The sequence below is a fragment of the Methylobacterium persicinum genome (assembly GCF_022179525.1).
Taxonomy (GTDB): domain Bacteria; phylum Pseudomonadota; class Alphaproteobacteria; order Rhizobiales; family Beijerinckiaceae; genus Methylobacterium; species Methylobacterium persicinum.
In genome coordinates this window covers 1-203226 of record NZ_BPQX01000026.1, presented here as the reverse complement: position 1 = coordinate 203226, position 203226 = coordinate 1, and the positions used below count along the sequence as shown (strand labels likewise).

176 protein-coding genes, 3 tRNA genes, 1 other RNA gene and 2 pseudogenes are annotated in these 203226 nt (G+C 70.2%); 97 read left to right on the top strand and 85 right to left on the bottom strand.

Annotated features, from left to right (window positions below):
• Nucleotides 1-172, top strand: a 172-nt coding sequence (locus MFF22_RS11805; RefSeq protein WP_238249169.1) for an ureidoglycolate lyase, incomplete at its 5' end; no start/stop codon positions are given.
• A 34-nt stretch (nucleotides 173-206) separates the two neighbouring features.
• Entirely contained in the window at nucleotides 207-1562 is a 1356-nt protein-coding gene (locus tag MFF22_RS11800) for an 8-oxoguanine deaminase (protein WP_238249155.1), read from the top strand.
• 9 nt (nucleotides 1563-1571) lie between these two features.
• On the opposite strand, the gene bhcD is transcribed toward MFF22_RS11800, so the two are convergent.
• The 4 genes from bhcD to MFF22_RS11780 form a co-directional block, all read right to left on the bottom strand.
• Nucleotides 1572-2537 carry an iminosuccinate reductase BhcD gene (bhcD, locus tag MFF22_RS11795; RefSeq protein ID WP_238249154.1) on the bottom strand — a complete coding sequence of 322 codons (966 nt, stop codon included), beginning with the start codon at nucleotides 2535-2537 and terminating at the stop codon, nucleotides 1572-1574.
• A 66-nt stretch (nucleotides 2538-2603) separates the two neighbouring features.
• Complete coding sequence (gene bhcC, locus MFF22_RS11790) at nucleotides 2604-3767, bottom strand: 3-hydroxy-D-aspartate aldolase BhcC (protein ID WP_238249153.1); 1164 nt, start codon at nucleotides 3765-3767, stop codon at nucleotides 2604-2606.
• 270 nt (nucleotides 3768-4037) lie between these two features.
• A complete protein-coding gene (locus tag MFF22_RS11785; protein ID WP_238249152.1) occupies nucleotides 4038-5702 on the bottom strand; it encodes a methyl-accepting chemotaxis protein in 1665 nt (554 codons plus the stop codon).
• Nucleotides 5703-5896: 194 nt separating this feature from the next.
• Nucleotides 5897-6742: a bifunctional allantoicase/(S)-ureidoglycine aminohydrolase gene (locus MFF22_RS11780; RefSeq protein WP_238249151.1), complete on the bottom strand. Its 846-nt coding sequence runs from the start codon at nucleotides 6740-6742 to the stop codon at nucleotides 5897-5899.
• Between the two features lie 482 nt (nucleotides 6743-7224).
• Here MFF22_RS11780 and MFF22_RS11775 point away from each other — a divergent pair, with 482 nt between their 5' ends.
• Nucleotides 7225-9402: a malate synthase G gene (locus MFF22_RS11775; RefSeq protein ID WP_238249168.1), complete on the top strand. Its 2178-nt coding sequence runs from the start codon at nucleotides 7225-7227 to the stop codon at nucleotides 9400-9402.
• Nucleotides 9403-9627: 225 nt separating this feature from the next.
• The gene (locus MFF22_RS11770) at nucleotides 9628-10878 is read left to right on the top strand and encodes a hydantoinase/carbamoylase family amidase (RefSeq protein ID WP_238249150.1); all 1251 of its coding nucleotides are present in this window, start codon (nucleotides 9628-9630) and stop codon (nucleotides 10876-10878) included.
• Nucleotides 10879-11746: 868 nt separating this feature from the next.
• Here the strand turns inward: MFF22_RS11770 and ssrA are convergent.
• Nucleotides 11747-11918: a transfer-messenger RNA gene (gene ssrA / locus MFF22_RS24895) on the bottom strand.
• 459 nt (nucleotides 11919-12377) lie between these two features.
• Between ssrA and MFF22_RS11760 the strand changes: the two genes are divergently transcribed.
• Entirely contained in the window at nucleotides 12378-12686 is a 309-nt protein-coding gene (locus MFF22_RS11760) for a hypothetical protein (RefSeq protein WP_238249149.1), read from the top strand.
• A 153-nt stretch (nucleotides 12687-12839) separates the two neighbouring features.
• Here the strand turns inward: MFF22_RS11760 and MFF22_RS11755 are convergent.
• Nucleotides 12840-12914 (bottom strand) — tRNA-Val (locus MFF22_RS11755).
• A 254-nt stretch (nucleotides 12915-13168) separates the two neighbouring features.
• Here MFF22_RS11755 and MFF22_RS11750 point away from each other — a divergent pair.
• From MFF22_RS11750 to scpA, 10 genes are all read left to right on the top strand, one after another.
• Nucleotides 13169-14215 carry a hypothetical protein gene (locus tag MFF22_RS11750; protein WP_238249148.1) on the top strand — a complete coding sequence of 349 codons (1047 nt, stop codon included), beginning with the start codon at nucleotides 13169-13171 and terminating at the stop codon, nucleotides 14213-14215.
• A gap of 1 nt (nucleotide 14216) precedes the next feature.
• A complete protein-coding gene (locus tag MFF22_RS11745) occupies nucleotides 14217-16337 on the top strand; it encodes a glycosyltransferase family 2 protein (protein ID WP_238249147.1) in 2121 nt (706 codons plus the stop codon).
• 80 nt (nucleotides 16338-16417) lie between these two features.
• A complete protein-coding gene (locus tag MFF22_RS11740; RefSeq protein ID WP_238249146.1) occupies nucleotides 16418-18547 on the top strand; it encodes a glycosyltransferase family 2 protein in 2130 nt (709 codons plus the stop codon).
• Between the two features lie 200 nt (nucleotides 18548-18747).
• The gene (locus MFF22_RS11735) at nucleotides 18748-20085 is read left to right on the top strand and encodes an MFS transporter (protein ID WP_238249145.1); all 1338 of its coding nucleotides are present in this window, start codon (nucleotides 18748-18750) and stop codon (nucleotides 20083-20085) included.
• A gap of 106 nt (nucleotides 20086-20191) precedes the next feature.
• Nucleotides 20192-21421, top strand: coding sequence for a ubiquinol oxidase subunit II (gene cyoA, locus MFF22_RS11730; RefSeq protein ID WP_370877563.1), 1230 nt, complete (start codon nucleotides 20192-20194; stop codon nucleotides 21419-21421).
• A gap of 106 nt (nucleotides 21422-21527) precedes the next feature.
• Entirely contained in the window at nucleotides 21528-23528 is a 2001-nt protein-coding gene (gene cyoB / locus MFF22_RS11725; RefSeq protein WP_238249144.1) for a cytochrome o ubiquinol oxidase subunit I, read from the top strand.
• Nucleotides 23529-23535: 7 nt separating this feature from the next.
• Nucleotides 23536-24165, top strand: a complete 630-nt coding sequence (gene cyoC / locus MFF22_RS11720) for a cytochrome o ubiquinol oxidase subunit III (RefSeq protein ID WP_370877567.1) — start codon at nucleotides 23536-23538, stop codon at nucleotides 24163-24165.
• Complete coding sequence (gene cyoD / locus MFF22_RS11715; RefSeq protein WP_238249142.1) at nucleotides 24162-24551, top strand: cytochrome o ubiquinol oxidase subunit IV; 390 nt, start codon at nucleotides 24162-24164, stop codon at nucleotides 24549-24551. Before cyoC ends, cyoD begins: the two co-directional genes overlap by 4 nt.
• Nucleotides 24552-24708: 157 nt before the next feature.
• Nucleotides 24709-25497, top strand: coding sequence for an SURF1 family protein (locus MFF22_RS11710; protein WP_370877564.1), 789 nt, complete (start codon nucleotides 24709-24711; stop codon nucleotides 25495-25497).
• A 55-nt stretch (nucleotides 25498-25552) separates the two neighbouring features.
• Nucleotides 25553-27718, top strand: a complete 2166-nt coding sequence (gene scpA, locus MFF22_RS11705) for a methylmalonyl-CoA mutase (RefSeq protein ID WP_238249141.1) — start codon at nucleotides 25553-25555, stop codon at nucleotides 27716-27718.
• A 184-nt stretch (nucleotides 27719-27902) separates the two neighbouring features.
• Here scpA and MFF22_RS11700 read toward each other — a convergent pair whose 3' ends face one another.
• On the bottom strand, nucleotides 27903-29048 hold the full coding sequence (locus tag MFF22_RS11700; RefSeq protein WP_238249140.1) for an alpha/beta hydrolase: 1146 nt from the start codon (nucleotides 29046-29048) through the stop codon (nucleotides 27903-27905).
• Between the two features lie 306 nt (nucleotides 29049-29354).
• Between MFF22_RS11700 and MFF22_RS11695 the strand changes: the two genes are divergently transcribed.
• From MFF22_RS11695 to rpsD, 4 genes are all read left to right on the top strand, one after another.
• Nucleotides 29355-31034: a methyl-accepting chemotaxis protein gene (locus MFF22_RS11695; protein WP_238249139.1), complete on the top strand. Its 1680-nt coding sequence runs from the start codon at nucleotides 29355-29357 to the stop codon at nucleotides 31032-31034.
• 358 nt (nucleotides 31035-31392) lie between these two features.
• Nucleotides 31393-32607, top strand: a complete 1215-nt coding sequence (locus MFF22_RS11690) for a DUF2252 family protein (protein ID WP_238249138.1) — start codon at nucleotides 31393-31395, stop codon at nucleotides 32605-32607.
• A 91-nt stretch (nucleotides 32608-32698) separates the two neighbouring features.
• Entirely contained in the window at nucleotides 32699-33391 is a 693-nt protein-coding gene (locus MFF22_RS11685; protein WP_238249137.1) for an MgtC/SapB family protein, read from the top strand.
• Between the two features lie 181 nt (nucleotides 33392-33572).
• A complete protein-coding gene (gene rpsD / locus MFF22_RS11680; protein WP_238249136.1) occupies nucleotides 33573-34190 on the top strand; it encodes a 30S ribosomal protein S4 in 618 nt (205 codons plus the stop codon).
• A gap of 66 nt (nucleotides 34191-34256) precedes the next feature.
• On the opposite strand, the gene MFF22_RS11675 is transcribed toward rpsD, so the two are convergent.
• Nucleotides 34257-34571: a hypothetical protein gene (locus tag MFF22_RS11675; RefSeq protein ID WP_238249135.1), complete on the bottom strand. Its 315-nt coding sequence runs from the start codon at nucleotides 34569-34571 to the stop codon at nucleotides 34257-34259.
• Nucleotides 34572-34715: 144 nt separating this feature from the next.
• Here MFF22_RS11675 and MFF22_RS11670 point away from each other — a divergent pair, with 144 nt between their 5' ends.
• The 6 genes and pseudogenes from MFF22_RS11670 (at nucleotide 34716) to MFF22_RS11645 (ending at nucleotide 38399) form a co-directional block, all read left to right on the top strand.
• Nucleotides 34716-35063 (top strand): DUF2293 domain-containing protein, encoded by a 348-nt coding sequence (locus tag MFF22_RS11670; RefSeq protein ID WP_238249134.1) that lies wholly within the window; start codon nucleotides 34716-34718, stop codon nucleotides 35061-35063.
• A 76-nt stretch (nucleotides 35064-35139) separates the two neighbouring features.
• A complete protein-coding gene (locus MFF22_RS11665; RefSeq protein WP_238249133.1) occupies nucleotides 35140-35349 on the top strand; it encodes a TOBE domain-containing protein in 210 nt (69 codons plus the stop codon).
• Nucleotides 35350-35467: 118 nt separating this feature from the next.
• Entirely contained in the window at nucleotides 35468-36523 is a 1056-nt protein-coding gene (gene tsaD / locus MFF22_RS11660; protein WP_238249132.1) for a tRNA (adenosine(37)-N6)-threonylcarbamoyltransferase complex transferase subunit TsaD, read from the top strand.
• A pseudogene (locus MFF22_RS11655) lies at nucleotides 36520-36828 on the top strand (GNAT family N-acetyltransferase); the annotation flags it as partial. The gene tsaD and the pseudogene MFF22_RS11655, both read left to right, overlap by 4 nt.
• A 23-nt stretch (nucleotides 36829-36851) precedes the next feature.
• On the top strand, nucleotides 36852-37844 hold the full coding sequence (locus MFF22_RS11650; RefSeq protein WP_238249131.1) for an NAD(P)H-dependent glycerol-3-phosphate dehydrogenase: 993 nt from the start codon (nucleotides 36852-36854) through the stop codon (nucleotides 37842-37844).
• Nucleotides 37845-37976: 132 nt separating this feature from the next.
• On the top strand, nucleotides 37977-38399 hold the full coding sequence (locus tag MFF22_RS11645; protein WP_238249130.1) for an EVE domain-containing protein: 423 nt from the start codon (nucleotides 37977-37979) through the stop codon (nucleotides 38397-38399).
• Nucleotides 38400-38455: 56 nt separating this feature from the next.
• Here MFF22_RS11645 and MFF22_RS11640 read toward each other — a convergent pair whose 3' ends face one another.
• The 3 genes from MFF22_RS11640 to MFF22_RS11630 form a co-directional block, all read right to left on the bottom strand.
• A complete protein-coding gene (locus MFF22_RS11640) occupies nucleotides 38456-38821 on the bottom strand; it encodes a DUF6481 family protein (RefSeq protein ID WP_238249129.1) in 366 nt (121 codons plus the stop codon).
• A 105-nt stretch (nucleotides 38822-38926) separates the two neighbouring features.
• Entirely contained in the window at nucleotides 38927-39136 is a 210-nt protein-coding gene (locus MFF22_RS11635; protein WP_238249128.1) for a cold-shock protein, read from the bottom strand.
• A 513-nt stretch (nucleotides 39137-39649) separates the two neighbouring features.
• Nucleotides 39650-41194, bottom strand: a complete 1545-nt coding sequence (locus MFF22_RS11630) for a sensor histidine kinase (protein WP_238249127.1) — start codon at nucleotides 41192-41194, stop codon at nucleotides 39650-39652.
• A 218-nt stretch (nucleotides 41195-41412) separates the two neighbouring features.
• On the opposite strand from MFF22_RS11630, the gene MFF22_RS11625 reads away from it, so the two are divergent.
• The 6 genes from MFF22_RS11625 (at nucleotide 41413) to MFF22_RS11600 (ending at nucleotide 47026) form a co-directional block, all read left to right on the top strand.
• Entirely contained in the window at nucleotides 41413-41868 is a 456-nt protein-coding gene (locus tag MFF22_RS11625; protein ID WP_238249126.1) for a (2Fe-2S)-binding protein, read from the top strand.
• 100 nt (nucleotides 41869-41968) lie between these two features.
• Nucleotides 41969-44170, top strand: a complete 2202-nt coding sequence (locus tag MFF22_RS11620) for a xanthine dehydrogenase family protein molybdopterin-binding subunit (RefSeq protein ID WP_238249125.1) — start codon at nucleotides 41969-41971, stop codon at nucleotides 44168-44170.
• Between the two features lie 167 nt (nucleotides 44171-44337).
• The gene (locus MFF22_RS11615) at nucleotides 44338-44955 is read left to right on the top strand and encodes a uracil-DNA glycosylase family protein (RefSeq protein ID WP_238249124.1); all 618 of its coding nucleotides are present in this window, start codon (nucleotides 44338-44340) and stop codon (nucleotides 44953-44955) included.
• 91 nt (nucleotides 44956-45046) lie between these two features.
• Entirely contained in the window at nucleotides 45047-45832 is a 786-nt protein-coding gene (locus tag MFF22_RS11610) for a glutathione S-transferase family protein (RefSeq protein ID WP_238249123.1), read from the top strand.
• A gap of 102 nt (nucleotides 45833-45934) precedes the next feature.
• Nucleotides 45935-46627, top strand: a complete 693-nt coding sequence (pyrF, locus tag MFF22_RS11605; protein WP_238249122.1) for an orotidine-5'-phosphate decarboxylase — start codon at nucleotides 45935-45937, stop codon at nucleotides 46625-46627.
• Nucleotides 46628-46681: 54 nt separating this feature from the next.
• Nucleotides 46682-47026, top strand: coding sequence for a DUF1330 domain-containing protein (locus MFF22_RS11600; protein ID WP_238249121.1), 345 nt, complete (start codon nucleotides 46682-46684; stop codon nucleotides 47024-47026).
• A gap of 173 nt (nucleotides 47027-47199) precedes the next feature.
• On the opposite strand, the gene MFF22_RS11595 is transcribed toward MFF22_RS11600, so the two are convergent.
• The 3 genes from MFF22_RS11595 to MFF22_RS11585 all read right to left on the bottom strand — a co-directional run bounded on the left by MFF22_RS11595 (nucleotide 47200) and on the right by MFF22_RS11585 (nucleotide 49345).
• On the bottom strand, nucleotides 47200-47823 hold the full coding sequence (locus MFF22_RS11595) for a TetR/AcrR family transcriptional regulator (protein ID WP_238249120.1): 624 nt from the start codon (nucleotides 47821-47823) through the stop codon (nucleotides 47200-47202).
• Nucleotides 47824-47918: 95 nt separating this feature from the next.
• Nucleotides 47919-48116 carry a hypothetical protein gene (locus tag MFF22_RS11590; protein WP_238249119.1) on the bottom strand — a complete coding sequence of 66 codons (198 nt, stop codon included), beginning with the start codon at nucleotides 48114-48116 and terminating at the stop codon, nucleotides 47919-47921.
• Between the two features lie 119 nt (nucleotides 48117-48235).
• Nucleotides 48236-49345, bottom strand: coding sequence for a Gfo/Idh/MocA family protein (locus tag MFF22_RS11585; RefSeq protein WP_238249118.1), 1110 nt, complete (start codon nucleotides 49343-49345; stop codon nucleotides 48236-48238).
• 174 nt (nucleotides 49346-49519) lie between these two features.
• On the opposite strand from MFF22_RS11585, the gene MFF22_RS11580 reads away from it, so the two are divergent.
• Nucleotides 49520-49738, top strand: a complete 219-nt coding sequence (locus MFF22_RS11580; protein ID WP_238249117.1) for a hypothetical protein — start codon at nucleotides 49520-49522, stop codon at nucleotides 49736-49738.
• 124 nt (nucleotides 49739-49862) lie between these two features.
• On the opposite strand, the gene MFF22_RS11575 is transcribed toward MFF22_RS11580, so the two are convergent.
• The 3 genes from MFF22_RS11575 to MFF22_RS11565 form a co-directional block, all read right to left on the bottom strand.
• Nucleotides 49863-51674 (bottom strand): NADPH-dependent assimilatory sulfite reductase hemoprotein subunit, encoded by a 1812-nt coding sequence (locus MFF22_RS11575; protein ID WP_238249116.1) that lies wholly within the window; start codon nucleotides 51672-51674, stop codon nucleotides 49863-49865.
• A 200-nt stretch (nucleotides 51675-51874) separates the two neighbouring features.
• Complete coding sequence (locus MFF22_RS11570; RefSeq protein ID WP_238249115.1) at nucleotides 51875-53638, bottom strand: diflavin oxidoreductase; 1764 nt, start codon at nucleotides 53636-53638, stop codon at nucleotides 51875-51877.
• Nucleotides 53639-53748: 110 nt separating this feature from the next.
• Nucleotides 53749-54318: an Lrp/AsnC family transcriptional regulator gene (locus MFF22_RS11565; protein WP_238249114.1), complete on the bottom strand. Its 570-nt coding sequence runs from the start codon at nucleotides 54316-54318 to the stop codon at nucleotides 53749-53751.
• A 268-nt stretch (nucleotides 54319-54586) separates the two neighbouring features.
• Between MFF22_RS11565 and MFF22_RS11560 the strand changes: the two genes are divergently transcribed.
• The 4 genes from MFF22_RS11560 (at nucleotide 54587) to MFF22_RS11545 (ending at nucleotide 58197) form a co-directional block, all read left to right on the top strand.
• Complete coding sequence (locus MFF22_RS11560) at nucleotides 54587-55399, top strand: phosphoadenylyl-sulfate reductase (RefSeq protein WP_238249113.1); 813 nt, start codon at nucleotides 54587-54589, stop codon at nucleotides 55397-55399.
• Nucleotides 55396-56355 (top strand): sulfate adenylyltransferase subunit CysD, encoded by a 960-nt coding sequence (cysD, locus tag MFF22_RS11555; RefSeq protein WP_283206170.1) that lies wholly within the window; start codon nucleotides 55396-55398, stop codon nucleotides 56353-56355. Before MFF22_RS11560 ends, cysD begins: the two co-directional genes overlap by 4 nt.
• Nucleotides 56355-57767, top strand: a complete 1413-nt coding sequence (gene cysN, locus MFF22_RS11550; RefSeq protein ID WP_238249112.1) for a sulfate adenylyltransferase subunit CysN — start codon at nucleotides 56355-56357, stop codon at nucleotides 57765-57767. The genes cysD and cysN overlap by 1 nt, the downstream gene beginning before the upstream one ends.
• A 148-nt stretch (nucleotides 57768-57915) precedes the next feature.
• On the top strand, nucleotides 57916-58197 hold the full coding sequence (locus MFF22_RS11545; RefSeq protein WP_238249111.1) for a GCG_CRPN prefix-to-repeats domain-containing protein: 282 nt from the start codon (nucleotides 57916-57918) through the stop codon (nucleotides 58195-58197).
• Nucleotides 58198-58252: 55 nt separating this feature from the next.
• Here the strand turns inward: MFF22_RS11545 and MFF22_RS11540 are convergent, their stop codons facing one another.
• Nucleotides 58253-59263, bottom strand: a complete 1011-nt coding sequence (locus MFF22_RS11540) for an LLM class flavin-dependent oxidoreductase (protein WP_238249110.1) — start codon at nucleotides 59261-59263, stop codon at nucleotides 58253-58255.
• 287 nt (nucleotides 59264-59550) lie between these two features.
• Between MFF22_RS11540 and MFF22_RS11535 the strand changes: the two genes are divergently transcribed.
• From MFF22_RS11535 to MFF22_RS11525, 3 genes are all read left to right on the top strand, one after another.
• Nucleotides 59551-60753: a pyridoxal phosphate-dependent aminotransferase gene (locus tag MFF22_RS11535; protein WP_238249109.1), complete on the top strand. Its 1203-nt coding sequence runs from the start codon at nucleotides 59551-59553 to the stop codon at nucleotides 60751-60753.
• Nucleotides 60754-61202: 449 nt separating this feature from the next.
• Nucleotides 61203-61535: a hypothetical protein gene (locus MFF22_RS11530; protein WP_238249108.1), complete on the top strand. Its 333-nt coding sequence runs from the start codon at nucleotides 61203-61205 to the stop codon at nucleotides 61533-61535.
• A gap of 123 nt (nucleotides 61536-61658) precedes the next feature.
• Complete coding sequence (locus MFF22_RS11525) at nucleotides 61659-62594, top strand: DMT family transporter (protein WP_238249107.1); 936 nt, start codon at nucleotides 61659-61661, stop codon at nucleotides 62592-62594.
• Between the two features lie 67 nt (nucleotides 62595-62661).
• On the opposite strand, the gene MFF22_RS11520 is transcribed toward MFF22_RS11525, so the two are convergent.
• Complete coding sequence (locus MFF22_RS11520) at nucleotides 62662-62886, bottom strand: hypothetical protein (RefSeq protein WP_238249164.1); 225 nt, start codon at nucleotides 62884-62886, stop codon at nucleotides 62662-62664.
• A gap of 403 nt (nucleotides 62887-63289) precedes the next feature.
• Here MFF22_RS11520 and ileS point away from each other — a divergent pair, with 403 nt between their 5' ends.
• From ileS to MFF22_RS11495, 5 genes are all read left to right on the top strand, one after another.
• The gene (ileS, locus tag MFF22_RS11515; RefSeq protein ID WP_238249106.1) at nucleotides 63290-66274 is read left to right on the top strand and encodes an isoleucine--tRNA ligase; all 2985 of its coding nucleotides are present in this window, start codon (nucleotides 63290-63292) and stop codon (nucleotides 66272-66274) included.
• Nucleotides 66275-66520: 246 nt separating this feature from the next.
• On the top strand, nucleotides 66521-67048 hold the full coding sequence (gene lspA / locus MFF22_RS11510) for a signal peptidase II (RefSeq protein WP_238249105.1): 528 nt from the start codon (nucleotides 66521-66523) through the stop codon (nucleotides 67046-67048).
• A gap of 160 nt (nucleotides 67049-67208) precedes the next feature.
• Nucleotides 67209-67868 carry a hypothetical protein gene (locus tag MFF22_RS11505; protein WP_238249104.1) on the top strand — a complete coding sequence of 220 codons (660 nt, stop codon included), beginning with the start codon at nucleotides 67209-67211 and terminating at the stop codon, nucleotides 67866-67868.
• Between the two features lie 219 nt (nucleotides 67869-68087).
• Nucleotides 68088-69497, top strand: coding sequence for a M16 family metallopeptidase (locus tag MFF22_RS11500; protein ID WP_238249103.1), 1410 nt, complete (start codon nucleotides 68088-68090; stop codon nucleotides 69495-69497).
• Between the two features lie 50 nt (nucleotides 69498-69547).
• Nucleotides 69548-70831 (top strand): M16 family metallopeptidase, encoded by a 1284-nt coding sequence (locus MFF22_RS11495; protein ID WP_238249102.1) that lies wholly within the window; start codon nucleotides 69548-69550, stop codon nucleotides 70829-70831.
• Between the two features lie 185 nt (nucleotides 70832-71016).
• Here the strand turns inward: MFF22_RS11495 and MFF22_RS11490 are convergent, their stop codons facing one another.
• The 4 genes from MFF22_RS11490 to MFF22_RS11475 form a co-directional block, all read right to left on the bottom strand.
• On the bottom strand, nucleotides 71017-71883 hold the full coding sequence (locus MFF22_RS11490) for a DUF1206 domain-containing protein (protein ID WP_238249101.1): 867 nt from the start codon (nucleotides 71881-71883) through the stop codon (nucleotides 71017-71019).
• Nucleotides 71884-71948: 65 nt separating this feature from the next.
• Nucleotides 71949-72290, bottom strand: coding sequence for a hypothetical protein (locus MFF22_RS11485; RefSeq protein ID WP_238249100.1), 342 nt, complete (start codon nucleotides 72288-72290; stop codon nucleotides 71949-71951).
• A gap of 93 nt (nucleotides 72291-72383) precedes the next feature.
• Nucleotides 72384-73580 carry a M23 family metallopeptidase gene (locus MFF22_RS11480; RefSeq protein ID WP_238249099.1) on the bottom strand — a complete coding sequence of 399 codons (1197 nt, stop codon included), beginning with the start codon at nucleotides 73578-73580 and terminating at the stop codon, nucleotides 72384-72386.
• Between the two features lie 65 nt (nucleotides 73581-73645).
• Entirely contained in the window at nucleotides 73646-74113 is a 468-nt protein-coding gene (locus MFF22_RS11475) for a peroxiredoxin (RefSeq protein WP_238249098.1), read from the bottom strand.
• Nucleotides 74114-74368: 255 nt separating this feature from the next.
• Here MFF22_RS11475 and MFF22_RS11470 point away from each other — a divergent pair, with 255 nt between their 5' ends.
• Nucleotides 74369-77746 (top strand): YhdP family protein, encoded by a 3378-nt coding sequence (locus tag MFF22_RS11470; RefSeq protein ID WP_238249163.1) that lies wholly within the window; start codon nucleotides 74369-74371, stop codon nucleotides 77744-77746.
• 109 nt (nucleotides 77747-77855) lie between these two features.
• Here MFF22_RS11470 and MFF22_RS11465 read toward each other — a convergent pair whose 3' ends face one another.
• From MFF22_RS11465 to MFF22_RS11455, 3 genes are all read right to left on the bottom strand, one after another.
• Nucleotides 77856-78629 carry a ferredoxin--NADP reductase gene (locus MFF22_RS11465; RefSeq protein ID WP_238249097.1) on the bottom strand — a complete coding sequence of 258 codons (774 nt, stop codon included), beginning with the start codon at nucleotides 78627-78629 and terminating at the stop codon, nucleotides 77856-77858.
• A gap of 140 nt (nucleotides 78630-78769) precedes the next feature.
• Nucleotides 78770-79717, bottom strand: a complete 948-nt coding sequence (locus MFF22_RS11460; protein ID WP_238249096.1) for a ring-cleaving dioxygenase — start codon at nucleotides 79715-79717, stop codon at nucleotides 78770-78772.
• Nucleotides 79718-79880: 163 nt separating this feature from the next.
• Complete coding sequence (locus MFF22_RS11455; RefSeq protein ID WP_238249095.1) at nucleotides 79881-80321, bottom strand: RNA polymerase subunit sigma-70; 441 nt, start codon at nucleotides 80319-80321, stop codon at nucleotides 79881-79883.
• Nucleotides 80322-80556: 235 nt separating this feature from the next.
• On the opposite strand from MFF22_RS11455, the gene MFF22_RS11450 reads away from it, so the two are divergent.
• Both MFF22_RS11450 and MFF22_RS11445 read left to right on the top strand, forming a co-directional pair.
• Nucleotides 80557-81582: an MraY family glycosyltransferase gene (locus MFF22_RS11450; RefSeq protein WP_238249094.1), complete on the top strand. Its 1026-nt coding sequence runs from the start codon at nucleotides 80557-80559 to the stop codon at nucleotides 81580-81582.
• Nucleotides 81579-82493 carry an NAD-dependent epimerase/dehydratase family protein gene (locus MFF22_RS11445; protein WP_238249093.1) on the top strand — a complete coding sequence of 305 codons (915 nt, stop codon included), beginning with the start codon at nucleotides 81579-81581 and terminating at the stop codon, nucleotides 82491-82493. Before MFF22_RS11450 ends, MFF22_RS11445 begins: the two co-directional genes overlap by 4 nt.
• A 51-nt stretch (nucleotides 82494-82544) precedes the next feature.
• Here MFF22_RS11445 and MFF22_RS11440 read toward each other — a convergent pair whose 3' ends face one another.
• The 3 genes from MFF22_RS11440 to MFF22_RS11430 all read right to left on the bottom strand — a co-directional run bounded on the left by MFF22_RS11440 (nucleotide 82545) and on the right by MFF22_RS11430 (nucleotide 86364).
• Nucleotides 82545-84542: an SDR family NAD(P)-dependent oxidoreductase gene (locus tag MFF22_RS11440; protein ID WP_238249092.1), complete on the bottom strand. Its 1998-nt coding sequence runs from the start codon at nucleotides 84540-84542 to the stop codon at nucleotides 82545-82547.
• A gap of 185 nt (nucleotides 84543-84727) precedes the next feature.
• The gene (olsB, locus tag MFF22_RS11435) at nucleotides 84728-85720 is read right to left on the bottom strand and encodes a l-ornithine N(alpha)-acyltransferase (RefSeq protein WP_238249091.1); all 993 of its coding nucleotides are present in this window, start codon (nucleotides 85718-85720) and stop codon (nucleotides 84728-84730) included.
• Nucleotides 85721-85878: 158 nt separating this feature from the next.
• Complete coding sequence (locus MFF22_RS11430; RefSeq protein ID WP_238249090.1) at nucleotides 85879-86364, bottom strand: Hsp20 family protein; 486 nt, start codon at nucleotides 86362-86364, stop codon at nucleotides 85879-85881.
• A gap of 284 nt (nucleotides 86365-86648) precedes the next feature.
• Between MFF22_RS11430 and MFF22_RS11425 the strand changes: the two genes are divergently transcribed.
• Entirely contained in the window at nucleotides 86649-87638 is a 990-nt protein-coding gene (locus tag MFF22_RS11425) for an alpha/beta fold hydrolase (RefSeq protein ID WP_238249162.1), read from the top strand.
• A gap of 61 nt (nucleotides 87639-87699) precedes the next feature.
• On the opposite strand, the gene MFF22_RS11420 is transcribed toward MFF22_RS11425, so the two are convergent.
• The 4 genes from MFF22_RS11420 to MFF22_RS11405 form a co-directional block, all read right to left on the bottom strand.
• Nucleotides 87700-88224 (bottom strand): SixA phosphatase family protein, encoded by a 525-nt coding sequence (locus MFF22_RS11420; RefSeq protein ID WP_238249089.1) that lies wholly within the window; start codon nucleotides 88222-88224, stop codon nucleotides 87700-87702.
• Nucleotides 88224-89075, bottom strand: a complete 852-nt coding sequence (locus tag MFF22_RS11415; protein ID WP_238249088.1) for an AAA family ATPase — start codon at nucleotides 89073-89075, stop codon at nucleotides 88224-88226. Before MFF22_RS11415 ends, MFF22_RS11420 begins: the two co-directional genes overlap by 1 nt.
• Nucleotides 89076-89390: 315 nt before the next feature.
• Nucleotides 89391-90032 carry a hypothetical protein gene (locus MFF22_RS11410; RefSeq protein ID WP_238249087.1) on the bottom strand — a complete coding sequence of 214 codons (642 nt, stop codon included), beginning with the start codon at nucleotides 90030-90032 and terminating at the stop codon, nucleotides 89391-89393.
• A complete protein-coding gene (locus MFF22_RS11405) occupies nucleotides 90029-91312 on the bottom strand; it encodes an ATPase (RefSeq protein WP_238249086.1) in 1284 nt (427 codons plus the stop codon). Before MFF22_RS11405 ends, MFF22_RS11410 begins: the two co-directional genes overlap by 4 nt.
• A 337-nt stretch (nucleotides 91313-91649) precedes the next feature.
• On the opposite strand from MFF22_RS11405, the gene MFF22_RS11400 reads away from it, so the two are divergent.
• The gene (locus tag MFF22_RS11400) at nucleotides 91650-93503 is read left to right on the top strand and encodes a cation:proton antiporter domain-containing protein (RefSeq protein ID WP_238249085.1); all 1854 of its coding nucleotides are present in this window, start codon (nucleotides 91650-91652) and stop codon (nucleotides 93501-93503) included.
• 126 nt (nucleotides 93504-93629) lie between these two features.
• On the opposite strand, the gene MFF22_RS11395 is transcribed toward MFF22_RS11400, so the two are convergent.
• Nucleotides 93630-94040 (bottom strand): hypothetical protein, encoded by a 411-nt coding sequence (locus MFF22_RS11395; RefSeq protein ID WP_238249084.1) that lies wholly within the window; start codon nucleotides 94038-94040, stop codon nucleotides 93630-93632.
• Nucleotides 94041-94430: 390 nt separating this feature from the next.
• On the opposite strand from MFF22_RS11395, the gene MFF22_RS11390 reads away from it, so the two are divergent.
• Nucleotides 94431-95606 carry a vWA domain-containing protein gene (locus MFF22_RS11390; RefSeq protein WP_238249083.1) on the top strand — a complete coding sequence of 392 codons (1176 nt, stop codon included), beginning with the start codon at nucleotides 94431-94433 and terminating at the stop codon, nucleotides 95604-95606.
• Nucleotides 95607-95720: 114 nt separating this feature from the next.
• Here the strand turns inward: MFF22_RS11390 and MFF22_RS11385 are convergent, their stop codons facing one another.
• Complete coding sequence (locus MFF22_RS11385) at nucleotides 95721-96041, bottom strand: 2Fe-2S iron-sulfur cluster-binding protein (protein WP_238249082.1); 321 nt, start codon at nucleotides 96039-96041, stop codon at nucleotides 95721-95723.
• Between the two features lie 134 nt (nucleotides 96042-96175).
• Nucleotides 96176-96499 (bottom strand): Hpt domain-containing protein, encoded by a 324-nt coding sequence (locus tag MFF22_RS11380; RefSeq protein WP_238249081.1) that lies wholly within the window; start codon nucleotides 96497-96499, stop codon nucleotides 96176-96178.
• A 245-nt stretch (nucleotides 96500-96744) separates the two neighbouring features.
• Here MFF22_RS11380 and MFF22_RS11375 point away from each other — a divergent pair, with 245 nt between their 5' ends.
• Nucleotides 96745-103749 (top strand): apolipoprotein A-IV repeat region-like domain-containing protein, encoded by a 7005-nt coding sequence (locus MFF22_RS11375; RefSeq protein WP_238249080.1) that lies wholly within the window; start codon nucleotides 96745-96747, stop codon nucleotides 103747-103749.
• Nucleotides 103750-103830: 81 nt separating this feature from the next.
• On the opposite strand, the gene MFF22_RS11370 is transcribed toward MFF22_RS11375, so the two are convergent.
• The 5 genes from MFF22_RS11370 to MFF22_RS11350 form a co-directional block, all read right to left on the bottom strand.
• On the bottom strand, nucleotides 103831-104271 hold the full coding sequence (locus MFF22_RS11370; RefSeq protein WP_238249079.1) for a DUF1489 family protein: 441 nt from the start codon (nucleotides 104269-104271) through the stop codon (nucleotides 103831-103833).
• A 52-nt stretch (nucleotides 104272-104323) separates the two neighbouring features.
• A complete protein-coding gene (locus tag MFF22_RS11365; protein WP_306424674.1) occupies nucleotides 104324-105409 on the bottom strand; it encodes a hypothetical protein in 1086 nt (361 codons plus the stop codon).
• 98 nt (nucleotides 105410-105507) lie between these two features.
• Complete coding sequence (locus tag MFF22_RS11360) at nucleotides 105508-105648, bottom strand: hypothetical protein (RefSeq protein WP_238249077.1); 141 nt, start codon at nucleotides 105646-105648, stop codon at nucleotides 105508-105510.
• A 108-nt stretch (nucleotides 105649-105756) separates the two neighbouring features.
• The gene (locus MFF22_RS11355; RefSeq protein WP_238249076.1) at nucleotides 105757-108138 is read right to left on the bottom strand and encodes a TonB-dependent receptor; all 2382 of its coding nucleotides are present in this window, start codon (nucleotides 108136-108138) and stop codon (nucleotides 105757-105759) included.
• Nucleotides 108139-108177: 39 nt separating this feature from the next.
• Entirely contained in the window at nucleotides 108178-108492 is a 315-nt protein-coding gene (locus MFF22_RS11350; protein ID WP_238249075.1) for a hypothetical protein, read from the bottom strand.
• Between the two features lie 287 nt (nucleotides 108493-108779).
• Here MFF22_RS11350 and MFF22_RS11345 point away from each other — a divergent pair, with 287 nt between their 5' ends.
• The 5 genes from MFF22_RS11345 to MFF22_RS11325 all read left to right on the top strand — a co-directional run bounded on the left by MFF22_RS11345 (nucleotide 108780) and on the right by MFF22_RS11325 (nucleotide 113988).
• Nucleotides 108780-109925: an MFS transporter gene (locus MFF22_RS11345; protein WP_238249074.1), complete on the top strand. Its 1146-nt coding sequence runs from the start codon at nucleotides 108780-108782 to the stop codon at nucleotides 109923-109925.
• A gap of 244 nt (nucleotides 109926-110169) precedes the next feature.
• The gene (locus MFF22_RS11340) at nucleotides 110170-111246 is read left to right on the top strand and encodes an ABC transporter permease (protein ID WP_238249161.1); all 1077 of its coding nucleotides are present in this window, start codon (nucleotides 110170-110172) and stop codon (nucleotides 111244-111246) included.
• Nucleotides 111247-111376: 130 nt separating this feature from the next.
• Nucleotides 111377-112198 (top strand): ABC transporter ATP-binding protein, encoded by an 822-nt coding sequence (locus MFF22_RS11335; protein WP_238249073.1) that lies wholly within the window; start codon nucleotides 111377-111379, stop codon nucleotides 112196-112198.
• A 4-nt stretch (nucleotides 112199-112202) separates the two neighbouring features.
• Complete coding sequence (locus MFF22_RS11330) at nucleotides 112203-113285, top strand: MlaD family protein (RefSeq protein ID WP_238249072.1); 1083 nt, start codon at nucleotides 112203-112205, stop codon at nucleotides 113283-113285.
• Nucleotides 113286-113406: 121 nt separating this feature from the next.
• Complete coding sequence (locus MFF22_RS11325) at nucleotides 113407-113988, top strand: ABC-type transport auxiliary lipoprotein family protein (RefSeq protein ID WP_238249071.1); 582 nt, start codon at nucleotides 113407-113409, stop codon at nucleotides 113986-113988.
• A gap of 145 nt (nucleotides 113989-114133) precedes the next feature.
• On the opposite strand, the gene MFF22_RS11320 is transcribed toward MFF22_RS11325, so the two are convergent.
• From MFF22_RS11320 to thiE, 3 genes are all read right to left on the bottom strand, one after another.
• Nucleotides 114134-114754 (bottom strand): helix-turn-helix domain-containing protein, encoded by a 621-nt coding sequence (locus MFF22_RS11320; protein WP_238249070.1) that lies wholly within the window; start codon nucleotides 114752-114754, stop codon nucleotides 114134-114136.
• 165 nt (nucleotides 114755-114919) lie between these two features.
• Entirely contained in the window at nucleotides 114920-115726 is an 807-nt protein-coding gene (thiD, locus tag MFF22_RS11315; protein WP_238249069.1) for a bifunctional hydroxymethylpyrimidine kinase/phosphomethylpyrimidine kinase, read from the bottom strand.
• The gene (thiE, locus tag MFF22_RS11310; protein ID WP_238249068.1) at nucleotides 115723-116439 is read right to left on the bottom strand and encodes a thiamine phosphate synthase; all 717 of its coding nucleotides are present in this window, start codon (nucleotides 116437-116439) and stop codon (nucleotides 115723-115725) included. Before thiE ends, thiD begins: the two co-directional genes overlap by 4 nt.
• A gap of 127 nt (nucleotides 116440-116566) precedes the next feature.
• Here thiE and MFF22_RS24840 point away from each other — a divergent pair.
• The 16 genes and pseudogenes from MFF22_RS24840 (at nucleotide 116567) to MFF22_RS11225 (ending at nucleotide 134953) form a co-directional block, all read left to right on the top strand.
• Nucleotides 116567-118168, top strand: a pseudogene (locus MFF22_RS24840) (ABC transporter substrate-binding protein).
• A gap of 68 nt (nucleotides 118169-118236) precedes the next feature.
• Entirely contained in the window at nucleotides 118237-120171 is a 1935-nt protein-coding gene (selB, locus tag MFF22_RS11295) for a selenocysteine-specific translation elongation factor (protein WP_238249065.1), read from the top strand.
• Between the two features lie 70 nt (nucleotides 120172-120241).
• Nucleotides 120242-120538, top strand: coding sequence for an FAD assembly factor SdhE (locus tag MFF22_RS11290; protein WP_238249064.1), 297 nt, complete (start codon nucleotides 120242-120244; stop codon nucleotides 120536-120538).
• A 14-nt stretch (nucleotides 120539-120552) separates the two neighbouring features.
• Entirely contained in the window at nucleotides 120553-120792 is a 240-nt protein-coding gene (locus tag MFF22_RS11285) for a hypothetical protein (RefSeq protein WP_238249063.1), read from the top strand.
• A 175-nt stretch (nucleotides 120793-120967) separates the two neighbouring features.
• Nucleotides 120968-124564: a transcription-repair coupling factor gene (mfd, locus tag MFF22_RS11280; protein WP_238249062.1), complete on the top strand. Its 3597-nt coding sequence runs from the start codon at nucleotides 120968-120970 to the stop codon at nucleotides 124562-124564.
• 207 nt (nucleotides 124565-124771) lie between these two features.
• Nucleotides 124772-125092, top strand: a complete 321-nt coding sequence (locus MFF22_RS11275) for a GIY-YIG nuclease family protein (RefSeq protein WP_238249061.1) — start codon at nucleotides 124772-124774, stop codon at nucleotides 125090-125092.
• A 255-nt stretch (nucleotides 125093-125347) separates the two neighbouring features.
• On the top strand, nucleotides 125348-126202 hold the full coding sequence (locus tag MFF22_RS11270; protein ID WP_238249060.1) for a manganese catalase family protein: 855 nt from the start codon (nucleotides 125348-125350) through the stop codon (nucleotides 126200-126202).
• Nucleotides 126203-126397: 195 nt separating this feature from the next.
• On the top strand, nucleotides 126398-126652 hold the full coding sequence (locus MFF22_RS11265) for a metal-sensitive transcriptional regulator (RefSeq protein WP_238249160.1): 255 nt from the start codon (nucleotides 126398-126400) through the stop codon (nucleotides 126650-126652).
• 104 nt (nucleotides 126653-126756) lie between these two features.
• Nucleotides 126757-128061 carry an AmpG family muropeptide MFS transporter gene (locus tag MFF22_RS11260; RefSeq protein ID WP_238249059.1) on the top strand — a complete coding sequence of 435 codons (1305 nt, stop codon included), beginning with the start codon at nucleotides 126757-126759 and terminating at the stop codon, nucleotides 128059-128061.
• Between the two features lie 189 nt (nucleotides 128062-128250).
• A complete protein-coding gene (locus MFF22_RS11255) occupies nucleotides 128251-129378 on the top strand; it encodes a DUF2778 domain-containing protein (RefSeq protein WP_238249058.1) in 1128 nt (375 codons plus the stop codon).
• Nucleotides 129379-129720: 342 nt separating this feature from the next.
• Nucleotides 129721-130218, top strand: a complete 498-nt coding sequence (locus MFF22_RS11250; RefSeq protein ID WP_238249057.1) for a cupin domain-containing protein — start codon at nucleotides 129721-129723, stop codon at nucleotides 130216-130218.
• A 223-nt stretch (nucleotides 130219-130441) separates the two neighbouring features.
• On the top strand, nucleotides 130442-130780 hold the full coding sequence (gene yajC, locus MFF22_RS11245) for a preprotein translocase subunit YajC (RefSeq protein ID WP_238249056.1): 339 nt from the start codon (nucleotides 130442-130444) through the stop codon (nucleotides 130778-130780).
• Nucleotides 130781-130873: 93 nt separating this feature from the next.
• Nucleotides 130874-132478, top strand: coding sequence for a protein translocase subunit SecD (gene secD / locus MFF22_RS11240; protein ID WP_238249055.1), 1605 nt, complete (start codon nucleotides 130874-130876; stop codon nucleotides 132476-132478).
• A 235-nt stretch (nucleotides 132479-132713) separates the two neighbouring features.
• Complete coding sequence (gene secF / locus MFF22_RS11235; RefSeq protein WP_238249054.1) at nucleotides 132714-133655, top strand: protein translocase subunit SecF; 942 nt, start codon at nucleotides 132714-132716, stop codon at nucleotides 133653-133655.
• A gap of 12 nt (nucleotides 133656-133667) precedes the next feature.
• Nucleotides 133668-134066 (top strand): Mth938-like domain-containing protein, encoded by a 399-nt coding sequence (locus MFF22_RS11230; protein ID WP_238249053.1) that lies wholly within the window; start codon nucleotides 133668-133670, stop codon nucleotides 134064-134066.
• Nucleotides 134066-134953 carry a phytoene/squalene synthase family protein gene (locus MFF22_RS11225; RefSeq protein ID WP_238249052.1) on the top strand — a complete coding sequence of 296 codons (888 nt, stop codon included), beginning with the start codon at nucleotides 134066-134068 and terminating at the stop codon, nucleotides 134951-134953. Before MFF22_RS11230 ends, MFF22_RS11225 begins: the two co-directional genes overlap by 1 nt.
• A gap of 115 nt (nucleotides 134954-135068) precedes the next feature.
• Here the strand turns inward: MFF22_RS11225 and MFF22_RS11220 are convergent, their stop codons facing one another.
• The 3 genes from MFF22_RS11220 to serS are packed head-to-tail and all read right to left on the bottom strand — an operon-like array spanning nucleotide 135069 to nucleotide 137799.
• Nucleotides 135069-135722, bottom strand: coding sequence for a protein-L-isoaspartate O-methyltransferase family protein (locus MFF22_RS11220; protein ID WP_238249051.1), 654 nt, complete (start codon nucleotides 135720-135722; stop codon nucleotides 135069-135071).
• A complete protein-coding gene (surE, locus tag MFF22_RS11215) occupies nucleotides 135719-136483 on the bottom strand; it encodes a 5'/3'-nucleotidase SurE (RefSeq protein ID WP_238249050.1) in 765 nt (254 codons plus the stop codon). The genes MFF22_RS11220 and surE overlap by 4 nt, the downstream gene beginning before the upstream one ends.
• Nucleotides 136483-137799 carry a serine--tRNA ligase gene (serS, locus tag MFF22_RS11210; protein ID WP_238249049.1) on the bottom strand — a complete coding sequence of 439 codons (1317 nt, stop codon included), beginning with the start codon at nucleotides 137797-137799 and terminating at the stop codon, nucleotides 136483-136485. The genes surE and serS overlap by 1 nt, the downstream gene beginning before the upstream one ends.
• A 141-nt stretch (nucleotides 137800-137940) precedes the next feature.
• Between serS and MFF22_RS11205 the strand changes: the two genes are divergently transcribed.
• A complete protein-coding gene (locus MFF22_RS11205; protein WP_238249048.1) occupies nucleotides 137941-138816 on the top strand; it encodes an ATP-binding protein in 876 nt (291 codons plus the stop codon).
• A 112-nt stretch (nucleotides 138817-138928) separates the two neighbouring features.
• Here the strand turns inward: MFF22_RS11205 and MFF22_RS11200 are convergent, their stop codons facing one another.
• The 3 genes from MFF22_RS11200 to MFF22_RS11190 form a co-directional block, all read right to left on the bottom strand.
• Nucleotides 138929-141082, bottom strand: coding sequence for a TonB-dependent receptor (locus MFF22_RS11200; protein WP_238249047.1), 2154 nt, complete (start codon nucleotides 141080-141082; stop codon nucleotides 138929-138931).
• Between the two features lie 465 nt (nucleotides 141083-141547).
• Nucleotides 141548-142015, bottom strand: a complete 468-nt coding sequence (gene dut / locus MFF22_RS11195) for a dUTP diphosphatase (protein ID WP_238249046.1) — start codon at nucleotides 142013-142015, stop codon at nucleotides 141548-141550.
• 3 nt (nucleotides 142016-142018) lie between these two features.
• Nucleotides 142019-142900, bottom strand: a complete 882-nt coding sequence (locus tag MFF22_RS11190) for an HpcH/HpaI aldolase/citrate lyase family protein (protein WP_238249045.1) — start codon at nucleotides 142898-142900, stop codon at nucleotides 142019-142021.
• Between the two features lie 94 nt (nucleotides 142901-142994).
• Here MFF22_RS11190 and MFF22_RS11185 point away from each other — a divergent pair, with 94 nt between their 5' ends.
• The 3 genes from MFF22_RS11185 to MFF22_RS11175 all read left to right on the top strand — a co-directional run bounded on the left by MFF22_RS11185 (nucleotide 142995) and on the right by MFF22_RS11175 (nucleotide 145073).
• Nucleotides 142995-143735: a DUF429 domain-containing protein gene (locus MFF22_RS11185; RefSeq protein ID WP_238249044.1), complete on the top strand. Its 741-nt coding sequence runs from the start codon at nucleotides 142995-142997 to the stop codon at nucleotides 143733-143735.
• A gap of 125 nt (nucleotides 143736-143860) precedes the next feature.
• Nucleotides 143861-144364 carry an NUDIX hydrolase gene (locus tag MFF22_RS11180; protein ID WP_238249043.1) on the top strand — a complete coding sequence of 168 codons (504 nt, stop codon included), beginning with the start codon at nucleotides 143861-143863 and terminating at the stop codon, nucleotides 144362-144364.
• A 43-nt stretch (nucleotides 144365-144407) separates the two neighbouring features.
• Entirely contained in the window at nucleotides 144408-145073 is a 666-nt protein-coding gene (locus MFF22_RS11175) for a carbonic anhydrase (protein WP_238249042.1), read from the top strand.
• A gap of 111 nt (nucleotides 145074-145184) precedes the next feature.
• On the opposite strand, the gene MFF22_RS11170 is transcribed toward MFF22_RS11175, so the two are convergent.
• Nucleotides 145185-145883: a DUF4142 domain-containing protein gene (locus tag MFF22_RS11170; RefSeq protein WP_238249041.1), complete on the bottom strand. Its 699-nt coding sequence runs from the start codon at nucleotides 145881-145883 to the stop codon at nucleotides 145185-145187.
• 501 nt (nucleotides 145884-146384) lie between these two features.
• Between MFF22_RS11170 and MFF22_RS11165 the strand changes: the two genes are divergently transcribed.
• The 5 genes from MFF22_RS11165 (at nucleotide 146385) to nudC (ending at nucleotide 150524) form a co-directional block, all read left to right on the top strand.
• Nucleotides 146385-147512 carry an acyltransferase family protein gene (locus MFF22_RS11165; RefSeq protein WP_238249040.1) on the top strand — a complete coding sequence of 376 codons (1128 nt, stop codon included), beginning with the start codon at nucleotides 146385-146387 and terminating at the stop codon, nucleotides 147510-147512.
• A 47-nt stretch (nucleotides 147513-147559) separates the two neighbouring features.
• Nucleotides 147560-148423, top strand: coding sequence for a universal stress protein (locus tag MFF22_RS11160; RefSeq protein ID WP_238249039.1), 864 nt, complete (start codon nucleotides 147560-147562; stop codon nucleotides 148421-148423).
• A gap of 120 nt (nucleotides 148424-148543) precedes the next feature.
• A complete protein-coding gene (locus tag MFF22_RS11155; RefSeq protein ID WP_238249038.1) occupies nucleotides 148544-149155 on the top strand; it encodes a hypothetical protein in 612 nt (203 codons plus the stop codon).
• Nucleotides 149156-149195: 40 nt separating this feature from the next.
• Complete coding sequence (locus tag MFF22_RS11150; protein WP_238249037.1) at nucleotides 149196-149615, top strand: HIT domain-containing protein; 420 nt, start codon at nucleotides 149196-149198, stop codon at nucleotides 149613-149615.
• Nucleotides 149616-149621: 6 nt separating this feature from the next.
• A complete protein-coding gene (nudC, locus tag MFF22_RS11145; RefSeq protein WP_238249036.1) occupies nucleotides 149622-150524 on the top strand; it encodes an NAD(+) diphosphatase in 903 nt (300 codons plus the stop codon).
• Nucleotides 150525-150741: 217 nt separating this feature from the next.
• Here nudC and MFF22_RS11140 read toward each other — a convergent pair whose 3' ends face one another.
• The 18 genes from MFF22_RS11140 to MFF22_RS11055 form a co-directional block, all read right to left on the bottom strand.
• Nucleotides 150742-151077: a DUF1467 family protein gene (locus MFF22_RS11140; protein WP_238249035.1), complete on the bottom strand. Its 336-nt coding sequence runs from the start codon at nucleotides 151075-151077 to the stop codon at nucleotides 150742-150744.
• Nucleotides 151078-151155: 78 nt separating this feature from the next.
• Nucleotides 151156-151560, bottom strand: a complete 405-nt coding sequence (mce, locus tag MFF22_RS11135) for a methylmalonyl-CoA epimerase (RefSeq protein WP_238249034.1) — start codon at nucleotides 151558-151560, stop codon at nucleotides 151156-151158.
• A gap of 208 nt (nucleotides 151561-151768) precedes the next feature.
• A complete protein-coding gene (locus tag MFF22_RS11130; protein WP_238249033.1) occupies nucleotides 151769-153442 on the bottom strand; it encodes a ribonuclease J in 1674 nt (557 codons plus the stop codon).
• Between the two features lie 16 nt (nucleotides 153443-153458).
• Nucleotides 153459-154277, bottom strand: a complete 819-nt coding sequence (locus tag MFF22_RS11125) for a biotin--[acetyl-CoA-carboxylase] ligase (RefSeq protein ID WP_238249032.1) — start codon at nucleotides 154275-154277, stop codon at nucleotides 153459-153461.
• Nucleotides 154278-154280: 3 nt separating this feature from the next.
• A complete protein-coding gene (gene nuoN, locus MFF22_RS11120; protein WP_238249031.1) occupies nucleotides 154281-155726 on the bottom strand; it encodes an NADH-quinone oxidoreductase subunit NuoN in 1446 nt (481 codons plus the stop codon).
• A gap of 10 nt (nucleotides 155727-155736) precedes the next feature.
• Nucleotides 155737-157257 (bottom strand): NADH-quinone oxidoreductase subunit M, encoded by a 1521-nt coding sequence (locus MFF22_RS11115; protein ID WP_238249030.1) that lies wholly within the window; start codon nucleotides 157255-157257, stop codon nucleotides 155737-155739.
• Nucleotides 157258-157301: 44 nt separating this feature from the next.
• Nucleotides 157302-159404 (bottom strand): NADH-quinone oxidoreductase subunit L, encoded by a 2103-nt coding sequence (gene nuoL / locus MFF22_RS11110; RefSeq protein WP_238249029.1) that lies wholly within the window; start codon nucleotides 159402-159404, stop codon nucleotides 157302-157304.
• Nucleotides 159405-159464: 60 nt separating this feature from the next.
• Complete coding sequence (nuoK, locus tag MFF22_RS11105) at nucleotides 159465-159770, bottom strand: NADH-quinone oxidoreductase subunit NuoK (RefSeq protein WP_010686008.1); 306 nt, start codon at nucleotides 159768-159770, stop codon at nucleotides 159465-159467.
• A 22-nt stretch (nucleotides 159771-159792) separates the two neighbouring features.
• Nucleotides 159793-160413 (bottom strand): NADH-quinone oxidoreductase subunit J, encoded by a 621-nt coding sequence (locus MFF22_RS11100; RefSeq protein ID WP_238249028.1) that lies wholly within the window; start codon nucleotides 160411-160413, stop codon nucleotides 159793-159795.
• 142 nt (nucleotides 160414-160555) lie between these two features.
• Nucleotides 160556-161044, bottom strand: coding sequence for an NADH-quinone oxidoreductase subunit NuoI (gene nuoI, locus MFF22_RS11095; protein WP_238249027.1), 489 nt, complete (start codon nucleotides 161042-161044; stop codon nucleotides 160556-160558).
• Nucleotides 161045-161084: 40 nt separating this feature from the next.
• Nucleotides 161085-162107 carry an NADH-quinone oxidoreductase subunit NuoH gene (gene nuoH / locus MFF22_RS11090; protein ID WP_238249026.1) on the bottom strand — a complete coding sequence of 341 codons (1023 nt, stop codon included), beginning with the start codon at nucleotides 162105-162107 and terminating at the stop codon, nucleotides 161085-161087.
• Between the two features lie 9 nt (nucleotides 162108-162116).
• Nucleotides 162117-164198 (bottom strand): NADH-quinone oxidoreductase subunit NuoG, encoded by a 2082-nt coding sequence (gene nuoG, locus MFF22_RS11085; RefSeq protein ID WP_238249025.1) that lies wholly within the window; start codon nucleotides 164196-164198, stop codon nucleotides 162117-162119.
• Nucleotides 164199-164388: 190 nt separating this feature from the next.
• Nucleotides 164389-165690, bottom strand: a complete 1302-nt coding sequence (gene nuoF / locus MFF22_RS11080; protein WP_238249024.1) for an NADH-quinone oxidoreductase subunit NuoF — start codon at nucleotides 165688-165690, stop codon at nucleotides 164389-164391.
• Between the two features lie 9 nt (nucleotides 165691-165699).
• Nucleotides 165700-166809: an NADH-quinone oxidoreductase subunit NuoE gene (nuoE, locus tag MFF22_RS11075; protein ID WP_238249023.1), complete on the bottom strand. Its 1110-nt coding sequence runs from the start codon at nucleotides 166807-166809 to the stop codon at nucleotides 165700-165702.
• 13 nt (nucleotides 166810-166822) lie between these two features.
• On the bottom strand, nucleotides 166823-168013 hold the full coding sequence (locus MFF22_RS11070) for an NADH-quinone oxidoreductase subunit D (protein ID WP_238249022.1): 1191 nt from the start codon (nucleotides 168011-168013) through the stop codon (nucleotides 166823-166825).
• A gap of 15 nt (nucleotides 168014-168028) precedes the next feature.
• Complete coding sequence (locus MFF22_RS11065; RefSeq protein WP_238249021.1) at nucleotides 168029-168676, bottom strand: NADH-quinone oxidoreductase subunit C; 648 nt, start codon at nucleotides 168674-168676, stop codon at nucleotides 168029-168031.
• 1 nt (nucleotide 168677) lies between these two features.
• A complete protein-coding gene (locus tag MFF22_RS11060) occupies nucleotides 168678-169268 on the bottom strand; it encodes a NuoB/complex I 20 kDa subunit family protein (protein ID WP_238249020.1) in 591 nt (196 codons plus the stop codon).
• A gap of 42 nt (nucleotides 169269-169310) precedes the next feature.
• Nucleotides 169311-169676 (bottom strand): NADH-quinone oxidoreductase subunit A, encoded by a 366-nt coding sequence (locus tag MFF22_RS11055; protein WP_238249019.1) that lies wholly within the window; start codon nucleotides 169674-169676, stop codon nucleotides 169311-169313.
• Between the two features lie 393 nt (nucleotides 169677-170069).
• Here MFF22_RS11055 and MFF22_RS11050 point away from each other — a divergent pair.
• Both MFF22_RS11050 and MFF22_RS11045 read left to right on the top strand, forming a co-directional pair.
• Nucleotides 170070-170146 (top strand) — tRNA-Asp (locus MFF22_RS11050).
• A 202-nt stretch (nucleotides 170147-170348) separates the two neighbouring features.
• Nucleotides 170349-171089 carry a sigma-70 family RNA polymerase sigma factor gene (locus MFF22_RS11045; protein WP_238249018.1) on the top strand — a complete coding sequence of 247 codons (741 nt, stop codon included), beginning with the start codon at nucleotides 170349-170351 and terminating at the stop codon, nucleotides 171087-171089.
• 195 nt (nucleotides 171090-171284) lie between these two features.
• On the opposite strand, the gene MFF22_RS11040 is transcribed toward MFF22_RS11045, so the two are convergent.
• The gene (locus MFF22_RS11040) at nucleotides 171285-172598 is read right to left on the bottom strand and encodes a sensor histidine kinase (RefSeq protein WP_238249017.1); all 1314 of its coding nucleotides are present in this window, start codon (nucleotides 172596-172598) and stop codon (nucleotides 171285-171287) included.
• Entirely contained in the window at nucleotides 172598-173263 is a 666-nt protein-coding gene (locus tag MFF22_RS11035; RefSeq protein ID WP_238249159.1) for a response regulator, read from the bottom strand. The genes MFF22_RS11040 and MFF22_RS11035 overlap by 1 nt, the downstream gene beginning before the upstream one ends.
• Nucleotides 173264-173456: 193 nt before the next feature.
• On the opposite strand from MFF22_RS11035, the gene MFF22_RS11030 reads away from it, so the two are divergent.
• From MFF22_RS11030 to MFF22_RS10995, 8 genes are all read left to right on the top strand, one after another.
• Nucleotides 173457-174131, top strand: coding sequence for a DNA-binding protein (locus MFF22_RS11030; RefSeq protein ID WP_238249016.1), 675 nt, complete (start codon nucleotides 173457-173459; stop codon nucleotides 174129-174131).
• 72 nt (nucleotides 174132-174203) lie between these two features.
• Nucleotides 174204-174512 (top strand): hypothetical protein, encoded by a 309-nt coding sequence (locus MFF22_RS11025; protein ID WP_238249015.1) that lies wholly within the window; start codon nucleotides 174204-174206, stop codon nucleotides 174510-174512.
• Between the two features lie 123 nt (nucleotides 174513-174635).
• Nucleotides 174636-175514 (top strand): aldose 1-epimerase family protein, encoded by an 879-nt coding sequence (locus tag MFF22_RS11020; protein ID WP_238249014.1) that lies wholly within the window; start codon nucleotides 174636-174638, stop codon nucleotides 175512-175514.
• Nucleotides 175515-175519: 5 nt separating this feature from the next.
• A complete protein-coding gene (locus MFF22_RS11015) occupies nucleotides 175520-176212 on the top strand; it encodes a uroporphyrinogen-III synthase (RefSeq protein WP_238249013.1) in 693 nt (230 codons plus the stop codon).
• Nucleotides 176213-176328: 116 nt separating this feature from the next.
• The gene (locus tag MFF22_RS11010) at nucleotides 176329-178458 is read left to right on the top strand and encodes a translation initiation factor 2 (protein WP_238249012.1); all 2130 of its coding nucleotides are present in this window, start codon (nucleotides 176329-176331) and stop codon (nucleotides 178456-178458) included.
• Nucleotides 178459-178569: 111 nt separating this feature from the next.
• Nucleotides 178570-180123: a heme biosynthesis protein HemY gene (locus tag MFF22_RS11005; RefSeq protein WP_238249011.1), complete on the top strand. Its 1554-nt coding sequence runs from the start codon at nucleotides 178570-178572 to the stop codon at nucleotides 180121-180123.
• 171 nt (nucleotides 180124-180294) lie between these two features.
• Nucleotides 180295-180732, top strand: a complete 438-nt coding sequence (locus MFF22_RS11000; protein WP_238249010.1) for an NUDIX hydrolase — start codon at nucleotides 180295-180297, stop codon at nucleotides 180730-180732.
• Between the two features lie 102 nt (nucleotides 180733-180834).
• Nucleotides 180835-180909: transfer RNA gene (locus MFF22_RS10995), tRNA-Thr, on the top strand.
• Nucleotides 180910-181303: 394 nt separating this feature from the next.
• On the opposite strand, the gene MFF22_RS10990 is transcribed toward MFF22_RS10995, so the two are convergent.
• The 9 genes from MFF22_RS10990 to MFF22_RS10950 form a co-directional block, all read right to left on the bottom strand.
• Nucleotides 181304-182314, bottom strand: coding sequence for a transporter family protein (locus MFF22_RS10990; protein WP_238249009.1), 1011 nt, complete (start codon nucleotides 182312-182314; stop codon nucleotides 181304-181306).
• A 622-nt stretch (nucleotides 182315-182936) separates the two neighbouring features.
• Nucleotides 182937-184205, bottom strand: a complete 1269-nt coding sequence (locus MFF22_RS10985; RefSeq protein ID WP_238249008.1) for an MSMEG_0569 family flavin-dependent oxidoreductase — start codon at nucleotides 184203-184205, stop codon at nucleotides 182937-182939.
• Nucleotides 184206-184232: 27 nt separating this feature from the next.
• Nucleotides 184233-184514, bottom strand: a complete 282-nt coding sequence (locus MFF22_RS10980; RefSeq protein ID WP_238249007.1) for an MSMEG_0570 family nitrogen starvation response protein — start codon at nucleotides 184512-184514, stop codon at nucleotides 184233-184235.
• Nucleotides 184507-185697, bottom strand: a complete 1191-nt coding sequence (locus MFF22_RS10975; protein ID WP_238249006.1) for an MSMEG_0565 family glycosyltransferase — start codon at nucleotides 185695-185697, stop codon at nucleotides 184507-184509. Before MFF22_RS10975 ends, MFF22_RS10980 begins: the two co-directional genes overlap by 8 nt.
• A complete protein-coding gene (locus MFF22_RS10970; protein ID WP_238249005.1) occupies nucleotides 185694-186704 on the bottom strand; it encodes a sll0787 family AIR synthase-like protein in 1011 nt (336 codons plus the stop codon). The genes MFF22_RS10975 and MFF22_RS10970 overlap by 4 nt, the downstream gene beginning before the upstream one ends.
• Complete coding sequence (locus tag MFF22_RS10965; RefSeq protein WP_238249004.1) at nucleotides 186704-187249, bottom strand: MSMEG_0567/Sll0786 family nitrogen starvation N-acetyltransferase; 546 nt, start codon at nucleotides 187247-187249, stop codon at nucleotides 186704-186706. The genes MFF22_RS10970 and MFF22_RS10965 overlap by 1 nt, the downstream gene beginning before the upstream one ends.
• Nucleotides 187246-188349 (bottom strand): MSMEG_0568 family radical SAM protein, encoded by a 1104-nt coding sequence (locus MFF22_RS10960; RefSeq protein ID WP_238249158.1) that lies wholly within the window; start codon nucleotides 188347-188349, stop codon nucleotides 187246-187248. The genes MFF22_RS10965 and MFF22_RS10960 overlap by 4 nt, the downstream gene beginning before the upstream one ends.
• Nucleotides 188303-189379, bottom strand: a complete 1077-nt coding sequence (locus MFF22_RS10955) for a Nit6803 family nitrilase (protein WP_238249003.1) — start codon at nucleotides 189377-189379, stop codon at nucleotides 188303-188305. Before MFF22_RS10955 ends, MFF22_RS10960 begins: the two co-directional genes overlap by 47 nt.
• Before the next feature lie 60 nt (nucleotides 189380-189439).
• Nucleotides 189440-189922, bottom strand: coding sequence for an MSMEG_0572/Sll0783 family nitrogen starvation response protein (locus MFF22_RS10950; protein ID WP_007558304.1), 483 nt, complete (start codon nucleotides 189920-189922; stop codon nucleotides 189440-189442).
• Between the two features lie 359 nt (nucleotides 189923-190281).
• On the opposite strand from MFF22_RS10950, the gene MFF22_RS10945 reads away from it, so the two are divergent.
• The 5 genes from MFF22_RS10945 (at nucleotide 190282) to MFF22_RS10925 (ending at nucleotide 196484) form a co-directional block, all read left to right on the top strand.
• On the top strand, nucleotides 190282-191718 hold the full coding sequence (locus tag MFF22_RS10945; RefSeq protein WP_238249157.1) for an aminotransferase-like domain-containing protein: 1437 nt from the start codon (nucleotides 190282-190284) through the stop codon (nucleotides 191716-191718).
• A 400-nt stretch (nucleotides 191719-192118) separates the two neighbouring features.
• Nucleotides 192119-192910 (top strand): DJ-1/PfpI family protein, encoded by a 792-nt coding sequence (locus MFF22_RS10940; protein ID WP_238249002.1) that lies wholly within the window; start codon nucleotides 192119-192121, stop codon nucleotides 192908-192910.
• 432 nt (nucleotides 192911-193342) lie between these two features.
• Nucleotides 193343-194395 (top strand): type III polyketide synthase, encoded by a 1053-nt coding sequence (locus MFF22_RS10935; protein ID WP_238249001.1) that lies wholly within the window; start codon nucleotides 193343-193345, stop codon nucleotides 194393-194395.
• Complete coding sequence (locus tag MFF22_RS10930) at nucleotides 194392-194895, top strand: isoprenylcysteine carboxyl methyltransferase family protein (protein ID WP_238249000.1); 504 nt, start codon at nucleotides 194392-194394, stop codon at nucleotides 194893-194895. Before MFF22_RS10935 ends, MFF22_RS10930 begins: the two co-directional genes overlap by 4 nt.
• 77 nt (nucleotides 194896-194972) lie before the next feature.
• On the top strand, nucleotides 194973-196484 hold the full coding sequence (locus tag MFF22_RS10925) for a DHA2 family efflux MFS transporter permease subunit (protein WP_370877569.1): 1512 nt from the start codon (nucleotides 194973-194975) through the stop codon (nucleotides 196482-196484).
• On the opposite strand, the gene ubiG is transcribed toward MFF22_RS10925, so the two are convergent.
• The 4 genes from ubiG to MFF22_RS10905 all read right to left on the bottom strand — a co-directional run bounded on the left by ubiG (nucleotide 196463) and on the right by MFF22_RS10905 (nucleotide 199539).
• Complete coding sequence (gene ubiG, locus MFF22_RS10920; RefSeq protein WP_238248999.1) at nucleotides 196463-197167, bottom strand: bifunctional 2-polyprenyl-6-hydroxyphenol methylase/3-demethylubiquinol 3-O-methyltransferase UbiG; 705 nt, start codon at nucleotides 197165-197167, stop codon at nucleotides 196463-196465. The two genes, MFF22_RS10925 and ubiG, sit on opposite strands and share 22 nt — an antisense overlap.
• Nucleotides 197164-197934, bottom strand: coding sequence for a methyltransferase family protein (locus MFF22_RS10915; RefSeq protein ID WP_238248998.1), 771 nt, complete (start codon nucleotides 197932-197934; stop codon nucleotides 197164-197166). Before MFF22_RS10915 ends, ubiG begins: the two co-directional genes overlap by 4 nt.
• Before the next feature lie 576 nt (nucleotides 197935-198510).
• A complete protein-coding gene (locus tag MFF22_RS10910) occupies nucleotides 198511-198933 on the bottom strand; it encodes a hypothetical protein (RefSeq protein WP_238248997.1) in 423 nt (140 codons plus the stop codon).
• A gap of 273 nt (nucleotides 198934-199206) precedes the next feature.
• Nucleotides 199207-199539 (bottom strand): hypothetical protein, encoded by a 333-nt coding sequence (locus tag MFF22_RS10905; RefSeq protein ID WP_238248996.1) that lies wholly within the window; start codon nucleotides 199537-199539, stop codon nucleotides 199207-199209.
• 546 nt (nucleotides 199540-200085) lie between these two features.
• Here MFF22_RS10905 and MFF22_RS10900 point away from each other — a divergent pair.
• Nucleotides 200086-201675, top strand: a complete 1590-nt coding sequence (locus MFF22_RS10900) for a family 16 glycosylhydrolase (protein WP_238248995.1) — start codon at nucleotides 200086-200088, stop codon at nucleotides 201673-201675.
• 490 nt (nucleotides 201676-202165) lie between these two features.
• Here the strand turns inward: MFF22_RS10900 and MFF22_RS10895 are convergent, their stop codons facing one another.
• A complete protein-coding gene (locus MFF22_RS10895; RefSeq protein ID WP_238248994.1) occupies nucleotides 202166-202861 on the bottom strand; it encodes a CatB-related O-acetyltransferase in 696 nt (231 codons plus the stop codon).
• Nucleotides 202862-203226: the final 365 nt, after the last annotated feature.

Here is a 203226-nt window from a genome sequence, read left to right as displayed (position 1 = left end):
GGCCTTCCTCACCGCCCCGTGGCAGGGCGTGTGCTATGCCCCGGGAACCTGGCATGGGGTGCTCACCCCGTTCGGCCAAGCCCAGGATTTCGTCGTCGTGGACCGGGGCGGTGCCGGGGCGAACCTGGAGGAGTTCGTCTACGACGAGCCCTGGACGGTGGCCCTGCCGTGACCGGTCCCCACCCGAAGGCCCGGAGAGAGACGCGATGACCTCCCTGCTCCTGACGAACGCCGACATCCTCGTGACGATGGATGCCACCCGCCGGGAGATCCCCGGCGGCGGCGTCTACGTGGAGGACAACCGCATCGTCGCCGTCGGCCCGTCGTCAAACCTGCCGATGCAGGCCGATACGGTGCTGGACATGCGCGGCCACGCGGTGCTGCCCGGCCTCGTGAACACCCACCACCACATGTTCCAGTCCCTGACCCGGGCGGTGCCCGCGGCGCAGGATGCCGACCTGTTCGGCTGGCTGAAGGCCCTCTACCCGCTCTGGGCCCGCCTGACGCCGGAGATGATCCGCGTCTCCACCCAGACCGCCATGGCCGAGCTGATCCTCTCCGGCTGCACCACGTCGAGCGACCACCTCTACATCTATCCGAACGGCTGCCGGCTGGAGGATTCCCTCGAGGGCGCCGCCGAGATCGGGATGCGCTTCCACGCCGCAAGGGGCGCCATGAGCGTCGGCGAGAGCGCGGGCGGCCTGCCCCCGGATTCGGTGGTGGAGGACGAAGGGGCGATCCTGAAGGACATGCAGGCCCTGATCGAGCGCTGGCACGACCCGTCCCGGTTCGCCATGCGCCGGATCGTGGTGGCGCCCTGCTCGCCCTTCACCGTGAGCCGGGGCCTGATGCGGGATGCGGCGGACCTCGCCCGGCGCTATGGGGTCAGCCTGCACACCCATCTCGCCGAGAACGACGACGACGTCCGCTACAGCCTGGAAAAGTTCGGCATGAGCCCGGCGGACTATGCCGCCGACCTCGGCTGGACCGGTCCGGACGTCTGGCACGCCCACTGCGTGAAGCTCGACGCGGCGGGGATCGCCCTGTTCGGCCGCACGGGTACGGGGGTCGCCCACTGCCCCTGCTCGAACATGCGCCTCGCCTCCGGGATCGCGCCGATCCGGCAGATGCGCTGCGAGGGCGTGCCGGTGGGCCTGGGGGTCGACGGGTCGGCCTCCAACGACGGCGCCCACCTCCTCGGCGAGGCCCGGCAGGCCATGCTGCTCGCCCGGGTCGGCCACGGGCCGGCGGCGATGACCGCCCGGGAGGCCCTGGAGATTGCGACGCTGGGCGGCGCGAAGGTGCTGAACCGGGACGACATCGGCGCGCTGGCCCCGGGCATGGCGGCGGACATGGTCGCCTTCGACCTGCGCGGCATCGGGATGGCGGGCGCCCTGCACGATCCCGTGGCGGCCCTGGCCTTCTGCGCGCCGCAGCGGGTGGCTTGGAGCGTCATCGACGGGCGGATCGTCGTGGAGGAGGGCCGTCTCACGACGCTCGACACCACGGCGCTGGCCGCCCGCCACAACACCCTGGCCGCCCGGCTGGTGCGGGGGGAGTAGAGGGGACCCCTAAAAATCCACCTCCACGGCCAGGCCCTTCGCCACGGCGAGGTCCACCGCCGCCGAGGCCACGGCGAGGTCCTGCAACCCCACCCCCGTGCCGTCGAACAGGGTGATCTCCGCCGCCGAGGTCCGGCCGGGATGGTCGCCGGCGATCACCGCGCCGATCTCCACGATGTCCGCTTCCTGCAGCAGGCCGCCCGCCACCGCGTGCTGCGCCTCGCCGATGCTCACGGACTGGGCGACCTCGTCGGTGAAGACCGTGGCGGCGGCCAGGAGCGCGGCCTCGACCTCCTGCTTGCCCTTCGTGTCCGTGCCCATGCAGGCCAGATGCGTCCCGGGCCGCACCTGGGACGCCTTCAGGATCGGGTCGAAGGAGGAGGTGATCGTGACGATCACGTCCGCCTCGGCCCCGAGCCGGTCGAGATCCACCGCCTCGAACGGCACGCCGTGCTCCCGCGCCACGGATTCCAGGCGGCCGAACATGCCGGGATGGAGGTTCCACGCGAGGACCCGTTCGAACGTCCGCTGCCCGAGGGCCGCCCGGAGCTGGAAGGCCGACTGGTGGCCGGCGCCGATCATGCCGATCACCCGGGCATCCTCCCGGGCGAGGTGGCGGATGGAGATCGCGCTCGCCGCCGCCGTGCGCAGGGCGGTGAGGAGGTTGCCCCCCACCACGGCCCGGCACCGGCCCGTGTCGGCATCGAACAGGAACACCGTCGACTGGTGGTTGGTCAGGCCCTTGCCCGCGTTGCCGGGCCAGAAGCCGCCGGCCTTGAGGCCCAGCGCCAGGCTCTCCCGGTCGAAGCCCGACTTGAAGCCGTAGAGCGCGTCGGCATGGCCGATCGCCTCGCGGACCACCGGGAAGTTGCGGGCCGTCCGCTTCGCCATGGAGGCGAAGACCTTCTCGACCGCCGCGATGCAGTCGTCCTGCGTGACGAGGCCGTCGATGGCGCTCTCGGGTACGATGATCATCCTGCCTGCGCCCCCGGTTCCGAGACGGGGGCGCCCGAAAAGGGCGCCCCGGTTGCCGTCACAGGCTCAGTACGCCTTGCCCCGGGCCGAGACCGGCCAGAGCGCCTCCACCTTGCCGTTGCGGACGCCGACATACCAGTCGTGGACATTGCAGGTCGGGTCGCAGTGGCCGGGGACGAGGCGCAGCTTGTCGTTGATCTTCAGCTTGCCCTGGGGATCGTCGATCACCCCATGCTCGTCGGTGCACTTGATATAGGTGACGTCGTCGCGCCCGTAGACGACGGGCAGGCCGGAATCCACCGACTGCGCCTTCAGCCCGGCATCGCAGATCGCCTTGTCGGGCTTGGCGTGGCTCATGACGCTGGTGAGGAGGAACAGGGCGTTCCTCCATTCGCCCGCGTCGAGGCGCTTCCCGTCCCGGTCGCGGACCCGGCCGTAATCGGCGTCCATGAAGGCGTAGCTGCCGCATTGCAGCTCGTTGTAGAGGCCCGAGGCACTCTCGAAATAGTAGCTGCCGGTGCCGCCGCCGCTCACCAGCTCCGGCTCCAGCCCCTCGCCCTTGAGCGCCTCGACGGCGTCCCGGACCTGGGCGAAGGAGCTGTCGAGCTTGGCGCGGCGCTCCTCGTACCCGTCGATGTGCTGCATCGCGCCCTGGTAGGCCTGGAGGCCGGCGAAGCGCAGGTTCGGGGCCGCGTCCACGGCCTTGGCGATGGCGACGACCTCCGGCGTGGTCTTCACCCCGCAGCGCCCGGCGCCGCAATCGATCTCCACGAAGCAGTCGAGCTGCGTGCCGTGCCGCTGCGCCGCCGCCGACAGCTCGGCGACGTTGGTGACGTCGTCGAGGCAGACGATGATCCGGGCGCCGTAGCGCGGCAGGCGGGCCAGCCGGTCGATCTTGGCCGGGTCGCGCACCTCGTTCGAGATGAGGATGTCCTTGATGCCGCCCCGGGCGAAGACCTCCGCCTCCGAGACCTTCTGGCAGCAGACGCCGCAGGCGCCGCCCAGCTCCTGCTGAAGCTTCAGGACATCGACGGACTTGTGCATCTTGCCGTGGGCGCGGTGGCGCATGCCGTTCGCCCTGGCGAACTCGCCCATCTTGCGGATGTTGGCTTCGAGGGCGTCGAGGTCGAGGATCAGACAGGGCGTCTGGATCTCGTCCTCGCGCATGCCGGGCAGAGCGGGGACGTCGTAGCCGACTTCGAGCTCGGGAATCCGGGCCTCGGTATGCATCGCGTTCGTTCCTTCCACTGCCGTGGCGCCACCGGGAGCGCCGGTCCTCCGGCGAGGCCCGCGCCCGCGCCGCCGGGTCACTCCCCGCCTCGCGGGTGGAGAGGATAACCGGGAGCCGCTGTCGGACAAAATGCATTATGCGCCTTCCGGCCATCGGAGGCGACATCCGGGCCGGGGCGTTGCCCCCGCCGGCGGTGGGACGGGCCCTCGCGGGCCGCGCCCCACCGCCTCCGCCTGGGGGCGGTCTTCCGGTGCGACGGCCGGAGCGCCTCAGGCGGCGCGGACGGTGGCGAGGAAGCCCGATACCTCGGCGCCGAGTTGCTCGGACTGGCGCGACAGGTCCGAGGCCGCGGCCAGGACCTGCGACGAGGCGGTCCCGGTCTCGCCGGCGGCCCGCGTGACGCCGCCGATGCTCTCCGTGACGGATTGCGTGCCCTGCGCCGCCTGCGTGACGTTGCGGACGATCTCCTGGGTCGCCGCCCCCTGCTCCTCCATCGCCGCGGCCACGCTGACGGAGATTCCCCGCAGTTCGGCGATGGTCGCGCTGATGGCCTGGATGGCCGCGACGGCCTCCCGGGTCTCGCCCTGGATGGCGTCGATCTGGGCGGAGATCGTGCCCGTCGCCCGCGCCGTCTGGGAGGCCAGCTCCTTGACCTCCCCGGCCACCACGGCGAAGCCCCGGCCGGCCTCGCCGGCCCGGGCGGCCTCGATGGTCGCGTTGAGGGCCAGCAGGTTGGTCTGCGCGGCGATCCCGGAGATCAGGCCGACCACCGCCCCGATCTTGTCGGCCCCCTCGGCGAGGCCGCGGATGATCGTGGTCGATTGGGCGGCGTCGGTGGCGGCCCGGTCGGCCATGGCGCTGGAGCGGGCGACCTGCATGGCGATCTCGCCGATCGAGGCGGCCATCTCCTCGCTCGCCGCGGCGACGGTCTGAACGTTGCTGGAGGTCTGTTCGGCGGCCGAGGCGACGCTCACGGACTGGCCCGCCGTCTGCTCGGCGATGCCGGCCATCGCCCGGGCGGTGCCCTCCATCTCCGTCGCGGCCGAGGACAGGCCGTGGGTCAACTGCGTGACCTGCGCCTGGAACGCCCGGGTGGCGTCGTCGAGCACCGTGGCCCGGCGCATCTTGGCGGTGTTCTCGGTGGCGGCCGTGGCATCCGCCTCCCGCTTGGCGATCAGGGCCTCCTTGAAGACCTGGACGGCCTTGGCCATGGCCCCGATCTCATCGCCCCGGGATGCCCCGGTGACCGGCGCGGCGAGATCCCCCGCGGCGAGGCGGCTCATCGTCCCCGTCATGGTCGCGAGGGGGCGGACGATCTGCGCCAGGACCGTGAAGATGCCGTAGGCGATCGACGCCGCCGCCAGAGCGAGGAGGCCCAAGAGCGCGAGGCGGGACCAACTCGAGACGGCCTCGGACCGCTGGAACTCGGCCTCGGCCTCGCGGACCTGCAGGGCGCTCAGCTTGCCGAGGGCCGCGTTGGTCGCCTGCATGCGGGCCAGCAGGTCCTGATGGGTGGTCTCGAATTCGCCCTTGCCCCCGGCGAGGCGGCCGAGGATCTCGCCCGCGCTGGCGTTGGTCTGCTCCATCCGGGCCGCGAACTCGGCGGCCAGGACTTTCTCCTCCGGCGTCAGATAGGTCGCCTGATAGTCCGACCACTGCGTCGCGACCGCCCCGAGATCAGCCTCGATCCGCGCCTTCGCCTGGGCCGCATCGATCTTGTTGCCCCTCAGCTTTCGCGAGACATCGATCAGGTCTTCATAGGCTTCGCGGATGAGGCCGAACTGTCGAAGGCAGATGACGCGGTCGTTGAACACGCTCTTGAAGCTCTCGTGGTTCCAATGCAACGCGAAGTTGCCCATGGCTGCGGAACCCAACAGAAGAAGGCCCATCACGGAAAGAAGCGCGATGAGCCTGAATTTGATCGTAATTTGCATTTTTTATTCTTTCTGATATGAAATACTTAGCCGCTTCCGGGCGGAAGGTCGACTTCCGACAAGCCGCGGAAACTAAAAATTTTGGTAGCAACGACGATTTAAATAACAGTTTATATTGCTTTGCTGCGACAATATACACAAGGACGGCCTGAATCACGGGGCCGTGAGCCGCCCTGCAGCAATCGTCGCGGCGATCACCGGGGCCGGGCCGATCCCCGCAGGGTGAGGGCGGGGTACCGGTTCACGTCCTTGTAGAGGAGGTAGCGGAAGGAGCCCGGGCCGCCCGCGTAGCAGGCCTGCGGGCAGAAGGCCCTAAGCCACATGAAGTCCCCCGCCTCGACTTCGACCCAGTCCCGGTTGAGGCGGTAGACGGCCTTCCCTTCGAGCACGAACAGACCGTGCTCCATCACATGGGTTTCCTCGAAGGGGATCGTCGCCCCGGGCCGGAGGGTGACGATGTTGACGTGCATGTCGTGGCGCAGGTCCTCGGGGGAGACGAAGCGCGTCGTGGCCCAGGCGCCGTCGGTCCCGGGCATGGCCGTCGGCGCGATGCTCGCTTCGTGCGTGACGAAGGCGTCCGGCACGGGGAGGCCCGGGGCGGGCTCGTAGGCTTTCCGGACCCAGTGGAAGCGGGCCGGCTCCCCGGCGCGGTTGTGCAGGCTCCAGGCGGCGCCGGGGGGAAGGTAGGCGTAGCTGCCGGGACGCAGGGCATGGCTGCGGCCCTCCAGGGTCAGGTCCGGCGTGCCGCCGACGACGAAGAGGACCCCTTCCGCCGCCGGATCGGGTTCCGGGTCGTCGCTTCCACCGCCGGGGGCGACCTCCATGAGCGACTGGGCGAAGGTCTCGGCGAAGCCCGACAGGGGGCGGGCCAGGATCCAGGCCCGGGTCCCCGCCCAGCCCGGCAGGAGGCTCGTGACGATGTCGCTCATCACGGCCCGGGGGATCACGGCGTAGGCCTCGGTGAACACTGCGCGGCCGGTCATGAGGCTCGTCTGCCCGGGAAGTCCCCCGCAGGCGGGATGGTAGGGCGATGCAGTCATGGATGTCCTCTGCCGGTCCGGATGAGAGAGGGGCCGCCGTGGTCCGGACCCGGTCGGAGGGCGCGGCCCTTCGCCCGTGCCCGGCAAGCCCCGTGCCCGGGACGATCCGTCCCAGGCCACCGGATACCGGATTTTCCGATGTCCCGCCCTTTGCGCCAAGTCCCGCCCTTTGCGCCAAGTCCGGCCCTTTGCGCCAAGTCCCGCCCTCCGCGCCAAGCCTGAGGACCGGCCCGTTCGCGGCGGACTGCCGCGGCAAGACGAGCGATCTCTTGATCGGACTTTTCGTAGATATTCCGAAGGACAGCGGAAAAGATTGTCGCCGGCATCGCCCGGAGGAAGGCTCATCGACAGAATCGTCGCCCCACGCCGACGAACGTCACGGTCTGTAATTCTGTGCGTTGACGTGTCACTGGCCAAGCCGTACCCGGCGGCCGGCCTCCTGCATGGGTGATCGTGCGGTGGAACGGGAAGCGGAGACGATGATGGACAGGGTGCGGGCGGGCGACCTCGACGTGGCGGAGACGCTCCACCGGTTCGTGAACGAGGAGGCGCTCCCCGGGACGGGAATCTCTCCCGACGTCTTCTGGGGCGGCCTGAGCGCCATCGTCCGCGACCTGACCCCCCGCAACCGCGCCCTGCTCGCGAAGCGCGACGCCATCCAGCAGAAGCTCGACGCGTGGCACCGGGAGCGCGCCGGCCGGCCGATCGACCCCGTCGCCTACGAGTCGTTCCTGCGGGAGATCGGCTACCTGCTGCCCGATCCGGGCGCGGTGACGGTCTCCACCCAGAACGTGGACGACGAGATCGCCCTCATCGCCGGGCCCCAACTCGTGGTGCCGGTCTCGAACGCCCGCTACGCCCTCAATGCCGCCAACGCCCGCTGGGGCTCGCTCTACGACGCCCTCTACGGCACGGATGCCGTGTCCGAGGAGGGCGGGGCGATCCGCGGCGGCGGCTACAACCGCACCCGGGGCGCCCGGGTGGTGACCCGTGCCCGCTCCACCCTCGACCGCTTCGTGCCCCTGGCGGGCGGGCGCCACGCCGACGTCGTCACCTACGCGGTGGAGGACGGCGCCCTGGTCGGCAACATGAACACCGGCGAGACCCTGCCCCTGGCCCGCCCGGAAGCCTTCGCGGGCTATCGCGGCCGGGCCAGCAGCCCGTCGGCCCTGCTCCTGCGCCATCACGGGTTGCATATCGAGATCGTCCTGGACCGGACGCACCGGATCGGCCGGTTCGACGCGTCGGGCGTGGCCGACATCCTGCTCGAATCCGCGGTCTCGACGATCATGGACCTGGAGGATTCGGTCGCGACCGTGGATGCGGAGGACAAGGTCGGCGTCTACCGCAACTGGCTCGGGCTGATGAGCGGCCGGCTCACGGCCTCCTTCGACAAGGACGGCCGCACGCAGGAGCGGCGCCTGAACCCCGACCGGCACTACATCGCGCCCCGGGGCGGTGAGGTGACGGTGCCCGGCCGCTCGCTGATGCTGGTGCGCAACGTCGGCCACCACATGGATACCGACGCGATCCTCGATGCCGAGGGCCGGGAGATCCCGGAGGGGATGCTCGACGCCGCCGTGACGGCGATGATCGCGATCCACGACCTGAAGGGCGATACGGGCTTCCGCAACAGCCGGAAGGGCTCGGTCTACATCGTCAAGCCGAAGATGCACGGGCCGGAGGAGGTCGCCTTCGCGGTGGAGCTGTTCGGCCGGGTCGAGGCGATGCTCGGGCTCGAACCCAACACCCTCAAGATGGGCATCATGGACGAGGAGCGCCGCACGACGGTGAACCTCGCCGCCTGCATCAAGGAGGCCGCCGAGCGGGTGGTGTTCATCAACACCGGCTTCCTCGACCGCACGGGCGACGAGATCCATACCTCGATGGAAGCGGGCCCGGTCATCCGCAAGAACGAGATGAAGGCCACCGCCTGGATCAAGGGCTACGAGGAGAACAACGTCGATGTGGGCCTCGCCTGCGGCCTCCTCGGCCGGGCCCAGATCGGCAAGGGCATGTGGGCGGCCCCCGACGCCATGTCCGAGATGCTGATGCAGAAGGGCGCCCATCCCCGAGCCGGGGCGAGCACGGCCTGGGTGCCCTCGCCCACCGCCGCGACCCTGCACGCCCTGCACTATCACGAGGTCGACGTCGCCGCCCGCCAGGCGGAACTGGCCCGTCGGCCCCGCTCGGCCCTGGACGAGATCCTGCAGATCCCCCTCGCCCGGTCGAACTTCGCCCCCGACGACGTGCAGCAGGAGATCGACAACAACGCCCAGAGCATCCTCGGCTACGTGGTGCGCTGGATCGACCAGGGGATCGGCTGCTCCAAGGTGCCTGACATGCACGAGGTCGGGCTGATGGAGGACCGCGCCACCCTGCGAATCTCGGCCCAGCACATCGCCAACTGGCTGCACCACGAGGTGGTGAGCGAGGCGCAGGTGCTGGAGACCCTGAAGCGGATGGCCAAGGTGGTCGACCGGCAGAATGCCGGAGATCCGCTCTACCGGGCGATGGCCCCCGGCTTCGACGGTCCCGCCTTCCAGGCAGCCTGCGACCTCGTCTTCAAGGGCCGGGTGCAGCCGAATGGCTACACGGAGTGGGTCCTGACCGCCCGCCGCCGGGAGGCGAAGGGCGCCGCCCGGACGTCCGCCGCCTGACACGGACGCGTCTCCCGCGGCCCGGGACCGCAGGAGACGCCCCGCTTTCCGCCCGACCGGGGCAGGTCGGAGACGTTCGGCCGACCGCATGGCCTGCGTCATCATGACCGTGCCGGCGGCCAAAGATCGCTCGCATGGGCGGGGTAGGTGCGGAGCTCGCATCGCCTCCGACTGCAGGCCCGTCATGCGGATTGTTCAAGCCATCATCGTGCCCGGTGTCCGGTCGTGAGCGGGGCCGACACCGTCGTCGATCGCCTCGACCGCCTCGCGCGGATCAGCGCCTACCCGTGGAAGCTGACCCGGCGCGTCTTCACCCCCCAGCACGCGGAAGCCGACGCCCTCGTCCTCGGCTGGATGGAGGAGGCCGGCCTGTCGGTCCGGCGCGATCCCGCCGGCAACCTGATCGGCCGGCTCGACGGACCGATCCCGGGCGGCCCGGCCATCGTGATCGGCGGGTCCGTCACCACGGGCGAGGATGCCGGCCCCTACGGCGGCACCCTCGGCGTGGTGATGGGCATCGCCGCCGTCGCGCGCGTGTTGAGGGAGGGACCTCGCCTTCGCCACGCAGTGGAGGTCGTCGCCTTCGCCGAGGATGCCGCGAACCGGTTCGGCCCCCGGCTCCTCGGCAGCAAGGCCGTGGTCGGCCGGTTCGATCCCGCCCTGCTCGACTTGGCCGACGACTACGACGTCACCCTCCGCCAGGCCCTGGACGCCTACGGTCTCGACGCCGACAAGGTCGAGACCGCGAGGCGTCTCCCGGATGAGATCCTCGCCTATCTCGAGGTCGCGGCCGAGGCCGGTCCCGTCCTGGAGCAATCGGCATCCCCGGTCGGAATCGTCCCCACGATGTCGGAAGCGTCGATGCTGCGGATCACCCTGACGGGAGCGGTCGGCAGCGCGACGACGATCCCGATGGCGGACAGGCGCGACGCCCTGGCCGGGACCGCCGAATGCATCCTCGCGGCCGAGCGCATCGGTGCCTCCCGCGAGGGGATCATGGTGACCGTCGTGCGCATCGCCGTCGACCCCGTGCCGGCCTTCGTAGTCACGGGGTCCGTGACGTTCGGCGTTCTCATCGGTTCCTCCGACGACGCCGCGCGCCGCGCCGTCGTACCGGACCTGACCGCGGCCTTCGAAGGGATCGCGGCGCGCCGCCGACTTGAGATCACCGTCGAAGAGGGCATCGACCCCGACGCGACCCGGTGCGATCCGGGGATCGTCGCCCTCTTCGAGCGCGCCGTCGCGGCCACGGGGCTTCCTGTGGCGCGGCTGGCCCAGGGCCTCTCGACCAACGCCTTCAACATGGCCGTCCTGGGGCCGATCGGATTGATGCTCGTGCGGTGCCGGGGTGCCGTCGGCTGGGGGCCGGCGGGGGTCGTGGACCCTGCCGATCTCGCGGCCGGATTGGACGTGCTGACCTCCGTCGTCGGCACACTGGCCGGCGGAACGGACGTTCCGTCTCCCGGCGGTCCGTGACGGCTTCGGTGAACGATGCCTGTTCCTGATACCGGAGCGTCAGCGTTCAGGGATCGCGTGCTGGCGATCTGCCTTCCCACGATGGAAATTCGGTCGGCTCTATTCGCTGATCTATCGGGCTGAAAGCGCGAACGTAGAGTCTGCAAGCGTCGCGGTGGGAAGGCTATACAACCCTGTCCACCCCGCAAGACATTTCAAGAAGCGCGAGGAAAGCGCATCGTTGAAGACGCCTGTTACCGCTGCGCCGGCATCAGGTTCGACCCGCCCTGGAACTGCTCGGCCCCGGACGTCGCACTCTCTCCGGACGCTTGTCCCCCGCCTGCGAGGGGGGTGATCGGCTGTGTCGGTCGCGTGCTGTTCGAGCAGAAACCCTGACAGATCGGCGCGACCAAGTCGGTGGGCGCGCAGACCGGCCTCATCTGTCCACCAACGCAGGCGCATTGGCATGAAGCCGATGCCGGGACGGGCGAGAGCGCCAAAGAAACGGCGAGCACCAACGAGCGCATTGCGACCTTCCCCGGCCCGGACGGGCATCGGTGGCTGATATCACATCGGACGATAAGGTCGGAACTGCGCGGGGCTGACGTCTTCCTGCCATGGCCACGCCAACGGGCTTCCCAGCATCAGCCGGGGGCTTGGTCCGCAGAGTTCAGGGCTGAAAGGTGGGCCCCAGGGCCGAAGCCCCGGGTTCTGTTTCTACGGCTGCCCAGCCGCAAGATGCTTACGCCGCGAGGCGGGCATCCATGACAACGTTATCGTTGGCATTTAGAGTTTTGGTCAGGTGCCCGGAACAGGGGTTGCCTGCGCCAGACCGGTCGAGTCCTTACCGAAAGCCGCATCTTATCCTGCCGAAACAGGGTAGAACTCGCGATCCCTTTACCGTCCAGTCGATCCTGTTTCGCCCCCAGCAGAAGCACCCTGGCAGCGTGCAACCCGCAACGCCGGGCGCTCGCTCTGTCCCCGTGCGGTATCCGGGGCAGGATGCTTCTGGTGGAGGCGCCGGGTACCGCCCCCGGGTCCTGAAACGTTATTATGAATCGGTCATCAACCTCGCAGACACCTTACATGTCGGGCGCCAATCGGTCCAGCGTCCCGGGGCGGGATCATAGGCCTTCTCCGCAACTCGCCCGGCCGCCGCCTCAGCGGGCTTTCTCGTGAAGGCCGTGGCCGGAAATGGACAACACGACGATCAGCGAGATGGCGTGGCCCATCAATTCGCCGTCCTGAAGGAGGAGGTCGCGGATCCGACAGCGGTCCCCAGCATCGCTTGGTCGCTGCATCGGGCGGCGTCCAGGTTGCTCCCGGGCGGGTGAAGCGCCGCACGCTCCCTTGTGCGGAGCCGGGACGGCTACGATCTTTGTGTCTCAGGTGGACTTCAGCTTCATGTCGCAGCTGCGATGGTCAGCTTCAGGCCTCTGTCGTCCGACGGAAAGGAATTGGGAGAGGCCAACGTGAGGATCAGGATAGAGCTGGCGTCTCTCATTCTCGTCGCTGGATGGATGACACCGACCACGGCTTTGGCCTGGGGTGCTCCGGGCTGCACCAACCTTCCCGAATACGAGCGAGCCCTCGGCGCCCTCCAGGGGATGACGAGCGCCTGCGACATGAGTGTCGAGCAGGCAAGCCGGATCGTCGCCGCCCGGGGCAATGTGCCCGGAGGTCTGTTCGGGAGCCTCCTGAGCGGCCCACCCAAGCCATTGCCCGAGGCAGTCCCTGTGTCGAGCTACCCCCTGAGGCAAGCGGTCCGGTTCCAACGCAAACCGGTGCATCAGCACGTCGCCCATCGCCATAGGGCCATCGTGCGCTGAGAGGGATCGCTTGTCCCTGGGCCGCGTCCTGGGCGGAGCTTCGGGCGAGGTATCCGGTTCTCGCATCGAACCTGGCCGAACAGCAGCCCGACTTGAAGCAGGTTCGGTGAACCGGGGGGCATAACTTCCGCGACCGCTAAGTCGTTGAAGTTATGGTGGGCGCGACAGGGATCGAACCTGTGACCCCTACCATGTCAAGGTAGTGCTCTCCCGCTGAGCTACGCGCCCGGGCCGGCTGCCGTTCGGTGCCGGTGGGCGGGGGCTATAGCCGCTGCCGCCGGGGGGCGCAAGCCGGATCTTCCCGTTCCCCGTTGCGAGCCAGTGGCAATGCCCCCTCGTATTGTGGAGGCCGGTCCTCTCCTGTAAGCCGCACCCCGGCGAAGCTGACCACCCGCCGGGTTTCTCCGGCGGCGCGCGGGGCCGTCCGCACAGTCCGGTGCCGGCGGGCGAGGATCCGGTTCCGGCGGGCTGAGACTCGGAGCATGCGTTTCCACATCGACTTCGATCACGGCGACCTGATCCGCGGCTGGATCGTGCCGGACAACCCCCTGGCCATCAGCCGCGTCGTCGTCTCGACTGGCGGCCGGCGCATCGCGGACGTGCCCGCCTCCATCGTCGACGAGAACTTCCGGCATTTCGGGTGGCACTCCACGGGCCAGTGCACCTTCAGCCTCACCGATGCGGAGGTGCCGGGCCTGTCCGGGCTGCCCGACCTCGAACTCTTCGACGCCGACACGAACGTCCGGATCTTCCGCCGCTCGCCGGACGACGGCCTGCTGCAGCAGCGCTTCCTGTTGGTCAACACGGGGATCGAGCCCGAAACCACCCTGCAGATGGCGCTCCATCCCTATTTCCGGCACAGCTATTTCGGCCTCCACCGGCTGACCGACGAGGTCCTGACGAGCATCCTGGGAAGCGAGGTGATGCCCTCGCTGTTCCTCTCGGGGGCGCTCATCGTTCCCCGCTACGAAAACTTTATGATGCCGGACATGATGCTCACCAGCATCCTGGTCCAGGATCCCTATGTCGAGATGGCGACCCGGATGCTCTGGCTGCGCGACCGGGCGGACGAGGCCGCCGACCCGGCGCGGCGGTGGCGGCTGGGTCCCCTCGCCGAGGCCGCGACCTTCGCCACGGACTACGACCTGACCGATCTGAAGAGCCTGAAGCGCTACTTCCGCATGCTGCCCGAAGCGGCTTACCGGCTGCTCTACAACCCGCTGATCCGCCAACTCGCCACCCGGATGCCCGAGGACCGGCTGTTCCCCGGGCACTCGATCGCCGCGATCGAGGTGATCTCCCGGGTCGGTATCGTCGGCCATCGCGAGCGGTTCGAGGCCTTCGCCTCGACCCTGTTCGACCGTCTGGGTCTCGACATCCCCCTTCCCGCGGCCCCGGCCCTGCCCGCCGACGCCCTGGCGCTGGCGGACCGGCTCCGGGCGGTCAAGGCGGTGCAGGAGATGCTGGTCTACGACATCGCCCTCACCGATGCCGTGAAGGACACGGTCGACAAGATCTGGAAGGCGTGAGATGGCGCCCGCGGCCTTCCCTCCCTCCGTTCAGGAGGGGCCCGACGGCCTGCGCCTTCCCGTCTCGGCCCTGCGCGGGCAATGGGTGGAGCTGCGCCTTTCCGACGATCCCACCGCCGAGGCCACGGGCTTCGCCCTCGCCTTCATCGGCCCCGACGGACGCCCCGGCACGCTCCTGCCGGAGGAGCCCCTCGGGGGCGGCGCCTATGCCTGGACGGGCCGGGTGCCCCCCGACGCGGTGGACCTGCGGGTGGCGACGCGCCTCGGCAGGCGGCCGGTGGGCCTGCGCGGCCTGCGCATCCGTCGCCTCGTCCGGCCGCTCCTCGTCCTGCGCGCCCTGCGCCGCTCGCCGGGCCTCGCGCTCACGGCGGTCAAATGGCGTCTGCGCGGCAAGAAGGTGCGGGCCCGGGGCTTCCTGGAGCGCGCCCTGAACGGCCGCCGGGAGACCGGCTACCGGAACTGGATCCGCGCCCACCGCCGCCGCGGGCCCGAACGGGCGGCCATCGCCGCCGAGATCGCCCACTGGCCCGACCCGCCCCTCGTCTCCGTGCTGATGCCGGTGCACGATCCGTCCCCGAAGGTCTTGCGCGCCGCCCTCGCCTCCCTGCGGGCGCAGATCTATCCCCACTGGGAACTCTGCGCCGTCGACGATGCCTCCACCGACCCCGCGGTGGGCCGCCTCCTCGCCCGCGCCGCCGCCTCCGAGCCGCGGTTCCGCGTGCTGCGCCGGGGGGAGAACGGGCACATCGCCCGCGCCACCAACGACGCCCTGGCCATGGCCGGGGGCGCGTGGTGCGCCTTGCTCGACCACGACGACGTGCTGGCGCCGGACGCCCTCTACGAGGTCGCCCGGGCGGCGCGGGAGGATCCCGACCTTGTCCTCGTCTACAGCGACGAGGACAAGATCGACGGGCTGGGCCACCGGTTCGAACCGCATTTCAAGGCGGATTTCGACCGGGAGCTCCTCTACGGCCAGAACTACATCAACCACCTCACGGCGATCCGCACCGATGCCCTGCGGGCGGCGGGGGGCCTGCGCCCGGGCTTCGAGGGCAGCCAGGATCACGACCTGCTCCTGCGGCTGACGGCGGGTCTCGATCCCGCGCGCATCCGGCACGTGCCGCGGGTGCTCTATCACTGGCGTGCGGCCGGGGGCTCCGGCACCTTCTCCGACCGGGCCCTCGAACGGACGGAGGCGGCCCGCCTGCGCGCCCTGCAGGAGGCCGCCGCCGCCGTGGGCGCCCGGGCCGAGCGCGGCCCGGAGGGCTTCGGCCGCCTCGTCTATCCCCTCCCCGCCCCGCCGCCGACGGTGTCGGTGATCATCCCGACCCGCGACCGGGCGGATCTGCTGGAGGTGACCCTGGATGGGCTCCTCCGCCGCACCGACTACCCCGCCATCGAGGTGGTGATCGTCGACAACGACAGCCGCGAGCCGGCAACGGCGGAACTCTTCGCCCGCCTCCGGGCGGATCCCCGGGTGCGGGTGGTGCCCGTCCCCGGCCCGTTCAACTTCTCGGACCTGTCGAACCGGGGTGCGGCGGCGGCGACGGGACCGGTGCTGCTCTTCCTCAACAACGACATCGAGGTCATCGAGCCGGACTGGCTCACCGAGATGGTGCGCCATGCCGTGCGGCCCGGGATCGGGGCGGTGGGCGCCAAGCTGCTCTACCCCGACCGGACGATCCAGCATGGCGGGATCGTGCTCGGCATCGACGGCGTCGCCGGCCACAGCCACCTCGGCATGCCCGATGCCGACCCCGGCTACTTCGCCCGGATGGTCATCGCCCACGAGGTCTCGGCGGTGACGGGGGCCTGCCTCGCCCTGCGCGCGGAGACCTTCGCCGCGGTCGGCGGGTTCGACGCGGAGGCCCTGAAAGTCGCCTTCAACGACGTGGACCTCTGCCTGAAGATCCGCGCCGCGGGCCACCGGATCATCTGGACGCCCTTCGCCAAGCTCATCCACCACGAATCGAAGAGCCGCGGGCCCGAGGATACCCCCGAGAAGAAGGCGCGCTTCGAGGCCGAGACCCGGGTGATGCTCGGGCGCTGGGGCGCGCAACTGCGGGCCGATCCCTATTACAACATCAACTTGTCCCGGAATTCGGCTCACTACCGTGTATGAGGCGGCGGCTCTCCCACGACGGCGCCGGCCGGGTTGCCGCGCCCGATGATCCGTCCGGCCGGGACGCGGAGGAAGCAGCCATGCTCACGAGGCGGGTGAAGACGTGGCTCCGGGCGTTGTTCGGGGCCCCGCGCCGGGGCAAGGGCGGTGTCGTCGGCCATGTCGACACCGCCTTCGAGACCTTCATCAGGGGCTGGGCCCTCGACACCGCCGACCCCGACCGGGCGGTCGCCCTGGAGGTCCACCACGGCGGCGCGGTGATCGCCCGGGGCGTCACGGACATCCCCCGGGACGACGTCGCCAAGGCGGGGCACGGGAAACTGCTGACCGGCTTCCGGCTGGACCTCTCCCCCGCGGTCCCGTTCCGGGACGGGGATACGATCGAGATCCGCGATGCCGCCACCGGCCGGCCGATCCTCGGGAGCCCGGTCCGGATCGACGTCAACCCGAGCGTCGCCCGGTTCCGCGACCGGCTGAAGACCCTGTCCCCCACGACGGCGGAGCGGTTCAAGCGCCGCCATCGCCGCCGGAACGCCCCCGGCGTCAGCATCGTGATGCCGGTCTACAATACGCCCGCGCCCTGGCTGGAACAGGCGATCGCCAGCGTGATCGGGCAATGGCACGAGGCGTGGGAGCTGATCTGCGTCGATGACGGCTCCACCGACCCCGGGACAGCCGGGGTCCTCGACCGTTTCGCGGCCCTGGACGAGCGCGTCAGGGTCCTCCGGCCGGGGGCCAACCGCGGCATCTCCGCGGCGACCAACCTCGGCATCGCGGAGGCGCGGTACGACCTCCTCGCCTTCATGGACCACGACGACATCCTCGAACCCTCCGCCCTCCATACCATGGCCGGGGTCTTCGCGGACGGCCGCGTCGACATCGCCTACAGCGACGAGGTCGTGACGGACGAGAACCCGGACCATTTCCTGGAATTCAGCGCCCGCCCCGCCTTCTCGCGGGACTACTACCTGTGCCACCCCTACTTCGTGCACCTGATCGTCTGCCGGACGGCGCTGGCCCGCGAGGTGGGCGGCCTGGACGAGGGCCTGTCCGTGTCGCAGGACGTGGATTTCGTGCTGCGGGCGCTGGAGCGGGCGAGGGCCGTCGCCCACGTGCCCCTGTTCCTCTACCGGTGGCGGACGCACCGGACGAGCACCGGCCACAGCAGGCGGGACGACGTCACCGCGAACACGATCCGGGCGCTGACGCGGTCCCTGTCCCGCCTCCAGCCGGGCTGCGCGGTGGCGCCGGGCCACAGCTACAACACCTACCGGGTGACGTGGCCGGACGTGCCGGGCAAGACCCTGATCGTCGTGCCCACCAAGAACGCCCTGTCCTTCCTCAAGACGACGGTCGAGTCCATCGAGCGGCACACGGACCGGCGCGACTACGAGCTCGTCATCGTCGATCACGAGTCCGACGATCCGGCGACGCGGCGCTACCTCGCGGGCCTCGGGGACCGGGCCCGCATCCTCCCCTATGGCGGGGCGTTCAACTTCGCCCGCATGAACAACGAGGCGGTCCGCAGGGCCGGGGCGGATTGCCCCTTTGTGCTGTTCCTCAACAACGACGTCGAGATCCTCTCCGACGGATGGCTCGGCCGCCTCAGGTCCCTGGCCGGGCGGCCGGATGTCGGCGCCGTCGGGCCGATGCTGGTCTATGCCAACGACCTCGTCCAGCACGCCGGCGTGATCCTTGGCTTCAACGGGATGGCGGAGCACGCCTTCAAGCTGGTGCCGGCCTACCATGACGGGGCGCGCAACCCCGGCTTCAACGGCGCCCTGACCGCGACCCGGGACGTCTCGGCCGTGACCGCGGCCTGCCTGATGATGCGCCGGGCCGTCTTCGACGAGGTGGACGGGTTCGACGAGGCCCTGAAGATCGGCTTCAACGACACCGACCTCTGCCTGCGGGTCCGGGACCACGGCTACCGCGTGCTCTACGACGGCGACGTGGTGATCCGGCACTACGAGTCGGCCACCCGCAACGCCGCCGAGGCGCTTTTGAAACATCCCGAGGACACCGCGGCGTTCAAGGCCCGGTGGAAAGCGGCCATCGACGGCGGCGATCCGTTCTACAATCCGCTGTTTTCCCCCGAGGGGACGGACCACGTGTTGCGGCGCAACCGGGCCGTGCCCCGGCAGCTGGCGCCGCGCGTGATGGACACCGGGTCCGGCCGCGCCGAATCTCCCGCATTCCGGAGCCCCTGACGAGATCCGGAAAAAGCTTGGCGGGATCTGACGGAATCGTGTCCGTCCGAGCACATTGTCGCGCTCCGCAGCACCCCAAGGGCGGGGCGTAGCAGAGCGGGGCGGCTATGCTTTCAATGATGGTTGCAGTGCGGCCGGACATGGCTCAAGAGGCAGTCCCGGTCGGAATCGCAACGGGCGACGAGGGCGGCAGCCGGCGAATGAGCGTGAATACATCCATCTCGAACAGCTCCGGTCTCGAACGTGACGCCCAGCGGGCGATGGGTGACCACAAGGTGGCGCCCAGCGAGATCGCCATGGGCGTCGTCATCGGGCGTGCCTCCGAGTATTTCGACTTCTTCGTCTTCGGCATCGCTTGCGTGCTGGTGTTCCCGAAGGTGTTCTTCCCCTTCGTCGACGCGCAGACGGGCACCCTCTACGCCTTCGGCATCTTCGCCCTCGCCTTCGTGGCCCGGCCCTTCGGCACGGCCCTCTTCATGGCGATCGACCGGCGGCACGGGCGGGGCGTCAAGCTGACGACGGCCCTGTTCCTCCTCGGCGGCTCCACCGCGGCGATCAGCTTCCTGCCGCGCTACGAGTCGATCGGCATCTCCTCCGTCTACCTGCTGGCGGCGCTGCGGGTGATGCAGGGTCTGGCGCTCGGCGGCGCGTGGGACGGTCTCGCCTCCCTGCTGGCCCTGAACGCCCCGAAGGACCGGCGCGGCTGGTACGCCATGATCCCGCAGCTCGGCGCGCCGATTGGCTTTATGGTGGCGAGCGCCCTTTTCTCCTTTTTCATCGTCAACCTGTCGCCGGACGACTTCATTGACTGGGGCTGGCGCTTCCCGTTCTACTGCGCCTTCACGATCAACGTCGTGGCGCTCTTCGCCCGCCTGCGCCTCGTGGCGACGGACGAGTTCGTGCGGATGATGGATTCCGACCGGCTGAGCCCGGTGCCGCTGCTGGACCTGTTCCGGCACCACACCCGGGAGGTGCTGCTCGGCGCCTTCGTGCCGCTCGCCGCCTTCGCCCTGTTCCACCTCGTCACGATCTTCCCGATCGCGTGGCTCGCCCTGAACAACACCGACCGGTCGCCGGGCGAGTTCCTGATGGTGCAGTTCTCGGGCGCGATCATCTGCGCGGGCGCGGTGGCGGCCTCGGGCCTCATCGCCGACCAGATCGGCCGGCGCTCGGCCCTGATCATGAGCTCGAGCCTGATCGCCCTCTTCGCCCTCGGCTCGATCCTGGCACCGCTCCTGTTCGGCGAGAGCGCCATCGGCCAGACCGTCTACGTGACCACCGGCTTCATGCTCCTCGGCCTCGCCTACGGGCAGTCCTCCGGGGCGGTCACCGCCCGGCTCGGCAAGCGCTACCGCTACACCGGCGCGGCGATGACCTCGGACTTCGCGTGGCTTTTCGGTGCGGGTTTCGCGCCGCTCGTCGCCCTCTACCTGTCGGTGCAGTTCGGCCTCGCCATCGTCGGGGTCTACCTGCTGTCGGGCGCGGTCTGCTCCCTGGCCGCCTTGTTCATCGACCGGTCCGAGATGCGACAGATGTGAGGGCCGGCCGCGCGGGGAGCGCGGCCGATCTTTGACGATCAGTGACGGGCCGGGCCTGCCGGCCTGCGACGCCGCGCCTGCGGCACGGGATGACGAGACGAGAGCAGTGAGTTCTTCGACCCTTCGACCGGACCGGATTTCGGCCGCTGGCCGGCCCCGCGGCGCGCTGCGCCGCCTCGCGCCGGTCCTTGCCCTGCCGCCGCTCATGAGCCTCCTCGGCGGCTGCAACCTCGTCGTGATGCATCCCGCCGGCTTCGTCGCGGAGCAGCAGCGCAACCTCGTGCTCGCCTCGACGGGCCTGATGCTGCTGATCATCGTGCCGGTGATCGTCTGCACGCTGTTCTTCGCGTGGCACTTCCGCGCCACCAACGAGAAGGCGATCTACGACCCGGAATGGCACCACTCGACCCAGCTCGAGGTGCTGATCTGGACCGCGCCGCTGCTCATCATCATCGCGCTGGGCGCCCTGACCTGGATCGGCACCCATACCCTGGACCCGTTCCGGCCGCTGACGCGCCTCGACGCCAAGCGCCCGCTGCCGGCCGGCGTCGAGCCGCTTCAGGTCGAGGCGATCGCCATGGATTGGAAGTGGCTGTTCCTCTACCCGCAATACGGGATCGCCACGGTGAACGACCTTGCCGTGCCGGTGGATCGGCCGGTGACCTTCAAGATCACCGCCACGGACGTCATGAACACGTTCTACGTGCCGACCCTGGCGGGCATGATCTACGCCATGCCGGGGATGGAGACGAAGCTCCACGCGGTGGTCAACCGCTCGACCGACTCGGAGGGCCGCTCCGCCCACTACAGCGGGGCGGGCTTCTCCAACATGTTCTTCAAGTTCCGCGGCGTCGCGGACAAGGATTTCGACGCCTGGGTGGCCAAGGCCAAGGCGGAGGGTTCGGACCTGAACCAGGACGCTTACCTGAAGCTCAGCGAGCCCACCGAGTCCGAGCCGGCGCGGTACTTCAAGTCCTATGCCCAGGGGCTCTACGACAAGATCATCGGCCTCTGCACCCGGCCGGGCCAGATGTGCGTGTCGGAGATGATGGCGATCGACGCCCGCGGCGGTCAGGGCGGCGCCGAGGGCGAGGAGAACTACAAGCGGCTGCAATACGACAACCACTTCGCCCGGGAAGGCCACGAGGCCCCCGGCGCGACGGGCCCGGCCTCGGGCACCGGCCCCCACGGGCAGACGCAGCCGGAAGGGATGAAACCGCGGCCGGACATGGGTAATCCTGATTCCCGTGGCGCGCGGCCCGAACAAGCTCAACCGCAGCCTGGAAGCGAGACGCCCAATGGCGGGCAGGTCGCTCCCAAGCAAATCAACGAGTGACGGCACCTCACCAGTGACGAAGTGAACCAGTGAGGCTGACCGGCGCGAGGATTACATCTCGGTAAGCGCGACGGTCGCCTTCGAACCTTCTCAACGGTCCGATCCAATGTTCGACAACGTCAATCTTCAGCAGCTGATCTTCGGTCGTTTCACGATCGACGAGATTCCCTATCACGAGCCGATCCTGGTCGGGACCTTCGTCGGCGTGGCGGTGGTCGGCCTCGCCGTGCTCGCCACGATCACCTATTTCCGGTTCTGGGGCCCCCTGTGGCGGGACTGGGTGACGTCGATCGACCACAAAAAGATCGGCATCATGTACTGCATCTTCGCGCTGATCATGCTGCTGCGCGGCTTCGCCGACGCGCTCATGATGCGCACGCAGCAGGCCATCGCCTTCGGCGACCAGCAGGGCTTCCTGCCGCCTCACCACTACGACCAGATCTTCACCGCCCACGGGATGATCATGATCTTCTTCGTGGCGATGCCGTTCGTCACGGGGCTCATGAACTTCGCCGTGCCGCTGCAGATCGGCGCCCGCGACGTGGCCTTCCCGTTCCTGAACAACTTCAGCTTCTGGATGACCGTGTCCGGCGGCATGCTGGTGATGGTCTCGCTGTTCGTGGGTGAGTTCTCCCGGGCGACCTGGCTCGCCTACCCGCCCCTGTCCGGGGCGGCCATGAGCCCCGGCGTCGGCGTGGACTACTACATCTGGGCGCTGCAGATCGCCGGTATCGGCACGACGCTCTCGGGCATCAACCTGATCGCGACCATCGTGAAGATGCGCGCTCCGGGCCTGAGCATGATGAAGCTGCCGATCTTCGTGTGGTCGTCGCTCTGCACGAACATCCTGATCGTCGCCGCCTTCCCGATCCTCACCGCCGTGCTCGTGCTCCTGTCCCTCGACCGCTACCTCGGGATGCACTTCTTCACGAACGACCTCGGCGGCAACTCGATGTTGTACTTCAACCTCATCTGGATTTGGGGTCACCCGGAAGTCTACATCCTGATCCTGCCGGCCTTCGGCGTGTTCTCGGAGGTCACCTCGACCTTCTGCGGCAAGCGGCTGTTCGGCTATACCTCGATGGTCTACGCGCTGGTGGTCATCACCATCCTCGCCTACCTCGTGTGGCTGCACCACTTCTTCACCATGGGCTCGGGCGCCGACGTGAACTCGTTCTTCGGGATCACGACGATGATCATCTCGATCCCGACCGGGGCGAAGATCTTCAACTGGATGTTCACGATGTACCGTGGCCGCATCCGTTTCGAGGTGCCGATGATGTGGGTGGTGGCGTTCATCGTCACCTTCGTCATCGGTGGCATGACGGGCGTGCTGCTGGCCGTGCCCCCGGCGGACTTCGTGCTGCACAACTCGCTGTTCCTGATCGCCCACTTCCACAACGTGATCATCGGCGGCGTGCTGTTCGGCATGTTCGCGGGCGTCACCTTCTGGTTCCCGAAGGCGTTCGGCTTCAAGCTGGACGAGTTCTGGGGGAAGATGGCCCTCTACCTCTGGGTGTCGGGCTTCTACCTCGCCTTCATGCCGCTCTACGTGCTCGGCCTGATGGGCGTGACCCGCCGGATGCAGCATTTCGACGACCCGTCCCTGCAGCCGTGGTTCATCGCGGCGGCCTTGGGCGCCCTGCTCATCGCGGGCGGCATCGGCAGCCAGATCATCATGTTCGTGGTGTCGATCCGCCGCCGCGAGGAGCTGCGCGACCTGACCGGCGACCCGTGGGGTGGCCGGACGCTCGAATGGTCGACCTCGTCGCCGCCGCCGGACTACAACTTCGCCTTCACGCCGGTGGTGCATGATTCCGACGCGTGGTGGGACATGAAGGCCCGCGGCTTCAGCCGGCCGATGACCGGCTACAAGCCGATCCACATGCCCAAGAACACGGCGACCGGGGCGATCCTGGCGGCGCTCAGCTTCATCCTGGGCTTCGCGATGGTCTGGTACATCTGGTGGCTCGCGGCCCTGTCGTTCGTCGCCATCATCGGCACGGCCATCTTCCACACCTTCAACTACGACCGCGAGTACTACATCCCCGCCGAGACGGTCTCGCGGGAAGAGGCGAAGCGGACGCGCGAACTGGAGCTGGCGTGATCCGATGATGCACACTGACACCGCACCGCCCGGGACGGCTGCGCCGGTCTACTTCGTCACCGACGAGGAGGGCCACCACAGCGAAGGCTCGACGATGCTCGGGTTCTGGCTGTACCTGATGAGCGACTGCCTCATCTTCGCGACCCTGTTCGCGACGTATGGGGTGCTCGGGCGCAACTACGCGGCGGGGCCTTCCCAGAAGGACCTGTTCGACCTCTCCGGCATCGCGGTGAACACCGCGATGCTGCTGTTCTCGTCCATCACCTACGGCTTCGCCATGCTGGAGATGGACAAGGACAACCGGCGTGGGACGCAGATGTGGCTGGCCATCACCGGCCTGTTCGGCATCGCGTTCGTCGCGCTGGAGATCCGGGAGTTCGTCCACCTGTTCCACGAGGGTGCCCCCCCGTGGCGCAGCGCCTTCCTCTCCTCGTTCTACACCCTCGTCGGCACCCACGGGCTGCACGTCTCGTTCGGCATCCTGTGGCTCGGGACCCTGATGGTCCAGGTGCGCCAGCACGGGCTCATCGCCGCCAACCGGCGCCGGCTGATGTGCCTGTCCATGTTCTGGCACTTCCTCGACCTGGTCTGGATCGGGGTGTTCACCGTCGTCTACCTGATAGGAGTGCTCGAATGAGCGCGGACACAGCCCACGCTCACGGGTCTCACGACCACGTCCATACCGAGGGCGGCCATGGCAGCGTGAAGGCCTACGTCACGGGCTTCGTGCTGTCGGTGATCCTGACGGTGATCCCCTTCTGGCTGGTCATGGGCAACACCCTCGACAACAGCCTCGTGACGACCCTGGTCATCCTCGTGCTTGGCGGCGTGCAGATGGTGGTGCACATCGTCTACTTCCTGCACATGAGCACGAAGTCCGAGGGCGGCTGGACCTTCATGGCGCTGATCTTCACGATCACGCTGGTCGCCATCATGCTCTCGGGTTCGGTGTGGGTGATGTACCACATGAACCGGAACATGATGCCGATGTCCGGCCACGACATGACGAACCAGATGCGGTGACGGGTCCGTCCGTCACCCCGGGTCATCCGGTGCCGAACGCATCTCTCCCCCTCGACCTCATCCCGAGGTGCCCGCGCCTGCGGGCCTCGAAGGAGGCCTCCAGGGATCGCGGAGCCTTCCGGAGCTTTCCTTCGGGGCGGCTTCGCAGCCCCTCAGGATGAGGAAGAAGGTGGGAACAGGGGTGGCGGATACTCGCACCGATCCTCGCTCCGCCGCCTCCTCGCGTACGCCGCTCCGCCGGATCGTCTTCGGCCTCGGGGCGGCGTTCGTGTTCCTGGTCCTGCTCGGCCTGGGGACGTGGCAGGTGCAGCGCCGGGCCTGGAAGCTCGACCTGATCGCCCGCACGGACGCCAGGGTCCACGCCGCCCCGGTGGAGGCCCCAGGCCCCGCCGCGTGGCCCGGCATCGGCCCGGACGATGCCTACCGCCATGTCCGGCTGTCAGGGCAGTTCCTGAACGGCCGGGAGACCCTGGTCCAGGCGCTGACCGAGTACGGCGCCGGCTTCTGGGTGCTGACGCCCCTGCGCCGGTCCGACGGCACCCTGGTCCTCGTGAACCGCGGCTTCGTGCCGGGAAGCCGGAGGGATCCGGCGAGCCGGGAGGCGGGGCAGGTCGCCGGCCCGGTTTCGGTCACGGGACTTCTGCGCCTGACCGAGCCCGGCGGCGCCTTCTTGCGGGCGAACGACCCGGCCCAAGGCCGGTGGTATTCCCGGGACGTCGCGGCCATCGCCGCCGCGCGGGGCCTGTCGGACATCGCGCCGTACTTCGTGGATGCCGACGCAACCCCCAATCCCGGCGGCCTTCCCATCGGCGGGCTGACGGTGATCTCCTTCCCCAACAACCATTTGGTCTACGCGATCACGTGGTACGGGCTGGCGGCGATGCTCGGCGGCTTCTTCGTCTACCGGCGGTTCGGCCGGCGCGGCGACTCGTCTTTCGGGGAGTAGCCCGCGCCCCGACGGCAGCTATAATGGCCTGACAAGAACCGAGACGAGTCACGCCATGACCTCCCGCATCCCCGATTTCGCCGCGATGCCGTTCGCCGGACAGCCGCTGGCCGTCGCGGCGCCTGCGCCCGGCGAGCCGTGGATGACGCCGGAAGGCATCCCGGTGAAGGGCCATTACGGGCCGCAGGACCGGGAGGGCATCGAGTTCCTGAACACCTGGCCCGGCCTCGCGCCGTTCCTGCGGGGGCCCTACCCCACCATGTACGTCACCCAGCCCTGGACGATCCGGCAATATGCCGGCTTCTCCACGGCCGAGGATTCGAACGCCTTCTACCGGCGCAACCTCGCGGCGGGGCAGAAGGGCCTGTCCGTCGCCTTCGACCTCGCCACCCACCGGGGCTACGATTCCGACCATCCCCGCGTCTCGGGGGATGTCGGCATGGCGGGCGTGGCGATCGATTCGATCTACGACATGCGCACGCTCTTCTCCGGCATCCCGCTGGACGAGATGACCGTGTCGATGACGATGAATGGCGCGGTGCTACCGATCCTCGCCCTCTACATCGTCGCCGCCGAGGAGCAGGGCGTGCCGCCGTCCAAGCTCGCCGGCACGATCCAGAACGATATTCTGAAGGAGTTCATGGTCCGCAACACCTACATCTATCCCCCGAGGGGATCGATGCGGATCATCTCCGATATTTTTGCTTATACTTCTAAAAATATGCCGAAGTTCAACTCGATCTCGATTTCCGGCTACCACATGCAGGAAGCCGGGGCGACGAACGATCTGGAACTCGCCTACACGCTGGCCGACGGCGTCGAGTACATCAAGGCGGGGCTGGCGGCCGGGCTGACCATCGACCAGTTCGCCCCGCGCCTGTCGTTCTTCTGGGCCATCTCGACCAACTTCTTCATGGAAGTCGCCAAGATGCGGGCGGCCCGCCTGATCTGGGCGAAGCTCGTGAAGGAATTCGATCCGAAATCCGACAAGTCGCTCGCCCTGCGCACCCATTCGCAGACGTCGGGCTGGTCGCTGACGGCCCAGGACGTGTTCACCAACGTCACCCGCACCAACATCGAGGCGATGGCGGCCACCCAGGGCGGCACCCAGTCGCTTCACACCAACGCGCTGGACGAGGCGCTGGCCCTGCCGACCGACTTCTCGGCCCGGATCGCCCGGAACACCCAGCTGTTCCTGCAGCAGGAAAGCGGCACCACCCGCATCGTGGATCCGTGGGGCGGCTCCTACTACGTCGAGAAGCTCACCGCCGACATGGTGGCCCGGGCCTGGGAGCACCTGCGCGAGGTCGATTCGCTGGGCGGCATGGCCAAGGCGATCGAGGCCGGCATCCCGAAGCTGCGCATCGAGGAGGCGGCGGCCCGCGCCCAGGCGCGCATCGATTCCGGCCGCCAGACCATCGTCGGCGTGAACAAGTATCGGGCCGACGACGAGATGGCCATCGAACTCCTGCGCGTCGACAACGGCAACGTCCGCCGGCTGCAGATCGACAAGCTGAAGCGCCTCCGCTCCGAGCGTAACGAGGCCGAGGTGACCACGCGCCTCGACGCCCTCACCCGGGCGGCGGAGGGCAGCGAGAACCTGCTCGAACTTGCCGTGGACGCGGCCCGGGCCAAGGCAACGGTAGGCGAGATCTCCGAGGCGCTGGAGAAGGCCTGGGGCCGCCACCGGGCGGAGATCCGCTCGATCTCCGGGGTGTACAAGCGCGAGGTGGGAACGATGTCGCCGGTGGTCGAGGAAGTCCGTGCCCTGGTCGAGGCCTTCGAGGAGGCGGATGGGCGCCGCCCCCGCATCCTCGTCGCCAAGATGGGCCAGGACGGGCACGACCGCGGCCAGAAGGTCATCGCCTCGGCCTTCGCCGACCTCGGCTTCGACGTGGATATCGGGCCGCTCTTCGCCACCCCGGCGGAGGCCGCCCGGCAGGCGGTGGAGAACGACGTGCACATCGTCGGCGTGTCGTCGCTCGCCGCCGGCCACCTGACCCTGGTGCCGGAGCTGAAGGCCGCGCTCACCGAGCAGGGCCGCGGCGACGTGATGATCGCCGTCGGCGGCGTCATCCCGCCGGGGGATCACGAGGCCCTGCGGGCCGCGGGCGCCTCGGCGATCTTCCCGCCGGGCACGGTGATCGCCGAGGCGGCGATCCACCTCATCCGTGAGTTGAACGCGCGCCTCGGCTACGAGACCCGGGCGGCGGCGGAGTAGGCGGCTCCTGACGGTCTTTTTCTTCTTTGCGAGCGTCAGCGAAGTAATTCAGGGCAGCGGGACGTTTCCGAACCGTGGCGGATCCCTGGATTGCTTCGCTGCGCTCGCAAAGACGGGGGTGGCCGCCGTCTTGCCCAGACAATGAGGATGAGGTCGTGGAGGGGACGGACGTCCCGCGGGCTCCTCAGTTTAGGGCCTGCGGATCGCTCTCCGTCAGGAAGGAGGCGACCTCGCGGAGGAACTGCATGCGGTTCTTCTCCATCATCACCGTGTGCGTGCCCTCGCCCAGTTCCACGAACCGCTTGTAGGGGGCGTGGGTCAGCTTCGCGAAGTATTCCTGGGCCTGATAGCTCGGCAGGTCGGCATCCCATTCCGCGTGGATGATGAGCACCGGCACGCGGATGTCGGCGGGGTCGTAGAGGGGCTTGCCCGCCTGCCAGTAGGCGTCCTTGTCGGCGACCGTGCCGTTGGGCGCGCGCAGGACCGGGGGTGACTGCTTCGCCCCGACCGCATCGGTGGGGAAGGTGGCATCCGCCCACTGGTCGAACCAGCCCGGCGGGATCAGGTCGGCCTTCTTGGCCTCCGGGACGCCGGTGAGCCACCGGGATTTCGCGCTGTCGCGGGTGACGCTGCGATAGGCGGGGAGTTTCCCCTCGCCCGACGCCATCAGCGAGGGCGTGCGCGACAGCCATTGCGGCGCGTAGAGCACGAGGCGGTTGACCGCATCGTTGTGGGTGCTCGTGTACAGGCCCATGGTCGAGGTGCCCCAGGACCAGCCCATCAGGTCGATTGTCTCGACACCCCGCCGCTTGCGGATGAAGTCCACCACCTGCCCGACCACCGCCGCCGCGTCGGCGGTGCGCATGAAGGGCGGGTTGTCGGCGGCCGGGGCGCTCATCTGCGCGGGGCGACCGGACAGGCCGTAGCCCGGAAGATCCACGAGGTAGACGTCGAAGCCCTTCCCGGCGAGGAAATCCATCGCCGACATCCCGTCGAGGGGTAGGTCGAAGGCCGTCGAGGCCGGGTAGGTCGATCCGTGCACGAAGAGCAGGATCCGCTCCGCCTGGAACTGATCCTGCCCGGCCGGGTGCTTGTTGCGGACGTAGATGTCGATACCTGCCTCTCCCTTCCAGGGCAGGCGGAACTCCTCCCGGTCGAGGCGCGGGGTCGGGGCGGCCGGGGCGGCGGTAGCCTTGTCTGCGGCGGCCAAGCCCGCCGTAGCCAAGCCCGCCGTGGCCAAACCCGCCGTGGCCATGCCTGCGGCGGCAAGGGTGCCGAACAGGCGGCGGCGCGGCATGCCCCGCCCGCCATCCTTGAATGAGTGGTCCATCGTGTTCCTCCCACCTGCCTCTTCCCGGGCAGGCGGCCGATGGAAACCGTTCCACGCCCACGATGCAAGTGGCGACCGCGTCGCCCATGGATGACGAAGGGCCATGCGATCGGCCGTGATCGTCGACCGTAACTATCTTACGAGCACTGCTCTCGGCCCTTAGTTCGGTCCGTTATCGCACTATTTTTCCGAAGAGATGCGATGACAAGTAATCTTTCAATTTTATTTGGCAGCCGGCTCATCTTAACCGGCGGTCAAGCCATGCGCCTGCAAGTCTGCGCCGGTTGACAACCGGGCCAGACCCCCATGCGCATCACCATCGGCCGCAAGCTCGCTGCGGTCATCGGTCTCCTTAGCCTCGTGGCCGTCGGCATCTCCGTCTTCGCCCTGCGCCAGCTCTCCGAGGAGCAGCGGCGGGCGGCCGAGGTCGAGGCCGCCTGGGGTGCGGGCCTCCAAGCCAGCACCCTGGCCAAGGCGATCGAGCACGCGGTGGTCCAGGCGACGGCCGTCTACACCGCCGACGACACCGCGGAGGCGAAGGCGCGCCTGTCCGCCCTGCAGGCGGCCCTGTCCGGTGTCGAGCAGGCGCGGCAGCCCTTCCTTGCCGCGGCGGAGGGCTTCCTGCCGGCGGACAAGATCCGCAAGATCGATCTGGCGGTGAAGGAGTTCGTCTCCTACCAGAACGACACGGCCGAACTCGGCCTGACGATCTCTCCGAAGGCCGCGCTGATCCAGGCCACCGATGAGGCAACGGTGCGCAACCGGGAGCGCATGGTCGTCGAGATCGATGCTGCCGGACGGCAGATCCTGGCCGAACTCGACGGGCAGCGGGAGGCCTCGGCGACGGGGCGTCGCCGGGCGATGGTCGCCCTGATCGCCGGACCTGCGGTGGCGGTGCTCGGCGGATTGGTGGTCGCCTTCCTGCTCGTGAGGCTGCAGATCCAGCGGCCCCTGAACCGCCTCGTCGGTGCCGTCTCGGAGCTCGCCGCCGGCCATCTCGACACGGCCATCGCCGGGACCCGGCAATCGGACGAGGTCGGCGCCATGGCCCGGGCCATCGCCGGGCTGCAGCGGACCCTGATCGAGAAGCGCCGCCTTGACGGGACGCTCGCGGAGCACGCCGCCCGGGACCTCGCCCGCGGCGAGCGCCTCGGCGGGGCCACCCTGGCCTTCGAGGAGCAGACCGGGACGGCCGTGGCCGATCTGGCCCGGTCGGCGGAGATCATGCAGCGCGCCGCCGACACCCTGTCCGAGACCGCCGCGGACACCACCGCCCGCACGGTGCGGGTGGCCGGGGCATCGGGCCAGTCCGCCCTGGCGGTCGACAGCATCGCGGGGGCGGCGGAGGAATTGTCCTGCTCCGCGCGGGAGATCGAGGATCAGGTCCGGCATGCGAGCGAGATCGCCGGCGCGGCCCTCGCCGAGACCGGCGGCCTGGAGGCGACGGTGGCGGACCTGTCGCGGGCGGCCGCCGAGATCGGCGGTGTCGTCGCCCTGATCCGCTCCGTGGCGGAGCGCACCAACCTCCTCGCCCTCAACGCCACCATCGAGGCGGCCCGGGCGGGGGCCGCGGGGCGCGGCTTCGCGGTGGTCGCCGCCGAGGTGAAGGACCTCGCGGGCCAGACGGCGAGCGCCACCGACCGCATCACCGGCCAGGTGGACGCGATCCGGACCGCCTCGGCGGGGACGGCGGGGGCGATCGGCTCCATCGGCCGGACCATCGTGCGCATGAGCGAGATCGCCGCCTCCGTGGCCGCCGCGGCGTCGCAGCAGGGGCATGCCAGCCAGGAGATCGCCCGGTCGATCACCTCGGCTGCGGAGGAGGCCCGCACGGTCTCCGAGAGCATCGAGGGCGTGCGCACCGCCGCATCGTCCAACGAGGCGCAGGCGGCCCATGTCCGCGCCACCGCCGCCCAGGTCGGCGCCGGGGCGCAGGACCTTCGAGCCTCCATCGAGACCTTCCTCGCAGCGGTGCACGCCGCCTGACCCGTGCCGGACGGCGAGATTTCCCGAGTCCCTTCCCCGGTATTCCTTCACCGGTATCCATAGGCGGTCGGTGCAGCCCGATCAGGCAAAGATACAGACAGTTCCTGCGACCGTTTGCAGCGGGGATCCACTTCTGTACGGCGGGGATCGACCTGGGTTTGACCGCTCTGAAGGCGTTCGAGCTGCTATTCCTCGCTATGGGACCGGTCGAAGAGACTTTATGACAGGAAATTTAGTGGCGGACGGACGATCCTGGCCTAGATGACGGTTTCATGACACTTTCGTGTCCAGCCGCGTCCTCCGATGTCGCCGAACGGCGATGCGGAAGGGGCTTTCTCGTCTGGGAACCACGCGACCGATGAACGTCCATGTGCAGCCGGACCACGGCCGGGAGGCCGAGCTGCTTCGGACCCGCCGCCTTTGCAAGATAGCGGCTTCGCCCCTCTCTTACGTGCGCGGATCGACGGCGCGCTTCTACGACTGGCTCGCGGAGGCTCCCCCGGGTGTCCTCCCGGAGGGACCGGCGGTCTGGATCTGCGGCGATTGCCACCTGGGCAATATCGGCGCCCTCGCCGATATCGAGGGCCGGGTGCGCATGCAGATCCGCGACCTCGACCAGACCACCATCGGCAACCCGGCCTACGACCTCGTGCGGCTCACCCTGTCCGTGGTGACGGCCGGGCTGACGGCGCCCCTCTCCGGCCTCGCCGTGGTGCGCATGATCGAGGCGATCGCGGTCGGCTACGCCGCCGGCCTGGACGATCCCGAGGGTAAGGACGAGGGGAACGAGGATTCGGCCATCGTCGAAACCACCCGCCGCCGTGCCCTGGGCCGCCGCTGGCGCCACCTGTCGGAGGAGCGTCTGCACGGCAAGACCGCCCGGCTGCCCCGGGGCAAGCGGTTCCTCGACCCCACCTTCGCGGAGAAGGAGGGCTTCGAGCGCCTGCTGCGCGAGCCCGGCTTCGCGACCCGCGTCCTCGGCCTGGAGCCGGATGGCGGGGAGGAACTCAGCCTCGTGGATGCCGCCTACTGGGTGAAGGGCTGCAGCTCCCTGGGCAAGCTGCGCATGGCCGGGCTCGTCCGCATCTCCGGCGCCAAGCACCGGTCGAAGGTCGCCCTCGTGGATGTGAAACAGGCCGTCCCGTCCCTGGCCCCCACCGCCCCCGGGGCCGCGATCCCCGCCGACCCCGCCCAGCGGGTGGCGGAGGGGGCGCGGGTCCTCTCCCCGGCCCTGGGCGAGCGGATGATCCCCGCCCGGATCGGCGAAATCCCCGTCATCGTCCGGGAGCTTCTTCCCCAGGACCTCAAGATCGTGGCCGAGCAGTTTTCGAAGGCCGAGGGCGTGCGGGTGGCGCGCAGCCTCGCCGAGGTGGTCGGCCGGGCGCATGGGCGGCAACTGACGCCGGAAGCCCGGCAGGCGTGGCATCGCCAGGTGGAGGCCGACGGCTGGGACGACCGGGCGCCGCACTGGCTGTGGTCCTCCGTCACCACCCTGATGGGCCAGCACCAGAGCGGCTACCTCGCCCTTTGCCGGGACGTGGCCCGGGACAAGGGCCTCGCCGAATACCTCTGACCCGGATCGCCTGCCCCGATCCCTTGCCCGGACCTTCGGCTCCGGGCCGATCCGGGTTCCCCCATCGCCGACCGGCTTCTCTTGATACGCGATGACCGCCGAACCGACTCTCGATACCTTCCTCGTCAGGCTGGCCCTGAGCTTCGCCGCGTCCTTCATCCTGGGCTGGAACCGGGAGGAGGTGGGACACCCCGCCGGCCTGCGGACCCACGTGCTGCTGTGCGTGGCCGCCTGCACGGCGATGCAGCTCGGCGGCTGGATGCTCGCCGAGACCGGCCGGGTCGGCAATCCCCTGTTCCGCCTCGACCTGATGCGGCTCGCCCAGGGGGTGCTGGCCGGAATCGGGTTCATCGGCGCCGGCACGATCCTGAAGCAGGGCAACATCGTCCGCGGCGTCACCACGGCGGCGACGGTCTGGCTCGTGACGGTGATCGGCCTGTGCTTCGGCGCCGGGGCATGGCGCCTCGGCCTCTGCGCCACGGCCGTCACCCTCGCCACGCTCCAGGGCCTGGGCTGGATCGAGCAGACCCTGAAGCAGCGCAGCTTCGGCACGGTGACGGTGGAGTTCGATCCCCGGGCGACCTCCCACGCCACCCTCCTCGACCTCCTCACCTCCCAGGGGTTCGGCGTCCGCTCGCGCAACCTGGAGGAGGAGGCCGAAACGGCCTGCCTGCGCTGCATCGGCGCCTACCAGGGCAAGGAGGCCTCGTGGTCCCTGCGCCTCATGGGGAGCCTGCGCCGGGCCCCCGGCGTCGGGCGCGTCTCCTGGGAGGAGATGGGCTGACGGTTGACCCGGCGCCCGGTCTCCCGTATGGAACCGACCGTCGACGGGGCTCCTCAACGGGGCCCCGCGGCGTTTTACGCGACCCGTGGGCCGGCTCCGGCCGCCCTGTCGTCCCGGACCTTGAGGTATCGGGAAGAGGAGGGCGCGTTCCTCAATTCTCATCCCGAGAGGACGCGAAGTCATGTCGAAGCGGATTCAGGCGAAGCACAAGCTCGACCGCCGCATGGGCCAGAACATCTGGGGCCGCCCGAAGAGCCCCGTGAACCGCCGCGAATACGGCCCCGGCCAGCACGGCCAGCGCCGTAAGGGCAAGATGAGCGACTTCGGCACGCAGCTGCGCGCCAAGCAGAAGCTCAAGGGCTACTACGGCAACATCACCGAGAAGCAGTTCCGCCGCTACTACGCCGAGGCGATCCGCCAGCGCGGCGATTCCGGCGAGAACCTGATCGGCCTGCTCGAGCGCCGCCTCGATGCGGTGGTCTACCGCTCGAAGTTCGTGGCCACGCCCTTCGCGGCCCGCCAGTTCGTGAACCACGGCCACATCAAGGTGAACGGGGTGCGCGTCAACATCCCGAGCTATCAGGTGAAGGCCGGCGACCTCATCGAGGTCAAGGAATCCTCCCGCCAGCTCGAGATCGTGATCGTGGCGAGCCAGCTCGCCGAGCGCGACGTGCCCGACTACATCGAGGTCGACCACGCCAAGATGACCGCCCGCGTCACCCGCGTGCCGGGCCTCTCGGAGGTGCCCTACCCGGTGCAGATGGAGCCGAACCTCGTGATCGAGTTCTACTCGCGCTGAGATCCCACCGGATCGGACGAGACAGGGGGCTGCCTTCGGGCGGCCCCTTTTTCGTTCGGGGCGACCTCAGCACCCGTTGCAGATCGTGCTCATGGTCTTGTGCATCTTGCTGTCCCAGGCCTTGGAGCGCGCCTCGGCCTCCTTCTGCGCCTTGGCCATCGCGGCCTCGCCGGCGACCGCGGGCTGGCCCGCCCCCCGGGGCGGCGGCATGGTCCGGCCGGTGGCGGAGATCGCGCGGCCGGCCCGGGGGGTGCCGGCGGCGCCCTTCTCCGGCGTTCCGGTGGCCGGCTGGGCCTGAGCCAGGGCCGGTGCCGCAGCGAGGACGGCTCCCAGAACCAGGATGCGCCGACGGGCGCGGCTGGACGTGACGAACCTGCGCATGGGACCCTACTCTCCGCGGACCGCCGCTCCACTGCGACGATCCCGCGGCGATCCTACCTGATCGCGCCGCGAAGACCATGTCATGCACAGGCCGGTCAGGGGCGGATCATGAGTCGCGGAAAAGAAACGGGTCGCGGGGCGGCGATGGATCACGAAACGGCCCCCGATCGGCGGTCGGCGGTCGCGGGGGCCCTGACCCGGCTGGCCCCCCGCCTGCCGCCGTTCGAGGCCGGCGCCGTCCTCGACCGGGCCCTGGCCAGTCCGGGCCTGCGCAAGGCCGCGCCCGAGACGGCGGGCCGGCTGGCCCTCGTCGCCTATGCCCGGCACATTTTCACCGAATACGACGACCTTCTCGCCGACGGCTACGACCGCGACAGCGCCCGGCATTTCGTCCTCGACGCCCTCAATGAGACCCTGGCCGCGTGGGGCGCGTCCCCCGTGCCGGAGGAGGCGCAGGAGGCGGAGGAGGAGGCCGACAACCCGGACGAATGACCCGGTCGCCACCCGCCGCCCGATGGGGTAGGAGCCCGCAGCGCCGCCCGGCGCACCTGCAGGAGATCCCGACCTCATGAAGATCAGTGCGCGCAACGTCCTCAAGGGCACGGTCGTCTCGATCGACAAGGGCGCCACCACGGCCCATGTGAAGATCGAGATCAGTCCCGGACAGGTCGTCACGGCCTCGATCACCAACGAATCGGTCGACAGCCTCAAGCTCGTCACCGGTGGGCCGGCCTATGCCGTGGTCAAGGCGTCCGACGTGATGGTCGCCGTCGACTGAGTGTCCGGCGGCCGTGCCCGCCCCTGCGATCTGCGGGGGCGGCGCAGGGCAATCCGGGTTAGGATCAATGCCGGATCCGGGATTCCCACCCGGAGGAACGGCGGGGGGAGTCCACCACGTGAAGACCGTGCTCGGCATCGAGACCACCTGCGACGAGACCGCCGCCGCGGTGGTCTCGGTCGATCCCGAGGGGGCGCCGACGATTCGCAGCAACGAGGTGCTCAGCCAGATCGCCGAGCACGCGGCCTATGGCGGCGTCGTGCCCGAGATCGCCGCCCGCGCCCATGTGGAGGTGCTCGACCTGCTCGTCGCCCGGGCCCTCGAACGGGCCGGCACGCGCCTGTCCGACCTTGACGGCATCGCCGTGGCGGCCGGGCCGGGGCTGATCGGCGGGGTGCTCGTCGGGCTCGTCACCGCCAAGACCCTGGCGCTGGTGGCCCACAAGCCGCTCATGGCGGTCAACCACCTGGAGGCCCACGCCCTGACCGCCCGGCTGACCGACGGGCTCGAATTCCCCTACCTGCTGCTGCTGGCCTCCGGCGGGCATACCCAGCTCATCGCCGTGCGCGGGGTCGGCGACTACGTGCGCCTCGGCGGCACCATCGACGACGCCATCGGCGAGGCCTTCGACAAGGCCGCCAAGCTCTTGGGCCTCGGCTATCCCGGCGGTCCCGAGGTCGAGCGCATGGCCGAGCGGGGGGATCCCGAGCGCTTCGCCCTGCCCCGGCCGATGCTCGGGCGACGGACGGCGGACTTCTCCCTGTCGGGCCTCAAGACCGCTCTGCGGATCGAGGCCGAGCGGATCGCACCCCTGGCCGAGCGGGACGTGGCCGACCTCTGCGCCAGCTTCCAGGCGGCGGTGGTGGATGTGGTGATCGACCGTGCCCGCGTGGCGATGCGCGCCTTCTCCGGTGTCGCCGGCCGGCCGACGGCCCTGGTCGCGGCCGGGGGCGTCGCCGCCAACGGGGCGATCCGCCGGGCGCTCGCGGCGCTCGCCGGCGAGGCGGGCCTCGCCTTCGTTGCCCCGCCCCTGAACCTCTGCGGCGACAACGGCGCGATGATCGCCTGGGCGGGGCTGGAACGCCTGCGCCTCGGCCTCGTGGACGACATCACCGCGCCGGCCCGGCCGCGCTGGCCGCTCGCCGTCGAGCCTGCACCGGTCTCGGCCGCATGACCGGGGTGGCCCCATCCGAGGGGCGCGCCCGCTGGCGCGACCTCGTGGAGCGGCGTCTGCCGGAGGCGGCCCGGGGGCGTCCGGACTGGCCGGTGCGCCTCGATCACTGCTTCGCCCGCATCCTCCTCGACCATGCCTGCGGCGGCCCCTGGCGCGACAGCGTCGCGCCGCCGGCCCATGCCAACATGCCGCCGGACCGGCTCGATGCCGCGATCGCCCTCGGCGAGAAGGTGCTCGCCGGGGAGGCGGACCTCTCCGCCTTGAACCGGCGCTCGCTGGCGTGGCGGGGGAAGTTGCGGAGTGGCTCCCCCGGTTCGGGAGGGGGCACATGAGCGCCCCCGTCAACGTCGTCGGCGGTGGGGCCTGGGGCACGGCGCTTGCCAACGCCGTCGCTGCCGCCGGCCATCCGGTGACCCTCTGGCTGCGCGATGCGGAGGCCGCCGCGCGGATGCAAACGGAGCGGGAGAACCCCCGCTACCTGCCGGGCGTGCCCCTCCACGCCGCCGTCCGGGTGACCGCCTCGGCCGACGACCTCGCGGGAGCGCGGGCGACCCTCCTCGTCGTCCCGGCCCAGACGGTCCGGGGGGTGCTGCGGCAACTCGCCGGGCCGCTTGCGACGGCGGGGCCGGTGATCCTCTGCGCCAAGGGAATCGAGCGGGGCAGCGACAGCTTCATGAGCACGGTGGCAGCCGAGGTTCTCCCCGCGGGGACGCCGGTGGCGGTGCTCTCGGGCCCGAGCTTCGCGGCGGATGTCGCCCGGGGCCTGCCGACGGCGGTGACCCTGGCCTGCACGGATGCGGGCCTCGCGGCGTCCCTCTCGGCCCTGCTCTCCGGGCCGAGCTTCCGGCTCTACCACACGGACGACGTGCGCGGCGTGGAGATCGGTGGCGCCGGCAAGAACGTGCTGGCCATCGCCTGCGGGATCGTCGCGGGTCGGGGCCTCGGCGAGAGCGCCCGGGCCGCCCTCATCGCCCGGGCCTTCGCGGAACTGATGCGCTTCGCCCGGGCCTTCGGCGGCCGGCCGGAGACGCTGATGGGCTTGTCGGGGCTCGGTGACCTCGTGCTGACGGCAGGCTCGCCGCAATCGCGCAACTTCGCCTTCGGTCAGCGCCTCGGCGCCGGGGCGAGTCCCGACGAGGCCGCGGGGGGCAAGCTCGCGGAGGGTGCCTTCACCGCCGCCGCCCTGACCGGCCTCGCGAAGGCACGGGGCGTCGAGATGCCGGTGGCCGAGGCGGTGGCCGCCCTGGTGGCGGGGCAGACCGATGTGGATACGGTGGCCGCCAAGCTTCTCTCCCGCCCGCTCCGCGGCGAAATGGACTGAGCGAATCGAGGATCCCAAAGGACGGGTCCTTTGGTGGGGTCCAGGGACGACGCCCCTGGGGATCGCAGGGCGCTGCCCTGCACCCGCCAGAGGGCTCGTCCTCTGGACACCCAGGACTTCCGAGAGACGGCGATGGCGTATTGGTTGTTCAAGTCCGAGCCCGCGACCTGGTCGTGGGACCAGCAGGTCGCGGCCGGCGAGACCGGGACGTTCTGGAACGGCGTGCGCAACCACCTCGCCAAGAAGAACCTGATGGCGATGCAGGTCGGCGAGCGGGGGTTCTTCTACCACTCGAACGAGGGGAAGGCGGTGGTCGGCGTGGTGGAGGTGATCCGCCCCTACTACCCGGACCACACCGACGAGACCGGGCGCTTCGGCATGGTCGACGTGCGGGCCGTCGAGGCCATGAGGATCCCCGTCTCCCTCGACGCGATCAAGGCCGAGGCGGCCCTCAAGGACATGGTGCTCGTCAACAATTCCCGCCTGTCGGTGCAGCCGGTCAGCGCGGACGAGTGGGCCCTGGTGCGGGCGATGGGGGGAATGTCAGGCGCCTGAGGGGCGGCGGCGGGCCGGATGCGACCGGCCCCCCTCCCCTCGGCGCGGGGGCGGCCTCAGCGGCGCTGGGCCTTCGCCTTGCGGGCGAGGTAGCGGGCATCGCGCTGCGCCTTCATCTCGGCCTGCTTCGCGGCGGCGCGCTCTTCGGCGGCGAGACGTTCGGCTTCGACACGCTCGGCGGCGGCGATGCGTTCGGCCTCGGCGGCGGCTTCGGCGCGGGCGACCTCGGCGAGGCGAAGGAGCTCACGTTCGGCGGCGCGGGTCTCGCGGGCGGCGATGAGGGCGCTGCGGGCGGACTGGCGGGCCAGGACAGCCGGATCGTCGGCGGACGGACGTGCCCGGAAACGGGCCAGCATCTCGGATCGCGCCTTGGAGGCGGCCTCGAGACGGTCGGTCAGGGCTTGGCTGTTCTGAAAGCTCACGTAGTCTCCCGTACGGGCATGGCAGGGTCGTGCCGGCCCATGGTGATCGGAAAAAGAATGAGCCGCTCCGGTGGGAGCGGCTCGGTCATGACGGTGGAGGCTGGATCAGGCCGCGCGAAGCTGGCCGGCGGCCTGCTTTCCGCTGCGGCGGTCGGTCTCGACCTCGTAGGAAACGCGCTGCCCTTCGTTCAGGGTGCCCATTCCGGCGCGCTCGACGGCGGAGATGTGCACGAACACGTCCTGGCCGCCTTCCTCAGGCTGGATAAAGCCGAAGCCCTTCGTCGCGTTGAACCACTTAACAGTGCCGGTTGCCATTAGTCGATCTCGATCTTCGCAGGGCCAAGGCTAGAAAACGTCCCTGCGTTGCCGCAAGGCACTGATTTAAACGATAGCGATAGGAAAGTTAGAACCGCCCCGCGAAGGAACTTCGGTTCAAAACATCCGAATACGTACCGAGGAATTCAGGGTAAGCCTGTGGGCATGATTTTGCAAGCCCCGTAAAAAATCGAGAAGTCGGCAAGCATTAGCTCGTAATTGGCCGAATCAGTCCCATTCCCCAGGGCCATGCGGTGCGATGTCGTGCTCCGGCAGCGAGCAGGGACCCCCGCGATCCGCACCGTCTCGCAGGCTGCTGCGAAAGTCCGGCGAGGGAGATCGTTCGCTCAAGGGGCCGGGCGAGTGTCCCGCGCCGTCATTGCGAGCGCAGCGAAGCCATCCAGGGATCCGCCACGCTCGGACAACGTCCCGCGTCCCTGGATTGCTTCGCTGCGCTCGCAAGGACAGTGGGTGTCGTCGATGGTGGAGACACCTCGTCTGTCGGAATGCGCCCTAGGCCGCCCGACTCACTTGGCGGGCCGCCTTCGCCGCCGGTTGCGGGGCGGGGTCGTCGAAGGTCTCGGGCAGGAGCGTGTCCATCACCCGGGTGGCGGGCAGTGTCACGATGACCTCCGTGCCCTCCCGGGGGCGCGAGGCCAGCTGGAACTGGCCGCCGTGCAATTCCACGAGGCCCTTCACGATGGGCAGGCCCAGCCCAGAGCCCTGTTCGGCGGTCTTGATCGCCAGGGCGCCGCGCCCGAAGGACGACATCACCGTACCGAGTTCGTCCTCCGGAATGCCGGGCCCGCTGTCGCGGACCGAGAGATACTGCCCGCCCCGGGTCGTCCAGCCGACCCTGAGCCAGATCTCCCCGCCCGGCGGCGTGAACTTCACGGCGTTCGAGAGCAGGTTCAGCACGATCTGGCGGAGCGCTCGCTCGTCCGCCCAGAGGCGCGGCAGGGTTGTGTCGACCATGTCGTGGACGATCTGGCCCTTCGCCTTGGCCCGCAGCGCCATCATGTGGCGGCACTCCTCCACGATGTTGGCGAGGAGCACGGGCTCCTCGTTCAGCTCGTAGCGCCCGGCCTCGATCCGCGAGAGGTCCAGGATCTCGTTGATCAGGTTGAGGAGGTGCATCCCGCTGTCGTGGATGTCGGTGGAGTATTCCCGGTAGGACGGGCAATTGTGCTGGCCGAAGACCTCGTTCTTCATCACCTCGGAGAAGCCGAGGATGGCGTTGAGCGGCGTGCGCAGCTCGTGGCTCATGGTGGCCAGGAAGCGGGACTTGGCGAGGTTCGCCTCCTCCGCCCGGCGGCGGGCCTCGTCGGAATTGGCCTTGGCCTGCTCCAGCTCGCCGAACACGGCATCCTTTTCCGCGCGGGAATGCAGGGCGCCCACGGTCGAGGCGTAGAGTCGCCGCGACAGGCCGAGGAAGAAGATCTGCGTCCCGCCGGCCATGGCCACCAGCATCAGGCTGTCCATGCTGCTGGAGAAGACGGTGAGGGACACCGTGGCGATCGACAGGGGCAGCAGGGCCGCCACCGCCGCGGCGGGCACGGTGGCCGCCAGCATCGTCGTCACCGCCGCCGCGATCACGAGGCCGAACAGGGCGAAGGTCCAGCCCCCCGTGTCGCCCAGCGCGATCATCGCCGACCAGGACAGGCTCTGGAGCACTTCCCCCGCCACGAAGCGGCGGCGCCAGCGGGCGAGGTCGATCCGCTCCGGCGCGGCCGCCAGGAAGCGCCGGCCGATCACCGAGTTCAGGGTGATCATCAGGAGTACGCACAACGCCCAGGCCGCAGTGACGACCAGGGGGGCCCAGTAGGTCGCCGCCACCGCGAGGGCCATGGCGAAGAGGCTCAGGGCGATGCCCGAGCCGGACCGGTACTGGGCGTAATGGCGCAGAAGCTCCTGCTCGAAGGCGCGTTCCAGCCCCGAGCGCGAAGTGAGCTTTTCCCGGGCCGAGCGGATGTCGCGGGCGACCCCGAGGCGGCGGGCTGCCTCCTCCGTCGAGGGGCCACGCCCGCGCTGGACCATCTCGACAGTGAGATCGGACATGCGCTTCGGACGACCAAAATTGTTAAACTAACGTGCTGGCCGTTCGAGGATGCTGCGAAGTTCTTAAGAAGCGGCTGCCGGAATGGATTCAATCGTCCGCAATCCGGTCAGATTGCCGTGAATTTCCGGTTGGGGTGCGGTGGCGCACAGCCTGAGAGCCCGACAGGGCCCAAGCTATCCGGCAGGGACGTCGCGCCCGCCAGCATCGAAGCTCTGCCATGTCCCAGATCACGATCAACGGCGTGCCCCATGCGGTCGATGCCGACCCTGACACGCCCCTCCTTTGGGTCCTGCGCGACCACCTGACCCTGACCGGCACGAAGTACGGTTGCGGGATCGGGCAGTGCGGGGCTTGTACCGTCCACCTCGACGGGCAGCCCGTGCGGGCCTGCCAGACGCGCCTCGGCGATGTCGGCGCCTCGCCCGTCGCGACCATCGAGGGCGTGTCCGGCCGGGTCGCGGAGGCGGTGCGGGCCGCGTGGCGCAAGCTCGACGTGGTCCAGTGCGGCTATTGCCAGTCGGGCCAGATCATGTCGGCCATCGGCCTCCTGTCGGGCAACGCGAAGCCGAGCGACGCGGAGATCGACGGGGCCATGGACGGCAATATCTGCCGCTGCGGCACCTACCAGCGCATCCGCGCCGCGATTCACGAGGCGGCGAGCAGCCTCGCCTGACGGGCCCGGGCGGCCATGTCCAGCGGAGACGGACGGGGAGACGGCCTCCGCGTCCGGCAAAGACGATTCCCTTCACGGTCCTGACCGGAGCATCGCCGCCATGCTGAACTTCCGTCGGCCGACCTCGTCCCGGCCCCAACCCGCCCCCCGGCCGAGCCGCCGCGGCTTCCTCGCCGGCGCGGGCGCCATCGTCGTGGCCTTCCGCCTCGATGGGGGGCCCGCCCGGGCCGCAGGCCTCGACCCGGCCGGAATCAAGCCGGAGCCCAACGCCTTCGTGAGGATTGGCGCCGACGACACCGTGACCGTGGTCATCAAGCACCTCGACATGGGCCAGGGGAACACGACCGGGCTCGCCACGATCCTCGCCGACGAACTCGGCGCCGACTGGTCGAAGGTCCGCACGGAATTCGCCCCGGCCGACGCCCGGCTCTACAGCAACCTGCTGATGGGCCCCATCCAGGGCACCGGCGGCTCGACCGCCGTCGCCAATTCCTGGATGCAGTTGCGCAAGGCCGGCGCGGCGGCCCGGGAGATGCTGGTGGCGGCCGCCGCCTTCCAGTGGCGGGTGCCGGTGGCCGAGATCACGGTGGCCGACGGGATCGTCCGTCACACCGCCTCGAACCGGCAAGCCCGGTTCGGGGACCTCGCCGCCTCGGCCGCCACCCTCCCCGTCCCCGCCGAGCCTCGGCTGAAGGACCCGAGCGAGTGGACCCTCATCGGCCGGAAGGTGCCCCGCCTCGATTCCGCGGCCAAGACCGACGGCTCGGCGGTCTACGCCCTCGACATCCGCCGGCCGGGGCAGGTAACGGCGGTGATCGCCCGCCCGCCCTGCTTCGGCGGCACTGTGAAGGGCTTCGATGCCGCCGCGGCGCTCAAGGTGCCCGGTGTCATCGACGTGGTGCAGGTGCCCTCGGGCGTGGCGGTGATCGGCAAGGACACATGGTCGGCCATGCAGGGCCGCAAGGCGCTGACGGTCGAATGGGACGACTCTGCCGCCGAGACCCGCTCGTCGGAGGCCATCCTCGCCGAGTACCGGCAGCGGGCCAAGGCGCCGGGCCTCACAGCCTCGACCCGGGGCGACCCGGAGGCGGCGCTCAAGGGCGCCGCCACGGTGATCGAGGCGGAGTTCACCTTCCCCTACCTCGCCCACGCGGCCATGGAGCCCCTGAACGCCACCATCGAGAAGGCGGCCGACGGCAGCTACGACGTCCATGCCGGCTTCCAGTTCCAGACCGTGGAGCAGGCGACCATGGCCGCCATCCTCGGGGTGACGCCGGACAGGGTCCGCCTCCACACCACCTGGGCCGGGGGCTCCTTCGGCCGCCGGGCCACCCCCACCGCGGACTACGCCGCCGAAACCGCCGCCGTGTTCAAGGCGAGTGGCGAGAAGGCGCCCGTCCACCTCGTCTGGACCCGCGAGGACGACATGACCGGCGGCTACTACCGCCCGAGCGTGTTCCACAAGGTCCGGGCCGGCATCGACGCCAGGGGCGCCGTGGTGGGATGGGACCATGTGATGGTCGGCAAGTCGATCATGATCGGCTCGCCCTTCGAGGCGATGATCGTCAAGGACGGGATCGACGCCACCACCGTCGAGGGCGCCTCGGATACGCCCTATGCCCTGCCCGCCTACCGCTTCGGCGTCCATAACGGCCGCGAGGGCGTCCCGGTCCTGTGGTGGCGCTCTGTCGGCCACAGCCACACCGCCCACGTGATGGAGGTGATGATCGACGACCTCGCCCATGCGGCGGGCGCGGATCCCGTCGCCTACCGCCTCTCCCTGCTGGGCAACGCCCCGCGGCTGGCCGCCGTGCTGCGGCTCGCCGCCGACAAGGCCGGCTGGGGGAGCGCGCAGCAGAAGGGCAGCGGCCTCGGCGTGGCGGTGCACGAATCCTTCGGCTCCTACGTCGCCATGGTGGCGCAGGTGAGCGTCGCGGAGGACCGGGTGAAGGCCGAGCGGATCGTCGCCGCGGTGGATGTCGGCGTGCCGGTCAACCCGGACGTGATCCGGGCGCAGGTCGAGGGGGCGGTGGGCTTCGCCCTCTCCTCGGTCCTGCGCAACCGCATCACCCTGAAGGACGGGCGGGTGCAAGAGGCGAATTTCGACGCCTACGAGCCGACGCGGATCCGCGAGATGCCCAAGGTCGAGGTGCATATCGTGCCGAGCACGGTGGCGCCGACCGGCATCGGCGAGCCGGGTGTGCCCGTGCTGGCGCCCGCCATCGCCAACGCGGTCTTCGCGGCCACCGGCCGGCGGCTGCGCTCCCTGCCCCTGGACCTGTCGGGCCAGAAGGGCGCGTGAGGAAACGCACGGCGATCCGGCCCGCACAGGCGTAGGTCTGGATCGCCTTCCCCCAAGGCAAGAGACCCTCACTTCGAACGGCGCGGCGCGACCCGCGCCGTTTCTTTGTGGGCCCGGTCGTCATCGCATCGCTTTGCTCGCGATGACGGGGTGCCGTACTGACCCCCATGCCTCCCTTCGACGACACCGCCGCCCGGTTGCGTGCCTGCCGCATCTGCCGGGACAGCCCGGTCTACGGCCCTCCCCTGCCGCAGGAGCCCCGGCCGATCATTCAGGGCTCGACGGGGGCGCGGCTCTGCGTGGCGAGCCAGGCGCCGGGAACGCGGGCGCACCGGACCGGCATGCCGTTCATGGACCCCTCGGGCGTGCGCCTGCGGTCCTGGCTCGGCCTCGACGAGGCGCAGTTCTACGACCCGGACAAGATCGCCATCGTGCCGATGGGCTCCTGTTTCCCCGGCCTGGACGCGAAGGGCGGGGACAAGCCCCCCCGCCGGGAATGCGCCGAGCGCTGGCGCGACGAAGTGTTCGCCGGCCTGCCGCACCTCGACCTGATCCTCGTGATCGGCTCCTACGCGCAGGCGTGGCATCTCGGGAAGCTGGAGGGCGGTCTCACCGGCACCGTGCGGCGCTGGCGGGAGATCCTCGCCGAGCCCCGCCGGCCGCGGGTGCTGCCCCTGCCCCACCCGTCCTGGCGGAATAACGGCTGGCTCAAGCGCGAACCGTGGTTCGAGGCGGAGTTGCTGCCGGTGCTGCGACAGGAAGTGGCGCGGGTGCTGCGCACCTAATGACGCGGCAGGGGCGGGAACGCCTTGCAGGGCGCCGCCCTGCACCCGCAAAAGGGCTGAGCCCTTTTGAATCCACGATCCGGGGTCCGCCATGCTGCTCTACGAGCACCCGCTCTCGTCCTATGCCCAGAAGGTCAAGATCGCGCTCCGCGAGAAGGGCGTGGCCTTCACGGCGGAACTGCCCGAGAGCTTCGGCACGGGACGTCAGGACGGCCCCTTCGCCGCCGCCAACCCCCGCACCGAGGTGCCGGTGCTGATCGACGGGGACGTGACGGTCTTCGACTCGACGGTGATCCTCGAATACATCGAGGAGCGCTGTCCCGAGCCACCCCTCCTGCCCCGGGACCCCGCCGCCCGGGCCTTCGCCCGCATCACCGAGGATGTCTGCGACACCCATTACGAGGCGGTGAACTGGGGGTTCGGCGAGATCCTGTGGTTCCGCCGGGCCACCGGCACCCTCGCCGACCACCTGCGCGCCGAGGCCGCCGCCCAGACGCGGGTCTTGCAGGACTGGCTCACCGGCCGTCTCGGCCGGAGGGAGTGGTTCGGCGGCGAAGGCTTCGGCTGGGCGGACGCTGCCGTCGCGCCGATGGTCAACCGCTCGGTGCATTACGGAATGGGGCCGGAGCCCGGCTCCCCCCTCGCCCTCTGGCATGCCCGGATCTGTGCGCGCCCCTCCGTCGCGGCGACCTTCGCTGAGTTCGACGCGGCGGCCGCAGCGATGGCCGCCGCCTCGGAGATGTACACGACCGGCGGCCGCCGCCGGGAATACCGGGACCATCGCCTCGAATGGATGGTCAAGTCCGGCGGGGTCGAGGTGGTGCTGGCGGGTCTCCGGGATGGGAACATCCGCTTCCCCTGGCCGGGCGGGGTGTGACGGGCTGGTGCGCGTCCCTCCCCCTCTGCGGGGGAGGGAAGAGCGGTGTGCATTGACAGCCAACCCGCCCCCGTGATCGGTGCCCCCATGACCGGTGCCCCCATGAGCGAGACGACCGACCCCCGCGACCGCCTGATTGTCGCCCTCGACGTGCCGGGCGTGGCCGAGGCCGAGGCGCTGATCGACCGGCTCGGTGATGCGGCGACCTTCTACAAGATCGGCTACCGGCTCGCCTATGCCGGCGGCCTCGCCCTGGCCGAGCGCCTCGTGGCGGTGGGGAACAAGGTGTTCCTCGACCTCAAGCTCCACGATATCGGCAACACCATCGAGGAGGGCGTTCGGGCCGTCTCCGGCCTCGGAGCGACCTTCCTGACGGTCCATGCCTATCCGCAGACCATGCGGGCGGCGGTGAAGGGGCGCGGCCACGGTCTGAAGATCCTCGCCGTGACGGTGCTCACCTCCTACGACGATGCCGATGCCGCCGAGGCCGGCTACGCCCTGCCCGTGGCCGACCTCGTCGCCAAACGCGCCGCCCAGGCTGCGGAGATCGGGATCGACGGGCTCGTCTGCTCGGCGGCGGAGGCGGCGGGCGTGCGCCGCATCGTCGGGCCGGACCGGCTGATCGTCACCCCCGGCATCCGTCCGGCGGGGGCCGAGGCCGGTGACCAGAAGCGGGTGATGACCCCCGGCGACGCCCGTCGGGCGGGGATCGACCACGTCGTGGTCGGCCGGCCGATCACCGGCGCCGCCGACCCCCGGGCGGTGGCCAGGGCGATCGTCGCAGAGATGGCCTGAGGCGGCCCGCGCCCCATGTGAGGGGCGGCGAGGCTGTGGAAGGACGAAACGTCGATGACCAAGGGCTACTGGATCGCGCGGGTCGATGTCCGCGACGAGGCCGCCTACAAGGATTACGTCGCCGCCAACGGCGCGGCCTTCGCCAAGTTCGGCGGGCGGTTCCTGATCCGGGGCGGCCGCTACGACGCGGTGATGGGGCAGGCCCGCAGCCGCAACGTCGTCATCGAGTTCCCCACCTACGAGGACGCCCTCGCCTGCTGGAACTCGGACCTCTACCAGCAGGCGAAGGCCAAGCAGCGCGGCGGCGTGGAGGCCGAGATCCTGGTGATCGAGGGCTATGAAGGCCCCCAGCCCTCCGCCTCGGAGCCCGCGCCGCCCTCGACCCCGGCCTCGGAGTAGGCGACGCCCCCCGTCTTTGCGAGCGAAGCGAAGCAATCCAGGGCAGCGGGATCTCTCGGGATGTTGCGGATCCCTGGGTTGCTTCGCTGCGCTCCCGATAACGGGGGGCGGGGCTCGCCCGGGTTCCGCATCGATCCCCGCGGCCGGCCGATCCGCGTCCCCAGGGACACGCCCTACCCCCGGCGCGGGGCGAGGCTCCGGAGGAGGAAGTCGATCATCGCCTGGAGCGGCGGCACCGGCGGCAGCACGGGCTGACCCACCAGAAGGGGGTGGGTGTAACGGATCACGCCGACATGGACGCATCCCGCCGCGAGGGCGGGATCCGGCGTGTCGAACTCTCCGGTGCGCACCCCTTCGCGGATGATGCGCTCGAACACCGCGGTGACCCGGGCCACGTGGTGGCGGCAGACATCCCAGCTCTCGCCCATCGCCGCCTCCACCATCTCGTGGATGCGGGGATAGCGTTCGTAGCGATCCATGCTGTGGCCGTGGAGGGATTCGATGGCCGTGACGAGCCGTTCCGTCGGCGTCAGCCCGGCCCTGTCGGCGATGGCCGCCACGAGGGCTTCGACCTCACCGATCAGCCGTTCCAGCACCGCCTCGTTGATCGCCTTCTTGGAGTCGAAGAAGCGGTAGACGTTCGCCGGACTCATCTTGAGGGCCCGTGCGATGTCGGCGACGGTGGTCTTCTGGTAGCCGATCTCGTGGAAGAAGGTGTTGGCCGTGGCCAGGATGCGGCAGCGCGTGGTCGGCGCGCTCTCATCCGCGACCGTCGGCAGGGAATCGTCGGGTTGCATGGCCCCTAGTAGGGCCGGGCGAAGGAGGCGTCAAAAGGCGCGCCGCTCCCCCGCCGAAGGGGCGCCGGGTCGCCTGCGGCCCGGCGCATCACGGCTCAGGAACCGAACTGGGACCCGAGGCGCTCGAGGTATTCGGCGAGGTCCAGGCCGCCGACGCGCTTGCCGTAATCGAAGCGCATGCCCTGGCGGATGTCGACGCTCGCGTTGGGCGTGGTGAGGGTGAAGGGCCGGACACAGATCCAGGCGCCGTCGCGGCGATGCTCGAAGAAGCCTAGAATGTCGTGCTTGGCCATGATCCCCTCCCCTCGCCGCCGCCGTGTCGGGCAGAGCGAAACCGTTGTTACACAAAAACAACTGTCTTTCTCTTATTTAGTTCTCCACATGCGGCGGATTGTCCGGCGCCCGAAACGGCTCAACTGTCGGGCCGGGCGGCGTTGACCATGGCGGGCGGCTCGACCTCGGGCAGCTCCATCCGCTGCGACGAATCCGGCCGGCGGCTGCGGGTGTGGGGGGCGAGGGTCTGCGGCTGTCCCGTGGCGAGGGCACGCTCGACCGCTTCCAGAATGCGGATGTCGCACAGGCCCTCCTCGCCGTCGGGCTCCGGGGGCCGGTCGTGGAGGATGCAGTCGGAGAAGTAGCGGGTCTGGCCGCCGAACTGGTCCACGCTCGGGTAGGTGAGCCGCTCGGCCTTCCCGTCACGGGTGAGGGTGCCGGACAGGCCCATGCCGAACAGGAAGGCCGGCTGCAAGTGCAGGTCGCCCTTCGTCCCGGTCACCCGGTAGGCATCGACGCCGTCGGTCTCGTAGGAGACCGTGAACTGCGCGAGGCGTCCGCTCGGGAAGCGCAAGGTGACGGCAACGGTGCCGTCGAACGGGTACGGGCTCTCCGGCCGGCGGCTGCCCACGGCCGCGACCTCCACCGGCTCTTCGCCGAACAGGTTGCGGACGGCGTTGATCGGATAGGTGCCCATGTCCGGCACGGGGCCGGCCCAGTAGCCCTGCTTCGCCCTGTGGTTGTCGGCGTTGACGTGCTGGCCGAAGGTCGCGGTGAACATCCGCGGCTCGCCGATCTCGCCGGCCCGGATCCGGGCGATGGCGTCCAGGGTGGCCGGCTCGAAATGCAGGCGGTAGGCGATCATCAGCTTGGCGCTCGATGCCGCCGCGGCGGCGTTGATCGCCTCGCACTCGGCGACGCTGACCGCCATCGGCTTCTCGAGGAGGACGTGGCAGCCGGCCTCCAGGGCGGGGACGGCGTAGTCCCGGTGCATGCCGTTGGGCAGGGCGAGGTAGACGGCATCGAACAGGTCGGAGGCGAGGGCCTCTGGGTACTGGTCGTAGGAGAAGGCCGTCAGCCCGTAGGTCTGCGCCAGGGCGTCGGCCTTCTTTGGATCGCCGGTGACGATGGCGGTCATCTCGGAATTGCCGGTCTGTGCCACGCCCGGCATGAAGGCGGCCTGGGAGATCCAGCCCCCGCCCACTACCGCGTAGCGCACCTTGCGCCCGCTCACCCGTCTCGCCTGCATGCCTTGCCTCCGTTGCGGTGCGAAGGCGGAACGCGGAACGGGGCGGGATGATCCGGCGCGGTTCCCTGTGGCGGGCGCCGCTTTCGGTCGCGTCCCCCCGTGCCAGGACGGACCTATTTGGTGCAGCGCAGCGGACGGGCCCGTCCGGCTGAAGGCCCGTCACGAAAGGTCGTCATGGCACTGTTTCACTGGATCGGTCGCGTCGTCAGGTTCTGCGAGCGCCTCGGCGCGGCGGCATTCATTGGGGTCGTGACCCTGTTCTCGGTCACCCTCGATTTCGCCCTGGGGATCGTCACGCGGCTCTACGACCGGTTCGATCAGGGGTTTTCGGATCTCGCCGCCGACTCGCGGCGGCGCAAGGCGGCGAAGGGCGAGGTGGCAGCGCCGCACTGATGCGGCCGCTCCCCCGTCCTTGCGAGCGCAGCGAAGCCATCCAGCCGGTGCACCCTGATCCGGATAGGTCGCGCTCTGGATTGCTTGGGCTTCGCCTTGCAATGACAGCGGCGGGTGGGGCGCCTTACTTCAACGCCCCGATCCGCTCGTGGAAATCCGGCCCGTTGGTGGTCTTGGCCACATGGCCGGCGCGGATCAGGTAGTCGCCGAAATGCTCGCCAGCCTGCTTGGCCTTGGCGAATTCGGCGAAGAGCGGATCCAGCGTCGAGACCACCTCTGCCGGCGAGGCGTCCTCCCGATAGAGCTTGCCCAGCCGCGAACCGTCGAAGGCCGCGCCGAGGTAGAGGTGGTAGCGCTCGGGACCGCGGCCCACGAGGCCGATCTCGGCGAGGAACGGCCGGGCGCAGCCGTTGGGGCAGCCGGTGGAGCGGATGGTGATCTCCTCGTCCTCGAGGCCATGCTTGGCGAGGCTCGCCTCCAGGTCGTCCATCAGGCCCGGCAGGAAGCGCTCGCTCTCGGCGAGCGCCAGCCCGCAGGTCGGCATGGCGACGCAGGCGATGGAGTTGCGCCGGAGCGCCCCGGCGCCCTTCGTCATCCCGTACTCGTCGACGACCGCTTCGATGGCCGCGCGCTTGGCCTCCGGCACGTTGGCGATGATGACGTTCTGGTTGGCGGTGAGGCGGAAGTCGCCTTCGTGCTCCTCCGCCACCCGGCGCAGGCCGGAGAGGAACTGCGGGCCGTCCTCGTAGTCCTTGATCCGGCCGGAGGGGACATAGAGCGTCAGGTGGTGGCGGCCGTCGTCGCCCTCGGTCCAGCCGAAGCGGTCGCCGTTGTTGGTGAAGGTGTAGGGCTTCGCTTCGCCCAGCGGCTTGCCGAGGCGCTTTTCCACCTCGGCCCGGAAGGCGTCGAGGCCGTAGCGCTCGATCGTGTACTTCAGGCGGGCGTTCTTGCGGTTGGTGCGGTTGCCCCAGTCGCGCTGGACGGTCATCACCGCCTCGGCCACCTTGATGGCGTCCTCGGTCGTGCAGAAGCCCATCACGTCGGCGGTGCGCGGGAAGGTGTCCGGCTCGCCATGGGTCATGCCCATGCCGCCGCCCACCGTGACGTTCCAGCCGGTGACCTCGTTGTTGCCGTCGAGGATGGCGATGAAGCCGAGGTCGTGGGCGAAGATGTCGACCTCGTTCGAGGGCGGCACCGCGATGACGGTCTTGAACTTCCGCGGCAGGTAGGTGCGGCCGTAGATCGGCTCGACCTCCAGCCCGTCCTCGCCGCCGACCACGCGCTCGCCGTCGAGCCAGATCTCCCGCCACGCCCCGGTCTTGGGCAGGAGCGAATCGGAGATGTCCTTGGCGAGCTGGTAGGCGGCCTTGTGGGCCTTCTTCTGGGCCGGGTTGGTGGCGGCCATGACGTTGCGGTTCACGTCGCCGCAGGCGGCGATGGTGTCGAGCAGCGCCGCGTCGATGGCGGCCATGGTCCGCTTCAGGTTCGACTTGATGACGCCGTGGTACTGGAAGGTCTGGCGGGTGGTCGCCCGCAGGGCGTTGCCGGCATAGGTGCGGGCGATGTCGTCCAGCACCAGCCACTGCTTGGGCGTGACGACGCCGCCCGCGATGCGCAGGCGGATCATGAAGCTGTAGGCCTTGTCGAGCTTCTTCTTGGTCCGCTCGGGGCGCAGGTCGCGGTCGTCCTGCAGGTACATCCCGTGGAACTTCACGAGTTGCCCGTCGTCCTCGGAGATCGCCCCGGTGGCGTGCTTCAGGAGCCCGTCGGCCAGGGTGCCGCGCAGGTAGCCGCTGGCGATCTTGATATGCTCGTTCGCCGCGAGCTTGGCCGCCCGGGCGGCCTCGGCTTCGGTGATCGGGCGCGAGGTCGGCGGGGCCTCGTAGACGCGCTTCGGCGCGGCGGGCTTGGTGTCGGGCGACTTGGTGTCGGTCATGGCGGTCTCGGTCTGGTCTGGCGGCAGCCTCTGTCCGATCCGCTCCCTCATCCTGAGGTGCCGCAGCGAAGCGGAGGCCTCGAAGGAGGGCTCCAGCTGTCGCGCGACCCCTGGAGGTCTCCTTCGAGGCCCGCTCACGCGGGCACCTCAGGATGAGGGGCGCGGGTCGGACGACGGTCGCGGGGGACGGTCGGTCCTGCTCAGTAAACGTCCTGCTGGTACACCTTCGCCCGCTCCAGCCCGGCGACATGCGCCTCGGCGTCGGCGGAGGAGAGGCCCTTCACGGTCTCGAAGGCCCGCACCACCGCGGCGCGGACGTCCTTGGCCATCTGCTTGGCGTCGCCGCAGACGTAGAAATGGGCGCCCCCGTCCAGCCATTCCACCAGTTCGGCGGCGTGCTGGTCGATCCGGTTCTGGACGTAGATCTTCTCCGGCTGGTCCCGGCTGAAGGCCACATCGATCTTGGTGAGCGACCCGTCTTCCAGGGCCTCCTGCCATTCGAGCTGGTACAGGAAGTCGTGGGTGAAGTGCCGGTCGCCGAAGAACAGCCAGGAGCGGCCCGGCGCCTCGGTGGCGCGGCGCTCCTGCACGAAGGCGCGGAACGGGGCGACGCCGGTGCCGGGGCCGACCATGATGATGTCGGTGGCCGGGTCCGCCGGCAGGCGGAAATGCTTGTTGGGCTTCAGCCGAACCCGCAGCTTGGCGCCGTCGCGGATCCGGTCGGCGACATGGACCGAGGCGACCCCGGAGCGCTTGCGGCCGAAGGTCTCGTAGCGCACCGCGGCGATGGCGAGGTGGACCTCGTCACCCACCTCCTTGCGGGACGAGGCGATGGAATAGGCCCGGGGCGGCAGCGGCCGGGTGATGGTGCCCAGATGCTCCGACGTGAGCTTGGCCGGGAACCGCTCGATCAGGTCGATGAGGTTGCGGCCCTCGATCCAGGCGCGGACCTCGCCGCTCTCCACGAAGGCCTTGGCATCCTCCGAGCCCGTCGCCTTGGCGAAGCGCTCGATGGTCGCCGCCGAGAGGGTGGTGATGTCGCGCTCGGCGAGCAGCGCCTTGCGCAGGGCCTCGTCGCCCGAGAGGCCCGTGGCGGACAGGATCTCGTCCACCAGCTGGGGGTCGTTCTCCGGGTAGATCTCGAGCGAGTCGCCCGGCTCGTAGGCCGGAGCCCCGTCCTCGAAGGCCAGCGCGAGGTGGATCGTCTCCTTGTCGGAGCGCGAGGAGTTGAGGTTCACGTGCTCGACCACCTCGACCACGACGGGGTCGCGGCTCGGCTCGGCGTCCTCGTCGCCGCCGGCCCGGGCGAAGTCCACCGCGACCACGTTGTCGGGGGCGGCGGCCGGGGCCAGGGCCTTGAGGGTGCCCTTGATCCAGTCGGCGGCCGGCGTCTCGAAATCGAGGTCGAGGTCGGCCCGCTCCGCGGCGCGCTTGCCGCCGAGCGCCTCGAACCGCGCATCGAGCGCCTTCCCGATGGCGCAGAACTCGGCGTAGGATGTATCGCCCAGCGCCAGCACGGCGAACTCGACGCCGTCGAGGCGCGGGGCGCCCTCGCCCATCAGCTCGCCATAGGCCCGCGCGGCCCGGGCCGGGGGCTCGCCCTCGCCCCAGGTGGCGGCGATGGCGACCAGCTTGCCGGCCTTGGGCAGGGTCGCGACGTCGAGGTCGGCGAAATCCACCACCTTCGGCTTGAAGCCCTGCTTCCGGGCGAGCTTGGCGACGTCCCCGGCGAGCTTCTCGCTGTTACCCGATTCGCTCGCGTAGATGACGGTCAGCGGCTCGCTGGCCTTGGGGGGCGCGGCGGGGGCGGCCTGGGGCTGGCCCCCTGCTGCGTCGAGGCCGGCGAGGAAGCCAGCCAGCCATGCCCGTTGGACCGGCGTCGCGTTCACGAGGACGGCGTCGAGGCTGGCGCGCTCGCCGTCCCCGAAGGGAGCGGTGCGCGGGAGGAGAGCGGAGCGAGACATCACCGGACCATGTCGTGGGGCGCGAGGCCCATGTCAACCAGAAACGTTCGTTTTACAGAACGGCGCGAAGTGAGAAGATCGGCATCGCCGCACGATCGGGTTGGAGAAGATCATTCTCCGACCGCCGCGAGTGCCGGGGCGAGGGCCCTGGCGGAGACCTGAGCAGAGGCCCGGGCGGAAGCCGGGTTCTGGGCCAGATCCGGAAGGTGGCGCGTCGCCTTGGGCGGCGCGGGGAGAGGCAGGGCTGTGGTGGATTTCACCTTCTCCATGGCAAAGCGCGACGTGACGTTCTTGAGGGGAAGGACGGAGATCAGCCGCTTATAGAAGGCGTCGTAGGCCTGCATATCCGCCACGACGACGCGCAGCATGTAGTCCACATCCCCGGCCATCCGGTAGAATTCCAGCACCTCCGGCATGGCGGAGACGGTGTCGGCGAAGCGTTGCAGCCATTCCTGCGAATGGTCCGCGGTCTCGATGGAGACGAACACCGTCAGCCCGAGGCCGAGCTTCACCGGGTCCAGCACCGCGACGCGCCGGTCGATCACCCCGTCGGCCTCCAGCCGCTGGATGCGCTTCCAGCACGGGGTCTGCGACAGCCCGACCTTCTCGCCGATGGCAGCGATGGACAGGGTCGCATCCTGCTGGAGCAGGGCGAGGATCTTCAGGTCGATGGCGTCCAAACGGGACCTCCGCCTTTCCGGCACTCCTTCTCAGGAAGAAGGAACTTCCGCCTCTATAGGGGTGTGATGACGTTTGTGAGAATATTTTTTTACAAATCGTGAAGGCGGGCGGCCATGTCATGTGTGCCGACGCACGCCCCGGGCGGTTTTTCCCGCCCCGGACGCAGCCCAGTCGCCTTGACTTCGTTCGGTATAGCGAACATTTCGACCCTTCGACAACCGGCGCGGCCCACCCATGTCCACAGGGCCGGCGCAGGAGCTACGCAGAATGTCCCTGACGGACCCGAAGACCGCCGAGGCCGACGACCTCGCCCGGCGCCTTGCCCCCCTCGACCTTCCCGCCCGCCTCGCCCTGATCTCCCGGGATGTGCCTGGCCGGCTGGTCTTCACCACGAGCCTCGGCATTGAGGACCAGGTGCTCACCCATGCCCTGGCCATGGCCAAGCTCGCCGGGGACCGGGTGGAGATCGCCACCCTCGATACGGGCCGGCTCTTCCCCGAGACCTACGAGACCTGGGTCGAGACCGAGGCCGCCTACGGCATCCGCATCCTCGCCTACGTTCCGGAGCGGGCGGCGGAGGAGGCCTTCGTGCGCGACGAGGGCATCAACGGTTTCCGCCGTTCCGTGGCGGCCCGGCAGGCCTGCTGCGGCTTCCGCAAGGTCGAGCCATTGGGCCGGGCGCTGGACGGCGCCGCCGGCTGGCTCACCGGCCTGCGGGCCGGGCAGTCGGCCAACCGCGCCGCGACGCCGCTCGCCGCCTGGGATGCCGACCGGGGGCTCCTCAAGCTCAACCCCCTGGCCGATTGGACGCGCGAACGGATCGACCTGTTCGTCCGCGAGAACTTCGTTCCCTACAACACCCTGCACGACAGGGGCTTTCCGTCGATCGGCTGCGCCCCCTGTACTCGCGCCGTGAAGGTCGGTGAGCCGGAGCGTGCCGGGCGCTGGTGGTGGGAACAGGAAGACAAGAAGGAATGTGGGCTGCATGTCGGCCGCCCCGGCGCCGCCGTGCAGCCGGGACAGGAGGCCGCCGTGTTCGAGCCCGAGCCCGCAACCCGTGAGCCGGAGTTCGCCCGATGAGCGCCGCAACCGCCGCTGTGCGGCCCGACACCACCCCCGCCCTCGCCTCCTCGCCCGCGCGCATGAGCCATCTCAAGCGCCTGGAGGCTGAGGCCATCCACATCTTCCGGGAGACGGTCGCCGAGACCGAGAACCCGGTGATGCTCTATTCCATCGGCAAGGACTCGTCCGTCCTGCTGCATCTGGCGCTGAAGGCGTTCGCGCCGGGCAAGCTGCCCTTCCCCCTGCTTCATGTCGATACGACGTGGAAGTTCAAGGAGATGATCGCGTTTCGCGATTCCCGGGCGAAGGAACTCGGCCTCGACCTCCTGGTCCACACCAACCAGGACGGGCTGGCGCGCGGCGTCGGGCCGGTGAGCCACGGCTCCGAGGTCCATACCGACGTGATGAAGACGCAGGCCCTGCGCCAAGCCCTCGACCTGCACAAGTTCGATGCGGCCTTCGGCGGCGCCCGCCGCGATGAGGAAGCGAGCCGCGCCAAGGAGCGCATCGTCTCCCTGCGCACGGCCCAGCACCGCTGGGACCCGAAGCGCCAGCGGGCCGAGCCCTGGCACCTGTACAATCTCAAGAAGAAGCGCGGCGAGTCCCTGCGGGTCTTCCCGCTGTCCAATTGGACCGAGCTCGATATCTGGCTCTACATCGAGCAGGAGAACATCCCGATCGTGCCGCTCTACTTCGCGGCGCCGCGCCCCGTCGTGGAGCGCGAGGGCCAGCTCATCATGGTCGATGACGAGCGCCTGCCCCTCAACCCCGGGGAGACCCCGCAGGAGAAGGTCGTCCGCTTCCGCACGCTCGGCTGCTACCCGCTGACTGGCGCGGTGGAGAGCGGGGCCGCGACCCTGCCGGAGATCATCGCCGAGACGCTCGCCGCCCGCACCTCGGAGCGGCAGGGCCGGGTGATCGACAAGGACGGCGCCGGCGCCATGGAGCGCAAGAAGCAGGAGGGCTACTTCTGATGACCATCCATCAGTCCAAGGATGCGTTCCAGGCTTCCGGCCTCGCGCAGGATTACGCGACCTTCCTCGCGGCGCATCAGAACAAGGAAGTTCTGCGCTTCATCGCCTGTGGCTCGGTGGACGACGGCAAGTCGACCCTGATCGGCCGCCTCCTGCACGACACCAAGCAGATCTTCGACGACCAGATCACCGCCCTGCGCCGGGATTCCCGCAAGCACGGCACGCAAGGCCAGGAGATGGACCTCGCCCTGCTGGTCGACGGCCTCCAGGCCGAGCGGGAGCAGGGCATCACCATCGACGTCGCCTACCGCTTCTTCTCGACGGACAAGCGTTCCTTCATCGTGGCCGACACCCCCGGCCACGAGCAGTACACCCGCAACATGGCGACCGGCGCCTCCACCGCCGACGTGGCCGTGCTCCTGGTGGACGCCCGCCAGGGCCTCACCCGGCAGACGAGGCGCCACGCCCTGCTGGTCTCCATGCTGGGGATCCGCCGGGTGGTGCTGGCCGTCAACAAGATGGACATGATCGGCTGGTCGCAGGACCGGTTCGCCGAGATCGTGAAGGGTTTTTCGGACTTCTCCGCCGGCCTGAACTTCGCCGAGGTGCGGGCGATCCCGCTTTCGGCCAAGAATGGCGACAACGTCGTCGAGCCGGGGGTGAACACCCCCTGGTATGTGGGCGGCACGCTCCTCTCCTTCCTGGAGACGGTGCCGGTGCGCGAGGAGGCCCTGAACGCTCCGTTCCGCATGGCGGTGCAGTGGGTCAATCGGCCGAACTCCGAGTTCCGGGGCTATAGCGGGCGCATCGCCAGCGGCACCGTGCGGCCCGGCGACCGGGTGAGCGTGCAGCCGGGCGGACGCACCGCCACCGTGGAGCGGATCTACACCGCCGACGGCGACCTGCCCGAGGCCGGGGCCGACCTCTCCGTCACCCTGGTCCTCGCCGAGCAGATCGACGCCTCCCGCGGTCAGGTGATTGCGGCGGAGGGCGCACCCCTGCACACCCTGGACCGGCTCGATGCCCGCCTGTTCTGGGCGGCGGAGACAGACCTCGCGCCGGGGGCGAGCCTGCTGGCCAAGATCGGGACCAGCACGGTGACCGCGACGGTCGAGGCCATCGTCTCGCGCATCGACCCGGAGACCGGCAAGCCGGGCCCGGCCGAGCGCCTCTCGGCCAACGACATCGCGGATGTGCGCCTCAGCCTCGACCGGCCGGTGGCCGTGGACGCCTATGCGGCGAACCGCGAGACCGGCAGCTTCATCCTGATCGACCGGGAGAGCACCGACACGGCGGCGCTGGGTCTCGTCCTGGCTCCGCGGAGCGAGGCGGCGCCCGCGGCGGTGCACCGGGAGGAGGCTGCGGCTTCCGGGGGACTCCTCGGCAGCCTGAAGCGGCTGTTCGGCCGCTGAGAGCATTTTTCGCGGTTCCTGGCGGCGGCCTTCCTTGCCGGGAGGGTCTTTGCCGGGAGCATCCTTGCAACGAATCGGCCGTGTCCGCGTTCTGCGGACCGGTCGAGCCGTCCCGTCGAGCGGGGCGGCGCCGGATCGCAAGGAACTGATGATGACGAAGTCCCTCATCGGACTCGCCGCCGCCCTGGCGCTGGGCGGCCTCGGGGCTGTCTCCTCCGCCCAGGCCGCTCCCCTCGCTGCCGGGTCTGCGACCACGCTCGCCGGCGGGGCGCAGATCGAGACCGTGGCCTTCGGCTGCGGCCCTGGCTGGACCCGCGGCCCCTACGGCCGCTGCCGTCCGGCTTTCGGCTATGGTCCGCGTCGGTTCTACGGCCGCCGCTGCTTCTTCCGCCCGACTCCGTTCGGGCCCCGGCGCGTCTGCCGCTACTGAGCCGTCCGGCGCCGGGACCCGTGATGGTCCCGGCGTCCTTCGCCATGACGGGTCGTCAGGAGGCGATGCCCCACCCCTGCGCCAGCAGCCGATAGGATTCGTGCCGGGCCGACCTGTCGGGTATCGCGGTCACGATCATCAACTCGTCCGCCCCGACCGATTCCGCGAGCGCCCCCAGCCGCGCCCGGAGGGTGTCCGGTGCGCCCACATGCAGCTTGTCGCGTCCCTGCTCGATCCGCGCCCGCTCGGTGGGCGAGTGGGGATAGTCCAGGGCCTCCTGCAGGCTCGGGAGGGGCCGGTACTCGCCCCGCTCCCGGCGGAGCGTCGAGAGCCGGGCGCTGGCCGCCAGCCGTTCGGCCTCCGCATCCGTCGCCGCGCAGATCGCCGCGACGGCGAGGATGGCGTGGGGCTCCGTGCCGAGGCGCGTCGGGCGGAACAGGTCGCGGTAGGCCCGCATCGGCCCATCCGGGGGCATCCCCGCGAAGTGTTGCGCGAAGGCGAACCCGGCACCGATCTGCGCGGCGAGCTGCGCGCTGTAATCCGATGAGCCGAGGAGGTGCAGGGGCGGCAGGCTCACCCCTGCCGGGCTCGCCTGGATCTCTCCGAACGGATGGCCCTCGGGAAAGCCCTGGTCCCAAAACAGCAGTTCCTGCAACCGGTCGAGGAAGTCGTCGCCCCCGTTGCCCGAGGGCGCCTCCCGGCGGCGCAGGGCCCGGGCGGTGACGCCGTCGGTCCCCGGTGCCCGGCCGATGCCGAGGTCGATCCGGCCGGGGAACAGGGCTTCCAGCACTCGGAACCGCTCGGCCACCATCAGGGGCGCGTGGTTCGGCAGCATGATCCCGCCCGACCCGACCCGGAGATGGGTCGTCGCGGCGGCGATCTGGCCGATCATGATCTCCGGCGCCGGGCTCGCGACGTTGGGTAGGGCGTGGTGCTCGGCGAGCCAGTAGCGCCGGTAACCGAGGCCATCGACATGCCGGGCGAGCGCCAGGGTGTCGTGCAGGGCCTGCGCGGGCGTCGAATCCGACGTGACGAAGGAAAGGTCGAGGACGGAAAGCGGGATCATGCCCCTGACATGGGAACGCGGGGGGCGGTGCGGGAGGGCTGCGCACCACATCCGCCACCGTCTTTGCGAGCAACGCGAAGCAATCCAGGGCAGCGGGACGGCGTTAACTCTTGGCGGATGCCTGGATTGCTTCGCGTTGCTCGCAAGGACGATCAGGGTTCGACGGGGCGCCGGTGATCGAAAAGCTCACTGCAGATGGGAGAGCGATAATCCCAGACCTGCGATGCTTGCCGGCTCACGGCCGCGGGACTAGGGTCCGCGCCGCACAATTGGAGCTGAGCACGACCATGGCCTTCCTCGCCGATGTCCTCTCGCGGGTGAAGCCCTCCGCGACCATCGTGATGACCCAGAAGGCCCGGGAGCTGAAGGCGTCGGGCGTCGATGTGATCTCCCTCTCCGTGGGCGAGCCGGATTTCGACACGCCGGAGCACATCAAGCAGGCCGGCATCGAGGCGATCCGGCGCAACGAGACCCGCTACCCCCCGGTCTCGGGCATCGTGCCCCTCCGTGAGGCCATCGCGAAGAAGTTCAAGCGCGAGAACGGGCTCGACTACAAGCCCACGCAGACCATCGTCGCCACCGGTGGCAAGCACATCCTCTACAACGCCCTCCTCGCCACCCTGAACCCAGGGGACGAGGTCGTCATCCCGCGTCCCTACTGGGTGTCCTACCCGGAGATGGTCGGCCTGTGCGGCGGCACCGCGGTGTTCGCCGAGACGCGGATGGAGGAAGGCTTCAAGCTCCAGCCGGCGGAGCTCGAGCGGGTGCTCACGCCCAAGACCAAGTGGATCATCCTCAACTCGCCCTCGAACCCGTCCGGCGCCGCCTATTCGCGCACGGAAATGAAGGCGCTCACCGACGTCCTGCTGCGCTACCCGGACGTGCACGTCCTGACCGATGACATCTACGAGCACCTGACCTACGGCGACTTCGAATTCGTGACTCCCGCCCAGGTCGAGCCCGCCCTCTACGAGCGGACGCTGACCATGAACGGCGTCTCGAAGGGCTACGCCATGACCGGCTGGCGCATCGGCTACGCCGCCGGCCCGGAGACGCTCATCAAAGCCATGGACTTCGTGCAGGGCCAACAGACGTCGGGCGCCACCACCATCGCCCAGTGGGCGGCGGTGGCCGCCCTCGAAGGCCCGCAGGACCACCTCGCCACCTTCCGCGCCGCCTTCCAGAAGCGCCGGGACCTCGTGGTCTCCATGCTGAACCAGACAAAGGGCCTGACCTGCCCGACGCCGGAGGGTGCGTTCTACGTCTACCCGTCCTGCGCCGAGACGATCGGCAAGCGCACCGAGGGCGGCAAGGTGATCGAGACCGACGAGGATTTCGTCACCGAGCTGCTGATGGCCGAGGGTGTGGCCGCGGTGCACGGCTCGGCCTTCGGGCTGGGTCCGAACCTGCGGATCTCCTACGCCACCTCCGACGCGACGCTGGAGGAGGCCTGCCGCCGCATCCAGCGGTTCTGCGGCTCCCTGCGATAAAGCCAGTCCCGAGCCTGAAGGCGCCGCGAACGGGTTCCTCGGCGGTGCGGCGCCTCGTCACCGCCCCGCTTCGGTTGCCGGCTCGCCTGTGACCCCTTACACGGGCGTTCCCCGTGGCCGATGCGCCTGAAGGTTTCGCGAGCCCGCTCGGGCCTGCATGGTAGCGGGGTCGGCAGTGACGGGGCGGTCCGGACCAGTTCTCTGGGCCGCGCCTGTGAGGCTTAGTGGGCCGAGCGGCTGCAGGAGTGTCGGAGGCGCGGGGAACAGGAACCGCGGATCAGGCGCAAGGCCCACCCTATTTCCCGGAAGGCGCATCGGTTGGGTGGGAACTGTCCCGAAGCGGGGCAGGGACTGACGATCGCCTTCCGGCATTGTTCACGCTCCGGTGCGATCTTCCATAAGGGCCGGGAACCGGTCCATTGTGTAGGCGTTCACTCGGGCTCGACAGCATGCGTTCCCTGCTCACCGGAGGGATCAAGGCCATCCTGGCCATCGCCGCCCTCTCGACCGCGGCCCACTGGGCCCTGCGCCTCCAGCGCGATGCGGAAGGCCTGCCGGCGCCGGTCATGGCCAGCTTGGCCGATCCCGAGACCACCGGCTCGATCGCACCGCGTCAGACCGCGCTGCCCGCCCCCGAGGCCTTACAGACCCTGGCACCCGCTCCCGTCGCCGCCCCGGCTGCAGATGTGCGTCCGGCCCGATCCGGCCTCGACCAGTCGCATCTCGCGGCCCTGATCGCCACGGCCACCGCGGCGCCGAAGGCCAAGGTCGCCAAGCGGTAAGGCGGCCCTCCGCCGCGCCGCATGGTTCCCTTGCGCCGCGGCTCCTACCCACGTCGTGTCCGGCATGGCACCAGGGGCCCGACGCGGCGGACGCACCGCCCCCTTTCGTTCTCTCCGATGGCCATGACCGCCACCACCGCCCCGGCACCGGCCGCGGCCGCCCACCAGTCCCCTGCCGAGGGTGAGGTCGCCCGCCGCCGCCGGCTCGTCGGGATCGCGCTGATGTGCGGGGCGGTCGCCTTATTCGCGAGCCTCGATGCCTGCGGTAAGACCCTGGCCCGCGCGGGGGTCGATCCCTTCGTGACGACCTTCCTGCGCTACGCCGGCAGCGTGGCCATGATCTCCCTCTTCGTGAATCCCGTGCGCACCCCGAGCGTGGTCCGCAGCCGCAGGCTCGGGTTGCAGGTGCTGCGCTCCCTGCTGCTCTTCGCCTCGACGGCCCTCAACTTCATGGCCCTTCGCCATCTGCAGATGGCCGAGACGATCTCGATCCAGTTCGCGGCGCCCCTGACCGTCGCCCTGCTGGCCGGGCCTCTGTTAGGCGAATGGTCGTCCCGCGCCCGCCTCGCGGCGATCGGTGTCGGCTTCCTGGGGGTGCTGGTGATCGTGCGGCCGGGGGTGGGGACGATGCACCCGGCGGCGCTGCTCTGCGTCGCCAACGTCATCGTCTACGCCTTCTACGCGATCATCACGCGCAAGCTCGCCGCCTACGATTCCACGGCCACGACGATGTTCTACACGGGGCTCGCGGGCGTCACGCTCACGGTGCCGCTCCTGCCCTGGATCTGGGCGAGCCCCACGCAGTGGAGCCACTGGGCGCTGCTCCTCGGTGTCGCCCTGTTCGGCACGCTGGGGCACTGGCTGCTGGTGCTGGCCCATGCCCGGGCGCCCGCCAACGTGCTGGCGCCGTTCCTCTATACGCAGCTGCTCTGGTCGGTGACCCTCGGCTTCCTGCTGTTCGGCGACCTGCCAGGCCGGTGGACCCTCGTCGGTGCGATGATCGTCGTCGGCTCGGGTCTTTTCCTGCTCGCCCAGGACACCCGGCGCCGGCCGGCGTGAGTCCCCGCGGCGCGATGCCCGCGGGGACGACGCTCGGGTGAAAGCCGGCGCCGGGACGTCTCCCGCCTCAGCGGTGATGACGGTGACGGTCATGGCGGCGGTAGTGCCGGCGGGAGCGCATGTCGGTGCGGTAGGCGCGGCGGCCCGGGTCGATCCCGAGGGCGCCGTTGACGGTGCCCACGGCACCGCCTACCGCTCCGCCGACCACGCCGCCGACGGGGCCGCCGACCCGGTCACCTTCGGCTGCACCGCGCTGCACGCCGCCGACGAGGCCCTGGGCCTGGGCGGGCATCGCCACGGAGAGGGAGCCGGCGGCGAGCGCCGCGGCGAGAAGGGCCGTCTTGAGCGTGTGTCTCACGGGGATTCCTCCTGAAGCGTAGCCGGATTGCCGGCTCCGTCCGCTCCGAACGACCACGGCGGCAAATCGTTGCACCGAAACGTGGTGATCCGTGGGATGACGGCGCCGCCCCCGGCCGTGTGGTGAGCGCTGGCATCCGCGGGGGCCGGCTGCTAGAGAAGCGCGATGTCCGCGTCCTGCGTTCTGCGCCTCGCGCCCTCCGGGCGGCGAATTACGAGCCCGGCCGCCGCCTGAGGGCCCGCACGCGCATGACGCGGCGGGCTCCGCGGAAGGCCGGGATCCGCCGCCCGCCCCGCCGGCTGCGCGCCGGCCTCGACGCCCGATTGAGCGAGACCCGATGACCACCCCCGACACGACCGCGTCCGCCACGCAGGCCCGCGACTATTCCAAGACCTTGTTCCTGCCGAGCACCGAGTTCCCGATGCGGGCCGGGCTGCCCACCCGCGAGCCGCTGCTGCTGGAGCGCTGGGCGAAGACCGGCCTGTACGAGACAATCCGCAAGGCCGCTGCGGGGCGGCCGAAATTCGTGCTGCACGACGGCCCGCCCTACGCCAACGGCAATATCCATATCGGCACGGCGCTCAACAAGATCCTGAAGGACGTGATCGTCCGCAGCCAGGGGGCCCTCGGGCACGATGCCAACTACGTCCCCGGTTGGGACTGCCACGGCCTGCCGATCGAGTGGAAGATCGAGGAGCAGTACCGGGCCAAGGGCCGCAACAAGGACGACGTACCGGTGATCGAGTTCCGGCAGGAATGCCGGACCTTCGCCGGCCACTGGCTCGACGTGCAGCGCGAGGAGTTCAAGCGGCTCGGCGTCACCGGCGACTGGGACCACCCCTACGCGACCATGGCCTTCCCGGCCGAGGCCGCCATCGCCGACGAGCTGATGAAGTTTTCGATGTCCGGCCAGCTCTACCGAGGCTCGAAGCCGGTGATGTGGTCGGTGGTGGAGAAGACCGCCCTGGCCGAGGCCGAGGTCGAGTACGAGGAGCATGTCTCGGATACGATCTTCGTCGCCTTCCCCGTCATTAAGGGCGGCGAAGGCTTCCCCGAGGCGCGGGTCGTGATCTGGACCACGACGCCCTGGACGATCCCCGGCAACCGGGCCGTCGCGTACTCCAAGAAGATCGCCTACGGCCTGTACCGTGTGACTGCGGCGCCGGAGGAGAACTGGGCCAAGCCCGGCGAGACCTACGTGCTCGCCGACACGCTGGCGGCGACGGTATTCAAGGCCGCCCGGGTCGAGGCGTTCGAGCGGGTCGCCGACGTGCCGGCCGACACGCTCGCCGGCCTGACCCTGGCCCATCCGCTCGCCGCCCTCGGCTACGGCTTCGCCGTGCCGATGCTCGACGGCGACCACGTCACTGACGAATCCGGCACGGGCTTCGTCCATACGGCGCCGAGCCACGGGCGCGAGGATTTCGAGCTCTGGATGGCTTCGGGCCGCCTGCTCGCCGAGCGGGGCATCGACACCACGATCCCCTACACGGTCGATGCCGACGGCACGCTCACCAAGGCGGCGCCGGGCTTCGAGGGCCGGCGCGTCTACACCGAGAAGGGCGAGAAGGGTGACGCCAACAAGGCGGTGATCGCCGCCCTGACCGAGGCCGGGGCGCTCGTCGCCCGCGGGGTGCTGCGCCACCAGTACCCGCATTCCTGGCGCTCAAAGAAGCCGGTGATCTTCCGCAACACGCCGCAATGGTTCATCGCCATGGACCGGCCGGTGGAGTCCCTCGGCGACCGAACCCTGCGCGAAGTCGCCACCCAGGCGATCAATGACACCCAATGGGTGCCGCCGCAGGGCAAGAACCGCATCGACGGGATGGTCGGCAACCGGCCGGACTGGGTGGTCTCGCGCCAGCGTGCCTGGGGCGTGCCGATCACGGTGTTCGTCAACAAGGAGACCGGCGAGGTCCTGCGGGACGCGGGCGTCAACGCCCGCATCCGCGACGCCTTCGCTTCTGAGGGCGCCGACGCGTGGTTCGCCCCCGGCGCGGCGGCCCGCTTCCTCGGGGCCGACCACGATCCGGCCGCCTATGAGCAGGTCATGGACGTGCTCGACGTGTGGTTCGATTCCGGCTCGACCCACGCCTTCGTGCTGGACGACCCGGAGGCCTTCCCCGGCCTTGCGGGCGTGACCCGGATCCGCGACGGCGGCCGGGACAAGGTGATGTACCTCGAAGGGTCGGACCAGCACCGGGGCTGGTTCCAGTCCTCGCTGCTCGAATCCTCCGGCACCCGCGGCCGGGCGCCCTACGACGTGGTGCTGACCCACGGCTTCGTCCTCGACGGCAAGGGCCTGAAGATGTCGAAGTCGAAGGGCAACGTCGTCGCGCCGCAGAGCGTCATCAAGGATTCGGGCGCCGACATCCTGCGCCTGTGGGTAGCGGCCTCCGACTATACCGACGACCTGCGCATCGGCCCGGAAATCATCAAGACGTTTGCCGAGACCTACCGCAAGCTGCGCAACAGCTTGCGCTGGATGCTCGGCTCCCTGGCGCACCGGGTACCGGGCGACGACGTTCCGTTCGAGCAAATGCCCGAACTGGAGCGGCTGATCCTGCACCGGCTCGCCGAACTCGATGGCGAGATCCGCGAGGCCTACGCCACCTACGATACCAAGCGGGTCGTGGCCCTGCTCAACGGGTTCATGACCGGCGACCTGTCGTCCTTCTACTTCGACGTGCGGAAGGACGCCCTCTACTGCGACCCGATCTCCTCGGTGACCCGCCGGGCGGCCCTGCAGGTGATCGACGAGACTTTCAAGCGGGTGGTGGTGTGGCTCGCTCCGGTCCTCGCCTTCACCGCAGAGGAGGCGTGGCTCGACCGGTATCCGTCCGAGGACGGCTCGGTCCACCTCCAGACCCTGCCGGAGACGCCCTCCGTTTGGCGTGACGACACCCTGGCGGCCAAATGGCAAAAAATCCGCCGGGTGCGTCGGGTGGTGACCGGGGCGCTGGAGATCGAGCGGGCGGCGAAGCGCATCGGTGCCAGCCTGGAGGCGGCCCCCGTGGTGTCCATCGCCGATGCGGAGCTTCTGGCGGCGGTCCGGTCCCTGGGCGAGGCCGCCTTCGCGGACATCTGCATCACCTCCGCCATCACCGTCGAGGCGGGCGAGGGTCCGGCCGACGCCTTCCGCCTCGACGAGGTGAAGGGCGTGGCCGTGGTGCCGGTGCCGGCGCAGGGCCGCAAATGCGCCCGCTCCTGGCGGGTCAGCCCCGATGTCGGCGCCGACGCCGAGTTCCCCGACGTCACCCCCCGGGACGCCAAGGCGCTCCGGGAATGGGACGCGGCCCATCCCGAGGCCAGCGCGGCGTGAGGGCGAGGGCACTCTGCTCCCGCGCGGGGGCTCGTCACCGGTGACGGCGGCCTCTCCCGTCCACATCCTCATCCTGAGGTGCGGCGTCAGCCGCCTCGAAGGAGGGCTCCAGGCATCACGGCGATCCCTGGAAGGCTCCTTCGAGGCCGACGCTGCGCGTCGGCACCTCAGGATGAGGGAGCGGAGGGGAGGTGCGCCGGGGGGCTCGGCCCTCTCCCCGCAGGCGGGGAGAGGGGACGCGCGGCCATGACCCCTGCCTTAACCCCTGCCCGCGCCGGCCTCCTGGCCCTGCTCCTGACCTTCGCCGTCGATCAGGCGACCAAGCTCGGGCTGTATTTCGGCACCGACCTCGTCCTCACCCAGCCCTGGCGCTACGGCCCCTATGCCGACCTCGTCGTGGTGTGGAACAGGGGCGTGTCCTACGGGATGTTCCAGCAGGACGGGGCCCTCGGCCGCTGGCTGCTGGTGGGCCTCTCCCTCGTCGCGGCCCTGGCCCTCGGCCTCTGGATGGCCCGGGCCGGCTCCCGGCTGCTCGGCATCGCCCTCGGCCTCATCGTCGGCGGGGCCCTGGGCAACGCCGTCGACCGGGCGGTGTACGGGGCGGTGTTCGATTTCGTCCACCTCCATGCGGGAGGGTGGTCGTGGTACGTCTTCAACGTCGCCGATGCGGCCATCGTGGCCGGCGTGATCGGCCTGATCCTCGACAGCCTGCTCCCGTCCGGGCGTTCCTCCGCCCCCGGTGGGGCGCGTGACAACGCCGCGCCCCGGTTGTGATGTGTACACCACACTGTCCGAATCGAAGCTCCCGTACTGGTAGAGCCTGGCCAAGGCGCCATACGATCGCCGGAAACCGGTTTCACGCCGGACTCTGTCGGATCAGGTCGCGTGGCGACCGTCCCCGCGCCGGATCCCCGGGCGGCACCCGTGAGGCAGCATGAGCGCGCAACGCAGGCTTCGACTCCTCCTTTCCGCGGCGGCCCTGTTCCCCCTGGTGGCGGCGGGTACGGCCCAGGCGCAGCAGAGCGGCGAGCTGATGCGCGACGCCCTGTCGGGCATCGGGCTCCTGGAGAAGCAACAGGCCCCGATCGACTATCACGAGCGGCCCCCGCTGGTGATGCCGCCGAAGCTCGACGGCAACGCCCTCCCCGCGCCTCGTGCACGCGCCAAGAACGCCGCGTGGCCGAAGGACCCGGAGATCGTCGCCCGCGAGCGCGAGGCCGAGGAGCGCCGGGTGCCGAAGGGCAACCAGACCGCCGGCCGCTACAACGACAACAACGTGACCATGTCGGTCGACGAGATGCGCAACGGCCGCCGCGCCGGGGCGAACCTCACGACGTCGGCGGAGGACAAGCCCGGCGACACCGCCCGCCGTGGCTCGTGGCTCGACCCCCTGGAACTGTTCAAGGGCAAGAGCGAGGATCTGCAGGCCTCCGACGTCGAGCCGACCCGCGAGTCGCTGGTCGAGCCGCCCAACGGCTACCGCATGGCGCCCAAGAAGCTCGTGCGCACCACCGGCGAGCCGGTGAAGAACGCGAGCGCCGAGCGGGAGGAGTCCGATCCCGGCGTTTACCTGCGGTCTCAGCAGGCGCGCTGAACGGCGCGGAAGCCGGGGGCGCGGCCCGTCCGGGACGGACGGGATCGCCACCGGATCGAACATGGGTTGCTGTGGCACGCTTGCGACGAGGGCGACCTACAGCAACATAGAATTTTTCGGGTACGGTCCTCGCCGCACCCGGATCGCACAGGCTCCGCATTCCGGCCCCGCCCGTCAGGGAAGGGCCGCCGAGGGTGGAGCCGGGTAAGGACCAGCTTGATGCACCTCTTCAGGACGGCGACGCCCACCCTTTTCCCCGGACAGCGGGACGCCCGCTTCTGCGCGACCGCAGGGCGGGGGGAGGCCGCGCCCTTCGGGCGCTCGGAAGCCGGAGGCCCCGAGGTTTCGTCCTTCACCCTCGACAACAACCTCGACGTGGTGGTCGTGCCCGATCACCGGGCGCCCGTGGCGACCCACATGATCTGGTACCGCAACGGGTCGGCCGATGATCCGCTCGGCCAGTCCGGCATCGCCCACTTCCTCGAGCACCTGATGTTCAAGGGCACCGAGCGGCACCCGGTCGGCGCCTTCTCGAAGGCGGTGTCGGGCCTCGGCGGCCAGGAGAACGCCTTCACCAGCTACGACTACACCGCCTACTTCCAGCGGGTGGCCCGGGACCATCTCGGCACGATGATGGCCTTCGAGGCGGACCGCATGCACGGCCTCGTCCTCGACGACGCCGTGGTGGCGCCCGAGCGCGACGTGGTGCTGGAGGAGCGCCGGATGCGGGTCGAGACCGACCCCTCTGCCCAGCTGTCCGAGGCGATGGCGGCCTCGCTGTTCGTGCACCACCCCTACGGCATCCCGATCATCGGCTGGATGCACGAGATCGAGGGGCTGAACCGCGGGCACGCCCTCGACTACTACAACCGCTTCTACACGCCCGAGAACGCGATCCTCATCGTCGCCGGCGACGTGACCCCCGACGAGGTCCGGCGTCTGGCCGACGACACCTACGGCCGCGTCGCCCCCCGGGGCGCCCGGCCCGAGCGGCGCCGGCCGCGGGAGCCGGAGCCCCGGGCGCTCCGGCGCGTGTCGGTGGCCGACCCCAAGGTCGAGCAGCCGACCCTGCAGCGGCTCTACCTCGCCCCGTCCTGCATCACCGCCCGGGACGGCGGCTGCCACGACCTCGAACTGCTCGCCGAGGTGCTCGGCGGCGGCTCGACGTCCTACCTCTACCGGAAGCTCGTGCTGGAGCAGGGCATCGCCGTGAATGCCGGTGCCTGGTACATGGGCTCGGCCATCGACGACACGCGCTTCTCGGTCTACGCCGTGCCCGCCGAGGGGGTGAGCCTGGAGCAGCTGGAGGCGGCCCTCGACCGCACCCTGGCCCGCGCCCCGGTGGACGCCCTGGCCCCCGACGCCATCGAGCGGGCCAAGACCCGCCTCGTGGCCGAGACGGTCTATTCCTCCGACAGCCAGTCGTCGCTGGCCCGCATCTACGGCTCGGCGCTCGCCATCGGCGAATCGATCGAGGACGTGCGCCGCTGGCCCGTGGACATCGAGGCGGTGTCGCAGGAGCGCCTGCGGGCGGCCTGCGAGCGCTGGCTCTCCCCTGCCCGCTCCGTCACCGGCTACCTCACCAAGGCCCGGGATCCCGATGCCCCGGTCGCGATGGCCGCCGAGTAAGCCCGGCGCCGCCACCGCCCGCGACCGATAAGAGAACAGACGAGGCTGCCATGAACCTGGCCGACACCGACACGCACGTTGCCACGAGCCCCACGACGGCCTTGCCGGTCGTGGCGGTCCCCGGCGTCGAGGCGTGGCACGTCGAGTCCCACGTCGTGCCGATGATCGCCCTGTCCTTCACCTTCGAAGGGGGCGCGGCCCAGGACCTGGAGGGCAAGGCCGGCTGCGCGCAGATGCTGGCCCGGCTCCTCGACGAGGGCGCGGGCGACCTGACCTCCGACGCGTTCCAAGAGCGCCTCGCCGCCCGGGCCATCGAGCTGTCCTTCCATGCCGGGCCCGATGCGGTCGGCGGTTCGCTCAAGATGCTGCTCAAGCATGCGGACGAGGCCATCGACCTCCTGGCCCTGGCCCTGACCAAGCCCCGCCTCGACCCCGACGCCATCGAGCGGGTGCGGGCGCAGGTGATCGCCGGCCTGCGCTACCAGCAGAACGATCCGGGCGTGATGGCCTCCCGCCGCTTCTTCAAGGAGGCCTTCGCCGGCCACCCCTATGCCCGGCCCTCCTCCGGCACCATCGAGAGCGTCGCGGCGATCACCCGCGACGACCTGCTCGCCATGCATGCGCGGATCATCGGCCGGGGGCGGATCAAGGTCGCGGCGGTGGGCGCCATCGCTGCACCGGTCCTGGCCGAGGCCCTGACCCGGGCCTTCGGTGCCCTGCCCGAGGCCGGCGCCCTCCAGGCGGTGCCGCGGACGGAGGTTCATGAACTCGGCCGCCGGATCGTGGTGGACCTCGACGTGCCGCAATCGGTGATCCGGTTCGGCATGGCCGGCATCCCCTGGCGGGACCCGGACTTCATCCCGGCCTACGTCCTGAACCACATCCTGGGGGGCGGCGCCTTCACCTCGCGCCTGTTCCAGGAAGTCCGCGAGAAGCGCGGCCTCGCCTACTCGGTGGGCACCTCTCTCGTCAGCCACCGGGCGGCGGCAATGACCTGGGGCTACACGGCCACCAAGAACGAGCGCGTCGGCGAGGCCCTGTCGGTGATCGGCGACGAGATCGGCCGCCTCATCACCGAAGGCCCATCGGACGAGGAACTTCAGAAGGCCAAGGATTACCTCACAGGCTCCTATGCGCTGGGTTTCGACACCTCGACCAAGATCGCCCACCAGCTGGTGCAGATCGCCTTCGAGGACCTGGGGATGGACTACATCTCCCGGCGCAACGCCATGGTCGAGGCGGTGACCCAGGCCGACATCCGCCGGGCTGCCGGCCGCACCTTCGCCGACGGCAAGATGCTCGTCGTCGCCGCCGGACGGCCCGTGGGGCTTTGAGGGAGGGCGGAGCGCGAAAGGTGCCGTCCGGATTTTTGTCCCGGGCCCCTCACCGCGCCGTCATCGCGAGCGTAGCGAAGCGACCCAGGGCAGCGGGAGGCTTCCGGGGGTAGCGCATCCCTGGATTGCTTCGCTACGCTCGCAATGACGGCGGGCTCGCGACCGGCCCCCTCCAGAATGCGGCCTTACGCCAGCTTCCGCACCGCCGCCGCGGCCTCGTCGTCGACCCGGTCGACGTCGGGGGCGTCGATGTGGCGGTAGCGGGCCTGGATCAGGCCGAAGGCGCCGAACGCCATGTGGCCGGCGGCCACCAGGGCGAGAAGTGCCGCGCCATAGGGCTGGGCCCGGAGCAGGGCGAAGGCATCGCCGAGCCCCTTCGCCTCCGCCGAACTCTGGTACCACGCCGCGGCGGCGAGGAAGCCTCCGATGATCAGGAAGGCGACCCCCCGGGCGGCGTAGCCGAAGCGGCCGGTGGGCTCGGCCCAGCGCCGCCGGGCGTCGCCGTCGAGGGCGAGGCGCTTCGTCGTGTCGCCCCGCCAGGCCTGGGCGAGATAGCCGAAGCCCGTGGCGGCGACGGCGAGGCCGACCAGCGCCACGAGCCACTGTCCCAGGGGTTTGGCGAGGAGCCACGCGGTGCCATCATGCACCCCGTCTCCCCCGCCGAAGCCCAGGCCCAGGCACAGGGACGCCGCCGTCCCGGCGAGGCCGCCATAGAGGATGGCGCTCACGAGATGGCCACCGCGGACGACGAGGCCCTTCACCGAAGTCCCGCGCCGGTCGGCATCGGTGATCGCCTCCACCGCCCGCCACAGGGCGAAGCCCAGGAGGCCCAGGGCGATCAGGCCGACCAGGGGCGCGCCGAAGGGGCCGACGAGGAGGGTGCGCAGGGCATCGTGGCTGTCGCCCGGACGCCCGCCCCCGAAGGCGGCCAAGAGGGCGAGGGCGCCGACGAGGCCGTAGACGACCCCCCGGGCGCCGTATCCGAACCGGGCGAGGCGCTCGATGGTGTTGCGCCCGCCGGGAAGCGGGAGGTCGTCCGGGGCTCGCGACATGGTACCGGGGCTGCGACGGAGCCGCTCAACGCGCCAGGACCGCTTCCGTTCAGGGCCGGTTCCGTTCAAGGAGCCGGCCGCTCGGTCCGTCCGGACAGGGCGACGTAGAAACCCAGGCCGTCCTGTGCCGGCAGGGTGTGGAGGCGCTCCACGAGGCCCCGGCGCTTGGCGTCGAGGAGAAGTCGCCCGGCCGGCTGGAACAGGGTCTCCCCGCCCCCCTCCGGCGGCGGGTCGAGCCGCACGGCGACGGTCTTTCCCTTCGCGAAGCGGCTGCGCTCGATCATCTCGCGCAAGGAGGCCTCGGCCGTCACCCGGTTGGCGCCGCGCAGGTCGAGCACCGATTCGGCATCGGTGACGCCGAGGGAGCCGCGGAGCTTGGCGGCGTAGAAGTCATCGAAATGGGGCAAGGGCACTCGGCTCGCGGGTTGGAGGTTCGGCTCGCCCCCCTGATGTCGCGCAAAGGCGCGCCGCCGTCGAGTTCCCCGTCGATGGCGGGGCGATCAGCCGCCGGAGGCCCGCAGGCTGTCGAGGGACCGCCCCGCTTCCAGGAAGCGCAGCGGATCCACGGGTTCGCCGTCGATCCGGGTCTCGTAATGGAGATGCGCCCCCGTGGAACGGCCGGTGGAGCCGACATAGCCGATCACCTCCCCCGCCGCGATGCGCTGGCCGGGCCTCACCGCGATGCGGGCGAGATGGCCGAATCGGGTGGCGAGGCCGTGGCCGTGGGCGATCTCGACCATGTTGCCGTAGCCCCCGGCCCAGTCCGCCTCGGTTACGACGCCGGGGGCGGTGGCCCGGGCCGGTTCGCCGAACTCCGCCTTGAAGTCGAGGCCGGTATGGAGGGCGAAGCCCCGGGTAAAGGGATCGAGCCGTGGCCCGAACGGGCTCGACAGGGCGGGATCTCCTGCCAGGGGCCTCCGAAGGGGCAGCTCGCCGACGAGGCGCCGCATCCGCTCCCCGTCGCCGAGGAGCCGGCCGACCACGAAGACGCCGCCGTCGAATCCCTGGTGGTCGAGGCTGCGGCCGTCGAGGGGCACGAGGGGACCGCCTATCCGGGCATCCGCCGCCGGAGGCAGCAGGCGGGACGGGTCGAGGCCGGCGCGCAGGATCACGGCACGGAGCCGGGCAAGGCCCGTCTCCGCCCCCGCCGCGAGGCGGCCGAGATGGGCGCCCTGGGCCTCCTGAAGGCCGCCCAGTCGGGCTTCCAGGCGGATCAGCCCGTCCTCCGCGTCGAGGGCGCTGCGACGGCCCATCGACGCCGGGGCGGCCGCCGGCCCGTCCGAGCGCAGGCCGAAGTCCTCTTGGGGGAGCGACAGGAACTGCGCCGGCGCCCTGGCCGGGGTGACGGAGCCCGTGGTCGCTGCATCCACGAGGCCGGACAGGGCGGCCTGCCGCCGTTCCAGCTCCGCCTGCCGGTCGAGGGCGGCCTGGACCTTGGCGGCCAGGGTGGCGCCCGAGTCCGCCTCCTCCTGCCGCGCGCGGTCGATGCGCTCCTGCAGGCCGGCGATCCGTGCCTCGTAGGCCGCCCGCATCGCCATCTGGCCGGCGACCAGCCGCGACAGGGCATCGTCCCGGAAGAGCACGAAATAGGAGGCCGTCCCGGCCCAGAGGACGCTCGCCGCGAGGCCGGCGGCGAGCCAGGGCCGGCGGCGGCGGGTCGCCTGGACCGGGTTTGGCGTGGAGGTCGTTCGAAGCATCGGAGGGCCCGTCGTCGGGACCGCCATTACGCCTTGTCAAGGTTAAGGATCGGTGCCGCCCCGGGTCATGGCAGGGCCCGGGCCGCCGCCAGCACCTCCCCGGCGTGGCCGGGCACCTTCACCTTCGGCCAGATCCGGGCGATCCGGCCCTCCCGGTCGATGAGCACGGTGGTGCGTTCGACACCCATGTACTTGCGGCCGTACATGCTCTTCTCGACCCAGACGCCGTAGGCCCCAAGGACCTCCTTCTCCTCGTCGGAGGCGAGGGGAAAGGCGAGGCCGTACTTGCCGCAGAACTTGTCGTGGCTCTTCACCGGATCGGGGGACATCCCGACGATCCGGACGCCGGCCGCCTCGAACTCGGGCAGGAGGGCGTTGAAGTCCTGGGCTTCGAGCGTGCAGCCGCTCGTGTCGTCCTTGGGATAGAAGTACAGGACGACCTTGTGGCCTTTGAGGGCGGCGAGGGCGATGCGCCCTCCACCGGAGGCGGGAAGATCGAAATCCGGGGCGGGATCGCCTTCGCTCAGAGCCATCGTGCCTTCCTTTCGGCCGATTGATGGTGTGGGTGGGGGCCGGTTCCGGCACCCCTGCTCGGACAGCCAAGCCCGGTGCGCCGCCGCTGTAAAGGTCGGCCGCGCCCCGATCCACCGCATGCGGGCGTCCCGTCCCGCAGGGCGACCACCGAACAGGAAGACCCGGATCCAAGGGGCTCGATGGCGGATCTGAAGATCACGAGTCGCCCTCCGAGGGGGAAGTCGAGCCACTGGGGCTGGCGCTGCCTGCTGGGCATGGCCGGAACCGTGCTGCTGCTCGGCCTCGCGATCGGGGTCGCGGCGATCCGCCTGTCCAACGGGCCGATGCGCATCGACGGCCTGTCGGCCAGCGTCGCCCGGGCCGTGGCCGAACGAATCGGCCCCGGCTGGTCCATCGCCATCCGCGGCAGCAGCCTCGAGCTGGACCGGGAGAACGCCCTGGCCCTGCGCTTCACGGGCCTCGACATCCGCAACCCGCAGGGGGCGCTGGTGGTCCGCGCGCCGCTAGCCCTCGTCAGCCTCGACCCCTGGGGGCTGCTGCACCTCAGCCTCCAGCCGCGCTCCATCGAGTTCCGGGACACGCAGACCACGGCCCTGGTCCACAAGGACGGGTCCATCGCGTTTGCGGCCTCCGAGGCGTCCCAGCCGGTGGATATCGAGCCGCACACGCCCCCGAGCGTCGATGCCGCCCGGGGCAACGTCTCGCCCCTCTCGGCGGCCCTCGCCTCGATCGTCGGCATCGTGCTCGATCCCGGCGGGGTGGTCGGCGCCCTGGACCGGGCCCGGATCACCGACGCGAAGATGCGCCTCATCGACGACGACGGCAGGGAGCGGGCGGTCTTCGCCCGGGTGAACGGCCTGTTCGGGCGCGATCCCGTCAACGGCACCCGCAGCTTCGAGTTGCGCCTCGACGGCCCCCACGGGGAATGGCGCTTCGGCGGCAGCCTCCACGAGACCGAGGCGGGCCTCCGTGCCGGGCGGATCACCCTGGACGACCTGCCCGTCACCGATCTCCTGCTGCTGGCGGGCCAGTCGGGCCTGCCCCTCACCACGGACCTGAAGCTCTCGGCCAAGGCCGATGTCGGGCTGCAGAACGGCCGCATCACCGCCCTGAACGCCAAGGTCCGCACCGGCGACGGGACCTTCCTCATCGAGGAGAAGGACTTCAACCCCGTCACCATCGACGACATCACCGCGACCCTCAGCTGGGACGAGGCCGCCCGGACCATGGCCCTCACCAGCCTCGATTACGGCGGCGGCGGCAACAGCCTGCACCTGACGGGGACCTGGGCGCAGAGCGCGCCCGGCGCCGACTCCGCCTGGACCGCCACCCTGTCCGGCCGCGACGGGGTCCTCCGGGGCGCCACGCCCAAGGATGTGCCGGTGCGCCTCGACAGCCTTGACACGCACCTCACCGGCCGGGGCGGCGGCATCGTCATCGATGACTTCGCCGTCTCCGGGCCGGGGGTGAAGGGACATATCACCGGCACCGTCGGCACCGAGGCCGACGACGGCGGCATCAACCTGCACATCAACGCCAGCGACGGCGAGGTGCGGACCTTCCTGCGCCTGTGGCCGGAGCACATCGCGCCTGCGGTGCGCTACTACCTCACCGACCAGCTCCGGGCCGGCCATGTGGATACGGCCGACATGAAGGTTGTCATGAGCGGCACGGAGATCGCCGAGGCGACCAAGGGCGCCCCCCTGCCGGACAAGGGGCTGAACATCGCCTTCCGGGTCTCGGACGCGGCCATCGACGTGTCGTCGGACGCGCCGCCCGTGGTGAAGGGCACCGTCAACGGGGTCATCACCGGCCGCACCACGACGATCCGGGGCGTCACCGCCGAGGTGAAGGGGCCGGACGGGCGCGCCCTCTCCCTGGCGGACGGGAGCTTCGTCATCCCCGAGGCCAGCCCGGACCATGTGATCGCCCAGATCGGCATGCGCCTGTCCGGCGGCGCCGACGGCCTCGCCAGCGTGCTGGAATCGAAGCTGTTCAAGAGCCTGCTGACGGTGGATCTCGACCCGGCGACCATCAAGGGCAACGCCGACCTCAGGGTCGACTTCCCCCTCGATCTCAAGCACATCCCCGACCTCGCGGACATGCCGATCACCCTCTCGGGGAACCTCGCCGACCTCTCGGTGGACAAGGTGGTCGGCAAGGACCGGCTGGAAGCGGGCCGCTTCACGGTGGCCTACGACAAGGGCAGCTTCGCCCTGAAGGGCGACGGGCGCGTCGGCGGCGCGCCGATCACCGTCGACCTGCACCAGCCCAAGATTGGCGCCCCGGGCGAGGCGGTGATCTCCCTGGCCCTCGACGAGGCCCTGCGCGCGAAGAAGGGCCTGCCCGTGGCGCCCCAGATCTCGGGCACCATCCCGGTCCGGGCCGTCGTAGCGATCGGCAAACCCGGGACCGGCAAGACCCCGGTGCGGATCGAGGCCGACCTCACCAAGGCCGGGATCGACGGCCTGCTGCCGGGCTTCACCAAGGCCCCGGGCAAGGCCGGCAAGCTCGCCTTCACCCTGACGGACCGGGAGGGCGGCTACGACCTGCGGGACATCGCCCTCGATGCCGGGCAGGCCACCGCCCGCGGCAGCGCCACGATCGCCGCCGAGGGCGGCCTGGAGCGGGCGGAGCTCACCACCGTCAAGCTCTCGCCCGGGGACGACCTGCGGGTCGCCGTGGACCGGGCGGGCAACGCCTACAAGGTGGTGGTCCGCGGCGCCGTCGCCGACGCGAGACCCTTCCTGAAGTCCCTGACCGGCTCCGAAGGCAAGGGCGGGAAGGAGGCGAACCCGAAGGAGATCGACGCCGACATCCAGGTGCCGATCGTCACCGGCTTCAATGAGGAAGCCATCACGAACGCCAACTTCAAGCTGTCCCTGCGCGGGCACGACCTGCGCGCCGCCACGATCTCCGGCCGCTTCCGTTCCGCCCCCCTCGTGGCGAACGTGACCCGGGGCGAGCGCGGGGCGCCGACGCTCGCGGTGGAATCGGGCGATGCGGGGGCGACCCTGCGCTTCCTCGACATCTACAAGCGCATGGTCGGCGGGCGGCTGGCGGCCGGCATCGGCCTCAACGACGGGCCGCAGGCGGGGGTCGTGCAGATCCGCGACTTCACCCTGCGCAACGAGCCGGCCCTGTCGAGCATCATGGCCCAGGGGCCGGAGCCGGCGGAGCCCGAGCCCCCCCGCGGCCGCAAGGCGCCCGCCGCCGCTCCGGGGCAGGCCACCGGCTCCGTGACCTTCGACCGGATGCGGGCCAACTTCGTGCGCAGCGGCAGCCGGGTGGACTTCTCCGATGCGGCGATCTCGAACGCGGCTCTAGGCTTCACCCTGTCGGGCTGGCTCGATACCGGCCGCGAGCGAACGGACATCAACGGCACCTTCGTGCCGCTCTACGGGCTGAACAACGTGGCCGCGCAGCTTCCCATCGTCGGTCCGCTCCTCGGAGGCGGCAACAACGAGGGGCTGTTCGCCGTGAACTTCCGCGTCTCCGGCCGGCTGTCGAGCCCGGACGTGACGGTGAACCCCCTCTCGGCCATCGCGCCGGGCTTCCTGCGCAAGCTGTTCAGCGCCGGGGGCGGCCCCTTCGCCGAGGGCATGCCGGGCGTGCCGCCGGGGGACCGATAGGGATCCCAAAGGACGAGTCCTTTGGTGGGGTCCAGGGGCAATGCCCCTGGGATCCTGTCGCAGGGCGCCGCCCTGCGCCCGCCAGAGGGCTTCGCCCTCTGGACACCCCCTACTTCTCCACGAAGGCCTTCTCGATCACGAAGTGACCGGCCTCACCGTGGTTGCCCTCCTCGTAGCCGCCATCGGCCAGGAGCTGGCGCGTGTCGCGGATCATGTCGGGGCTGCCGCAGAGCATGAACCGGTCGGCGTCGATGGCCATGGGCGGCAGGCCGATATCCTCGAACAGCTTGCCGGAGACCATCAGGTCGGTAATCCGCCCACGGTTGCGGAACGGCTCGCGGGTCACGGTCGGGTAGTAGATCAACTGGTTGGCGATCATCTCGCCCAGGAACTCGTGCTTGGGCAGGTCCTGGGTGATCGTCTCGCCGTAGGCGAGTTCCTGCACCTGCCGGCAGCCGTGGACCAGCACGATCTTCTCGAACCGGTCGTAGGTCTCCGGGTCCTTGATGATCGACAGGAACGGGGCGAGGCCCGTGCCGGTGCCGAGCAGGTAGAGGTGCCGGCCCGGCATGAGGTTGTCGAGCACCAGGGTGCCGGTGGGCTTCTTGCCGACGATGATCGGGTCGCCGACCTTGAGGTGCTGGAGCTTCGAGGTGAGCGGCCCGTCCGGCACCTTGATCGAGAAGAACTCCAACTCGTCCTCGTAGTTCGCCGAGACCACCGAGTAGGCGCGCAGCAGCGGGCGGCCCTCGACCTCCAGGCCGATCATCGTGAACTCGCCGTTGCGGAACCGGAACGCCGGGTCCCGCGTGGTGCGGAACGAGAACAGGTTGTCGGTCCAGTGGTGCACCGACAGCACCCGCTCTTCGTAATACTTGCTCATCGCGGCATCAGTCCCCACAGGCTGGCTTGGTCTGGCGATTTGGGAGTTGGCACGGCTTTTCTCGCGCTGCGGCAGGCGCGTCAAGGCACGCGACGCCACAGCCGGCGCAGAAGTGAAGCCCCTGGAATCGTTCGAATTTCTTAAAGGTCCGTCGCCGTCTCCAGGGGAACGAGGCCGGCTTCGATCTCTGCCCGGCGCGGTTCGAGGAACGGCGGCAGGGCCAAGCGCTCGCCGAGGCTTCCCAAAGGCTCGTCCGAGGCGAAACCCGGTCCGTCGGTGGCGATCTCGAACAGGATGCCGTTCGGCTCGCGGAAATACAGGCTGCGGAAGTAGTAACGGTCCACGGGGCCGCTCGACGGGACGCGGTTCTGGCGCAGGCGGTCGGCCCAGGCTTCGTAATCCGCGTCGGGGATGCGGAAGGCGACGTGGTGGACGCCGCCGGCTCCCGCCCGGGCGGGCGGCGCGGCATCGGGCAGGAGCTGGATTTCCGCCGCCGGGCCACCGGGGCCCATGCCGAAGACCTCGATCCGCCCCTCCGGTGCATCGAAGGCCCGCTCCGGGCGCATGCCGAGAAGGTCCATCAGCACGGCGCCGGTCCGCTCCGGATGCGCCACCGACAGGCGAATTGGCCCGAGGCCGCGGATCTGCTCCGGGCCCGGAACGGGGGAGCGCTCCCAGGGATGAGCTTCTCCCACCCCGCCATCGTCCACCAGAGCGAGTCGTTGGCCCTCCGGGTCCTCGAAATCGAGGGTGAGGCGCCCGTCGCGCATCTCCGGCGCGGCCCGCCGGGCGCCGGCCCGGTCGAGGCGTTCGCACCAGCGGTCGAGGCTCCCGCCCGCCACGCGCAGATGCGTCCGGCTGATGCTGCCCGAGCCCCGCCGCTCAGGGGCCGCCGGCCAGTCGAAGAAGGTGATGTCGCTGCCGGGGCTCGCCAGCCCGTCGGCGTAGAACAGGTGGTAGGCCGAGACGTCGTCCTGGTTCACCGTCTTCTTCACGAGGCGCATGCCGAGCACCCGGGTGTAGAAGGCGAGGTTGCCCGGCGCACGGGCCGTGACCGCCGTCAGGTGGTGGATTCCGGTGAGCTGCATGGTCTCTCGGGGTCGCGGCGTGGTGGCCATTCACATGGCGCCTCACATGGCGCCCCGCCGCCGTCATTGCGAGCGAGAGTGAAGCAATCCAGGGATGCGCCATCGTCCGAGACGGGCCGCCCTCGATTTCGTCACCGTATTCGCAAGGATGGGAGAGGGCTCCCTAAAGGTCCCCGAAGGCCAGCTGACCCTGGTTGCGCCGTGCCCGCGGCGGCGCCTTCTCCCCGGCCTTCACCGGCTTGGCGGAGGCGGCCTTGCGGGGCTTGGGATCGCCGCGCAGACGGGCCACGGCCTTGTCCCGGGCCACCGCCTCGGGGGCATGCGGGTCGTCGGTGAGCCACTTGCCGCGCTTGATCACCTCGTTCACCCGGCCCTGGTTCACGCCAACCTTGAAGGCGATCTCCTGTTGGGTCATCCCCGTGCTGGCGTGCAGCTCCAGGATCTGGCGGGCGAGGTCCGGGGTCATCTTCTGGCCGGTGAGGCGGCGGGCCGGCTTCACCGTGCGGGTGGCGCGGTCGCGTTCCCGCAGGCGCTCCAGAAGGGCGAGCGCCATGTTCATGCCGTGCTCGCGCAGGGCTTCCTCGAATTCCTTGAGCGTCGCCATGGGCGCCGTCCTCCGCCGGGCCGTGCCAGATCTGGTAGTCCGTCCCGGGAGGAGAACGTGGCGGGAACGGCGAAGTTGCGCAAGCGGTTGCACGACCCGCACGGGCAGGGGCGACCCGGCGCACCCACTCATCCACCGGAAACCGCCGATGGTGCCGATCCTGGCCTTTCGGCCGCCTCCGGGCTAATCCGGCGCCGTCCGACGAGGCGGCGAGGCCGGCGGTGAGCCCGACAGCATGACGACTGCGTGGATTCCCCTCCTGGCCCTGCTCCTCTCCGCCGCCCTGTCGGCGGGGCTGATCCTGCGTCTGATGCCCCTCCTGCGGCGTTACGCCCTCGCCCGGCCGAACGCCCGCTCCAGCCACGTGGTGCCCACGCCCCAGGGGGGCGGCATCGCCGTGGTGACGGCCCTCGTCACGGTCTCGGGCCTGCTCGCCGGGGCGCCGGAAGTGGGCCCCCGCGATGCCTGGACGTGGCTCGCGGGCGGGACCCTGGCGCTGGCCGTCCTCGGGGCGGTGGACGACCTGCGCCCCCTCCCCGCCCTGCCCCGGCTGGCCGTGCAGATCCTCGTGGTCGGCCTCGTCGTGTCCCGGCTCGACGGCCGGCTCGTGCCCGAGATCCCCGTCTGGCTGGAGCGCGGCCTCGCCACCCTCGCCGGACTGTGGTTCGTGAACCTGACCAACTTCATGGACGGGCTCGACTGGATGACCGTCGCCGAGATCGTCCCCGTCTCGGCCGCCCTGGGGCTGCTCGGGCTCGCCGGATACCTGCCCCTCCTGCCGACCCTGGTGGCCGCGGCGTTGCTCGGGGCCATGCTCGGCTTCGCGCCGTTCAACCGGCCGGTGGCGGGCCTCTTCCTCGGCGATGTCGGCTCCCTGCCCATCGGGCTGGTGACGGCGTGGCTCCTCTGGCACCTCGCCGTGGCGGGGGGCCTCGCCGCAGCGATCTTGCTGCCCCTCGTCTACCTCGCCGACGCGAGCCTGACGCTGATCGGCCGCGCCGCAAGGCGTGAGCGGATCTGGGAGGCCCATCGCGGCCACTTCTACCAGCGGGCCACGGTGAACGGGCTGACCGTCCCGGGCGTCGTCGGGCGGGTCTTCCTCGCCAACCTCGTCCTGGCCGGGCTCGCGGCCGGGACGGTGATGCGCCCGTCCTGGCCGGCGTCCCTCGCCGCCCTGGCGGCGGGGGCGGCCGTGGTGGCGATCCTGCTGCGCCGCTTCGCCCACCCGCGGCAGCGCCAGCCAGAGGAGAGACACCCATGACGGGCCTCGTGGCGCTCACCGGGGCGACGGGTTTCATCGGCCGGCACCTGCTCGCCGACCTCACCGCCCGGGGCTACCGGGTGCGGGTGCTCCTGCGCCGGCCCGTCGAAGTGCCGCCGGGGGCGGCCAGCGCGGTGGTGGGGGACCTGACCCGCCCGATCAACATGGCCGCCGCCCTCGCCGACGTGGACGCGGTGGTCCACTCCGCCGGCCTCGCCCACGCCATGTCCGGCGCGCCCGAGGACGATTATCGCACCCTGAACACCCAGGCGACGGCCCGCCTCGCCCAGGCGGCGGAGCGGGCGGGGGTGCGCCGCTTCGTGTTCCTGTCCTCGATCCGCGCCCAGACCGGGGCGACTGCCGCGGGCCCCGTGACCGAGGCGGACCCGCCGCTTCCCACCGATCCCTACGGCCGCTCCAAGCGCGAGGCGGAACTCGCCCTCGCGGAGACGGGCCTCGACTGGGCCGCCCTGCGGCCGGTCCTGGTCTATGGGCCGGGCGCGAAGGGCAACCTGGAGGCGCTGCTGCACCTTGCCCGCTCGCCCTACCCGCTTCCCCTCGGGGGCCTGCGCGGGCGGCGCTCGCTGATTTCTCTGGAAAGCCTGTCGGCGGCCGTGGACACGCTGTTGCGGGCGCCCGGGCCGCTCAGGGCATCCTTCATCGCCGCCGACCCGGATCCCCTGACGCTGCCGGAGATGATCGCGGCCCTGCGGGAAGGCCTCGGCCGCCGGCCGGGTCTCCTGCCCGTGCCGGAGGGGCTGGTGGGCCTCGCCTGCCGGCTCACCGGGCGTGGGGAGCTGTTCGAGCGGGTGGCGGTCGGCCTCGTCGCCCGCGCCGACGGCCTCACCCGCCTCGGCTGGCAGCCTGCCATGCCAACACGGGACGGGCTGGCCCGGCTGGCGCGGGGGTGATGCGGTGCGCATCCCCTCTCCCCGCAAGCGGGGCGAGGGGATTCTTGCGGGCTAGCCCAGTGCCACGGGTGTGGCGGCGGCGGGGATCATGCCGGCCGTTTCGGGGCGCGGGGGCAGCGTGGCCTCCGCCTCCGCCCGCGCCACCCCGCGCTCACCGAAATGCGGCACGGCCTCCTCGAACACCGCATCCGCCGCAGCCCGGTCCCCCGCCGCCACGGCGGCACGCAGGCGGGCGAGCCATGCGTCGAGGCGAGCCCGGTCGGCGAAGATCGGCTGGGCCGCCATCACCCCCTCGATCCCAGGCAGGCCGATCCGGGGCTCCTCCCGGGCGAACAGGATCTCGTTGAGCCGCTCGCCGGGCCGGGCGCCCGTATAGGCGATCTCGATCTCGCTGCCGGGCTCGAACCCCGCGAGGCGGATCATCCGCTCGGCCAGCTCGGCGATGCGCACCGGCTGGCCCATCTTCAGCACGTAGACCGCGGCCCGGTCGCCCCCATCCGCCCGGGCCTCGCCATCGGCATGGGAGGCGGCGGTGAGGACGAGGTCGCAGGCCTCCCGCACCGTCATGAAGTAGCGGACCATGTCCGGGTGGGTCACCGTCACCGGGCCGCCCCGGGCGATCTGCGCCTTGAACACCGGCACCACCGAGCCCGCCGAGCCGAGCACGTTGCCGAAGCGCACGGCGATCAGCCGGGTGGGGTGCCCGGGAATCCGGGCCTGCTCGGCGTCGAGGGACTGGGCGATCATCTCGGCGAAACGCTTGGTGACGCCGAGTTGCGACACCGGCTCGATGGCCTTGTCGGTGGAGATCATCACGAGAGCCCGGGCCCGGGCCGCCACGGCGGCCTCGGCCACGTTGAGGGAACCGAAGACGTTGGTCTTGATGCCCTCCTGCCAGTCCCGTTCGAGGAACGGCACCTGCTTCAGGGCCGCGGCGTGCATCACGTAGTCGGGCCGGAAGGCGGTGATCACCTCCAGGGTGCGCTCCCGGTCGCGGATGTCGGCGATGACGCCGCTCACCTCGGCCTGCGACTCCAGGATCGCCGGGTGGCTGAGGATGCCGTGGAGTGCCGGCTCGGAGGATTCGAGCACCAGCACGGCGGCGGCGCCGAAGGCCACCGCCCGCAGGCAGATCTCCGAGCCGATGGAGCCCCCGCCCCCCGTCACCACCACCCGGCGGCCGGCGAGGAAGCCCTCCAGCCGCGGCCGGTCGATGGCCACGGTGGGGCGCAGCAGCAGGTCCTCGATCTCGAGGGGGGCCAGCTCCGGCCCCTGGGTCCCCTCCCCCAGCCCAACCACCCGGGCCAGAGGCAGGCCGAGGCGCCGGGCCCGGGCGATGAGGTCGTCGGGGGCGGATTCCGGGGCGAGCGCGCTCGGCGCCGCCACCAGCCGCCGGATGGGTTCGCCCCGGGCGCCGCCATCCATCACCACCCGTTCGAGGTCCGCGAAGCCGCCGAGGACGGGCACGCCCCGCATGTACTGCCCGGCCTCGTTGCCCCGGGGCGACAGGATGCCCCGGGGCGAAAGCTTCTTCACCGCCCCGGTCTCGATCGCCCGCAGCAGCACGTCGATGTCCGACCCGCGGCCGAGCAGCAGGGTCGGCACGGTGGCGGCCTTCGCGTTCGACTGGCGGGACCGTGTGTATTTCAGGTAGCGGAACGCGAGGCGTGTCCCGCCGAGCAGGAAGATCTGCAGCACCCAGTAGAGTAGGATCGCGATCTTGCCGAAGAAGTAGAAGCCGTACAGGTCCGACGAGACCAGCACCCAATCGACCACGAGGAGGACCAGGGCCAGCACGCTCGCCGCGCGGACGATCCCCGCGAGGTCCGGCAGGGAGGCGAAGCGCCACTTGGTGCGGTAGAGGCGGAAGCGGGCATAGACCAGCCCGGCAACCACGAGGAACGGCGGCAGCAGGAGCGGCAGGGCGTGCAGGCGCTCGGCGAGCATCGCGCCCTGGAAGCGGAACAGGAAGGTCAGGACCACGGCCGCGACGGTCGCCGCAAGATCGTGGGCCACCATCACCGCGGTCTTGGCGAGGCGCTGCTGCATCGGATCGGCCGGGGGTATCCGCCCCGGGGCCGGGTCTGTCAACGGATGCGCCGTCACGCCCTCAAGCTTGCACCGTCGTTGCGAGCGTCAGCGACGCAATCCAGGGCAGCGGGACGGCCTGAAGCTTAGGCGCATCCCTGGATCGCTTCGCTCCGCTCGCAATGACGGAGGGAGAAGGTGGCCCCTCACGCCGGCGCGAAGTGGCCCCGGTAGCGCGCGCCGATCCGCTCGATCGGCAGGGCGACGAACACGTCCGTGGTCCCGAACTGGCGGTCGATCACCGCGCCGTCGCCGAAGGTCGCGCCGAGGCGCAGGTAGCCCTTGATGAGCGGCGGCAGGGACTGAAGCGCCGCCTTCGGGTCCACCGCCTCCTTCGAGAGCCGGTCCATCCGCACCGCTCGCTCCGGCAAGGCGCAGGCCCGCCACGCCTCGGGGGCGCGGGCATGGTGGTGAAGGAACGACAGGGGCAGGGCGAGCTGGTCCGGATCGGTGCCCTCCAGGGAGGCGCAGCCGATCAGCGCGTCGATCCGGTGGTGCAGGACATAGGCGTAGATGCCCTGCCACAGGAGTTCCACCGTCCGTTTGCCCCGGTAGGGCTTCAGGACGCAGGAACGCCCGAGTTCCAGGAGCCGCTGGCCGCCCTGCGCGGCGAGGACGGGAGAGAGGTCGTACTCGCTCTCCGAGTAGAAGCCGTGATGACGCTCGGCGATCTCACCCCGCAACAGGCGATAGGTGCCCACCACCTTCGGGCGGGGCGCGCGGAACGGGGTTTTGGCGGGCTTGGTCGCGGCGTGGTCGAGGACCAGCAGGTGGTCGCAGAGGGAATCGTAGGCGTCCGCATCCCGGCGCGACAGGGAGGCGAGGCCCGTCGGCACCGCCGACATCTCCTCGTAGAACACCTTGTAGCGCAGGCGCTGGGCCCGGCGGATCTCCGAGCGGCGGGTGGCCAGCCTCACCTCGAGGCTGCCGATGCGCCCCAGGCTGCGGCCATTGAGCCCGTCGCAGCCCGGCTCGGGCAGGCGGATCGCGTCGGCCTCCGCCAGGACGTCGGCGATGTCGGTGGGGGCGGGCCGCCGCTTCAGCTTGGCCAGGGGAGAGGTCACGCCCCACTGGACGCCCCGGTGCAGCCCGGCGCCCAGGGCCGCATAGGCCTCGCGGTGGAAGAGATTCGTGGCCATGGCCCCCTCGCGTCGCGCGCCCGTCGGAACGCTGCGAGATTCGACATCAGCATGCCGGGGGCACGGCTTTATGACAGTCTCCCCGCCATGCTCCCCGCCATGAAAACGCCCCGGCCGCGGGGCCGGGGCGCTCCCTCACAGGGAGGTCCTGCCGGGGATTACGCCGCCTTCTGGACGGCTCCCTCCACCTGACCCTCGATCACCGGCGTAGCGGTGCCGCGGGTGGTGGCGATCTCGATGCGCCGGGGCTTCTTGGCCTCCGGAACCTCGCGGACGAGATCGACGTGGAGCAGCCCGTTCTCAAGGACGGCACCGGTCACCTGGACGTGGTCGGCAAGCTGGAAGCGGCGCTCGAAGGCCCGGGCGGCGATGCCCTGGTGCAGGAACTCGGCGCGCTTCTCCGCCTCGGCCTTGCGCTCACCGCGCAGGGTCAGGGCATTCTCGCGGACCTCGATGGACAGGTCTTCCTCAGTGAAGCCCGCCACCGCTACGGTGATGCGGTAGGCGTTCTCGCCGGTACGCTCGATATTGTAGGGCGGGTAGCTCGGCGCGGTCTCGGCGCTTGCGAACTGATCCAGGGCAGAGAACAACCGGTCGAAACCGACGGTGGACCGGTAAAGGGGAGCAAGATCGAACTGACGCATGACACATCCTCTTTAAAGAGCAACATGTTGGTGTGGTCCGCCCATTGGGCCGGACCGGTCTCAGGTGCCGCCTGACGGCCGGCACGGGATTGATATCGGGGTGGCAAATCGGGGTCGCAAGACCCCTTTGCCCCGGGATGAAACGGATTTTTCCCCATGTGCGGCGGATGCTGCGAGAGGCCGCGCTGTTATTGTGAAACGCCGCGGGCACGCCCGCGCCGGGGCGGGACAGGGAGGCGGTGGGCGTGAGACGGTTCGACGGACGGGGCGGGGCCGAGCCCCCGCTGCTCACCCTGCGCGACACGCCGGACAACCCCGCGCCGCCCGGTGGAACCCTCGTGGCGGCGGGAACCCGGGACGATTGCACTCTCCGGGTGGCCACGTGGCAGCCGACGTCCCGGACCTGCCGGGGCACCGTCACCCTCCTCCAGGGCCGGGCGGAGTTCATCGAGAAATACTACGAGACGATCCGGGACCTGCGCGCCCGCGGCTTCGCGGTGGTGGCCTTCGATTGGCGGGGCCAGGGCGAGTCCGACCGGCGGGTGGACGATCCCCACAAGGGACACGTGGCCCGGTTCGACGATTACCGCCTCGACCTGCTGGCCGTCGCGGACATGGTCCTGGCGGGGATGCCGCAGCCGCACCTGTGCCTTGCCCATTCCATGGGGGGTTGCATCGCCCTCACCGGTGCCCTCGACGGCTGGTTGCCGTTCCGGCGCCTCGTGACGGTGGCGCCGATGCTGTCGATCCGGATGATCCGCGCGCCGGCGGCGGCCTCCCTGCTGGCGCGGGGGCTCGACCGCCTGGGATTCGGGAGCCGCTACATCCCCTTCGGCAAGCCGGTCTCGATCGCCACCAATCCCTATCCCGGCAACCGCCTGTGCCGGGATCCGGCCCGCTACGCCCGCAACGCCGCGGCGGCGCGGCAGGTGGGCGCCGGGGCGGTGGGCGACCCGACCATTGCGTGGCTCGCCGGGGCGTTCCGGGCGATGGCCCGCCTGCGCGACCCCCGGGCCGCCCCACGGATCACCTTGCCCACGCTGATCGTCGCCGCCGGGGCCGACCCGGTTTGCGGCACGGCGGTGACCGAGCGCTTCGCCGCCCGGCTCAAGGCGGGGCACATCCTGGTCCTGCCGGATTCCCGGCACGAGATCCTGAGCGAGCGCGACGCGATCCGCCAGGACTTCTGGGCGGCCTTCGACGCCTTCATGCCGGGCAGCGCCCTCCCCACCCCCGCCGAGGTGGAGCGCCACGCCGCCCCGGTGCCGGTCTAGCGGGATCCCAAAGGACGGGGTCCTTTGGTGGGGTCCAGGGGCGAAGCCCTTGGGAGCGCCGCTACCCCGCGAGGTCCCCGTCGATGTCCCGGGGGCGGACGTAGTGTTCGAGGCGCCCCTGGCCCGGCCTGACCGCCGCCCAGGTCGCGGCCTCGAAGGCGATCACCGCGAAGGCCGCCGTGGGGAATTCCGATGCGAGCAGGGCGCGCAGGCCCCGCGGCCCCTCGCCCACGAGCGCCGCGGCGAGGTCGCCGAGGCCGGGATTGTGGCCCACGACGATGAGCGTCCCCGCCTCGTCCGGCGCGGCGCGGACGGCGTTCAGGATGTCGGCGGCGGCGGCCTCGTAGATCTCCGGCACCGTCTCCTCCCGGGGGGCGCCGAGGGCGCCCTTCACGGCGGCCCAGGTCTCCCGGGTGCGCTGGGACGGGGAGACGAGGGCGAGGTCCGGGCGCAGGCCCTCCCCGGCGATCCGGGCCCCGACCGCGGGCGCCGCCCGCCGGCCGCGCTTGTTCAAGGGACGATCGAGGTCGCGCATGCCCGGCGGACGGTCGGACTTGGCATGGCGCAGGAGGATCAGGCGGCGCATCATCCCTTCCGCCCGTCGCGCCGGGTCAGGAAGGCGAGTTTCTCGAACAGGCTCACGTCCTGCTCGTTCTTCAGGAGCGCCCCGTGGAGCGGCGGGATCAGCTTGCGGCCGTCCTGCTCGCGCAGGGTTTCGGGCGAGACGTCCTCGGAGACGAGGAGCTTCAGCCAGTCGAGCAGTTCGGAGGTCGAAGGCTTCTTCTTGAGGCCCGGCACCTCGCGGGTCTCCAGGAAGACCCGCAGGGCCTCCTCGACGAGGCGGTGCTTGATGCCGGGGTAATGCACCTCGACGATGGCGCGCAGCGTGTCGGCGTCGGGGAAGCGGATGTAGTGGAAGAAGCAGCGGCGCAGGAACGCGTCCGGCAGCTCCTTCTCGTTGTTCGAGGTGATGATCACCACCGGCCGGCGGACGGCCTTCACGGTCTCGCCGGTCTCGTAGACGTGGAACTCCATCCGGTCGAGTTCGGTCAGGAGGTCGTTGGGGAACTCGATGTCGGCCTTGTCGACCTCGTCGATCAGCAGCACCGGCCGCTCGGGGGCGGTGAAGGCCTCCCACAGCTTCCCCCGGCGGATGTAGTTGGCGATGTCCGAGACCTTCGGGTCCCCGAGCTGTGAGTCGCGCAGGCGGGAGACCGCGTCGTACTCGTAGAGCCCCTGCTGCGCCTTGGTCGTGGACTTGACGTTCCAGACGATGAGCGGGGCGTTCAGGCCCTTGGCGATCTCCTCGGCCAGCACGGTCTTGCCGGTGCCGGGCTCGCCCTTCACCAGGAGTGGGCGCTCGAGGGTCACGGCGGCGTTCACGGCCGCCGTCAGGTCGGGGGTGGCGACGTAGGTGTCGGTGCCGGAAAAGCGCATCGCGGTCTCGGAGGCTGGCCTGAGGCCACGGGTAACGCGGGGTGCAGCACGGCTGCAAGCGTCAGACCTTGCGCCCGTGGTGGAGAGAGCCCGACCGGAAAACCGGATTCATCCCTGCCCCGACCTCATCCTGAGGTGCCGGGCGTGCCGGCCTCCACCGCCGTCTTTGCGAGCGAAGCGAAGCAATCCAGGGATCCGCTCCGTTCTGAGATGTCCCGCGTCCCTGGATTGCTTCGCTTCGCTCGCAAAGACGGTGAGGATGTCGTCGATGGTGGAGAAACCTCGTCTCCTCCGAAGGACTTTCGCAGCAGCCTGCTACCCCTTCTCGTGCCAGACGCAGTTGCGGGCCAGGATCTCCAGGTTCACGTCGGACTTCACCGGCTGCGGCAGGGTCTTGCCGTCCATGGCGAGGTCGATCTTGATCTCGACCTGCCCCTTGGTCTCGTTCGAGCGGCGGGAGAAGTAGCAGTACTGCTGGTAGGGCTGCTCGGAATTGTCCTTGAAGTTCCAGCCGGTGACGATCTGCCCGTCGAGGTAGGGCACCTGCTTGAACACCGTGAAGGTCGTGTTGACCTGCGCCTTCGAGGCCGGGGACGCCTGCTCGCCGAGCTGCGCCTTGGTCGGCGTCGGGGCCCCGGCCGCCTTGGGCAGGCCCTCGAGCTTGAGGGTGTTGTCGGTGAGCGTGACCTCGCCCTTGGTCTTCAGGGTCACGTCGGAGAGGGCCGCCTGCATCGCCTTGGCGATCTTGTCCGCGGCGGTGTCGAACTGGTTCATGGTCGCCCAGCCGTAGGCCGCCGCGCCGATCCCGGCGCCGGTCAGGCCCAGGAAGGCGCCGAGCCCCAGGGCCCGGAGGAGGAAGGCCCGGGCGGCGACGTAGCTCGAATCCGCCCGCAGGCGCCCGTTCACCTGCTGCGCGAGGGCGATGTTCTCAGGGGTTCCGGAGGCGACGTAGTTCATGCGCCTGCTCCCGCGGCAGGAAGGGTCGGCCCGGCCAGGCCGTGGTTCGGGTTGGTCTGACCCGGCAGGCTCTGGGTCGGCTGCGGCTGCGAGGACACCGGGCGGTTCATCGGAATGACCGCCGCCGCCGTGGGCGGCACCGTGGCGGCCCGCACCACGGACGGGTTGGAGCGCAGGGCGTCGGCGATGGCGTCGAGCATGTACGGCGCCGCCTCGGGGTTCACCGCCGCGCCGAGATCGTCCTCATCCATGAAGGTCCGCCGGGTCGAGACCGCGCAGAGCGCCAGGATCGTCGAGGCGAAGGCTGCACACAGGGCCGGCAGGAACACGAAGATGCGCAGGAAGGCGTGAACCTGCTGCTCGGTGACGTCGATGGGATCGACGCCGTAGACCATTGCCGTGAAGGAATGCAGCTGCGAACGGTTCACCGCGTTCCGGTAGGCCTGCTCGGTATCGGCCACCTTCCGGTCGGCGGCGCCGCGGTCCAGGGCGGCGCGGTCCTTGCGGGCCGCCTCCAGGTCCTTCACCAGCACCGTCCGGTCGGCGCTGGCCTTGGTCACGCCCGCCGACAGGGCGGCGACCCGGGGGTCGGCCACGCATTTCAGGTTCTGGTAGCGCTTGCCCTTCGAGTTGGTCCCGAAGACCCGCTCGCAGCGCTGGGCGGGCAGCCCGGCGAGCTGTTGGGCATTGTCGCCGGCCCGCTTTTCGATCTGGTCGAGTTCGGACGTGTACTGCGCGACGCGCTCGTCGGCCGCCCGGATGCGCTCGTCGATCGTCGCCCGGTCGGCCTGGGCGTCCTTCAGGGCGGTCTTGGTCCGGGCCGCCTCCATCAGGCGGGGATGGAACATCATCTCGCCGAGCTGCGAGACGGATTTCGTCGTGACCCCCGCCGCGAAGATGATTCCGAGGATCGCGAGGCCGCGCACGAAATAAGAGCGCTGCGTCCGGGCCAGGATGCCGAGGGGCACCCGGCACAGCTCCACCGCCGCGTAGACCAGGGGCGCCAGCAGCATGAAGTAGAAGGCGTGCCAGTCCCCGTCGCTATAGACCCCCGCGAAGAGCCACGCGCCGGCAAGGGAGGCGCCGATCACCATGAACTCGACCAAGTAGGCGATGCCGACGTAGCCCCACTTGATGCGGTAGCCCTTCTCGACATGCCGCTGGTGTCGCCAGCGATCGGACTCGAGCTTCCACTCCCGGCGCTCGCGGGCGATCTGGCGGCTCGGCAGGGCCTCTGGGGGCCGCTCCCCCCGTGAGAAGATCGACTTCAGCGAATTCATCGGCCTCGTCACACGCAGCGCGCGATTGTCACCGGGCGCAGTACACCTCTTAATTGTTTCCGTATGCGGGCATTGTGCCGATTTTACGCCTCGCCCACCGGAACTGAAGGGCGCGGTGCTGCGTGAGCGCAAATGTCTCAGCTTGGCACACCCGACGAGCGTCTTCGCCAAGTCCACGGCCGTTGAGCGATTATATTCCAGGCGATGCAACCCTATGCTGCGGCGGCGTGCTTTTCGACACGGCCCCGCTCCGGCGGCTGTTGCCCGGTCATCTCCCAGCGCCCATGATCGCGCGGCCTTCCGGCTCCCCGACGACACGAGGTTCGATCCGCCGCCGATGCCCGAAGTCCATGCCGGCTCCTACAAGGAAGCGATCCTGTTCCTCGTGACGGCGGGTATCGTGGTCCCGCTGTTCCACCGGCTGCGGATCTCCCCGGTGCTCGGCTTCATCGGGGCGGGGGCCCTGCTCGGGCCGTTCGGCCTCGGGCGGTTCGCGAATCAGTGGCCCTCCGTCCACCTCTTCACCATCGGCAACCGCACGGAGATTTCGCACCTCGCCGAGTTCGGCGTGATCTTCCTGATGTTCATGATCGGCATCGAGCTGTCATGGGAGCGGCTGCGGACCCTGCGGCGGCTCGTCTTCGGCCTCGGCTCCCTTCAGGTCGGGTGCTCGACCCTGATCCTCGGGGCCATCCTGTACGGGCTCGACGTGCCCCTGACCGGGGCGGTGATCGTCGGCGTCGGGCTGGCCCTGTCCTCCACAGCGGTGGTGCTGCCGGTGCTCGCCGAGCAGCGGCGGCTCAACACACCCACCGGGCGGGCGAGCTTCGCGGTGCTGCTGTTCCAGGATCTCGCGGTCGCCCCCGTCCTGTTCGCCATCGCGGTGCTGGGCCGCGACTCGGGCACCGACAAGGGTCTCGCCCTGGCCCTCGCCCTCGGGCAGGCGGCGGTGGCCCTGGTGCTGATCGTGGTGGCGGGGCGCCTCGCCCTGCGCCCCCTGTTCCAGCTCGTCGCCCGGACGCGCTCGACCGAACTCTTCATGGCGGCCTGCCTCCTCGTCATCGTCGGCACGGCGCTGACGGCGGCGGCGAGCGGCCTGTCGATGACGCTCGGCGCCTTCGTCGCCGGGCTGCTGCTGGCCGAGACCGAGTATCGCCGGGCCATCGAGGCGACGATCGATCCGTTCAAAGGCCTGCTGCTCGGCGTGTTCTTCGTCTCGGTGGGGATGAACCTCGATCCGGAGCAGCTCATGGCCTCGCCCGGGGCGATCCTCGGCCTGTCCCTGGCCCTGGTCCTGATCAAGGCCGGCGTGGTGGTGATGGCCGCGCCCATCCTCGGCCTGTCGCGGGGGGTGGCGCTGGAGGCGGCGCTCCTCCTCGGGCCCGGGGGCGAGTTCGCCTTCGTGCTCATCGGCGGCGCCATGGCGACGGGTCTCGTGCCGGAGGAGGTCGGGGCCGCCGCCCTGATCGTCACCACGGTGACGATGATCCTCATCCCGGCCCTCGCTTCCATCGGCCGCCGGATGGGCCGTCACGCCGCCGCTGCCGCCAAGGGCAAGGTCGTGTCGGAGCCGCTGCCGGAGAAGGTCGAGAACCGGGTCATCATCGCCGGGTACGGGCGGGTGGGCCGGCAGGTCGGCGAGATGCTCTCCCGCCACCGTATCCCCTACATCGCCCTCGATTCCGATCCCGCCCGGGTGGCCGAGCAACGCCGGGCCGGGGCACCGGTCTATTTCGGCGATTCCGGCAACGTCGAGATCCTCCGGCACAGCGGCATCGACACCGCCCGCGCCCTGGTGGTGACCCTCGATACGCCGCGCTCCGTGGAGGAGGCCGTCACCGCAGCCCGGAGCGAGCGGCCGGACCTGACCATCGTCTCCCGGGCCCGGGATGCCCGGCACGCCGCCGCCCTCTACGAACTCGGCGTCGATGACGCGGTGCCGGAGACGATCGAGGCCTCCCTGCAACTGTCGGAGGCGGTGCTGGTCGATGTGGGCGTGCCGATGGGCCTCGTCATCGCCTCGATCCATGAGCGCCGGGACGAGTACCGGGCGCTGCTCAAGAAGCGCGAAGGCGAGGCGAAGCCGATCTTCCGGGCCCGGCGGACGGTGGGCAAGGCGCAGCCGAGGGTCGAGGCGGAGAAGCGGGAGCCCGCAACGCGGGTGGAGAAGGCAGCCGGCCAGTCGGTGTGAGACTTACGGCAGAGTGGATGTCGCGTCCCACCCGGGGACCGTGACAAGGAACGGGGCTTCTCCCCGGCTGGGCAAGGGAGAGCCCCGCCCCTTCCGATCACCCATCGCGGATGACGAACCCGCCGCCTAAGCCGGGGGCGGGGCCGCTTCCTCACGGGTGACGTTCCGGCGCGGTGCGCGGGTGCGGGCCACGGGTTCGTAGCCTTCGGCGAAGCTGCAGCGGTAGGTAATCTCGTCGGGCGCGCCCAGGCCGGTCACCAGGGGCACCGTGACGAGGTCGCCCTGGAAGCGCCAGCCGCGGGCACCCTTGTCCCAGTAGAGCCACACCGTGCCCGGGTAGCCGCGCAGGCTGAACACCGCCGCCTTGCGCGACAGCGCCTGGACCGCCCGCGGCGCATACATCCCCCTGTCCCTGTAAGCCGCCCGCGTCGCCTCGGGCTGCCGGTCCATGAAGGTGTTGCGCACCACTTGAATCGTCGCACCCGGCTTCGCTAGAAACCGTTTGAACTCGGGTAAACTACGCAGGATGACCGCCACGGCAGGTCTCCTCGAAACCGGCTCTCGCCCGCAGGATCGCGGACGCGCCACCGTTCGGGATGAAGTGGGGTGATTCCCGTGACGGTTTAAGTGACTGCGCGAGTCTCTCGTGCCAGGATATCAACAGGATTCGAGACTTATACCCAGATTCAGGGCTTAGAAGCCGAGTCCAGGGGTCTCAGCGGTGTCCAAAAGTCTTCCGCAGCGCGGCAATACACTTCCTGCCGAACCGCCAAGACTCTGTCCCGATTCGGTCCGATTCGCCCGGTCCGCTGCGAAGACTCATCTCGCACTGCAAAGGTCGCCCGTCCGTGCGAATCTGCTGCGGACGCTCACCGGGGGTGCTGGCCGCCCCTTGACCCGGTTGCCAGGCTGGCGCGTTGTCGGGACATGCTGCTCCAGTTCTTCACGGCCCTGCGCGAGGCGAAGGTGCCGGTCACCCTCAGGGAGTACCTCGTCCTCCTGGGCGCGCTGGAACGCGACCTGCCGGGCAAGAGCGTCGAGGAGTTCTATTTTCTGTCCCGCACGGCTCTGGTGAAGGACGAGGCGCATCTCGACCGGTTCGACCGGGTCTTCGGCACGGTGTTCAAGGGCCTTGAGACGGTGGGCGAGGCCGTAGAGGCCGTGCCGATCCCGGAGGAATGGCTGCGCAAGCTCGCCGAGAAGCACCTCACCGAGGCCGAGAAGGCGGAATTGAAGGCGCTCGGCTGGGACAAGCTGTTCGAGACCCTGAAGCAGCGCCTCGCGGAGCAGAAGGAGCGCCACCAGGGCGGCTCGAAATGGATCGGCACCGGGGGCACATCCCCGTTCGGGGCCTACGGCTACAATCCTGAGGGGATCCGGATCGGGCAGGACGGGAACCGCAACTTCCGGGCGGTGAAGGTCTGGGACCGGCGGGATTTCCGCGATTTCGACGACAGTGCCGAGATCGGCGCCCGCACCATGCGCCTCGCCCTGCGCCGCCTGCGCCGGTTCGCCCGCACCGGCGCGGCGGACGAACTCGACCTCGACGACACGATCCGGGCCAGCGCCCGGCAGGGCTATATCGACGTGAAGATGCGCCCCGAGCGGCGCAACGCGGTGAAGGTGCTGCTCTTCCTGGATGTCGGCGGCTCGATGGACTGGCACGTGGAGCAGGCCCAGGCCCTGTTCTCCGCCGCCCGGTCGGAGTTCAAGCACCTCGTCCATTTCTACTTCCACAACTGTATCTACGAGGGCGTGTGGACGGAGAATGCCCGGCGGCACGAGGCGCGCACGCCGCTGCTGGACGTCATCCGCACCTATGGAAGCGACTACCGCCTCGTCTTCGTGGGCGACGCCTCCATGAGCCCCTACGAGATCGCCGCGCCGGGGGGCTCGGTGGAGCACTGGAACGAGGAGCCCGGCGCGGCCTGGCTCGGGCGCCTCTTGGACCACTTCCCCAGGGCGGCGTGGCTCAACCCCATCCCCGACACCCACTGGGCCTACACCCAGTCCATCGGCATGGTGCAGCGCCTGATGGCGGGCCGGATGTTCCCCCTGACCCTCGAAGGGCTCGACGCCGCGGCGAGGGCCCTGGTGAGGTAGGGGGGTTCCAAAGGGCTTGCCCTTTGGGGGGCGGGGCGGAGCCCTGCTTTTCCCAGGGGCCTTGCCCCTGGACTCCACCTAAAGGACCCCGTCCTTTGGGATCCCCTTCTTGCCTCAGCCCTGCTGGGCGGGGGTCGTGACCTTCAGGCCGTCGAGTTCGGGGGTGATCTTGATCTGGCAGGACAGGCGGGAATTCTCGCGCACGTCGGTGGCGAAATCGAGCATGTCCTGCTCCATGTCCTGGGCCTTGCCCACGGCGTCGATCCACTCGCCGTCGACGTAGACATGGCAGGTGGCGCAGGCGCAGGCGCCGCCGCATTCCGCGTCGATGCCGGGCACGTTGTTCCGCAGAGCCGTCTCCATCACGGTGGCGCCGACGCTGCCCTCGACGGTGCGTTCCGTCCCGGCGTGATCGACGTAGGTGATCTTGGGCATGCTCAAGGCTCCTCGTGCGCGCAGGACCGCGTGGCGGCTCGGCGGACGGCGGTGACTGCTTGGCGGCTCGGAAGGCGGAAAGCAAGCGGATCCGCGCGCGCAGGCGCCATCCCCCGGGGCGACCTTTCGAAGCCTCAACTCCCCGCGTCGATCTCTGTGGCCGCGTCCGCGACCGCCGCCGCCAGGGCTGCGACCGCCGCCTCCGCCCCCGCATCCCCGGCCCGGAGCCCGTCCTCCGCCGCCCCGGCGAGGGCGTGGACGCGTTTGGCGCCGACGCCTGCGGCCGAGCCCCGGATGGTATGGGCGATCTCGGCCCGGCGGAGGCCGGGCAAGGACCGGTCGCCGAGCTCCGCCACGAGGCGGCGGCTCTCGCCCGCGAACAGGGCCAGCACCTCGCGGGCGAGGTCGTCATCCCCGCCGGTCTGGGCATCGAGGGCGACACGGTCGATCTCAGCCACCGCAAACCCCGCAATCCACATGGTATCGCCGGGCAGGGCGACCCCTCGCCTCGCCCTCGGGCCCTATCCCTGGCACGATAGTGGGACCCACCGGGCCGCCCTTGGTAACCATTTCGTTAATGATTGCTGGGGTCGGCCGCCCGTGCCGCTATCCGGACAGGGTGCCGGAATTTAGGCTCGAGTGGTAAACGGGAAGTTGCGTCTTCGGTGCGTGAGTGCCGAACCCGTGCGTGCGAGGCGTTTGGATGGCGACCGAGAAGAAGCTGAAGGACCCGGCCGAGGCCGCGCTCTCAGCCATCGAGCAGGCCCTGAGCCTCGACGCCCTGATGCGCGACGGCGGCGCACGCCCGGAGCCCCGGCTTCCGGATGTCGGCGACGCCGAGCCGCTCCTCGAGGGCGGCCGTGAATCGGGCGGTCGCGACGTGGGCGGGCGCCTGCCCCCTCCCCGCCTCGACATCGACCGGCCGCCGGCCGGTGCCGTGCCGCTGACGCAGGACCCGCCGCTCACCTCCGACCTGCCGCCGCCGGATCTCGACCGGCCCCGCCGGGAGGGCGGCCTGCTGCCGCCGGACCGCTCGCTGGTGGCCAACGACGACCGGCGCAACATCGGCATCCTGCAGCAGACGCTGCGGGTCCGGCCATCGCGGAAGCCGTACATCGCGGCGGTGGCCGTCGGCCTCGCCTGGATCGGGGGGCTCGGCGCCATCGCCTGGACGCAGTCGGGCGGCGACCTCGCGGGCTTCGCCACCGGCCTTCCGCCGCTCCAGGCCATGGGTGCGGTGTCGGCCCTCCTCGGGCCGGTGATCCTGTTCGTCGTGGCGGCGATGCTCGCCGTCCGCGCCCAGGAGATGCGCCTCGTCGCCCGGGCGGTGGGCGAGGTCGCGGTGCGGCTCGCGGAGCCGGAGAGCTTCTCCACCGACGCGGTCCTGACCATGTCGCAGACCGTACGCCGGGAGGTGGCGGCGGTGGGCGACGGCGTGGAGCGCGCCCTTGCCCGGGCAGGCGAGCTGGAGACCCTTGTCCGGGGCGAGATCGCCACCCTGGAGCGGGCCTATTCCGACAACGAGATCCGCATCCGCTCCCTGGTCGATGAACTCGTCGCCCAGCGGGAGGCCATCGTCACCAATGCGGAGCGGGTGCGTGGGGCCATCGCCGGCTCGCACCAGAACATCAGCCAGGAACTCGACGGGGCGGCGCAACGGATCGTGGCGGCCCTCGACGGGGCGGGCGAGCGCGTCACCGGGGCGCTGGACGCCCGCAGTGCCGCCATCACCAACTCCCTCGGCGAGGTGGGCGAGCGCGTCACCGGCCTGATGAGCGAGCGCGGGGACGCGCTGATCGAGCGCCTGTCGAGCACCGGCACGGGCGTCCGCGAGAGCCTGGAGGGCGTCGGGGCCGAACTGGTCCGCACCTTCGAGGCCCGGACGGCGGACCTGACCGGCTCCTTCGAGCAGACCGGGCACGCCCTCACCGGGCGGCTCGCCGAGAGCGCGGGCCGCGTCGCCGAAACCCTGGCCGAGACCGGCGCCGCCGTCGGCGCCTCCATCGAGCGGCAGGGTGAAGCCGTGCGGGAGAGCTTCGAGCGCTCCGCCATCGGGCTTGAGAACGCCTTCCTCGTCCGCGGCAACGAGCTGACCGAGCGTTTCGCCGCCACGGGCGCCGAGATCACCGGGCGCTTCTCCGATGTCGGCGTCGCGTTCGCGGAGGACCTGTCCGGCCGGGGCACGGCCCTGCGCACCGAGATCGAGACCGTCGGGCGGGACATCGCCGGCGCCATCGCGCAGAGCGGCCGGTCCGCGCTGGACACCCTCGCCCAGGCGGCGGACGGGGCCGCGACGGTTCTCGCCGCCAGGGCCGAGACGGTGCGCGACGATATCCTCGGCGCCGCCGAGCGGGTCGGCGAGGCCGTCAGCGGCCGCGGCGGCGAGCTGGCCGACCGGATGGAGGGCATCGTCACGCGGCTGCACGAGACCATCGCCGTGGAAGGCGCTGGCCTGGAAAGCCGCATCGACGGAGCGGCCCAGCGGGCCGGCGGCCTCATGGCCGACCGTTCCCGGGAGGTCGCGGAGGGCCTGGAAGCGGCCTTCGCGGCCCTGGGCCGGGGCTTCGAGGCCGGCGCGGGCGACGCCGTGCGCAGCCTGCGGGGTTCGGTGGAGCACCTGTCGGGCGAGATCGACGGCCGGGCGAGCGAGGCCGCCGAGGCCATCCGCGCCGCCGCGGCGACGGCGGGCGAGGTGGCGCAGACGCAGGTCGCCGAGGCCGCCGCCCGCCTCACGGACAGTCTCGCGACGCTCCGCACCGCCTCGGCCGAGGTGTCGGGCGCCATCGAGGCGGAATCCGCCATCCTCCTGACCCGCTTCCGCGAGGCCGCCGACCGGGCGGGCGAGGAACTCGGCACCCGCGGCGCCACCGCCGTCGCCGCCCTGCGCACCGCCCTGGAAGGGCTCGAGACGGAACTCGCTGCCCGCACCGACGCCACGACCGGCGCCCTGGAGCGCGCCGCCGCGCAGGTCGCCGCCGACCTGTCGGGCCGGCTCGGGGAGATCGAGGCGACCTTCGGCGCCCACGGGCGCGAGGTGGCCGACCTGCTCTCCACCCATGCGGAGGAAACCCACGCCCGCATCGCCGGCACCGGCCGCGACATCGTGCTGGCCGTCGCCAACCAGGGTGCGCGCCTCGCCGACACCCTCGGCCGCACCGGGGACGCCTTCGCCGAGACCGCCGATGGCCGGGTCAAGGTCATCGACGAGGTGCTGGGCAGCCGCCTCGCCGCCCTGCAGGAGACCATCGCCCGCGGCGACATCCTCGCGGACCGGATCGGCCGGGACACCGCCGTCCTCGGCGAGACCGTGGGCGCGCAGCTGGACGAGGTCACCCGTCTCATCGCCGACCGCGGCCAGGCCGTGGCCGAGACCATCGCCGGCCAGGCCCGCGAGGCCGGGACCCTGATCGAAACCCATCTCGGGACCCTGGAGGAGCGGTCCGCCAAGCGCACCGCCGAGGTGGCTCAGGCCGTCGCCGCCCTGGTCGGGCAGGTGGACGGGCAGCTCGGCACCCATGCCGCTGCCCTGGATGAATCCCTCTCCAGTCGCACCGCCGCCCTCACCGCAGCCCTGGGCACCCATGCCGCGGCCCTGGACGAGTCCCTCTCCAGCCGCACCATCGCCCTCACCGAGGTGCTGGGCGCCCGCACCACCGCCCTCGACGAAACCCTCGCCGCCCGGGCCGGGGACCTCGCCCGGATGGTGGACGCGCACCTCGACGGGGCCACCCGCGACTTCGAGACCAAGTCCGCCGGCTTCGGCGCCGAGGTCGAGCGGCGGACGGCCGAGATCGCCCGCGCCCTCGAATCCGGCGCCGAGCGGTTCGACGGCACGGTGCTCCGCCGGCTGGAAGAGATCGGCGCGACCCTGGAGGAGCGCGCCCGGCTCGTGGACGAGAGCTTCGGCTCGCAGGCCTTCGAGGCGATCCGCCTGATCGAGGCGCGCACCCGCGCCGTGGACGGCGAGCTGACCCAGCGCACCCGGGACCTCGTGGGGGCGATCGAGAGCCGCACCGGTGGGCTCGATGCCGCCATGGGCGAGCACGTCACCGCCCTGACGGGGGCCGTCGAGGCCCGCACCCGGGCCCTGGAAACTGCCCTGGCCGAGCGCGGGGCGGAGATCGCCCGCCTCGTGGACGAGCGGGCGGGCGCCGCCGACGCCGCCCTGTCGGCCCGCACCGAGGAGGTGCGCAACGCCTTTGTCGAGCGCTCCGACCTGCTCGGCCGCCTGATCGACGAACGCACCCAAGCCATGTCGCAGGAGCTGGACGAGAAGGGCCGGGCGGTGTTCGGCGTGATCGGAGCCCGCATCACCGAACTGGCCCGCCTGTTCGACAGCGGCAGCACCTCCCTGGCTCAGCTCATCGACAATCGCGGCGAGGGCGTCCTCGCCAAGCTGCAGCAGACCATCGCCGATGCCGAGCGGATGCTCGAAGAGGGCGAAGGCCGCCTCGGTCATACCCTTGCGAGCCGCACGGGCGACATCAGCGGCCTGCTGGACGAGGGCGTGCGCACCGTCCACGACCTGCTGGACGACCGGACCAACCAGATCCGCACGATGCTGGATGGGCATGCCCAGACCCTGGTCGAGACCCTCGACGCCAGGACCGGTCCCCTCAGCGAGGCCCTGGACGGCCGCGGGCGGGCGCTGGTGGAGACCCTGGAAGGGACCCTCGGCGCCGCCGCCGGCGCCCTGGAGACGCGGACGGATGCCCTTGGCAGCCTGTTCGACGCCCGGCTTGGACGCCTGGAGGAACTGGTCGATGGCCGGGGCAACCGGCTGGCCGAGACCCTCAACGCCCGCGCTGAGGGGCTGCGCACCCTGTTCGATGAGGCCCAGCGCACCCTCGACGCCGCCGTCGAGGGCGGGAGCGGCCGTTTCGCCGCCTCGGTGGATACCCGCCTTCAGACCCTCCGGACCCTCCTGGAGGAGGCTCCTGCGGCGGTGGCGGCCCTGGTGGAATCCCGCGAGCGCCAGCTTGCCGCCACCCTGGACGTCCGCACCCAGCGCCTGCGCACCCTGTTCGAGGAGGCGCAGGACGGCCTGCGCGACCTCGTGGAGACCCGCGGCGGGGACATCGCCCTGGCGATCGCCCACCAGACCGACGAACTGCGCAGCGTCCTCGACACGGCGCCGGCCGGCGTCGCCCAGCTGTTCGACGCCCGCCTCGCCTCCCTGCAGACCACGTTCGACCAGGCCCGCTCGGCCATCGACGGACTCCTCGACGACCGCAGCCGCGGCCTGATCGAGGCGGCCGACAGCCGGGCCACGGCGCTCACCGAGGTGTTCGAGACGCGCCTGCGGGAACTCGACGGCGTGGTCGAGGGTCGCACCCAGGATCTCACCCGCGAGGTCGATGCCCGGGCGGATGCCTTCACCCAGCGGATCGACCACCGCATCCAGCGCTTCGCGAACCTCGTCGGCCAGCGGGCCGATGCCCTCGCCACGGCCTTCGACGAGCGCCACGACGCCTTCGCCGGCCTGATCGACGAGCGTACCGCCGGCCTCGGCGCGGCCCTCGACGAGCGGGCGCGGGCCCATGCCGCGCAGGTCGAAACCCATACCGCGGCCCTCGCCGCGACCCTGGCCGCCCGGGAGGCGGCCCTGGCCGGCCTCATCGACGAGCGGGCAGAAGCGATGGGCATCGGCTTCGAGCGCCGGGCCAAGGCCCTGGGCTCCCTGGTGGATGCCCGCGGCGAGGCCCTGGCCCGCCGGCTGGCCGAGAGCGCCGAGACCCTCGTCCGGGCCATCGAGGAGCGGGGCGGCGCCCTGCTCGACAGCCTCAATGCCAGCGGCCACACGGTGGGCACGGAGCTCGAAGGCCATGTCGAGCGGTTCCGCGCCGCCGTGGACGGCCCGATGCGCGATCTCGCCGACGCCCTGTCCGACCGGGCGGGGACCATCGAGCGGGTGCTCGCCGAGACCGGCCTGCCCCTGGCCGAGACCCTGCGCACCAACACCGAGCGCCTCGCCGTCCAGACCCGCGCCTCCGCGGACATCCTCCGGGCGGCGGTGGACGAAGGGGCGGCCCGTACCCTGGCCGACCTCGCCGACACCAACGACCGGCTGACCCGGGAGCTCGGCGGGATCATCGTCCGCGTCGAGAGCGCCAACGCCGCCCTGTCCGGCCTCGTGGCCGGGGCCGATTCCAACCTCGGTTCCATCGAGCGGAACCTGTCGGACCGGCTGTCGCAGATCCGCTCGGAACTGGAGCGGGTCGCGGCGGAGACGGGCCGGGCCGGGGCCGACGTATCGACCCAGGTCGCAGCCCTGCGCGATGCCTCGGAAGGCGCCCTGCGGGAGGCCACCGGCCTCGCCCAAAGCCTCGACGGGGCCGCGAACTCCCTGGGCGCCGTCGAGACGCGGCTGTCCACCGCCCTCGCCGACCGCGAGCGCGCCCTCGCGGCGGCGCTGGCGGAATTCGAGACGCGCGCCGAGACCCTCGAGTCCCGGGGCGCGGCCTTCGCCGGCCAGATCGACAAGGTGCTGCGGGATGCGGAAAACCGGGCGCGCAGCCTGGGTGACGCGCTCTCCCGCTCCGCCGAAGGAGCCGGCGCGCAGGTGTCCAACGCCTTCGCGAGCCTGAAGGAGGATGCCGGCGCCGAGGCCGAGAAGGCCGCCACGGGCGTACGCGAAGCCCTCGACGCCGCCTCCCGCGAGATGCGCGAAGGGCTGGAAGAAGCCCAGACCCGGCTCGGCGAGTCCGTCGCCGGCCTGCGCGAGATGGCGACTGCGATCCGCACCGAACTCGATGCCACCCGGGCGGACCTCGCCCGCGGCGTCCTCGAGCTGCCGCGGGAAACCCAGGATGCGGCCGGGGAGATGCGCCGGGTCGTGGCCGACCAGATCAAGGCGTTGAACGAACTGTCCTCCCTGGTGGCCAAGACCGGCCGAGCTGTGGACGTCTCCCAGCCCGTCTCCCAGCTTCAGCGCCGGGTGGCGGAGGGCGGCGGCTCCCGGACGATCGCCGCGGCCCCGCAGGCGGCGGCCCCCGCCCCCGCCCCCGCCCCCGCCCCTGCCCCCGCTCCGGCCACCCCCGCGGCGGCACCGGCTCCCGCCGCGCCGGCCCGGACCGCGACCGCCCCCGCTCCGGCGCCGGTGCGGAACGAAGTCCGGAACGAGGCGCGCAGCGAAACCCGCAGCGAGATCCGTCCCGCCACGACGCGTCCGGCCGCCCAGGCGGCCACTCCGGGGGCGGCCAGCGCCAACAAGAAGGGCTGGCTCTCCGATCTCCTCACCCGGGCCTCGCTCGACGACGACGAGGACGAGGGCGCGCAGACGCCCGCCGCCGCGGCCCCCCCGGCCTCGGCTCCCTCCGCTCCGCCCGCGGCCCGGTCCGCCAAGGCCGCGGCCGAGACCGGCCGGATCGCCCTCGACACGATCTCCACCGACATCGCCAAGATGATCGAGCACCGGACGGCGGTCGATCTGTGGGAGCGGTACCGCCGGGGTGAGCCGAACCTCTTCACGCCGCGGATCTACACGGCGCAGGGGCAGGCGACCTTCACCGAGATCCAGCGGCGGTACCGCTCGGATCAGGAGTTCCGCCGGAGCGTCGACCGTTACGTCAGCGAGTTCGAGCGCCTGCTGGGCGACGTGGTCAAGAACGACCCCGACGCCAAGCGGACCGACGCCTATCTCACCTCGGAGACGGGCAAGGTCTACACGATGCTCGCCCATGCGAGCGGGCGGTTCGAGGGGGCGTGAGGGGCGCTCTCGCCTCTGGGCCCGCGGCGTCGCGGGTGCCGGAGGCGCGGTCGAGGGTGGCCGTCGGGGGCCGGTGCCCCGCTACAGCAGGCCGAGGGACGCCAGTTCCCGGCGCAGGGTCTCCGGCATGTCGGCGACGTCGTCGGCTTGGCCCTCGCCGAGATCGGCGGGGGCATCCGCGGCGGTGAGGTAGCGCCAGCCCTGGAACGGCCTGCAGGGGCGGGGCACCACGGGCACGAGGGAATCGGCCAGGACGATCCGGCACCGGGGAATGCCGTCCTCGCCGGTCAGGGGCTCCAGGGCGAGGATCGCCTGCCGGCAGCACAGGCTGCCGCGGATCACCCAGTAGATCGACCCCTTCCCCGCGATGTCCCGGTGCCGCTTCGGCAGGGTCCGCGTGACGTGGACGGGGTGGGCGGCCTGCCCGTCCTGCAGGGCGCGGGCGCGATGCCCGGCCTGCCGCGCGGCGAGATCGGCGATGGAGGCGGGGCCGACGCTGAGCTTGATGAGATGCAGGGCCACGGGATGCCGGGAGGGAGCGGGATGTCGGCTCCCTATACCGGCAGTACACGCCTCACGCGAACAGGGCGAGGCGCTCCTCGGCGGGCAGGGCGTCGAGCGCCGACAGGGACATCGGCTCGGCGTCGGGGATGACGAACTCGAATAGGGAGTCGGCGGACGAGGCGGTCATGGCCTGCGCGAACCCGGCTCCGGCCGGGCCGGCTTTCGTCTCCTCGGGATCGGCCGGGGCCTCGACCGCGAGGTCGGCCACCGGTTCGAGGGTGAGGTCGAACGAGAGGTCGGCCGCCGGTTCGATGGCGGCGGCCTCCGCCTCGCCCGGCGCTTCCTCCGACCAGAGCGGCGCGGGGGGCAGGTCGGCGGGCCCGGCCGTCTCCGGACGGGGCGAGACCGGCACGAACACGATGTCCTCGTGCAGGGCGGGGCTGCCCGGCTGGGCGGCGATCGCCGCCGCGGTGACCGCGGGCACGGTCATGGCGATGTAGCGGTCCACGTCGATCTGGCAGAGGTCTTCCTCGACGGGGGCGGTCTCGTGCTTGGTCTCCGGCGGGGGCGGGATCCGGGCGAGCTCGTCCCCCCAGATCGCCATCATCGACGTGATCCGGTCCTCCAGGTAGCGCAGGGTGTAGATGATCCGGGCGGTGCGCTGGGCGGTGAGGTCCTGGAACGAGCAGGCGGTGTAGATCGCCGTGGCATGGCGATCGAGGGCCTCGCAGGTTTCCGCTTCGACGTTCCGCTCACGCAGGGTCCAGGCCGCCTCCTGCACCGCCTCGGCGGCGCCGAGGATGTCGGAGGTGGCCTGCTCGGTCGCCCGGATGATGGCGTCGAGGGCCTGCGAGGCCGTGGCCAGCCGGGTCTGGTCGGCGCCGGGAATGCTGATCGCCGTGATCTCGGCCTTGGTCCGGCTGATGGCCTCGGCCATCTCCAGGAGGTCGCCCCGCAGGGTGCCGACGGCATCCACGGACCGGTCCGCCGTCACCACCCGCTCCAGGCGCTCGACGGCGGACAGGACGGACTGGATTTCCGTCGCCCGGGCGCGGCGGGCGTGTTCGGCGAGGAATTGCTGCCCGCGCTCGGTCCCGCCGATCGTCGCCTCGATCGCGGCGTATTCGGCCGCATCGATCGCGTGGAGACTGGGCATACCGGACATCGACAGCGCTTCCGATAGGGGAGCGCCCGGCGAGGTGACGACCCCGCGCCCGGCGCGTCCCGGGATCGAACGAGAGTGACACGGGTCGTTTAACGGGCGCCTAATTTGACGAGTGCGAGTTCGTCGAATTCCGGTTCATCGGGGCGAAAACGAGCCGAAGACCGGGCTTCCGTTCCGGTCTCGTACGTCATCACGCGCGCGAGATCTGTGGAGGCATTGATCTCATCCATCGATTTTCGCGCTCGCGTCGTGGCGCGACCGATTTGAATCGTTCGCTTATGCGGGCTCCGACGGCCTTGAGGTCGCCGCCGGGGCGAAGGTTCCGACGGTCGTCCCGGTCAGAACCTCACGCGGGCGTCGGCGATGAAGGTTCGCCCTGGGAAGGGATGGAAAAGGAAGTACTTCTCGTTGCCGATGTTGTCGACACCGACGCTGATCGCGACGCGGTCGTCGATATTGTACTGCATGCGCGTGTCGACAACGAAGAAGCTGTCGAAGGCGCCGAAGACGTGCGACACGACGTCGGTATTGTCCAAGGTCGAGTACTGCTTGCCGCTGTAGCGCGCCGCCACCGTCCACGACCAGTTCGGGTCGATGTGGTAGGTCGCCACCACCGTCGCCCGCCAATCGGGGACATAGGGCACGCGCTTGCCCCGGGCCGTGGTGCCAGTGGTGCTGGCGAACGCCGTATCCTTCAGGATGCGGGAATCGACGTAGGTGATGCTGCCGGTCAGGTCGAGCCGATCGATCAGGACGCCGTTGCGCCCGGCCTCGACCTCGACGCCGCGGTTGCGGATCGCATCGACGTTGGTGGTGAAAGTCGTGGGAACCGTGCCGGTGACGAAGTTCGTCTGCGAGATCAGCGCGTCGTAGGTGTTCTCCTGGAAGAACGACACCCGCAGATGGTTGGTGTCCCACCGACGTTCGACCGCCAGCTCGCCACTATAATCGTGCTCGGGCCGCAGGTTCGGGTTCGGATTGGTGAAGATCGGGCCGGTTTGCACCAGCTGGTAGAGCTCGGTCACCGTCGGGAAGCGGTAGGATTCGCCGAAGGACGCCTTCACGGCCCAGCCCGGCTCGGGCACCCAGGCCAGGGTCGCCTTCGGAGAGACGTGCGTCGCCGACAGGTTCGGCTGCCGGATCTGGGTGGTCGAGGTCACCGCGCCGGTGGCGTTGTTGGCCGTCGTGGTCAGGTTGAAGCCGTCGGTCGCCTGCCAGCTCTCAAGGCGCGCGCCCGTCGTCAGCGTCCAGGCCGGGGCGAAGTGCCAGGCATCCTGCACCCACAAGGCGCCTGTCTCGGTGGTGCCGCGGCTGTTGGTGTACTCGGTCGGCAACTGGTTCGACCGGTCGAGCCAGTTGGAGGTGCCGTAGGTCGGGTTGTCGAGGCGGTACTGGTCCCCGTGGGCGCCGAAACTGATCTCGTGCGGTCCCTCGATCCCGAAGGGCCGCCAGATGCCCCGCAGGTCGATATTGGTCCAGTTGGTCCCGTCGTAGCGCAGCACCTTGCCGAACGGGGTGAAGCCGTAGCCCGGCGTGACCCCGTAGGGGTTCCGCTGCGCGTCGGTGAGGAAGTAGTAGTTCGAGGCCACCACCTCCCAGTCGAATTCGCCGTGCGTGTCCGTCTTCAGCGACAGGGCGTTGGCCATGTGCTGCTCGTCCAGGGTGTAGCGGTTCTGGGCGAAGGACGAGACGTTCCCGAAGGTCGGCACGCCGGCCGCGTTGGTCAGGTAGCTCTGGACCGAGGAATTGGCCGTGTTCGACCAGTAGCCGAACGTGTAGGTCGCCGTCAGCCACGGGGTGATGTCGAAGGCGAGCTTGAGCTTGGCGTTGGCCTGCTCGGAGTGCAGCAGCCCCCCCGCGCCGACCACGTTGGCGACCTGCCCGATCTTATTGAGCGCCGGGATGGTGCCGAGGGTGCCCGCCGGGGCGCTCCCGTTGGTCACGAAGGTGAGCGGCTGGGTGAAGGTATTGAGGTAGTCGGCGCTCAGGAACCAGGAGAAGTCCTCGATCCGGTCGCCGAAGGTGGCGCTGGTCTTGTTCGTCCCGTAGCTGCCGTCGGTGCGGTAGTACTGGGAGGTCTGCAGGGCCCCGGTCTGCTTGAGCGTCGCCTCGAAATGGTCCGGCATCCGGGTGATGATCTGCAGGACGCCGCCAATGGAATTGCCCGGGAAGGCGGCCGAGTACGGCCCGTAGAGGAAGTCGATGCGCTTGATCTCCTCGGGCGCGACGATACCCCAGCGCGGCGCGCCGATGGTGTTGTTGTTGGCGATGAGCGCCGAGATCAGCACGTCGTCGGCGTAGACGAGGCTGCGGGCGCTCGAATTCACGCCCCAAGTCCGCGTCTCGATGACCGGCTGGGTGTCGCCCTCGTTCCGTTTCCGGACGAACAGGCTCGGAAAGTATTTGAGGGCGTCCTCGGTATCGACGACGTTGACGGTTTCGTCGATCTGCTCGCGGGTGACGCTGGCGCTGGTCTGCGGCAGCTGGAACCGGCGCACGATCGGCGGAGCGCCCGGATCGGAGGGCACGATGCTGGTCGAGACCGGCGCCTGCGGGGCGAGGGGCGGCGGGGAGGCCGGGCCGGCCCCTTGGCTGGTGACCGACAACTCCTCAAGGGTGACGGCGCCGCCTTCGGCGAGACCGGCTGCCGTCATGGGTGGAGCCACGAGGCATGCGGCGGCCAGCGCCCATGCGCTGCCGCGGGGAAGGTGGTGGGACATGATGAAACCCTATCGGCTGATCGGCGGGGCGGCGTGCGATCAGGCGACGGGGGGACCTCGGGCGCTGTGGGCGTGAGTCGGCGGTCCGGTCTTGTCGCGGTCGGCCTCGGGCCGCCAAGCGACCCGGGAGACCTGCGAGAACGGCCATTGGAACGATGGCAGAGAGAGGGGCGGCGGCGCGAGGGTGCCGACATTCATGGCCATGCAGCAGGCATGGCATTGCGCGTCCGCTTGGTCGTGCGCGGGTGAGCCCGTGGCGTGGTCCGCGCAGAGGACTTCGGTCCCGTCCGGAAACACGGAGGGTGAGGCGAAGGCCAGGAATGCTTGGAGCAATAGCGCGTAAACCGCGATCACACCGATGATCGCGCGGCACCGAACCTGTCGGGATGGCCGCCCACGCATGGGAAACTGGTAGAAGCGCAAACCTTCGAGCGTCAATGAGCGGGCGAAGCCGGCCGGTCGGACAATCCGCGAATTTCCGGCCGGCTGCCCCCGAAGCCACACCGAACGGCGCGTCGCGTTGGAGGCGTGCGTGGGGTTTCCGGGACACCGACAAAAATTCGTACTCGCCATTTGCGACGCTGGGTTTAGACGGGGGGCTGACGACGCGATGCGTTCCCCTCAGCCCCGCAAACCGTTCCGTGCCCTCGTCCCCCGGCGCGCTGCGCCTGTCGCTGCTCTACGCCGTCGTCTTCACCGAGATCGGCATCGCCATGCCGTTCATGCCGGTCTGGCTCGCGGCCCTGGGCCTCGATGCCGGGGTGATCGGCCTGTTGCTGGCCCTGCCTATCGCCACGCGGATCGTCGCCACGGCGCCGCTGATGGCGCTGATCGACCGCGGCGTCGGGGCGAGGCGGCTCATCGTGGCCGGCAGCTTCGGCGTGGCGGCGACCTACGCCGTCATGGCTCCCGCGGCCCCGGCGCTGGGCTGGCCCGCCCTCGCCGTGCTCACGGTGCTGAACGCGGTGGCGGCGGCGCCGCTCGTCCCCTCCATCGACTACCTCACCCTGGCGGCTGCGCGCCGGGATCGCCGCCTCTCCTACGCCCGGATCCGGATGGCGGGCTCCGTGGCCTTCCTCTTCGCCAACCTCGCCGGCGGGGCCCTGCTCGCGGCCCTCGGCGGACGGCTCGCAGTGCCCCTCCTCCTGACCGGCCTCGCCCTCCTGGCCGGCCTCACCGCACGGCGTGACAGGACCCCCGCCGATCCCTCCCGGCGGGCGGAAGCCGGGCCCTCCCCGCCCCTGCCCCGCCGCCTGTGGCTGTGCATCGCCGCCGCGGCGGCGATCCAGGCGAGCCATGCGGCGGTCTACGGCTTCGGCAGCATCCACTGGTCGGCAGGTGGACTCGCGCCGACCACCATCGGCGCCCTGTGGGCCACGGGGGTTCTGGGGGAGATCGCCACCTTCGCGGTCGCCCCCCGCCTCCCGGCGCGGTGGCGCGGCCCGGTGCCGCTCCTCGCCGCCGGCGCGACCGCGGCGATCCTCCGGGCGGTCGGGCTGTTCCTCGCCGACGACACGCTGGCGCTGCTGGTGCCGCTCCAGGCCCTGCACGGGTTGACCTTCGGCGCGACGCAACTCGGGGCGATGGAGGCGGTCTCGACCCTGGGCCCCGAGGGCGCCCGGGGCCGGGCCCAGGGCCTCCTGTCGGCGGTCAATGCCGGCGTCTCCGTCGCGGCGACGCTGGCGAGCGGGTTGATCTACCGGGAGGCGGGCGGCGCCGTCTTCCTCGCCATGGCGCCCCTGGCCGCCTGCGGCCTCGCCCTGGCGCTGGTGGCGGCGCGGCGGTGAGCGTCCGGTGACGACGTGAGAGAAATCCTCAACCCTAATCTCGTCATAACCGCCGTGCAGGATTGGTTCGCGCGCGCTGTGTCCATCCGCACGGACGGTCCAGCTTGCGCAACGGCTTGTTGCGCTCGCCGACGCCCGGAACGGCGACCAGCCCGGCAGAGGCGCCTTTGAAGGAGACCCGCTCGTGCTGACCGAAGGGCTTGCGCCCGGCACGGCATCGCTGACGGAGGCGGCCGACGGGCGCATGCGCCTCGCCGGACGATGGACCGCCGATCAGGCGCCGGCCGTAGAGGCCGCGGCCGCCCGGATCGCCGCGGCGGGTTCCGCACGCCTCGTCGTCGACCTCGCGGAGGTCGAGCGGCTCGACACCCTCGGCGCCTGGGTCCTGGAGCGGACCCGCGGCGAGGTCGAGGCGGCGGGAGGGACGCTCGCCTATCTCGGGGCGCGGACGGAGCACCGCACCCTCCTCGGCGAGGTGGCGATCCGCGGGGAGGTGCCACCCCCTGCCCGGCGCCTCGCCCTCCCCATCGCCGTCCTCGACGGGCTCGGCCGGCAGACCGCGCGGGGCGGACGGGAGATCGCCACCGGGGTGGGATTCCTCGGGGAGGTCGTGGCCGCCTGCGGCCGGGTCGCCCTGCGGCCGGGGAGTTTCCGCGGGACCGCCCTCGTCAACCAAGTGCAGCAGATGGCGCTCAACGGCGCGCCGATCATCATCCTGATCTCGTTCCTCGTGGGCGGGATCGTGGCGCAGCAGGGCATCTTCCAGTTGCAGCGCTTCGGCGCGCAGACCTTCGTGGTGAACCTGATCGGCCTGCTGATCCTGCGCGAGCTCGGCGTGCTGCTTACGGCGATTATGGTGGCGGGTCGCTCCGGCTCGGCGATCACCGCCGAGATCGGCTCCATGCGCATGCGGGAGGAGGTCGATGCCCTGCGGGTCATGGGCCTGGACGCCACCGAGATCCTGATCGTCCCGCGCATCCTCGCCCTGATGGTCAGCCTGCCGATGCTGACCCTCATCGGCGACCTCGCGGCGCTCGCCGGCGGCGGGCTGACGGCGATGCTCTACGGGGGGCTGACCCTCGACCAGTTCCTGGCCCGCCTCCAGGCGGCGGTGGGGGTGCACCATGTGACGGTGGGGCTGATCAAGGCGCCGTTCATGGCGCTCACCATCGGGCTCATCGCCACCATCGAGGGCTTCGCGGTGGAGGGTTCGGCCGAATCCCTCGGCCGCCGCGTCACCGCCTCGGTCGTGAAATCCATCTTCATGGTCATCGTCCTCGATGGCCTGTTCGCGGTGTTCTTCGCCGCCATCGACTTTTGAGCCCCATGCGGTTGATCTCACTCATTCCGTCATATCGCGCGCAGCGAAGCGACCCAGGTCAGCGGGCCGTGTCCGGGCGTGGCGCATCCCTGGGTCGCTTCGCTGCGCTCGCAAAGACGGGGGCTGGCCGGTGAGTGAGTCCCAAGAAGACATCATCCGCGTCCGCGACCTCGTCGTGGGTTTTCGCGACAAGACCATCCTCAAGGGGCTGAACCTCGACATCCGCCGGGGGGAGATCCTGGGCTTCGTCGGCCCCTCGGGGCAGGGCAAGTCGGTGCTGACCCGCACGATCCTCGGCCTCGTGCCCAAGCGCTCCGGCACGATCGAGGTGTTCGGCCGGGACATCGACGGCCTGACCTATGCCGAGCGGCGGCGCATGGAGACCCGCTGGGGCGTGCTGTTCCAGCAGGGCGCCCTGTTCTCCGCGCTCACGGTGAAGCAGAACATCCAGGTGCCCATGCGCGAGCACCTGAAGCTCTCCGGCCGCCTGCTCGACGAGTTCGCGCGGCTGAAGATCGAGATGGTCGGCCTGAAGCCGGACGCCGCCGACAAATTGCCCTCCGAACTGTCGGGGGGCATGATCAAGCGGGCGGCGCTTGCCCGCTCCCTGGCGCTCGACCCGGAGATCCTGTTCCTCGACGAGCCGACCTCGGGCCTCGACCCGATCGGCGCGGGGGAGTTCGACGACCTCGTCTCCACCTTGAAGGAGACGCTGGGGCTGACCGTCTTCATGGTCACCCACGACCTCGACAGCCTCTACACCGCCTGCGACCGCATCGCGGCGCTCGGCGACGGCCAGATCATCGCCGCCGGCACGGTGGAGGAGATGCTGGAGAACCCCCATCCCTGGCTGCGCTCGTATTTTCACGGCAAGCGCGCCCGCGCCGTTTTGGGCGGCCCCGCCGCCGTGACGGCGCACCAGGATCCCCTCGCCGCAGCGACCGGAGGCTGACCTCATGGAAACCCGCGCGAACTATGCCCTGATCGGGGCCTTCACCCTCGCCGTCATCCTCGCCGGATTCGGTTTCGCCCTGTGGCTGGCGGGCGGCTCGTCCCGGCAGGTGAGCGAGACCGTGAGGATCGTGTTCTCCGGCTCCGTCGGCGGCCTGTCCCGGGGGTCGAGCGTGACCTTCAACGGCATCAAGGTCGGCGAGGTCACCGACATCCACCTCGCCCCGCAGGACCCGCGCCGGGTGCTCGCGATGGTCAAGGTCGAGCCCTCGACGCCCCTGAAGGCCGACACCCGGGCCCGGCTCGATTCGGCGATGCTGACCGGCGTCTCGGTGATCGCGCTCACCGGCGGCGACGCCGACGCGCCGCCCCTCAAGCCCGCCGCCAACGGCGAGCCGGCGACGATCTTCGCCCAGACCTCCGACATGCAGGACATGATGGCGCTGGCCCGGCAGGTCGCCCAGCGGGCCGACGAGATGCTGACGCGCCTCGACCGGGTCGTGGCCGGCAACGAGGGTGCGATCAACCGCTCGCTCGCCAACGTCGAGAGCTTCTCGAAGACCCTGGCCGATGCCGGCCCGGCCATCGCCGCCCTCGTCAAGTCGGTGGACGGCAACCGCCTCGGCCGGGTGGTCGACAACGCCGACAAGTTCTCCTCGGCGCTGGCCAGCGCCAGCCCGGACATCGAGGCCGGCCTGCACGATGCCCGCTCCCTCGCGGCCAAGCTCGACGCCTCCGCCGACCGGATCGACGCCGTGCTGAAGGGCGCGGAGGGCTTCCTCGGCTCGGCCTCGGGCAAGGAGGGGTCGAGCACCTTCACCGAGATCCGCGAGGCGGCGATCTCCGTGCGCGACGCCGGCCGGGCCTTCCGCACCATGTCGGAGAACCTCGACAAGCGCACCGCCACCATCACCACGAGCTTCGGCCGGCTCTCGGGCAGCGGCCGGCGGGAGGTCGAGGCCCTGTCCGGCGACGGGCAGCGCACCCTGGGCACCCTCAACCGCACCGTGCGGAGCCTGGAGCGGGATCCCTCGCAGGTGATCTTCGGCGGCAAGCCATCGTTGCCGGAATACAACGGCGGCCGATGAATGATGCCGGCGGCCGGTGATTGTGCTGGGGCGCACTGCAGCGTTTCAGGTACGGCATAGTTTCGCTTGCATGGCTTTTGGCGTCCTGCCGCGCTCCGGCAGGATCTGACAGGTTGTGCGTATGATCCGACCGGTATCCTTGACCGCGACATTGCTGCTCGCCGCCTCCCTCGGCGGTTGCGGCGGTGGCGCGGCTCCGCTGACCTTCGACCTCGCTGCCCTCCCGGCGGGGGGGCGTACCGCCGCGGCGGGACGGGCGATCGTCGTCTCGGAGCCCGTCGGCATCCAGCCCTTCGAGGCGGACCGGATCATCGTCCGCGAGGGCGCGGGCTCCCTGTCCTTCCTCGGCGGCGGCCAGTGGGCGGACAGGCTCCCCCGCCTGATCCAGACCCGCATCATCCAGAGCCTGGAGAATTCCGGCCGCCTCCGTTCGGTGAGCCGGCCCGGCGACAAGATCACTGCCGACTACCAGCTCATCAGCGAGATCCGCGCCTTCGACATCCAGACGGCGACGGGCGAGGCGGTGGTGGACCTGTCCCTCAAGCTCGTGGCCGACGGCACCGGGCGGGTCGCGGCGGCCCGGATCTTCACGGCGCGGGTGCCGGTGGCGGCGGTGGACGCGGCCTCCGGAGCGCGGGCCCTCGATCAGGCCCTCGTCACCGTGCTGGGCGACATCGTGCGCTGGGTGAACACCGGGCGGTAAGTTGCTGCGTAACCTCGTCATTGCGAGCGCAGCGAAGCAATCCAGGGATGCGCATTGCCAGGAAGCGGCCCGCGTCCCTGGGTTGCTTCGCTGCGCTCGCAAGGACGGCGGGGCCGTGGATCGGGGATGAACGCCGGGGTGGCGCTCACTCCATCACGGCGGCCTTCATGATGACGACCATGGTGGCCCGGCCCGGCCCCTCGGTGCAGCGCACGAGGTGCGGCCGGTCGCAGCGGTAGCGGAGCGTCTCGCCCGCCCTGGCCCGCTGGAGCGTGCCGCCGACCTCGACCTCGAACACCCCCTCCGACACCGATAGGGATTCCACCGAGCCGCGCTGGTGGGGGTCGGAATCGAGCACGCCGCCGGGGTCGGCCGTGACCTCGTACCATTGCAGCCACTCGACGGTCTTGATCCAGCCGACGATGGCGAGCCGCACCTTGCCGTCGTCCGAGACGAGGATCGGCGTGTCGGCCCGGGAGGTCTTCTCGATGAAGGGTTCCTCGTCGCTCGCCGCCAGGACCCGCTCGATCGACACGTCGAGGGCCTGGGAGAGGCGCCAGATCGTGGCCAGGGTCGGGTTGGTCTCGTTGCGCTCGATCTGGCTGATGATCGACTTGGCGACGCCCGATTGCTCGGCGAGGTCGGACAAGGACAGGTTGTAGGCCTTGCGCAGACGCTGGATCGTCTTGCCGAGCTGGCCCGACAGGGCCTGCGCTCCCGTCAGCAGGTCCCGTGTCCTGCCGGTCCGTTCCGCCTGATCCCGCATGGCCCTTCCGTCCGGCCGTTCCATTCATCGAACGATCGTACGCTTCTTCAAACGCAAACGGATGACGGGCGCAAGGTTCCGGCGGGGGGCTCTGCACATCCGCGCCTTCCGTCCCGGCGTCGCGGGGCCCGTAGACACGGGATGGGATCGCGATGCGGAGGGCGTCTACGCGCCCTCCTCCCACAGCGCATAGAAATGATGCACCGGGCCGTGGCCCCCGCCGATGGCGAGCCGGTCGGCGGCGCCGAGGGCCGCGGTGAGGTAGTCCTTGGCCGCCGAGACGGCCGCCGGCAGGGGCATCCCCCGGGCGAGGAAGGCCGCGATCGCCGCCGAGAGCGTGCAGCCGGTGCCGTGGGTGTTGCGGGTCGAGACCCGGGGCGCGGAGAGGCGGATCGCCGGGCCCCCGGCCGTGGCGAGATGATCGACGCTCTCGGGGCCGGTCCCGTGGCCGCCCTTCACCAGCACCGCCCGGGCGCCCAGCGCCAGGAGACGGTTCGCCATCCCGGCGCCATCCGCCCCGCCCCCCTCGCCCAGCAGCACCGCCGCCTCGGGCAGGTTGGGGGTGACGAGGTCGACCCGCGGCAGGAGCCGCTCCCGCAGGACCGCCACCGCCTCGTCGGCGATCAGCCGGTCGCCGCTGGTGGCGACCATCACCGGGTCGAGGACGACCGGGATCCCCTGCCCATGCCGGGCGAGCCCGTCGGCCACGGCGTGGATGACGTCCGGCCGCGAGAGCATCCCGATCTTCACGGCCCCGACCCGGAGGTCGGTGAACACGCTGTCGATCTGCCGGGCGACGAATTCCGCCGGCACGTCATGGATGGCCTGGACGCCGCGGGTGTTCTGCGCCGTGAGGGCGGTGATCACGCTGGCGCCGTAGACGCCCAGGGCCGAGAAGGTCTTGAGATCCGCCTGGATCCCCGCCCCGCCGCCGGAATCGGAGCCGGCGATGGTGACTGCGATCACCGTCACCGGGCCGGCCTCCGCCGCTCGAGGGCGGCATCGATGCGGGCGCGCAGGTCCTGGGCGTTCCGGCGCACGGGCTCGGTGCCGAACAGGGCCGAGATCACCGCCACGCCGTCGGCGCCGGCCGCGATGACCGCGGCGGCGTTGTCGGGGCCGATCCCGGCGATGGCGCCCACCGGAAGGCCCGGTCCCCGGGCCAGCCGGGCCCGGAACAGGATGCGCGACAGCCCGTCGAGCCCCACCGGCGGGTCCGGGTTGTCCTTGCTCGTGGTGGCGAAGACCCCGCCGATGCAGGCATAGTCGATGGGCAGCCGGTAGAGTTCGTCCGCCTGGGCGGCGGTCTTTACGGTCAGCCCGATGATCGCATCCGGCCCGAGGAGCCGGCGGGCGTCGGCGGGATGCAGGTCCGATTGGCCGAGATGCACGCCGTCCGCCCCCGCCGCCAGGGCGAGGTCCACCCGGTCGTTGACGAGGAGCGGCACTTGGCCGCCCAGGGCTGACCGGATCGCCCGCAGGCGCTCCACGGTCGCCCGGGCGTCGGCGATGTCCTTCTCCCGGTACTGGAGCAAGGTGCAGCCCCCCGCCGCCGCCTCGACCCCGAGGCGGGCGAGGGTCGCCCCGTCGCCGCCGCTCAGACCGGTATCGAGGAGGCCGTAGAGTCGCAGGTCCACCGACCGCGCCCCGGCCTGCGCCCTGCCCGTCAACCCGCCCGCTTCCATCGTCGCCCTCCGGCCGCCCGCGCCCCGGAGGCGCCGTCGCGGCTCGGCTGTGTGTGGGTGTGGGCGGCCGGATTGGCAAGGAGTCCGGGGGACTTCGGCGCGGGATCGTCCCCCGGCCTCGTCGGCCATGATCTTGTCCTCATGTCGATTGCGCGCGACCGATCCCGCCCTAGCTCTGTCCGGTGCCCCCATTCCGGCGGGCGCCCCGCGCGCCATGCGGGTTTTGGCAGGAGGAAGCATGGATCCGCATGCGACCGGGGATCCCGGAGGGGGAAGACCCTTCGGGGCCCACGACACGGTGACGGTGGTCGATCCGTCGCCGGTGAACTGGCTCTCGATCACGTGGAACACGATGGAGGAGGCCAACCGCGTCGATCACGACGGGATCGGCCAGCCGAGCCTCGCCGAATCGTGGCGCTGGCTCGACGGGGAGACCCTCGAGCTGACGATGCGCGAGGCGGTCTACCAGGACGGCGAGCCCTTCGACGCCGCCATGTTCAAGCTCGGCTTCGACAAGGTCCAGGAATGGACCAACCCGCACCCGCCGGGGGCCTTCCTGAACTTCGCCCGCGACGTCACCTGCGACGTGGTGGACGACCGCACGATCCGCATGCGCTTCCCCGGCGGCGATTCTGCCGCGCTGATGAAGCTCCGGGGCATGCACCTGCCCTCGACGCGGTTCTGGAACGAGTGGGGCTTCATCGACCCGAAGACGGGATCGGCCGAAGGCCATTGGTGAGTGATCGACGCGCCTGGTCCGTGGGGGACTGGCCCGTTCGTGCTCACCGAGGGTGTCTCGCTGATCGATTCCCGGTCCGACAGGGTCGTGATGGAGCCCAACTCGACCTACTGGAACCCGGCCCGCCGGCCGAGTGTCCGCATCGTCTACGACAACGTCATCGGCAAGGGAGAGGGCATCAAGTCGGTGGCGGCCGGTGACGGCCGGGTCGACGTGGTGTTCGACCTGACGCCGGACGAGGCGAAGGCCTTCCCGCAAAGCGACAAGGGGAAGATCCAGACCAAGAAGGCCAAGACGATCCTCACGGGGGTCTTCAACGAGAACCGCCCGGACTCGCCCTGGCGAGACCCGGAGGTGCGCAAGGCCCTCAACCTCGCCCTCGACCGGCAGGCGATCCTCGACCAGGGCGCCCACGGCTACGGCACGGTGATCCCGGCCTTCATCCAGCCCGGCCGCTACGGCGCGGATCCGGGCCTGGCGCCGTTCCCGCACGATCCCCAGGCCGCGAAGGCGGTGCTGGAGAAGGCGGGGCTGGCGGGCCGCGAACTGGTCTTCGTCTCCTCCCCGGCCTGGAAGGGCGTGGTGGAAGCGATCGGCCGGAACCTGTCGCAGATCGGCCTCTCGGCCCGCTTCGTCAGCGACCGGGGCGACCTGCCGGAGGAGTTCGACGTCAAGCTCGAATGGTACTTCGACTGGACGCCGCAATATCCGGTCGCCTGCGTCCACCGGGAGTTCTTCGGGAAGGACGCGACCCTGCGTCAGGGGCCCGAGGATCCGGCCTTCGATGCCCTCTACGACAAGCTCTTGCACACCGCCGAACCGGCGGCGCAGGAGAACGTCGTGCGGGAGGTCGAGCGCTACATCCAGGACAAGGCCAAGGCGCTGTTCCTCTACTCGCCCTACACGCTGTTCGCGGTGTCGGACCGGGTCGAGTTCACGCCCTACGACACGTGCATGTCGGAACTGGCCGAGACCCGGATCAAGGGCTGACAGCCTTCAGGCGGCGCGGATTCGTCCCCGCGCCGCCTCCCCCCTCCACGACGCGAAGTCCCAAAAAAATGATCGTCGCGACGGCGGGGCATATCGACCACGGCAAGACGGCGCTGGTGAAGGCGCTCACCGGGATCGACGCCGACCGGCTGCCCGAGGAGAAGGCCCGGGGCATCACCGTCGACCTCGGCTTCGCCTATGCCCGGCCGGGCGGCCTGTCGCTCGGCTTCGTGGACGTGCCGGGCCACGAGCGCTTGGTGCGGACCATGGTGGCCGGGGCCACCGGCGTCGATTGCGCCCTCCTCGTGGTGGCCGCCGACGACGGGGTGATGCCCCAGACCCGCGAGCACGCCGCCATCCTCGACCTCCTCGGCCTCGCCCGGGGCCTCGTCGCGATCACCAAATCCGACCGGGCGGGGCCGGAGCGGATCGCCGCCGTCACGGAGGAGGTGCGCGCCCTCCTCGCCGGCACCGGACTCGCGGGGTCGCCGATCCTGCCCTGCTCTGCCGCCACGGGCGATGGCATCCCGGATCTAATCGCCACCCTCGCGGGGATCGGGGCCGGGGCCCCGGCCCGGAAGGCGGCGGCCGGGCGGGGCTTTCGCCTCGCGGTGGATCGCGGCTTCACGGTGCCCGGTGCGGGGCTGGTGGTGACCGGGGCGGTCCATGCCGGCACGGTGCGGGTGGGCGACCGGGTGATCGTCTCGCCGTCGGGCATCGAGGCCCGGGTGCGCGGCCTCCGCGCCCAGAGCGAGGTGGCCGAGGCGGGGAGCACGGGCGAGCGATGCGCCCTCAACCTCGCGGGCCCCCGCCTCTCGCGGGAGGCCGTCCACCGGGGCGACTGGATCGTCGCGCCGGAGCTGCACGCCCCGGCGACCCGGCTCGACGGGGAGATCCGCCTGCTGCCGGGGGAGGCCCGGGCCCTGCGCCACCGGACCCCGGTGCAGATCCATCTCGGCGCGGCCTCGGTCACGGGCCGGATCCTGCTGGCCCCCGGGGCTCCCGCCCTCGATCCGGGCGGGCGGGCCGTGGCGCGGATCGCCCTCGACGCCCCAATCGGCGCCCTCGGCGGCGACCGCTTCATCCTGCGCGACATCTCCGCCTCCCGCACGATCGGGGGCGGCCGGGTGATCGACATCGATGGCCCGCGCCGGGGCGCGTGGCTCCCCGCCCGGCAGGCCATCGTGGCCGCCCTCGCCGAGCCGGAGGACGGAGCATCCCTCGATGCTCTCCTCGCCCTGGAGGAGAGCGGGCTCGATCCCGCCCGGTTCGCCCGCCTGCGCAACCTGCCCGCGGATACCCTCGACGGTCTCCTCGCCGCCCGGGACGCCCGGATCGTGGAGGCGCCGGGCGGCCGGCGGGCCTTCCCCGCTTCGCGGATCGCGGATCTCGAAGGGCGGCTGCTCGCCCTGTTCGACCGCCGCCACGCCGCCGAGCCGGACAATCCCGGCCTCACCCCCGAGGAGGCCGCCGCCGCCCTCCCCGCCGCCGACGGGCCCCTCGTCCGACCCGTCCTCGACGGGCTCGTCCGCTCCGGGGATCTGGCCCGGCGGGGCGCCACCCTCCACCGCCCCGGCCACGCGGCGCGGCTGCATCCGGCCGACGCGGCGCTCTATGCCGCAATCCGCGCGACCCTGGACGCCGCCGGCCGGGACCCGCCGCGCCTCGCGCTCCTGGCCGAGGCCCTCGGGCGCGACCCGGAAGGCCTGCGCCTCCTCCTCGACAAGGTCGGGCGTATCGGCTGGCTGCGGCGGATCCCGAAGGGCTACTATCTCCCGCCCGGCCTCCTCGCCGACCTCGCCCGCCTCGCCGCGGAGGTCGCCCACGCGCATCCCGACGGGCTCATTACCGTGGGGCGGTTCCGCGAGGCGACGGGTATCGGCCGCCACATGACGATGCCGGTGCTCGAATATTTCGACGCGGTGGGGTTCACTGCCCGGATCGCCGAGGGACGGCGCCTGCGCGGGGACTGGCGCACCCTCTTCGGAGGCGATGCGCCGTGACGCGCACTGGATACCGGCCCCGGTGAGGCGTATCTCATCGCCATCTTCCCGACGGAAAGGCCCGGAAACCATGTCCGGAACGACCCGCACGAGCGCCGACCTCGACCCCCGCCGCCGCCGTACCCTGTTCCGGGCGTGGCACCGGGGCATCCGCGAGATGGACCTGATCATGGGGCGCTTCGCCGATGCCGAGATCGGCAACCTCTCCGAAACGGAACTCGACGAGTTCGAGGCCCTGATCGAGGTGCCCGACCGCGACCTGTTCAAGTGGCTGACCGGCGAGGCCGAGACGCCGTCGAACTACGACACGGCCGTGTGGCGGCGCCTGCGCGACTTCCACCGGCACGACGCGCCGATCCATTCGTGACGGGGACAGGTGACATGAGCGAACCGGAGACCGCGCGGGCCCCCTACGACCACCCTGCCCGCTCCATCGCCACCGAGCTGGTGGTCCAGGTCATGCTGGAGATGCTGGAGCGGTCCGAACCGTCGCTCCGGGACCGGATCCTGCGCGAGGCGGGCGAGCGTGCCGCCTCCATGACCGCGGACATGCCCAATGCGGAATTCTTCCGCAGCCGGGTGGAGATGGCGCTTCAGGAGATCGTCGGGCCGAAGGGCTGAGGGGACCGCACAGGCCCCTCCGCCCTTCGCTTCGCTGCGCTCGCCATGACGCGGGGGTCACTGCTGCGGCCCGCCGGCGCATCCCACACCCTGGATCGCCGCCGCGCGATGGGCTAACGCCCGGTTCATCCGTGGACGCCGCCCCGGCGGACGAACATCCCGCGAACGAGCCCCGATGGCCAAGCCTCAACCGAAGCCGCAACCGGCTGCCCCCAAACAGCAGACCGCCCGCTTCGCCCTGCCGAAATCCTCCGCCCTGGCCAAGGCCATGGACGCCCTCAAGCGTGGCGACAGCCCGACCCTCGCGGGCGTGCCCGAGGGGTTCGACGCCGTCGTCGCCGCCGACCTCGCCCGGGCGCTGGTGCCGGAGGCCAAGGGACCGGCCGTGCTGGTGCACGTCGCCCGCGATTCGGGACGCTCGGCCGCGTTCCAGGCGGCCCTGGGCTTCGCCGCCCCCGAACTCGACGTCATGTCCCTGCCCGCCTGGGACTGCCAGCCCTACGACCGGGTCTCGCCGACCACCGGAGTCGCCGCCCTGCGGGTGACGGGTCTCGCCCGCCTCGCCCGGACCCGCTCCTCGGAGGAGCGCCCGCGCATCCTCTGCACCACCGTCAACGCCCTGCTGCAGCGGGTGCCGCCCCGGGCCCATATCGCCCACACGACCTTCTCCGCCGCCGTCGGCAACGTCGTGAAGATGGACGACATCGTCGCCTGGGTGGAGGCCAACGGCTTCCTGCGCACCGGCACCGTCCGCGACACCGGCGAATACGCCGTGCGCGGCGGCATCCTCGACATGTCGCCTCCGGGCCTCCCGGCGCCGATCCGCCTCGACTTCTTCGGCGACACGCTGGAATCGATCCGCGCCTTCGATCCCGAGACGCAGCGCACCACCGGGCAGCTGCGCTCCCTCGACCTCGTGCCGATGAGCGAGGTTCAGCTCACCACCGAGACCATCCGGCGCTTCCGCCAGAACTACATCCAGAGCTTCGGCGCCGCGACCCGGGACGATCGCCTCTACGAGACCGTGAGCGAGGGCCGCCGCTATGCTGGCCTCGAGCACTGGATGCCCCTGTTCTACGACCGGCTCGACACCCTGTTCGACTACCTCGCCGGGGTGCCGATGCTGTTCGATCCGCAGGTCGAGGAGGCTGCGGGCGAGCGGCTCTCCCTGGTGCAGGATTATTTCCACGCCCGGGAGACCGCCCTCAAGCATCCCCAGGCCGGCGTGGCGCCCTACAAGCCCCTGCCGCCCCGGTCCCTCTACCTGACCCAGAACGAGCTGAAGGAGCGGATCGCCGCGGCGACGGTCGCCCGGATGACGCCGTTCGATCAGCCGGAGTCGGAGGGCCGCGCGGTCATCGATTGCGGCGCCAAACCCGGACGAAACTTCGCCGCCGAGCGGGCGGACGAGCATGCCAGCGTGTTCGACGCCGCGGTCGCCCATATCCGCGACCTCATGGGATCCGGTCATCACGTGATCCTGGGATCCTGGTCCGACGGCTCCCGCGACCGGCTCTGCGGCGTGCTCTCCGACCACGGGCTGAAGAAGCCGGTGGCGATCACCCGCTTGGCCGACGTCTACGCCCTCAAGCGCGGCACCGATGCGGCGGTGGCGGTGTGGGGGCTGGAAGCCGGCTTCACCGTGGGCGAACTGGCGGTGGTGTCGGAGGGCGACATCCTCGGCGACCGGCTGGTGCGCCAGAAGCGGAAGGCCAAGCGGCCGCAGGACGTGATCCTGGAGGTCCAGGCCCTCCAGCCCGGCGACCTCGTGGTCCATGCCGACCACGGCATCGGCCGGTTCATCGGCCTCAGGACCATCCATGCGGCGGGCGCGCCGCATGACTGTCTGGAGTTGCAGTACAACGGCGGCCAGCTGCTGCTGCCGGTGGAGAACATCGAACTCCTGACCCGCTACGGCTCGGAGGATTCCGAGGTCGCCCTGGACCGGCTCGGCGGCGGGGCGTGGCAGGCCCGCAAGGCCAAGATGAAGCGCCGCATCCTGGAGATGGCGGGGGAACTCATCAAGGTCGCGGCCCAGCGCTTCGTGAAGAAGGCCCCGACCCTCAAGGCGCCGGAGGGGCTCTACGAGGAATTTGCCGCCCGCTTCCCGTTCGAGGAGACCGAGGACCAGGCCAACGCCATCGATGCGGTGCTCGACGACCTCAATGCCGGCCGCCCGATGGACCGGCTGGTCTGCGGCGATGTCGGCTTCGGCAAGACCGAGGTGGCCCTGCGCGGCGCCTTCGCGGCGGCCATCGCCGGCAAGCAGGTGGCGGTGATCGTGCCGACGACGCTGCTGGCCCGCCAGCATTACCGGACCTTCGCCGAGCGGTTCAAAGGCCTGCCGGTGCAGGTAGCGCAACTCTCCCGCTTCGTCTCGGCGGCGGATATGAAGCAGACCCGGGCCGGGCTCGCGGCGGGCACCGTCGACATCGTCGTCGGCACCCATGCTCTGCTGGCGAAGAACATCGCCTTCAAGGATCTCGGCCTGCTGATCGTGGACGAGGAGCAGCATTTCGGCGTCTCCCACAAGGAGCGGCTGAAGGCCCTCCAGGCCGATGTCCACGTGCTGACCCTCTCGGCGACGCCGATCCCGCGCACGCTCCAGCTGGCCATGACCGGCGTGCGGGAACTGTCGATCATCGCCACCCCTCCGGTGGACCGGCTGGTGGTGCGGACCTTCATCACCCCGTTCGATCCGCTCTCGATCCGCGAGGCGCTGCTGCGCGAGCGCTACCGGGGCGGGCAATCGTTCTACGTGGTGCCGCGCATCGAAGACCTGGCGGAGGTCAAGAAATTCCTCGACGCGGAGATGCCGGAGATCAAGGTCGCGGTGGCCCACGGCCAGATGGCGGCGGGGCAGTTGGAAGACGTGATGACCGCCTTCTACGAGGGCAAGTTCGACGTGCTGCTCTCGACGACGATCGTCGAATCCGGCCTCGACATCCCCACCGCCAACACGCTCATCGTGCACCGGGCGGACATGTTCGGCCTCGCCCAGCTCTACCAGCTGCGCGGGCGTGTCGGACGCTCGAAAGCCCGGGCCTACGCCCTGTTCACGACGCCCGCCGGGCGGCAGCTGACGCCGCAGGCCGAGCAGCGGCTGAAGGTGCTGCAGGGCCTCGACACCCTGGGGGCGGGCTTCCAGCTCGCCTCCCACGACCTCGACATCCGCGGCGCCGGCAACCTGCTCGGTGACGCCCAGTCCGGCCACATCAAGGAGGTCGGCTACGAACTCTACCAGCAAATGCTGGAGGATGCGGTGACGGCCCTCAAGGCGGGCATCGAGGACGTGCCGGAGGAGGCGTGGTCCCCGACCATCGCGCTGGGCGCCCCGGTGACGATCCCGGAGGAGTATGTCGAGGACCTGACGGTGCGGCTCGGCCTCTACCGGCGGCTCGCCACCATCCAGGACGATGCCGAGATGGAGGCCTTCGGCGCCGAGATGATCGACCGGTTCGGGCCGCTGCCGCCGGAGGTGGAGCAACTGCTCAAGATCGGCACGATCAAGATCCTGTGCCTGCGGGCCAACGTGGAGAAGGTCGAGGCCGGGCCGAAGGGCGTGGTCGTCCACTTCCGCGACCGGTCCTACGCCAACCCGACGGGCCTCGTGGCCTTCGTCGCGGAACAGGCCTCCTTCGCCAAGGTGCGGCCGGACATGAGCGTGGTGTTCGTACGCGAGCTGCCCTCGATCCAGTCGCGGCTCAAGATCGCTACCGACGTGCTGCGCAGCCTCGTGAAGATCGCCGAGCGGGGGAAGAAGGCGGCGTAGGGGACAGGGCGACGCACTGTTCCCTCCCATAAGTCCCCTCATCCTGAGGTGCTGCGAAGCAGCCTCGAAGGAGGGCTCCAGGGATCGCAATGCTTTCTGGAGCCCTCCTTCGAGGCCCGCTTGCAGCGGGCACCTCAGGATGAGGGGGGGAATAAGAAGAAGCGGCAGGTGCTAAGCTTTTCGTCCTGTGATCGGACGAATCGGGCTATGGTCGCCTTCGTGTACATTCTGCGCTGCGCGGACGGCAGCTATTATGTCGGTTCGGCCCGCGGTGAGAGCCTTGACCGGCGTCTGAACGAGCATCAGGCGGGGACGTACGAGGGTTACACGAGCAAACGCCGGCCTGTGACCCTCGTCTACGCCGAGCCGTTCGACCGGATCACCGATGCCATCGCCGCAGAGCGACGGATCAAGGGCTGGAGCCGAGCCAAGAAAGAGGCTCTGATCGCAGGCGATTGGGGCACTCTCCAAACGCTGGCCAAACGCCCGACCGCACGACGTCATTCCCCATCACCCCCCTCATCCTGAGGCGCCGGAGCGGAGGCCTCGAAGGAGGCCTCCAGGGATCGCAGAGGCGTCTAGAGCCCTCCTTCGAGGCGGCTTCGCCGCACCTCAGGATGAGGAAGAGGGGTGGAAGGAGGTGAAAGGAAAGAAAAATCCCCCCTGCTTTTCTCCCCGGCGCACAGAACCTTCCCCGATCCGCGAGGTTCACCACACAGGACCGACGCATACCCCCTGGGAGTATAGCCGGCGTCCTACTCGGTTCGCAGGGAGAGCCTCCCCATGTTCTACGTCGACAAGCGCCTTCAGTATCCCGTGAAGGTCGAGAACCCCGATCCGATCTATGCCCGCATGCTTCAGCAGGCCATCGGCGGCATCGAGGGTGAGATCCGGGTGTGCATGCAGTACTTCTTCCAGGGCTGGGGCGCTCGGGGGCCGACGACCAAGTACCGCGACATGCTCCTCAACACCGCCACCGAGGAGATGGGCCATATCGAGATGCTGGCGACCGCCGTCGCCCTGAACCTGGAGAACGCCCCGGCGACCCTGCAGGAGGAAGGCGCGGCCGACGGCGTGGTCGGTGCCGTGATGGGCGGGGGCAATGCCCGCCATACGATCGAGGGCATGCTCCACCGGCACGTTCTCTCGACGGGCATGGCCGCGTTCCCGGCCAACTGCGAGGGCGTGCCCTTCGACATGAGCCATATCTACGCCAGCGGGAACCTCGCGGCGGACATGTACTGCAACGTGGCGGCCGAGAGCACCGGCCGGGTGCTTGCGGTGCGCCTCTATAACGCCGCCCACGATGCCGGCATGAAGGACATGCTGCACTTCATGATCGCCCGCGACACCATGCACCAGCAGCAATGGCTGGCGGTGATCGAGGAGCTCGGCGGCTACAAGGGCGCCCTGCCGATCCCGAACTCCTTCCCCCAGGAGAAGGAGGACAGCGCGAACGCCTACAACTTCTACGTCAGCACCGTCGACGGCACGGCGCCGGAGGGCGGACGCTGGACGCAGGGTCCGTCGCTTGACGGCAAGGGCACCTACAGCGTGTTCAAGAACAAGCCGATGGGCGAGGAGCCGGTCCTCAGCCCGGCCCGCCCCGACAGCGGCGCGCAAGTCGAGCAGATGTAAGCCGGCTTTCACGGCCCGCCGCCCGACCATCCGGGCGGCGGGTCCATGGACCGTTCCGCAACGATTGCCGTCCTATATGATCGGAGACCAAAGTTCGAAGGAGCGGAAACGGTGGGTTCGACCGACGAGCACGTCGAAGGCAACGTCGTCGGCGACCGGATCCTCCTGACCCGCAGCGAGGAGGCCAAGCGGCCCCTGGTGCAGCGTCTGAACCGGATCGAAGGGCAGGTCCGCGGCCTGCGCAAGATGATCGAAGAGGACCGCTACTGCCTGGACGAGGTCCAGCAGATCAACGCCATGAGCGCGGCCCTGCGGGAGGTCGCCCTGGCGATCATCGCCCAGCACGTCGCCGTGGGAGTCCGCATCGCCGCCCGGGTCGAAGGCACCGAGGAGACGGCGATGGACGACGTGACCCGCGTCCTCCGGGCGGCCATGCGCCTCGACGGGTAGGACGCCCCACCCCAAGTACTGCCACCAAGCCCAAGTACTGCCACCAAGCGTTGCCACGCCGCGCTGACTCTGGCTCTGTCGCGCCGTCAGGCGGAGGCGGTGCGATGGCGGATTCGGTGCGGGCCGGAGCCCCGGCGGGGGCGGACAGGCCGGGTCTGTTCACGCCCCTGTTCACCGATATCCGCGTCGCGGCGGTGCTGGGCCTGGGCTTCGCGCAGGGAATGCCGTTCCTGCTGGTCTACGCGACCCAGTCGGCCTGGCTGAGCGAGGCCAAGGTGCCGCTCGCGACCATCGGCCTGATGAGCGAACTCACCATCGCCTACAAGTTCAAGTTCCTCTGGGCACCGTTCCTCGACCGCTACGATCCGCCCCTCCTCGGCCGGCTGATCGGCCGGCGGCGGGGATGGATCGTCGCCGCGCAGATCGCGGTGGCGGCGGCCCTGGCGGGGGTGGCCTTCGGCGACCCCGCCCACTGGCTCGCCTGGACCGTCGCCTTCTCCCTGGCACTGGGCGTCGCCGGGGCGACCCAGGACATCGTGGTCGATGGCTGGCGCATCGCCGTCGCCCCCGTGGAACGGCAGGCGCTGATGTCCTCCTGGGCGGAGATCGGCTACCGCTGCGGCAACCTCGCGGCGGGGGCGGGCGCCCTCTACCTCGCGGACGCCTATGGCTGGCGGGCGGCCTATCTGTGCATGGCCGCGCTGATGGCGCCGGGCACCGTCGCCGCGCTGATGGCCCCGGAGCCCTCTACCGAGGGGCAGCCGAGCCGGGCCGGCCTCGTCGAGACGATCTGGGCGCCGATCCGCGACCTGATCGGCCGCCTCGGGCCCCTGGCCGTGCCGGTGCTGCTGCTCGTCGCGGGTTTCCGGATGCCGGGCTACGTGTCGAGCGCCATGGCGATCCCCCTGTTCAAGCATCTCGGCTACTCGAACACCGACATCGCCACCGTGACCAAGCTGTTCGGCTTCTGGATCGCGCTGGGCGGCACATTCCTGGCCAGCGCCATCATCCCGCGGATCGGCATGATGGCGAGCCTGCTGTTCGGGACGGTGGCGGCCTCCGCCTCGCACCTCTCGCTGGCCTATCTCGCATGGCACGGCGGCCACGGGGGCGCCGCCTTCTGGACCTTCGCGATGAGCGTCGGGATCGACGGCTTCGCCTACGCCTTCGCGTCCATCGTGCTCATCACCTACATGTCGCGGCTCGCCGACTCGCAGCACGCGGCGAGCCAGTACGCCCTGCTCACCTCCCTCTGCGCCCTGCCCGGCAGCCTGCTCGCCGGGCTCTCGGGCTTCGTCATCGAGGCCACCGGCTTCCCGCTGTTCTTCGTCGGCACGTCGCTGATCGGCCTGCCCGTGGCGGCCCTGTGCCTCTACGTCGCCCACCGCCACGGTCCGATGGAGGGTTGAAGGGTGGCGCGGCGCCCGGCGGGAGAATGTCGCCCGGCCTTAGCCGGAGATTAACCCTGACGCCCGTTTAATGGCCACGGTTGATTTTTCCCAGACGGGTGATCCGGCCCGCCCGGCCGACGACCGCGGACCCGTTCCGCGGCGAAGGGCGGCGGCTGCCCGGCGGGGCGAGTGGGGCCCAGTCTCATCATGTCCAGCATCGCGCATGCCCGCCGCACCCGTTCGCGGCGCTCGCCCCTGCCGGCCCTCGCCTGCCTCACCGCCCTCGCGGCGGCGGGCTGGACGGTCCTGAACCGGCCCCACGGGCAGGATCTGCGTCTCTCCTCCGCGTTGGAGGAGGCCCAAGCCTCCGCAAACCTGCCGGCGCGCCGGCCGCGGGCCGACCTCGCCTTCATGTTCGATCCGGCCCCGGTCCTCGGCGCCGCCACGTCCGGCGGCTTCGTCCGCGATCTGCCCGTCCTGGCCCTCAACACGATGGTGCCGGACCTGCGGCCGTCCCTGGTCGCGGAAGCCTCCCCTCCCCCGGCCGCCCCCGCCATGACGCCCGCTGCCGCCCCGGTGCAGCCCCGCCGCGTCGCCTCGGCCGAGCCGACCCTCGTGCCCCTCCCCGTCCGGCGCCCGGCCGGGCTGGCGGAGGCGGTGCGGATGGCGGCCCCCGCCTCCGCCGCGCCCGTGCGGGTGGCGGCCCGCCGGGCCCTGCCCGCGACCCGGGACGTGTTCCGCGCCGCCATCGCGGAGGAGCCGTCCTTCCTGGAACGCCTGTTCGGCGGCGGCGCCGCGGATGCGCCGGGCCAGACGGGCGGACAGTCCGGCACGCGGGCGTTGGCCTATGCCAACCCCGACTCGGTGGCCGCGCCCCGGCCCCGCCTCGGCCCGTCCGCCACGGAGAGCCTGTCCGAGGGCGTGGCGGTCTACGACATCAGCGCCAGCACCGTGACCCTGCCGAGCGGCGAGGTTCTGGAGGCCCATTCCGGCTATGGCGACCTGATGGATGATCCGCGTTACGTGCATGTGCGGATGCGCGGCGCGACCCCGCCCGGCACCTACGACATGACCGAGAGGGGGACCCTGTTCCACGGCGTCCGGGCGATCCGCCTGAACCCCATCGGCGGCAGCTCTGCGATCCACGGCCGCGACGGCATCCTGGCCCACACCTACATGCTGCGGGCACAGCCCGGCGCCTCGAACGGCTGCGTCGTCTTCCGGGACTACGACCGCTTCCTGCGCGCCTTCCTACGGGGCGAGGTCCGCCGGCTGGTCGTCGTCGCCGGGAACCGCTCGGCCCGGATCGATCTCGCGTCCCGGAGTGGCCGCTAGCGCGTTTTCTGTCATCCAGGGATCACCACCTCCACGGTCATTGCGAGCGTAGCGAAGCAACCCAGGGATCCGCCCCATCCTGAGAGGTCCCGCAGCCCTGGATTGCTTCGCTGACGCCCGCAAAGACGGAGAGGCGGCACCGGAGGGGAGGCGATCCAACGCTTCCCGAAAATGCTCTCAGGTCATGTCCGTCAATCGGCCGCCATTCGATTGGTGAACGATTCACGATACGCCCTGAAACCGAGGGATGCGGCGTCTTCGCTGTTCGCCCGGAAGCGGGTCGTACTGGCCAGTGCTGATCGTTCTGTTGCAGAACGTTTCCGACCGAGGTTGGAACGGGCCGTGAAGAGAGTTTTCGCAGCCGCTTTGCTGGCCGCCGCCGCGTTCGGCGCCTACGCGGAAATCAGCCTGTACGAGGACAACCGCTCCCTGGCGAGCACGGCCGTCACGCCGCATTCGGCCGTGTTCCGGCCTTCGCCGATCCCGGCGGAGTGGATCGTGTCGGGCAATCCCGTGGCCGAGGCCGTGGAGGTCTCGCGGACGGAGGACCACGACGCGCAGGTCTTCCTGTGGCGGACCACGGCGGGCACCTTCCGCTGGACTCACCGGTCCGACGAGATCGTCACCATCCTGAAGGGCGAGGTCTTCGTGACCGACGCCGACGGCACGCGCCATCACCTCACGCCGGGGGACGTGGCCCATTTCCCGGCCGGCGCCGTCCAAACCTGGGAGGTGCCGAAGGAGTTGCTGAAATCCGCGATCCTGAAGCATCGCGGTTCCGCCTCGGCCGAAGCGCCCCTGCGCTGGCTGCGGCACGTGCGGGCGATGATCGCGCTCTGACGCCGCCCGGCCCGCCCGTGGCGTTTTGTACCGCCGCCCGGGCCCGTTCCCCCATCCCTGCACCGGAGAAAGCGACGCCCCGCCAAGGGAGGGCCGTTGCTTTCGGGAAGTCGCTGGCTATAGTCCGCGCGCTTTCCGCCGGGCCCCTCGGCCGCTCAGACGACGCCGTGTCCGGCATCGCGGGCGGGTGGCGGGCCGGCCTTCCATACGCAGGAGATGCTCGTTGATCACCCCCGCCTTCGCGCAAGGGGCCGGCGCGACCGCCGCCGGTGGAGCGGAGATCGCCTTCCAGGTGATCCCCTTCGTCCTGATCTTCGTGATCATGTACTTCCTGATCCTCCGGCCGCAGCAGAGGCGGGTCAAGGATCACCAGGCGCTGATCAAGGCCGTGCGCCGGGACGACACCATCGTCACCAATGGCGGCTTGGTCGGCCGGGTGGTGAAGGCGCAGGACGACCAGCCCGAGATCGAGGTCGAGATCGCCCAGAACGTCCGCGTCCGGGTGGTGCGCTCGATGATCTCCGAGGTCCGCGCCAAGGGCGGGCCGGTCAAGGCGGCCTGACGAGGGCCGTTTCCGGGCCCGCCCCGAAACTGCTCACGCATCACATGAGGCGGGCGGCGCAACCCGCCGTCCAGTCGAAAGAAACGATCCACGATGTTGCGCTTCTCCCGTGCGAAGATCGCCGCGACCCTCGCGGTCATCCTGGTCGGGCTGGCGCTCGCCATCCCGAGCTTCTTCTCGCCCGAGCAGCGGAAGGGCTTCCTCGCGAGCCTGCCGCCGTGGTTCCCGGCCTGGATCGTCCCGACCCGGGCGATCGTGCTCGGCCTCGACCTCCAGGGCGGTTCGCAACTCCTGCTCGAGGTCGATCAGAACGACCTGATTTCCTCCCAGGCCAAGTCCCTGCGCGACGACGTCCGCCGGGTCCTCCAGCAGGAGAACGTCCGCGCCGACGGGGGCATCCAGCTCCTGCAGCGGGGCGTGCAGGTGAAGATCAGCGACGACGCGGCCAGGGCCAAGGTGCTGCCGAAGCTGCGCGACCTCTCCGCGCCCATCGCGACCTCCATCGGCCAGACCGGCGCACGCACCCTCGACGTCACCGAGCAGCCGGGCGGCCTCGTCCGCCTGACCCTCACCGATGCGGGCGTCACCGACCGCACCCGCCGGGCGGTGAGCCAGGGCATCGAGGTCATCCGCCGCCGCCTCGATTCCACGGGCACGACCGAGCCCTCCATCCAGCAGCAGGGTGCCGACCGGATCCTCATCCAGGTGCCGGGTGAGCAGAACCCCGAGCGGTTGGAGAAGCTCCTCGGCTCCACCGCCAAGCTCGAATTCCGCATGCTCGCCGACAGCCCCAGCGGCGATGTGGACATGCTGCCCTCCAAGGACGGCAAGGGCGCCAAAGTGCCGGTGGAGCGCCGGGTGATGGCCGACGGCGGCGAGCTGACCGACGCCCAGCCCGCCTTCGACCAACAGTCCCACGAGCCGATGGTGAGCTTCAAGTTCAACCTGCGCGGCGCCCAGCGCTTCGGGCAGGCGACGAGCGAGAACATCGGCCGGCCCATGGCCATCGTGCTGGACAACGAGGTGGTCTCGGCCCCCGTCATCCGTTCGGCGATCACCGGCGGCTCTGGCCAGATCACCGGCAACTTCACCGTCCAGCAGGCCAACGACCTCGCGGTGCTGCTCCGGGCCGGTGCCCTGCCGGCCAAGTTCACCGTGGTCGAGCGCCGGGTCGTCGGGCCGGGGCTCGGCCGCGACTCCATCGAGGCGGGCAAGCTCGCGACCCTGGTGGCCGCGGGCCTCGTCGTCTGCTTCATGTTCGCGACCTACGGGACCTTCGGCTTCATCGCCAACATCGCCCTGATGGTCCATGTCGGCCTGATCCTCGGCCTGATGTCGGTGCTGGAGGCCACAATGACCCTGCCCGGCATCGCCGGCATCGTGTTGACCATCGGCACCGCGGTGGATTCGAACGTGCTGATCTACGAGCGCATGCGGGAGGAGAGCCGCGCCGGCCGCTCGCTGATCTCGGCGCTCCAGGCCGGGTTCGACCGGGCCTTCGCGACCATCATCGATTCGAACTCGACCATGGCGATCGCCGCCTTGATCCTGTTCTTCATGGGCTCCGGCCCGGTGAAGGGCTTTGCCGTGGTGTTCATCCTCGGCATCCTCACCACCGTCATCACCGCCGTCACCCTCACCCGGATGATGATCGCGGTGTGGTACAAGACCTTCCGGCCGAAGGCCCTGCCGTTCTGATTGCCCGTTCGTTCTCTGGAGACCCCTGAGCGCCCGCACGACGCCGCCGTTCCCCACCGCGACCTCATCCTGAGGCGCCCGCGCGAGCGGGCCTCGAAGGAGGGCTCCAGAGGCCGAAGCGGGTCTTGGAGGGCTCCTTCGAGGCGGCTCCGCCGCACCTCAGGATGAGGGCGGTGAGGGGATACGGGCATTGAACTGGCCCTCGAAGCCTCCGTACGTTTTTAGGTCCGACACCATGCGCCTGCTCCGCCTCTGGCCCGACGAATCGCATTTCGATTTCATGCGCTTTCGGCGGTACAGCTTCCCGCTCTCGGCCCTGCTGTCGCTGGCGACCGTGGTGCTGTTCCTCACCGTCGGGCTGAACTTTGGCATCGACTTCAAGGGCGGCACCCTGGTCGAATTGCAGGCGAAGTCGGGCAAGGCGGACGTCGCGGGCATCCGCCACACCGCCGCGGCCTTCGGCTACGGCGAGCCGGAGGTGCAGGAACTCGGCAACCAGGGCACCGTGCTCGTGCGCTTGCCGCTCCAGAGCGGCGAGCAGGGCCAGACCGCGGTGATGCAGAAGGCCCACGACGCCTTCGACAAGGATTACGATTTCCGCCGGACCGAGACGGTCGGTCCCCGCGTCTCGGGCGAGCTCGTCCAGTCGGGCACGATCGGCGTCGTGCTCTCGGTGATCGCGGTGCTGCTCTACCTGTGGTTCCGGTTCGAGCGGGAATTGGCGCTCGGCGCCATCGTCGGCACCCTGCATGACATCGTGCTGACGGTGGGCGTGTTCATCATCACCCGGATCGAGTTCAACATGACCTCGATCGCGGCCATCCTCACCATCGTCGGCTATTCCCTGAACGAGACGGTGGTGGTGTTCGACCGGACCCGCGAGCTGATGCGGCGCTACAAGACCATCCCCACGGTCGAATTGCTCAACCTGTCGATCAACTCGACCATGTCGCGCACGGTGATGACGTCGATCTCGTCGTCCCTGTCGCTGCTGGCCCTCGTCCTGTTCGGCGGCGAGGCGATCCACGGCTTCGCGACGGTGATGCTGTGCGGCGTTCTGATCTGCACCTACTCGGCGATCTTCATCTCGACTCCGGTGTTGATCTATCTCGGGCTGATGCTGTCGGGGGCGCGGGCAGCCTCCGAGCGGTCCGGTCTCCCGCAACCGGCGGAGTAGTTTTTTCCTCATATGGCCGAGCAGGAGATCCCAAAAAACTTCGAGTCCGGCTTCGTGCCGGGGCGGCACATCATCGACACCTACGGCAATGGCGGATTCCGCTTCGCCGGGATGTCTCACCGGGGCTCGATCCTGCTGCTGCCGTCCGGGGTGCTGGCGTGGCCCGTCGCGGCGCCGGGTGAGATCGACCGCAGCGCCCTGCGGCCGGTCCAGGCCGAGGCCGCGGGGATCGAGTTGCTGCTCGTGGGCACGGGGCGGGACATCGTGGCGATCGATCCCGCCCTCCGGGGCTGGCTGAAGGATGCAGGGGTCGGCCTCGACGTGATGCAGACGGGAGCCGCCGCGCGGACCTACAACATCCTGGTGGCCGAGAACCGCAAGGTCGCCGCCGCCCTGATCGCGGTGGCCTGATGGCGGAGGCAGCGCGGGATCAGGCGGCGGCCGGCGAGACCGGATTGTCCTTCGCGCAGAGCCATTGCGAGGCGCTGGTGCGCGAGGGCGACCCCGACCGCTACCTCGCCACGCTCTTCGCCCCCGCCCCCGCCCGGCCGCACCTCTACGCCCTCTACGCCTTCAGCCTCACCGTGGCGCGGGTGCGGGAGGCCGCCACGAACCCCATGGCCGGGGAGATCCGTCTGCAATGGTGGCGGGACGCCCTCCAGGGCGAGGCCCGCGGCGATGTCCGGGCCAACCCCGTGGCGGCGGCCCTGGAGGAGGCGATCAAGGCCAACCGCCTGAGCCGCCAGCCCCTGGTGGACCTGATCGATGCCCGCGTCTTCGACCTCTACGAGGATCCGATGCCGCGGGTGAACGACCTCGAAGGTTATTGCGGCGAGACCGCCTCGGCCCTGTTCCGCATCGCGAGCCTGATCATCGGCGGGGGCGCCGAGCCCGGCGGCGCGGCGGCGGCCGGCCATGCCGGCGTCGCCTACGGGATCACCGGCCTGCTCCGGGCCCTCCCCTGGCACGCCCGGGCGGGCCAGGTCTATCTCCCCGCCGACATCCTCGGCCGCTACGGCGTCACCCGCGAGGATATCGTGACGGGCCGCGGCGGCCCCGGCCTCCGGGGCGCCTGCGCGGACCTGCGGGATTTGGCCCGGCGCCATCTCGCCGCCTACGAGGCGGGCCGCGCGACCATCGCCCCCGCCGCCCGGACGGCCTTCCTGCCGGTCGCCCTGGTGGAGCCCTATCTCGCGGCGATGGACCGGACCTCCTACGACCCCCTCAACACCTCCACCGACCTCCCCCGCTGGCGGCGGGTGTGGCGCCTCTGGCGGGCCTCGCGGCGGATCGGCTGAGGGGGATTCCAAAGGGCGTCACGCCCTTTGGTGGGGTCCAGGGGCGAAGCCCTTGGGAGAGGCAGGGCTCCGCCCTGCACCCGCCAAAGGGATGATCCCTTTGGGATCCCCAGGTTCAAAGCACCCGCGCGAGCCCCGGCACGAGGGCCGCGAGGCGGATCGGCGGCCCGGTCTCGCAGGCCCCGTCTGCGGTGAAGACCGCGATCCGGCAGAGCCCCGCGACGGCAAGGCCGGTGACGAGGCGGCCGTCGGGCTCCAGGGCCGCGAGCCAGTGCGGCGGCACCGCCTTTACGCAGCCGTTCACCAGGATCCGGTCGAACCCTCCGTCCGGCAGGGCGGGGGCCAGGGCATCGGCCTGGACCACGTGGATCCCGGGCAAATTTCCGAGGCGGGCGGCGGCGTCCTCGGCCAGGGTCCGGTAGCGTTCGAGGCTCAGCACCGCCCCCGCCCCGAGGCGATCGAGGAGGGCCGTGACGTAGCCGGAGCCCGTGCCGATCTCCATCACCCGCTGCCCCTGCCCCAACCGGAGCCGGGACAGCATCGTCGCGACGGAGGACGGGGCTGTCATGGTGGCGCCGCAGGGCAGCGGCAGGGCGATGTCCCGCCGGGCCTGCTCCCGGTGCGCTGGAGGGGCGAAGGCCTCCCGGGGCACCCGCTCCATTGCACTCAGCACGGCGGTGTCACGATGGCCCTTTTCGCGGAGGGCGAGGACGAAGGCGGCGTTGCCGACGGCGCTGCCGGAGATCGCCTCGTCCTGCGCCAGACTCACGCTTCGAACGCCTGGGCGAAACGGGTGAGGGTCGGCTCGTCGGTGAGGTCGAGGCGCAGGGGCGTCACCGAGATGCGCTTGTCGGCGATGGCCTTCAGGTCCGAACCGTTGCCCGGCTCGAACCGCGCCTTGGCGAAGGCGAGCCAGAAATAGGGGTTGCCGCGTCCGTCCACCCGGGCGTCGATGGAGAGCAGCGCCTGATTGCGGAACCCCTGCGCGGCCACCGCGATGCCCTGGACTTCCTCCGGCGCGCAATCGGGGAAGTTCACGTTGACGAGGATGCCCGGCTCGATCCCCGTGTCGAGGATCTTGCGGATCACCTTCGGCCCGTGGCTGCGGGCGCACTCCCATTTGAGGGCGTGGCGGCCGCCCGCGCCGTAGGCCTGGCTGAGGGCGATGGAGCGCACGCCCAGGATCGTCCCCTCCATCGCCGCGGCGATGGTGCCGGAATAGGTCACGTCCTCGGCGACGTTCTGGCCGCGGTTGACGCCCGACAGCACGAGGTCCGGCCCCTTCTCCGCCAGGATGTGGCGGATGCCGAGGATCACGCAATCGGAGGGCGTCCCCTTCACGGCGAAGCGCGTTTCGCCCGCCTGCCGCAGGCGCAGGGGATCGTTCAGCGAGAGGGAATGCGAAACCCCGGACTGGTCGCTCTCCGGGGCCACCACCCAGACGTCGTCCGACAGCTCCCGGGCGATCTCCTCCAGGGTCGCGAGACCCGGTGCATGGATACCGTCGTCGTTGGTGACGAGGATGCGCATCAGCGAGGCCCTTCGATCCGGTGGAGGCCGCCCATATAGGGCGCGAGCACCGAGGGGACCGTGACGCTCCCGTCGGGGTTCTGGTAATTCTCGAGCACGGCGATCAGGGCGCGGCCGACCGCCACCCCCGAGCCGTTGAGGGTGTGCACAAAGGCCGGCTTGCCATCCTTGCCCCGGTAGCGGGCCTGCATCCGCCGGGCCTGGAAGTCACCGCAGACCGAGCAGGAGGAGATCTCCCGGTAGGTCCGCTGGCCCGGCACCCAGACCTCGATGTCGTAAGTTTTTTGGCTGGCGAAGCCCATGTCGCCGGTGCAGAGCGTCATCACCCGGAAGGGCAGGTCGAGCTTCTTCAGGACAGCCTCGGCGCAGGTGAGCATCCGCTCGTGCTCCTCGGCGGAGGCCTCCGGCGTGGTGATCGAGACCAGCTCGACCTTGTTGAACTGGTGCTGGCGCAGCATCCCGCGGGTGTCCCGCCCCGCCGCCCCGGCCTCGGCCCGGAAGCAGGGGGTGAGGGCGGTGAAGCGCAGGGGCAGTTCCTCCTCGCGCAGGATCGACTCACGGACGAGGTTCGTCAGCGGCACCTCTGCGGTGGGGACGAGCCAGCGGCGGGGCTGCCCAGCGCCCCCGTCACGCAGGGCCTCCCCGTCGAGCACGGCGAACTGGTCGTCCTCGAACTTCGGCAACTGCGCCGTGCCGAACATCGCCTCGTCGCGCACCATGATCGGCGGGGCGACTTCCGTGTAGCCGTGCTCCTGCGTATGCAGGTCGAGCATGAACTGGCCGAGCGCCCGTTCCAGCCGGGCGAGCTGGCCCTTCAGCACCACGAAGCGCGAGCCGGAGAGCTTGGCCGCGGTCTCGAAATCCATGAGGCCCATGGCCTCGCCCAGCTCGAAATGCTCCCGGCCCTCGCTCAGGCGCTCCCGGCTGCCGGCATGGCTGCGGTAGACGATGTTGCCGTGCTCGTCGGCGCCCTCCGGCACGTCGGCCTTGGGGCGGTTGGGAATGGCGGCGAGGCGGGCATCGAGAGCCCTGGCGGCCTCGTCCTGTGCGGCCTCGAGACCGGGGCCGGCTTCCTTGAGGGCGGCGACCTCCGCCATCAGGGCGGCGGCGCGGGCCTCGTCCTTGGCCTTCTTGGCGCCGCCGATCTCCTTGGCGAGCGCGTTGCGCCGCTCTTGGTTGGCCTGCGCGGCCGAGACGGCGGCCTTGCGCGCCTCGTCGAGGGCGATCAGCTCCGCCGAGAGGGGCGCGAGGCCCCGGCGGGCGAGGTCGCGGTCGAAGGCGTCCGGGTTCTCCCGGATGGCGCGGATGTCGTGCATCGGATCGGCTCGGGTCGGGCCGCGGGATCGCGGCTCGCGCGGGCTCCGCTTTGCCGCATCGCGCCGGGCGGGACAAGCGGGCGTGCCTTTCGCCGCCTGCCGTCTTATGAGGCGTGACCCGCCCACACCGAACATGCGCCCATGACAAGCCCCGCCCCGCTCGACGCCCTGATGCCCCTGCTGGAGCGGATCGCCACCGCCCTGGAGCGGGCGGTGCCCCCCGCCCCGCCGGCCTTCGACCCGGATGCGGCCGACGCCTTCCTCTGGGGGCCGGAAAGGCGGCTGGTGCCGGTGCCGGAGGTGGCCCATGTGGACATGGCCCTGCTCACCGGCATCGACCGGGCCCGGGAGATCCTCGTCGAGAACACCGAGCGTTTCGCCCGGGGCCTGCCGGCCAACAACGCCCTCCTCTGGGGCGCCCGGGGCATGGGCAAGTCGTCCCTGGTGAAGGCCGCCCACGCGGATATCAACGCCCGGCGCCCCGAGGGCAGCCGGCCGATGAAGCTCGTGGAGATCCACCGGGAGGACATCGAGGCCCTGCCCGACCTGATGGCCCTCCTCCGGCCGGACCCGCACCGCTGGCTGGTCTATTGCGACGACCTGTCGTTCGATGCCGACGACACGTCCTACAAGTCCCTGAAGACGGCCCTCGACGGCGGCATCGAGGGAAGGCCTGCGAACGTCCTGTTCTATGCCACCTCCAACCGCCGCCACCTGCTCGCCCGGGACATGGTGGAGAACGAGCGCTCCACGGCGATCAACCCCGGCGAGGCCGTGGAGGAGAAGGTCTCCCTGTCGGACCGGTTCGGCCTGTGGCTCTTCTTCCACAAGTGCAGCCAGGACGAATACCTCGCGATGATCGACGCCTACGTCGCCCGCTACGGCCTGGAGGTCGCCCCCGAGCGCCTGCGTGCCGAGGCCCTGGAATGGGCCACCACCCGCGGCTCCCGCTCCGGCCGGACGGCGTTCCAGTACATCCAGGACCTCGCCGGCCGGCTCGGGAAGACGCTGGATTGATGGGGTGTCCAGAGGGCGAGCCCTCTGGCGGGTGCAGGGCGGTGCCCTGCGAGAACCCGGAGGCTTCGCCCCCGGCCCCCCACCAAAGGACCCGTCCTTTGGGATCCTCGTTTCAGTAATCGATCGACGCCGAGAGCCACACCGTCCGCGGTGCCCCGAGGATCAGGGCGCCGTTGGGGTTGGCGATCCAGAAATGCCGGTCGGCGGCGTTCGTCACCGTGGCGCGCAGCGTCACCGGCTTGTCCCGCACCAGGGTCGTGTAGCGCAGGCCGAGATCGAGGCTGGTCCAGTCCGGGATCTTGGAGAAGGGCAGCGTTGTGAAGGTCGTGCCGGCATAGGATGAGCCGGTATAGACCAGCGTGGCGAGGGCCGTCAGGCCGTGCAGGAACGGCGTGTCCCATTCGAGGCCGGTGGTGGCCTGGAACCGGGGCGCCCCGGTGGCGGGGTTGCCGTCGTAGAGGCCGCCCCGGGTCCGCTCCCAGCGGGCGTCGAGGAGGGTCGCCCCGGCGATGACCCGCAGGTTCGGCGCCACCTCGCCGAACACCGTGCCCTCGAAGCCGCGGTTCCGCTGCACGCCGCCCACGCCGTAGACGTTGCGCAACGGATCGACGTTGCCCGCCGGGTTGGTGATCTGGAACGCCGCGAGGGTCACACCGAAGGTCTTGAAGTCGAGCTTCGTGCCGACCTCGTATTGCCGCGACCGGGCCGGGGCGAAGGTCTGCCCGGCATTCACCGCGCTGCCCGGCGCCCGCAGGGCGGTGAGGCCCTGGACGATGTTGGCGTAGAAGGAGATCACTTCGCTCGGTCGCAGCACGAGGCCGAGGGCGGGGGTTGTGGCGGACCTGTCGTAGGCGCTGCTGACCAGGCCGGTGACCGGGGCATAGTTGCCGGTATTGATCGCCTGCCGCCGCGCCCCGACCAGCACCTCCACCAGCCCGTCGGCGAAGGTCATCGTGTCGGCGACGCCGTAGCTCGTCATCCGGTTGTAGCTCGACCGGCCCCGGGGGAAGCTGGACGCCGCCAGGGGCCGCCCCGGCGAGGCGAGGCGGACGGGGGCGTAGAGGTTCGAGAGGTAGTTCCCGTAGGTGGCTTGGCCGAGCGTCAGGTCCTGGTCGAGGCGGGTGGCGGTGAAGGCCACCTCGTGCCGGATGCCCCCGGTCGCGAACCGCCCCCGTACCCCCGCCTCGCCTGAGAGCGTCTCGGTGTCGCCGGTCTGGAACACCGAGTTCACCCGGGTCCGGCCCGACCTGTCGAGGAGAGTGAAGGCCGGGTTCTCCTGCTTGTCGTAGGCGAAGCGGTTGGCGCCGAGCGCCCCGAACACGGTGATGTCCGGGGTGAGGTCGTACTCGGCCCGGCCGAGGCCGGTGAGGCTGTCGGCCCGGGAGAAATCGAAGCGCTGCGACATGTTCCGCCGCGGGTCGGGGGCGCGGGGGATCCGCAGGCCCGGCACCGGGTTCCCGCCCCGCGTCTGGCTGTCATAGGCGTCGTGCTGGTCGATCACGTCGGCGAACAACCGCAGCCGGTCGCCGGCATAGTCGAGGCCGAGGGAGCCGACGCCGTTGCGCTGGCCGGTCCGGTCGATGGGCGTGTCGCCGCCGAGCCCGGCGGCGTTGATGCGCACGCCCACCTGTTTTTCGTCGCCGTAGCGGCGGGCGACATCGACCTGCGCCCCGCCGCGGCCGGGGGAGGCGTAATCCACCGTCACCCGGTTCAGGGGCTCCTCCACCGCCCGCTTGGTGACGACGTTCACCGTGCCGGCGACGCTGCCATTCATCGAGGCGCCGAACAGGAACGCCGCCGGCCCCTTCAGCACCTCGATCCGTTCGAGGGGCGCCGGGCTGATCCGGTAATCCGGCACGAGGCCGTAGAGGCCGTTCAAGGCGAACTCGCGGTTGTCGACCCGGAAGCCGCGGATGGTCAGCGCGTCGTAGCGGTTGCCGCTGCCGATGGAGGCGCGCACCGACGGGTCCGTCCGGGTCAGCAGGTCGCCGACGCTCACCGCCTGGGTGTTGCGGATCGTCGTCTCGGTATAGCTCGCCGCGCTGAACGGCGTGTCCATGATGTCCCGGTTGCCGAGGACCCCGAGCCAGCTCCCCCGGGCGACCTGCCCGCCTGCGAAGGCGGGGGGCAACCCGCCGGCCTCCCCGGCGCCGGGGGGCCGGGCCGCGCCCCGGGCTTCGACCGACAGGGCATCGAGGGTCACCGCCGTATCCCCCTCCCCGCCCCGCGGCGCGGCCTGGGCCGGACCGGCTAGCGGGGCAGTCATGGCAAGCAGAGCGGTGAATACTGCAGCAGTGTTAGTCCGAATATTGAGAATTTTTCGAAATTTTTTGCGATGGTTTTGGTCATACTGTTGCGTGAAATTCGCATTCATCGGCGCATCCTGCGACGTTATGTCGATGGAAAGCTGCGCGATAGCATGTGAGAAACGGATCAGAAACGTAAATTATCTGGAAGTATTCCATCTCTAAGACGCGAATGCTTGGAAATGACGACGCGAAAGGGGCGAAAATCGATTGTTCCTGGCTCATCCATTCCGTCCTCCTCATCCTGAGGTGCGGCGAAGCCGCCTCGAAGGAGGGCTTCAGACAGCTCCGTGATCCCTGGAGCCCTCCTTCGAGGCCCGCTGACGCGGGCACCTCAGGATGAGGGGGGTGGGAGGGAGGCATGGCGCAGCGATGCCTACGTGGGGGCGCGTCGCTTCCAATGTCGCGGGGTGACCGGACCTGGTCTACCGCCCGCTCGATCCGAACCCGCCGGCGCCGCGGGCCGAGGATGGGGTGTCGTCGGCGTCGAGGATCGTGAGGTCCGGCCGGGCAATGCGGGTGAAGACGAGCTGAGCGATGCGCTCGCCGGGTTCGATCCGCACCGGGTCAGCCCCCCGGTTCCAGGCCGAGATCATCAGCGGCCCCTCGTAGTCGGCGTCGATCACGCCCGTCCCGTTGCCGAGGACCAGCCCGTCCCGGTGGCCCCGCCCCGACCGGGGGAAGACGAAGCCGCACCACCGGATATCGCGGATCAGCACGGCGAATCCCGCGGGGATCAGCACGGCCGGTGAGCCGGGTCCGAAGGTCAAGGGCGCATCGAGGCAGGCATGCAGGTCGAGGCCGGCGGCGCCCGCCGAGCCCCAGCACGGGAAGCCCCAGCCGGGCAACCGGTCATCGAGGAGGCGGATGCCGACGGAGGGCAAGTCGTCCATCGCTCAGGCGCCGAGGCGTTCGATCGCCTCGGCCAGGGCGAGGGTCCGCCGGGCCGCCTCGACGTGAAGGCGCTCGACCATGCGCCCGTCCACGGCGACCACCCCGAGGCGGTGATTCTCCAGGGCGTCGAACACGGCGGCGATCCGGCGGGCCTGGGCCACCTCCTCCGCGTCCGGCGCGAAGGCGGCGTTGGCGGGGCCGATCTGGCTCGGGTGGATCAGCATCTTGCCGTCGAAGCCGAGTTCCCTTCCCTGGCGACACTCCGCGGCGAAACCATCCGCATCGGCGAAGTTCGAAAAAACCCCGTCGATGGCCTCGATCTCGTAGGCGCGGGCGGCGGCCAGAACCTGCATCAGCCACGGCACCAGGGCGGCCCGGCCGGGGGGCGGGATCCGCCCGGCCTTGAGCAGGTCGTTGGGCCCGACGATCAGGGCGGAGAGCCGCGCATCCACGTCCCGGGCGGCGCTGGCGATCTCGGCGGCGTTCACCACCGCCATCGGCGTCTCGATCATCGCCCAGACCCGGGTGGCGGCCGGCGCCCCGAGACGGCGCAGGCGCGAGCCCACGGCGATCAGCGCGTCGGAACTCTTCACCTTGGGCACGAGGATCGCGTCGGGCGCCGCGGGGGCGAGGGCCGCGAGGTCGGCCTCGCCGTCCTCGGTCTCGGGCGGGTTGATCCGCACCACCACCTCCCGGGCGCCGAAGCCCCGGGCCGCCACGGCCGCGGCCACCGATTCGCGGGACGCGGCCTTCGCCGCGGGGGCAGTGCCGTCCTCCAGGTCGATCAGCACGACGTCGGTCGGGAGGGTGCGGGCCTTCTCGATGGCCCGCGCGTTGGAGCCGGGCATGGCGAGGACGCTGCGCCGCGGACGGATCTCGCTCATCACGTGTCTCCCCCGACGGACGGACCCCGTCCTGCCGGGCGCATAAAGGGCGCGTCCGGTTCCGGCAAGGCGGATGGCGGGAGGACGGACAGGAATGGCGCGCTGGATCGCGGGTCTCGACGGATGCCGGGGCGCCTGGGCGGGGGCGCTCTTCGATTGCGACGATCCGGAGCGCTTCCGCTGCGGCCTGTTCGAATCGGTCGCTGCGCTCCTCGACGGGCCCGAGGCCCCTGTCGTCGCCGGAATCGACGTGCCCATCGGACTGCCGGACCGGATCCTCGGGGGCGGCCGGGCCGCCGACCTCGCCGCCCGGGCCCGGCTCGGCCCCGCCCGCGCCTCGGTCTTCCCGATGCCGCCGCGGGCCGCCGTCTATGCCCCCGACTACGACACCGCCAAGGGCCTGTCGCGGCAGTTCAGCGATCCGCCCTTCGCGCCCTCGATCCAGGGTTGGAATATCGTCCGCTACATCCGGGAGGTGGACGGTCTCCTGCGGGAGCGGCCAGAATGGCGCAGCCGTCTCCATGAGGTCCACCCGGAGGTGGCCTTCCATGCCCTGAACGGGCTGCGCCCCCTCGGGCTGCCGAAGAAGGGACCCCGACGGCACGAGGGGCTCGCCCTGCGCCGGACGCTGCTCGCCGCCGCCGGGTTGCCCGAGGCCCTCATCGCCGCCCGGACCCCCGGCATCCCCGCCGACGACCACCTCGACGCCCTGGCCGGCCTCGTCACCGCCCGCGATATCCTCCTCGGCCTGGCGCAGCCCCTCCCCGATCCGCCCGAGCACGATGCCCACGGCCTGCCGGTGGTCATCTGGGCGCCGGCTCCGGCGATGTCGTGAATGCCGGTCTCCAGGCCTGTTCCGGCGTGCCGGAGCAGCGGAATAGCCTCCGGGCGGCCGGTTTCAGCGCCCTATCCGGGGCGACCCGCATCCCTTTCGGCTGAAGGTGCGCTAGATCGTCGGGCATGACCTTGCCCGTCCGCCACATCGCCCGCGCCATCGTCCTCGACCCGGCCGACCGGGTCCTCCTGATCGAGTATACCTCGGTCCATGCCAAGGCGCCCGACGGAAGTCCGTTGCACTTCTGGTTCATGCCCGGGGGCGGCCTCGAGCCGGGCGAGGACCACGTCACCGCCTGCGCCCGGGAACTCGGGGAGGAGATCGGCCGGAGCGACGTGGCCATCGGCCCGCAGGTCGCCTCATGCGACGGGCCGTTCCACCTGTTCCGGCAATCCAGGGACGCCCGGGAGCGCTACTTCCTCGTCCGCCTGCCCGACGACCGCGTCGATACCAGCCGCCTCGCCGAGACGGAGGACAACCCCGTGGTCGGCACGCGCTGGTGGCCCCTGGCCGAGCTGACGGCGGCCAAGGAGCGGATCGAGCCGGCGGGCCTCGCGGGTGTCATCGCACACCTCGTCGCCGGGACTATGCCGCCGGCCCCGCCCGTTCTGCACTGGCACGACGACTGAACCCGCAATGACCACGTCCCACCGCCCCCTCGGAGAAGACACGATGTTCCCGACTGCCCTGACCAAAGGATACCGCGCCTTCCTGGACAGCCGCTTTCCCGAGGAGCGGCGGCGGTTCAAGGAGCTGGCCACGAGCCAAGCGCCGGAGGTGCTGATCATCAGCTGCTGCGACAGCCGCGTCGCGCCGGAGGCGATCTTCGACGCCGGGCCGGGGGAACTCTTCGTGATCCGCAACGTCGCTAACATCGTGCCGGTCTACGAGACCGGCGGCGACTACCACGGCACCTCGGCGGCCATCGAGTTCGCCGTGGTGGGGCTCAAGGTGAAGCACATTGTGGTGCTGGGCCACGCCACCTGCGGTGGCATCAAGGCCTACGCCAACAAGGCCGAGCCCCTCTCCCCGGGCAACTTCATCGGCAAGTGGACCTCCCTCGTGGCCCCGGCCGAGGCCAAGGCCGGCGATTCGAGCGCGCCGGACTACCTCACCCGCCTGGAGCACGCCATGGTGAGCCAGAGCATGGAAAACCTGCTGACCTTCCCCTTCGTGAAGGAGCCGGTGGAAGCGGGGCAGCTGTCGATCCACGGGGCGCATTTCGGCGTCGCCAACGGCGTCCTGCTGGTGCGCAACCCGGAGACCGGCGACTTCGCCCCGGCGATCGACGCCGTGGGTCGGGCGATCCGCCCCTCGGACACCATCTCCTGCAACTGAGGGCCGGGAGGGGCGGATGCGTCCGCCCCGTCCTCCTCCCTCCGCGGACATGAAAAAGGGCGGTGGGTCCCTCGACCCGCCGCCCTCTTCGCAGTCTTGCCGATCAGGCGATTACATCGCGCCCGGCATCCGCTGCAGCATGCTGTAGTGCTCCTGCAGGGACGGCAGGACCTGCTGGGCATAGGTCCGCAGGGCCGGGTTCGGGCCGCTCTGGGCATAGGCCTGGGTCATGCCGATCGCCATCTGGTGCGACTGAACCTGCTGCTGCACGTAGAGCCGGTCGAAGCGCGGGCCGGCCGGGGTCGCCGACAGCTCGGCCAGCATGGCCTGCTGCTGCTGATTCGGGGGGACCATGGAGGTGGCGCCCGTCGCCTCGACGCCGCCGAGGCGGCTGCCCGTCGCCGCACCCTGCGCCGCGCCGGTTCCGACGCCCTGCAGGCCACCCACCGGGCCACCCGCCAGGGTGCCGCCCACGGCGCCTGTCGCGGCACCGAGGCCCGCGCCGACTGCGCCGCCCGCCACCGCCAGCGGGGCGCCGATGAGGCCGCCGATCGGCCCACCATCCTGCGCCGCCATAGCGCCGTTCGCGCCACCGGCGAGGGCCACATTCGCCGCCCGGTGATCGCGCAGGGCTTCCTGCGCGTAATTGCGGATGCGTCCGTTGCGGGACTTCTGGAGGGCGATCTGCGCCGACTGCACCTCGAAGGCGTTCGACTGCATCGACTCGGCGCGGAAGTCGTTCATCTGCGCGAAGGCGGGGGTGGACAGGGCCAGCACCATCGCGGACACGGCCAGGGAGTTCTTAAGCATCGGCAGACCTCGTAAAAAGAGAACACTGACGCAACGGACGTCGCCCGCGCCGGATCCTCAGATCTTACGGCGCTAGCCCTCGGAGACTTGGCGACGCACTTCTGCGCCGGATATGGCGGGTCAACGGGGCCTTCCGGAGTTAGTTCCTAGATTTATTGGGACGGGGCATTTCTCACCGGAGCGGATACCGTTTCGGCGCAGGCAAATGCCGCTATGGGGATGAACTTAGGCTGTCCCCGGGATCGCCGGGGCGCGAAGCCTCTCCGTCAGTGCAAGCGAAGCGACGCAACCCAGGGATCCGCGACGTCCTGAGATGTCCCGCTGCCCTGGATTGCTTCGCTGACGCGCGCAAAGACGGACAGCATGCGTTCCGACAGCTCCCGACAAGGCTCCAGCCCCGAGCGCACTCCCAGGCTGAGGAGGGGGATGGGAATCGGGAAACGGCATCGTCGTGCGGCCCACCCGTTGCCACCCGGCCGGGACCAGCCCTAGACAGCGACGATGCTGGTCTCCGTCCAGATCCTGCGCGCGGTCGCCGCGACGATGGTCGTGTGGCACCACGCCCGGCACGAGGTCGGCCTCCTGGCGGAGAGGGGTGCCGGCGGCGCGCTGGTGCCCGGGACGCTCCTGCCCTGGTGGGCGGGGGTCGATCTGTTCTTCATGATCTCGGGCCTCGTCATCGTGCTGGCGAGCCGCCGCCTCGTCGGGGAAGCAGGTGCGCGGCGGCGCTTCCTGGCCCACCGGATCGCCCGGGTGGTGCCGCTGTACTGGCTGACGAGCCTCGCCTACCTCGCCCTGGCGTTGGCCGCCCCGGGCCTCCTCGGCGAGGCCGGCGCCCTCGCCCGGGACCCGGGCTACGTCGCGGCCTCGTTCCTGTTCTGGCCCGTGGCCCGGCCGGACGGCAGCATCCAGCCCCTCTACGGGCTCGGCTGGACCCTCAATGACGAGATGGCGTTCTACGCCGTCTTCGCCCTGGGCCTCGGCTTCGGGCTCCGCGGCGCGGTGGCGTGGCTGGTGATCGTCTTCGGCGGCCTCGTCGCCGCCGGGGCGGTCATCGCCCTGCCCTTGCCCATCGGGTTCTGGGCGGACCCGATCGTCCTCGAATTCGCCCTCGGGGCGGGGCTCGGCCTCGCGCGGATGGCGGGCCTGCGCCTTCCGCCCTTCGCCCGGGCCGGGCTGGCCGGCCTCGGCCTCGCCGGATTTCTCCTTGCGGCCCTCTACCTCGGCGGCGGGGGCGAGGTGCCCGGCTTCACGCGGCCGATCCTCGTCGGGCTGCCTGCGCTGCTCCTCGTAGCCGGTGCGGCCCTGGGTCCCGGCGGGGGCGCGATGCCTTCGCTGCCGGTCCGGGCCCTCGCCCGCCTCGGGGATGCGTCCTACGCCCTCTACCTCGTCCACCCCTTCGCCCTCCGGGCCGGGCGGGAGGGGCTGGTGAGGTTCGGCCTCGCCGGGCCGCTCCACCCCTGGGGCAGCCTTGTCGTCATGGTGTCCCTCGCCGTCGTGGCAGCACTAGTGGTCCACCTTTTCGTCGAGGCGCCCCTGACCCGGCGCCTCCGGGGTTGGCTCGATGCCCGGGAAAACCGTGTGGGGGCACGTCGCACCCCGGTTTTCACGGCGGGCGAGGACGGCTAGCCTCCGGCCCGGTGCCACCCCGGGGTGGTAATCCGGAGGCCGCCGCGATGAAGACCCTGCTCGTACCCGTGGCGATGCACGATGCCCTGCCTTCCGTGTTCGAGACGACCCGGCTCGCCGCCGAACGGTTCGGCAGCCTGATCGAGGGCGTCTCGCTCCGTCCGGCCCTGGCGGAATACGTGCCCGTCGACATGGTCGGCGGCATGACGTGGCTGCGCGACGAGGAGGCCGACATCGCCGAGGCGGAGGAGGCGGGCTCGCGCTTCATCGCGGCAATGGATGCGGCGGGCATCCCCCGCCATCCCCGCGACGGCCTCTGCAACCCCGAGCGGGTGATGGAGGCCGGGCCGCGCTACCGCTGGCGCCAGGACGTCCCCACCGGCGACGCCTTCCTGGGCCAGTATGCCCGCCTGTTCTCGGCCACCGTGGTGGGGCGACCCGGCACCGGGGACGGGGCCCCGCGGATGACCACCTTCGAGACGGCCCTGTTCGAGAGCGGCCGGCCGATCCTGCTCGCGCCGCCCGCCCCGCCCCGGAGCCTCGGCGATGCCGTGCTGATCGCCTGGAACGGCTCGACCGAGACCGCCCGGGCCGTGGCCTTCTCCATGCCGTTCCTGCGACGGGCCTCCCGGGTGCTGGTGCTCAGCGTCGAGGGGGGCATGGTGCCGGGGCCGAGCGCCCAGGACCTCGCCCAGGCACTGGCCTGCGAGGGCGTGTCCGCCGCCCACCGCGCCCTCCCCGCGGGGCGCCGCACGCCGGGCGAGACCTTCCTGGCCGAGGCCAAGGAGTTCGGCTGCGACCTGTTCATCAAGGGCGCCTACACCCAGAGCCGCCTGCGCCAGATGATCTTCGGCGGCGTCACCAGCCACGTCCTGGCCCAGGCCGACATCCCCGTCCTGATGGCGCACTGAGCGTCAGCGCGAGGGGGCGATTCCCGCGGATCATTCCGCACGGCGCGGGACGCCGCCCCGGAACCCGGACCGGACGGCCACGTTCCGGCAGCGTCCCCTCCCCCCGGCCGAGGAGCCCCCATGAACCGCATCCTCAACCGCGTCCTCCCTGTCGTCGTCGCCCTCGTCGCCGGGGCGCCCGCCCTGGCGCAATCGGAAAAGCCCGACCCCTCGACGCACCGTTTCCGGGGGACGGTCGAGGCGCGCCACGGCGACGATCTCGTCCTCGTCCGGCCGGGCGGCAGCACGGTGACGGTGCAGATGGGCCCCAAGACCCAGGTCTACGCCGCAATCGGCGCCCGCCTGCGCGACATCAAGCCCGAGAGCTACATCACCGTCATCGCCACCCCCGGGACGGAGCGGGCCGAGCGCGTCACCCTCTACTCGCCCTCCGAGCGCGGCTTCGCGGCCGGCCGCCAGCCCTGGGACACGGAGCCCGGGGCCACCCTGACCGGCGGCTGGATCTCCGACGTCAGCGGCACCGAAGATCGCCGGGTCACCCTCACCTACGGCGAGGGGCACAGCGCCTTCGCGATTCCTTCGGATACCCCGGTCACCCAGGTGGCCCCCGGCGAGAAGGCCCTCCTCGTGCCCGGCGCCCCGGTGACGGTCTTCACCAATGCCGGCCCGGACGGGGCCCACGAGGCCGGCACCGTCATCGTCGGCCGGCAGGGGACCGTGCCGACCCTGTGAGCGCCCTGTCGCTCCGGCCGGGCTGCACTATAGAGACGGGATGACCACCGCCGACTTTGTCCTCGATCCCCGCCTGGCCGCGGACACCGTCCATCTCGGCGACCTCGCCCTGTCGCGGGTGCTGCTGATGGACGATGCGCGCTTCCCCTGGCTCATCCTCGTGCCCCGCCGGGCGGAGGCGAGCGAGATCACCGACCTCGCCGAGGCCGACGGGATCGCCCTCTGGCAGGAGATCCGCCTCGCCGCGGGCGTGATGCAGGCCCTGGCTAAGCCGGACAAGATCAATGTCGGCGCGCTGGGCAACGTGGTCGGGCAGCTCCACGTCCACGTCGTCGGGCGGTTCCTCTCCGATCCGGCATGGCCCGGCCCCGTCTGGGGCTTCGGCACCCGGAGTCCCTACCCCCTCCATGCCCGCGCCCAGCTCGCCGAGCGGGCCGCCACCCTCTTCGCCCAAGCCTGATCTCCGATGACCGACCCCCTCTCGACCCTCGGCTTCGCCCGGAACCGCCTCGACCGGCACTCGGCCGAGCAACCGGAGGAGGCCGTCCCGCCCATCGACGGCGACGGCACGCGCCTGCTCCTCCTCGGCGGTGACCGCTTCCTGCTGCGGAACGGCACGGCGCTCCTCGACGCCGCCTCCGCTCTGACCCTGGCCACGGGCCGGATCGAGACCGTGTTCCTCGGCCGGTGGGACGGCCGGCCCGCCTTCGCGGCCTCGGTCCCGGCCGACGAGATGCCCACCCTGGAGGGCGGCGACATGCGCAGCCTCGACCTGCGCAGCATCGCCACCGAAGCCGCCGTCGAGGCGGAGGAACTCGGCCTCCTGGCGGTGGCGAAGTCGATGCTCGACTGGCACGGCCGGTACCGGTTCTGCGCCAATTGCGGCGCCCCGACCTTCACGGCGGCCGGGGGCTTCCGGCGGGAATGCAAGGCCTGCAACGCCCACCATTTCCCGCGGGTCGACCCGGTGGTGATCATGCTGGTGCGCCGGGGCGAGCGGTGCCTCCTCGGCCGGGGACCGCATTTCCGCCCGCACATGTTCTCGTGCCTCGCGGGCTTCCTCGAGCCCGGCGAGACCCTGGAGGACGCCGTGCGCCGGGAGGTGTTCGAGGAGACGAAGATCCGCGTCGGCGCAGTCTCCTACCGGGCCTCGCAGCCCTGGCCCTTCCCGTCCTCCCTCATGCTCGGCTGCACCGCCGAGGCCCTGAACGAGGACATCGTCACCGATCCGGCCGAGCTGGAGGATGCCCGCTGGTTCGACCGGGACTCGGTGCGGGCGATGCTCGATAGCACCCATCCCGAGGGTATCCTCTCCCCGCCGCCCATGGCGATCGCGCATATCCTGATGCGGCAGTTCGTGGAGGAGTGAGGGACGGTTCCCCCTACGAACCGGTCCGTCTCGAGCATTTTCGGCGGCTAATGGACCGCGTCCTCGTCGCCGTCATTGCGAGCGAAGCGACGCAACCCAGGCAAGCGGAACCTCTCAGGATGTTGCGGATCCCTGGATTGCTTCGCTCCGCTCGCAAAGACGGAGAAGCCTCGCAAGGACGGCGACGCATTGAGATCCAGTGCGTCTCGAAAGCGCGTTACAGCCCCGCCAGGGGAAAGACAGCCAGCGCGCCGAGGAAGACGACGCCGGAGAGCAGCGTGGTCCAGATCGCCTTCTCCCGCAGGCGGGGTCTGGCCGGGGCCCCGAGATCCTGTCCCGGCACGATGTGCTCGGGCCGCGTCTCCGCGTGGTTGCGGAGCGGCAGGATCGCGAAGAGCAGGGTCCACCAGATGACGAAGTAGAGGGCGATCCCGCCCCCGATCGTCAGCTTGAACAGGTTCACCCCGGCGGCGACGAAGGCCGCGACCAGGAGGGCGACGGCCGCGAGGGTGGCGGGCGTCGAGCGCCCGAAGACGTGCATCAGCCGGGTCATCTCATACCGTCATGGCTCGACCATCGTGGCTCGTTTGCGCCCGCGATGCCGGCGGAGGCCCCCCGGCGCGGCGCTCCCTCACACCTGCTCCAGTTCCACCAGGGTGCCGAGGAAGTCCTTGGGGTGCAGGAACAGCACCGGCTTGCCGTGGGCGCCGATCTTCGGCTCGCCCGTGCCGAGCACCCGGGCGCCCTGGGCCTTCAGCTTGTCCCGGGCGGCGATGATGTCGTCCACCTCGTAGCAGACGTGGTGGACGCCCCCGTTGGGGTTGCGCTCCACGAACGCCTCGACAGGCGAGCCCTCGCCGAGGGGCGACATCAGCTCGACCTTGCTGTTGGGCAGTTCCACGAACACGACGGTGACGCCGTGCTCGGGCTGCGGCAGCGCCTCGGACACCTTGGCGCCCAGCGTGTCGCGGTACACCGCGCAGGCGGCATCGAGGTCGCGCACCGCGATGGCCACATGGTTCAGCCGGCCGATCATGTTCGAGTCCCTCCCTCTTTCGGACGTTCAGGGTTCCTAGCTTTCCCACCCGCAACCCTCATCCTGAGGTGCGGCGGGAGCCGCCTCGAAGGAGACCTCCAGCGGCCGCACGGGTTCTGGAGCCCTCCTTCGAGGCCCGCTGACGCGGGCACCTCAGGATGAGGGGGCGGGTAGGAGAACGCCAGATCCGCTTGTCGTGGACTTTAGCCTACACCTCCACCACCTGCACGTGGCAGGCCGGCTTCTTGCCCCACACTTCGTTGACTGCCTGCCGCACGGCCCGGTCGACGCTCTTCTCGACGCCCTCGGAATCCTTGAGCTTGCCCCGGGACAGGCCGCCCAGCGTCTGCGACACCGCATCGACCACCACGTCGATCAGCGCCTCGCCGCCCCGGCCGCGGTTGGGCAGGCCGATGATGTCCACTGCCGGCTCGCCCAACACGACGCCGTCCTCGTCGATGGCGATGGCCACCGACACGAGCCCGGCCTGCATCAGCTTGCGACGCTCGGGGATCGCCCGATCCTTGTCGTCGATCAGGACGTTGCCGTCCTTGTACAGGCGCCCGGCCTTGACGTGCTCCACCACCTCCGGCTTCCCCGGGGCGAGGCGGATCAAAGTGCCGTTCCGGGCCTTCACCACGTGTCCCACGCCCTGGGCGCGGGCGAAGCGCGCGTGCTCGTCGAGGTGCAGCGCCTCGCCGTGGACGGGGATCGCCGTCTGCGGCCTTGTCCACTTGTACATCTCGACCATCTCGTCCCGGCGGGGGTGGCCGGAGACGTGGACCAGGGCGGTGCGGTCGGTCACGACCTCCACGCCCTGCTCGATCAGATCGTTGATGATGGCGCCGACGTCGCGCTCGTTGCCGGGAATCGCCCGGGACGAGAAGATCACCCGGTCGCCATCGGCCAAGCTGATATCCGGATGGTCCCGCCGGGACACCCGGGACATGGCCGCCCGGGGCTCGCCCTGGGAGCCGGTGAGCAGGGCCACGACCTTGTCCCGGGGGATGCTCTTCCAGGAATCGGACCGGCGGAATTCCGGCAGGCCGTCGAGGTAGCCGCATTCCCGGGCGACATCGATCACCCGGTCCATCGCCCGGCCCACCGCGATCACCTGGCGTCCGCAGGCCTGGGCCGCCTCGGCCACGGCGCGGATGCGGGCGACGTTCGAGGCGAAGGTCGTCACGGCGACCCGGTGGGGCGCCTCGGCGATCAGCGTCTTGAGGGTCGCGGCGACCTCCGTCTCGCTCGGCGAGAAGCCCTCGCGGACTACGTTCGTCGAGTCGCAGATCAGGGCGATGATGCCCTCGTCGCCAAGGGCCGTGAAAGCCTCAGGCGAGGTGACGTTGCCCGCCACCGGAGTCGGGTCGAGCTTCCAATCGCCCGTATGGACCACGAGGCCCGCTGCCGTGCGGATCGCCACCGCGTTCGATTCGGGGATCGAGTGCGCCACCGGCACGAATTCGAGCTCGAACGGTCCCACGGTCTGGCGCCGGCCGGGCTTTATCTCCCGCAGTTCCACCTTCGGGGCGCCGGGCTCCGAGAGGCGGCGCGTCTCCAGCAGGTTCTTGGCGAACCGCGTCGCGTAGACCGGCACCCGCAGGCGCGTCCACAGCTCGGAGATCGCGCCGATATGATCCTCGTGCGCGTGGGTGATGAAGATGCCGAGAAGGTCCTTTCGGCGTTCCTCGATATAGGAGAGGTCGGGGAACATGAGGTCGATGCCGGGCATCGCCTCCTCACCCGCGAACCCCATCCCGCAATCGACCATGATCCATTTGCGCCCCTTTGGCGGCCCGAAGCCGTAAAGGGCCGCATTCATCCCGATCTCGCCCACGCCGCCGAGCGGCAGGAAGACGAGCTCCTCCTGTCCCATTGCCATCTGTCGTCGTCCAAACTCAGGCCGCCGTCGCGGCCGTTCCAAAATGCACTTCCCCGGCGGTCACGACGTGCCGGGCATTCTCGGGGCCGAGGATCACGAGCCGCCCCCCCTCGTCGATCGTGTCGAACCGGCCCCGCAGGACCTGTCCTCCGCTCGCCACCGCAATCTCGCTCCCGAGACCGGCGGCCCGCGCGAGCCACAGCGCGCGGATGCGGGTGAAATTCCTTCCTCCGTCCCAGGTGCGCGCCTGCGCCGCCAAATGGTCGGAGAGATGGTCCAGTAACGCCTCCGGGCCGCCGACGTAACCCGCCGCGGCGAGGCTTGTGGCTGCCGGACCCTTCGCCGGCAGGCCCTCCGGCGCCGCCGCGACGTTGACGCCGAAGCCGATCACCACCGCGCGGCGGCCGCCGGGAAGCACCTCCGCCTCCAGGAGCAGCCCCGCCATCTTGGCGCCCCCGAGCAGCAGGTCGTTAGGCCATTTCAGGCGGACAGATCGGGCGGGATCGCTCCGGTCCCAGCCCGGCAGGGTGCCGCAGGCCGCCTCCACCGCCCCCGCCAGGGCGACGCCCGCCACGAAGCCGAGCTGCGCGAGGTTCTCCGGCGCCACCCGGGGCACCGGCCAGAGGACGCTCGCGGCGAGGTTGCCGGGCAGGGACGCCCAGGTGTTCCCCCGCCGGCCACGGCCCGCCTCCTGCCGGTGGGTGACCACCCAGAGCGGACCGGTTTCCCCGGCCCTGGCCCGTTCCAGGGCTTCGGTGTTGGTGGAACCGAGGCGGTCGTGGACGTGAAGCCGGTGCCCGGCCGCCCGCGCCGCCTCGCCGAGGCGGTAGGCCAAGCCCTAGAACAGGGACTTGGCCGCGTTCGCCGCGGCGGCGCGCAGGGGATCGGGGATCACCACGAACAGGATCACCACGATGCTCGACAGGGCCAGCACCACCCGCAGGCCCGGGGCCATCCGCTCGTAGGGCTCCTTCGCCTCATCGAAGTACATGATCTTCACGATCCGCAGGTAGTAGTAGGCGCCGACAACGCTGGTCACTACGCCGATCACGGCCAGCGTCACGAGACCTGCCTTGATGGCCGCGGCAAAGACGTAGAACTTCGCGAAGAACCCGGCCAGCGGCGGGATGCCGGCCAGCGAGAACATCATCGCCGCCAGGCAGAACGCCAGCCACGGGTGGGTCCGCGACAGGCCCGACAGGTCCTCGATGGACTCGAACATCACGTCCCGGCGGCGCAGGGACAAGATGATCGCGAAGGTGCCGAGCGTCATCGCGAGGTAGATGATCATGTAGAGGACGAGGCCCTCGATCCCCTGCTGCGAGCCCGAGGCGAGGCCGATCAGTGCGTAGCCGATATTGGCGATCGACGAGTAGGCCATCAGGCGCTTGATCGACCGCTGGCCGATGGCCGCGAAGGAGCCGAGCGCCATCGAGACGATGGAGACGAAGACGAAGATCTGCTGCCAGATCGCCGTCACGTCCGGCAGGGCGCCGATGAACAGCCGCACCGTCATCGACACCGCCGCCATCTTCGGTGCGGCGGCGAAGAAGGCCGTCACCGGCGTGGGTGACCCCTCGTAGACGTCGGGCGTCCACATATGGAACGGCACCGCCGACATCTTGAAGCACACGCCCGCCGCCACGAACACGATGCCGAGCACGATGCCCGCACCGGCCTGATCGTTCAGGGCGGAGACGATGCCGGGGAACGAGACCGTGCCGGTGAAGCCGTAGATCAGCGACGAACCGTAGAGCAGCATGCCGGACGAGAGGGCGCCGAGCACGAAGTACTTCAGCCCGGCCTCGGTCGAGCGCACGTCGTCCCGGTGGAAGGCGGCGATGACGTAGGCGGCGAGCGACTGAAGCTCCAGGCCGAGATAAAGGGCGATGAGGTCGTTGGCCGACACCATCACCATCATGCCGATGGTGCAGAGCACGATCAGCACCGGGTACTCGAAGCGGTCGATCCGCTCCCGCTTGAAGAAGTCGTGGGAGAGCAGGATCGCGGCCGTGGAGCCGAGCAGCACCAGGGACTTCATCACCTTCGAGAAGGAATCGGACACGAAGGCGCCCGACAAAGTCGTGACCCGGCCGTGGGCCGGCTGCGACAACACCGCGAATAGGGCAAACAGCAGGAGGATCAGGGCGCCGACGCTCACGGACTCGGCGGAGCGCTCGCCCCGCCAAGCGCCGTAGAGGATCAGCACCAGCACGCCGATGCCGAGGATCAGCTCAGGCAGGAGCGGTGCGAGGGACGGGAGGGCGGCGTGGACGGGCGGCATCGGGACGGCCTCAGCGCGGGACCGGCAGCGCAGCCGCCGCGGTCTGGGTGTTGGCGAGCGCGGCCTTCATGCCCGTCATCAGCGCCTCGGTGGAGGGCGCGAATACGTCGAGCACGGGCGCGGGATGCACGCCGTAGTAGATCGTCAGGGCGACGAGGGGCGCGAGGATGAGCTTCTCGCGCAGGTCGAGGTCGAGGATGCCCTGCAGCTTCGGCTTGTCGAGCTTGCCGTAGATCACCCGGGCGTAGAGCCACAGGGCGTAGCAGGCCGAGAGGATGATGCCGAAGGTCGAGAAGAAGGCGACCATCGGGTTCGCCCGAAAGGCGCCCATCATCGACAGGAACTCGCCGACGAAGCCGGAGGTGCCCGGCAGACCGACATTGGCCATGGTGAACACCATCATCGCCGCCGCGTAGAGCGGCATGCGCTTCACGAGGCCGCCATAGGCCGCGATCTCGCGGGTGTGCATCCGGTCATAGACCACGCCGACGCAGAGGAAGAGCGCGCCCGACACGATGCCGTGGGAGATCATCAGGAACAGGGCGCCCTGGATGCCTTGCTCGTTGAGGGTGAACAGGCCGAGCGTCACGAAGCCCATATGGGCGACCGACGAATAGGCGATGAGCTTCTTGATGTCGGTCTGCATCATCGCGGTGAGCGACGTGAAGATGATCGCCACCACCGAGAGGGCGAAGACCAGGGGCGCGAAGTCCTGGCTCGCCAGGGGCAGCATCGGCAGGGAGATCCGGATGAAGCCGTAACCGCCCATCTTCAGGAGGATGCCGGCCAGGATCACCGAGCCCGCCGTCGGCGCCTCGACGTGGGCGTCGGGGAGCCAAGTATGGACCGGCCACATCGGCATCTTCACCGCGAACGAGGCGAAGAACGCCAGCCACAGCCACCACTGCATCTCCGCCGGGAAGCGGTGCTGCAGCAGGGTCGGGATGTCGGTGGTGCCGGCCTCCCAGTACATCGCCATCACGGCGAGCAGCATCAGCACCGAGCCAAGTAGGGTGTAGAGGAAGAACTTGAAGCTGGCATAGACCCGGCGCTGGCCGCCCCAGATGCCGATGATCAGGAACATCGGGATCAGGCCGGCTTCGAAGAACAGGTAGAACAGTACGAGGTCGAGGGCCTGGAACACGCCGATCATCGTGGTCTCAAGGACCAGGAAGGCGACGAAGTATTCCTTCACCCGGAAATGGATCGAGTTCCACGAGGCGCCGATGCAGAACGGCATCAGGAAGGTGGTCAGCAGCACCAGCGGCATCGAGAAGCCGTCGACGCCGAGCTTAAAGCGGATGCCCTCGGCAAGCCACGCGTGGCTCTCCACGAGCTGGAAGCTCGACGAGGTGGCATCGTAGCGCGACCACGCTACCAGGGAGAGAATGAAGGTGACGATCGTGGTCGCCAGCGCCGCCCAGCGGCTGTTGCGCGCGACCGAGGCCTCATCGCCGTTCAGCGAGAGGATGAAGGCCGCCCCGCACAGGGGCACGATCAGCAGACCGGAGAGGATGCCGAGACCGAGCATTTACTTGGTATTCCCCTCTGCCTGCCGCAACGATGGCCGACGCATCAGTGGCCGCCCTTGGGAAAGCCGGCCATCAGGTACCAGCTGATCAGGCCGGCGACGCCGATGAGCATGACGAAGGCGTAGTGGTAGAGATAGCCCGTCTGCAGGCGGACCACCCCGCGGGTCACGTCCACCACCCGGGCGGCGATGCCGTTCGGGCCAAACCCGTCGATGATCCGGCCGTCGCCCTCCTTCCAGAGGAACAGGCCGAACTTCTTCGCGGGGCGGACGAAGATCGCGTCGTAGATCTCGTCGAAGTACCACTTGTTGAGCAGGAACCGGTACAGGCCCGGCTGCTGCGCCGCGAGTTCGCCGGGCAGCTTCGGCTGACGGATGTACATCCAGTAGGCGACGACGAAGCCCAGCACCAGCATGATGAAGGGCGACAGGGACACCAGCGCCGGGACCTCGTGGATCTCGTGCATGATGTGGTTGTCCGGGCCGTGCGCCAGGGCGTGGCCCCAGAAGGCGTCCATGCCCTCGCCGATGAAGCGGTTCTTGAAGATCAGGCCGGCGAAGAGCGCGCCAAAGGCCAGCACCGCCAGGGGGATCGTCATCACCAGCGGGCTCTCGTGCGGGTGCAGGTCGTGCCCGTGGCCGTGATGGTCGTCGGCCACCACGTCGCTGTGATGGGCCGGCTCGATATCCGAGCCCTTGTCGTCGTGGGCCGCGCCCTCGGTGTGGCCCGGCGCGCCGTCGGCCTCGTGGGCCATCGCCGAATGGGCGGCGGCCGGCGCGTCCGGATGGTCGTGCGCCGCGTGGACACCCCAGCGGGCCGGACCCTCGAAGGTCATGAAGAACAGGCGCCAGGAGTAGAACGAGGTGAAGAAGGCGGCGACCACCGTGCAGAGGAAGGCCAGGGTGTGGCCGGGCCGGGTCGAGGCGTAGGCCGCCTCGATGATCGCGTCCTTCGAGTAGTAGCCGGCGGTGAAGGGGAACCCGATCAGCGCGAGCGAGCCGATCGCCATCATCGCGCAGGTGAACGGAATGTAGCGACGGAGCGCCCCCATGTTCCGCATGTCCTGCTCGTGGTGCATCGCGTGGATGACCGAGCCGGCCCCGAGGAACAGCAGCGCCTTGAAGAAGGCGTGGGTGAACAGGTGGAACACGCCGGCCGAATAGGCGCCGACGCCCAGCGCCACGAACATGTAGCCGAGCTGTGAGCAGGTCGAATACGCGATCACCCGCTTGATGTCGTTCTGCACGAGGCCGATCGTGGCCGCGAAGAACGATGTGATGCCGCCGATCACCGTCACGACGATCAGCGCGTCCGGTGCCACCTCGAACAGGGGCGAGAGCCGGGCGACCATGAACACGCCCGCCGTCACCATCGTCGCCGCATGGATCAGCGCCGAGACCGGAGTCGGGCCCTCCATCGCGTCCGGCAGCCACGTGTGCAGCAGGAACTGCGCCGACTTGCCCATGGCGCCCATGAACAGCAGCAGGCAGGCCAGCGTCAGGGCGTTCCAGTCATGGCCGAGGAAGTGGAAGGTCATCTCCTTCACGGAGTCGATCTTCGGGAAGATCCCGTCGAAGGCCACCGAGCCGAACAGCACGAAGACGAGGAAGATGCCCAGCGAAAAGCCGAAATCGCCGACGCGGTTGACGATGAACGCCTTCATCGCGGCGGCGTTGGCCGACGGTTTCTCGTACCAGAAACCGATCAGCAGGTAGGAGGCGAGGCCGACGCCCTCCCAGCCGAAGAACATCTGCACGAGGTTGTCCGCCGTCACCAGCATCAGCATGGCGAAGGTGAACAGCGACAGGTACGCGAAGAAGCGCGGCCGGTGCGGATCCTCCTCCATGTAGCCGATGGAATAGAGGTGCACGAGGGTCGAGACCGAGGTCACGACCACCAGCATCACCCGCGTCAGCGTGTCGATGCGGAAGGCCCAATCCACCGTCAGGTCGCCGGCGGTGAACCACGAGGCCACCTGTACCCTGACTTCCGGGCCGCCTTCGAGGAACACGACCCAGGCCATCAGCGCCGTCAGGGCGAGGAGCGCCGTGGTGATGTACTCGCAGGCCCGCGCGCCGAGATAGCGCCCGAACAGGCCGGCGATGAGGGCGCCGATGAGCGGGAAAAAGACGATCGCGTGGTACATCGGTTAAGGGCTGTCCGTCTTCGCGTCGGGCGGGGCGGGTTGGGAGACGACGAAGGGCGCTTAGCCCTTCATCATGCTCACGTCCTCGACCGCGATCGATCCGCGGTTGCGGAAGAACACCACCAGGATGGCGAGGCCGATGGCCGATTCGGCCGCCGCGACCGTCAGCACGAACAGGGCGAAGACCTGTCCGGTGATATCATTCAGCTGGGTCGAGAAGGCCACGAGGTTGATGTTGACCGAGAGCAGGATCAGCTCGACCGACATCAGGATGACGATGATATTCTTGCGGTTGATGAAGATGCCGAGCACGCCGAGCGTGAACAGGATCGCCGCGACGGTCAGGTAGTGGCTCAGGCCGATCATCGTGTCACGCCTCCGGCGGTCATCAGACTTCCACGCCCTGGCGCGAAGGTACCTTGCGGGTCTCCACGGCGGTGGCCTGGGTGCGGGCGTTCTGCACCGCGATGTTCTGGCGCTTCACGCCCGGCCGATCCCGCAGCGTCAGCACGATCGCGCCGATCATCGCCACGAGGAGGATGAGGCCGGCGATCTGGAAGAAATACGCATAGTCCGTGTAGATCACCCGGCCGAGCGCCTGCGCATTCGTCAGGTTCTCGCCGCTCGCGACGGTGCCGAGCGGCGCCTGCACGAGGCCCGGATCGATCGTCCACGATCCGACCACCAGCAGAAGCTCGATCAGGAAGATCGCGCCGATCAGCGCGCCGATCGGCAGGTATTGCTGGAAGCCCTGGCGCAGCTCGGCGAAATCCACGTCGAGCATCATCACGACGAACAGGAACAGCACGGCGACGGCGCCGACGTAGACCACCACGAGGATCATCGCCAGGAACTCGGCGCCCATCAGCACGAAGAGCCCGGCGGCGTTCACGAAGGCCAGGATCAGGAACAGCACGGAGGCGACGGGATTGCGGGAGGCAATCACCATGAAGCCCGACGCGACGGCGAGGCTCGCGAACAGGTAGAAGAAGGCGGCTGCTGCGGTCATGCGCTTCGTGCGTCCGGCCGCTCGCGCGGCCCCTTCTGCCTCGGTGGCGTCAGGCCGCCGCAGGCGGCCCGTCTATAGAACCCAGCCAGAGCCGGCACAACGGGTTTGCCGCAATGCGGCGGCTGAGCGGCGTGCATGCCTCTCAGCGGTAGGGCGCGTCCATCGCAATGTTGCGCGCGATCTCCCGCTCCCACCGGTCGCCGTTCAGGAGCAGCTTCTGCTTGTCGTAGAGTAGCTCCTCCCGGGTCTCCGTCGAGAACTCGAAGTTCGGCCCCTCCACGATAGCGTCCACCGGGCAGGCCTCCTGGCACATGCCACAGTAGATGCACTTCACCATGTCGATGTCGTAGCGGGTGGTGCGGCGCGTGCCGTCGTTGCGGCGCGGCCCCGCCTCGATAGTGATGGCCTGGGCCGGGCAGATCGCCTCGCAGAGCTTGCAGGCGATGCACCGCTCCTCGCCGTTGGGATAGCGGCGCAGGGCATGCTCGCCCCGGAAGCGCGGCCCGCGATGGCCCATCTCGAACGGGTAGTTGATCGTCGCCTTCGGCTTGAAGAAATAGCGCATGCCGAGGATCATTCCCGACACGAACTCCTTCAGGAGGAGGCTCTTGGCAACCTGATCCAGCTTCATGCCATGATCTCCGGGTGTCTTGGGGGCACGTGTCTTGGGGTCACGCGCCGGGCGCCAGGCCGGTGATCTTCAGGACGAAGGCCACGACCACGACAGAGACGAGCGAAAGGGGGAGGAACACCTTCCAGCCGAGCCGCATCAGCTGGTCATAGCGGTAGCGCGGCACGATGGATTTCACCATCGCGAACCCGAAGAACAGGAAGCTCGCCTTCAGGATGAACCAGATCACGCCGGGCACCCAGGTGAAGGGCGCGAACGGGATCGGCGAGAGCCAGCCGCCCAGGAACAGCACGGTGCCGAGTGCGCACATGCTCATGATGGCGACGTACTCGCCGAGCATGAACAGCAGGTACGGGGTCGACGAATACTCGACCATATAGCCGGCCACGAGCTCAGATTCCGCCTCGGGCAGGTCGAAGGGCGGGCGGTTGGTCTCGGCCAGGGCCGAGATGAAGAACACCACGAACATCGGGAACAGCCACAGCCAGTACCAGCCGAACAGGCCGAGGCTGGTATCCTGCGCCGTCACGATCCGGGTGAGGTTGAGCGACCCCGCGCACATCAGCACGCAGATGATCACGAAACCGAGGGAGACCTCGTAGGAGATCATCTGCGCCGCCGAGCGGAGCGCCCCGAGGAAGGCGTATTTGGAGTTCGACGCCCAGCCGCCCATGATGACGCCGTACACGCCGAGCGACGAGATCGCGAAGATATAGGTCACGCCGACATTGATGTCGGCGATCGCCCAGCCGTCGGCGATCGGCATCACCGCCCAGCTCGACAGGGCGAGCATGGCGAAGACCAGCGGCGCCAGCAGGTAGATCGCCTTGTTGGCGCCCGCCGGGATCACCGGCTCCTTCAGCACGAACTTCAGAAGGTCGGCGAAGGACTGGAACAGCCCGTAGGGGCCGACGACGTTCGGCCCCCGGCGCAGCTGCACCGCCGCCCAGATCTTCCGGTCGGCGAGGAGGGCGTAGGCGATGAAGACGAGGAGCGCGGCGAGGAGCACGAAGCTCTTGAGCGCGATCAGGAGCACGGTCCCGATCAGTTCCAGGGGCGTCATCGGGCTCTCCTACTCGGCCGCAGCGAGGGGCTGAGGCTCGGCCGCCCGCTCGCGGGCGAGTCGCGAGCATTCGGCCAGCACCCGCGAGGCGCGGGCGATGGGGTTGGTCAGGTAGAAATCACCGACCGGCGACACGAAGGCTCCGGTTCCGGTCTCGCCGCCGCGCTGCGCCAAGGCCGCCACCGCGCCGGCCACGTCACCGGCCTCCACCGTATCGACACCGGCGAAGTGCGGGTGGGCCGCGTAGAGCGCCTTGCGGAGCGCAATCAGCGAGTCGAAGGGCAGGCGCTTGCCGAGCACGTCCGACAGGGCGCGCAGGATCGCCCAATCCTCCCGGGCGTCGCCCGGCGGGAAGCCCGCCCGGTTGGCGGCCTGCACCCGGCCTTCGAGGTTCACGTAGGTGGCGTTCTTCTCGGTATAGGCGGCGCCCGGCAGGATCACGTCGGCCCGGGACGCGCCCCTGTCGCCGTGAGTGCCCTGGTAGATCACGAAGGCGCCGGGGGCGATGTCGCACTCGTCGGCGCCGAGGTTGAATAGCACGTCCACCCCGCCCGCGGCGATCATCTGCGCGAAGGTCAGGCCGCCCTCCCCCGGCACGAAGCCGAGATCCAGGGCGCCGACCTGGCCCGCCGCATGGTGCAGCACGCCGAAGCCCGGACGGCCATCGGCCACCGCGCCGATCTCCTGCGCGAGCTTGGCCGCCGCCGCCAGCACGCCGGGGGCAACATCTGCGCCGACGATGACCAGGGGGGCCTGGGCCGCCTTCAGGGTCTCGAGGAAGCTGTGCTCGCCCCGGGCCAGCGCCGCCAGCGATTCGGCCCCCGCGCCGAGGTTGTGGCTCGGATAGGTGAGGTCGATGGCCTCGCCGATTACGCCCACCGACAGGGGGGCCATCCGCCACCGCTTGCGGATCCGCACGTTCAGCATCGACGCTTCGGTGCGCGGGTTGGCGCCGACGATCAGGATCGCGTCCGCCGCCTCGATGCCGGGAATCGTCGGGTTGAACAGGTAGCTCGCCCGGCCGAGCGACGGATCGAGGCCCGCTCCGGTCTGGCGGCAATCGAGGTTGGCCGAGCCGAGGCTCTTGATCAGCTCACGGAGGGCGAAGGTCTCCTCCACCGCGGCGAGATCGCCGACGATGGCGCCGATGCGCTTCGGGTCCGCGCCCTTCACCTTGGCGGCGATGGCCTGGAACGCCTCGCCCCAGGAGGCCGGGCGAAGGCGGCCGTTCTCGCGGAGGTAAGGCCGGTCGAGGCGCTGCATCCGCAGCCCGTCCACGACGTGGCGGGTCTTGTCGGAGATCCACTCCTCGTTGATGTCCTCGTTCACCCGCGGCTCGATCTGCATGACCTCGCGGCCACGGGTGTCGACCCGGATCGCCGAGCCCACGGCGTCCATCACGTCGACCGATTCGGTCTTGGACAGCTCCCAGGGGCGGACGTTGTAGCTCTGCGGCTTGTGAACCAGCGCGCCCACCGGGCAAAGATCGGCGACGTTGCCCTGATGCTCCGAGGCCATCGACTGTTCGAGGTAGCTGGTAATTTCCATGTCCTCGCCGCGGCCGATGGCGCCGAGGTCCGGCACGCCGGCCACCTCCGCCAGGAAGCGCACGCAGCGGGTGCAGTGGATGCAGCGGTTCATCGCCGTCCGCACCAGCGGGCCGATATGCTTCTCCTCGACCGCCCGCTTGTTCTCCTGATAGCGGGTCGAGTCGACGCCATAGGCCATCGCCTGATCCTGCAGGTCGCAATGGCCGCCCTGGTCGCAGATCGGGCAATCGAGGGGGTGGTTGATGAGGAGGAACTCCATCACCCCCTCGCGGGCCTTCTTGGTGAGGCCGGAGCGCGTCAGCACCTCCGGCGGCTCGCCGTTCGGGCCGGGCCTGCAATCCTTCACCGCGTAGGCGCAGGAGGCCACCGGCTTCGGGGCGCCCTTCAGCTCCACGAGGCACATGCGGCAATTGCCGGCGATGGACAGGCGCTCGTGGAAGCAGAAGCGCGGGATCTCGGCCCCCGCGATCTCGCATGCCTGGAGCAGCGTGTAATCGGCCGGGACATCGACCTCGGTGCCGTCGACGAGGATTTTGGTCATCGGAACGTCTCGAAATCTGGCACGAACGCGCGAGCCCCGGTCCCACCCGCGACCTCATCCTGAGGTGCGAGGCAGCGCCGAGCCTCGGAGGAGCGCTCCAGCCGGCCGCGCGACCCCTGGAGGTCTCCTTCGAGGCCCGCTGACGCGGGCACCTCAGGATGAGGCTGGGGGCTGGAGACACGCATCATCATCACTCCGCTGCCATCGGCACCGGATCGGAATGGGGGTTGGCCGAGTAGCGGTCGATCCGCTTCTCGATCTCCGGGCGGAAGTGGCGGATCAGGCCCTGGATCGGCCAGGCCGCCGCGTCGCCGAGCGCGCAGATCGTGTGACCCTCGATCTGCTTCGTGACCTCGAACAGCATGTCGATCTCGCGCTTCTGCGCCCTGCCTTCGGCCATGCGCGTCAGCACCCGCCACATCCAGCCCGTGCCCTCGCGGCAGGGCGTGCACTGGCCGCAGGACTCGTGCTTGTAGAAGTACGAGATGCGGGCAATGGCGCCGACGATGTCGGTGGACTTGTCGAGCACGATCACCGCCGCGGTGCCCAGGCCCGAGCCGAGGTTGCGCAGGGTGTCGAAATCCATCTTGGCGTCGATGATCTGCTCCGCCGGCACCAGGGGAACCGACGATCCGCCGGGGATGGAGCACAAGAGGTTGTCCCACCCGCCGCGCATGCCGCCGCAATAGCGGTCGATCAACTCGCGGAAGGTGATGCCGAGCTCTTCCTCGACGTTGCACGGCTTGTTGACGTGCCCCGAGACGCAGAAGAGCTTCGTGCCGGTGTTGTTCTTACCGCCGAGCCCAGCGAACCACGCCGCGCCCCGGCGCAGGATCGTGCCCGCCACGGCAATCGATTCGACGTTGTTCACCGTCGTGGGGCAGCCGTAAAGGCCCATATTGGCCGGGAACGGCGGCTTCAGCCGCGGCATCCCCTTCTTGCCCTCAAGGCTCTCGATGAGAGCCGTCTCCTCGCCGCAGATATACGCGCCCGCGCCGTGGTGGACGTAGATGTCGAACGGGTAGTCGTGGACGTTCGACTGGCCGACAAGGCGGGCTTCGTAGGCCTCGTCCACCGCCTTCTGCAGGGCGTGCTTCTCGGCGACGTACTCGCCGCGGATGTAGACGTAGCAGGCATGCGCGCCCATGGCGAAGCAGGCCAGCATGCAGCCTTCGATCAGGAGATGCGGATCGTGCCGCATAATCTCCCGGTCCTTGCAGGTGCCGGGCTCCGATTCGTCGGCGTTGACCACGAGGTAATGCGGCCGCCCATCCGACTTCTTCGGCATGAACGACCATTTCAGGCCGGTCGGGAAGCCGGCGCCGCCGCGGCCGCGCAGGCCTGAGGCCTTCATCTCTTCGATGATCCAGTCGCGGCCCTGCTCCAGGAGGAACTTGGTTCCGTCCCAGGCGCCGCGCTTCTTCGCGGCGTCGAGCCCCGGCGAGTGCAGGCCGTAGAGGTTGGTGAAGATGCGATCCTGATCGGCGAGCATGTCAGGCCCTCACTTCTTCTCATCGTCGGAGGCGAGCTTCTCCTCCACCGCCTCGCTGGCGCCGGATGCCTCCGGCGGCGGCGGGGGGATGTCGCGTCCCGGCAATTCCTGGCGGCCCTCCTCGCCGGCGGCGGGCTCACCCTCCGCTATGCGCTTGGCCGGGGAATCGAGGGCGTCCGCATCGCCTGGGCGGGCGCTGCCATGCTTGGCGATGGACTGGCCCCGCTCGGCGGCGTCGGCCCGGTCCTCGGGCTTCACCGGCTCCTCGCCGTCGGCCGCACGCTGGGCCGGGGCGTCGGAGGCCTTCCGCTCGACGGGACGGCCGGCATCGGGCTTGGCGGGCCGCGGCGCGGTGGCGGCCTGCTGCGTCGCCGACTCGGCCTCGCCGGTCTTGGCGACGGGGGCCTTCGGCGCGTCGCCCTTCGGCGCATCACCCTTCGGTGCGTCGGCGGCCTCCGCCTCCTTGGCCTGCTCGAACCGTTTGCGCCACGCGCCGACACGGGATCCGTCGAAAAGGGTCTCGTCGGTGAGCGTCGTCGCGCCGCCCTGCGGTTCGGACGAGGTGCGCCCGGTCTGCGAGCCGACCTTCACCGGCCGTCCGGCCGCGAGGTCGTCCATCAGCTGCGACAGCGATTCGGGGGTCAGGTCCTCGTAATAATCCTGGTTGATCTGCACCATCGGCGCGTTGCAGCAGGCGCCGAGGCACTCGACCTCGAGCCACGAGAAGTTGCCGTCCGCCGAGACGTGGCCGGGCGGGCCGAGGCGCTTTTCGAGCATGCCCTTCAACTCGCGGGCGCCACACGAATCGCACGGCACCGTGCCGCAGAGCTGGATCCAGAACCGGCCCACCGGCTCCAGGGCGAACATCGTGTAGAAGGTCGCGACTTCGAGCACGCGGATCTTCGGCATGCCGAGTTCGGCCGCCACCGCCTCGATCGCCTTCTGCGGCAGCCATCCGCCATGCTGCTCCTGCGCCTTCCACAAGAGCGGGATCACGGCGGAGGCCTGCCGGCCCTCCGGGTACTTGGCGATCTGGTGCTTCGCCCATTCCGCGTTCTCGGGCGTGAAGGCGAAGTCCTGGGGCTGCTCGGAAGCCGGGGCCAGTCTGCGGTTTGCCATCGTGGTTCAGCCCTCAGCGGTCCACTTCGCCGAACACGATGTCGAGCGTGCCGAGCACGCAGGACACGTCGGCCAGAAGGTGCCCGCGGCACATCCAATCCATCGCCTGCAGGTGAGCGAAGCCCGGAGCGCGGATCTTGCAGCGGTACGGCTTGTTGGTGCCGTCCGACACGAGATACACGCCGAACTCGCCCTTGGGCGCCTCGACCGCGGCGTAGACCTCCCCCTCGGGGACGTGGAAGCCCTCGGTGTAGAGCTTGAAGTGGTGGATAAGCGCTTCCATCGAGCGCTTCATCTCCCGGCGCGGCGGCGGCGCGAACTTGCCGTCCATGGAGGCGATCGGCCCCTGGCCGGCGGGCTCGCGCAGCTTGGCGCAGCACTGCTTCATGATACGCGCCGATTCCCGCATCTCTTCCATGCGGATCACCTGCCGGTCATAGGTGTCGCCGTTCTTGCCCACGGGGATGTCGAAATCCATCTCCTCGTAGCACTCGTAGGGCTGGCTCTTGCGCAGGTCCCACGGGATGCCGGAGCCGCGCACCATCACGCCCGAGAAGCCCCAGGCCATGCATTCGTCGACGGAGACGATGCCGATGTCGACGTTGCGCTGCTTGAAGATGCGGCTCTCCATCACGAGCGCATCGAGGTCGTCCACCACCTGCAGGAACGGGTCGCAGAAGGCGTCGATGTCCTCGATCAGCTTCGGCGGCAGGTCCTGGTGGACGCCGCCGGGCCGGAAGTAGTTGGCGTGGAGCCGGGCGCCGGAGGCCCGCTCGTAGAAGATCATCAGCTTCTCGCGCTCCTCGAAGCCCCAGAGCGGGGGCGTGAGGGCGCCGACGTCCATCGCCTGCGTCGTGACGTTGAGGAGATGCGACAGCAGCCGGCCGATCTCGCAGAACAGCACGCGGATCAGCTGCGCCCGGCGCGGCACCTCGATGCCCGCGAGCTTCTCGATCGCGAGGCAGAAGGCGTGCTCCTGGTTCATCGGCGACACGTAGTCGAGCCGGTCGAAATAGGGCGTCGCCTGGACGTAGGTCTTGTGCTCGATCAGCTTCTCGGTGCCCCGGTGGAGCAGGCCGATATGCGGATCGACGCGCTCCACGACTTCGCCGTCGAGCTCGAGAACCAGCCGGAGAACCCCGTGCGCCGCAGGATGTTGCGGGCCGAAGTTGATGGCGAAGTTGCGGATGTTGTGTTCAGTCACGACGACCTCCGCGCCTCAGGCCGACTTCTTCTCATCGCCCGGGAGCACGTAATCGGTGCCCTCCCACGGCGAGAGGAAGTCGAAGTTCCGGAATTCCTGCGTCAGCTGGACCGGCTCGTAGACGACGCGGCCCTCGTCCTGGTCGTAGCGGACCTCGACGAAGCCGGTGAGCGGAAAGTCCTTGCGCAGGGGGTGACCCTCGAACCCGTAATCGGTGAGCAGCCGGCGCAGGTCCGGGTGGCCCGAGAACAGGATCCCGTAGAGGTCGTAGGTCTCGCGCTCGTACCAGTTGGCGGCGGGGAAGACCTCGATGATCGAGGGGACCGGGGTCACCTCGTCCGTCTGCACCTTCACCCGGATCCGGGCGTTATGGCGCAGGGACAGCAGGTGGTAGACGACGTCGAACCGCTTTTCCCGCTGGGGGTAGTCCGCCCCGCACAGGTCGATGAAGCAGCGGAAGCCGCAGGCCGGGTCATCGCGCAGGTAGGTCAGCGCGTAGACGATGTCGGACGCCTGCACGACCAGGGTCAGCTCGCCGAAGGCGATGGTGTGGGCCACCACCGCCGGCCCGAGGGCCCCGGCGATCCGCTCGGCCAGGGTCGTGAGGGCAGTTTCGCCGCCCTCCGGCCGGGTGTGGGTGAGGATCGAGATGCCGTTGGTCATGTCAGCGCTCGATCGTCCCGATGCGACGGATCTTCTTCTGCAGGAGAAGCACCCCGTAGAGCAGCGCCTCGGCGGTGGGCGGGCAACCGGGAACGTAGATGTCCACCGGCACCACCCGGTCGCAGCCGCGCACCACCGAATACGAATAATGGTAGTAGCCGCCGCCGTTGGCGCAGGAACCCATCGAGATGACGTAGCGGGGCTCCGGCATCTGGTCGTAGACCTTGCGGAGCGCCGGGGCCATCTTGTTGGTGAGCGTGCCGGCCACGATCATAACGTCGGACTGCCGCGGCGAGGCGCGCGGGGCGAAGCCGAACCGCTCGCAATCGTAGCGCGGCATCGACATCTGCATCATCTCGACCGCGCAGCAGGCGAGCCCGAAGGTCATCCACATCAGCGATCCGGTACGGGCCCAGTTGATGAGCTCGTCGGCGCTGGTGAGCAGGAAGCCCCGGTCGGCCAGCTCGTCGCTGATCGACAGGAAGGTCGAGTCGTCCGCGCCGATCGGCCGGCCGGTATTCGGGTCGATGATCCCCTTGGGCTGCGGCGCGATGGCCGGGGTCCGGGGTGAGGTCTCGGTGATCAGGGCCATTCAGCGCCTCGGAATCTCAACGGTCTCGGCGGATCGCGGTGCTTAATCCCACTCGAGGGCGCCCTTGCGCCACTCGTAGACGAAGCCGACGGTCAGCACGCCGAGGAAGACCATCATCGACCAGAACCCGTACCAGCCGAGCTCCCCGAAGGTGATCGCCCAGGGGAACAGGAAGGCGACTTCCAGATCGAAGATGATGAACAGGATGGCGACGAGATAGAAGCGCACGTCGAACTTCATGCGCGCGTCGTCGAACGCATTGAAGCCGCATTCGTAGGCCGAAAGCTTTTCCGGATCCGGCGCCTTGAAGGCGACCAGAAAAGGAACCACCAGCAGGGCGGCGGCGATGAAGAGCGCCACCCCAATGAACACGATGAGCGGCAGGTAATCCGCCAGCAGTCCGGTCATGCCCGAGCCTCGCGAGACGAGGGACGCAGGCGGCGCGAGGCCGGACCGGCTCCCCCGGTGGAATTGTTCTTATGCCAGGATGCGTTCGGGCGTGGCTTAGTCGAGGCGCCGTCCCATGACAATGGGCGTTGCGCGTCGCACAAACCGCGTCCTGCGCATGAAGCGCGTCCCGACCATGAAGATGGGGGAGCGCCGCCCCGGACCAACACGGCAGATCCGCACACGCGGCAAGGCGACGCCGGTGGCGGAAGGGATTCTTCTCCGTCACCCGGTTCGAGCAGTTCGCAGCCGGGACGGGAATTTCCCGCACGACTCGCGCTTGACAGGGGGGCTCCCCCCCCATAAACCCCGCCTCGTCGCGCAGCACTGCGGTGCTCAGCAGCGGCCGCCCGCGCGGGCGTAGCTCAGTTGGTTAGAGTGCCGGCCTGTCACGCCGGAGGTCGCGGGTTCGAGCCCCGTCGCCCGCGCCATCGTCTCCCTTCATTCCGTATTACTAAGCCTTTCAGCGCCCGTGCTCATCGCGGCGTATTCCAGTGGTGCCGTACCCCCGGCGACGGTTGTGGCTGGTATGCATTCACCAGTTAACGCATGTTGAGGCGGTGATTTCCGTTAGGGGCGACAGTGCGGGCTCAGATGCGAGCTTTTCGCTCGCGCTGCCTGCCAACGGACCTGATGACTGAGCCTTACGAGTCGCTTCTCGACGGCGAGGCTGGACCCGCCCTTCCCGATTCCGTGCGCCGGCACCTCGGCGCCCTCATGCGCTCTGCCTATGAGGAAGCGGCGCCCTGCGAGCCTGATCGCTTCGCGGACCTGCTCACGCGCCTCGAGAAGGCGCTGGACCGGGCCGGCGGCTTGGCGGCCTCGCACGAGGCCGCGTTCCGCACGGGGCTCCTCGCCAGCGTCCCGGCCCTGCGCCGGTTCGCACTTTCCCTCGCCCGGGAGCCCGCGGCGGCCGACGACCTCGTGCAGGACGCGCTCCTGCGGGCATGGCGCGGGCGCGGCGGCTTCGAGCCGGGCACGAACCTGGAAGCGTGGCTCTTCACCATCCTGCGCAACGTCTTCTACAGCCGGCACCGCCGGCAGACCCGCGAAGTGCCGGACACCGACGGCGATTATGCCGGCCGCCTCGCCGCCGCCCCGGAGCAGGGCGGCCACCTCGACCTTCAGGATGTCCGCGCCGCCCTCGACCGCCTTGCTCCGGTGATGCGCGAGGCCCTCGTCCTCGTCGGGATCGAGAACCTCAGCTACGAGGAGGCCGCCGCGGTGATGGAGTGCCAGATCGGCACTGCCAAGAGCCGGGTCTGGCGGGCGCGGGCGCAACTCGCACGGATGCTCGGCTACGGCGGCGCCGACATCGGCAGCGACGGCGTCACCCTCTCGGCGCTGGGCACGGTGAGCGACGTGTCGGTGTGAGCGATCCGTTCCCACCCTCGCCCTCATCCTGAGGCGCCGCGACGCGGCCTCGAAGGAGGCATCCAGGGATCGCGCGGCTGGTGGGGGGCCTCCTTCGGGGCCGTGGCCTCGCGACGGCACCTCAGGATGAGGGCGAGGGTGGGTATGACGGGGCCATCCCGTCGGGGACCGTTCGGCGCCGCGTGCGGGACCCCCCTACCCCGGCAGGCGCAGGGTGGCGCACAGGCCGCCGAGGGACGAGCGGCCGAGGCTGAGCGTGCCACCGTAGAGTTCGGCGAGCTCCAGGGTGATCGGGAGGCCGAAGCCGTCACCGGGGACGCCCTCGTCGAGGCGCCGGCCCCGCTCCTGCATCGCCGAGGCCGCCTCCGGCGCGAGGCCCGGACCGTCATCCTCGATGCGGATCTCCACCTGACCGCCGGACCGCTCCGCGGCGACCCGCACCGTGCCCGCGCACCAGCGGCAGGCATTGTCGAGGAGGTTGCCGAGCATCTCGTCGAGATCCTGGCCCTCGCAGGCGACCGAGGCCTCCTCCGGCACGGCGAGGGCGATGGCCGGCCGCCTGTCGGCGTGAATCCGCAGCAGCACCTCCCGCAGGTCGGCGATCCGGGGGAGGAGCGGGGTGCGGACCCGGGCCGGACCCTCCAGGGCGGCCGCGCGGGCCCGGCGGAGGTGGTGGCGGACCCGCCGGTCCAGATCGGTCACCTGCGCCGCGAGCCGGCCGTCCGGGTCCCGGGCGGGGTCGCGCAGCGCCATGGCCAGGGTCGCGAGCGGTGTCTTGAGGCCGTGGGCGAGGTTGGCGACATGGCCCCTGGCCCGCTCCAGGTTCCGGTCGTTCTGATCGAGCAGGGCGTTCATTTCGGCGACGAGGGGGCCCACTTCCTCCGGCTGGTCGGCGGGTATCCGCGCCTGCCGTCCCGCGCGGACGGCGGCGAGGCCCTCGCGCAGGCGTGCGAGAGGGGCGAGGCCGAGGCGCACCTGCGCCACCGCCCCGGCGGCGAGGAACAGGCCGAGCAGGCCGAGCGCCAGGGCGAGGCTCGCCATCACATCCCGGAGGGGGCCGTAGATCGCCCCCTGGGGGGCGCCGGCGAGGATCGTCGCGGGCTGCGCGCCCCGCAGGGTGAGCACGCGCAGGACGAGGTCGCCGCCGCCGGGGCCGCGTCCCTCGGCCGGGAGGGGGCGGTCGCCCGGTTCCTCCGGTCCTGTCCGGCCGAGGGCGATCGGGTGCCCGTCGAGGGAGTCCGACCGGACGATGTCGTCGCCACGGCGGACCTCCCAGACCCAGCGGCCCGGGCGGTCGAAGGGCGGCCCCTCGAAGCGTTCGGGATGGGCGGCCAGGATACCGGCCTCGAGGCCGGCCCGGAGCGCCGTGATCTGCGCGTCCAGCCGCTCGTCGACCTGGCCGCGCACGAACCGGGTCAGGATCACGCCCACGGCGAGGCCGGCGATCACCAGCGCGATGGCCACTAGGCCGAGGGCGGCGGCCACGAGCCGGGCGCGGAGGGAGCGCATCAGGCGGGGTCTGCCGTAAGGCGGTAGCCGTGGCCGCGCACGCCCTCGATCCTGGCCGGGGCGATCTTCTTGCGCAGCCGGGCGACGATCACCTCCACGGAGTTCGAGTCGACCTCGGCGTCGCCGTCGTAGACGCGTTCGATGAGGTAGCTGCGCGGCACCACCGAATCCCGGTTCAGCATCAGGCAGGACAGGACGCGCCATTCGAGGCCGGTGAGGCGGAGGGGCAGCCCATCGCGCTCGAAGGCGCCGAGGCCGGGATCGAAGCTGAGGGGCCCGCAGGCGATCCGACTCGCCCCGTGCCCCTGCGTCCGACGCACGAGGGCGCGAAGGCGGATGACCAGCTCCTCCACCCGCACCGGCTTGACGAGGTAGTCGTCGGCGCCCGCCTTGAAGGCGGCGACCTTGTCGCTCCACCCGTCCCGGGCGGTGAGCACCAGCACCGGCAGGGTCTGTCCCGCCGCCCGCCACGCATTCAGGACGGAGACGCCGTCGCCGCGCGGCAGGCCGAGATCGAGGATGCAGGCATCGTAGCCCTCCGTCTCGCCGAGATGGCGGGCATCCTCGCCCGTCGCCGCCCGGTCGAGGACGAAGTTCTCCGCGCGCAAGGCGCGGTCGATCTCCGCCGCCAATGCCGCATCGTCCTCGACCAGCAGGATCTTCACGCCCGTCTCCCTCGCACGGCCCATCACCCATCCAAGGCCGCTCCCGCTCGCAAGAGCGGCGGAGTTTCGCCGTGATCCGGGTAGGTCAGGCCGTTTAACCGGGGCTGAACCGCCGGGTTCAGTTCCCGTCGCCGCCCCCTCCCTAAGACCTGTCGCCACGGACCGAGCGGGTCCGGAACGGAAAGCGACGGCCATGAGCGAGACACACAACGAGACCAAGACGATCGACGGCACGGCGACGGAGGTCCGGGCGCCGGACGCCCGATCCGGCCGCATCCCCCGGCGGACCTGGGTGATCGGGGCGCTGGCTCTTCCCCTGGCCTTCGGGGCGGTGGGGCTGTCCCTGGCCAAGACCAACGCCTTGACCCTGACCCCCGTCGCGCCGGTGGCGATCCAGGCGCTTGCTCCGTCGGGCGCCACGGCGATCAAGGGCGAGGTGGCCGAGTTGTTCGGCAACAAGTTCGTGGTGCAGGATCCAACGGGGCGGGCCCTGGTGGAGACCGGCCCGGCGGGCGAAGGGGGCAAGCTCGTCGCCAAGGGCGAGGGCGTCACGGTCCAGGGCCGGTTCGCGGACGGGTTCCTCCACGCCCGGCTTCTGACCCACGGCGACGGACGGCAGGAGGTGCTCGGACCGGCGGGTGGGCCGCCCTTCGGCAGCCTCGACTGGGCGAAGGACCGGGTCGGCCTCGCCCCGGCCCCCGACGTGCCCGCCCTGACGGCGGCGGTGCAGGCGGCGGGCTACGGCGACGTCCGGATCACCGGACGCGGGCCGCGCCATCTCGAGGTGGCCGCCAGGGACCGGAACGGCCAGGATCACCAGCTCCATGTCGGCTTCGACGGGCAGGTCCGGGAGCGGCCGACGCCCTGAACGGGCGCCGGCATGCAACCGATCGCGATCCGGCGCGTCCTCCGCATTCAGGAACGGGGCGGAGGACGCGATATGGAACCGATGAAGCCGATGGAACCCATGAAGCCCATGGAGCCGATGAAGCCCATGGAAGGCACGAAGCCCTGGTGGCCTGAGGATCTCGGATCCCCTGCCACCAGCGGTGCGCAGAACGGGATGAAGTACGCCTTCTTCCCGGACAAGCACCGGCTGCTCATCGAGACGAACGGACGGGTCGAGACCTACGACAGCGGCGACCACCGCATCGGCGGCGTCTCGCAGGCCGACGGCGGATCCAAGTCCCTCACCTTCACCAGCCAGAACGGCGAGGTCGATCTCGGCTCGTTGAAGAAGGTCGATTGAGCGTAACGCCCCGCGCCCTCCCCTTCCCCCGCGGGGGAAAGGGAACGGCGCGGACGGGCCGGGGGCCTTGCGCCCTCCGGTGCGTCCGTTAACTCGGAGGCGTGGCAGGACCGGGAGCAGGCCGTGGCTGAGCGGATCGACCTCATCGCGCGGGACAGGAGCACCGCGTCCCTCTCGGCCCACGGGGCGGAGCCCGTCTCCTGGCGGGTCGGCGGCCGGGACTATCTCTGGAGCGGGGACCCGGCACACTGGAATCGTCACGCCCCCTGGCTCTTCCCGGTGGTCGGCGCCTCGGCCGGCGGCGCGGTGACCGTGGAGGGTCGCCGCTACCCGATGGGGCAGCACGGCTTCGCCCGCGACCTTCCCTTCGCGGTGGTCGAGCGCAGCGCCGACGCGGTGCTCTTGCGCCTCACAGACAGCCCCCGGACCCGGGAGCATTACCCCTTCGCCTTCCGCCTCGACGTGGCGGCCCGGCTGCGCCCGGCGGGGCTCGATTTCACGGTGACGGTGGCCAATCCCGGCGAGACGCCCCTGCCCTACGCGCTCGGCTTCCACCCGGCCTTCCCGTGGCCCTTCGCCGGCGGCGAGCGGGCCAAGGGCGGCGGCTACGCGGTGGCGTTCGAAGAGGCCGAGCGGCCCTTCGCCCCAAAGGTCGGCGAGGGCGGCCTTCTTCTGCGCGACGAGCAGCCGGTGCCCTTCGACGGGGCCACCCTCCCCCTCGATCCGGCGATCTTCACCGAGGCCTTCGTGCTTCGGAACGCCCGGAGCCGGGTGATGCGTTTCACCGGTCCGGGCGGGACGGCGATCCGCATGGAGGCGGAGGATTTCCCCCACCTCGCCGTCTGGACCAAGCCCACCGCACCGTTCCTCTCCCTCGAATGCTGGACCGGCCATGCCGACTGGGCCAGGTTCGACGGCGAGCTGGCGGACCGCGATTCGCAGCGCCTCCTCGCCCCCGGCGCGCAGGCGCACCACGGGGTGCGCCTGAGCCTGGAAGGCTGAGGCGCGTGCGCGTCTGGGTGGCGCGGCCGGAACCGGGGGCCTCGCGCACGGGCGCGGCCCTGGCGGGACTCGGCCATGAGCCCCTCGTCGCCCCGGTCCTGGTGGTCTGCCCCGTGGATGGACCGGTTCCGCAGGGGCCCTTCGACGGAATCCTCCTCACCAGCGCCCACGCGGTGCCGGCCCTGGGGGCAGATCTCGCCGGGGTGCCGGTCTTCGCCGTGGGGGCGCGCACGGCGGAGAAGGCCGCCCGCGCCGGATTCGGTCCCGTGGTGGAGGGGCCGGGCGACGGCGCGGGTCTCGCCGCCCTCGTCATGCGGCACCTGCGGCCGGGGGCGTGCCTGCTCCATGCCGCGGGCACCGAGCGCAAGGCCGAGCCCGCCGCCTCCCTGCGTGTGGCAGGCTTCCGCCTCGTCACCCATGTCGCCTACCGGGCCGAACCGGTCGGAACGCTGCCGGACGCGGTCGCTGCTGCCCTCGGCAGGAACGGCCTCGACGCCTCCCTCCATTATTCCCGGCGGAGCGCCGAAACAGCGGTGTCCCTCTGCGAGGCGGCGGGACGGGGGGGAGCTTTCCGCTCTCTTAATCATTACTGCCTGTCCGCGGATGTCGCGCGGGCCCTGGAAGAGGCGGGCATCCCGGTCCATTTCGTCGCGGCGTGCCCGCGCGAGACCGTGTTGCTCGATGGGCTTGCCCGATGAGCGGCGGCCCGCCAAACGCATCTGGCCTCCATCGCCGGAACCGGCGGCGGGGTGGTAGGGGAACGGGCCGCGCCGAAGCCGGGGCGGCCATGACGCCGAGAGTGGAGGATCTGCCCGTGACGCCAGCGCCCAGCGACGCAGACAAGCCCGGCTCCGGGCCGGCCGGCGGGAAGCCGGACGCGTCGCCCGTGAAGGGCGGCCCGTCCTCCCCGGCGCCGAAGGTCGCCTCCTCCGACGAGGCGAAGACCGGTCCGGCCGCCGGCAACGCCAAGCCGGAGGCCAAGTCCGACCCGAAGGTGGATCCCAAGGCGGATCCGAAGACGGACTTGAAGCCGGAGGCCGTGCCGGTCTCGGCGACGAAGCCCGTGACGCCGTCGCATGCCGGCACTCCGCCGAAGCCCGGTGCGGCGCCGGTCGGCCCGTCCGCCGGCACCAAGCCCGAGGCGGCGAAGCCCACCGCCATGGGCGCCGACGCGCCCAAGATCGATTCCATGAAGACCGACTCATCCAAGACGGACGCCCCGAAGACGGACGCCCCGAAGACGGACCCGTCGAAGTCCGACCCGGTCAACACCGCCGGCCCCAGTGCCCGGCCCGGCGGCCCGGCGGGCCCCGTAGCGGGCGCGGCTGTGACGGCCGGCCCCATCCTCGACCTCAAGGCGACTCGCGTCCCCGATCCGGCTGCCGCCTCTCCGGGCAAGGACGGGCCGAAGGCGCCCGGCGCCGGAACCCGTCCTCCGGATGCGGGATCGGCGGCCAAGCCCAGCATGGCTGCCAAGCCGGATGCCACCGCCAAGCCTAGCCCCACCGGCTCCGGCTCCGGCGCGTCGGGAACTGGCGCCGCCGCGGCGGCGGCCTCCGTGCCCTCCGCGGCAAGGGCGAGGGCCGGGTTCGGCTCCATCGCCGCGGCGGGCCTCGTCGGCGGCGTGATCGGCGCGGGCCTGCTCTTCGCGGCGGAGAGAGCCGGTATCGGCGGTGAGGCGGGTCGCCAGAACGGCCAGGATCAGGCGCTCACGGCGCAGATCGCTGCCCTCGACCAACGGGTCGGATCGCTGGCGCCCAAGGATGCCGTGGCCGCCCTCGATAAGCGCGTCTCGGATGCCCAGGCGGCCGCCAAACAGGCCCTCGACAAGGCGAACAATGCCGGACAAGCCCCGGCCGGCGGTCAGGCCGCCCTGCCGGCCGACCTTGTCTCCCGCCTCGACAGCCTCGACCAGCGGGTCTCGGCTCTGCAGGAGGAGCCCGGCCGCGACCAGGGTGGCACGACCGGTTTGGGCGTGGCGCAGGCCGACGGAACGAAACAGCTCGCCGAACTCGACGCCCGGGTGAAGGCCCTGGAAAGCGCCTCGGGCGGGGCCAATGACGGTCAGGCCCAGGAACAGGCCAAGGAGCAGGCCAAGCAGACGGCCGACGCGATCGCGGCCCTGAAGGGCGAGGTTGAGACCCGCACCAAGCAGAATGCCGACGCGGACGCGGCCCTGGGCCAGCGCCTCGACTCCCTCCAGCAAAGCCTCAACGAACGGGTCAAATCCGCCACCGAATCGGTCCAGGCGGCCACGGACGCGAGCCGCAAGGCGGCGGAGGCCGGGCAGGCCCAGGCGGCGGAATCCGCCAAGGCGACCGACCGCAAGCTTGCCGAGCAGGCGGACCGGATCGCTGCCCTCGACAAGGGCTTGGCTGACCGGGCCCCCACCTCGACCGTCCAGGCGGCCCTACAGGTGGTCGTCGCAGACCGGATCGCCTCGGCGCTTGCCAGCGGCGTCCCCTATGCCGAGCCGCTGGCGACCCTGCGCAAGCTCGATCCCGGCGCGGGGGACCAAGCCTCCGCCCTGGCGCCCTTCGCCGACAAGGGCGCGCCCACCGCCGGGCAGCTCGCGGGGACCTTCCGGGGCATCGCAGACAAGATCGCCCAGGCCCGGCAGGCGGCGAAGGCCAAGGCGGCTTCCGAGACCGGCGACTTCCGCTCGAAGCTGCTGAACATGGCCGACAGCCTCGTGCAGGTGCGCAAGGTCGATGCCGGCCCGGCCGAGGGGCCGGCGGCGGCGCCGGAAGTGGCGGTGCAGGCGGCCCTCGACCGGGGCGACCTCGCCGGGGCGGCCAAGGCCTTCGAGGCGCTGCCGCCCGAGGCGAAGGCCCAGGCCGGGGATTTTGGGGCGACCCTGTCGGCCCGGGCCAAGGCGGCCGAGGCATCGCAGGCGCTGACCGCGTCGGCGTTCCAGGCCCTGCCCGCCCCCACCGCGAAATGACGAAGGCGCCCGCCCGCCTTCGCAACCCGTCGGCACGGGGCCTCAGGGGCCCCGCGCCATCCCGCATCCGCGCCGGCCGCCGGACGGCCGACGCCAGGAGAGACTGACCCCATGTGGCGCGCCCTCGCCTATCTCGTCCTGCTGGCCGTGGCCGCCTTCGGAGCGGTCTGGATCGCCGACAGGCCCGGCACCGTCACGGTGGTGTGGAACGGCTACCAGATCGGCACCAGCCTCTCGCTGGCGATCGTCGGCGTGATCGCGGCGGCGATCGTGCTCGGCATCGTGTGGGCGATCGTGCGCGGGGTGATCGGCCTGCCGGAGGCCCTGGTCCGCGGTTCGGCCGAGCGGCGCCGGACCAAGGGGCTCTCGGCCCTGTCGCGGGGCATGGTCGCGGTGGGGTCGGGCGATCCCCTCGCCGCCCGGCGCTACGCGGGCGATGCGGAGCGGCTGCTGGGCACCGAGCCCCTGACCCTGTTGCTCAAGGCCCAGGCGGCGCAGATCTCCGGCGACCGGGAAGGCGCCGAGCGCGCCTTCCAGGCGATGGCCGACGACCCCGAGACCCGGGTGCTCGGCCTGCGGGGGCTGTTCGTGGAGGCAAGGCGCCGGGACGACGAGATCGCCGCCCGGGCCTACGCCTCGGAGGCCGCCCGGCTGGCGCCGAGCGTGACCTGGGCCAACGATGCCATGCTCGAGGCCCATTGCGCCGACACCGACTGGACCGGCGCCCTCGAGACGGTGGAGCGCCGCGCCTCGCTGGGGCTCATCGACAAGCAGGTCGCCCGGCGGCAGAAGGCGGTGCTGCTCACCGCCATCGCCCGGGACCGGGAAGCCGGGGAGCCGGAAGCCGCGACGGAGCGCGTGCTCCAGGCCGTGAAGCTCGCCCCCGACCTCGTGCCTGCGGCCTGCCTCGCCGGGCGGCTGCTCGCCCGCCGGGGCGACCTGAAGAAGGCCGCCAAGATCGTGGAGGCCGCGTGGCGGGCCAACCCGCATCCCGACCTCGCCAAGGTCTATCTCGGCCTGCGCACCGGGGATTCCGTGCGCGACCGGCTCTACCGCGCCGAGACGCTGGCCAGGATATCCTCCTGGGACCCGGAGGCTCGCCTCGCGGTGGCCCAGGCCGGCCTCGACGCCAAGGAGTTCGGCCGGGCCCGGGAGGCGCTCAAGCCCCTCGTCGCCGACCAGCCCACCGCGCGCACCTGCCTGATGATGGCGGCCATCGACGAGGCCGAGTACGGCGCCCAGTCCGGCCGGGCGCGGGAATGGCTCTCCCGGGCCGCCCGGGCCCCGCGGGACCCGCTCTGGTTCGCCGACGGTGCCGCCTCGCAGACGTGGGAGCCGATTTCTCCCGTGACCGGGCAGCTCGACGCCTTCCGGTGGGAGGCTCCGCCCAGCGCCCTCGGCGCCCCGACGGAGCAGGCTGCGCGGGACGACGACGCGCCGCACGCGCCGCACGAGGTGCCGGTCCTGGTTCCGGCGAAGCCGCCCGCCCCCGAGAAAACCCCTGCGCCGGTCGCCGACCCCGTCTCGGCCGGAATGGCCGCCGCGGCGCTCCCCGTTCCGGCCTCCGGTTCTCCGAAGGCGATTCAGACCCTGCCGGCCGGCACGCGTGACATTCCTGCACAGGATGTCGATCTTGCCCCCCGGGCAGGACGTAGCAATATCTAGACAACTGGTCATTCTAATGCGGGCGGAGCATTCTGCCCGCGAGGCGTCGCGGGCGTGGGGCTCGGGCGTCGTGAGGAGCGCGTCATCTCTGTTCAACCTGCCAAGCCTGCGACGCGCCGGCAGCAGCCTTCCCATCTCCTTCAGGACGAGGGAGACGAGCCCCGGCGGCAAGTGGGGGTCCTGCCGATCTGCCGCGGCCGCGATGGCGTGGTGAAGGTTTTGCTCGTCACGTCGCGGGAGAGTCGCCGCTGGGTGATCCCGAAGGGCTGGCCGATGAAGGGGCTCAAGCCCTTCGAGGCGGCGGCGCAGGAGGCCTACGAGGAGGCGGGACTGCGCGGGGAGGTCGGCAAGCGCCCCCTCGGCTATTACCTCTACGAGAAGCGCCTGAAGAACCTCGACGCGGTCACCTGCAAGGTGAAGGTGTTTCCGCTGCAGGTGCGCAAGCAGCTGAAGCGTTTCCCCGAGGCGCACCAGCGGGAATTGCGCTGGTTTACGCCTGTGGAGGCGGCGGAGGCGGTGACGGAACCGGGCCTTGCGGCGATCATCCGTGCCGTGTTGCCTTCGCGGCCGAACGCGGAAGCGGGCGGCGAGACGACGTTGGACGCCTGACGGGCGTTGCCAAGCCGGCCATGATCCGTTATGGCCCCACTCGCGCGGACGGAACGGCCCAGACGGCCACCTCCCCGCCTCGCATCCCCCGGGATGCACGATGCTGCGGTAGCTCAGTGGTAGAGCACTTCATTGGTAATGAAGAGGTCGACAGTTCAATCCTGTCTCGCAGCACCATCTCACTTTTCAGCAAACTGAAACGCTTAGAGATTTCCGGCCTCGCTAAACGCACGGGTGGAATCGAAGTGGGAACGGGTTCGGGACTCGTTCGCGGCCGTCGTCCGTCCTGACAAATTGGCACCCATAGCCACACCGAGCACCACTTTCCCCCCGATGGGGCGGGCATTTATCTGGCGCTAAAGCTGCCGGGCGCTGCCACGTACGACGGCGGGCGCTGGACGCGGTCGGCGAGGCCGTTCCGCGAGAGGGCTGGAAGAAGCGGGGCCGAGCGGATTGGGCTGTTGAGACGGAACCGCCCGGCCCCATCGAAGTGATCGCCCTGGGAAGGATTGCCACTCCGATTCCGTCAGCGCCGCGGCCCCCGGGGGCCGCGGCGCTCGATCCTGTCGGTTCAGCCTTTGCGCATCAGCGGCGCGGCGACGGGCGAGACGGCCGGCGGTGTGTAGAGCGGGATGATGAAGCGGATCCAGCCGTCGGTCGAGTAGTTGTCGCGGGTCCGACCCAGGGCATTCGTGTATTGCGCACCGGTGACCACATCGCGGGCGACATAGGCCTGAACCTTGAACACCTTGAAGTCGTAGCCCACGAGACCGCCGAGGGCGAAGCGGCCGCGGTTGTTCACCGCCGCGCTGAACTGGCTGATGTCGAAATTGTAGGTGCCGTAGCCGACGGCGCCGATCTCAAAATTGCCGAAGGTCTTGGTCGCCGTCAGGTCGAGGTTGAGGGCGTCGGACAGGCGGATCGGACCGATCACGGCGCCGACCGGACCACCGAACCGGCCGGGTGAATCGTAGATGTTGGCGGTCAGGTTCGCTGTGATGTCCCAGCCATCGCCGGTGTAGCTGCCCGCCACGCCGAAGCGGTAGGTGTTCGAGGAGAAGATCGGCAGGACCGGCGTGCCCACGGGGCTCAGGCCACCCGGCACCCGGGGGTTCGGCGCGAACGCGCCGGTGAACAGCGAGCCGCGCCCGGCGTCGAGGTCGTTCAGGTGAACGCCGCCGAGGAGGCTGACGCCGAAATTGCCGCCGAGGTCGAACGCCCAGATGCCGGCGAGGAGGGTGCCGACATTGATCGAGATGTCCTTGTTGCCCTGGCCGGCGCCGTTGCGCGTGAAGGCGAACACGGTGGGCTGCGCCACCAGGGCCTCGATGCGGCCGCCAAGGGGCGTGAACGGCGTCGACCACAGCAGGAACGGGACGTTGACGGACGTATCCGCCGAGTTCGGCTGGTCCGTGCGCCGGTAGGTGAAGGTGTCGACGGCGTAGAGCCCCTCCGGCAAGGGTGCGCCGGCGGCGAGGCCGACCTGCTCGCCCGGGACCGTCGTCGATTGCGCGTAGGACGCGGTGGCGCTCAAGGCGACTGCCGCGGCTCCCGTGAGTACTGCCGTCCACCTCTTCAGCATGGTCAAATCCCCTTTCGCCGAGCCCAGGCCAAGCGTTGCCGTTCGCCGGATCGCCCCGGCGTAGGTCTCGCCCTGTTGTTATCGTGCAGTTGCCGTGTTTTGGTTGTATGGAAATGCTATCAATTTGCATGCATTCCCAATTACAAATTGATTGTGCCACGCTTCGACTGCGAGTCTACTATCTCAATCGATTGGAAATCGAAGAGATGCAGCAGTGTTGCGGCGATAACACGCCTGCCTAGGAGGCAAATGCTTCGGCGATGGGCAGAGCGCGTGGGTGGTCCCGCTGCCCGAGGCGGCCCCAACCCTCCCCCTCATCCTGAGGCGCCCGCCTCGGCGGGCCTCGAAGGAGGGATCCAGGGATCGCGGCGTTATCTGGAGCCCTCCTTCGAGGCGGCTGACGCCGCACCTCAGGATGAGGTCTTCGAGGCGGCTGGCGCGGCCCCTCAGGATGATGGCAGAAGAAGGGAAGCAGGTTGAGCCAACCCGTTCGATCGCGGCGCTCCTCCAGCAGGCTGCCGAGACGGTGTTTTGACGTTTCCGGGAATGAGCGCCGGTCGTGCTCCTCTCGTCATTGCTTCGCTGATGCTCGCAATGACCGCGAGACCTTTTCAGCAACCTGCTAGACCGCGTATTTCAGCGCGATCCGTTCGGCGCCGAGGCGTGTCTGGATGACCTGCACGATGTACTCGGCGTCGCGGCCGACCGCGCCGAACCGGCCGGAGCCCCAGGTGTTCAGCCACGGCAGGCCGATGAAATAGACGCCGTCCTCGGCCGTCACGCCTCGCTTGTGCTTGGGCCGTCCGGCCCCGTTGAACACCGACGCGTCGAGCCAGCGGAAATCCGGCGTGAAGCCGATGCACCAGACGATGCCGGTGATGCCGGACCCGTCGAGGGTGAGGTGGGTGACCGGCTCCTCCGGCTCCCAGACCGGCGTGTAGTGCGCCTGCGCCGGGGCCTCGATCCCGTTCTCGGCGATGTGCTTGTCGATGGCCGCGTTGATGCTGTTGTAGGTCCGGTCTGCCTGGTCGAGGGAGCGCTTGAGGGTGTCGCGGAAGCGCAGGCTGCCGGCCTCGTAATCCTCCAGCGCGCCGTAGAGCGCCATGCCCTCGGTCGCGAAGCGGCGCAGGTCGATGTCGCGCCCGCCGTCGCGGCCGGTCACGTAGTGGTTGGTGTTGTCCCGGACGCCGTCGCGCAGCGGATGGTCATCGACGGTCATCGAGTAATAGCCCATGTCGGCGAGCCAAGTGACGACGTCCCGCCCCCGGTAGAACCGGGCGCAGCGGGGCGCGTCGCCCACCGCCAGATGCACCCTGCGCCCCGCGAGGTGCAGGTCCTCGGCGATCTGGGCGCCGGACTGACCCGAGCCGACGACCAGCACCTCGCCCTCCGGCAGCTGGGTGGGGGTGCGGTACTGGTTCGAGTGGATCTGCGTGACCGTACTGGGCAGTTTCTCGGCCATGCGCGGGATGATCGGGGTGTGGTAGCCCCCCGAGGCGACCACGACTGCCTGCGCAGTGTAGTCGCCTTCGGAGGTCTGGACCGCGAAGAGGCCGTCCTCCCGTCGCTCCACGCGCGTGACCGCGACGCCCTCGCGGATTGGCGGCTTCACCTTGGCGACGAAGGCCTTCAGGTAGGCGACGATCTCGTCCTTCTTCATGAAACCGTCCGGGTCCGGGCCGTCGTAGCGGTGGCCCGGCAGGTCGCATTGCCAGTTCGGCGTGACGAGGCAGAACGTGTCCCAGCGCTGGGTCGCCCAGGTGTGGGCGGCGGTCTCCTTCTCGAAGACGAGGTGGTCGATCCCCCGCTCCTTCAGGTGGTAGCTCACCGACAGGCCGGCTTGGCCGCCGCCGACGATGGCGACGGGAACGTGGCGGGGTGGGGAGGTCATGGGCGCGCTCCGTGCGAATGCGCTTGGCTAGAGCTCGAAGGTTTCGACCGTGACCCGGCCATCGGGGGCCTGCCCCTTCGCCGCGGCCTCGATGCGAGCGAGCTGGTCGAGGGCCGAGGAGCACGCGAAGCCGTACTTCTCGCGCACCCGCTCGCTGGCGATCGTGAGGGCCGTGCGGGTCTTTTCGACGAAGTCGTCGAGGGCGTAGCTCTCCCCCGCCGCCAAGTAGTCTCTCACCACCAGGGAGGGGGAGTAGCAGGCCTCGCGCCGGCCATCGGGCCAGCGGACATGGAAGCGCATCTCAGGCATGGATCGGCTCCGGCCGGACGCGGGCGCAGCCCGCATAGGCATCGAGGTGGCGTTCGGCGCAGGCGCGCCACGCATGGAAGGCGGCCCGTTTGAGCCCGGCCGCGCGCAGGCCGGCGCGGACCTCCGGCGTCAGGGCGGCGGCCATCGCCCGGGCGATCCCGTCCGGGTCGGCGGGGTCGACGAACAGGGCATCGTCCGCCGCGAGATACTCGGTGAAGGGCGGCTGGCGGGACACGATGGCGGGCGTGCCGCAGGCCATCGCTTCCAGGACGCAGAGCCCGAACCCTTCCTTCCAGGACGGGAAGGCGAGCACGTCCGCGACCCGGTAGAGCCCGGCCATGTCGGCCTGCGGGACCGGGCCCGTCTCGATGACTGCCAGCCCGTGCCCGACCTCGAGCCCGGCGGCGGCCAGCGCCGCACGGCAGCGGGCGCGATAGGAGGTATGGTCGAGGAGCGAGGCGCCGCCGGCCACCACGAGTTGCGCCTGCGGGTGAACCGCGCGCAACCGCGCGAAGGCCGCGATGATGCCCGCCGTGTTCTTGCGCTCCTCGAAGCCGCCGACACTGAGGACCACCGGCCCCGGCCCGAGGCCGAGCCGGATCCGCAGGGTCGCATCCGCCGCCTCCGGCTCAGGGCGGAAGGCCGACAGGTCCACCCCGTTCCCGACGACCTCCGCCGCCGCGCCGAGGTCGTCCCGGATCCAGTCCGCCCAGAGGCGGCTGACGCAGAGCAGGCGCGTGGCCTCCCGGATCGCGCGGTCCTGCCATTCCGCGAGCATCGGATCGGAGAAGCTGTCGACGTGATGGACGGTGCGCGCGAAGCCCGGGATGAGGCGTCGATGCTTCAGGGTTGCCAGCGCGTTGCCGCCGATGCCGTCATGGGCGTGGAAGACGTCGAAGTCGCAGGCGGCCGGCGTCGCGAAGTGGCGCAGGTAATCGTAGATGCGGGCCCGGACGAGGTCGACCGTCTTGCCCGCGACTGTCTTGCCCGCGACCGCCTCGGCGGCCACCGGCAGGGTGGGACAGGCTGCGTCCCGGAAGAAGCCCCGGCCGGTCGGGTCGGGGGCATGGACCACGGCCTCGTGCCCGAGGGCGCAGAGGGCCTCGCCGAGGGCGAGGCAATGGGCGACGCCGCCCCGCGGGTTGGTGGAATGGGTCAGGATAGCGATGCGAAGGCCGGTCACGATGCGGCCCCCGCCCCGTCCCGGCCGCAGCCGATGAGCGGGCTCGCCTGAAAGTCCCAGACCACCGCCTCGTCGCCACCGCGATCCCGCACCCGCGCGACGCGGCTGGCATCGAGGCCGCCGATCCGCGCGGCGGCGATGCCTCGCTCCGCGAAGCGGGCGAGCACGGCCGGGGTGCGGTCCGGGCGCAGGCTCAGGAGGTAGCCGAAGCTCGGGAAGGCGGTCAGCCAGCGGGCCAGGGGAACGTGGTCGGGCCGGGGGATCGCGTCGAGGTCGATGAGGCCGCCGACGCCGGAGCATTCGAGCAGCATCAGCGCCGTCCCGACGATTCCCGCCATGCTGATGTCCTTGGCGGCGTGGCAGAGGCCGTCCTCCGCGAGGCCGGGCAGGAGGGCGAGGTCGCCCCGCAACCGCCCGCCCGGCGCGCCGGTCGACGCGTCCCAATACGGGTGCGGCTCGCGGAAGCGCCCGCGCAGGTCGATGGCCGCGACGAGGTCGTCGCCCGGCGCCGCGTCGAAGCTCGTCAGCAGGCGCGGGCCCGCCCGGCCGAGGATGGCGACGGCGAGGTTGCCGGCGCCGGCGCGGGTGTTGGTGTGGCCCCCGACGATGGGCACGCCGTAGAGCGCCGCCGCATCGGAGAGGCCGGCGAGGATCGGGTCGGCCGCGCCGGCATCCCGGCTCCACAGGGCGTCCACGACGGCGAGCGGACGCCCGCCCATGGCGGCGACGTCGCTGAGGTTGACCATGATCCCGCAATACCCGGCGAAATACGGGTCGGCGGCGACGAAGCCTTCGAGGAATCCCTCAATGGCGAACAGCAGATGGCCCTCGCCGTCGGGAATGGCGGCGCAGTCGTCGCCGACCGCCACCGCGTCGTGCCGGCTGCCCAGCCCGAGCCGGCCGACCACGGCGTCGATGTCCCGCTTGTGGGCGACGCCCCGCGCCTCCCGGATCTGGCCGGCGAGGGCCTCGAGATCGAAGGCCCGGAGATCGAGGGGCGCGTTCATCAGGCGGCCCTGCGGAAGGTGACGAGCCCGTGCTCCGGGTCGTGCATCGGCGGGTAGGCCGAAAGATCCGCCCGCATCAGACAGTGGGGGCGCCCGTGAAGATCCAGGCCGGCGAGGCTCTCCCAGTCCAGGGCCTGGAAGAGCGGGACGTTCTTCTCCTGCACATGGGCGAAGAAGCGGGTGCAGCCGCGGGCATGGGCCGAGGAGACCGCCACCTGGATGAGCCCGGCGCCGAGGGCGGCGGTGCCGCGGAAGCTGCGCTCGACGGCGAGCCGCGAGCCCCACCATTCGCCGGGCCGCTCCGCGACCTCGTGGATGCGCACGGTCCCGACCACCGCGTCGGCGTCCCCGGCCAGGGTCGAGAGGGCGCAGATCGGGATGGCATGCGCGTCGATCGCGTCCCGGTCGTCGCCCTCGAACAGGCCCTGCTCCTGGCAGAACACCTGGCGGCGCAGGGCGGCGCAGGCGCGTCGCTCCCAGGGCGCGACCGCGAACTTTACCCGGAAATGGCTCGGGCGGTACGGGGGCACGGGATCGAGGATCATGCCGCCAACCCCGCGCGCTCGTAGGTGGAGAGCGCCGAGCAGGCGCCGCAGCGGCCGCAACCGGCCTTGATGTCGGTGGAGCGCAGATCCGCCCGCCCGAGCATCTCCGCGAGGGGGGCGAGGATGGCGTGCATGAAGTCAGGGCCGGGGGCCGGGTGGCTCTCCAGCGGCGTGCCCGAGATCGGCACGAAGGGGACCACGAAGGGGTAGACGCCCATCCCGATCAGGCGCCCGGCCATGGCCAGGATCGCCTCCGGCGTGTCGCCGAGGCCGGCGAGGATGTAGGTCGAGACTTGCCCCCGCCCGAAGACCGCCACGGCGGCCTCGAAGGCTGCAAAGTAGCGCTCCAGCGGCACGCCGGCCTTGCCGGGCATGATCCGCGCCCGCACCTCCGGCGTGACGGCCTCCAGATGCATGCCGAGGGCGTCGATGCCCGAGGCCTTCATCCGCTCGAACCAGCGGTCGTCGTCCGGCGGCTCGCACTGGGCCTGGATCGGCAGGTCCACGGCCGCCTTCACGGCGAAGGCGCTCTCGCACAGGATCGCCGCGCCCCGGTCGGTGGCGTTGGGCGTGCCGGTGGTCATCACCATGTGCTTGACGCCGTCGAGCAGCACGGCGGCGCGGGCCACCTCGGCGAGCTGGTCCGGCGTCTTGTGCGCGACGGTGCGGCCGGCGGCGAGCGACTGGCCGATGGAGCAGAACTGGCAGGTCTTCGTCCGGCTCTGGTAGCGGATGCAGGTCTGCAGCACGGTGGTGGCGAGCACGTCTTTTCCGTGCAGCACCGCGATCTTCGAATAGGGCACGCCGTCGAAGGTCGAGAGCGCGTAGAAGCGCGGCTTGCCGGGGAATGTGGCCCGGCCGATCACCACCCCCTCATGCTCGATCACCGAGACCCCGTCCGCATCCGGGCGGCGCACGAGGAAGGGCGAGTCGAAGGCGGCCTCGGTATGGACCGGGACCATCACGGTGCGGCCGGCGATGGTCATCGCCTTGTGGTCCGAAGGCCCCGCCCCTCCCCGGCGGCTCGGCGCCCCGGCGCGGCTGTCGGCGAGCCTAACGCCGTACGATTGCAACGCGTTGATCAGGCGCTCCGTCGGCATCCCGGCCAGACCCGCCACGACCGGCGGGAAGGCGGGAAGGCTCGTCGGAAGCGGGCTGCTGCTCATGGTCGAGGCTCCGGACATCGGGCTGGGAACGGTGAGGCTGGTGCACGAAGGAGGCCGGGCGGTCGTCGTGGACGAGGCTGAGGAGCTCGGGCCGGGCGTAATGGCCGACCGAATCCATCATCCGCTTGCGCTTGGTGACGAGGGCGAGGTCCATGTCGGCGACGAGGATGCCCTCCCCGGACCCGAGGGGCTCGGCCAGGTGCCGGCCCTCGGGCGAGACGATCGCCGTGCAGTTGCCGCCGCGGCAGGCGCCGCGCAGGCGCTCGTCCGGGCAGACCTGCGCCACCTGCTCGTCGGTGAGCCAGCCCGTGGCGTTCACCACGAAGCAGGCCGCTTCCAGGGCGTGGTGGCGGATCGTGACCTCCATCTGGTCGGCGAAAATCTGGCCGACCAGGGAGCCCGGGAACTGCGCCGCGTGGATCTCCTCGTGGCGGGCCATCAGGGCGTAGCGGGCGAGCGGGTTGTAGTGCTCCCAGCAGGCGAGCGCGCCGACCCGGCCGACGGCGGTCTCGACCACCGCGAGGCCCGCCCCGTCGCCCTGCCCCCAGATCATGCGCTCGTGGTAGGTCGGGGTGATCTTGCGGCGCTTGAGCTTCAGTGCGCCATCCGCATCGAAGATCAGTTGCGCGTTGTAGAGGGAGCCGTGGTCGCGCTCGTTGACGCCGAGCACGATGACCGCGCCGTGGCGCCGGGCGGCAGCAGAGACGGCCTGCGTCACCGGACCCGGCACGACGACCGCCCTCTCGTAGAGGCGAAGGTGTTCGGGCCCCTGCATCGCGGGCGGGAGGACGAAGGAGAAATATGGGTAGTAGGGAACGAAGGTCTCGGGGAAGACCATGAAGCGCGCGCCCTTGGCGGCGGCCTCGTCGATGGCGTTGAGCACGCGCTCCAAAGTCCCGTCCGGCCTCTCGAGGTCCGGCGCGATCTGGACGGCGGCGGCCCGCACGATCCGGTTCTCTGACATGGCAGGTCCTCCGGCTGAGACGGCGGCCGCGTCGCGCGGCCGCCGGATGCGTGGCGCGGGTCAGACGGTCCAGGTGTCGATGATTACCGCGTTGTCGCGCTTGTGCAGGAGGATGCAGTCGAGCACGTCGAGGGGGTTGATCATGCGGATGCCCTCGATGAAGGCCGCTTCGCCGTGGCCGTACAGCGCCTGGGTCGAGAACCGGCAGGCATAGACCTTGCCACCCTCGGCCATGAACTTCTCGAGCTGGTTGTTGAAGTTCAGGTGGCCCGGGAAAGCCTCGTCGCCGAGCCGCGGGAAGCCGCGCTGGACGCCGAGGGTGATGCCGGGCCCGTAGAGCAGGATGGAGGTCTCGAAGCCCTTGCGCTGGAGGCGGGTGGCCTGGAGCAGGTTGACGAGGCCGATGGAGCCTTCGAACGCGACGGTGTGGAAGGTGACGAGGGCCTTCTGGCCCGGCTCGGCCTTCACGTCCTCGAAGACCTTCTCCTCGTAGTCGACCAGGAAATCACCCTTCTTGTGATGTTCGCGGTTCACGGCAGGCATGTCACTCGCTCCTTGAACAGGTGGACCGCGGCGTGCGGAGCCGCGAGCGGTCACCCCGGAATAGGGCAAGCGATGTGCCAAGCGTCCTCGATCAAAGAGCCGATCAATCCGCCACAGTGATCTGCATACAATTATGCGATCAATTCGAGTGACCGGATATCGCGACTTTGCGGATCACGGCCCGCAGGACAAGCAAATTTTGCTTCCTGCTTATTCATTCTATGCTCGAAATGGCGCCACCAATTGCTTGCATTGTATGGACAGACAACTTGAACGCATCCGCAAGGGATTACGGTATGACGCTTGCTAGCCATACAATCGACCATTGATTGCATGATGACCGCATGGGCGTCGGACGGATGGGCTCGACGGAACGGGACGAACGGCCGGGTCCCTCAGGCTCGACGGGGCATTGGACGCCGGACCTCAAGCGCTGGGGCAAGCCCCACTATCTCGCCATCGCGGAGGCCCTCGCGGAGGACATCCGCACGGGGCGGCTCACGCCGGGCACGCGTCTTCCCACCCAGCGGGCCCTCGCCGACGCCCTCGACCTCAACTTCACGACGGTGTCCCGGGGATACGTCGAGGCTCACAAGCGCGGCCTGATCGAGGGGCGCGTCGGCCAGGGCACCTTCGTGGTCGATCCGGCGCGGTCAGGGCGCCCGGGTGCGGCCGCCGGTGCGACGCGGATCGGGCCGGTGGACTTCACCATGAATCTCCCGCCCGAGCCCGATACATCCGCCCTGCAGGCGCGCATGCAGGCCTCGTTCGCGGACTTGTCGAGCGATCTCGCCAACCTTCTGCGCTACCAGGGGTTCGGCGGCTCCGACGCGGACAAGGAAGCCGCCCTGCGATGGCTGAGGGGGCGCGGCATCGGCACGGCCCGGGAGCGCCTGCTGATCTGCCCCGGCACGCACAGCGCCCTGTTCAGCGTGCTGGGTCAGGTCGCCCGGCCAGGGGACACGATCTGCGCCGAGCGGATTACCTATCCGGGCATCCGCTCGCTCTCGGCGCATCTGGGATTGCGGCTCGTCGACCTGCCCATGGACCGGTACGGGGTCGATCCGGATGCCTTCGCCGCCGCCTGCACCAAGGTGGCCCCGAAGGCGATCTATCTGAATCCCCTTTTGCAGAACCCGACCACCGCGACCCTGCCCCGCTCCCGCCGGGAAGCGATCATCGCCGTGGCCCGGCGTTACGCCGTGGCCATCATCGAGGACGACGCCTACGCCCGGATCTGCCCGGCCCCTCCCCCGAGCTTCGCGGAGCTCGCGCCCGAGATCACCTACTACGTGGCCGGCGTCGCCAAGTGTCTGGGCGCCGGGCTGCGTCTCGCCTTCCTCGTGACTCCAAGCGCCCGGACGACCCTGCCGCTCGCGGGGGCCCTGCGCGCCGCGACCGTCATGGCCTCGCCGATCGCGACGGCGCTGACGACGCGCTGGATCATGGACGGCACGGCGGAGGCGATCGTGCAGTTCGTGCGCGAGGAATCGGCCGCACGGCAGCGCATCGCGGCCTCCCTGCTCCCGGCAAGCACCTACACTGCCGATCCGCACGGATTTCATGTGTGGATCACCCTGCCGGCGGGCTGGACGCGCTCCGCCTTCGCCAGCCAGGGACGGTCCGCGGCCCTCGGCGTGGTGAGCAGCGACGCCTTCTGCGTGGCGGGAACGCCGCCGGAGGCGGTGCGCCTGTGCCTCGGCGGCCCCTCGACCCGGCAGCAGATCACCCGTGGGTTGGAGATGCTCGCCCACGCCCTCGAAGGCTCGCCGGCCCTCGCCTCGAACTACATCTGAGCCGCTCGTTGCGCGCTCGAACGAATGGCTCGGATCCGGTCGTGCCGATGCTCTTCAAGACGGGATTGGCGGGTGGGGACGTCGCGCCGGACGGCCGCCTCGCACCCGCCGCGATCCTTCGGTAGCATGCGAACCTCCCCGGCGGCTCCGCGCTGCACGAGATTCCGCCTTATGGCCAGTTCATCAGGCGGAGGGGCGATCCGGCAGGGGAAGGCTATGTCGCGGCGAGCGATCCGCGACGGGATGGGCAGGCGGTGGTGTGCTGACGACGCCTCGTTTTGGGCTTCTCTGGCGATTAAGCGGTCTCCCATCCGTTCCTGTGTGCCCCCCGTGGTGATCCGCATGCCGCCTCACACCGGACCTACCCTCTTAGCGGCAGCCGCTTCTCGTGGGACCGGCCATGGTGAGTAGGCGCGAGGTCGGCGCCGCGGCACTCGCCGCGGCCAGCCTGATGATGACCCGGCCCGCCCGGGCGCAGGAGGCATCGGGTCCCTCCGGGACGAGGCCGCCGGTGCGTATCGCCATGCTGCTGTATCCGGGCATGACGGCGCTCGATCTGGTCGGCCCGCAGGAGCTGCTGGCGGGTCTCGCCCCCGGGAGCCTCACCCTCGTGGCAAGGACCGCCGGCCCGGTCCCCAGCGACACCGGCCTGAGCCTGATCGCCACCACGAGCTTCGCCGACTGCCCGGGCGAGCTCGACGTTCTGTTCGTGCCCGGCGGTGACGGCACGCCGGGGCAGATGCGCGATCCCGACACCCTGGCATTTCTCCGCGACCGGGCCAGCCGGACGAGGTGGGTCACGAGCGTCTGCACAGGATCCCTGATCCTCGGTGCCGCAGGATTGTTGCAAGGGTACCGCGCGACCTCTCACTGGTGCGTGCGTGACACCGTCCTTCCGCTCCTCGGGGCGATACCGGTGAACGAGCGCGTCGTGTTCGACCGCAACCGCGTGACCGCCGCCGGCATCTCCGCAGGGCTCGACTTCGCCCTTGCCCTCGCCGCGCGGCTGCGTGGCGACGCGTATGCCCAAACGGCACAGCTCGTGGCCGAGTATGCACCGGAACCGCCCTTCGCCGCGGGAAGCCCCGTCACGGCAGGTCCGAAGATCACCCACGATGCCTTGACGATTCTCCACGATCTCGTCGCCGACTCGCGGGCGGTTGCCGAAGCCGCAACGCGTCCCAAGCCATGAACCATGGCAGTCTCGGGCGCACCGGAGGGCGGCTCATCTGCCCTCGCGCTCATGGGGATCGGCGTAGACCTCGGCTGAGGCTCACACCCGTACCGTCATGGCTCGGCGCTGGCTCGTCCTGACGGGGGCGGCGGGTGGGGATGCTCGGAGATGCCGCATGCCGCACCGGTTCTCACAAGGGTGAGAGGGCGAGCCTTTCGATCCCGGTTCGACGCCGGATAGACGAGCCGAAGAAGCGCTTCACAAATTCCTGTCGCACAATGGTGACGCGCACCCTTGAGAGCGCGGCATCGTGACACGTTCAGTCTTCGACTCCTGTAGGCTGGGCGTATAGAAAAGTTATAGTAGAAGACCGAACGCGAAAATGTCCTGCCGCACCAGTTAATTCATACCAATACAGGCCCGCGCCTGGGCCACATTGAAAGATTAATTTTGCGTAATCCAGCCCACCTGCTGTCACTGGCAACGGCCTCGCCGCCGTTCCAGCTCGATCAAACCGATGTCGCTGCCGTCGCTGGGGAAATGTTCTCGCTTCGCTATGACGATTTCGAACGGCTCTCGAAGGTCTTTACGACCTCCGGCATCGAGACCCGACAGTCGGTCCGGCCGCTCGACTGGTATCGGCAGACCCTGGGCTGGCCCGAGCGGACGGCGGCGTTCATCGAAGGCGGCGAAGCCCTCTTCATCGAGGCGGCGGGCCGGGCGCTCAAGGCGGCGGGTCTGTCCGGGGCCGACGTCGATACGGTGGTGACGGTGACCTCCACCGGGGTGGCGACGCCGAGCCTCGAGGCGCGGGTCTCGGCCGCGATGGGGTTCCGCCCGGACGTGTCCCGCGTCCCGGTCTTCGGCCTCGGCTGCGCCGCCGGCGTCTCGGGCCTGTCCATCGGCGCGCGGCTCGCGGAGGCCCGTCCGGGGACCAACGTCCTCGTCGTGGTGATCGAGCTGTGCACCCTGTCGTTCCGGCTCGACCTGCTGACGAAGGCCAACATCGTCGCGACGGCCCTGTTCGGGGACGGCGCGGCCGCCTGCGTTCTCCGGGCCGGGGACGGCGGCCTCGCCTCCGTCGAAGCCACCGGCGAGCACACGTGGCCCGATACGCTCGACGTCATGGGCTGGGCGGTCGATCCGATGGGATTCGGGGTGATCTTCGCCCAGGCCATCCCCCCCTTCGCCCGCACCAAGGTCGGGCCGGCCGTCTCGGGGATTCTTGCCAACGCGGGTCTCTCCATGGCCGAGATCGACCGGTTCGTCTGTCATCCCGGCGGACGCAAGGTCGTCTCGTCGTTGGAAAGTGCCCTCGCCCTGGAAAGCGGGACCCTCGATCATGAGCGCGACGTCCTGCGGGAGCATGGCAACATGTCCTCGCCCACGGTCCTCTTCGTGCTGGAGCGCGTGCTGAAACAGGGGTTGCCGGACATGACGGCAATCACCGCCCTCGGCCCGGGCTTCACGGCGAGCTGCGCGGTGCTGAGGCGCGCGGCGTGACTTTCGCGACATTGATCCTGGCGCTCGTGACCGTTCAGCGGCTCGGCGAGCTCGTCCTCGCGCGCCGCAACACCCGGCGCCTGCTCGCCGCCGGCGCGGTCGAAGTCGCGCCGGGGCATTACCCCGGCATCATCGCGGTCCACGCGCTGTGGCTCGCCGGCCTGTGGTACTTCGCCTGGAACGCGCCGGTTCAGCCGGTCTGGCTCGCCCTGTTCGGCCTGCTCCAGCTCCTGCGCGTCTGGGTCATCGCGACCCTCGGTCCGCGCTGGACGACGCGCATCATCATCGCACCCGGCCGCCCCCTGGTCGCCACCGGACCCTACCGCTGGCTGTCCCACCCCAACTATGTCGTCGTGGCGTCCGAGATCGCCGTGCTGCCCCTGACCTTCCACCTGCCCTGGTTCGCGCTCCTGTTCAGCGCCCTCAACGCGGCTATCCTCGTCGTGCGAATCCGGGCCGAGAACCGGGCGCTGGCCGTGGGCCCGGCGGTGCCGGTGTGACGATAGTGCAGGACAAGCCGTCCTCCCGCACCCGGGCAGGGACCGGGACGGGGACCCACACGCTCGGCTTCGTCGCCATGTGCGTCGGCATGTTCATGGCGATCCTGGACGTCCAGGTGGTGGCGACCTCACTGCCGACCATCCAGGAGGCCCTGGGCATCCCGCCCGCCGCCATGACCTGGATCCAGACCGCCTATCTGGTCGCCGAGGTCGTCGCCATTCCGCTCACGGGTCTGCTGACGCGGGCCCTGACGATGCGCTGGCTGTTCGTCCTGGCGGTGTCGCTCTTCACCATCGCCTCGGTGGGCTGCGCGGCGAGCACGGGCTTCGCGTCGCTGATCGCATGGCGCGTGGTCCAGGGCTTTGCCGGGGGCACGCTCATCCCCGCGGTGTTCTCCGCCGTCTTCCTGTTGTTCCCGCCGAAGCGGCAGGGCATCGCCACGACGCTGGCCGGTGTTCTCGCCGTCCTGGCGCCCACGGTCGGCCCCGTGATCGGCGGGTGGATCACCCAGACCTTCGCGTGGCACTGGCTGTTCCTCATCAACGTCGCGCCCGGCATCGCGGCGGCCCTCTGCGGCGCGCTGCAGCTACCACGCGACGACACGGCGCTCGATCGCCTGCGCGCCATCGACCTGACGGCCCTCGCCCTCCTGGCCTCGAGCCTCGCGACCCTGGAGATCGGCCTCACCCAGGCGCCGGAGAACGGCTGGCTCTCCGGGCCGGTGCTCGGCCTTCTCGCCTACAGCGCCGCGTCCGCCGGGGCCTTCGCGTTCCGCACGCTGCGGGCGAGGATCATGATCGTCGACCTGCGCCTCCTCGGCGACCGCGCCTTCGCCATGGGGTGCATCCTCAGCTTCGTGCTCGGTATCGGGCTGTTCGGCATGATCTACCTAATGCCCGTGTTCCTCGCCCTGGTCCGCGGCCACGATCCCTTGAGGATCGGGCAGATCATGCTCGTGACCGGCGTGGCGCAGCTCTGCACAGCGCCGCTGGCGGTGATCCTGGAACGCCGGATCGACGGGCGCATCCTCACCCTGTTCGGCTTCGTGCTGTTCGGCGTCGGCCTCGGATTGAGTGCCTGGGACGGGCCCTTGGCCGATTACGATGCGATGTTCTGGCCCCAGGTGATCCGCGGTTGCGCGATCATGTTCTGTCTGCTGCCGCCGACCCGCCTCGCCCTGGGGCATCTCCCCCCGGCCCGCGTGCCCGATGCGAGCGGCCTGTTCAACCTGATGCGCAACCTCGGCGGCGCCGTGGGCCTCGCCCTGATCGGCTCGCTGGTGTTCGGCCGGACGCCGGCCATCGGCCGTGGGATCCTCGAACGCCTCGCGGCGGGCGATGCGGCGACGGCCATCAGCCTCGGGATCCCGGTGGCCGCCCTCAAGGACGGCGAGAGCCGGCTCACGCCCGCGCTTAAGGCCGCGCTGGAGCAGCTCGTCGGCCGGGCCGCCCTGGCGCAGGCGATCGGCGAGGCCTGGGCGTTGGTGGCGGTCCTGACCCTCGGCGCCGTGGTGACGTTGCTCTTCGTCGGTTCGCCCGTCCCCTGGCGGGAGGCCGGGGACGATCCTCACCCGGGTGCCCGGGCCTGACCGAGATACAGCACCGCCGTCGTCGGGAGCGGCCCGAAGGTGAAATCCCCGCGGGAATCGAGCCCGCGCGGCCCGAACCCGACGAAGGGCGGCACCGTGAAGCCGCGGGCTGACAGCGCCGCGCGGAGCTCCTCGGGCCGGACGAACCGGTCGGGCTCGTGGGTGCCCGGCGGCAGGATCCGCAGGATCGTTTCGGCGAACCGGACCATCACCAGCGTGGCGAGCCACGTGCGGTTGACCGTATCGAAGAGGAACAGGCCCCCGGGCTTCAGGACGCGGCGCACCTCGTCGAGTACCCTGTCGAGGTCATCGACATGCTCCAGCACGTCGACGCAGACGACGACGTCCATGCTGCCCGTCGCCACCGGGATCGCCTCGCCGACGCCCTGCCTGTAGGCGATCGAGAGCGAGCCCTCGGCCGCGTGACTGCGGGCCGCCTCGAGCGCCGGTTCCGAGGGATCGACCCCCGTCACAGCGGCACCCCGGAGGGCCAGGGCTTCGGCCATGAAGCCGCCGCCGCAGCCGAGATCGAGCACGGCGAGCCCGCGCCAGTCGCCGACCACCGGGTCGAACCGGGCGAGGCGTGCGGGGACGAGCTTGGACAATTGCCGGAGCCAGCGCGTCGAGCCGCCCCACCAATCCGGACCGTGGCGGTCGTAGAGGCTGGTGCCGCTGTCGGTCATTCGACGTCCTGCCGGCTCCGCCGGGGAAGCCGGGGCAGGAAGTAGGGCACGCTCCGCTGATAGCCCGCAAACTCCGCCCCGAAGATCCGGTGAAACCGCGCTTCCTTGAACAGGGGGCCGAGCACGCAATAGGCGGTGAGGACCAGGGCGACGCACAGCTGGTCCGGCGTGATGGTCGGCACCGTCCAGAGGGTGAGCGCGAAGGCGAGGTAGATCGGCTGGCGGCAGAAGCGGAACAGCCCCTGGCGCGGCATCGGCGGGTAGACCGGCTTTCGACCCCGCGCGACCGCCCACCAGCCGAGCAGCCCGATCTGCACGGGGAGGCCCGCATCGATGATGGACTTCAACAAGAGAAGCCAGGACGCCGCGTAGCACAGGCACAGGACGACGCGGGCCGGCCCCTCGGCCTGCCACCAGACGACGCCGCTCGGGGTCCAGAGCGCGAACAGCAGCCCGACCTGCAGGGATGCCACCGTCGCGTAGATGGTGGTGGACAGCTTTGCGCCGAGACCGCCGGGGGCAAAGTTGCTCATGAAGCGCCGGCCCGACCGGCTCAACAGTAGGGAATGGAGGATCGGAAACTGGAGCAGCAGCAACCCGTTGGCGATTCCGGCCCAGGGGGAGCCGAGCCGGCCGAGGGACCGGCTCATCCCATAGAACATCGCCACCATCATCGTCCCGACTCCGAGGACGAAGAGGATGTGGCACAAGACGCCCAGCGCGACGGCGATGCGCCGCTCGCGCCTGCTGCTCTCATGGGGATGCATTGGGTAACCCGCAGTGTGGACGTTGCGCCCATGTCCCGGCCCGCCAGAGCATCGGCCGGTGGGGAGGGACGCCCGGCCGGGCCGGGACTCGCTTGCGATGGGACACGGTGAGATCCAGGATCGCTCCGAGGCCAATCCGGTGGGCGGCGGACCGCCTGCATCGGGGCGGTGGGCGTTCAGCTCCGACGGCGGTTCGTCTGACACAGTTTCGGAAATCCTTGGATCGCGTGCTTTCCGTCATTGCGAGCGAAGCGAAGCAATCCAGGGCAGCGGGACATCTCAGACCTGAGCGGATCCCTGGGTTGCTTCGCTTCGCTCGCAATGACAGCGGTGATGACGTGATCCAATTTCCCGGAAGACGCTCTAGCCGCGCGGCCGCGCGGTGGCGATTGGGCCGATCACCGCACGGACAGCGCCGACGTCGGCCCTCGTGCATCCGGAACGAGTCCGGGCAAGGAGCGCCGTGACGATTAGCGGCCGATGGGCTTCAGGCGATCGCAGTGGGGTTTTGCGCGGAGCGGACGAAAGCGGGTTTGAAGACGGCTACTGGATCCGACCGCGTGACGCGGGGCCCGGTCATATCCTCCGGACGCCGATCTCGCGCTCGCCGCGCCAGATTATTTCCACGCCAAAAGCCTCGTTGGTCGATGGAAACCGCAGAACGAATTGGTCCGGGATACCGATCAGGCTCGCCAACTGGAGGAGAGCGCCATCCGCAGACCGGTTCCTGACTTTGCAATCGATGATTCCGCCGTTGGGAAGCAGAATCTTTCCCGTCAACAGGACGCGTCTGAACCGGGGTTCGGAGCGTCTCTCCTCCGGCGTCTCTCCGGGGTGGGGAGGTTTGGGATTGGCGTGATCGTGCCGAGCGCTGTCGGCACTGGCTCGACCCGTCAACAGCCGGGAGAGGTCGTGCAGATCGAGGTTGTCGGCGGCGAGTGCGCGGGTGATCGCTCGTGCCGCGCCGGCGACCTCGCCATCCTGCTCGCTTGCCAGCAAGGGAAGCAGCTTTACCAGTTTACGAGCTAGTTCCCGCGATAGCACTTTGCCTGCCTACGTTTCTTTTGCTTACGTCATCTCCTGCGCTCGGCGGGTTTTCAGGCGGTTAAAACAGCGTTTTTGCGGCAACTTAGGGTTTACAATCCGTGCCCTGGGTCGGCCGCCGCAGTCATTTGGAAAGTAAGAGCCTTCGGCGCCGGGCTCCCTCGGCACCCTGGTTCGTGGCGGTGCGCGGCGAATCCGGGTGGGCCGGTCCCCGTCAGCGCATGTCCGTCAGCGCATGTCCTTGGGGAGATGCTTGATCGGATCCGTCGTTCCCCCCTGGGTCTTGCTCTGGACCGATCCGCCACCCTGCATCACATCCGTCGAGGACTGGATCGCGCTGGGCGGTGCGACCTGGCCGTTGCCCGTGTCGCGCGCGGACCCGCTGCCCTTCACCGTCGATGTCCCCGGCGGAAGCGTTCCAGCCGTCGGCTGATCGACGGCGCTCTTGGCGGACTGGGCCGCCGCGGGACCGGCTAGCGCAAGGCTCGCGGCCACGAGAAGGCCGGCGACGCGGAAGCCGTTTGAACCGGCGCGGGCATGGGAGGATCGAACCGTCGTCATCGAGGAGGGGAAGTCCTTCTGATCTGCCCGGACATCGGAGCATGCACGTGGCAAGCACCGTTCGCGGTCATGGTTCCGCAGCGGGGCGCAGGGCTCGGTCCCGGGCCGCCGTTCAACGGCCGGCTGTGGTGCCATCAAAAGGGCCGCAAGCGCTCCGCGACCTCGTCGGGATCGGCCTGCAGGCTGCAGCGATCGGCTGCCTGGATCGTGGCATTGCCCCGTATCTTGCCTTGGCCACAAACAACCTCAGACGAGCGGCATCGTCCGCACTCTCCGCACCAACGGCGAAGACCAGCAAGGATAAGTTTTCCTGTATGAGGCCCGAAGGGCATCGCGCGCTGAAAAGAAGGTTACTACATCCTGAAGCTTGCGGGCACGGCGCTTATCGATCTCACGCCTGCGTGCCCCACGATGCATGGATACTATTTCATGCTGCGACCAAGTTGGCGATGAACCACTCGGTAAACGGATGCTTTCGCCGAATGTCCTTAGGTGGTTGGTAATCTGTACGTGGTTGGGTCGGAAGCGTCTGCTTGAGGTACGTCGATGCTCGATCTGACCGGTTACAAACTGACCTTCGACGACGAATTCAACACGCGCAGTATTTCCCAAACCGGTGCGGGAACCACCTGGGCGGATATCCGCCAGGAATGGCGGTACGATGCCAACTCGGACATCGGGTTCGGTCACTCCTCCTTCGTCGATCCCGCCTCGGGTTACGACCCGTTCCATGTGGCTGGGGGCGCTCTGACCATCACGGCCGTTCCTGACCAGACGAGCGCCGGATATCCCGGCAGCTGGGAATCCGGCCTGATCACGACGCAGGGCAACTTCTCGCAGACCTACGGCTATTTCGAGATCCGCGCCGACTTCTCGTCCCTGAAGGGCGCGTGGGACGCATTCTGGCTTCTGCCGGTCAATTCGCTGCCCGACCCCAATAATGCTGGTCGTTGGCAGGAGCTCGATGTTGTCGAGCATTATGGCGCCAACGACAAGGGCGTCTACAGCACGATCCATACGACGGACGCCGCGCCGAACCAAAATTGGCAGCAGGAACTGCAGGTCTACAGCGAGCTGACCAGCTCTCCCGGATATCATACCTACGGGATGGACTGGGAAGCCGACAAGATCAGTTTCTATGTCGATGGCCATCTGGTCGGGTCGCAGGCGACGCCGAGCGACATGCACGGGCCGATGTATCTGTTGGCCGACCTGGCGACGCAATCGGACGCAGACGCCGCCGGTGTGCCTATCTCGTCGTCGATCGATTACATCCGGGCCTATTCGAATGCCCCAAATGCCGTCGCGATCGCGCAGGACACGGTTTCCGCGCCGGATGGCAACGATCCTGGGACCTACGGCGCGACGGTGGCGAAACCGGTTGCGAGCGTTTCACCCACGACGGCCGTGAGTGCGCCGGCGGCCACGCAATCGGTCGACACGGCGTCGACCGGCACCGTGACGCCCGTCAGCTCGGCAACGGATACCTCGGCAACCCATACGACCGACAGCGCGACAGTCAGCAATACGACCACCGCGGCTGTTGCGGCGACTTCGACGACCTCTTCGCAAGCGGCTGTCGCCACGACGACATCCGCAGCCGATACGGCAACCGTCGTCAACCCGGCGGCAGGCGCGACAGCAAGTTCCAATACTAACGCATCGGACCATCTCAGCGGAGTCTATCGCTTTTACGACACGCATACGGGGGATCATTTCTTCACGGCGAGTGCCTCGGAAGCCGAACAGATCAAAGCAACCATTCCCTATTACAACTACGAGGGTGTAAGCTGGGCGTCTCCGGACAAAGGGGCGGGGACCGAAGACGTATTCCGCTTTTTCGATAGTAAATCTGGGACACACTTCTTTACCGCTAGCACCACGGAGCGGGATCAAATCATCGCAAGCAACGGCACCTACCACTACGAGGGAGTCGCCTTCGAAGTTTACGCGGCGAACACAGGTGCCCCTGGCATGGAAACACTGGAGAGGTTCTACAACACCACCACCGGCCTCCACCATTTGGCCTCCAGTGCCGAGGCCTACGGCATCAATCACGGCGCAGCGGGAACCGGGTGGGTCGATGAGGGAGCGGCATTCACGGTCCACACGGCCGATGGCTTGTTGCTCGCATGAGCCTTCCGTGAATCGTAGCGCATTGGCGGGCAATTGGGATGCCAGCCAGCTGCCCGCAGGGATATGATCTGTGTGATCGCGCCAGAGCAGCGCCCGTTGTCGTCGCTGCCGGTGTATGTGGTCTTAGGCGGCGCGGTCCTGAGCGCCGTGTGGGACGGTTCCGCTCGGTGGCGTCTCGTCAGTCGAGCAGGAATCGACACCGGGCGGGGACCGTCCAACCATATCGCGGCGGGGTGAGGCAATCGAGCGCTGCCAACACGGTGCTTGAGCAGTCAGGGCTTCGGAATTCCCGGTAGGCACCTGCGCAACGGTTGCGGAATTCAGGAAGCCGGAGGGCCTGAGCCGGCAGAGGGCAGCCTGCTCTGCCAACGTGAGGAGAGCCCTCACCATCGGTCCGAGCACAAAGCTGTTCACCCGGGCGGAAGGGCGGCTTTCGTGAGCAAGGATGCCACGATGACGCTTGGAAGGCCAAGCAAAGCTCTATTGAAACTCAGGAGCGTACATCCTGGCGTGACGACGTCGCTCTCCGCGAAGGCTTTCTTTTGGGTGAGGCGGGTTTGGCCCGAGCCCGCGGTAAGCCGGCATCCTCACGCGCCTCGGCGGCCTCCAGGAACGCGTTGATGTTGCTTCCCAGAATGAGCGGCATGAACTGAGCGATCAAGTCGTCTGACCACGCCCACCATCCCACACTCAGAAGTCGGGCGATCGTCTCATGATCGAACCGATATCGGATGACCCCTGCGGGATCGCCGGTGACGATGGCGTAGGGCGGTACATCGCGCCGGACCACGGACCCGGCGCCGACAACCGCGCCGGTTCCAATTGTGACGCCCGACAGGATGAGACTACCCGCCCCAAGCCAGACATCATCGCCGATCACGACGTCGCCTCGGGTGGCGTGATCATCGGAGCAGGTGAGCGCATCGTGCCACAGGCCCCCGCCAGTGATCCCGGCAATAGCCTTGAACGGGTACGTCGTCACGAGGTCGGTTCGATGATTGCCGAGGGCAATCGTGACGTCCGGGCCAATTGAACAAAAACGCCCGATGTGCAGGCGTGCCATTTCGGGCTCGAGGACGGCAGCCCGACCGTAAGTATGCGCCCCCACCGTCCAGCCCCACCGCTCAATCTCCCGGGCGAAGTGATAGCGGGTGAGATTATCGAAGACGGGTTGCGGCTCGATCATGCGCACAGATGACGATTGTGACGGGACACGCACACTCTAACACGGAAACGACGTCCCGATGAGGCCCAGGGGCATAGGGGGTGCGATGCGGATGCGAAGGCATGTTGACGCCGGATCGCCCGCAATGATCACGGGCAGGGATCCTCGCGTAAGGATGGGACTTATCTCAGGCCTGCGCCGCAGGGGAGACGAGTGGCTGCGCCACCAAAGATGTGCGGGACGTGGCGAGCTCAGGACGTGTCATCGATTTTAGGACGACTTGGGCCAGGAATTTCGTCCCGGCTGTCGCTCGGGCAATCAGTAGCCCTAGTGCGTCATTGGTTTGCAGTAGGATCTTCGTGCTCAGTACTCATCCGGCGTGGACC

Bases quoted from the DNA above. Each gene is read 5' to 3' on its own strand.
- MFF22_RS11290 (WP_238249064.1), top strand. From the start codon at position 120,242: ATGTCCGGAACGACCCGCACGAGCGCCGACCTCGACCCCCGCCGCCGC.
- thiE (WP_238249068.1), bottom strand. From the start codon at position 116,439: ATGGAAGCGGGCGGGTTGACGGGCAGGGCGCAGGCCGGGGCGCGGTCG.
- nuoE (WP_238249023.1), bottom strand. From the start codon at position 166,809: ATGGCAAACCGCAGACTGGCCCCGGCTTCCGAGCAGCCCCAGGACTTC.
- MFF22_RS11780 (WP_238249151.1), bottom strand. From the start codon at position 6,742: ATGACTGCATCGCCCTACCATCCCGCCTGCGGGGGACTTCCCGGGCAG.
- cyoC (WP_370877567.1), top strand. From the start codon at position 23,536: ATGCACACTGACACCGCACCGCCCGGGACGGCTGCGCCGGTCTACTTC.
- MFF22_RS11055 (WP_238249019.1), bottom strand. From the start codon at position 169,676: ATGACCGGACTGCTGGCGGATTACCTGCCGCTCATCGTGTTCATTGGG.
- MFF22_RS11450 (WP_238249094.1), top strand. From the start codon at position 80,557: ATGACGACTGCGTGGATTCCCCTCCTGGCCCTGCTCCTCTCCGCCGCC.
- lspA (WP_238249105.1), top strand. From the start codon at position 66,521: ATGACCCCTGCCTTAACCCCTGCCCGCGCCGGCCTCCTGGCCCTGCTC.
- MFF22_RS11620 (WP_238249125.1), top strand. From the start codon at position 41,969: ATGCTGAACTTCCGTCGGCCGACCTCGTCCCGGCCCCAACCCGCCCCC.
- MFF22_RS11525 (WP_238249107.1), top strand. From the start codon at position 61,659: ATGACCGCCACCACCGCCCCGGCACCGGCCGCGGCCGCCCACCAGTCC.
- MFF22_RS10980 (WP_238249007.1), bottom strand. From the start codon at position 184,514: ATGCCTGAGATGCGCTTCCATGTCCGCTGGCCCGATGGCCGGCGCGAG.
- MFF22_RS11580 (WP_238249117.1), top strand. From the start codon at position 49,520: ATGGCACTGTTTCACTGGATCGGTCGCGTCGTCAGGTTCTGCGAGCGC.
- rpsD (WP_238249136.1), top strand. From the start codon at position 33,573: ATGTCGAAGCGGATTCAGGCGAAGCACAAGCTCGACCGCCGCATGGGC.
- nuoF (WP_238249024.1), bottom strand. From the start codon at position 165,690: ATGCTCGCCGATCAGGATCGCATCTTCACCAACCTCTACGGCCTGCAC.
- MFF22_RS11465 (WP_238249097.1), bottom strand. From the start codon at position 78,629: ATGAGCAAGTATTACGAAGAGCGGGTGCTGTCGGTGCACCACTGGACC.
- MFF22_RS11230 (WP_238249053.1), top strand. From the start codon at position 133,668: ATGGCCGAGCAGGAGATCCCAAAAAACTTCGAGTCCGGCTTCGTGCCG.
- MFF22_RS11775 (WP_238249168.1), top strand. From the start codon at position 7,225: ATGGACAGGGTGCGGGCGGGCGACCTCGACGTGGCGGAGACGCTCCAC.
- MFF22_RS11030 (WP_238249016.1), top strand. From the start codon at position 173,457: ATGAGCGAGACACACAACGAGACCAAGACGATCGACGGCACGGCGACG.
- MFF22_RS10900 (WP_238248995.1), top strand. From the start codon at position 200,086: ATGCTCGATCTGACCGGTTACAAACTGACCTTCGACGACGAATTCAAC.
- MFF22_RS11615 (WP_238249124.1), top strand. From the start codon at position 44,338: ATGCCTCCCTTCGACGACACCGCCGCCCGGTTGCGTGCCTGCCGCATC.
- nuoN (WP_238249031.1), bottom strand. From the start codon at position 155,726: ATGCCGCCCGTCCACGCCGCCCTCCCGTCCCTCGCACCGCTCCTGCCT.
- MFF22_RS10970 (WP_238249005.1), bottom strand. From the start codon at position 186,704: ATGAACGCGCCCCTCGATCTCCGGGCCTTCGATCTCGAGGCCCTCGCC.
- MFF22_RS11600 (WP_238249121.1), top strand. From the start codon at position 46,682: ATGACCAAGGGCTACTGGATCGCGCGGGTCGATGTCCGCGACGAGGCC.
- MFF22_RS11530 (WP_238249108.1), top strand. From the start codon at position 61,203: ATGCGTTCCCTGCTCACCGGAGGGATCAAGGCCATCCTGGCCATCGCC.
- MFF22_RS11390 (WP_238249083.1), top strand. From the start codon at position 94,431: ATGCTGCTCCAGTTCTTCACGGCCCTGCGCGAGGCGAAGGTGCCGGTC.
- MFF22_RS11325 (WP_238249071.1), top strand. From the start codon at position 113,407: ATGATCCGACCGGTATCCTTGACCGCGACATTGCTGCTCGCCGCCTCC.
- MFF22_RS11505 (WP_238249104.1), top strand. From the start codon at position 67,209: ATGAGCGCGCAACGCAGGCTTCGACTCCTCCTTTCCGCGGCGGCCCTG.
- MFF22_RS11270 (WP_238249060.1), top strand. From the start codon at position 125,348: ATGTTCTACGTCGACAAGCGCCTTCAGTATCCCGTGAAGGTCGAGAAC.
- MFF22_RS11545 (WP_238249111.1), top strand. From the start codon at position 57,916: ATGATGACGAAGTCCCTCATCGGACTCGCCGCCGCCCTGGCGCTGGGC.
- MFF22_RS11175 (WP_238249042.1), top strand. From the start codon at position 144,408: ATGTTCCCGACTGCCCTGACCAAAGGATACCGCGCCTTCCTGGACAGC.
- MFF22_RS10905 (WP_238248996.1), bottom strand. From the start codon at position 199,539: ATGACGACGGTTCGATCCTCCCATGCCCGCGCCGGTTCAAACGGCTTC.
- bhcD (WP_238249154.1), bottom strand. From the start codon at position 2,537: ATGATCATCGTACCCGAGAGCGCCATCGACGGCCTCGTCACGCAGGAC.
- MFF22_RS11675 (WP_238249135.1), bottom strand. From the start codon at position 34,571: ATGCGCAGGTTCGTCACGTCCAGCCGCGCCCGTCGGCGCATCCTGGTT.
- MFF22_RS11460 (WP_238249096.1), bottom strand. From the start codon at position 79,717: ATGCAGCTCACCGGAATCCACCACCTGACGGCGGTCACGGCCCGTGCG.
- MFF22_RS11180 (WP_238249043.1), top strand. From the start codon at position 143,861: ATGACCTTGCCCGTCCGCCACATCGCCCGCGCCATCGTCCTCGACCCG.
- MFF22_RS11165 (WP_238249040.1), top strand. From the start codon at position 146,385: ATGCTGGTCTCCGTCCAGATCCTGCGCGCGGTCGCCGCGACGATGGTC.
- MFF22_RS10955 (WP_238249003.1), bottom strand. From the start codon at position 189,379: ATGTCAGAGAACCGGATCGTGCGGGCCGCCGCCGTCCAGATCGCGCCG.
- MFF22_RS11415 (WP_238249088.1), bottom strand. From the start codon at position 89,075: ATGCGCTTTTCCGGCACCGACACCTACGTCGCCACCCCCGACCTGACG.
- MFF22_RS11320 (WP_238249070.1), bottom strand. From the start codon at position 114,754: ATGCGGGATCAGGCGGAACGGACCGGCAGGACACGGGACCTGCTGACG.
- MFF22_RS11665 (WP_238249133.1), top strand. From the start codon at position 35,140: ATGAAGATCAGTGCGCGCAACGTCCTCAAGGGCACGGTCGTCTCGATC.
- MFF22_RS11200 (WP_238249047.1), bottom strand. From the start codon at position 141,082: ATGACTGCCCCGCTAGCCGGTCCGGCCCAGGCCGCGCCGCGGGGCGGG.
- MFF22_RS11625 (WP_238249126.1), top strand. From the start codon at position 41,413: ATGTCCCAGATCACGATCAACGGCGTGCCCCATGCGGTCGATGCCGAC.
- MFF22_RS10945 (WP_238249157.1), top strand. From the start codon at position 190,282: ATGGGCTCGACGGAACGGGACGAACGGCCGGGTCCCTCAGGCTCGACG.
- MFF22_RS11585 (WP_238249118.1), bottom strand. From the start codon at position 49,345: ATGCAGGCGAGACGGGTGAGCGGGCGCAAGGTGCGCTACGCGGTAGTG.
- MFF22_RS11735 (WP_238249145.1), top strand. From the start codon at position 18,748: ATGAGCGTGAATACATCCATCTCGAACAGCTCCGGTCTCGAACGTGAC.
- MFF22_RS10940 (WP_238249002.1), top strand. From the start codon at position 192,119: ATGGTGAGTAGGCGCGAGGTCGGCGCCGCGGCACTCGCCGCGGCCAGC.
- cyoD (WP_238249142.1), top strand. From the start codon at position 24,162: ATGAGCGCGGACACAGCCCACGCTCACGGGTCTCACGACCACGTCCAT.
- MFF22_RS11150 (WP_238249037.1), top strand. From the start codon at position 149,196: ATGACCACCGCCGACTTTGTCCTCGATCCCCGCCTGGCCGCGGACACC.
- MFF22_RS11695 (WP_238249139.1), top strand. From the start codon at position 29,355: ATGCGCATCACCATCGGCCGCAAGCTCGCTGCGGTCATCGGTCTCCTT.
- mfd (WP_238249062.1), top strand. From the start codon at position 120,968: ATGGCCAAGCCTCAACCGAAGCCGCAACCGGCTGCCCCCAAACAGCAG.
- MFF22_RS11410 (WP_238249087.1), bottom strand. From the start codon at position 90,032: ATGAACTACGTCGCCTCCGGAACCCCTGAGAACATCGCCCTCGCGCAG.
- pyrF (WP_238249122.1), top strand. From the start codon at position 45,935: ATGAGCGAGACGACCGACCCCCGCGACCGCCTGATTGTCGCCCTCGAC.
- serS (WP_238249049.1), bottom strand. From the start codon at position 137,799: ATGCACGACATCCGCGCCATCCGGGAGAACCCGGACGCCTTCGACCGC.
- MFF22_RS11535 (WP_238249109.1), top strand. From the start codon at position 59,551: ATGGCCTTCCTCGCCGATGTCCTCTCGCGGGTGAAGCCCTCCGCGACC.
- MFF22_RS11690 (WP_238249138.1), top strand. From the start codon at position 31,393: ATGAACGTCCATGTGCAGCCGGACCACGGCCGGGAGGCCGAGCTGCTT.
- MFF22_RS11630 (WP_238249127.1), bottom strand. From the start codon at position 41,194: ATGTCCGATCTCACTGTCGAGATGGTCCAGCGCGGGCGTGGCCCCTCG.
- MFF22_RS11205 (WP_238249048.1), top strand. From the start codon at position 137,941: ATGACAAGCCCCGCCCCGCTCGACGCCCTGATGCCCCTGCTGGAGCGG.
- MFF22_RS10895 (WP_238248994.1), bottom strand. From the start codon at position 202,861: ATGATCGAGCCGCAACCCGTCTTCGATAATCTCACCCGCTATCACTTC.
- MFF22_RS11760 (WP_238249149.1), top strand. From the start codon at position 12,378: ATGACACCGACCACGGCTTTGGCCTGGGGTGCTCCGGGCTGCACCAAC.
- MFF22_RS11785 (WP_238249152.1), bottom strand. From the start codon at position 5,702: ATGCAAATTACGATCAAATTCAGGCTCATCGCGCTTCTTTCCGTGATG.
- MFF22_RS11405 (WP_238249086.1), bottom strand. From the start codon at position 91,312: ATGAATTCGCTGAAGTCGATCTTCTCACGGGGGGAGCGGCCCCCAGAG.
- MFF22_RS11225 (WP_238249052.1), top strand. From the start codon at position 134,066: ATGGCGGAGGCAGCGCGGGATCAGGCGGCGGCCGGCGAGACCGGATTG.
- MFF22_RS11360 (WP_238249077.1), bottom strand. From the start codon at position 105,648: ATGGATGAGATCAATGCCTCCACAGATCTCGCGCGCGTGATGACGTAC.
- MFF22_RS11490 (WP_238249101.1), bottom strand. From the start codon at position 71,883: ATGTCGCGAGCCCCGGACGACCTCCCGCTTCCCGGCGGGCGCAACACC.
- scpA (WP_238249141.1), top strand. From the start codon at position 25,553: ATGACCTCCCGCATCCCCGATTTCGCCGCGATGCCGTTCGCCGGACAG.
- ileS (WP_238249106.1), top strand. From the start codon at position 63,290: ATGACCACCCCCGACACGACCGCGTCCGCCACGCAGGCCCGCGACTAT.
- MFF22_RS11570 (WP_238249115.1), bottom strand. From the start codon at position 53,638: ATGTCTCGCTCCGCTCTCCTCCCGCGCACCGCTCCCTTCGGGGACGGC.
- MFF22_RS10990 (WP_238249009.1), bottom strand. From the start codon at position 182,314: ATGCTGAAGAGGTGGACGGCAGTACTCACGGGAGCCGCGGCAGTCGCC.
- MFF22_RS11065 (WP_238249021.1), bottom strand. From the start codon at position 168,676: ATGACCAACGGCATCTCGATCCTCACCCACACCCGGCCGGAGGGCGGC.
- selB (WP_238249065.1), top strand. From the start codon at position 118,237: ATGATCGTCGCGACGGCGGGGCATATCGACCACGGCAAGACGGCGCTG.
- MFF22_RS11745 (WP_238249147.1), top strand. From the start codon at position 14,217: ATGGCGCCCGCGGCCTTCCCTCCCTCCGTTCAGGAGGGGCCCGACGGC.
- MFF22_RS11590 (WP_238249119.1), bottom strand. From the start codon at position 48,116: ATGGCCAAGCACGACATTCTAGGCTTCTTCGAGCATCGCCGCGACGGC.
- MFF22_RS11650 (WP_238249131.1), top strand. From the start codon at position 36,852: ATGAGCGCCCCCGTCAACGTCGTCGGCGGTGGGGCCTGGGGCACGGCG.
- surE (WP_238249050.1), bottom strand. From the start codon at position 136,483: ATGCGCATCCTCGTCACCAACGACGACGGTATCCATGCACCGGGTCTC.
- mce (WP_238249034.1), bottom strand. From the start codon at position 151,560: ATGATCGGCCGGCTGAACCATGTGGCCATCGCGGTGCGCGACCTCGAT.
- MFF22_RS11045 (WP_238249018.1), top strand. From the start codon at position 170,349: ATGACTGAGCCTTACGAGTCGCTTCTCGACGGCGAGGCTGGACCCGCC.
- secD (WP_238249055.1), top strand. From the start codon at position 130,874: ATGTTGCGCTTCTCCCGTGCGAAGATCGCCGCGACCCTCGCGGTCATC.
- ubiG (WP_238248999.1), bottom strand. From the start codon at position 197,167: ATGACCGACAGCGGCACCAGCCTCTACGACCGCCACGGTCCGGATTGG.
- MFF22_RS11440 (WP_238249092.1), bottom strand. From the start codon at position 84,542: ATGCAGCAGCGCCTCGCCAAGACCGCGGTGATGGTGGCCCACGATCTT.
- cysN (WP_238249112.1), top strand. From the start codon at position 56,355: ATGACCATCCATCAGTCCAAGGATGCGTTCCAGGCTTCCGGCCTCGCG.
- MFF22_RS11475 (WP_238249098.1), bottom strand. From the start codon at position 74,113: ATGGCTCTGAGCGAAGGCGATCCCGCCCCGGATTTCGATCTTCCCGCC.
- secF (WP_238249054.1), top strand. From the start codon at position 132,714: ATGCGCCTGCTCCGCCTCTGGCCCGACGAATCGCATTTCGATTTCATG.
- MFF22_RS11455 (WP_238249095.1), bottom strand. From the start codon at position 80,321: ATGGCGACGCTCAAGGAATTCGAGGAAGCCCTGCGCGAGCACGGCATG.
- MFF22_RS11520 (WP_238249164.1), bottom strand. From the start codon at position 62,886: ATGCCCGCCCAGGCCCAGGGCCTCGTCGGCGGCGTGCAGCGCGGTGCA.
- MFF22_RS11115 (WP_238249030.1), bottom strand. From the start codon at position 157,257: ATGCTCGGTCTCGGCATCCTCTCCGGTCTGCTGATCGTGCCCCTGTGC.
- MFF22_RS11385 (WP_238249082.1), bottom strand. From the start codon at position 96,041: ATGCCCAAGATCACCTACGTCGATCACGCCGGGACGGAACGCACCGTC.
- MFF22_RS11495 (WP_238249102.1), top strand. From the start codon at position 69,548: ATGAACCTGGCCGACACCGACACGCACGTTGCCACGAGCCCCACGACG.
- MFF22_RS11750 (WP_238249148.1), top strand. From the start codon at position 13,169: ATGCGTTTCCACATCGACTTCGATCACGGCGACCTGATCCGCGGCTGG.
- MFF22_RS11445 (WP_238249093.1), top strand. From the start codon at position 81,579: ATGACGGGCCTCGTGGCGCTCACCGGGGCGACGGGTTTCATCGGCCGG.
- dut (WP_238249046.1), bottom strand. From the start codon at position 142,015: ATGGACGACTTGCCCTCCGTCGGCATCCGCCTCCTCGATGACCGGTTG.
- MFF22_RS11610 (WP_238249123.1), top strand. From the start codon at position 45,047: ATGCTGCTCTACGAGCACCCGCTCTCGTCCTATGCCCAGAAGGTCAAG.
- MFF22_RS11185 (WP_238249044.1), top strand. From the start codon at position 142,995: ATGGCGCGCTGGATCGCGGGTCTCGACGGATGCCGGGGCGCCTGGGCG.
- MFF22_RS11025 (WP_238249015.1), top strand. From the start codon at position 174,204: ATGGAACCGATGAAGCCGATGGAACCCATGAAGCCCATGGAGCCGATG.
- MFF22_RS10985 (WP_238249008.1), bottom strand. From the start codon at position 184,205: ATGACCTCCCCACCCCGCCACGTTCCCGTCGCCATCGTCGGCGGCGGC.
- MFF22_RS11040 (WP_238249017.1), bottom strand. From the start codon at position 172,598: ATGCGCTCCCTCCGCGCCCGGCTCGTGGCCGCCGCCCTCGGCCTAGTG.
- MFF22_RS11700 (WP_238249140.1), bottom strand. From the start codon at position 29,048: ATGGACCACTCATTCAAGGATGGCGGGCGGGGCATGCCGCGCCGCCGC.
- cysD (WP_283206170.1), top strand. From the start codon at position 55,396: ATGAGCGCCGCAACCGCCGCTGTGCGGCCCGACACCACCCCCGCCCTC.
- MFF22_RS11500 (WP_238249103.1), top strand. From the start codon at position 68,088: ATGCACCTCTTCAGGACGGCGACGCCCACCCTTTTCCCCGGACAGCGG.
- nuoI (WP_238249027.1), bottom strand. From the start codon at position 161,044: ATGAAGCTGGATCAGGTTGCCAAGAGCCTCCTCCTGAAGGAGTTCGTG.
- MFF22_RS11005 (WP_238249011.1), top strand. From the start codon at position 178,570: ATGTGGCGCGCCCTCGCCTATCTCGTCCTGCTGGCCGTGGCCGCCTTC.
- nuoH (WP_238249026.1), bottom strand. From the start codon at position 162,107: ATGACGCCCCTGGAACTGATCGGGACCGTGCTCCTGATCGCGCTCAAG.
- MFF22_RS11285 (WP_238249063.1), top strand. From the start codon at position 120,553: ATGAGCGAACCGGAGACCGCGCGGGCCCCCTACGACCACCCTGCCCGC.
- MFF22_RS11670 (WP_238249134.1), top strand. From the start codon at position 34,716: ATGGATCACGAAACGGCCCCCGATCGGCGGTCGGCGGTCGCGGGGGCC.
- MFF22_RS11560 (WP_238249113.1), top strand. From the start codon at position 54,587: ATGTCCCTGACGGACCCGAAGACCGCCGAGGCCGACGACCTCGCCCGG.
- MFF22_RS11190 (WP_238249045.1), bottom strand. From the start codon at position 142,900: ATGAGCGAGATCCGTCCGCGGCGCAGCGTCCTCGCCATGCCCGGCTCC.
- MFF22_RS11170 (WP_238249041.1), bottom strand. From the start codon at position 145,883: ATGCTTAAGAACTCCCTGGCCGTGTCCGCGATGGTGCTGGCCCTGTCC.
- MFF22_RS11375 (WP_238249080.1), top strand. From the start codon at position 96,745: ATGGCGACCGAGAAGAAGCTGAAGGACCCGGCCGAGGCCGCGCTCTCA.
- MFF22_RS11355 (WP_238249076.1), bottom strand. From the start codon at position 108,138: ATGTCCCACCACCTTCCCCGCGGCAGCGCATGGGCGCTGGCCGCCGCA.
- olsB (WP_238249091.1), bottom strand. From the start codon at position 85,720: ATGGCCACGAATCTCTTCCACCGCGAGGCCTATGCGGCCCTGGGCGCC.
- MFF22_RS11645 (WP_238249130.1), top strand. From the start codon at position 37,977: ATGGCGTATTGGTTGTTCAAGTCCGAGCCCGCGACCTGGTCGTGGGAC.
- MFF22_RS11160 (WP_238249039.1), top strand. From the start codon at position 147,560: ATGAAGACCCTGCTCGTACCCGTGGCGATGCACGATGCCCTGCCTTCC.
- MFF22_RS11400 (WP_238249085.1), top strand. From the start codon at position 91,650: ATGCCCGAAGTCCATGCCGGCTCCTACAAGGAAGCGATCCTGTTCCTC.
- MFF22_RS10965 (WP_238249004.1), bottom strand. From the start codon at position 187,249: ATGATCCTCGATCCCGTGCCCCCGTACCGCCCGAGCCATTTCCGGGTA.
- MFF22_RS11340 (WP_238249161.1), top strand. From the start codon at position 110,170: ATGCGCCTCGCCGGACGATGGACCGCCGATCAGGCGCCGGCCGTAGAG.
- MFF22_RS10960 (WP_238249158.1), bottom strand. From the start codon at position 188,349: ATGCCGACGGAGCGCCTGATCAACGCGTTGCAATCGTACGGCGTTAGG.
- MFF22_RS11155 (WP_238249038.1), top strand. From the start codon at position 148,544: ATGAACCGCATCCTCAACCGCGTCCTCCCTGTCGTCGTCGCCCTCGTC.
- MFF22_RS11275 (WP_238249061.1), top strand. From the start codon at position 124,772: ATGGTCGCCTTCGTGTACATTCTGCGCTGCGCGGACGGCAGCTATTAT.
- MFF22_RS11130 (WP_238249033.1), bottom strand. From the start codon at position 153,442: ATGGCAATGGGACAGGAGGAGCTCGTCTTCCTGCCGCTCGGCGGCGTG.
- MFF22_RS10915 (WP_238248998.1), bottom strand. From the start codon at position 197,934: ATGCATCCCCATGAGAGCAGCAGGCGCGAGCGGCGCATCGCCGTCGCG.
- MFF22_RS10950 (WP_007558304.1), bottom strand. From the start codon at position 189,922: ATGCCTGCCGTGAACCGCGAACATCACAAGAAGGGTGATTTCCTGGTC.
- MFF22_RS11575 (WP_238249116.1), bottom strand. From the start codon at position 51,674: ATGACCGACACCAAGTCGCCCGACACCAAGCCCGCCGCGCCGAAGCGC.
- MFF22_RS11100 (WP_238249028.1), bottom strand. From the start codon at position 160,413: ATGACCGCAGCAGCCGCCTTCTTCTACCTGTTCGCGAGCCTCGCCGTC.
- nudC (WP_238249036.1), top strand. From the start codon at position 149,622: ATGACCGACCCCCTCTCGACCCTCGGCTTCGCCCGGAACCGCCTCGAC.
- cyoB (WP_238249144.1), top strand. From the start codon at position 21,528: ATGTTCGACAACGTCAATCTTCAGCAGCTGATCTTCGGTCGTTTCACG.
- MFF22_RS11800 (WP_238249155.1), top strand. From the start codon at position 207: ATGACCTCCCTGCTCCTGACGAACGCCGACATCCTCGTGACGATGGAT.
- MFF22_RS11330 (WP_238249072.1), top strand. From the start codon at position 112,203: ATGGAAACCCGCGCGAACTATGCCCTGATCGGGGCCTTCACCCTCGCC.
- MFF22_RS11420 (WP_238249089.1), bottom strand. From the start codon at position 88,224: ATGCGCCGCCTGATCCTCCTGCGCCATGCCAAGTCCGACCGTCCGCCG.
- MFF22_RS11480 (WP_238249099.1), bottom strand. From the start codon at position 73,580: ATGCTTCGAACGACCTCCACGCCAAACCCGGTCCAGGCGACCCGCCGC.
- MFF22_RS11470 (WP_238249163.1), top strand. From the start codon at position 74,369: ATGGCCGGAACCGTGCTGCTGCTCGGCCTCGCGATCGGGGTCGCGGCG.
- MFF22_RS11430 (WP_238249090.1), bottom strand. From the start codon at position 86,364: ATGCGTCAGTTCGATCTTGCTCCCCTTTACCGGTCCACCGTCGGTTTC.
- MFF22_RS11710 (WP_370877564.1), top strand. From the start codon at position 24,709: ATGAGGAAGAAGGTGGGAACAGGGGTGGCGGATACTCGCACCGATCCT.
- MFF22_RS11685 (WP_238249137.1), top strand. From the start codon at position 32,699: ATGACCGCCGAACCGACTCTCGATACCTTCCTCGTCAGGCTGGCCCTG.
- MFF22_RS11060 (WP_238249020.1), bottom strand. From the start codon at position 169,268: ATGGCCCTGATCACCGAGACCTCACCCCGGACCCCGGCCATCGCGCCG.
- MFF22_RS11595 (WP_238249120.1), bottom strand. From the start codon at position 47,823: ATGCAACCCGACGATTCCCTGCCGACGGTCGCGGATGAGAGCGCGCCG.
- MFF22_RS11255 (WP_238249058.1), top strand. From the start codon at position 128,251: ATGTCCAGCATCGCGCATGCCCGCCGCACCCGTTCGCGGCGCTCGCCC.
- MFF22_RS11740 (WP_238249146.1), top strand. From the start codon at position 16,418: ATGCTCACGAGGCGGGTGAAGACGTGGCTCCGGGCGTTGTTCGGGGCC.
- nuoL (WP_238249029.1), bottom strand. From the start codon at position 159,404: ATGTACCACGCGATCGTCTTTTTCCCGCTCATCGGCGCCCTCATCGCC.
- MFF22_RS11140 (WP_238249035.1), bottom strand. From the start codon at position 151,077: ATGACCCGGCTGATGCACGTCTTCGGGCGCTCGACGCCCGCCACCCTC.
- MFF22_RS11540 (WP_238249110.1), bottom strand. From the start codon at position 59,263: ATGATCCCGCTTTCCGTCCTCGACCTTTCCTTCGTCACGTCGGATTCG.
- MFF22_RS11635 (WP_238249128.1), bottom strand. From the start codon at position 39,136: ATGGCAACCGGCACTGTTAAGTGGTTCAACGCGACGAAGGGCTTCGGC.
- MFF22_RS10925 (WP_370877569.1), top strand. From the start codon at position 194,973: ATGTGCGTCGGCATGTTCATGGCGATCCTGGACGTCCAGGTGGTGGCG.
- nuoG (WP_238249025.1), bottom strand. From the start codon at position 164,198: ATGACCAAAATCCTCGTCGACGGCACCGAGGTCGATGTCCCGGCCGAT.
- bhcC (WP_238249153.1), bottom strand. From the start codon at position 3,767: ATGCATACCGAGGCCCGGATTCCCGAGCTCGAAGTCGGCTACGACGTC.
- MFF22_RS11260 (WP_238249059.1), top strand. From the start codon at position 126,757: ATGGCGGATTCGGTGCGGGCCGGAGCCCCGGCGGGGGCGGACAGGCCG.
- MFF22_RS11365 (WP_306424674.1), bottom strand. From the start codon at position 105,409: ATGCCCAGTCTCCACGCGATCGATGCGGCCGAATACGCCGCGATCGAG.
- nuoK (WP_010686008.1), bottom strand. From the start codon at position 159,770: ATGATCGGCCTGAGCCACTACCTGACCGTCGCGGCGATCCTGTTCACG.